The sequence below is a fragment of the Loktanella sp. Alg231-35 genome, from assembly GCF_900143545.1.
GTDB lineage: Bacteria > Pseudomonadota > Alphaproteobacteria > Rhodobacterales > Rhodobacteraceae > Yoonia.
In genome coordinates this window covers 284,421-512,692 of record NZ_FREV01000003.1, presented here as the reverse complement: position 1 = coordinate 512,692, position 228,272 = coordinate 284,421, and the positions used below count along the sequence as shown (strand labels likewise).

Annotated in this window: 225 protein-coding genes and 7 tRNA genes (2 of these 232 cut by a window edge); 111 read left to right on the top strand and 121 right to left on the bottom strand. The window is 57.7% G+C overall.

Annotation, left to right across the window (positions count from 1 at the left end; translation table 11 throughout):
- The 4 genes in view from DHN10_RS09465 to purC are tightly spaced (at most 45 nt apart) and all read right to left on the bottom strand, a layout consistent with a single transcriptional unit that may run on beyond the window.
- Window positions 1-330: the 5' end (the start) of a sensor histidine kinase gene (locus tag DHN10_RS09465; protein ID WP_108815051.1), read on the bottom strand. It extends 1,428 nt beyond the left edge of the window; 330 of the gene's 1,758 nt are visible here — the first part of the coding sequence; it begins with the start codon at window positions 328-330; its stop codon lies off the left edge, out of view.
- A gap of 45 nt (window positions 331-375) precedes the next feature.
- The gene (purQ, locus tag DHN10_RS09460) at window positions 376-1,044 is read right to left on the bottom strand and encodes a phosphoribosylformylglycinamidine synthase subunit PurQ (RefSeq protein WP_108815050.1); all 669 of its coding nucleotides are present in this window, start codon (window positions 1,042-1,044) and stop codon (window positions 376-378) included.
- A complete protein-coding gene (gene purS / locus DHN10_RS09455; protein WP_108815049.1) occupies window positions 1,044-1,274 on the bottom strand; it encodes a phosphoribosylformylglycinamidine synthase subunit PurS in 231 nt (76 codons plus the stop codon). The genes purQ and purS overlap by 1 nt, the downstream gene beginning before the upstream one ends.
- Window positions 1,275-1,287: 13 nt before the next feature.
- On the bottom strand, window positions 1,288-2,052 hold the full coding sequence (gene purC, locus DHN10_RS09450) for a phosphoribosylaminoimidazolesuccinocarboxamide synthase (RefSeq protein WP_108815048.1): 765 nt from the start codon (window positions 2,050-2,052) through the stop codon (window positions 1,288-1,290).
- 133 nt (window positions 2,053-2,185) lie between these two features.
- On the opposite strand from purC, the gene DHN10_RS09445 reads away from it, so the two are divergent.
- Both DHN10_RS09445 and bmt read left to right on the top strand, forming a co-directional pair.
- Entirely contained in the window at window positions 2,186-2,500 is a 315-nt protein-coding gene (locus DHN10_RS09445) for a DUF1476 domain-containing protein (protein WP_108815047.1), read from the top strand.
- A 144-nt stretch (window positions 2,501-2,644) separates the two neighbouring features.
- A complete protein-coding gene (bmt, locus tag DHN10_RS09440; protein ID WP_108815170.1) occupies window positions 2,645-3,661 on the top strand; it encodes a betaine--homocysteine S-methyltransferase in 1,017 nt (338 codons plus the stop codon).
- Window positions 3,662-3,920: 259 nt separating this feature from the next.
- On the opposite strand, the gene DHN10_RS09435 is transcribed toward bmt, so the two are convergent.
- Window positions 3,921-5,003 (bottom strand): PA0069 family radical SAM protein, encoded by a 1,083-nt coding sequence (locus tag DHN10_RS09435; protein WP_108815046.1) that lies wholly within the window; start codon window positions 5,001-5,003, stop codon window positions 3,921-3,923.
- Window positions 5,004-5,138: 135 nt separating this feature from the next.
- On the opposite strand from DHN10_RS09435, the gene DHN10_RS09430 reads away from it, so the two are divergent.
- The 3 genes from DHN10_RS09430 to DHN10_RS09420 are packed head-to-tail and all read left to right on the top strand — an operon-like array spanning window position 5,139 to window position 6,722.
- A complete protein-coding gene (locus DHN10_RS09430) occupies window positions 5,139-5,846 on the top strand; it encodes a corrinoid protein (protein ID WP_108815045.1) in 708 nt (235 codons plus the stop codon).
- Between the two features lie 50 nt (window positions 5,847-5,896).
- Complete coding sequence (locus DHN10_RS09425; protein ID WP_108815044.1) at window positions 5,897-6,076, top strand: hypothetical protein; 180 nt, start codon at window positions 5,897-5,899, stop codon at window positions 6,074-6,076.
- A gap of 19 nt (window positions 6,077-6,095) precedes the next feature.
- Entirely contained in the window at window positions 6,096-6,722 is a 627-nt protein-coding gene (locus DHN10_RS09420) for a DUF1638 domain-containing protein (protein ID WP_108815043.1), read from the top strand.
- Here DHN10_RS09420 and DHN10_RS09415 read toward each other — a convergent pair.
- The 4 genes from DHN10_RS09415 to purM form a co-directional block, all read right to left on the bottom strand.
- Window positions 6,719-7,126: a SufE family protein gene (locus DHN10_RS09415; protein ID WP_108815042.1), complete on the bottom strand. Its 408-nt coding sequence runs from the start codon at window positions 7,124-7,126 to the stop codon at window positions 6,719-6,721. The genes DHN10_RS09420 and DHN10_RS09415 overlap by 4 nt on opposite strands.
- A 60-nt stretch (window positions 7,127-7,186) precedes the next feature.
- Entirely contained in the window at window positions 7,187-8,344 is a 1,158-nt protein-coding gene (gene rnd, locus DHN10_RS09410) for a ribonuclease D (RefSeq protein ID WP_108815041.1), read from the bottom strand.
- Between the two features lie 65 nt (window positions 8,345-8,409).
- The gene (gene purN, locus DHN10_RS09405; RefSeq protein ID WP_108815040.1) at window positions 8,410-9,006 is read right to left on the bottom strand and encodes a phosphoribosylglycinamide formyltransferase; all 597 of its coding nucleotides are present in this window, start codon (window positions 9,004-9,006) and stop codon (window positions 8,410-8,412) included.
- On the bottom strand, window positions 9,003-10,043 hold the full coding sequence (gene purM / locus DHN10_RS09400) for a phosphoribosylformylglycinamidine cyclo-ligase (RefSeq protein ID WP_108815039.1): 1,041 nt from the start codon (window positions 10,041-10,043) through the stop codon (window positions 9,003-9,005). The genes purN and purM overlap by 4 nt, the downstream gene beginning before the upstream one ends.
- A gap of 118 nt (window positions 10,044-10,161) precedes the next feature.
- Between purM and DHN10_RS09395 the strand changes: the two genes are divergently transcribed.
- The 3 genes from DHN10_RS09395 to typA all read left to right on the top strand — a co-directional run bounded on the left by DHN10_RS09395 (window position 10,162) and on the right by typA (window position 13,501).
- A tRNA-Ile gene (locus tag DHN10_RS09395) sits at window positions 10,162-10,238 on the top strand.
- Between the two features lie 99 nt (window positions 10,239-10,337).
- The gene (locus DHN10_RS09390) at window positions 10,338-11,546 is read left to right on the top strand and encodes an NADP-dependent isocitrate dehydrogenase (RefSeq protein ID WP_108815038.1); all 1,209 of its coding nucleotides are present in this window, start codon (window positions 10,338-10,340) and stop codon (window positions 11,544-11,546) included.
- A 137-nt stretch (window positions 11,547-11,683) separates the two neighbouring features.
- Entirely contained in the window at window positions 11,684-13,501 is a 1,818-nt protein-coding gene (typA, locus tag DHN10_RS09385; RefSeq protein ID WP_108815037.1) for a translational GTPase TypA, read from the top strand.
- Here the strand turns inward: typA and DHN10_RS09380 are convergent.
- From DHN10_RS09380 to recA, 4 genes are all read right to left on the bottom strand, one after another.
- The gene (locus DHN10_RS09380) at window positions 13,498-13,968 is read right to left on the bottom strand and encodes an MOSC domain-containing protein (RefSeq protein ID WP_108815036.1); all 471 of its coding nucleotides are present in this window, start codon (window positions 13,966-13,968) and stop codon (window positions 13,498-13,500) included. The two genes, typA and DHN10_RS09380, sit on opposite strands and share 4 nt — an antisense overlap.
- Window positions 13,965-14,252: a DUF1330 domain-containing protein gene (locus DHN10_RS09375; RefSeq protein WP_108815035.1), complete on the bottom strand. Its 288-nt coding sequence runs from the start codon at window positions 14,250-14,252 to the stop codon at window positions 13,965-13,967. Before DHN10_RS09375 ends, DHN10_RS09380 begins: the two co-directional genes overlap by 4 nt.
- On the bottom strand, window positions 14,249-16,906 hold the full coding sequence (gene alaS, locus DHN10_RS09370; protein WP_108815034.1) for an alanine--tRNA ligase: 2,658 nt from the start codon (window positions 16,904-16,906) through the stop codon (window positions 14,249-14,251). The genes DHN10_RS09375 and alaS overlap by 4 nt, the downstream gene beginning before the upstream one ends.
- Before the next feature lie 228 nt (window positions 16,907-17,134).
- Window positions 17,135-18,217, bottom strand: a complete 1,083-nt coding sequence (gene recA / locus DHN10_RS09365; RefSeq protein ID WP_108815033.1) for a recombinase RecA — start codon at window positions 18,215-18,217, stop codon at window positions 17,135-17,137.
- A gap of 194 nt (window positions 18,218-18,411) precedes the next feature.
- On the opposite strand from recA, the gene DHN10_RS09360 reads away from it, so the two are divergent.
- Window positions 18,412-19,011, top strand: a complete 600-nt coding sequence (locus DHN10_RS09360; RefSeq protein WP_108815169.1) for a gamma-glutamyl kinase — start codon at window positions 18,412-18,414, stop codon at window positions 19,009-19,011.
- Window positions 19,012-19,028: 17 nt separating this feature from the next.
- Here the strand turns inward: DHN10_RS09360 and glpK are convergent, their stop codons facing one another.
- Both glpK and glpD read right to left on the bottom strand, forming a co-directional pair.
- Entirely contained in the window at window positions 19,029-20,513 is a 1,485-nt protein-coding gene (gene glpK / locus DHN10_RS09355; RefSeq protein ID WP_108815032.1) for a glycerol kinase GlpK, read from the bottom strand.
- 28 nt (window positions 20,514-20,541) lie between these two features.
- Complete coding sequence (gene glpD, locus DHN10_RS09350) at window positions 20,542-22,083, bottom strand: glycerol-3-phosphate dehydrogenase (RefSeq protein WP_108815031.1); 1,542 nt, start codon at window positions 22,081-22,083, stop codon at window positions 20,542-20,544.
- A 169-nt stretch (window positions 22,084-22,252) separates the two neighbouring features.
- Between glpD and DHN10_RS09345 the strand changes: the two genes are divergently transcribed.
- Complete coding sequence (locus DHN10_RS09345; protein ID WP_108815030.1) at window positions 22,253-23,011, top strand: DeoR/GlpR family DNA-binding transcription regulator; 759 nt, start codon at window positions 22,253-22,255, stop codon at window positions 23,009-23,011.
- Between the two features lie 68 nt (window positions 23,012-23,079).
- On the opposite strand, the gene DHN10_RS09340 is transcribed toward DHN10_RS09345, so the two are convergent.
- The 3 genes from DHN10_RS09340 to DHN10_RS09330 form a co-directional block, all read right to left on the bottom strand.
- A complete protein-coding gene (locus DHN10_RS09340) occupies window positions 23,080-23,394 on the bottom strand; it encodes a hypothetical protein (RefSeq protein ID WP_108815029.1) in 315 nt (104 codons plus the stop codon).
- A gap of 113 nt (window positions 23,395-23,507) precedes the next feature.
- On the bottom strand, window positions 23,508-24,221 hold the full coding sequence (locus DHN10_RS09335; RefSeq protein ID WP_108815028.1) for an RlmE family RNA methyltransferase: 714 nt from the start codon (window positions 24,219-24,221) through the stop codon (window positions 23,508-23,510).
- A 15-nt stretch (window positions 24,222-24,236) separates the two neighbouring features.
- Complete coding sequence (locus tag DHN10_RS09330) at window positions 24,237-25,349, bottom strand: Ppx/GppA phosphatase family protein (protein ID WP_108815027.1); 1,113 nt, start codon at window positions 25,347-25,349, stop codon at window positions 24,237-24,239.
- A 227-nt stretch (window positions 25,350-25,576) separates the two neighbouring features.
- On the opposite strand from DHN10_RS09330, the gene DHN10_RS09325 reads away from it, so the two are divergent.
- The 3 genes from DHN10_RS09325 to DHN10_RS09315 are packed head-to-tail and all read left to right on the top strand — an operon-like array spanning window position 25,577 to window position 27,922.
- Complete coding sequence (locus DHN10_RS09325; protein WP_108815026.1) at window positions 25,577-25,873, top strand: virulence factor; 297 nt, start codon at window positions 25,577-25,579, stop codon at window positions 25,871-25,873.
- A 41-nt stretch (window positions 25,874-25,914) separates the two neighbouring features.
- Entirely contained in the window at window positions 25,915-26,844 is a 930-nt protein-coding gene (locus DHN10_RS09320; RefSeq protein ID WP_108815025.1) for a 5,10-methylenetetrahydrofolate reductase, read from the top strand.
- 10 nt (window positions 26,845-26,854) lie between these two features.
- Window positions 26,855-27,922 carry a methyltetrahydrofolate cobalamin methyltransferase gene (locus DHN10_RS09315; protein WP_108815024.1) on the top strand — a complete coding sequence of 356 codons (1,068 nt, stop codon included), beginning with the start codon at window positions 26,855-26,857 and terminating at the stop codon, window positions 27,920-27,922.
- 77 nt (window positions 27,923-27,999) lie between these two features.
- On the opposite strand, the gene DHN10_RS09310 is transcribed toward DHN10_RS09315, so the two are convergent.
- From DHN10_RS09310 to DHN10_RS09290, 5 genes are all read right to left on the bottom strand, one after another.
- The gene (locus DHN10_RS09310) at window positions 28,000-29,091 is read right to left on the bottom strand and encodes an ABC transporter ATP-binding protein (protein ID WP_108815023.1); all 1,092 of its coding nucleotides are present in this window, start codon (window positions 29,089-29,091) and stop codon (window positions 28,000-28,002) included.
- 17 nt (window positions 29,092-29,108) lie between these two features.
- A complete protein-coding gene (locus tag DHN10_RS09305) occupies window positions 29,109-30,725 on the bottom strand; it encodes an alpha-glucosidase (protein ID WP_108815168.1) in 1,617 nt (538 codons plus the stop codon).
- Window positions 30,726-30,811: 86 nt separating this feature from the next.
- A complete protein-coding gene (locus tag DHN10_RS09300) occupies window positions 30,812-31,969 on the bottom strand; it encodes a carbohydrate ABC transporter permease (protein WP_108815022.1) in 1,158 nt (385 codons plus the stop codon).
- Window positions 31,969-32,976, bottom strand: a complete 1,008-nt coding sequence (locus tag DHN10_RS09295) for a carbohydrate ABC transporter permease (RefSeq protein ID WP_108815021.1) — start codon at window positions 32,974-32,976, stop codon at window positions 31,969-31,971. The genes DHN10_RS09300 and DHN10_RS09295 overlap by 1 nt, the downstream gene beginning before the upstream one ends.
- 120 nt (window positions 32,977-33,096) lie before the next feature.
- On the bottom strand, window positions 33,097-34,455 hold the full coding sequence (locus DHN10_RS09290; protein WP_108815020.1) for an ABC transporter substrate-binding protein: 1,359 nt from the start codon (window positions 34,453-34,455) through the stop codon (window positions 33,097-33,099).
- Window positions 34,456-34,735: 280 nt separating this feature from the next.
- Here DHN10_RS09290 and DHN10_RS09285 point away from each other — a divergent pair, with 280 nt between their 5' ends.
- The 3 genes from DHN10_RS09285 to DHN10_RS09275 are packed head-to-tail and all read left to right on the top strand — an operon-like array spanning window position 34,736 to window position 38,078.
- Window positions 34,736-35,767 carry a substrate-binding domain-containing protein gene (locus tag DHN10_RS09285; protein ID WP_108815019.1) on the top strand — a complete coding sequence of 344 codons (1,032 nt, stop codon included), beginning with the start codon at window positions 34,736-34,738 and terminating at the stop codon, window positions 35,765-35,767.
- A 1-nt stretch (window position 35,768) separates the two neighbouring features.
- Entirely contained in the window at window positions 35,769-37,091 is a 1,323-nt protein-coding gene (locus DHN10_RS09280) for a GH1 family beta-glucosidase (protein WP_108815018.1), read from the top strand.
- A gap of 9 nt (window positions 37,092-37,100) precedes the next feature.
- The gene (locus DHN10_RS09275) at window positions 37,101-38,078 is read left to right on the top strand and encodes a glucokinase (RefSeq protein ID WP_108815017.1); all 978 of its coding nucleotides are present in this window, start codon (window positions 37,101-37,103) and stop codon (window positions 38,076-38,078) included.
- 8 nt (window positions 38,079-38,086) lie between these two features.
- Here DHN10_RS09275 and DHN10_RS09270 read toward each other — a convergent pair whose 3' ends face one another.
- The 3 genes from DHN10_RS09270 to guaB all read right to left on the bottom strand — a co-directional run bounded on the left by DHN10_RS09270 (window position 38,087) and on the right by guaB (window position 43,133).
- Window positions 38,087-40,423: an ATP-binding protein gene (locus tag DHN10_RS09270; protein ID WP_234417089.1), complete on the bottom strand. Its 2,337-nt coding sequence runs from the start codon at window positions 40,421-40,423 to the stop codon at window positions 38,087-38,089.
- A gap of 88 nt (window positions 40,424-40,511) precedes the next feature.
- Complete coding sequence (locus DHN10_RS09265) at window positions 40,512-41,681, bottom strand: RsmB/NOP family class I SAM-dependent RNA methyltransferase (RefSeq protein ID WP_108815016.1); 1,170 nt, start codon at window positions 41,679-41,681, stop codon at window positions 40,512-40,514.
- A gap of 3 nt (window positions 41,682-41,684) precedes the next feature.
- On the bottom strand, window positions 41,685-43,133 hold the full coding sequence (gene guaB / locus DHN10_RS09260; RefSeq protein ID WP_108815015.1) for an IMP dehydrogenase: 1,449 nt from the start codon (window positions 43,131-43,133) through the stop codon (window positions 41,685-41,687).
- A 124-nt stretch (window positions 43,134-43,257) separates the two neighbouring features.
- Between guaB and DHN10_RS09255 the strand changes: the two genes are divergently transcribed.
- The 4 genes from DHN10_RS09255 to DHN10_RS09240 all read left to right on the top strand — a co-directional run bounded on the left by DHN10_RS09255 (window position 43,258) and on the right by DHN10_RS09240 (window position 47,063).
- Window positions 43,258-43,941 (top strand): hypothetical protein, encoded by a 684-nt coding sequence (locus tag DHN10_RS09255; protein WP_159086963.1) that lies wholly within the window; start codon window positions 43,258-43,260, stop codon window positions 43,939-43,941.
- Between the two features lie 93 nt (window positions 43,942-44,034).
- Window positions 44,035-46,086, top strand: coding sequence for an ASKHA domain-containing protein (locus DHN10_RS09250; RefSeq protein ID WP_108815013.1), 2,052 nt, complete (start codon window positions 44,035-44,037; stop codon window positions 46,084-46,086).
- Window positions 46,083-46,928, top strand: coding sequence for a tryptophan 2,3-dioxygenase (gene kynA, locus DHN10_RS09245; protein ID WP_108815012.1), 846 nt, complete (start codon window positions 46,083-46,085; stop codon window positions 46,926-46,928). Before DHN10_RS09250 ends, kynA begins: the two co-directional genes overlap by 4 nt.
- Window positions 46,929-46,989: 61 nt before the next feature.
- Window positions 46,990-47,063: transfer RNA gene (locus tag DHN10_RS09240), tRNA-Gly, on the top strand.
- Window positions 47,064-47,070: 7 nt separating this feature from the next.
- Here the strand turns inward: DHN10_RS09240 and DHN10_RS09235 are convergent.
- From DHN10_RS09235 to DHN10_RS09190, 10 genes are all read right to left on the bottom strand, one after another.
- Complete coding sequence (locus tag DHN10_RS09235) at window positions 47,071-47,529, bottom strand: prepilin peptidase (protein WP_234417088.1); 459 nt, start codon at window positions 47,527-47,529, stop codon at window positions 47,071-47,073.
- 48 nt (window positions 47,530-47,577) lie between these two features.
- On the bottom strand, window positions 47,578-49,179 hold the full coding sequence (gene pgi, locus DHN10_RS09230) for a glucose-6-phosphate isomerase (protein ID WP_108815011.1): 1,602 nt from the start codon (window positions 49,177-49,179) through the stop codon (window positions 47,578-47,580).
- A 3-nt stretch (window positions 49,180-49,182) separates the two neighbouring features.
- Window positions 49,183-49,854 carry a 6-phosphogluconolactonase gene (gene pgl, locus DHN10_RS09225; protein ID WP_108815010.1) on the bottom strand — a complete coding sequence of 224 codons (672 nt, stop codon included), beginning with the start codon at window positions 49,852-49,854 and terminating at the stop codon, window positions 49,183-49,185.
- A gap of 64 nt (window positions 49,855-49,918) precedes the next feature.
- Window positions 49,919-51,373, bottom strand: a complete 1,455-nt coding sequence (gene zwf, locus DHN10_RS09220) for a glucose-6-phosphate dehydrogenase (protein ID WP_108815009.1) — start codon at window positions 51,371-51,373, stop codon at window positions 49,919-49,921.
- A gap of 84 nt (window positions 51,374-51,457) precedes the next feature.
- Complete coding sequence (locus DHN10_RS09215) at window positions 51,458-52,045, bottom strand: HNH endonuclease (protein ID WP_108815008.1); 588 nt, start codon at window positions 52,043-52,045, stop codon at window positions 51,458-51,460.
- A 133-nt stretch (window positions 52,046-52,178) separates the two neighbouring features.
- Window positions 52,179-52,904 carry a GGDEF domain-containing protein gene (locus DHN10_RS09210; protein ID WP_108815007.1) on the bottom strand — a complete coding sequence of 242 codons (726 nt, stop codon included), beginning with the start codon at window positions 52,902-52,904 and terminating at the stop codon, window positions 52,179-52,181.
- Window positions 52,905-52,985: 81 nt separating this feature from the next.
- Entirely contained in the window at window positions 52,986-53,654 is a 669-nt protein-coding gene (locus DHN10_RS09205) for an alpha/beta hydrolase (RefSeq protein ID WP_108815006.1), read from the bottom strand.
- Window positions 53,651-54,280 carry a DNA-3-methyladenine glycosylase family protein gene (locus tag DHN10_RS09200; RefSeq protein ID WP_234417087.1) on the bottom strand — a complete coding sequence of 210 codons (630 nt, stop codon included), beginning with the start codon at window positions 54,278-54,280 and terminating at the stop codon, window positions 53,651-53,653. The genes DHN10_RS09205 and DHN10_RS09200 overlap by 4 nt, the downstream gene beginning before the upstream one ends.
- Window positions 54,277-54,999 (bottom strand): cobalt-precorrin-6A reductase, encoded by a 723-nt coding sequence (locus DHN10_RS09195; protein ID WP_108815005.1) that lies wholly within the window; start codon window positions 54,997-54,999, stop codon window positions 54,277-54,279. The genes DHN10_RS09200 and DHN10_RS09195 overlap by 4 nt, the downstream gene beginning before the upstream one ends.
- Window positions 54,996-56,045: a cobalt-precorrin-5B (C(1))-methyltransferase gene (locus DHN10_RS09190; protein WP_108815164.1), complete on the bottom strand. Its 1,050-nt coding sequence runs from the start codon at window positions 56,043-56,045 to the stop codon at window positions 54,996-54,998. Before DHN10_RS09190 ends, DHN10_RS09195 begins: the two co-directional genes overlap by 4 nt.
- Window positions 56,046-56,144: 99 nt before the next feature.
- Between DHN10_RS09190 and cobA the strand changes: the two genes are divergently transcribed.
- From cobA to DHN10_RS09175, 3 genes are all read left to right on the top strand, one after another.
- Window positions 56,145-56,996: a uroporphyrinogen-III C-methyltransferase gene (gene cobA / locus DHN10_RS09185; RefSeq protein ID WP_108815004.1), complete on the top strand. Its 852-nt coding sequence runs from the start codon at window positions 56,145-56,147 to the stop codon at window positions 56,994-56,996.
- A gap of 63 nt (window positions 56,997-57,059) precedes the next feature.
- The gene (locus DHN10_RS09180; RefSeq protein ID WP_108815003.1) at window positions 57,060-58,310 is read left to right on the top strand and encodes a cobyrinate a,c-diamide synthase; all 1,251 of its coding nucleotides are present in this window, start codon (window positions 57,060-57,062) and stop codon (window positions 58,308-58,310) included.
- Between the two features lie 39 nt (window positions 58,311-58,349).
- Window positions 58,350-59,564, top strand: a complete 1,215-nt coding sequence (locus DHN10_RS09175; RefSeq protein ID WP_108815002.1) for an MFS transporter — start codon at window positions 58,350-58,352, stop codon at window positions 59,562-59,564.
- Between the two features lie 69 nt (window positions 59,565-59,633).
- On the opposite strand, the gene DHN10_RS09170 is transcribed toward DHN10_RS09175, so the two are convergent.
- From DHN10_RS09170 to cysS, 3 genes are all read right to left on the bottom strand, one after another.
- On the bottom strand, window positions 59,634-60,401 hold the full coding sequence (locus DHN10_RS09170; protein WP_108815001.1) for a squalene/phytoene synthase family protein: 768 nt from the start codon (window positions 60,399-60,401) through the stop codon (window positions 59,634-59,636).
- The gene (cimA, locus tag DHN10_RS09165; RefSeq protein ID WP_108815000.1) at window positions 60,398-62,023 is read right to left on the bottom strand and encodes a citramalate synthase; all 1,626 of its coding nucleotides are present in this window, start codon (window positions 62,021-62,023) and stop codon (window positions 60,398-60,400) included. The genes DHN10_RS09170 and cimA overlap by 4 nt, the downstream gene beginning before the upstream one ends.
- A 66-nt stretch (window positions 62,024-62,089) precedes the next feature.
- Entirely contained in the window at window positions 62,090-63,523 is a 1,434-nt protein-coding gene (gene cysS, locus DHN10_RS09160) for a cysteine--tRNA ligase (RefSeq protein WP_108814999.1), read from the bottom strand.
- A 360-nt stretch (window positions 63,524-63,883) separates the two neighbouring features.
- On the opposite strand from cysS, the gene DHN10_RS09155 reads away from it, so the two are divergent.
- Window positions 63,884-64,222 carry an MmcQ/YjbR family DNA-binding protein gene (locus DHN10_RS09155; protein WP_108814998.1) on the top strand — a complete coding sequence of 113 codons (339 nt, stop codon included), beginning with the start codon at window positions 63,884-63,886 and terminating at the stop codon, window positions 64,220-64,222.
- On the opposite strand, the gene DHN10_RS09150 is transcribed toward DHN10_RS09155, so the two are convergent.
- Window positions 64,219-64,608 carry a VOC family protein gene (locus DHN10_RS09150; protein WP_108814997.1) on the bottom strand — a complete coding sequence of 130 codons (390 nt, stop codon included), beginning with the start codon at window positions 64,606-64,608 and terminating at the stop codon, window positions 64,219-64,221. The two genes, DHN10_RS09155 and DHN10_RS09150, sit on opposite strands and share 4 nt — an antisense overlap.
- A 2-nt stretch (window positions 64,609-64,610) precedes the next feature.
- Window positions 64,611-64,787: a hypothetical protein gene (locus DHN10_RS19705; RefSeq protein ID WP_159086962.1), complete on the bottom strand. Its 177-nt coding sequence runs from the start codon at window positions 64,785-64,787 to the stop codon at window positions 64,611-64,613.
- A 76-nt stretch (window positions 64,788-64,863) separates the two neighbouring features.
- On the opposite strand from DHN10_RS19705, the gene soxR reads away from it, so the two are divergent.
- From soxR to DHN10_RS09135, 3 genes are read left to right on the top strand one after another with little or no spacing between them, the layout of a single operon-like run.
- On the top strand, window positions 64,864-65,307 hold the full coding sequence (gene soxR, locus DHN10_RS09145; RefSeq protein WP_108814996.1) for a redox-sensitive transcriptional activator SoxR: 444 nt from the start codon (window positions 64,864-64,866) through the stop codon (window positions 65,305-65,307).
- 32 nt (window positions 65,308-65,339) lie between these two features.
- Window positions 65,340-66,524, top strand: a complete 1,185-nt coding sequence (locus tag DHN10_RS09140) for a pyridoxal phosphate-dependent aminotransferase (RefSeq protein WP_108814995.1) — start codon at window positions 65,340-65,342, stop codon at window positions 66,522-66,524.
- Entirely contained in the window at window positions 66,521-67,330 is an 810-nt protein-coding gene (locus DHN10_RS09135; protein WP_108814994.1) for an isocitrate lyase/PEP mutase family protein, read from the top strand. Before DHN10_RS09140 ends, DHN10_RS09135 begins: the two co-directional genes overlap by 4 nt.
- Window positions 67,331-67,431: 101 nt before the next feature.
- On the opposite strand, the gene DHN10_RS09130 is transcribed toward DHN10_RS09135, so the two are convergent.
- The gene (locus DHN10_RS09130; protein ID WP_108814993.1) at window positions 67,432-68,052 is read right to left on the bottom strand and encodes an outer membrane protein; all 621 of its coding nucleotides are present in this window, start codon (window positions 68,050-68,052) and stop codon (window positions 67,432-67,434) included.
- Window positions 68,053-68,266: 214 nt separating this feature from the next.
- Window positions 68,267-69,373, bottom strand: a complete 1,107-nt coding sequence (locus tag DHN10_RS09125; protein ID WP_108814992.1) for an anhydro-N-acetylmuramic acid kinase — start codon at window positions 69,371-69,373, stop codon at window positions 68,267-68,269.
- Window positions 69,374-69,436: 63 nt separating this feature from the next.
- Here DHN10_RS09125 and tyrS point away from each other — a divergent pair, with 63 nt between their 5' ends.
- Genes tyrS through DHN10_RS09085 form a run of 8 tightly spaced genes read left to right on the top strand, consistent with a single transcriptional unit; the run spans window position 69,437 to window position 76,496 of the window.
- Window positions 69,437-70,687 carry a tyrosine--tRNA ligase gene (tyrS, locus tag DHN10_RS09120; protein ID WP_108814991.1) on the top strand — a complete coding sequence of 417 codons (1,251 nt, stop codon included), beginning with the start codon at window positions 69,437-69,439 and terminating at the stop codon, window positions 70,685-70,687.
- A 14-nt stretch (window positions 70,688-70,701) separates the two neighbouring features.
- Entirely contained in the window at window positions 70,702-71,943 is a 1,242-nt protein-coding gene (locus DHN10_RS09115; protein ID WP_108814990.1) for a cation:proton antiporter, read from the top strand.
- A 4-nt stretch (window positions 71,944-71,947) separates the two neighbouring features.
- Entirely contained in the window at window positions 71,948-72,799 is an 852-nt protein-coding gene (locus tag DHN10_RS09110) for a PhzF family phenazine biosynthesis protein (protein ID WP_108815163.1), read from the top strand.
- Window positions 72,800-72,857: 58 nt separating this feature from the next.
- The gene (locus tag DHN10_RS09105; RefSeq protein WP_108814989.1) at window positions 72,858-73,277 is read left to right on the top strand and encodes a Fur family transcriptional regulator; all 420 of its coding nucleotides are present in this window, start codon (window positions 72,858-72,860) and stop codon (window positions 73,275-73,277) included.
- 2 nt (window positions 73,278-73,279) lie between these two features.
- Window positions 73,280-74,170, top strand: a complete 891-nt coding sequence (locus tag DHN10_RS09100; RefSeq protein WP_108814988.1) for a DMT family transporter — start codon at window positions 73,280-73,282, stop codon at window positions 74,168-74,170.
- 42 nt (window positions 74,171-74,212) lie between these two features.
- A complete protein-coding gene (gene eno / locus DHN10_RS09095; RefSeq protein WP_108814987.1) occupies window positions 74,213-75,490 on the top strand; it encodes a phosphopyruvate hydratase in 1,278 nt (425 codons plus the stop codon).
- Window positions 75,487-76,080, top strand: a complete 594-nt coding sequence (locus DHN10_RS09090; protein ID WP_108814986.1) for a GNAT family N-acetyltransferase — start codon at window positions 75,487-75,489, stop codon at window positions 76,078-76,080. The genes eno and DHN10_RS09090 overlap by 4 nt, the downstream gene beginning before the upstream one ends.
- Entirely contained in the window at window positions 76,068-76,496 is a 429-nt protein-coding gene (locus tag DHN10_RS09085; RefSeq protein WP_108814985.1) for a cupin domain-containing protein, read from the top strand. The genes DHN10_RS09090 and DHN10_RS09085 overlap by 13 nt, the downstream gene beginning before the upstream one ends.
- Window positions 76,497-76,499: 3 nt before the next feature.
- On the opposite strand, the gene DHN10_RS09080 is transcribed toward DHN10_RS09085, so the two are convergent.
- From DHN10_RS09080 to pdxH, 6 genes are all read right to left on the bottom strand, one after another.
- A complete protein-coding gene (locus tag DHN10_RS09080) occupies window positions 76,500-78,455 on the bottom strand; it encodes a cation:proton antiporter domain-containing protein (RefSeq protein WP_108814984.1) in 1,956 nt (651 codons plus the stop codon).
- A gap of 248 nt (window positions 78,456-78,703) precedes the next feature.
- Window positions 78,704-82,351: a vitamin B12-dependent ribonucleotide reductase gene (locus tag DHN10_RS09075; protein WP_108814983.1), complete on the bottom strand. Its 3,648-nt coding sequence runs from the start codon at window positions 82,349-82,351 to the stop codon at window positions 78,704-78,706.
- A gap of 566 nt (window positions 82,352-82,917) precedes the next feature.
- Window positions 82,918-82,994 (bottom strand) — tRNA-Pro (locus DHN10_RS09070).
- 45 nt (window positions 82,995-83,039) lie between these two features.
- Entirely contained in the window at window positions 83,040-83,516 is a 477-nt protein-coding gene (locus DHN10_RS09065; RefSeq protein ID WP_108814982.1) for a DUF192 domain-containing protein, read from the bottom strand.
- Window positions 83,513-84,040: a cold-shock protein gene (locus DHN10_RS09060; RefSeq protein ID WP_108814981.1), complete on the bottom strand. Its 528-nt coding sequence runs from the start codon at window positions 84,038-84,040 to the stop codon at window positions 83,513-83,515. The genes DHN10_RS09065 and DHN10_RS09060 overlap by 4 nt, the downstream gene beginning before the upstream one ends.
- A gap of 115 nt (window positions 84,041-84,155) precedes the next feature.
- The gene (gene pdxH, locus DHN10_RS09055) at window positions 84,156-84,761 is read right to left on the bottom strand and encodes a pyridoxamine 5'-phosphate oxidase (protein WP_108814980.1); all 606 of its coding nucleotides are present in this window, start codon (window positions 84,759-84,761) and stop codon (window positions 84,156-84,158) included.
- A 153-nt stretch (window positions 84,762-84,914) separates the two neighbouring features.
- On the opposite strand from pdxH, the gene fabI reads away from it, so the two are divergent.
- The 5 genes from fabI to trpE all read left to right on the top strand — a co-directional run bounded on the left by fabI (window position 84,915) and on the right by trpE (window position 90,914).
- Window positions 84,915-85,721, top strand: a complete 807-nt coding sequence (gene fabI, locus DHN10_RS09050) for an enoyl-ACP reductase FabI (RefSeq protein ID WP_108814979.1) — start codon at window positions 84,915-84,917, stop codon at window positions 85,719-85,721.
- Between the two features lie 9 nt (window positions 85,722-85,730).
- Entirely contained in the window at window positions 85,731-86,234 is a 504-nt protein-coding gene (gene gpt, locus DHN10_RS09045) for a xanthine phosphoribosyltransferase (RefSeq protein WP_108814978.1), read from the top strand.
- An 84-nt stretch (window positions 86,235-86,318) separates the two neighbouring features.
- Entirely contained in the window at window positions 86,319-87,494 is a 1,176-nt protein-coding gene (locus DHN10_RS09040) for an aminotransferase (protein WP_108814977.1), read from the top strand.
- A 64-nt stretch (window positions 87,495-87,558) separates the two neighbouring features.
- Window positions 87,559-89,397, top strand: coding sequence for a peptidyl-prolyl cis-trans isomerase (locus DHN10_RS09035; protein ID WP_108814976.1), 1,839 nt, complete (start codon window positions 87,559-87,561; stop codon window positions 89,395-89,397).
- 8 nt (window positions 89,398-89,405) lie between these two features.
- A complete protein-coding gene (gene trpE, locus DHN10_RS09030) occupies window positions 89,406-90,914 on the top strand; it encodes an anthranilate synthase component I (RefSeq protein ID WP_108814975.1) in 1,509 nt (502 codons plus the stop codon).
- 80 nt (window positions 90,915-90,994) lie between these two features.
- Here trpE and DHN10_RS09025 read toward each other — a convergent pair whose 3' ends face one another.
- A complete protein-coding gene (locus DHN10_RS09025) occupies window positions 90,995-92,098 on the bottom strand; it encodes a divergent polysaccharide deacetylase family protein (RefSeq protein WP_373456694.1) in 1,104 nt (367 codons plus the stop codon).
- A 626-nt stretch (window positions 92,099-92,724) separates the two neighbouring features.
- On the opposite strand from DHN10_RS09025, the gene DHN10_RS09020 reads away from it, so the two are divergent.
- From DHN10_RS09020 to lexA, 7 genes are all read left to right on the top strand, one after another.
- A complete protein-coding gene (locus DHN10_RS09020; RefSeq protein WP_108815162.1) occupies window positions 92,725-93,306 on the top strand; it encodes an anthranilate synthase component II in 582 nt (193 codons plus the stop codon).
- Window positions 93,303-94,319, top strand: a complete 1,017-nt coding sequence (trpD, locus tag DHN10_RS09015) for an anthranilate phosphoribosyltransferase (RefSeq protein WP_108814973.1) — start codon at window positions 93,303-93,305, stop codon at window positions 94,317-94,319. The genes DHN10_RS09020 and trpD overlap by 4 nt, the downstream gene beginning before the upstream one ends.
- Window positions 94,319-94,960, top strand: coding sequence for a uracil-DNA glycosylase (locus tag DHN10_RS09010; RefSeq protein WP_108814972.1), 642 nt, complete (start codon window positions 94,319-94,321; stop codon window positions 94,958-94,960). Before trpD ends, DHN10_RS09010 begins: the two co-directional genes overlap by 1 nt.
- Entirely contained in the window at window positions 94,957-95,763 is an 807-nt protein-coding gene (gene trpC, locus DHN10_RS09005) for an indole-3-glycerol phosphate synthase TrpC (protein WP_108814971.1), read from the top strand. Before DHN10_RS09010 ends, trpC begins: the two co-directional genes overlap by 4 nt.
- A complete protein-coding gene (gene moaC / locus DHN10_RS09000; RefSeq protein WP_108814970.1) occupies window positions 95,763-96,239 on the top strand; it encodes a cyclic pyranopterin monophosphate synthase MoaC in 477 nt (158 codons plus the stop codon). Before trpC ends, moaC begins: the two co-directional genes overlap by 1 nt.
- Window positions 96,236-97,408: a molybdopterin molybdotransferase MoeA gene (locus tag DHN10_RS08995; RefSeq protein WP_108814969.1), complete on the top strand. Its 1,173-nt coding sequence runs from the start codon at window positions 96,236-96,238 to the stop codon at window positions 97,406-97,408. The genes moaC and DHN10_RS08995 overlap by 4 nt, the downstream gene beginning before the upstream one ends.
- Before the next feature lie 140 nt (window positions 97,409-97,548).
- Window positions 97,549-98,235, top strand: a complete 687-nt coding sequence (gene lexA, locus DHN10_RS08990; protein WP_108815161.1) for a transcriptional repressor LexA — start codon at window positions 97,549-97,551, stop codon at window positions 98,233-98,235.
- Here the strand turns inward: lexA and DHN10_RS08985 are convergent.
- A complete protein-coding gene (locus tag DHN10_RS08985) occupies window positions 98,229-100,361 on the bottom strand; it encodes a ComEC/Rec2 family competence protein (RefSeq protein WP_108814968.1) in 2,133 nt (710 codons plus the stop codon). The genes lexA and DHN10_RS08985 overlap by 7 nt on opposite strands.
- An 80-nt stretch (window positions 100,362-100,441) precedes the next feature.
- Between DHN10_RS08985 and gltX the strand changes: the two genes are divergently transcribed.
- The 3 genes from gltX (at window position 100,442) to DHN10_RS08970 (ending at window position 103,753) form a co-directional block, all read left to right on the top strand.
- Entirely contained in the window at window positions 100,442-101,836 is a 1,395-nt protein-coding gene (gene gltX / locus DHN10_RS08980; protein ID WP_199910656.1) for a glutamate--tRNA ligase, read from the top strand.
- 90 nt (window positions 101,837-101,926) lie between these two features.
- Window positions 101,927-103,222: a citrate synthase gene (locus DHN10_RS08975; protein WP_108815160.1), complete on the top strand. Its 1,296-nt coding sequence runs from the start codon at window positions 101,927-101,929 to the stop codon at window positions 103,220-103,222.
- A 21-nt stretch (window positions 103,223-103,243) separates the two neighbouring features.
- Window positions 103,244-103,753: a GNAT family N-acetyltransferase gene (locus DHN10_RS08970; RefSeq protein ID WP_234417085.1), complete on the top strand. Its 510-nt coding sequence runs from the start codon at window positions 103,244-103,246 to the stop codon at window positions 103,751-103,753.
- On the opposite strand, the gene DHN10_RS08965 is transcribed toward DHN10_RS08970, so the two are convergent.
- From DHN10_RS08965 to DHN10_RS08935, 7 genes are all read right to left on the bottom strand, one after another.
- The gene (locus tag DHN10_RS08965) at window positions 103,754-104,530 is read right to left on the bottom strand and encodes an enoyl-CoA hydratase-related protein (protein WP_108814966.1); all 777 of its coding nucleotides are present in this window, start codon (window positions 104,528-104,530) and stop codon (window positions 103,754-103,756) included. It lies immediately after the preceding gene.
- 79 nt (window positions 104,531-104,609) lie between these two features.
- Entirely contained in the window at window positions 104,610-105,050 is a 441-nt protein-coding gene (locus tag DHN10_RS08960; RefSeq protein ID WP_108814965.1) for a cytochrome c-type biogenesis protein, read from the bottom strand.
- On the bottom strand, window positions 105,047-107,023 hold the full coding sequence (locus tag DHN10_RS08955) for a heme lyase CcmF/NrfE family subunit (protein ID WP_108814964.1): 1,977 nt from the start codon (window positions 107,021-107,023) through the stop codon (window positions 105,047-105,049). The genes DHN10_RS08960 and DHN10_RS08955 overlap by 4 nt, the downstream gene beginning before the upstream one ends.
- Window positions 107,024-107,098: 75 nt before the next feature.
- The gene (locus DHN10_RS08950) at window positions 107,099-107,305 is read right to left on the bottom strand and encodes a hemolysin XhlA family protein (protein WP_108814963.1); all 207 of its coding nucleotides are present in this window, start codon (window positions 107,303-107,305) and stop codon (window positions 107,099-107,101) included.
- Window positions 107,295-107,774 (bottom strand): holin family protein, encoded by a 480-nt coding sequence (locus tag DHN10_RS08945; RefSeq protein WP_108814962.1) that lies wholly within the window; start codon window positions 107,772-107,774, stop codon window positions 107,295-107,297. Before DHN10_RS08945 ends, DHN10_RS08950 begins: the two co-directional genes overlap by 11 nt.
- A 22-nt stretch (window positions 107,775-107,796) precedes the next feature.
- The gene (locus DHN10_RS08940; protein WP_108815158.1) at window positions 107,797-108,681 is read right to left on the bottom strand and encodes a DDE-type integrase/transposase/recombinase; all 885 of its coding nucleotides are present in this window, start codon (window positions 108,679-108,681) and stop codon (window positions 107,797-107,799) included.
- Window positions 108,682-108,730: 49 nt separating this feature from the next.
- Window positions 108,731-109,201 (bottom strand): hypothetical protein, encoded by a 471-nt coding sequence (locus DHN10_RS08935; protein ID WP_108814961.1) that lies wholly within the window; start codon window positions 109,199-109,201, stop codon window positions 108,731-108,733.
- 67 nt (window positions 109,202-109,268) lie between these two features.
- Here DHN10_RS08935 and DHN10_RS08930 point away from each other — a divergent pair, with 67 nt between their 5' ends.
- Entirely contained in the window at window positions 109,269-110,111 is an 843-nt protein-coding gene (locus DHN10_RS08930; protein ID WP_108814960.1) for a BRO family protein, read from the top strand.
- Here DHN10_RS08930 and DHN10_RS08925 read toward each other — a convergent pair.
- The 8 genes from DHN10_RS08925 to DHN10_RS08890 all read right to left on the bottom strand — a co-directional run bounded on the left by DHN10_RS08925 (window position 110,104) and on the right by DHN10_RS08890 (window position 117,975).
- Window positions 110,104-110,316 carry a histone H1 gene (locus tag DHN10_RS08925; RefSeq protein ID WP_108814959.1) on the bottom strand — a complete coding sequence of 71 codons (213 nt, stop codon included), beginning with the start codon at window positions 110,314-110,316 and terminating at the stop codon, window positions 110,104-110,106. The genes DHN10_RS08930 and DHN10_RS08925 overlap by 8 nt on opposite strands.
- A complete protein-coding gene (locus DHN10_RS08920) occupies window positions 110,313-110,513 on the bottom strand; it encodes a hypothetical protein (protein WP_108814958.1) in 201 nt (66 codons plus the stop codon). Before DHN10_RS08920 ends, DHN10_RS08925 begins: the two co-directional genes overlap by 4 nt.
- 83 nt (window positions 110,514-110,596) lie before the next feature.
- Entirely contained in the window at window positions 110,597-111,208 is a 612-nt protein-coding gene (locus tag DHN10_RS08915; RefSeq protein WP_108815157.1) for a holin-associated N-acetylmuramidase, read from the bottom strand.
- Window positions 111,209-111,253: 45 nt separating this feature from the next.
- Window positions 111,254-111,724 carry a cytochrome c maturation protein CcmE gene (gene ccmE, locus DHN10_RS08910; RefSeq protein ID WP_108814957.1) on the bottom strand — a complete coding sequence of 157 codons (471 nt, stop codon included), beginning with the start codon at window positions 111,722-111,724 and terminating at the stop codon, window positions 111,254-111,256.
- A complete protein-coding gene (argC, locus tag DHN10_RS08905) occupies window positions 111,721-112,749 on the bottom strand; it encodes an N-acetyl-gamma-glutamyl-phosphate reductase (RefSeq protein WP_108814956.1) in 1,029 nt (342 codons plus the stop codon). Before argC ends, ccmE begins: the two co-directional genes overlap by 4 nt.
- A gap of 36 nt (window positions 112,750-112,785) precedes the next feature.
- Window positions 112,786-113,598, bottom strand: coding sequence for a glutamate racemase (gene murI / locus DHN10_RS08900; protein ID WP_108814955.1), 813 nt, complete (start codon window positions 113,596-113,598; stop codon window positions 112,786-112,788).
- Window positions 113,576-114,484, bottom strand: a complete 909-nt coding sequence (locus tag DHN10_RS08895) for a lysophospholipid acyltransferase family protein (protein ID WP_108814954.1) — start codon at window positions 114,482-114,484, stop codon at window positions 113,576-113,578. The genes murI and DHN10_RS08895 overlap by 23 nt, the downstream gene beginning before the upstream one ends.
- Before the next feature lie 74 nt (window positions 114,485-114,558).
- The gene (locus tag DHN10_RS08890; protein ID WP_108814953.1) at window positions 114,559-117,975 is read right to left on the bottom strand and encodes an indolepyruvate ferredoxin oxidoreductase family protein; all 3,417 of its coding nucleotides are present in this window, start codon (window positions 117,973-117,975) and stop codon (window positions 114,559-114,561) included.
- Window positions 117,976-118,133: 158 nt separating this feature from the next.
- On the opposite strand from DHN10_RS08890, the gene DHN10_RS08885 reads away from it, so the two are divergent.
- The 4 genes from DHN10_RS08885 (at window position 118,134) to grxD (ending at window position 122,231) form a co-directional block, all read left to right on the top strand.
- Window positions 118,134-119,042, top strand: coding sequence for a LysR family transcriptional regulator (locus DHN10_RS08885; protein ID WP_108815156.1), 909 nt, complete (start codon window positions 118,134-118,136; stop codon window positions 119,040-119,042).
- A gap of 265 nt (window positions 119,043-119,307) precedes the next feature.
- Window positions 119,308-121,467 carry a phosphoribosylformylglycinamidine synthase subunit PurL gene (purL, locus tag DHN10_RS08880; RefSeq protein WP_108815155.1) on the top strand — a complete coding sequence of 720 codons (2,160 nt, stop codon included), beginning with the start codon at window positions 119,308-119,310 and terminating at the stop codon, window positions 121,465-121,467.
- A 97-nt stretch (window positions 121,468-121,564) separates the two neighbouring features.
- A complete protein-coding gene (locus DHN10_RS08875; RefSeq protein ID WP_108814952.1) occupies window positions 121,565-121,801 on the top strand; it encodes a BolA/IbaG family iron-sulfur metabolism protein in 237 nt (78 codons plus the stop codon).
- A 70-nt stretch (window positions 121,802-121,871) separates the two neighbouring features.
- The gene (gene grxD / locus DHN10_RS08870) at window positions 121,872-122,231 is read left to right on the top strand and encodes a Grx4 family monothiol glutaredoxin (protein WP_108814951.1); all 360 of its coding nucleotides are present in this window, start codon (window positions 121,872-121,874) and stop codon (window positions 122,229-122,231) included.
- A 9-nt stretch (window positions 122,232-122,240) separates the two neighbouring features.
- Here the strand turns inward: grxD and DHN10_RS08865 are convergent, their stop codons facing one another.
- Both DHN10_RS08865 and DHN10_RS08860 read right to left on the bottom strand, forming a co-directional pair.
- Complete coding sequence (locus tag DHN10_RS08865; protein ID WP_108814950.1) at window positions 122,241-122,627, bottom strand: cell division protein ZapA; 387 nt, start codon at window positions 122,625-122,627, stop codon at window positions 122,241-122,243.
- Entirely contained in the window at window positions 122,614-123,084 is a 471-nt protein-coding gene (locus tag DHN10_RS08860) for a hypothetical protein (RefSeq protein WP_108814949.1), read from the bottom strand. The genes DHN10_RS08865 and DHN10_RS08860 overlap by 14 nt, the downstream gene beginning before the upstream one ends.
- Before the next feature lie 213 nt (window positions 123,085-123,297).
- Between DHN10_RS08860 and tkt the strand changes: the two genes are divergently transcribed.
- The 6 genes from tkt (at window position 123,298) to DHN10_RS19885 (ending at window position 128,723) form a co-directional block, all read left to right on the top strand.
- Window positions 123,298-125,316 carry a transketolase gene (gene tkt / locus DHN10_RS08855; protein ID WP_108814948.1) on the top strand — a complete coding sequence of 673 codons (2,019 nt, stop codon included), beginning with the start codon at window positions 123,298-123,300 and terminating at the stop codon, window positions 125,314-125,316.
- A gap of 20 nt (window positions 125,317-125,336) precedes the next feature.
- Window positions 125,337-125,885 carry a DUF4329 domain-containing protein gene (locus DHN10_RS08850; RefSeq protein WP_108814947.1) on the top strand — a complete coding sequence of 183 codons (549 nt, stop codon included), beginning with the start codon at window positions 125,337-125,339 and terminating at the stop codon, window positions 125,883-125,885.
- Window positions 125,886-126,064: 179 nt separating this feature from the next.
- Entirely contained in the window at window positions 126,065-127,066 is a 1,002-nt protein-coding gene (gap, locus tag DHN10_RS08845; RefSeq protein WP_108814946.1) for a type I glyceraldehyde-3-phosphate dehydrogenase, read from the top strand.
- Between the two features lie 96 nt (window positions 127,067-127,162).
- The gene (locus DHN10_RS19890; protein ID WP_199910655.1) at window positions 127,163-127,306 is read left to right on the top strand and encodes a hypothetical protein; all 144 of its coding nucleotides are present in this window, start codon (window positions 127,163-127,165) and stop codon (window positions 127,304-127,306) included.
- A 69-nt stretch (window positions 127,307-127,375) separates the two neighbouring features.
- Complete coding sequence (gap, locus tag DHN10_RS08835; protein ID WP_108814944.1) at window positions 127,376-128,377, top strand: type I glyceraldehyde-3-phosphate dehydrogenase; 1,002 nt, start codon at window positions 127,376-127,378, stop codon at window positions 128,375-128,377.
- A gap of 187 nt (window positions 128,378-128,564) precedes the next feature.
- Window positions 128,565-128,723 (top strand): hypothetical protein, encoded by a 159-nt coding sequence (locus DHN10_RS19885; RefSeq protein ID WP_199910654.1) that lies wholly within the window; start codon window positions 128,565-128,567, stop codon window positions 128,721-128,723.
- Between the two features lie 51 nt (window positions 128,724-128,774).
- Here the strand turns inward: DHN10_RS19885 and DHN10_RS08830 are convergent, their stop codons facing one another.
- The 4 genes from DHN10_RS08830 to DHN10_RS08815 form a co-directional block, all read right to left on the bottom strand.
- Window positions 128,775-129,530, bottom strand: coding sequence for an alpha/beta hydrolase (locus tag DHN10_RS08830; protein WP_108814943.1), 756 nt, complete (start codon window positions 129,528-129,530; stop codon window positions 128,775-128,777).
- An 11-nt stretch (window positions 129,531-129,541) separates the two neighbouring features.
- The gene (coaD, locus tag DHN10_RS08825; RefSeq protein WP_108814942.1) at window positions 129,542-130,036 is read right to left on the bottom strand and encodes a pantetheine-phosphate adenylyltransferase; all 495 of its coding nucleotides are present in this window, start codon (window positions 130,034-130,036) and stop codon (window positions 129,542-129,544) included.
- A gap of 73 nt (window positions 130,037-130,109) precedes the next feature.
- On the bottom strand, window positions 130,110-130,544 hold the full coding sequence (locus DHN10_RS08820) for a CBS domain-containing protein (protein ID WP_108814941.1): 435 nt from the start codon (window positions 130,542-130,544) through the stop codon (window positions 130,110-130,112).
- 37 nt (window positions 130,545-130,581) lie between these two features.
- Complete coding sequence (locus tag DHN10_RS08815) at window positions 130,582-131,484, bottom strand: LysR family transcriptional regulator (RefSeq protein ID WP_108814940.1); 903 nt, start codon at window positions 131,482-131,484, stop codon at window positions 130,582-130,584.
- 94 nt (window positions 131,485-131,578) lie between these two features.
- Between DHN10_RS08815 and DHN10_RS08810 the strand changes: the two genes are divergently transcribed.
- The 4 genes from DHN10_RS08810 to mmsB all read left to right on the top strand — a co-directional run bounded on the left by DHN10_RS08810 (window position 131,579) and on the right by mmsB (window position 136,233).
- Window positions 131,579-133,078: a CoA-acylating methylmalonate-semialdehyde dehydrogenase gene (locus tag DHN10_RS08810; RefSeq protein WP_108815154.1), complete on the top strand. Its 1,500-nt coding sequence runs from the start codon at window positions 131,579-131,581 to the stop codon at window positions 133,076-133,078.
- 112 nt (window positions 133,079-133,190) lie between these two features.
- The gene (locus tag DHN10_RS08805; RefSeq protein ID WP_108814939.1) at window positions 133,191-134,330 is read left to right on the top strand and encodes an acyl-CoA dehydrogenase family protein; all 1,140 of its coding nucleotides are present in this window, start codon (window positions 133,191-133,193) and stop codon (window positions 134,328-134,330) included.
- On the top strand, window positions 134,327-135,370 hold the full coding sequence (locus DHN10_RS08800) for an enoyl-CoA hydratase/isomerase family protein (protein ID WP_108814938.1): 1,044 nt from the start codon (window positions 134,327-134,329) through the stop codon (window positions 135,368-135,370). Before DHN10_RS08805 ends, DHN10_RS08800 begins: the two co-directional genes overlap by 4 nt.
- Window positions 135,367-136,233 carry a 3-hydroxyisobutyrate dehydrogenase gene (gene mmsB, locus DHN10_RS08795; protein WP_108814937.1) on the top strand — a complete coding sequence of 289 codons (867 nt, stop codon included), beginning with the start codon at window positions 135,367-135,369 and terminating at the stop codon, window positions 136,231-136,233. The genes DHN10_RS08800 and mmsB overlap by 4 nt, the downstream gene beginning before the upstream one ends.
- A gap of 60 nt (window positions 136,234-136,293) precedes the next feature.
- On the opposite strand, the gene uvrA is transcribed toward mmsB, so the two are convergent.
- The 6 genes from uvrA to DHN10_RS08765 all read right to left on the bottom strand — a co-directional run bounded on the left by uvrA (window position 136,294) and on the right by DHN10_RS08765 (window position 147,245).
- Complete coding sequence (uvrA, locus tag DHN10_RS08790; protein ID WP_108814936.1) at window positions 136,294-139,152, bottom strand: excinuclease ABC subunit UvrA; 2,859 nt, start codon at window positions 139,150-139,152, stop codon at window positions 136,294-136,296.
- A gap of 172 nt (window positions 139,153-139,324) precedes the next feature.
- Entirely contained in the window at window positions 139,325-140,719 is a 1,395-nt protein-coding gene (gene lpdA, locus DHN10_RS08785) for a dihydrolipoyl dehydrogenase (RefSeq protein ID WP_108815153.1), read from the bottom strand.
- A gap of 102 nt (window positions 140,720-140,821) precedes the next feature.
- Entirely contained in the window at window positions 140,822-141,400 is a 579-nt protein-coding gene (locus DHN10_RS08780; protein ID WP_108814935.1) for a DUF924 family protein, read from the bottom strand.
- A gap of 130 nt (window positions 141,401-141,530) precedes the next feature.
- Window positions 141,531-142,799 (bottom strand): MFS transporter, encoded by a 1,269-nt coding sequence (locus tag DHN10_RS08775; protein ID WP_373456678.1) that lies wholly within the window; start codon window positions 142,797-142,799, stop codon window positions 141,531-141,533.
- A 94-nt stretch (window positions 142,800-142,893) separates the two neighbouring features.
- On the bottom strand, window positions 142,894-143,946 hold the full coding sequence (queA, locus tag DHN10_RS08770) for a tRNA preQ1(34) S-adenosylmethionine ribosyltransferase-isomerase QueA (protein ID WP_108814934.1): 1,053 nt from the start codon (window positions 143,944-143,946) through the stop codon (window positions 142,894-142,896).
- Window positions 143,943-147,245, bottom strand: coding sequence for an AsmA-like C-terminal region-containing protein (locus DHN10_RS08765; RefSeq protein ID WP_108814933.1), 3,303 nt, complete (start codon window positions 147,243-147,245; stop codon window positions 143,943-143,945). Before DHN10_RS08765 ends, queA begins: the two co-directional genes overlap by 4 nt.
- An 88-nt stretch (window positions 147,246-147,333) precedes the next feature.
- Here DHN10_RS08765 and bcp point away from each other — a divergent pair, with 88 nt between their 5' ends.
- From bcp to DHN10_RS08745, 4 genes are all read left to right on the top strand, one after another.
- Window positions 147,334-147,801, top strand: coding sequence for a thioredoxin-dependent thiol peroxidase (gene bcp, locus DHN10_RS08760; RefSeq protein ID WP_108814932.1), 468 nt, complete (start codon window positions 147,334-147,336; stop codon window positions 147,799-147,801).
- Complete coding sequence (locus DHN10_RS08755) at window positions 147,798-148,619, top strand: ferritin-like domain-containing protein (RefSeq protein ID WP_108814931.1); 822 nt, start codon at window positions 147,798-147,800, stop codon at window positions 148,617-148,619. Before bcp ends, DHN10_RS08755 begins: the two co-directional genes overlap by 4 nt.
- A gap of 159 nt (window positions 148,620-148,778) precedes the next feature.
- Window positions 148,779-150,086, top strand: a complete 1,308-nt coding sequence (locus DHN10_RS08750; RefSeq protein ID WP_199910653.1) for a M23 family metallopeptidase — start codon at window positions 148,779-148,781, stop codon at window positions 150,084-150,086.
- Complete coding sequence (locus DHN10_RS08745; protein WP_108814929.1) at window positions 150,076-150,573, top strand: bactofilin family protein; 498 nt, start codon at window positions 150,076-150,078, stop codon at window positions 150,571-150,573. The genes DHN10_RS08750 and DHN10_RS08745 overlap by 11 nt, the downstream gene beginning before the upstream one ends.
- Before the next feature lie 51 nt (window positions 150,574-150,624).
- Here DHN10_RS08745 and DHN10_RS08740 read toward each other — a convergent pair whose 3' ends face one another.
- The 4 genes from DHN10_RS08740 to DHN10_RS08725 all read right to left on the bottom strand — a co-directional run bounded on the left by DHN10_RS08740 (window position 150,625) and on the right by DHN10_RS08725 (window position 156,513).
- Window positions 150,625-151,383 carry a DUF2189 domain-containing protein gene (locus DHN10_RS08740; RefSeq protein ID WP_234417084.1) on the bottom strand — a complete coding sequence of 253 codons (759 nt, stop codon included), beginning with the start codon at window positions 151,381-151,383 and terminating at the stop codon, window positions 150,625-150,627.
- On the bottom strand, window positions 151,380-152,756 hold the full coding sequence (locus DHN10_RS08735) for an amidase (RefSeq protein ID WP_234417083.1): 1,377 nt from the start codon (window positions 152,754-152,756) through the stop codon (window positions 151,380-151,382). The genes DHN10_RS08740 and DHN10_RS08735 overlap by 4 nt, the downstream gene beginning before the upstream one ends.
- 36 nt (window positions 152,757-152,792) lie before the next feature.
- Complete coding sequence (gene prfB / locus DHN10_RS08730) at window positions 152,793-153,917, bottom strand: peptide chain release factor 2 (RefSeq protein ID WP_108814927.1); 1,125 nt, start codon at window positions 153,915-153,917, stop codon at window positions 152,793-152,795.
- A gap of 79 nt (window positions 153,918-153,996) precedes the next feature.
- Window positions 153,997-156,513 carry a penicillin-binding protein 1A gene (locus DHN10_RS08725; RefSeq protein WP_108814926.1) on the bottom strand — a complete coding sequence of 839 codons (2,517 nt, stop codon included), beginning with the start codon at window positions 156,511-156,513 and terminating at the stop codon, window positions 153,997-153,999.
- 157 nt (window positions 156,514-156,670) lie between these two features.
- Between DHN10_RS08725 and DHN10_RS08720 the strand changes: the two genes are divergently transcribed.
- Complete coding sequence (locus tag DHN10_RS08720) at window positions 156,671-157,279, top strand: class I SAM-dependent DNA methyltransferase (RefSeq protein WP_108814925.1); 609 nt, start codon at window positions 156,671-156,673, stop codon at window positions 157,277-157,279.
- Here DHN10_RS08720 and DHN10_RS08715 read toward each other — a convergent pair.
- Window positions 157,276-158,430, bottom strand: coding sequence for an N-acetylmuramoyl-L-alanine amidase (locus tag DHN10_RS08715; RefSeq protein ID WP_108814924.1), 1,155 nt, complete (start codon window positions 158,428-158,430; stop codon window positions 157,276-157,278). The genes DHN10_RS08720 and DHN10_RS08715 overlap by 4 nt on opposite strands.
- Window positions 158,427-159,572 (bottom strand): pyridoxal phosphate-dependent aminotransferase, encoded by a 1,146-nt coding sequence (locus DHN10_RS08710; RefSeq protein WP_108814923.1) that lies wholly within the window; start codon window positions 159,570-159,572, stop codon window positions 158,427-158,429. The genes DHN10_RS08715 and DHN10_RS08710 overlap by 4 nt, the downstream gene beginning before the upstream one ends.
- Before the next feature lie 119 nt (window positions 159,573-159,691).
- On the opposite strand from DHN10_RS08710, the gene DHN10_RS08705 reads away from it, so the two are divergent.
- Both DHN10_RS08705 and DHN10_RS08700 read left to right on the top strand, forming a co-directional pair.
- On the top strand, window positions 159,692-160,462 hold the full coding sequence (locus DHN10_RS08705) for an MBL fold metallo-hydrolase (RefSeq protein ID WP_108814922.1): 771 nt from the start codon (window positions 159,692-159,694) through the stop codon (window positions 160,460-160,462).
- 131 nt (window positions 160,463-160,593) lie between these two features.
- A complete protein-coding gene (locus DHN10_RS08700) occupies window positions 160,594-161,250 on the top strand; it encodes a DUF2971 domain-containing protein (protein ID WP_108814921.1) in 657 nt (218 codons plus the stop codon).
- Window positions 161,251-161,349: 99 nt separating this feature from the next.
- Here the strand turns inward: DHN10_RS08700 and ispG are convergent, their stop codons facing one another.
- From ispG to DHN10_RS08680, 5 genes are all read right to left on the bottom strand, one after another.
- Window positions 161,350-162,471: a flavodoxin-dependent (E)-4-hydroxy-3-methylbut-2-enyl-diphosphate synthase gene (gene ispG / locus DHN10_RS08695; protein WP_108814920.1), complete on the bottom strand. Its 1,122-nt coding sequence runs from the start codon at window positions 162,469-162,471 to the stop codon at window positions 161,350-161,352.
- Between the two features lie 76 nt (window positions 162,472-162,547).
- The gene (locus DHN10_RS08690; RefSeq protein ID WP_108814919.1) at window positions 162,548-163,750 is read right to left on the bottom strand and encodes a helix-turn-helix domain-containing protein; all 1,203 of its coding nucleotides are present in this window, start codon (window positions 163,748-163,750) and stop codon (window positions 162,548-162,550) included.
- A gap of 116 nt (window positions 163,751-163,866) precedes the next feature.
- Window positions 163,867-165,090: a 5-aminolevulinate synthase gene (hemA, locus tag DHN10_RS08685; RefSeq protein ID WP_108814918.1), complete on the bottom strand. Its 1,224-nt coding sequence runs from the start codon at window positions 165,088-165,090 to the stop codon at window positions 163,867-163,869.
- A 16-nt stretch (window positions 165,091-165,106) separates the two neighbouring features.
- On the bottom strand, window positions 165,107-165,280 hold the full coding sequence (locus DHN10_RS19700; protein ID WP_159086961.1) for a hypothetical protein: 174 nt from the start codon (window positions 165,278-165,280) through the stop codon (window positions 165,107-165,109).
- Window positions 165,261-165,485: a hexameric tyrosine-coordinated heme protein gene (locus DHN10_RS08680; RefSeq protein WP_108814917.1), complete on the bottom strand. Its 225-nt coding sequence runs from the start codon at window positions 165,483-165,485 to the stop codon at window positions 165,261-165,263. Before DHN10_RS08680 ends, DHN10_RS19700 begins: the two co-directional genes overlap by 20 nt.
- Window positions 165,486-165,592: 107 nt before the next feature.
- Between DHN10_RS08680 and DHN10_RS08675 the strand changes: the two genes are divergently transcribed.
- The 6 genes from DHN10_RS08675 (at window position 165,593) to DHN10_RS08650 (ending at window position 171,316) form a co-directional block, all read left to right on the top strand.
- Window positions 165,593-166,027 carry a MarR family winged helix-turn-helix transcriptional regulator gene (locus DHN10_RS08675; RefSeq protein ID WP_108814916.1) on the top strand — a complete coding sequence of 145 codons (435 nt, stop codon included), beginning with the start codon at window positions 165,593-165,595 and terminating at the stop codon, window positions 166,025-166,027.
- A gap of 202 nt (window positions 166,028-166,229) precedes the next feature.
- Entirely contained in the window at window positions 166,230-167,603 is a 1,374-nt protein-coding gene (locus tag DHN10_RS08670; protein WP_108814915.1) for a M20/M25/M40 family metallo-hydrolase, read from the top strand.
- A 127-nt stretch (window positions 167,604-167,730) separates the two neighbouring features.
- Window positions 167,731-168,411, top strand: a complete 681-nt coding sequence (locus tag DHN10_RS08665) for a lysozyme (RefSeq protein ID WP_159086960.1) — start codon at window positions 167,731-167,733, stop codon at window positions 168,409-168,411.
- Window positions 168,412-168,464: 53 nt separating this feature from the next.
- Complete coding sequence (locus DHN10_RS08660; RefSeq protein WP_108814913.1) at window positions 168,465-169,028, top strand: GbsR/MarR family transcriptional regulator; 564 nt, start codon at window positions 168,465-168,467, stop codon at window positions 169,026-169,028.
- 64 nt (window positions 169,029-169,092) lie between these two features.
- A complete protein-coding gene (locus DHN10_RS08655; protein ID WP_108814912.1) occupies window positions 169,093-169,734 on the top strand; it encodes a DUF4166 domain-containing protein in 642 nt (213 codons plus the stop codon).
- Window positions 169,735-169,738: 4 nt separating this feature from the next.
- The gene (locus DHN10_RS08650) at window positions 169,739-171,316 is read left to right on the top strand and encodes a TIGR01777 family oxidoreductase (protein WP_108814911.1); all 1,578 of its coding nucleotides are present in this window, start codon (window positions 169,739-169,741) and stop codon (window positions 171,314-171,316) included.
- Here the strand turns inward: DHN10_RS08650 and DHN10_RS08645 are convergent.
- The 9 genes from DHN10_RS08645 to tgt form a co-directional block, all read right to left on the bottom strand.
- Window positions 171,305-171,381, bottom strand: a tRNA-Asp gene (locus DHN10_RS08645). The two genes, DHN10_RS08650 and DHN10_RS08645, sit on opposite strands and share 12 nt — an antisense overlap.
- Before the next feature lie 251 nt (window positions 171,382-171,632).
- Window positions 171,633-171,709, bottom strand: a tRNA-Asp gene (locus tag DHN10_RS08640).
- 62 nt (window positions 171,710-171,771) lie between these two features.
- Complete coding sequence (locus tag DHN10_RS08635; protein ID WP_108814910.1) at window positions 171,772-172,719, bottom strand: pirin family protein; 948 nt, start codon at window positions 172,717-172,719, stop codon at window positions 171,772-171,774.
- Between the two features lie 146 nt (window positions 172,720-172,865).
- Window positions 172,866-172,941: transfer RNA gene (locus tag DHN10_RS08630), tRNA-Val, on the bottom strand.
- 42 nt (window positions 172,942-172,983) lie between these two features.
- Window positions 172,984-173,544, bottom strand: coding sequence for a histidine phosphatase family protein (locus DHN10_RS08625; protein WP_108814909.1), 561 nt, complete (start codon window positions 173,542-173,544; stop codon window positions 172,984-172,986).
- Window positions 173,545-173,581: 37 nt separating this feature from the next.
- Window positions 173,582-173,657 (bottom strand) — tRNA-Val (locus tag DHN10_RS08620).
- 12 nt (window positions 173,658-173,669) lie between these two features.
- A complete protein-coding gene (locus DHN10_RS08615) occupies window positions 173,670-173,999 on the bottom strand; it encodes an HU family DNA-binding protein (protein ID WP_108814908.1) in 330 nt (109 codons plus the stop codon).
- A gap of 115 nt (window positions 174,000-174,114) precedes the next feature.
- Window positions 174,115-176,520 (bottom strand): endopeptidase La, encoded by a 2,406-nt coding sequence (gene lon, locus DHN10_RS08610; protein ID WP_108814907.1) that lies wholly within the window; start codon window positions 176,518-176,520, stop codon window positions 174,115-174,117.
- A 278-nt stretch (window positions 176,521-176,798) separates the two neighbouring features.
- Window positions 176,799-177,932, bottom strand: coding sequence for a tRNA guanosine(34) transglycosylase Tgt (gene tgt, locus DHN10_RS08600; protein WP_108814905.1), 1,134 nt, complete (start codon window positions 177,930-177,932; stop codon window positions 176,799-176,801).
- Window positions 177,933-177,972: 40 nt separating this feature from the next.
- Between tgt and DHN10_RS19695 the strand changes: the two genes are divergently transcribed.
- The 9 genes from DHN10_RS19695 to DHN10_RS08560 all read left to right on the top strand — a co-directional run bounded on the left by DHN10_RS19695 (window position 177,973) and on the right by DHN10_RS08560 (window position 184,175).
- Window positions 177,973-178,137 (top strand): hypothetical protein, encoded by a 165-nt coding sequence (locus DHN10_RS19695; protein WP_159086959.1) that lies wholly within the window; start codon window positions 177,973-177,975, stop codon window positions 178,135-178,137.
- 114 nt (window positions 178,138-178,251) lie between these two features.
- Window positions 178,252-179,466 (top strand): MFS transporter, encoded by a 1,215-nt coding sequence (locus DHN10_RS08595; RefSeq protein ID WP_108814904.1) that lies wholly within the window; start codon window positions 178,252-178,254, stop codon window positions 179,464-179,466.
- Window positions 179,467-179,543: 77 nt separating this feature from the next.
- On the top strand, window positions 179,544-179,906 hold the full coding sequence (locus DHN10_RS08590; RefSeq protein WP_108814903.1) for an SUF system Fe-S cluster assembly protein: 363 nt from the start codon (window positions 179,544-179,546) through the stop codon (window positions 179,904-179,906).
- A 138-nt stretch (window positions 179,907-180,044) separates the two neighbouring features.
- Window positions 180,045-180,671, top strand: coding sequence for a hypothetical protein (locus DHN10_RS08585; protein ID WP_108814902.1), 627 nt, complete (start codon window positions 180,045-180,047; stop codon window positions 180,669-180,671).
- Between the two features lie 108 nt (window positions 180,672-180,779).
- On the top strand, window positions 180,780-181,481 hold the full coding sequence (locus tag DHN10_RS08580) for a DUF3307 domain-containing protein (RefSeq protein WP_108814901.1): 702 nt from the start codon (window positions 180,780-180,782) through the stop codon (window positions 181,479-181,481).
- A gap of 45 nt (window positions 181,482-181,526) precedes the next feature.
- On the top strand, window positions 181,527-181,889 hold the full coding sequence (locus DHN10_RS08575) for a HesB/IscA family protein (RefSeq protein WP_108814900.1): 363 nt from the start codon (window positions 181,527-181,529) through the stop codon (window positions 181,887-181,889).
- Window positions 181,889-182,185: a TfoX/Sxy family protein gene (locus tag DHN10_RS08570; RefSeq protein WP_108814899.1), complete on the top strand. Its 297-nt coding sequence runs from the start codon at window positions 181,889-181,891 to the stop codon at window positions 182,183-182,185. Before DHN10_RS08575 ends, DHN10_RS08570 begins: the two co-directional genes overlap by 1 nt.
- An 11-nt stretch (window positions 182,186-182,196) precedes the next feature.
- Window positions 182,197-182,928 carry a triose-phosphate isomerase gene (gene tpiA, locus DHN10_RS08565; protein ID WP_108814898.1) on the top strand — a complete coding sequence of 244 codons (732 nt, stop codon included), beginning with the start codon at window positions 182,197-182,199 and terminating at the stop codon, window positions 182,926-182,928.
- Window positions 182,929-182,999: 71 nt separating this feature from the next.
- The gene (locus DHN10_RS08560; RefSeq protein WP_108814897.1) at window positions 183,000-184,175 is read left to right on the top strand and encodes a cytochrome P450; all 1,176 of its coding nucleotides are present in this window, start codon (window positions 183,000-183,002) and stop codon (window positions 184,173-184,175) included.
- Here the strand turns inward: DHN10_RS08560 and DHN10_RS08555 are convergent.
- The 3 genes from DHN10_RS08555 to DHN10_RS08545 all read right to left on the bottom strand — a co-directional run bounded on the left by DHN10_RS08555 (window position 184,172) and on the right by DHN10_RS08545 (window position 185,887).
- Window positions 184,172-184,978 (bottom strand): DUF2145 domain-containing protein, encoded by an 807-nt coding sequence (locus DHN10_RS08555; RefSeq protein ID WP_108814896.1) that lies wholly within the window; start codon window positions 184,976-184,978, stop codon window positions 184,172-184,174. The two genes, DHN10_RS08560 and DHN10_RS08555, sit on opposite strands and share 4 nt — an antisense overlap.
- A 4-nt stretch (window positions 184,979-184,982) precedes the next feature.
- Entirely contained in the window at window positions 184,983-185,333 is a 351-nt protein-coding gene (locus DHN10_RS08550) for a hypothetical protein (protein WP_159086958.1), read from the bottom strand.
- 92 nt (window positions 185,334-185,425) lie between these two features.
- A complete protein-coding gene (locus tag DHN10_RS08545) occupies window positions 185,426-185,887 on the bottom strand; it encodes an Lrp/AsnC family transcriptional regulator (RefSeq protein ID WP_108814894.1) in 462 nt (153 codons plus the stop codon).
- 134 nt (window positions 185,888-186,021) lie between these two features.
- Here DHN10_RS08545 and cysG point away from each other — a divergent pair, with 134 nt between their 5' ends.
- From cysG to DHN10_RS08515, 6 genes are all read left to right on the top strand, one after another.
- Window positions 186,022-187,410, top strand: coding sequence for a siroheme synthase CysG (gene cysG / locus DHN10_RS08540; protein ID WP_108814893.1), 1,389 nt, complete (start codon window positions 186,022-186,024; stop codon window positions 187,408-187,410).
- The gene (locus DHN10_RS08535; RefSeq protein ID WP_108814892.1) at window positions 187,410-187,712 is read left to right on the top strand and encodes a DUF2849 domain-containing protein; all 303 of its coding nucleotides are present in this window, start codon (window positions 187,410-187,412) and stop codon (window positions 187,710-187,712) included. The genes cysG and DHN10_RS08535 overlap by 1 nt, the downstream gene beginning before the upstream one ends.
- Entirely contained in the window at window positions 187,712-189,382 is a 1,671-nt protein-coding gene (locus DHN10_RS08530) for a nitrite/sulfite reductase (RefSeq protein WP_108814891.1), read from the top strand. Before DHN10_RS08535 ends, DHN10_RS08530 begins: the two co-directional genes overlap by 1 nt.
- The gene (locus DHN10_RS08525) at window positions 189,372-190,091 is read left to right on the top strand and encodes a phosphoadenylyl-sulfate reductase (protein WP_108814890.1); all 720 of its coding nucleotides are present in this window, start codon (window positions 189,372-189,374) and stop codon (window positions 190,089-190,091) included. The genes DHN10_RS08530 and DHN10_RS08525 overlap by 11 nt, the downstream gene beginning before the upstream one ends.
- Entirely contained in the window at window positions 190,088-190,498 is a 411-nt protein-coding gene (locus DHN10_RS08520) for a DUF934 domain-containing protein (protein WP_108814889.1), read from the top strand. Before DHN10_RS08525 ends, DHN10_RS08520 begins: the two co-directional genes overlap by 4 nt.
- Window positions 190,499-190,573: 75 nt before the next feature.
- A complete protein-coding gene (locus DHN10_RS08515) occupies window positions 190,574-191,422 on the top strand; it encodes a ferredoxin--NADP reductase (protein WP_108814888.1) in 849 nt (282 codons plus the stop codon).
- A gap of 69 nt (window positions 191,423-191,491) precedes the next feature.
- On the opposite strand, the gene DHN10_RS08510 is transcribed toward DHN10_RS08515, so the two are convergent.
- Window positions 191,492-192,154 carry a hypothetical protein gene (locus DHN10_RS08510; RefSeq protein ID WP_108814887.1) on the bottom strand — a complete coding sequence of 221 codons (663 nt, stop codon included), beginning with the start codon at window positions 192,152-192,154 and terminating at the stop codon, window positions 191,492-191,494.
- A gap of 145 nt (window positions 192,155-192,299) precedes the next feature.
- Between DHN10_RS08510 and infC the strand changes: the two genes are divergently transcribed.
- Window positions 192,300-192,899: a translation initiation factor IF-3 gene (infC, locus tag DHN10_RS08505; protein ID WP_108814886.1), complete on the top strand. Its 600-nt coding sequence runs from the start codon at window positions 192,300-192,302 to the stop codon at window positions 192,897-192,899.
- A gap of 56 nt (window positions 192,900-192,955) precedes the next feature.
- Here the strand turns inward: infC and DHN10_RS08500 are convergent, their stop codons facing one another.
- The 7 genes from DHN10_RS08500 to DHN10_RS08470 all read right to left on the bottom strand — a co-directional run bounded on the left by DHN10_RS08500 (window position 192,956) and on the right by DHN10_RS08470 (window position 201,027).
- Window positions 192,956-193,744 carry an FAD binding domain-containing protein gene (locus DHN10_RS08500; RefSeq protein ID WP_108814885.1) on the bottom strand — a complete coding sequence of 263 codons (789 nt, stop codon included), beginning with the start codon at window positions 193,742-193,744 and terminating at the stop codon, window positions 192,956-192,958.
- Between the two features lie 12 nt (window positions 193,745-193,756).
- Window positions 193,757-196,126: a xanthine dehydrogenase family protein molybdopterin-binding subunit gene (locus DHN10_RS08495; RefSeq protein ID WP_108814884.1), complete on the bottom strand. Its 2,370-nt coding sequence runs from the start codon at window positions 196,124-196,126 to the stop codon at window positions 193,757-193,759.
- Between the two features lie 70 nt (window positions 196,127-196,196).
- On the bottom strand, window positions 196,197-196,682 hold the full coding sequence (locus tag DHN10_RS08490) for a (2Fe-2S)-binding protein (protein ID WP_108814883.1): 486 nt from the start codon (window positions 196,680-196,682) through the stop codon (window positions 196,197-196,199).
- Window positions 196,683-196,775: 93 nt separating this feature from the next.
- Window positions 196,776-197,756 carry a molybdopterin-binding protein gene (locus DHN10_RS08485; protein ID WP_108814882.1) on the bottom strand — a complete coding sequence of 327 codons (981 nt, stop codon included), beginning with the start codon at window positions 197,754-197,756 and terminating at the stop codon, window positions 196,776-196,778.
- A complete protein-coding gene (locus tag DHN10_RS08480; RefSeq protein WP_108814881.1) occupies window positions 197,753-198,727 on the bottom strand; it encodes an XdhC family protein in 975 nt (324 codons plus the stop codon). Before DHN10_RS08480 ends, DHN10_RS08485 begins: the two co-directional genes overlap by 4 nt.
- Before the next feature lie 65 nt (window positions 198,728-198,792).
- Window positions 198,793-200,049 carry a vWA domain-containing protein gene (locus tag DHN10_RS08475; RefSeq protein WP_108814880.1) on the bottom strand — a complete coding sequence of 419 codons (1,257 nt, stop codon included), beginning with the start codon at window positions 200,047-200,049 and terminating at the stop codon, window positions 198,793-198,795.
- A gap of 72 nt (window positions 200,050-200,121) precedes the next feature.
- Window positions 200,122-201,027 carry an AAA family ATPase gene (locus tag DHN10_RS08470; protein ID WP_108814879.1) on the bottom strand — a complete coding sequence of 302 codons (906 nt, stop codon included), beginning with the start codon at window positions 201,025-201,027 and terminating at the stop codon, window positions 200,122-200,124.
- Window positions 201,028-201,138: 111 nt separating this feature from the next.
- On the opposite strand from DHN10_RS08470, the gene DHN10_RS08465 reads away from it, so the two are divergent.
- A complete protein-coding gene (locus DHN10_RS08465; RefSeq protein WP_108814878.1) occupies window positions 201,139-202,362 on the top strand; it encodes an acyl-CoA dehydrogenase in 1,224 nt (407 codons plus the stop codon).
- Between the two features lie 22 nt (window positions 202,363-202,384).
- Here the strand turns inward: DHN10_RS08465 and DHN10_RS08460 are convergent, their stop codons facing one another.
- Entirely contained in the window at window positions 202,385-202,606 is a 222-nt protein-coding gene (locus DHN10_RS08460; protein ID WP_108814877.1) for a DUF1127 domain-containing protein, read from the bottom strand.
- Window positions 202,607-202,724: 118 nt separating this feature from the next.
- Window positions 202,725-203,009: a hypothetical protein gene (locus DHN10_RS08455; RefSeq protein ID WP_108814876.1), complete on the bottom strand. Its 285-nt coding sequence runs from the start codon at window positions 203,007-203,009 to the stop codon at window positions 202,725-202,727.
- 115 nt (window positions 203,010-203,124) lie between these two features.
- Here DHN10_RS08455 and pyrC point away from each other — a divergent pair, with 115 nt between their 5' ends.
- From pyrC to DHN10_RS08440, 3 genes are all read left to right on the top strand, one after another.
- Window positions 203,125-204,177, top strand: coding sequence for a dihydroorotase (gene pyrC / locus DHN10_RS08450; protein ID WP_108814875.1), 1,053 nt, complete (start codon window positions 203,125-203,127; stop codon window positions 204,175-204,177).
- Window positions 204,178-204,232: 55 nt separating this feature from the next.
- Complete coding sequence (locus tag DHN10_RS08445; protein ID WP_108814874.1) at window positions 204,233-204,901, top strand: orotate phosphoribosyltransferase; 669 nt, start codon at window positions 204,233-204,235, stop codon at window positions 204,899-204,901.
- A gap of 216 nt (window positions 204,902-205,117) precedes the next feature.
- Window positions 205,118-206,605 (top strand): replicative DNA helicase, encoded by a 1,488-nt coding sequence (locus DHN10_RS08440; RefSeq protein WP_108814873.1) that lies wholly within the window; start codon window positions 205,118-205,120, stop codon window positions 206,603-206,605.
- A gap of 678 nt (window positions 206,606-207,283) precedes the next feature.
- Here the strand turns inward: DHN10_RS08440 and DHN10_RS08430 are convergent.
- Window positions 207,284-208,447, bottom strand: coding sequence for a sterol desaturase family protein (locus DHN10_RS08430; protein WP_234417082.1), 1,164 nt, complete (start codon window positions 208,445-208,447; stop codon window positions 207,284-207,286).
- Window positions 208,448-208,567: 120 nt separating this feature from the next.
- On the opposite strand from DHN10_RS08430, the gene alr reads away from it, so the two are divergent.
- From alr to DHN10_RS08405, 5 genes are all read left to right on the top strand, one after another.
- Complete coding sequence (gene alr, locus DHN10_RS08425; RefSeq protein ID WP_108814870.1) at window positions 208,568-209,605, top strand: alanine racemase; 1,038 nt, start codon at window positions 208,568-208,570, stop codon at window positions 209,603-209,605.
- Between the two features lie 56 nt (window positions 209,606-209,661).
- Window positions 209,662-210,117, top strand: coding sequence for a paraquat-inducible protein A (locus DHN10_RS08420; protein ID WP_108814869.1), 456 nt, complete (start codon window positions 209,662-209,664; stop codon window positions 210,115-210,117).
- Between the two features lie 78 nt (window positions 210,118-210,195).
- Window positions 210,196-210,876, top strand: a complete 681-nt coding sequence (aqpZ, locus tag DHN10_RS08415; RefSeq protein WP_108814868.1) for an aquaporin Z — start codon at window positions 210,196-210,198, stop codon at window positions 210,874-210,876.
- Between the two features lie 80 nt (window positions 210,877-210,956).
- Window positions 210,957-212,321 carry a DNA repair protein RadA gene (gene radA, locus DHN10_RS08410; protein WP_108815150.1) on the top strand — a complete coding sequence of 455 codons (1,365 nt, stop codon included), beginning with the start codon at window positions 210,957-210,959 and terminating at the stop codon, window positions 212,319-212,321.
- A 21-nt stretch (window positions 212,322-212,342) separates the two neighbouring features.
- A complete protein-coding gene (locus DHN10_RS08405) occupies window positions 212,343-212,906 on the top strand; it encodes a CvpA family protein (RefSeq protein WP_108814867.1) in 564 nt (187 codons plus the stop codon).
- Window positions 212,907-212,980: 74 nt separating this feature from the next.
- Here the strand turns inward: DHN10_RS08405 and DHN10_RS08400 are convergent, their stop codons facing one another.
- Window positions 212,981-214,894 (bottom strand): N,N-dimethylformamidase beta subunit family domain-containing protein, encoded by a 1,914-nt coding sequence (locus DHN10_RS08400; protein WP_108814866.1) that lies wholly within the window; start codon window positions 214,892-214,894, stop codon window positions 212,981-212,983.
- Window positions 214,895-215,065: 171 nt separating this feature from the next.
- Between DHN10_RS08400 and purF the strand changes: the two genes are divergently transcribed.
- The 7 genes from purF to DHN10_RS08365 all read left to right on the top strand — a co-directional run bounded on the left by purF (window position 215,066) and on the right by DHN10_RS08365 (window position 220,824).
- Window positions 215,066-216,523 carry an amidophosphoribosyltransferase gene (gene purF, locus DHN10_RS08395; protein WP_108814865.1) on the top strand — a complete coding sequence of 486 codons (1,458 nt, stop codon included), beginning with the start codon at window positions 215,066-215,068 and terminating at the stop codon, window positions 216,521-216,523.
- A 4-nt stretch (window positions 216,524-216,527) separates the two neighbouring features.
- Window positions 216,528-216,932, top strand: a complete 405-nt coding sequence (gene arsC / locus DHN10_RS08390) for an arsenate reductase (glutaredoxin) (RefSeq protein WP_108814864.1) — start codon at window positions 216,528-216,530, stop codon at window positions 216,930-216,932.
- A gap of 119 nt (window positions 216,933-217,051) precedes the next feature.
- Complete coding sequence (locus tag DHN10_RS08385; protein ID WP_159086957.1) at window positions 217,052-217,312, top strand: hypothetical protein; 261 nt, start codon at window positions 217,052-217,054, stop codon at window positions 217,310-217,312.
- A gap of 38 nt (window positions 217,313-217,350) precedes the next feature.
- Window positions 217,351-217,992 carry an SDR family NAD(P)-dependent oxidoreductase gene (locus DHN10_RS08380; protein WP_108814862.1) on the top strand — a complete coding sequence of 214 codons (642 nt, stop codon included), beginning with the start codon at window positions 217,351-217,353 and terminating at the stop codon, window positions 217,990-217,992.
- Window positions 217,993-218,139: 147 nt separating this feature from the next.
- Window positions 218,140-218,925 carry a 5'/3'-nucleotidase SurE gene (gene surE / locus DHN10_RS08375; RefSeq protein ID WP_108814861.1) on the top strand — a complete coding sequence of 262 codons (786 nt, stop codon included), beginning with the start codon at window positions 218,140-218,142 and terminating at the stop codon, window positions 218,923-218,925.
- Entirely contained in the window at window positions 218,922-219,563 is a 642-nt protein-coding gene (locus tag DHN10_RS08370; protein WP_108814860.1) for a protein-L-isoaspartate(D-aspartate) O-methyltransferase, read from the top strand. Before surE ends, DHN10_RS08370 begins: the two co-directional genes overlap by 4 nt.
- A 61-nt stretch (window positions 219,564-219,624) precedes the next feature.
- Window positions 219,625-220,824 carry a LysM peptidoglycan-binding domain-containing M23 family metallopeptidase gene (locus DHN10_RS08365; protein ID WP_108814859.1) on the top strand — a complete coding sequence of 400 codons (1,200 nt, stop codon included), beginning with the start codon at window positions 219,625-219,627 and terminating at the stop codon, window positions 220,822-220,824.
- A 34-nt stretch (window positions 220,825-220,858) separates the two neighbouring features.
- Here DHN10_RS08365 and DHN10_RS08360 read toward each other — a convergent pair whose 3' ends face one another.
- From DHN10_RS08360 to DHN10_RS08345, 4 genes are read right to left on the bottom strand one after another with little or no spacing between them, the layout of a single operon-like run.
- Window positions 220,859-221,656: an ATP-binding protein gene (locus DHN10_RS08360; RefSeq protein WP_373456693.1), complete on the bottom strand. Its 798-nt coding sequence runs from the start codon at window positions 221,654-221,656 to the stop codon at window positions 220,859-220,861.
- A gap of 41 nt (window positions 221,657-221,697) precedes the next feature.
- Window positions 221,698-222,666: a twin-arginine translocase subunit TatC gene (tatC, locus tag DHN10_RS08355; RefSeq protein ID WP_108814857.1), complete on the bottom strand. Its 969-nt coding sequence runs from the start codon at window positions 222,664-222,666 to the stop codon at window positions 221,698-221,700.
- Complete coding sequence (tatB, locus tag DHN10_RS08350) at window positions 222,663-223,178, bottom strand: Sec-independent protein translocase protein TatB (RefSeq protein WP_108814856.1); 516 nt, start codon at window positions 223,176-223,178, stop codon at window positions 222,663-222,665. The genes tatC and tatB overlap by 4 nt, the downstream gene beginning before the upstream one ends.
- 31 nt (window positions 223,179-223,209) lie before the next feature.
- Window positions 223,210-223,422, bottom strand: coding sequence for a twin-arginine translocase TatA/TatE family subunit (locus DHN10_RS08345; protein WP_100366394.1), 213 nt, complete (start codon window positions 223,420-223,422; stop codon window positions 223,210-223,212).
- 207 nt (window positions 223,423-223,629) lie between these two features.
- Between DHN10_RS08345 and DHN10_RS08340 the strand changes: the two genes are divergently transcribed.
- Complete coding sequence (locus DHN10_RS08340; RefSeq protein WP_108814855.1) at window positions 223,630-224,289, top strand: helix-turn-helix transcriptional regulator; 660 nt, start codon at window positions 223,630-223,632, stop codon at window positions 224,287-224,289.
- Here the strand turns inward: DHN10_RS08340 and DHN10_RS08335 are convergent.
- The 4 genes from DHN10_RS08335 to DHN10_RS08320 form a co-directional block, all read right to left on the bottom strand.
- The gene (locus DHN10_RS08335) at window positions 224,286-225,053 is read right to left on the bottom strand and encodes a hypothetical protein (RefSeq protein WP_108815149.1); all 768 of its coding nucleotides are present in this window, start codon (window positions 225,051-225,053) and stop codon (window positions 224,286-224,288) included. The two genes, DHN10_RS08340 and DHN10_RS08335, sit on opposite strands and share 4 nt — an antisense overlap.
- The gene (gene dusA / locus DHN10_RS08330; RefSeq protein ID WP_108814854.1) at window positions 225,031-226,026 is read right to left on the bottom strand and encodes a tRNA dihydrouridine(20/20a) synthase DusA; all 996 of its coding nucleotides are present in this window, start codon (window positions 226,024-226,026) and stop codon (window positions 225,031-225,033) included. The genes DHN10_RS08335 and dusA overlap by 23 nt, the downstream gene beginning before the upstream one ends.
- Window positions 226,027-226,159: 133 nt before the next feature.
- A complete protein-coding gene (locus DHN10_RS08325) occupies window positions 226,160-226,870 on the bottom strand; it encodes a response regulator transcription factor (protein WP_108814853.1) in 711 nt (236 codons plus the stop codon).
- Window positions 226,867-228,272, bottom strand: partial view of a PAS-domain containing protein gene (locus DHN10_RS08320; RefSeq protein WP_108814852.1) — the 3' portion only. 523 nt of this gene lie beyond the right edge of the window; the window shows 1,406 of its 1,929 coding nt (coding positions 524-1,929); the start codon falls outside the window, past its right edge; the stop codon is at window positions 226,867-226,869. The genes DHN10_RS08325 and DHN10_RS08320 overlap by 4 nt, the downstream gene beginning before the upstream one ends.

Here is a 228,272-nt window from a genome sequence, read left to right as displayed (position 1 = left end):
CGCCGCCCCGATTTCATCAACAAAGGACAACAACCGCGCGGTCGAGCGCGAATAATCCTGCCCTTCCAGCGCCAATATCAACTCTGGATCTCGCGACAACAGTTGCGGCACAACCGAGTTGCGCTGCAATTCGTTCATCAGGTTCGTGACATAAAGCGCCAGCCGCACTTCAGAGCGATCACTGATCGTTTCGGTAAACCGCTTGGTCAGCACCTGATTGGAAACATAGATAACGATCACTGCGAACAGGCAGATCACCAGCACAGTCAGACGCAGATACCATCGCCCCCGGCCACGCCCCCGCGTCATCGTATTTAGTCGACCAAACATGGGCAAAGACTATGCGTCAATGCGCTGTCCAGCAAGCAGATCAGCCTAGGCCGTGGCGAATTGCCCGACCAGCCCGCGGAAAAGCGCCTGCCCATCAGTGCCACCATGCCCGTCGTCAACGGCACGTTCCGGATGTGGCATCATGCCAAGCACCCGGCGGTTGTCTGACAGGACACCGGCGATATCGGCAATCGATCCATTGGGATTGTCGCTATAGGTAAAGGCAATGCGATCTTCGCCGCGCAGTGTCGCAAGCGTTTCAGGATCAACTGTGTAGTTGCCATCATGATGCGCCATCGGAAACCCAACCATATCGCCCGCATTATACCCTTCGGTAAACGCGCTGGCAGAAGTTTCCACTTTTAGATCAGTGGTTTTGCAGATGAACTTCAACCCCGCATTGCGCATCAGCGCACCGGGCAGCAACCCGGTTTCTGTCAGCACCTGAAAGCCATTGCAAACGCCCAGAACATAGCCACCACGCGCCGCATGGCCGACAACCGCCTGACTAATCGGTGATTGTGCGGCAATCGCACCGCAGCGCAGGTAGTCCCCGAATGAGAACCCACCGGGCACGGCGACCAGATCAATGCCGTCAGGCAGGCTAGCATCCTTGTGCCAGACCATCTGCACATCCGCACCAGCCGCGCGCAAAGCAACAGCCATATCACGATCACAGTTCGATCCGGGAAAGACGATGACAGCAGCGCGCATCACAGCACCTCGACGCGGTAGCTTTCGATGACTGTATTCGCGAGCAACTTTTGACACATCTGCTCAATCGTGGTCTCGGGTGTACCATCGGCCAGATCAAGTTCGATCACCTTGCCCTGGCGGACCCCCTCAACACCGTCAAACCCCAGTGAACCAAGAGCATGGCGCACGGCCTCTCCTTGCGGGTCAAGAACGCCGTTTTTCAACATGACATGTACGTGGGCTTTCATCGGGTTTGGTCCTTTAGTTGATCAGTGTAGGCTTGCTGGGTGCATGGGTCACATTCGAGGGCATAACCCCCAACCTGCGGGCAACTTCGGTATAGGCATCCTTCAGGTCACCCAAGTCGCGACGGAACACATCTTTGTCCAGCTTCTGGTTTGTCTCCATGTCCCACAAACGGCAGCTATCGGGGCTGATTTCATCGGCCAGCATCAAGCGCATGAATTCATTATCCCAAACCCGGCCAACTTCGATTTTGAAATCGATCAGTTTGATGCCAACGCCATACATGACACCTGACATCCAGTCGTTGACCCGCAAGGCAAGGCTGACGATATCGTCCATATCCTGCTGGGTCGCCCAGCCGAATGCGATAATGTACTCCTCTGGCACCAGCGGATCACCCAGGCTGTCGTCTTTGTAGGAAAACTCGACAATCGGACGGGGCAGTGCTGTGCCCTCTTCCATACCCAGACGCTGGGCCATGGTGCCTGCGGCAAAGTTACGCACGATGACCTCAAGCGGAATAATCTCAACCTGCCGGATCAATTGCTCGCGCATGTTCAGGCGTTTGATAAAATGGGTCGGGATGCCGATCTGACCAAGGCCGGTCATGAAAAACTCTGACAGGCGGTTGTTCAGCACACCCTTGCCTTCGATGACGTCTTTCTTTTCGGCGTTAAACGCAGTGGCATCGTCCTTGAAATACTGGACCAACGTGCCGGGCTCGGTACCTTCATAAAGGATCTTTGCCTTGCCTTCATAAATCTTCTTACGGCGTGCCATGTCAGCCCCTTGCCCCGTGCATGTCCCCCCTCGGGCCATGTCATATGCGCGTCATAGTGCAAGCCCCCCTTGCGGGCAAGCACCTCAGGGGGCATATCAATATCAAGAGTGATCCAAACCACGAGGCCCAGCCATGAGTACCTTTGACGACCGCGAAACCGCCTTTGAAAACAAATTCGCCCATGACGCTGAAATGCAGTTCAAGGCAGAAGCACGCCGCAACAAGTTGGTCGGGCTCTGGGCGGCTGATTTGCTGGGCAAAACCGGCGATGATGCAGCAGAATATGCCAAAGAAGTGGTCAAATCCGACTTTGAGGAAGCAGGCCACGAGGATGTTTACCGCAAACTGGCCGGTGATCTGAACGACAAGGCCGATGAGGCCACGATCCGCACCAAAATGGCCGAATGCATGACACAAGCCAAAGCACAGCTGCTCGACGAAGTCTAAGCCGCGCGCGCACGAACCTGAAAACCGCGCCCCAAGTGGCGCGGTTTTATCAATTTACGCATAAAGAACATGCATGGTTTGCATTTGCATCTGACCGCAGTGCATGACACGGCACTGACAGATGACAGCGAGGCTTGCAGACCGATGACAAACGCTCTTTCCACATTGCTTGAAACACGCGATTGGCTGATGGCCGATGGTGCAACCGGCACGAACCTCTTTAACATCGGGCTCATGTCAGGCGACGCACCCGAGATGTGGAACATCGAGGAAACCGCAAAGATCACAGCGCTCTACAAAGGGGCGGCTGACGCGGGCAGCGACATCTTTCTGACCAACAGCTTTGGTGCAAACGCTTCGCGGCTGAAACTGCATGGTGCAGAGGGGCGGGTGAAAGAACTTAATGAGGCCGCTGCAAATATTGGCCGCGACGTTGCTGATGCGTCCGGGCGCACCATCGTCGTTGCCGGATCGGTTGGACCAACCGGCGAGATCATGGCCCCCATGGGCAGCCTGACCCATGAGATCGCCGTCGAAATGTTCCACGAACAGGCCGAAGGCCTGAAGGCGGGCGGCGCAGATGTGCTCTGGGTCGAAACAATCAGCGCCGCCGAAGAATTCGCCGCCGCCGCCGAGGCTTTTGCGCTGGCTGACATGCCCTGGTGCGGCACGATGAGTTTCGATACCGCTGGGCGCACGATGATGGGGATCACTTCGACCGATCTGGTCAAGCGGGTTGGCAAACTCGCCCACCAACCCCTTGGTTTTGGGGCCAATTGCGGCACCGGAGCATCTGATCTTTTGCGCACCGTTCTGGGGTTTTCAGCCGCGGGGAGCGATCTGCCGATCATCGCCAAAGGCAACGCCGGCATCCCCAAGTATCATGATGGACACATCCACTATGATGGCACGCCCGAGCTGATGGCGGATTACGCCGTTCTGGCGCGTGATTGCGGGGCTACGATCATCGGCGGATGCTGTGGGACAACCCCAGACCATCTGCGCGCCATGCGCGACGCGCTTGAGACGCGACCAAAAGGCGACGCGCCGACTTTGACTGCAATTACCGATGCATTGGGGGCGTTTTCCTCTGCCTCCGATGGCACCGATGGAGCGGGGCCAACTGCGGCACCGCGGCGCGGACGGCGACGCCGCGCCTAGTCGCGCGGTCAGAGGGGGCGCTGCCCCCGTCCCTGCGGTCCCCCCCGAGATATTTTTGAACAAAAGAAGCACAAGCGTAATCTTTGGTTAACCTTGCACGGCGAAACTCAGTGATGCGGTTCAGGCTGAGAAGCCGATGACCGTAACGGAAGAAGCCCCGCGCGGTCGATGATCGGCGCGGGGTGGACCGTCGCCCTACCTTTTCTTTTGTTCTTAAAAATCTCCGCCGGAGGCATCTGCCCTCGCAACAACTACTACGTCAGAACAGTGAGAACTGATCGCCGGGTTGTGGCGGAGGCGCAAAAAGATCGCTGCGCAAGGGTGGCAGACTGCGATCCAGACCCAGCTTGCGCGTGGCCAGTTTGAACCGCTGCCGCATCACCGCAGCCCATTCGCCTTGCCCCGTCATCCGTTTGCCAAAAGCCGGATTATAGGATTTGCCCCCATGCAGTTCACGCACACGGCCCATGATGCGGGCAGCACGGTCGGGGTAGGTTTCTTCCACCCAGTCCTGAAATAAACCCGCCACCTCGCGCGGCAGGCGTAAGACTATGGAAGAGGCCGCGACCGCCCCTGCCCGGTGCGCCGCATCCAAGATCGCCTCCATTTCGTGATCAGTGAGGGCCGGAACAATCGGCGAGACCATCACCCGCACCGGAATACCCGCATCGGTCAGACGCCGGATACTGCGCAGCCGGGCGGCAGGGGCCGGCACACGCGGCTCCATCGCGCGCGACGTGGCGGGATCAAGCGTTGTGACGGACATGCCCACGCGCAGTAGGCCCTTGGCGGCCATCGGGGCGAGGATATCAATGTCACGCTCAATCAACGTGCCCTTGGTCACGATCCCCACGGGATGATTGAAATCGCTAAGAACCTGCAACACCTCACGCATGATTTTGCGCGATTTTTCAATAGGCTGGTAGGGATCAGTATTGGTGCCAATCGCGATAACCCGAGGGGCGTAACGCGGATTACTAAGTTCTTTGTGCAATTGCGTCGCTGCATTTGGCCGAGCTATCAGTTTTGTCTCAAAATCCAGCCCCGGTGACAGGCCCAGAAATGCATGGCTGGGCCGGGCAAAACAGTAGATGCAGCCATGTTCGCAGCCGCGATAAGGGTTGATGGACCGATCAAAAGACAGATCGGGCGAGGTGTTGCGACTGATCACTTTGCGGGCCATTTCATCGCGCACCTCGGTGCGCAGTACGGGCAGTTCCTCTTCTCTGTCCCATCCATCATCGATGGCCTCTGCATGGAAGCGGTCAAACCTGACATCAGGATTCGAGGTCGCCGCACGCCCCGGTGTGCGATGTGATTTCTTAAGTGGAAGATTGCTCATAATGAATATTAGAACGTATCAAGAACATTCTCAAGCATTGGTCGGTCACGTTCTTGCACATGTCGGAAATCAACAGGTAGAATGTGGCAAACCGGCGCACTAATGATTTGAGACGATTTTGCAAAGGGTTGGCCCATGTCCGACGAAGAAGATGACATCATCCTGTCCGAACTGAACGACGAAGACCTTGTCGCGCAGATGTTCGACGACCTTTACGATGGTATGAAGGAAGAGATCGAAGAAGGGGTAAATATCCTTCTGGGGCGCGATTGGCCGCCTTACCGGATCCTGACCGAAGCGCTGGTTGGCGGTATGACCATCGTCGGCCACGACTTCCGCGACGGCATTCTGTTTGTGCCCGAAGTGTTGTTAGCCGCCAATGCGATGAAGGGTGGCATGTTCATTCTGAAACCGCTGCTGGCCGAAACCGGCGCACCGCGCGTTGGTAAGATGGTCATTGGGACTGTCAAAGGCGACATTCACGACATCGGCAAGAACCTTGTGTCGATGATGATGGAAGGCGCGGGTTTTGAAGTTGTGGACCTTGGTATCAACAATGCGGTTGAGGCCTACCTCGAAGCACTGGAAACCGAGGAGCCTGATATCCTTGGCATGTCCGCCCTGCTTACCACCACCATGCCTTACATGAAGGTTGTGATCGACACGATGATCGAAAAAGGCCTGCGCGATGACTATGTCGTGCTGGTTGGTGGTGCGCCATTGAACGAAGAGTTCGGCAAAGCGATTGGCGCTGATGCCTATTGTCGTGATGCGGCTGTGGCCGTTGAGACAGCCAAGACATTCATGGCCCGCAAGCACAACCAAGGTGCTGTAGCAGTCTAATCTTACAAAATGCGCATGTCGTCCTTATCTGAATACTCAAGGAGGACGACATGCCATTGAACCGTCTTATTATTCTACTCGCCCTTGTGATTGCGGCTGCGGCAGGCACGCTTTATCTGGCTTTGTCCATTGTTGGCGCGCTGCAATTGCCCCCGCCGCTGGGCATCGCAGGTTTGAGCATTCTGGCGCTTTGTGCAGCAGTCGCTCTGCGCCGAATGACCCGGCACTAACAACACATAGGATGAACAGGTGACCAACGACGCAACCCTGACAAACGATGGTCTGGCCCCCAAGGGCCAAGGCCGCGTGTTGCTGATTGCCTGCGGTGCCTTGGCCCGCGAAATCCTTGCGATCAAGCAATCCGACGGGCTGGATCATCTGGACCTGCAGTGCCTGCCCGCCATCCTGCATAATCACCCCGAACGCATTGTGCCTGCGGTCCGCGAGGCCGTTGCCAAATACCGCGATGCCTATGAAACCATCTTTGTCGTTTATGCCGATTGCGGCACCAGCGGCCAGCTAGAGGCCGCCTGCGCAGAGCTTGATGTTGAAATGGTCGCTGGGCCCCATTGCTACTCCTTTTTTGAAGGCAATGAGGTTTTTGCCGCGCGCGATGAGATGACAGCCTTTTACCTGACCGATTTCCTTGTCCGGCAATTTGATGCCTTCGTTTGGGAACCGTTAGGGCTGGGCCGCCACCCCGATCTGCGCGACATGTATTTTGGCAACTATGAAAAGCTGGTCTATCAGGCCCAGACCGATGATCCGGCTTTAACCGCAAAGGCAGAGCTTTGCGCAGCGCGCCTTGGGCTTGCGTTCGAGAGGCGATTCACCGGTTATGGTGATCTAACGCCTGCCTTGACTGCGCTGACCTAAGCCGCCGCAGCCGTTTGTCGGATACGTTCGACCATGGCCCGCAAGCCGTTGGATCGTTGTGCCGATAGGTGATCATTGAGCCCCAACCGACCTAGCTCTGCCGCTGCATCAATCCGTGCGATCTCACTCACAGGTTGCCCGTTATAAAGTGCCAGAAGCACGGCGATCAGCCCGCGCACGATCATCGCATCGCTTTCACCACGGAATGTGAAAGTGCCATTTTCGATCTTGGGCACAAGCCAAACCTGGCTGGCGCAGCCATCTACCTTGGTGGCAGGCACGCGCAGCGCATCCTCTAGCGGGTCCATCGCCTTGCCCATGTCGATCACATGGCGATAGCGATCTTCCCAATCATCAAGGAACTCAAAGGTGTCCACCAAATCTTCAAAATCGGGATTGGCCATGATGCACTCTTATCTCTGGGTCTTGCTCTGATGTAGGTCCGCCGTCCGACGGCGTCCAGATCAAAGGGTGACGGTGACAACCTTTTGGCCTTTCACAGCCAGCCCCACCTGCCCTTCGCAAAGCTGCAACGCGTCATTGCCAAAGACTTCGCGGCGCCAGCCCTTCAAGGCGACCACGTCGCGTTGCCCAGCGGCCAAAGCATCCAGATCAGCAGAGGTAGCGATCAGCTTTGGGGCAACCTCGGCATCATCCGTCTTGGCCTTAAGCAGTACACGCAGCATATCCGCCAGTGCGGGGTTCACCTGCAGTTTGGCACGGCTGTTATCGGCCTTGGGCAGGTCTTCGGGTTTAACAGCCAGACCGGCCTTGACGCTGGCAATGATGCCTGCGGCGATATCACCCTTGCGGGCCTCGCGCAGCAACAGGCGCGATCGGCCCAAGTCCTGTTCGGATTGGGGTTTGGTCGATGCCAATTCAACCATTGCATCGTCTTTGAAAACTCTGTTGCGCGGCACATTGCGCTCTTGCGCATGTATCTCGCGGAACCGGGCCAACTCGCGCACAATCGCCAGAAACCTGCCCGACTGCGTGCGTGTTTTCACCCGCTTCCAGGCATCATCAGGATTGGCCTGATAGGTGGCGGGATCTTCTAGCACGGCCATTTCTTCGGCCACCCATTTGACGCGCCCGGATTTTGCCAGACGGGCCGACAGGTACTCATAGATGTCACGCAGATGGGTCACATCGGCCAAGGCGTATTTCGCCTGCGCATCCGTCAGCGGACGGCGCGACCAATCAGTAAACCGCGAGGATTTGTCCAGATCGGCCTTGGCAATTTTGCGCACGAGGGTTTCATAGCCCGCCTGCTCTCCGAAACCGCAGACCATCGCGGCGACTTGCGTGTCAAACAGCGGCTCTGGGATCACCCCGGCATCGACATAGAAAATCTCAAGGTCCTGACGGGCGGCGTGAAACACTTTCACACAGCCATGATCCTCAAACAGTGCATAAAGCGGATCAAGCGACAATCCATCAGCCAGAGGATCAACCAGCACCGCATCGGCCCCGGCCTCGTCCTGATAGGCCAACTGAACAAGGCAGAGCTTTGAATAATACGTCCGCTCTCGCAGAAACTCTGTATCAACTGTGACATAAGGCCGTTTGGCGGCCTCAGCACAAAATGCGGCCAACGCGTCGGTCGTCGTGATTCTTTTCATTCTTGGTCCGTGTGTCTTTGGTTCCGGCGACGATAGGTCATTGGTTGGGTGATGAAAAGCGCCTGTCAGCCCTGCAAATTGACCGGGGTGTCGTCGCCTTGCGCGAAACGGCGTAAAACAGCCGGGTAAAGCTGATGTTCCAGCGGCAAAAGACGTGCGGCAAGTGTGTCTGCCGTATCATCGGGACGCACGGCAATACGCGCCTGTCCCCGGATCGGCCCATCGTCCAGTTCCGCAGTCACCTCGTGGACCGTGCAACCATGCGCGGCATCGCCTGCCTCAAGCGCGCGGGCGTGGGTGTGCAACCCTTTGTATTTGGGCAGCAAAGAGGGGTGGATGTTCAACATCTTCCCTTCCCAGTTCCGGGTGAAATCTGCGGTCAGAATGCGCATGAACCCCGCAAGGCAGATGATATCCGGCTTGGCCGTCGCAAGCGCGCTCTGCAATGCCGCCTCAAACCCTGCCCGGTCTTTGCCAAAGGGTTTGTGATCGATGGCCAGCGTTGGGATATTCAGCTTGCGCGCCTTCGCCAGCCCGCCCGCATCAGGATTGTTGGACAGCACCAGAACGGGCCGTGCGGGATGATCACCGCGCATCGTTTCCGCGAGCGCCACCATATTAGACCCGCCACCCGAAATCAGGATCGCAACGCGTTTGTTCACAAAAGCGCGCCTGAATAGCGCACGCCCTCGCCCGCCGTGACATGGCCAAGCCTGTGGACCGTTTCACCCTGATCCGCCAACAAGGCCGTCAGGGCGTCCGCCTGCTCTGCGTCCACGGATAGAACCATGCCGATGCCCGCGTTGAAGGTTTTCAAAAGCTCGGCTTCTGCCATGCCGCCGGTCTGTGCAAGCCACTGAAACACAGGCGGCAAATCCCACGCGTTCAGGTCGATCTTTGCGCCCAAGCCTTCGGGCAGAACCCGTGGCAGGTTTTCGGTCAGACCGCCGCCAGTGATATGGGCCAGCGCATGCACGCCGCCTGCCCGCACGGCCGCCAGCGCCTGTTTCACATAAAGACGGGTTGGCGCCAGCAATGCAGCACCCAACGTGCCATCAGCAAAGGGCGCATCATCTTCCCACGCAAGGCCCGACAAATCGACCACACGACGCACCAGCGAATAACCATTCGAATGCACCCCATCCGAGGCTAGCCCCAAAAGCACATCGCCTTCGACCACACCTGCAGGCAGCTCAGCACCGCGTTCCATCGCGCCAACAGCGAAACCGGCCAGATCAAAATCTCCGGCCTCATACATACCCGGCATTTCCGCCGTCTCGCCGCCGATCAGCGCACAGCCAGAGGCAGCACAGCCCGCGGCAATGCCTTCGATGATACGGGTTGCGGCGTCCAGTTCCAGCTTGCCAGTTGCGAAGTAATCAAGGAAAAACAACGGCTCTGCACCCTGACAGACCAGATCATTAACGCACATCGCCACCAGATCGATGCCGATGGTATCCACATTGCCCGTATCAATCGCGATGCGCAGCTTGGTGCCAACACCATCCGTCGCAGCAACCAGAACCGGATCGGTATACCCGGCACCTTTGAGGTCAAACAGCGCGCCAAAGCCACCCAGTCCGGCCATCACCCCCGGACGCGCGGTGCGTTTGGCCGCAGGTTTGATCCGCTCTACCAGCGTATTGCCAGCGTCGATATCCACCCCAGCGTCCGCATAGGTCAGGCCATTCTTGCTCATCTGCGCAGCTCCTTTGATCTTTGGGCCGTCGTTACCTCATGATTTGGCCAAAGGGAACACCGAACCCGCGATCATTCGCTTGACGCTTCCGTATGGTCTGCTACTCCGATTTCTTAGGGGGCCTGTAGCTCAATTGGTTAGAGCAGAGCGCTCATAACGCTTTGGTTGCGGGTTCAAGTCCTGCCGGGCCTACCACCTCCCCGCCCCAATGCAGTATACAAATGTATGCAGACTTCCCGTGGCAACGGAACTAGGCTATTGCAGGGGTAAACCACTATCTGCGGAGCGCGCACCATGTCGAAAATCAAAGTAGCGAACCCTATCGTCGAACTTGATGGCGATGAGATGACCCGGATCATCTGGGATTTCATCAAGAAAAAGCTGATCCTGCCCTACCTTGATGTTGATCTGCTTTACTATGACCTTGGTATGGAGGTCCGCGACGAAACCAACGACCAGATCACAATTGATGCCGCCGAAAAGATCAAGGAAATCGGCGTTGGCGTGAAATGCGCAACCATCACCCCGGATGAGCAGCGCGTCGAAGAGTTTGGCCTCAAAGAGATGTGGCGTTCACCCAACGGCACAATCCGCAACATTCTGGGCGGCGTTGTCTTTCGCGCGCCGATTATCTGCAAAAACGTCCCCCGCCTTGTGCCCGGCTGGACCGACCCGATTGTGATCGGGCGCCATGCCTTTGGTGATCAATATAAAGCCACCGATTTCCTGATGCCCGGCCCCGGTAAGCTGACCATGAAATTCGTCGGTGAAGACGGCGAAGTGATCGAGAAAGAAGTGTTCGACAGCCCCTCTGCCGGTGTGGCGATGGGCATGTATAACCTTGATGCTTCGATCTATGATTTCGCGCGGGCCTCATTCAACTATGGCCTGAACCTTGGTTGGCCGGTCTATCTGTCCACCAAGAACACGATCCTCAAAGCCTATGACGGGCGGTTCAAGGACATCTTTCAAGAGGTGTTCGAGCGCGAATTCAAAGAACAATTCGACGAAGCCGGGATCGAATACCAGCACAGGCTGATTGACGATATGGTCGCCTCGGCAATGAAATGGTCAGGCAAGTTCGTCTGGGCCTGCAAGAACTATGACGGCGATGTGCAGTCGGATACGGTCGCGCAGGGCTTTGGTTCGCTGGGCCTGATGACATCGCAGCTGATGACGCCCGATGGCAAAATCGTCGAATCAGAGGCCGCCCACGGCACCGTCACCCGCCATTACCGCCAGCATCAGGCAGGGCAAGCGACCTCGACCAACTCTATCGCGTCGATCTTTGCCTGGACTGGCGGGCTGAAGCACCGCGCCAAGCTGGACGACAACAGCCAGCTGATGGGTTTTGCTGACACGCTGGAAAAAGTCATTGTGGATACTGTGGAAAGCGGGTTCATGACCAAAGACCTCGCCCTGCTGGTGGGCCCAGATCAAGGTTGGCTGACAACCGAAGGGTTCCTTGAGAAGATCGATGAGAACCTGAACGCCGCGATGTAGGTCCGGCGCGTCAACGCATCGATTAAGGCGGTCCCATGGGGCCGCCTTTTTTCGTTGCGGAAAAACCAGCGATTAGCACTAGCCTTTGCTGCAATTGCACGGTATCCGCGCGGCAACTTACCCAAAAGGCTGATCCAATGGATATCCGCAATATCGCGATCATCGCGCACGTTGACCACGGCAAGACGACACTTGTTGATGAACTCCTCAAACAATCCGGTGTGTTCCGCGATAATGAGGCGGTGTCAGAACGCGCCATGGACAGCAATGATATCGAACGCGAGCGCGGGATCACCATTCTGGCGAAATGTACGTCCGTTGAGTGGAAAGGCACCCGCATCAACATCGTCGACACTCCCGGCCACGCCGATTTCGGCGGCGAGGTTGAGCGGATCCTGTCGATGGTTGATGGTGTTGTTCTGCTGGTGGATGCCGCAGAAGGCCCAATGCCACAAACAAAATTCGTGACCTCCAAGGCGCTGGCACTTGGCTTGCGTCCAATCGTTGTGGTCAACAAGGTCGACAAACCCGATGGCGAACCAGACCGCGCAGTGGACGAGGTGTTTGACCTTTTCGCTGCATTGGAAGCCACAGACGAGCAGCTTGATTTCCCATCCATGTATGCCTCTGGCCGTGCAGGATGGTGTGACGCGGACCTCGACGGTCCCCGCGAAAACCTTGATGCGCTGTTTGACCTGATCGTCGAGCACGTGCCCACCCCCGCACAGATCACTCGCAAATCCGAGCCGTTTCAGATGCTGGCAACCACCCTGTCTGCCGACCCTTTCATCGGGCGCATCCTGACGGGCCGTGTCGAAGCTGGTACGCTAAAAGCAGGCGACACGATCAAGGCGCTGTCGCGCGAGGGCGAAAAGATCGAACAATTCCGGGTCTCCAAGATCCTCGCGTTCCGTGGTTTGGCACAACAGCCCATCGATCAGGCCGAAGCGGGTGACATCGTCACCATTGCAGGCATGACCAAAGCGACAGTTGCAGACACGCTATGCGATCCAAGCATCGAAACACCGATCCCTGCCCAACCGATTGACCCACCCACCATCACCGTAACCTTCGGCATCAACGACAGCCCGCTGGCTGGTCGCGATGGCAAAAAGGTACAGTCACGCGTGATCCGCGAACGTCTGATGAAGGAAAGCGAAGTTAACGTCGCGATCAAAATCGCCGACACCCCTGGCGGTGACGCGTTTGAAGTGTCGGGCCGTGGCGAACTTCAGATGGGTGTTTTGATCGAAAACATGCGCCGTGAAGGGTTTGAACTTTCCATCTCGCGCCCGCAGGTGATTTTCACCGAAGAAGATGGGCAGCGCATGGAACCCGTAGAAGAAGTCACCATCGACGTGGATGATGAATACACTGGCGTTGTGGTCGAAAAACTGACCGGTCCGCGCAAAGGTGATCTGATCGAGATGAAACCCGCAGGTGCCGGTAAAACCCGCATCATCGCGCATGTGCCATCACGCGGCCTGATCGGGTATCACGGTGAATTCCTGACCGATACGCGCGGTTCTGGCGTGTTGAACCGTCTGTTCCACGGCCAAACCGCCTATAAGGGCAAGATTGACGGCCGCCGTCAGGGTGTTCTGATCTCTATGGAAAACGGCAGCTCGGTCGCCTTTGCGCTGTGGAACCTCGAAGATCGCGGCAAGATGTTCATCGGTGCGCAAGAGCACGTCTATACCGGCATGCTCATTGGCGAACACAGCCGTGAAAACGATCTTGAAGTGAACCCCCTTAAGGGCAAGAAACTGACCAACGTCCGCGCCTCTGGCACCGACGAAGCGGTGCGCCTGACAACGCCAGTGACAATGTCGCTTGAGCAGGCGATTGCCTATATCGACGATGATGAATTGGTCGAAGTGACGCCAAATGCTATCCGGCTGCGCAAACGCTATCTGGACCCGCACGAGCGTAAACGGCAGGCCCGTTCTGCCTAAGCTGGCGCCACGACGTCACCTATATTGATCACACGAGGCGTGGCGACGCTGGCATACCAGCCGCCATGTCCGCGCATCGCATTGTAACCACCGGGGCCAAGCGCCTTTTCCATCCGTGAACACGGTGGACATGGCCCGTGGATGTCCAGCACGGCATCGCCAATGCGCAACAGGCCTTTGCGCAAGGCCAACAGGTTCAATCCTGAAATCAGCAGATTGCGCCGCAGCATGTCGGGCGTCACCGCGGCATTATCAGAGAGTGCAGCGATCACAGGCAGATGTTCGGCCTGCATCAATGTCACCGCGCGTTTGCCCGCACGGCCATGATCGCCGATCAAACCTGTCTCTGTGATCTCCGCCTGATCGACGACGTCAATCTCGGCATAGCGCGCTGCGCGCAACCCAATCCGTTCTAGCCGCCCCACATGCGCGTGGGTGGCCATCATCTGGGCCAGTTGGCCCTTCACCCGATCTCTTCGACGATGCTCAATTCGCGCTGCGACGCGCCTTTGGCAAAGCTCAACGCCTCTTGGTAGGCATCGGAGAAATAGCAATCATGGGCCGCCTGAAGGCTTGGGAATCGCGCCACTACATTGCGCGGGCGATCTGGTCCTTCCAACTGCTCATAAGCCCCACCACGGGCCAGAAAGACGCCACCATGATCGGCGATCGCGCCGGTCGCGCGTTTGGCATACTCACCGTAAGCCGCCTCATCCGTCACCATGACGTGGGCAATCCAAAGTGCGCTCATTTCAATCCCTCCAAAACAGATTTCGCCGCTGCAATCCCGGCATTCGCATTCTCAGCGGACGCGCCACCGCCCTGCGCCATATCCGGGCGACCGCCGCCGCCTTTGCCGCCCAGTTCGGGTGTCACAGCACGCAAGATATTAACGGCAGACACCCGGCCCAGCAGGTCCTCGGACACACCTACGGCGACGGCGACCTTGCCGCCTGTGTCAGCAATCAACAGAACCGCACCGCTGCCCATGGCCGCTTTCATCTCGTCAATCAGCGCGGGCAGGTCTTTGCCCGTCACGCCGGACAAAACCTGCGCCTGAAACGCAACACCGTTGATCACCTCAGAGGGTGCTGTTTCTTTTGCACCGCCCCCCATCGCCAACTCGCGGCGCAATTGTGCGACTTCGTTGGATAACGCCTTGCGTTCATCCAGCAGCGCCTTGACGCGCTCTGCCACTTCGGCACTGGGGGCTTTCAAGGCAGCAGCCGCCTGCGCCAGCCGCCCGTCTTGTGCGCGCAGATGGTCCAGCGCAGCTTGGCCGGTCAGCGCTTCGATCCGGCGTACACCAGCACTAGACGCACTATCGCCAAGCGTCACAAAGGCGCCAATCTCACCCAGTTGTTTCACATGGGTGCCCCCGCAAAGTTCCAGCGAATAGGTATTGCCAAAAGTCCCTTTGCCCGAGCCCTCCTGACGGCCCATGGACACAACACGGACCTCATCGCCGTATTTTTCCCCAAAGAGCGCCTGCGCGCCCATCTCGCGGGCATCATCAGGCGTCATGACCCGCGTCTCAACAGTGCCGTTCTGGCGGATTACCGCATTCACATCACGTTCGACCTGCGCAAGTTCGGCCGCGTTCAACGCCTTTGTATGGCTGAAATCAAAGCGCAGCCGATCCGGCCCATTCAATGAGCCACGCTGCGCAATATGATCGCCCAGCACGTCGCGCAAAGCCTCGTTCAGCAGGTGCGTGGCAGAGTGGTTGGACTGAATGGTCGCGCGGCGTTGCGCATCCACCACCAGCTCTGCGCCCTGCCCTTGGTGCAAATGGCCGTTGGTCACCTTGGCGAAATGCACATAGACATCGCCAAATTTTTTGGTGTCCGTGATATCGGCCTGCCCGGTTTCCGTGCGCAATGTGCCGGCATCGCCGACCTGACCACCCGCCTCTGCATAGAACGGGGTCTGATTCAGCACGATCTGCACTGTACCATCGGCATGATCCTGTGTTTGCCCATCGGTCACCAACGCCATGATCTGACCTTCGGCCGTCAGCGTGTCGTAGCCCAGAAAATCTGTGGCGCCGCTTTCGTCAGCGATATTGAACCAGATCGCACTATCCGCAGCCTCGCCCGTCCCTGACCATGCTGCACGCGCCTTGGCCTTTTGCGCAGCCATCGCGGCGTCAAAGCCATCGGTGTCTACTTCGCGGCCCTTTTCGCGCAATGCATCCTGCGTCAGATCAAGCGGGAAGCCGTAAGTATCATACAGTTTAAACGCCGCCTCACCGGGCAATGCGGCATCATCCGGCAGGCCCGACAGCTCTTCATCCAAGAGCTTCAACCCGCGATCCAAGGTCTGTTTGAACCGCACCTCTTCGTTCAACATGGTCTCTTCGATCAACCGCTGGCCTTGGCCCAGTTCAGGGTAAGCGGCGCCCATCTGCTGCACCAAGGCAGAGACGAGTTTATGCATCACCGGATCTTTGCCGCCCAGCTGATGGGCATGGCGCATCGCCCGGCGCATGATCCGGCGCAGCACATAACCGCGCCCTTCGTTGGAGGGCAGCACGCCTTCGGCAATCAGGAACGATGTCGAGCGCAAATGGTCCGCAATCACACGGTGATGGGTATTGCCCGGACCATCGGGGTCCGTCGACGTGGCATCAGCAGAGGCTTCAATCAATGCGCGCATCAGGTCAGTGTCGTAGTTGTCGTGCTTGCCTTGCAGCAATGCTCCGATCCGTTCCAACCCCATGCCAGTGTCGATCGACTGCATTTCAAGCGGCTTCATTGTGCCGTCTTCGAACTGCTCGTTTTGCATGAACACAACGTTCCATATCTCGATGAAACGGTCGCCGTCTTCTTCCTCCGATCCCGGAGGGCCGCCCCAGATGTGATCGCCATGATCATAGAAAATCTCGGTGCAGGGCCCGCAAGGGCCGGTTGGCCCCATACGCCAGAAATTGTCATCGGTCGGAATGCGGATGATTTTGTCATCGGACAGGCCCGCGACCTTCTTCCACATGTCCGCCGCCTCATCATCGGTATGATAGACGGTGACCAGCAGTTTATCTTTGTTGATGCCGAACTCTTTGGTCAGCAATTCCCAGGCATAGGGGATGGCCTCGCCCTTGAAATAGTCACCAAAGCTGAAATTCCCCAGCATCTCAAAAAACGTATGGTGCCGCGCCGTATAGCCCACATTGTCGAGGTCGTTGTGCTTGCCGCCGGCACGCACGCATTTCTGACTGGAGGTGGCACGCGTATAATCGCGCGTCTCGACCCCGGTGAACAGGTTCTTGAACTGCACCATGCCAGAGTTGGCGAACATCAGCGTCGGATCATTGCGCGGGACAAGCGGGCTTGAGGCGACAACCTCATGCCCTTGTTTGTCAAAGTAGTTCAGAAAGGTTGAACGGATGTCAGCAAGGCTTGTCATGGCAGGCTTTCAGATAGAATGCACGTTGATCTGCAGAAATAGCCCTGCACCTATGGACTGTCCACAGCCAAAGAACCTGCGGTTTTCCATGTCCAATCAAACTTCCCCCGGAGGCCGCTTTCAACGAAGCACGAAACAACGAAAAAGGGCGCCGCATTCTACGGCACCCCTTCCCAGAGTATTCTCCACCATCATGCAATGATGTGGGCGTTTTCGCAGTCGGCGGTTCTAAACCTCAACGAGGTCGTCATCACCATCTTTTGCGCCGCCTTCTAGCGGGTCAAAATCCAGACCGTGGGCGGCACGGATTTTATCTTCGATCTCCAACGCAACACTGGTGTTTTCCTTCAGGAAAGCCTTGGAGTTCTCACGCCCCTGCCCGATCCGCTCGTCACCGTAGCTGAACCAAGCACCGGATTTCTCGACCACACCAGCCTTCACACCCAGATCAAGCAATTCGCCCATCTTCGAGATGCCTTCACCATACATGATGTCGAATTCCACCTGCTTGAATGGTGGTGCCACCTTGTTCTTAACCACTTTCACGCGGGTCGCATTGCCGACAACCTCATCGCGATCCTTGATCGCGCCAATGCGGCGGATATCCAGACGGACCGAGGCGTAGAATTTCAACGCGTTACCGCCTGTCGTCGTCTCAGGTGAACCGAACATCACACCAATTTTCATCCTGATCTGGTTGATGAAAATCACCATACAGCCAGAGCGGTTAATCGAACCTGTCAGCTTGCGCATCGCCTGTGACATCAAACGGGCGTGCACACCAACGGAACTGTCGCCCATATCGCCTTCAAGCTCTGACTTTGGCGTCAGCGCGGCAACGGAATCGACGATCACCATATTCACCGCACCAGACCGAACCAGCGTATCGACAATCTCCAACGCCTGTTCACCTGTATCAGGCTGCGAAATCAGCAGCTCATCCAAGTTTACGCCCAGTTTCTTGGCATATTGCGGGTCCAACGCGTGTTCGGCATCAACAAAGGCGCAAACACCGCCTTTTTTCTGCTCTTCCGCAATCGCATGCAGTGTCAGCGTTGTTTTACCGGACGATTCCGGTCCGTAAATCTCAATCACACGGCCCTTGGGCAGACCGCCAATCCCCAGCGCAATATCCAGACCCAGCGATCCTGTCGATGTCGCCTCGATGTCGGCCATCTTGTTTTCGCCGCCGAGCTTCATAATAGAGCCCTTGCCGAACTGCCGTTCGATCTGCGCCAGCGCGCTTTCCAGCGCCTTTTCTTTATCCGCGGTCTTCTTATCAGTCATTTTGAGGAGTTCTGCCGTTGCCATGTGTCCTGTCCTTATTTCACGCGCCCTGCAGGGCGGCAATCACTGCTTTTGTTCTCTTTGTGTTCTAATCCTTAATGAGATCAAAAGCAGAACATTGCAACATAAATTTTCACCGTGAACCCTGCGCCAAAGGTGGTTAAGGAAAGGTTTATCGCCTAGCATTGGGCGCGACGAACACGAAAGAAACCGACCAAATGCTTGTTTTCTGGCAAGAAAATCTGGTGCTGCTTGCGGTGCCGAAAACCGGGTCAACCGCGTTAGAGGGCGCATTGGCCCCGCGCGCGTCCATGGTCCTGCGTGATCCACCGCATCTCAAACATGCGCCGTGCTACCGCTATAAACGATTCCTTAAGCCGTTTTTCGTACAGGCCGGTGGTCAAAAACCGGAACTGATGGCCGTAGTGCGCAACCCTATCGACTGGTTGGGCAGCTGGTACCGCTACCGCACGCGGCCTGATTTGATCGGGCATGAAAACAGCACGGCAGAGGTCAGTTTCGACGACTTCGTGCTGGAGTATTGCAAAGGATCACCCGCCCCCTATGCCAATGTCGGCTCTCAAAACAAGTTCTTGCGGATCAACGATGGAGAAATCGGCGCGCAGCATCTGTTTCAGTATGAGCAATGGGACAAGGTAATCGGATATCTGGAGGAACGGCTAGATATGACGATTACGCTGAAGCAGAAGAATGTATCGCCCGTTATGGAATTGTCGCTGTCCGCAGAGGTTAAGGCAAAGCTGCGCGATAAACGCACGGCGGAGTTTGAAGTTTGGGAGATGGCGCGGCGATCGTAGGGTGGGTAAAACCCACGCTACGTCAAAGTCCGCTTCACCGCATCCTGCCAGCCAGCATAGCGGCGTTCTCGCGTCGCTTCTTCCATCTGCGGTTCAAACCGCTGGTCCAACGCCCAATTCGCAGCAAAGCCTTCCTGATCGGGATAGACCCCTGCACGCATTCCGGCGAGCCATGCAACGCCAAGCGCTGTTGTCTCCAGCACCGTGGGCCTGTCCACCGGCGCGCCGATAATGTCGGACAGAAATTGCATCGAGTAATCCGAAGCGCTCATCCCGCCATCAACCCGTAAAACTCCATCTGCATCAGAGGCTTGCCAGTCACTCTTCATTGCCTCAAGCAGGTCGCGTGTCTGAAACCCGACGCTTTCCAACGCCGCCCGTGCAAACTCAGCCGGGCCAGAGTTCCGGGTCAGCCCATAGATCGCACCGCGCGCGTCAGCGTCCCAATAGGGCGCACCCAGCCCGGTAAACGCCGGCACCATGTAAAGCTCTTGCCCTTCGTCGGCAGTCTGCGCCAAAGGTTGCGTTTCTTTGGCCTCGCGGATGATTTTCAAACCATCGCGCAGCCATTGCACGACCGCGCCAGCGATAAAGATCGACCCTTCCAGCGCATAGGTCGGTTTCCCATCGAATTGATAGGCAATCGTTCCCAACAGGCGCTTTTTGCTTTCTACCAACGTGTCGCCGGTGTTCAGCAGGGCAAAACAGCCAGTCCCATAAGTAGATTTCAACATGCCGGGGGCAAAACAGGCCTGCCCGATTGTTGCGGCTTGCTGATCGCCAGCCACGCCCAGGATGGGCAGTTCCTTGCCAAAGAGATCAGCGCGCGTGGTGCCGAAATCTGCGGCACAATCCATCACCTCAGGCAGCATCTTCATCGGAATACCAAAACGGTCGCAAATCGTGCTGCTCCACCGCCCCTCGCGGATATCATAAAGCATGGTGCGGGCCGCATTGGTGGCATCTGTGACATGCCGTTTACCGCCTGTTAGCTTCCAGATGAGGTAACAGTCGACAGTACCAAACAGCAGCTCTCCGGCTTCGGCCCGCGCCCGCGCGCCGTCGACCTTGTTAAGGATGTGATGCACCTTGGTGCCGGAAAAATAGGGATCAGCCAGCAGGCCGGTTTTTTGAGTGATCGTCGGTTCAAACCCTTCGCGGCGCAGTTCTTCGCAAAAAGGGGCGGTTCGGCGATCCTGCCAGACAATGGCGTTGTGAATGGGTTCACCCGTCGCCTTGTCCCAGATCAGCGTCGTTTCGCGCTGGTTGGTAATACCAATCGCCGCCACATCGCTGGCCGTGATCCCGGCCTTTTCCAATGCACCCCGGCACGTCGCCGCAACAGAGGACCAGATATCGGATGGATCATGCTCTACCCAGCCAGACTGCGGGAAATGCTGGGTGAATTCCTCCTGAGCGGTGGCTTTCACGCGCATATCCGCGTCAAAGATGATCGCGCGGCTGGATGTCGTGCCTTGGTCGATGGCCAGAATATAGGTCATGGTATTCCCCCGATTTGTCTTTTTTGTTTCAAGCCGTCATGAAGGCGTCAAGGGTTGCAATCTGATCTGCGGTCAACCGCAGACCGAGTTTTGAGCGGCGCCAAACCACATCATCGGCCGTGCGCGCAAATTCGCGCGACATCAGCCATTTGACCTCGGCCTCGCTCAGCGTTGCGCCAAAATCGCGGCCCAGATCATCCGCCGTCTTTGCACCGCGCAAAATCTCGCGCGCCTCGGTGCCGAAACCTTTGATCATACGCAATGCCCAGCGGTCGCTCAGAAACGGGTAGTCCGCGGCAAGGTCCGCAACCAACTGATCGCGATCTTGTACTTTGAAATCCCCCCCCGGCAGGGCGGCGATTTCAGTCCACGGATGAGCGCCACCCAATAGCGGTGTGAGCTTTTGCAGCGCGTTCTCGGCCAGTTTGCGATAGGTCGTGATCTTACCACCAAAGATGTTCAGCAAAGGCGCGCCGTCATCATCCAGCGACAGCACATAATCGCGTGTCGCCGCCGTTGCCGATTTTGCCCCGTCATCATACAGCGGACGGACGCCGGAGTAGGTCCAGACCACATCGTCGCGGGTCACGGGTTTTTCGAAATATTCAGAGGCAAAGGCGCACAGATAGTCCTGCTCTTTCTCCGTCGCATAGGGTTTCTCTGACAGGTCGTCATGCTCTGCATCTGTCGTGCCAATCAGGGTGAAATCCGTCTCATAGGGAATGGCGAAAATGATCCGGCCATCTTCGCCCTGAAAGAAATAAGCCTTGTCGTGATCGAATAGCTTTTTGGTCACGATATGGCTGCCGCGCACCAGACGCACGCCTTCAGAGGTATTCAACCGCGCCACACCCCGCACAATATTTTCAACCCAAGGACCGCCAGCATTGACCAAAGCGCGCGCGGTATGCGTCTGCTGTACGCCTGCATGTTCGGTTACGATCTGCCAATGATCATCGACGCGCTCGGCGCTCACCACCTTGGTCTGCACCATGATCCGCGCCCCGCGTTCTTCGGCATCACGGGCGTTCAGCACAACAAGGCGCGAATCCTCAACCCAGCAATCAGAATACTCATAGGCGGTTGCGAATTTATCCTTGAGCGGCGCACCATCGGGACCTGTCTTAAGGTCTACCACATGGGTGCCTGGCAAAATCTTTCGCCCTCCCAGATTGTCATACATGAAAAGGCCCAACCGGATCAGCCACGCCGGCCTGCGCCCTTTCATCCACGGCATCACCGTCGAGAGGAGCTTGGACGTCGGTGTGTCGTTCTCGAACCGCATGTCCTTGTGGTAGGGCAGCACAAAGCGCATCGGCCACGAGATATGCGGCATATTCCGGAGCAGCACTTCGCGTTCCACCAGCGCCTTGCGGACCAGCCCGAACTCAAAGAACTCCAAATAGCGCAAGCCGCCGTGAAACAGTTTTGTCGAAGCCGAGGACGTGGCCGACCCAAGATCGTTCATCTCGGCCAATGCCACCTTGAGCCCCCGCCCCGCCGCATCGCGCGCGATCCCGCAGCCGTTGATGCCGCCACCAATGATAAAGACGTCGAATTCCGGTTTCATCTCATGCCTCATGTGTTTCCGGGCGGTTTAGACCTGTTGCGCACAGGTGCAAGATGTAACACTTGTGATGTTCGCGCAACCTAATGCGAAAACAATCCGAAACCCCATAATATCACCTATTAAAGATATTTGTGTTGCATGATGTTCGCTTAAATTCATAAACGAACATATGGATACCGACGCCCGCCTGACACACATCCGCACCCGCGCCCAGATCGACGGCAAGGTCATGGCGACCGCCCTTGCCGCTGACCTTGGCGTCGCGGTCCAAACCATCCGGCGCGATCTGCGTCAGCTTTGCGCAGCGGGGCTGCTAGAGCGTATTCACGGCGGCGCTGTCCTGCCATCTGGCGTCAGCAATATCGGCTATGGCGACAGGCGCGCGCTGAACCGGGATATCAAGATCAGGATCGCACGGCGGGCGGCGGCACTGATCCCTGACAATGCCTCGCTCTTCCTCAATATCGGCACCACAACCGAGGCTGTGGCCCATGCCTTGCAAGCGCATCAGAATCTGATGGTGGTGACGAATAACCTGAACGTGGCCAACATCCTTGCCAGCAATCCCAGTTGCGACGTGGTCGTCGCAGGCGGCAGCTTGCGCCGGTCGGATGGCGGATTGGTCGGCGATTTGGCGGCACTTGCCATCGACCGCTTCAAGGTTGATTTCGCCGTGATCGGCGCTTCCGCGATTGACCTCAGCGGCGACTTGCTCGACTTCGACCCCGAAGAGGTGCGGGTCAGCCAACAGGTGATCAAAGCGGCGCGGGCAACAGTGTTGGTGGCCGATAGCAGCAAGTTCACACGCAAAGCGCCGGTCAAGATCGCGTCACTGGCGCAGGTGGATCATTTCGTGACGGATCGGGTGCCGTCTGAGGCGTTGATCAATCGGTGCAGCGATTGGCGGACGCGCGTGGCTTTGGTGTAGGGTGTGAAAAGACGAGTGTCTGGTTAGAGCCCGAAGCGTCGGATGCTGCGGCTCGTGCGAACGACTGCTTACCGCCAACTCCGCTTCCAACCAAAGCCGACCAGCCAAAGAATTCCAGCATATGCGAGTGTCACTGAAATGTCGGTTACAAGGCCATCAATCTGAAAGAGTTTCTTGAGGGGGAAACTGGCAAAGTACGATAAGCCCATTAGCATGCCCAGAGACCAGTTCTTGTCTGAAATTTTATGGATGACCACGGGCGCAGATATTGCGGCTATGAGGCCGAACTGCAAAGTGGCTTGAGAATATTTTAGGCCGATTGGCACTGCTAATGTCAGCGCCCCGAAAACTGCAACAAAAACACCCAACCCAAATTTATTCATCTAGCATTCCAACGTTCGTAATTGCGGCGAGATACCACCAGAAAGCGGCCATTGGCAATCGGCTCGATTGTGTCCGGTTTGTCCGCCAAGCAGACCTTGCCGCGTCTACTCCATCACCCCTTAAACCCCGTCGCCACAACAAACTTCTCTGAACTATCTGACCGCGACGCGGGCGGCTTCACATTTGCCACTTTCGTGAACCGCGTCTTCAGCAGTTTCTGCAAATCACCCTCGGCCCCGCCTGCCAGAACCTTGGCGACAAATGTGCCGCTCTCTTCCAACACATCAAAAGCAAAGTAAGCCGCTGCCTCGCACAAGGCGATAATCCGCAAGTGATCGGTTTGCTTATGGCCCGACGCCGAGGCCGCCATATCAGACATCACCACATCGGCCTTGCCGCCCAGCCATTCGCGCACTTTCAGGTCTGCATCATCTTCCATGAAATCCAACTGGTGGATTTCGGCACCCGCCACAGGTTCGACCTCTTGCAGATCGATGCCCAGAATATAGCCCTGTGCCTTGCTCTTGCGTTCGCCCAGTGTATTGGCCCGCTTGACGGCCACCTGAAGCCAGCCTCCGGGAGCGCAGCCCAGATCAACGATGCGCGCACCGGGCACAAGGAACCGGTATTTGTCGTCCAGTTCCAGTATCTTGTAAGCCGCCCTGCCCCGATAGCCATCGGTTTGGGCACGTTTCACATAGGGATCATTCAACTGACGCTGCAACCAGTTGGTCGAACTGATCTTGCGCCCTTTGGCGGTTTTCACCTTCACCGTCAGGTCACGATACCCGCGCCCGGATGCATTCTTTGTTGGTTTCTTTACCATGCCGCAGCCTATCCCCTAAAACGGCCGGTCTTCCAAGACCCCATGCGCCGACATCTGCGCATAAAGCAGACCCTCGCGCAGGCCACGGTCAGCCACAGACAGGCGGTCAGTGGGCCAAAGCCGCATCAACGCCTGCAAAATGGCGGAACCTGACATGATCAGCGCCTGCCGGTCCTTGCCGATGCGCGGGTCAGACCGACGCCCCACCGGGCCAAGCGACAAGTAATCACGGATCACCGTATCAATCTGGTCCGAAGTCATGCGCAGCCCGTCCACCTTGGTCCGGTCATAGCGTTTCAGGCCCAGATGACTGGCGGCAACTGTCGTGACGGTGCCGCTGGTGCCGATGATCTGGAACCCTTCGCGCGCTTGCGTCGCCGCATAGGGTGAAAACTCTTCAAGGTTTTCCTCAAAGAACCACGACATCAGCGCAAACCGCGCTGAGTCGTCCTCTACATCCGAAAACTGATCACGGAGCGTGGCCACGCCCAAAGGCACCGAAATCCAATCGACCACCTTGGCGGCGGCAAAGGGGCCGGGATCAGACTTGAAACCCGCATGCAAGCGCATGATCGCCCGTGGTCGCTCGCGCTTGGGCACATGGGTCAGGTCAATCCAGACCAATTCGGTTGAACCACCGCCGATATCAACCACCAGCAACTGCTCAGTGTTCACACTGACCAGCGGCGCGCAAGAGATCACGGCAAGCCGTGCTTCCTCTTCTGGTTTGATAATCTCTAGGTTCAGCCCGGTTTCACGTTTCACCTGACTGATAAAATGATCGCCATTCAGCGCGCGGCGGCAGGCCTCGGTTGCGACCAGCCGCATATGTTCCACACCATGACGCCGGAGCTTATCACGGCAGATACGCATCGCCGAAATCGTACGATTCATCGACGCGCGCGACAGCCGCCCTGTACTCTCAAGGCCTTGGCCCAGTTGCACGGACTTTGAAAAGCTATCAACGACGTGAAATTGGCTGCCCTTTGGTTGGGCAATCAACATCCGACAGCTATTTGTGCCCAAATCCAATGCTGCATATAGCTGCGCCGGATCAGGCGGGGTTGGCGCGGGGGTCACAACCGCTTTGGGGAACGCGCCCGCACCTTTGGGACGCTTGGGCGCCATAATTCACGCCCTCCATTTTCAAGTTACCTCCAAGCTATGTTGTGATCGACGATTGCACAAGTCTTGTGAATGGAACGCATAGACAACTTGAACACAATGACAGAGCCAGCGCGCACAGGATCGGTTAGGCAAGCGTCAGTCGCTCACCGCTTCCGTGATGTCGAAATTCGACATTGGGCGACCTGCGCGGGTGATAGAACGAAGACAAGAAGGTAAGGGAGAATCACATGGCTGACGTCACCATCGTTTACTGGCGCGATATGCCGGCACAGGTCATTGTGGGCCGGAGCCGCCGCGGTGTGAAACTGCCTTTACCTGAACGGTTTGAGCAAGCCATTGATCGCGCTGCGATGAAATCTGGTGCAGCTGAATCCGATGACTATATGTCAGGTTTCCGCAAGGCTGATCCGATCCCGGTTGATGGCACCGATCACGAAGCCGCCGAAGCCACCGTTGCCCGGATTGATACCGAATACGACCTCGACCGGATCAAGACCCTTATTGCCAATGATGGCTGGGCTTGACGCCGCCGCCCCCTTTCACCACGCGCCTAACGGAGGCCCTCATGTCCCTGCTGCCTTTTCGCAAAACCCAACCGGTCGAAGAAACCACCGTCAATCCACAGCTGGAGGCGCTGCTCAAGGATTATTCTATCGAGGTGATGCCGCGCACGGCTGAAAAGGTAGAAGATTTCACAGCCCTTCTGCCTGCAGGCACCCGCGTCTATATCGCCCATATCGAAGGTACACCCATCGAAGATATGGTCGCCACGGCCAAACGCCTGGCCACTGATGGCTACAATGTGATGCCGCACTTCCCTGCCCGCATCATCAAGGATGAAGCGACACTGGCCGATTGGATTGCGCGTTACCAAGGCGAAGCTGGCGTTGATCAGGCGCTGCTTTTGGCCGGTGGCGTGGCGCAGCCGCATGGTGATTATCATTCCTCCATGCAACTGCTGGAAAGCGGACAGTTCGACAAGGCAGGCTTTAAGCGGCTGCACGTTGCAGGCCACCCCGAAGGCAACCGCGATATTGACCCTGATGGGTCTGACAAAAACGTGCAGGACGCGCTGCGCTGGAAGCAGAAATTCTTAGACACAACCGATGCCGAAATGGCGCTGGCCACACAGTTCGCCTTTGAGGCAGGCTCGATCATCGCATGGGCCGACGCGCTGAAAAAGGCCGGGATCACCATCCCCGTTCACATCGGCATCGCGGGTCCGGCCAAACTGCAAACGCTGATCAAATTCGCCATTGCCTGTGGTGTTGGCCCATCGCTGAAGGTGCTACAAAAGCGTGCAATGGACGTCACCAAACTATTGTTGCCCTATGAACCAACCGAGGTGTTGACCGAACTCGCCGCCCACAAGGCCGCGAACCCTGATTTCAACATCACCCACGTCCACTTCTTCCCACTTGGCGGCATCAAGACCAACGCCAACTGGGCCATCGCAAACGGCGGATCCTCCGCTGTGCCTGCTTCTCAATCCTAAGGACCGCTTTATGACACGCACGATTGTCGAATCCAAAACGAAGACTGCCATCATCGGGTTCGATCAACCCTTTTGCGTGATCGGTGAGCGGATCAACCCAACAGGGCGCAAGATCCTTGCCGAAGAACTGGAGCGCGGTGATTTCAGCCGCGTGGAAGCCGACGCGCTGGCGCAGGTTGCGGCTGGGGCGAACATCCTCGACATCAACTCTGGCGCTGTCTTTTCTAACAAAATGGCCGAAGATCCGCGTTACGCTGACAACAACTTTGTTGAACCACCCCTGATGAAAGAAATGGTCGAGCGTGTGCAGGCGATCACCGATGTTCCGCTTTGCATCGACAGCTCTGTCCCCGGCGCATTGGAAAACGGTCTTGCGGCAGCAGAGGGTCGCCCTCTGTTGAACTCTGTCACAGGTGAGGAAGAGCGCCTCGAACTCGTCCTGCCGCTGGTGAAGAAATATAACGTGCCGGTCGTCGCGATTTCGAACGACGACACTGGCATCTCTGAAGACCCCGACGTGCGCTTTGCGGTTGCCAAGAAAATCGTGGAGCGCGCCGCAGATTTTGGCATCCCCGCGCATGACATCGTGGTTGACCCGCTTGTTATGCCCATTGGTGCGATGGGCACCGCCGGATTGCAGGTCTTCACGCTGGTGCGTCGCCTGCGCGAAGAACTGGGCGTGAACACCACCTGCGGTGCCTCCAACATCAGCTTTGGCCTGCCCAACCGACACGGCATCAACAACGCGTTCCTGCCGATGGCCATGACCGCTGGTATGACCTCGGCCATCATGAACCCTGTTGCCTTGCCCACCGGCCCCAAAAAGATTGCCGAAAAGAAGGCAGAGATTGAAGCGGCTGGCATCATCCTGCCCGACGGCATGGATGACGAGGCGTTTGTGCAGATGTTCGGTCTTGGGTCCACCAAACCCCGCGCGGGCAAGGAAATGGAAGCAATTCGTGCGGCCAACTTCCTGACGGATAATGATGCGTCCGGCACCGAATGGATCAAATTCAACCGTGTGCCACCAAAAGAAGGTGAAGGGCGCGCGCGCACCGGGCGCCGTCGGCGCGGCTAAGCATCAGATATATTCGAAAACCGAAAAGCGCCGATGAAAGATCATCGGCACTTTTTCTTTACTTCACAATGGGTTGCCTAGCGATAATAAAGCGAATGCCCATTCAAGAACATCTGCACCTTTTCGGGTGCCGCCGACATCCGCACCGACTTACCACGCAAATCAGCATGAATACCGGGCAGTTTGCCGATCACTGCGTCATTGTCGCCAACCTTGTCAAAATACAGCAGCGTGACCTCGCCCAGAGCTTCGGTAAAGTTCACTTTGCCTTCGAAGGCATATTCATCATTGGTCGTTTCCAGCATGTCCTCCGGCCGGATGCCGACATTGACGGTCTGGCCCATGTCATCACTCTTTGTTGGGGCTGCTGATTTCACAGTTCCACCGCCATGCAGCTTTACCGTGGTCTCTGCCCCTGTGCCCACGATCTCTCCTGATAGCAGGTTCATAGCCGGAGAGCCGATAAACTGGGCCACAAATTCATTCTCGGGACGCTCGTAAAGTTCCAAAGGTGTCCCAACCTGTGCAATGCCCTTATTGGCCAAAACAACGATCCGTGTGGCCAAGGTCATGGCCTCAACCTGATCATGCGTCACATAGATCATCGTGCTGTTCGGCATGGATTCCTTAAGTTGCGCAATCTCGATCCGGGTGGCGACACGCAGGGCGGCATCAAGGTTCGAAAGCGGCTCATCAAACAAGTAAACCTTGGGATCACGCACAATCGACCGGCCAATGGCCACACGCTGGCGCTGACCACCGGACAGGGCCTTGGGTAGGCGATCGAGATATTCATCCAGTTGCAGGATTTTGGCGGCGCGCCCCACGGCCTCGTCAATCTCGGCTTGTGATTTCTTGGCGAGCTTAAGCGCAAACGACATATTATCGCGCACCGTCATATGCGGATAAAGCGCGTAGGATTGAAACACCATCGCGATGCCACGCTGCGCGGGCGGCACATCGTTGACCACCTGGCCATCGATCTGCAGCTCACCGCCGGTGATCTTTTCCAGACCCGCAATCATGCGCAGCAAGGTGGATTTACCGCAGCCTGATGGGCCGACAAAGACGATCAACTCGCCCTGTTTGATATCCAGATCGATGTTTTTGAGAACATCAACGGTGCCGCCATAGGTCTTGGCAACGTCCGTAAGTTTCAGATCAGCCATGTCTCACTCCCCTAAATTCATGACTTGAGCGCGAGGCAAACTTGCCAAGGCCCAAGGTGCAGTCTTCCGTCTGCGGATGTATGTGCGCTGCCCAACTCGGCCCCGATCGGGGTCCAGTTTCCGGCAGGTAAATCGAAATCGGATGGTGTTTCGCTGACGTTGAAGGCACAAAAGATCGTCTGTTTGCCTTGCGTCCGCGTGAAGTAAACCACATCCCCCTTGGCCCGCACCCCATCATGCGCCCCGATACTAAGAGCCGTATGTGCTTGCCGAAATGCGATGGCCTTGCGGTAGTGGTGCAGCAAGGCGCCGGGCTCATCTTCCTGTGCCGCCGCTGACAAATGCAGATGCTCTGAGGCAACAGGCAGCCAAGGCTTTGCCGCGGAAAAACCGCCGTTCTGATTGCTCGGCTCCCAGACCATCGGCGTGCGACAACCGTCGCGGCCTTTGAACTCTGGCCAGAACTCAATTCCGTAAGGGTCTTGCAGGTCTTCAAAGGCAACGTCGGCCTCTGGCAGTCCCAGTTCTTCGCCTTGGTACAGGCAAACCGACCCGCGCAGGCACAAGATCAGCGTAGCGAACATGCGCTGTGCCGCGGGCGGCAGGTCCCAACGGCTGGCGTGGCGCATCACGTCGTGGTTGGAAAACGCCCAACAGGCCCAGCCATCAGCGGCGACTTCATCCACCCGGTTCATCACCTCGACAATGCGCGCGGCGGTTGGTTGATCTTTTGCTAAGAATTCAAAGGCATAGCACATCTGCATCAGATCATCGCCGGCGGTGTATTCGCCCATGATCTCAAGACCCTTTTGGGCATCCCCCACTTCGCCTACGGCGGCGGCGCCGTAAGGTTCCATCACCGCACGCAGCTTGCGCAGAAACGCCAGATTCCCCGGCTGGTTCTTAGAATAGAGGTGTTCTTGATGGTTATAGGGGTTCACTGATGGCGCAATCGTCGCGTTACGCTTTTCAGGTGGCAACGCGGGGTTATCGCGCAGCTTCGCGTCATGCATGTAGAAATTGATCGTATCAAGCCGGAACCCATCACAGCCCCGGTTCAACCAGAACCGAGCGACATCCAGCAAGGCATCCTGCACGGCAGGTTCGTGAAAGTTCAGGTCGGGCTGGGACACAAGGAAATTGTGCAGATAATACTGCTCGCGCCGCGCATCCCACTGCCAACCAGAGCCACCAAAGATCGACAGCCAGTTGTTGGGCGGCGTGCCGTCAGGCTTTGGATCGGCCCAGACGTACCAGTTAGATTTGTCGTTCGTGCGGTTGGCGCGGCTTTCGCCAAACCACGGATGCTGGTCGCTTGTGTGGCTTAGCACCAAGTCGATCATCACACGGATGCCCAAACGGTGCGCAGTTTCAACGACCGCATCAAAATCGGCCAACGACCCAAACATCGGATCAACGTCGCAATAATCGCTGACGTCATAGCCAAAGTCTTTCATCGGCGACATGAAGAATGGCGAAATCCAGATTGCATCAACACCAAGCGACGCGATGTACGGCAGGCGTTGGACAATGCCCAACAGGTCACCAATGCCGTCACCATTGCTGTCTTGATAGCTGCGCGGATAGATCTGATAGATCACCGCACCGCGCCACCAATCCTTGTTGATCGCCATATCCGTCTTTGTGGCCAGCGCCGTATTCATTGCCGTTGTTCCTGTCATTCTGGCAACGTCCCGGATCTGATCCGGGACGTGTGTTGTTACTTGACCGAGCCTGCGAGCAGACCGCGCACGAGATATTTTTGCATCGCAAAGAACACCACAAGCGGCACCGCAATCGACACGAAAGCAGAGGTTGCAAGGATTTCCCAATCGCCGCCGCGTGTGCCCAGCAGTTCAACAATCTGCTTGGTCATCACCGTCGTCTGGCCCGAGGCGTCAATCAAGAACACCAGTGCCACCAGCAGGTCATTCCACGTCCACAGGAATTGGAAGATTGCAAAGGACGCAAGTGCAGGAAAGCTTAGCGGCAGGATGATCTTGGTGAAGATCTGGAAATCCGTGGCCCCGTCCACCTTGGCGTTCTCAATAATGTCGCGCGGCAAACCCACCATGTAGTTGCGCAACAGATAGATCGCGAGCGGTAGACCAAAGCCGGTATGGGCAAGCCAGACCCCCAGATAGCCTTTGCCGATACCAATGGAGTTATGCAGCGACAGCAGCGGGATCAGCGCCAATTGCAGCGGGACAACCAAAAGACCAACAACCGCCGCGATCAGCAACGCGCGCCCCGGAAAATCCATCCACGCCAGCGCATAGGCAGCAAAGGCGGCAATCAAAATCGGAATGATCGTCGCCGGGATCACCACCGTCAGCGTGTTAAAGAACGCCTTGGCCATACCTTCTGAGTTGTCTTCGTCAAACAGCACAAAATTATAGTTCTGCAAGGTGAAATCCGGCGGCGTTGTCGCATCAATGAACACGCGCTGCGCACGGCCACTGATCTGGTCATCATTGCCCTGCCAGACATATGACCCATCTGCGTTCATCGTAAAGGTTTCACCATCCCCCAGATCGGCCGTCTCACCGGGGGCATAGGCACCCAAAGCGCGGCTTGACGTGGCCCAGGCAGACATTTCGCCGTCAAACGGGTCATCGCCAAAGATGTTGCCTTCGACGACAAAGACACCGCCCCCGGCCTCAACCCGGTTGTCATCGGGATCAGCGGCCCTGATTTGCAGTGTCTGCTCCGCAGGGAACATCGCCGACCACCAGCCCGACGCAGTGATCTGATCACCGGTACGGAAGGAGGACACAAACAGACCCAGCGTCGGGAACAGCCAAAGGGCCACCAGCAACACAACCGATATATTCAGCGCCCATACGACAACGGGTTTCTTTCCAGCCATCGCATCCATCAGCGCATCTCCTTACGGGCGTTGTGTACGTTCCAGACAAGGATTGGCGTCACCATCAGCATGATGATCATCGCCGCAGCCGAGCCCATACCCCAGTCATTGGCACGGAACAGTTTGTCGTACATGTAATTGGCCAGAACCTGCGTTTCCCATTGGCCGTTCGTCATCGCAAACACGATGTCAAAGACCTTGAGCGTGGCAATCGTGATTGTGGTCCAGACCACAACGATGGTTGGCACGATCTGCGGGATCTTGATCTTAAAGAATATCTGGAACGGATTGGCACCATCCACAATCGCCGCTTCAACGGTTTCCTCAGGGATGCCGCGCAAGGCTGCCGATAGGATCACCATGGCAAAGCCAGTCTGGATCCAGATCAGCACAATCATCAGGAAGAAGCTGTTCCAGAAGGGAATTTGCAACCACTGCTGCGGCTCTGATCCGCCAAACAGCATGTAAAGATGGTTCAGAATACCGATCTGCGCCACGTCTTCTGGGCGCGCTTCATAAACCAGCTTAAAGATAACGGCAGCACCAACAAAGGAAATCGCCATCGGCATAAAGATGATCGATTTGGCGATATTGCCCCATGCCAGACGGTCTGTCAGCTGGGCCGCCAATAGGCCAAAGGCTGTTGAGGCCGCAGGCACAACAACCAACCACAGCACATTGTTCTTCATGGCTTCGATAAACTTCGGCTCTGCAAACATCTTGGTGTAATTGTCCAAGCCGACAAAGGCGAATTCGTTACCGGGGAGCCTTTCAAGAAAGCTCAACCGCAGGGTCGCGAAGACCGGGTAAGCGAGGTACAGACCAAGTGCGAGCAATGCGGGCATCAAAAAGACCCAAGGGCGGATCTGGTTGGCGCGGTTGATATTGCGTCCGGCGTTCTCGCCCGTGGGCTTGAACAGCACCTTATCAAGCAGCAGGTTTGCGCCGTAAAAGTAGCCGACACAGCCACCGACCCCGATGATGATCGTCAGTAATCCTTGCAGTGCTGGATGCATTGCGCCCTCCCTCGCGATGTATCTAAGCGGCCTTTGCGTGCCGCAGGATGTCCGGGCGGCGCACCGCCCGAAACTTTAGCTGCATCTGTCGCGCCGTGGCGTTGCACGGCGCACAGGCGCTTACTTTGCGGCGTCCCAGCTGTTCTGGATCGCACCGGTGACGTCTTCGGCGGATGCACCACCGACATAGTCAACCATGCCCGTCCAGAATGACCCCTGACCAACAGCGCCCGGCATCAAGTCAGATGCGTCAAAGCGGAATGTTGTGGCGTTCTGCAGAATTTCACCCTGACCACGCAGCGTCGCGTCCTTGTACGTATCAAGGTTCACACCAGAGTGCGGTGTAAGGAAACCTGTTTGCGCCATCATGACCTCATGCGCCAGCGGCTGCTGAAGGTACTCAACAAAGGCCATTGTCGCATCCGATGGGTTTGTGATCGCCATCAACGTACCACCACCCAGAACAGGATTTCCGAGGTCCTTTTCGGCGAAGGATGGGAAGTAGAAGAAGTCCGCATCTTCGCCAATCACAACATCCTCTGGCATGAAGGCCGGGATAAAGGACGCCTGCTTGTGCATGTAGCACTGCGACGGCGAAGTGAAGAGACCGGCAGGACTATCACGGAAATCCGTAGACCCAACCGCAGCAGAGCCGCCCGCAACCATATCGTCATTCTTGGCAAACATGCCGAATGTCTCAATCGCTTCGATCACTTTGGGATCGTTGAACGGGATTTCATTGGACACCCATTGGTCATAGACGTCAGGTGTTTGCGTGCGCAGCATGATGTCTTCAACCCAGTCTGTCGCGGGCCAACCTGTCGCCGGACCAGAACCCAGACCGATGCACCAAGGTGTCTCACCATCTGCGATGATCTGCTCGGATAATGCGATCAACTCTTCCATGGTTTCTGGAATGTCATAACCCGCATCTTCGAAGTTCTCTGGCACATACCAGACAAGCGATTTGACGTTCACGTTGTAGAAGAAGCCATAGAACTGGTCGTCACCACTTGCGTCAGCATAAGTGCCCAGATCAACCCATGATGGGCCAGCGGCGTAATTGTCATTGACCCAACTGGCCATATCATCGCCCAGCGGTGTCAAAAGACCGCGTGACGCAAGATCGGCTGCCAAACCGGGCTGTGGGAACACAGCGACGTTTGGCGCGGAGCCGGCCTCTGTATCAATCACGATCTGCTGCTCGAACCCGTCAGAGCCGGTGTAGGTGATCTCGGCGCCCGTTGCTTCGGCAAAGTAGGCGATCGCCGAACGGAAAATATCATCCTCTGGGGACAACCAAGGACCGAACACTGTGACCGACTGACCGCTCAGGTCTGGCGCGTTTGCCGCCCATTCATTGTAGGCGTCCCAGCTAAAGTCGCCCTCGCCCGGTGTGAACGGCAGATGGCCGCCGGCATGTGCCGCGCTCGCAAGCAAAGCCGCTGCCGCAACACCTGAATAAATCTTCGTTCTCATGGTTTCTCCTCCCAAACGCGCCACCCTCTGGCGCGGCATTAATTTTGGCACATGCGTGCGCGACGTCCATACAGGCGCAACGGAATCAGTTCCCAAAGCGCTTTGGATGAAGCTACCCTCAGGCAAGTTGACGCCGCTGTCAACTGGCCATTCCGGAAATGAAAAATTGCTTGGATTCTCTTCAATTCATGTTACTGAAACGATTACGGCCAGATCAGCGATGCGGATTAGGGCGTTGCCCCGTGACATTTGATAGCGCTTTGGATACAGCTTTCGGACCATGAACCTCAAAGAACTCTCGCAAAACCTCGGATTGAGTCAGACAACTGTCAGCCGCGCGCTGAACGGCTATCCAGAAGTGAGCCCGGCGACACGTGCACGCGTGGAAGAGGCCGCGCGCGCCTTCAATTATCGCCCCAGCACACGCGCCAAAGGGCTGGCCACCGGCCAGGCATTGGCCATTGGCCACGTCATCCCGATGTCCAGCAAACACGAGATGGTGAACCCGATCTTTGGTGATTTCATCGCAGGCGCCGGCGAAACCTACGCCCGGCATGGTTATGAAATGATCCTCTCGATCGTGGACGACAAGAACGAAACCAGTGTCTACCAAGGTCTCAAATCGCGCCGTGCCGTTGACGGGGTGATCGTCCATGGGCCGCGTATGAATGACACACGCATTCCCCTGCTCGCCAAGCTGGGTCTGCCCTTTGCCGTCCATGGGCGCGCGTCGGGCTGCACCGTGCCATACGCATGGCTGGACGTGAACAACCGCAGCGCCTTTGAGCGCGCAACCAAGTACCTTTATGACCTTGGGCACCGCCGCATTGCCCTGCTCAATGGGCTTGAGGATATGGATTTCGCCCACCGTCGTCGCGACGGCTATATGTCGGCACTCACGGCACAGGGCCTATCCGTCGACACCAGCCTCATGCGTTCTGGCGAAATGACCGAGCTGTCAGGCTATGGGGCCACGCGCGAAATGCTGGCGCGACCAGGGGCGCCTACCGCAATCCTGTGTTCATCGCTGATCAGCGCACTTGGGGTGCGGCGGGCGATCGAGGAAAAAGGACTGGTGATGGGCAAGGACGTGTCGGTCATTACCCATGATGACGTGCTGTCATACCTCAAGAACGGAGAAGAGGTGCCCATCTTTACCGCCACACGATCATCGGTGCGCGATGCAGGCCGCAAACTGGCCGAGATGCTGCTACAGGCCATCGCCAATCCAGAAGCCGCACCATGCTCTGAATTGCTTGAAGCTGAATTGATTGTCGGGGCCTCCACCGGCCCGGCCCCCCGAAAGGACTGACATGGATTTCAAACGCGCTGACTTCCCTCAGGGCTTTCTCTTTGGGGCGGCAACGGCCGCATATCAGATCGAAGGGCATCAGTTTGGCGGCGCAGGTCCGACCCATTGGGACACCTTCGCAGCCGGTCCCGGCAATGTCGTGCGCGCTGAAGACGGGGCTGTCGCCTGTGACCATTATCACCGCTTTGGCGAAGACCTTGATCTGCTGAAAGATGCAGGCATGGACGCCTATCGGTTTTCGACGTCATGGGCGCGGGTGATGCCGGATGGGCAGACGGTCAATCCAGAAGGGTTGGACTATTACGACCGTTTGATTGACGCGATGCTGGAACGTGGGCTCAAGCCGTTTCAGACGCTTTATCACTGGGAATTGCCCGCCGCACTCGCCGACAAAGGCGGGTGGATGAACCGCGATACCTGCGCCTATTTTGCTGATTTCGCCGATGTGATCACCGACCGGATCGGGGATCGCGTCGACGCGATTGCCACGATCAACGAACCGTGGTGCATCTCTTTTCTGTCGCATTTTCTGGGGCTTCACGCGCCGGGACTAAGGGACATCCGCGCCGCGGCACGTGCCATGCACCACATCAATCTTGCACATGGCGTGGCGATGTCGCGGCTGCGCGCCAAGGGTATGAAAAACTGCGGGATCGTGATCAACTTCGACCATACCGAAGCGCAGGATGACAGTGCTGCCGCAGCACAGGCTGCGACCACATGGGACGCCATCATGAACCGGTGGTTTGTGGAGGCAGTAACCAAAGGCACCTACCCAAAAGAGGCCCTCGCAGGGCTTGGGCCCCATATGCCTGATGGCTGGCAAAACGACATGGCCGAGATCAGCCAGCCTATCGATTTTCTGGGCGTCAACTACTATACGCGGCACAACGTGACCCATGACGCAAACGCGGTCTGGCCACATATCACGTCCGAAGACGGCCCCGGCGACAAGACGCAAATGGGCTGGGAGATTTACCCAGACGGCCTTTATGGCTTTCTTACCCGGCTGTCGCGCGACCATGTGGGCGATCTGCCAATCTATGTTACCGAAAACGGTATGGCGTGGGATGACACCGTCGAAAACGGCGCGGTTTATGACCCGGTGCGCATGAAATTCGTCTCTGATCACATGCTCGCCGCCAAACGTGCGATTGCGGATGGGGCCAATGTGCAGGGCTTCTTTTACTGGTCCCTGCTCGACAATTATGAATGGGCCTATGGCTATGAAAAAAGGTTTGGCATGATCCACGTGGATTTTGAAACATTGAAGCGCACACCCAAAGCGTCTTATCACGCGCTCAAAACCGCCATCGCGCGTTAGGACATACCTATGGGACACCCCGACAACTTCTATTCACTGGTTGCCGATATCGGCGGCACCAATACCCGTGTCGCCTTGGCCGACGGGCGCAAAATTGTCGGCGGAACCATCCGGCGCTATCGCAATACCGATTTTCCAGGTCTGGAATCAGTGCTGCGCCGTTACATCGAAGATGAAGGTGGTGTGGATCCGATTGCGGCCTGTGTTGCTGTCGCTGGCCCGGTGCGTGACGGGCGCGCGACGATGACCAACCTTGATTGGACCATCGACAAAGACACGCTGGCGCGCGCCACGAAGGCCGAAACCGTCGCCATCTTGAATGACCTGCAAGCGCAGGGGCACGCCCTTGGCCACCTTGATGCGGCTAATATCCGCACCATCCTGCCGGGGCCGGAAGGCACCGCGAATGCGGCAAAACTTGTGGTTGGTGTGGGCACCGGTTTTAACGCCGCCCCTGTTTTTGATCTTGATCAGGGTCGCATCGTCACCCCATCCGAAAGCGGCCACGCCAATCTGCCGATCCGCAACGAAATGGAATTGCGCTTGTGCCAATTCGTCTCAACCGCGCATGGGTTTCCTGCAGTCGAAGACGTCCTGTCTGGTCGTGGCCTGGAACGCGCCTATGCGTTTCTGGGGCAAGAGGCCAACGACCCGCGTGAATGTGCAGCCAAGGATATCATGGCGGCCTGCGACGATGGCAGCGACCCGCGCGCCGAAGACGCGGCCGCGCTGTTTACCCGCATTCTGGGCACGGTTTGCGGCAACCTGTCGTTGATCCAACTGCCATTTGGCGGGGTTTACCTTGTTGGCGGCGTCTCGCGTGCATTTGCACCGCACCTGACCCGCTTGGGCTTTGGTGATGCCTTCCGCGACAAGGGCCGTTTTGCAGGCTTCATGAGCAATTTCGCCGTGCATGTGATCGAAGATGATTATGCCGCCCTGACCGGGTCAGCCGCCCATCTGGTGGCGCTTGGTCAAAGCAACTAAGGCGCGCGCTACGCCGGTTCCGGGTCCTTGGCCAATTGGCCTTGCACCGTTTGTGTCAAGTCGGTCAGCGAGAATGGCTTGGGCAAAAAGACCGTGTTCTCGATCATCGCCTCGCCATCATCAAATGCATCTTCAGGATAGCCAGACACAAAGACCACCTTTGTGGTCGGGCGGTCGACGCGCGCCTTGCGCACCCATGTCGGGCCATCCATGCCGGGCATGATCACATCGGTCACAAATAGATCCACCACCAGATCAGGGTCGCTCAGCAAATCAAGCGCGGCCTCTGCGCAGTCCGCCTCAAGCACAGTATAGCCGCGCAGGCGCAACGCGCGCGAGGCAAAGGCACGAACTGGCGCTTCGTCCTCGACCAGTAAAACAACGCCTTCTGCACGGCTTGCTACTGGCACCGTTTCGGGATTTGCCAACTTCATCGGCGCCGCAGCACTGGCCCGCAAGCTAGGGAAGAGCAGCGTAAAGGTAGTTCCGCGTCCGATCTCGCTTTCCACAAAGATATATCCGCCGGTCTGTTTCACGATGCCGTAGGCGGTTGAAAGCCCCAGACCAGTGCCTTCGCCTTGGCGTTTGGTCGTCCAGAACGGTTCAAAAATCTTGTCCAGGGTTTCCGAGGCGATACCATGGCCGTCATCCTTGACCTTGACCATCACATAGCTGCCTTTGGGCACAGTGACCCTGTCGCGTGTCATCTCAGTGGACAGTGACAGGTTCTTCGTGACAATCTTGATCTCGCCGGTGCCCTGCATCGCATCGCGCGCGTTAACCACGAGGTTCATCATCACCTGTTCTAGTTGCCGCTTGTCAGCTTTGATGCGCAGCAGATCACAGTCGTGATCCAGCGTTAGCGTCACCTTTTCGCCCACAAGCCGGTTCAGCAGATGGGTCAGGTCAGACATCGTATCGCGCAGGTCGATCTCTTCGGGTAGTAGGTTCTGCTTGCGCGAGAACGCCAAAAGCTGGCCTACCAGACTGGCGGCCCGATTGGCGTTCTGATGAATTTGGATCAAATCACCGTAGTTTTGATCGCCTTCATCGTGACGCAGAAGCAAAAGATCACAATGGCCTGATATTGCGGTCAGCAGGTTGTTGAAATCATGGGCAACGCCACCCGCCAATTGGCCGATTGCCTGCATTTTCTGGCTTTGCACAAATTGCGATTCGAGCGTCTTAAGCTCGGTCACATCGTTCAGCACCGCAATCAAATGCGGATCATCCTGTTCGCCTGCGATGGACAGCGTGACCTGAATAAACGTGTCCTCGCTCGCGCCCCGCACCCGCAGGAATTGCGACACATGCGCGCTCCGCCCGTTCAGCGCTTCTTCCAGCCAATCGGTGATCAGACGCCCCGGACCGTCAAGCACATCTGACAACCGGCGCCCTTGGGGGGTTGGAATGTGCAGCAAGGCGCGCGCTTCGCTATTGGCGGCCAGTAATTGCCCGTCATTGGCAACCTTCAGCAGTGGAACAGGAAGATCGTCGATCGCATCCCACCCGCCTTCCAATTGTGGCGGCGCTAGCGGCGCTTTTTCCTCTGGCAGAAGGTAGATGTCGGTCGTATCGTCCTTACCCGGTGTCTGCACCACAAGACGGTGCAATGGCCCGTCCGCCCCATGCAACATGTTGCATTGCCCCGATCTGATCGGCAGGTCGAAAAAGACATCCGTGATATGTTGGCGCTGCTCGCCCAACAGACCGCGCATGCTCTTGTTGGTTTGCAGGATCGTGCCATCCAAGTCGACCGAGATCATCGGCAGCGGCACCGCATCGGCACCCCGAGCGGCGGATTGAATGCCCCCGGTCAGATCATCCAGCCACCAGACCTGACACTCTGGTCCCATCCACAACACACGCAGTCGGAAATGCCCTGCACGGGTCACGATATCTTCGGCGCTCGCACCCGATTGAGCCGCCCGCAAGACCAACTGATCCAAAAGCCCGTGCGGTTTTGCCCACATATGCCGGAACACATCCGGAAGGCACACGCCCTCGGCGGTTTCAAAACGTTCCTTGGCGGCGGCATTGGCATAATCAACGTGGCGCGCACCTAACGTGACAAAACCGGCACCAAGATCATGCGCGATCATGCGCCGCGCATTGGCCCGTTGCCAGCGGCCCAGCACCCTGCGCCACAGGGTGGCAATCCCGATCCAGCCAGACACGCAGCACAGCGTTGCACCAAAGACCACAAGCCCGAGTTGTAGGGTACGCAAATCTGTGACGAAGGAAAGAGCAACGCAAACCAGCCCCGCACTCAGGATCTGCAATACAGGCGAAAACCCGATATGAAACGATGGTTTATCTATCTCTAACGAACGATCAGAAGGCAAAGCCGCACCTTTTACTACACCCCGCCACAAACTAAAGGCGAGGTATTACGCAAATGTTAAGGGCGTCTTAGCAGCATTGGGCAAACAATCATAGGTTGTTTTGGCGCGACAGTATCGCCAGATAGAAACCATCACCCAACTGACCCGGCAACAGTTGCATCCGGCTTTCGCAGGTCCACTCGGGGTTGGCCTGCACGAAAGCAGCGATCCGATCATCATTCTCGGCCTTCAGAACCGAGCATGTGGCATAGGCCAACCGCCCGTCAGGCCCCACCAACGGGGCCGCATCGGCAAGCACGGCGTCTTGCATCGTTTGCAGCGCCTCAAGACGGTCCTGTGTTAGCCGCCATTTGGCATCAGGGGTTCGCCGCCATGTCCCGCTGCCACTGCACGGCGCATCACAAAATACGATGTCAAACGGCGCATGCTCCGCCAGCGCCGCGGTTGGCAGCTCGGTGATCAACACCTCTGCCCGCCCTGCCCGCGCAGGCAAATCCCGCATCCGCCGTGGCGCGATATCATGGGCAAAGACCTGTGCGTCGCTCTGATCAGCAAAGGCCAGCGCCTTACCTCCGCCGCCGGCGCAATAGTCCAGCAACTGCGCTGCTGCGGGCACGGGAACCTGTTGGACAGCATGCAGTGATGCGGCGTCCTGCAATTCAACCATTCCATCCAGATAAGCGCGCGCCGTCTTAACCCGGCGCGGATTGGTCAGGACACGCAGACAGCCGGCAACTGTATCATGCAGGGCTGTGGCAACATCATCCTCGGACAAAGCCCTCTGGGCAGCGTCCGTCGTGCCTTTGCGGCAGTTGACCCGCAAGAACACCTCTGCACGTGCCTGCTGCGCCAATGCCGCGGTTTCAGCGTGATCTCCAAGACTGTCCTGCCACTGCGGCCACAGCCAATCGGGGACATCACACCGCGCCGCATCAGCCAAGGTTTGTGGCGCAGCAAGGGTCGCGCGTTCTGCTTCGGTCAAAGGCGTGGGCGCATGGCCCTCGCCCGAAAACAACGCATCCAGATCCCAGCCCTCGCGCTGCGCCAAGCGCTGCATCAGGCTGCGCCCTGCGCCATCACCCAAAGACCGCCTTGCGCGCAGCACATCAAAGACATGATCACGCACCGCCGCGCGATCTTTGGATCCGGCAAAGCGGCTGGCCCGCGCCCATGCGGTCAACGCCTGCTCGGCCGGTTGGCCATCGGCAATCTGGTCAAGCACCGCAATTGCAGCGGCCACACGGGCACCGGGGGTCATGGTTTAACCAACGCGGTAGTTGGGGCTTTCGCGGGTGATCTGCACATCATGCACATGGCTTTCTTTCAGGCCCGCACCTGTGATCTTAACAAAGTTGCAGTTCTGGCGCATCTCATCAACGGTCGCACAGCCGGTATAACCCATCGCTGCGCGCAGCCCGCCCACCAATTGGTGAACCACCGCACTGGCAGAGCCCTTATACGGCACTTGGCCTTCGATCCCTTCAGGCACCAGCTTGTCACTGGCGGCATCTTTCTGGAAATAGCGATCCGCTGATCCGCGCGCCATTGCACCAAGACTGCCCATGCCGCGATAGGATTTGAACGACCGGCCCTGATAAAGGATCACTTCACCGGGGCTTTCATCTGTGCCGGCAATCATCGAGCCGACCATGGCGCAGGATGCTCCTGCCGCAATTGCCTTGGCGAAATCGCCCGAGAATTTGATACCGCCGTCTGCAATCACCGGCACGTCACCGGCACCGGCCGCGCAATCCATGATCGCGGTTAGTTGCGGCACACCGACGCCTGCAACCATGCGCGTGGTACAGATCGAACCGGGACCGATGCCCACTTTCACAGCGTCCGCACCTGCGCCAATCAAAGCTTTCGCAGCTTCGCTCGTGGCGATATTGCCAGCCACGATTTGCACTTCGTTTGATAGTTTTTTGGCACGTTCAACGGCTTGGGCCACGCCTTCGGAATGGCCGTGGGCAGTATCAATGACAATCATATCAACGCCCGCATCAACCAAGGCCTGACTGCGCTCAAACCCAGCATCACCTACGCCAGAGGCGGCGGCGACACGCAAACGACCCAATGCATCCTTGCAGGCCATCGGGTTCAGCACAGCCTGTTCGCTGTCCTTAAGCGTCAGCAGACCCGATAGCTTGCCTTCACCATCGGTGATCAACAGCTTTTCAATCCGGCGGGATTGCATCAATGAGCGGGCCTCATCAAGGTCGGCGGGTTCTTGCAGAATGGCCAGATTGTCGGTGGTCATCATGACGCTGACAGGGGTGTTATCGTCCTGCGCAAAGCGCATATCGCGATTGGTCACGATGCCCACAACATGGCCATCAGGGCCAACAACCGGGAAACCCGTAATGCGGTAGCGTTCCATCAGGGCCTTGGCATCTGCCAATGTCTGATCGGCGTGCAGGGTGACGGGGTTATAGACCGTGCCAGAGACAAAGCGCTTTACCCGGCGAATTTCCTTGGCCTGCTCTTCAACGTTGAGGTTCTTGTGAACCACCCCAATGCCACCGGCCTGCGCCATGGTAATGGCCATGCGGCCTTCAGTGACTGTGTCCATGGCACTGGACAACAGCGGGATGTTCATTGCGATAGATTTGGTGACCCGCGTGCTGGTATCTGCCGTTGACGGCAACACAGAAGATGCCCCCGGCACCAGCAAAACATCATCAAAGGTAAGTGCCTCACGAATCTCCATCAACCGCTCTCCTTGGGTGGTATCGTTGGCACGTCCCTATCGCACGGATGTATGAAGACCGAAAGAGCTAAGTGGGGTAAATCCGTACTTGTGACGGCATGGTTCTGCGCCCATGGTGATCTGCATGATGAATGAAAGCAGCAACGATCAGCCAACATCGCATCGGTTTTGGCGCATCGCGCTTAAGCTGCTGGTCGTCTTTGCTTTCGTATTTGTGATGAAACTCGGGATCGATGCTCTCATGGCCAAGATCGCCCTGTTCGAAAGCGATGCCGCGGCCCGGGCCATGACAGGTCTGCTGATCACGGTGATGATCGGCTATGCCATCCTGCTTGCCATTCCCTTCATACCAGGGGTGGAGATCGGGATTGCAATCCTGCTGCTCGAAGGTGCGCCTGCGGCACCTATGGTTTATCTGGCAACTGTGGCGGGGTTGCTGTTGGCGTTTTTCATCGGACAATACGCCCCTTTGCCGCGCCTGATCCGCTTTGCCAATGACGTCTACCTTTACCGGATCGCCGGACTGCTAGAACGAATCAAGCTGACCCCGCGCAAGGACCGGCTGGATGCGATGCAGGACCGCCTGCCCCGCTGGCTTGCTCCGATATTTTGCAACTACCGCTATGTGACGCTTGGGCTGGCCGTGAACCTGCCGGGGAACATTGCCCTTGGCGGTGGCGGTGGGATTATGATGGCAGGTGGGCTCAGCCGATTGTTTCAGACGCGTCTTACGATCATCACCGTCATTCTGGCGACCCTGCCGGTGCCGCTTGGTGTCTGGCTGCTGGGGGCTGATATCCTGCAATAACATGCCGCTGCTCATATTTAATATGACGGATACGGGCCTTTCCATTGGCAGGGCAAAAGATACAGTCAGGCCAAGACAAAACAGGCGCGCAAAATGTCCAATGATCCCCTCGTGATTTTCACCCCCTCCGGCAAGCGGGGAAACTTTCCTGTCGGCACACCTGTCCTGACAGCGGCCCGGCAGTTGGGCGTTGACCTTGATAGCGTCTGCGGCGGGCGGGGTATCTGTTCGAAATGCCAGATTACACCGTCTTATGGTGAGTTTTCCAAACACGGGGTCACCGTTGCCGACACAGCGCTATCCGCATGGAACAGTGTTGAGCAACGCTATGACGACAAGCGCGGACTAAAGAAGGGCCGCCGCCTTGGCTGCCAAGCCACAATCCAAACCGATGTCGTGATCGACGTGCCCGCCGAAAGTCAGGTTCATAAACAGGTCGTGCGCAAACGGGCCGAAGCGCGCGACATCACGATGAACCCGTCAACCAAGCTTTACTACGTTGAAGTCGCCGAACCGGACATGCACGATCCTTCGGGTGATCTGGAACGGTTGATCATGGCGTTGCAACGCGACTGGCAGCTGCCCGATCTTGAGGCCGATCTAGGCGTGCTGAAAACCCTGCAATCGGCGCTGCGCAAAGGCGAATGGAGGGTCACCGTGGCCGTGCATCTGGGCGACGCTGTCTTTAGCCCGCGCATCATTCATATCTGGCCGGGGTTCTATGAAGGCACGCTTTATGGGCTGGCCGTCGATCTGGGCTCTACCACTATCGCGGCCCATCTGTGTGATCTGCAATCAGGCGAGGTTGTCGCCTCTTCCGGCATCATGAACCCGCAAATCCGCTTTGGCGAAGACCTGATGAGCCGGGTCAGCTATGGCATGATGAACCCCACCGGATCGGATGAGATGACAACAGCCGTGCGCGAAGGCATGAACGCGCTGTTCGTGCAAATCGCCGCAGAAGCCGAGATTGATCGCGATCTGATTGTCGATGCGGTGTTCGTGTGCAACCCGGTGATGCACCACCTGTTCCTAGGCATTGATGCCTATGAATTGGGACAAGCCCCCTTTGCGCTGGCAACATCCGAGGCGATCTCGTTGCGCGCGTCGGAATTGGACCTCAACCTGCATCCTGCCAGCCGTGTCTACCTGCTGCCTTGCATCGCGGGCCACGTGGGGGCGGATGCGGCTGCGGTTGCGCTATCAGAGGCACCCGATAAATCCGAAGACCTTGTGCTGGTTGTGGACGTCGGCACCAACGCCGAAATCCTACTGGGAAACAAAGAAAAGGTGCTCGCCTGTTCCTCGCCTACTGGTCCCGCCTTCGAAGGCGCGCAGATCACCAGCGGCCAGCGCGCCGCACCCGGCGCGATTGAGCATGTCGCAATTGATCCAGTGACCAAACTGCCCCGCTTTCAGGTCATCGGGTCCGAGATATGGTCTGATGAAGACGGCTTTGACGCCGCTATCGCGCAAACCGGGATCACTGGCATCTGCGGATCGGGGATTATCGAGGTGATCGCCGAGATGCGCATGGCAGGCATCGTGGATGGGCCGGGGTTGATTGGATCAGCCGAACAAACCGGTTCACCCAACTGCTTTCAGGATGGGCGCACGAATTCCTACCTGCTTTATGATGGCTCTGAAAACGGCGGACCAAAGATTACCGTCACCAACACCGATATCCGGCAAATTCAGATGGCCAAGGCCGCGCTCTACTCTGGCGCGCGCCTGCTGATGGACAAATTCGGCGTTGATAAGGTTGACCGGGTGGTGCTGGCGGGGGCCTTTGGCGCGCATATCAGCCCCAAACACGCCATGGTGCTGGGCATGATCCCTGATGCACCGCTGGACAAGGTAACCAGCGCGGGCAACGCCGCCGGCACCGGGGCACGGATTGCGCTGCTAAACACCGAGGCGCGCAAGGAAATCGAAGAAACGGTGCATAACATCCACAAGATCGAAACCGCGATTGAACCGCGCTTTCAAGAGCATTTCGTGAATGCCTCCAACATCCCTAACGCAGTAGAGCCCTTCCCCATTTTGCAAAGCATCGTGACAATCCCGCAGGTGAACCACAATCAGGGTAGCGGCGGCGATGGCGGACGCAGACGGCGGCGCGCGCGGCCAGGTACACCGTCATGACCTCTGATGATGACGCATATGATCCGGCCAGCGAAGGCGCGCAGATGCGCTTTGACGGGCGCATGTCCTACACCGACTACCTGCAACTTGATCTGGTGCTTGGCGCGCAGAAACCACTGACCGACACCCATGATGAGCTGCTGTTCATCATCCAGCACCAAACGTCAGAGCTATGGATGACGCTGGCGCTGAAAGAGATCAACGCCTCCCGCGATCTTATCGCACGTGATGCGCTGCAACCAGCGTTCAAAATGCTGGCACGGGTTGCGCGGATATTCGAACAGTTGAACAACGCCTGGGACGTGCTGCGCACAATGACGCCCAGCGATTACACCGCTTTTCGCGATGATCTGGGGCAGTCATCGGGGTTCCAGTCCTGGCAGTATCGCCTGATCGAATTCTGCCTTGGCAATCGCAATCAGGCGCTGTTGCAACCCCATGCGCACCGCCCCGATATCACCGAAAAGCTGACAGCCGAGCTGGCAAAACCCTCGCTTTATGATGTGGCAGTGCAGGCGCTGGCCCGTGGCGGTCTGGACGTGCCGCAATCCGTTTTGACGCGTGATATCGCCCGCCCACACAGCTATGACGAAGGCCTGATGCACGTGTGGGAACAGATCTACCGCGACCCGCATCAATATTGGTCATTCTACGAACTGGCCGAAACGCTGGTTGATATCGAGGATTACTTTCGCCGCTGGCGTTTTAACCATGTCACCACAGTAGAGCGGGTGATCGGCTTTAAACGGGGCACCGGCGGGACCGGCGGCGTGGATTATCTGCGGCGGATGCTGGCCGTTGAACTCTTCCCCGAACTCTGGCGGGTACGCACGGTCCTCTAGGCCGCAAGGGACAATTGGCCCGTTGACGATCCACCGGACGCGGCGTATCCACAACCAGCGCGCGGGTATGGTGAAAAGGTATCACGAAAGCTTCCCAAGCTTCAGTTACGGGTTCGATTCCCGTTACCCGCTCCAAGCAAGCCTAAAGCGAGAACAGTGACACCAACCCGGCAATGCCAATGGGGATGCTCATTGGTAGAACGGCGTGGGCCATCACGTACCATTTGCTTTGCTCTGATCCGGCATATTTGCGCAGTTGCACGATCACAAAGGCGCTGACGAAAAAGGCTGTCATAAAGACCATCAGCGTGTAAAACGCCTCGCTCACAGGGACAAATAGGGCCACGCCGCTCATCAGTTTGACGGCTCCTGCCCCAATGCCCGCAATCGCAAACAGCAGCAAACCAGCCACAAAGACACCAACGCCAAGATAGACCTGCGGCATCAACGCCCAGATATCGCCCGCGCTGAACAAGACCACTGCAAACAAGGCGAATGGGGTGAGGGTGAGCCAATTTGGCAGGCGCCCCGTGCGCACCTCTAGAACCATTGCGGCAATCAGGATCGCGGCCATCGCGACGGGGACATACTGGGCAATCATCGTGTTATCCTTGCAGATGTTTGACCCGCTTATGGCAAATGGCGCGGCTCAAGACACCCCATGGCTTTGCAGAAATCCGACAAGTGCGGCAGTTGCGCCATCCTTCCCGCTTAGTTCCTGTTTGCCTTCGACAATCGGTTGCAAGGCGGTGGCCAATTCCTTGCCCAGCTCTACGCCCCATTGATCATAGGAATTGATACCCAAGATCACCCCCTCGACGAACACACGGTGTTCATAAAGCGCGATGATCTGGCCAAGGACCTCTGGGGTTAGCTGCGGATAGGCCAGCGTGGTTGAGGGGCGGTTGCCGCTAAACACCCGGTGACGGGCCTGCCGTTCCAGTTCATCCCCGTCAAATTTGCCCGCAATCTTTGTGCGTGCCTCGTCCAAGCTGCGGCCGCGCATCAGCGCCTCGGATTGTGCCAGACAATTGGCCACAAGCAGTTGATGCTGGTGGTGCAAATCGTCTTCATGGCCACGGGCCGCGACAAGGAATTCACACGGGATCACCCGCGTGCCCTGATGGATCAGCTGATAAAAAGCATGCTGCCCGTTTGTGCCCGGCTCTCCCCAGACAACGGGGCCACTGTTGAGAGGCAAATCAGCCCCGTCCATACTGACGCCCTTGCCGTTGCTTTCCATCTCAAGTTGTTGCAGATAGGCCGGTAAACGATTGAGACAATTATCATAAGGCAACACAGCGCGCGTCGCATAGCCACAAATCTGGTTGTGCCAGATGCCCACCAACGCGAGCATAACGGGCAAGTTGTCCTGCCATTCTGCGGCCTGAAAATGACGGTCCATCGCCTGCCCGCCACGCAGGAACGCCCGGAAGGCATCCGGCCCGATCGCCATCATCAACGACAGGCCAATGGGGCCCCACATCGAATAGCGGCCGCCGACCCAATCCTCGAACCCAAAGACACGGGACGGATCAATGCCAAAATCAGCAGTCTTTTCGGCAGCGGTAGATAGCGCCGCAAACTGCGCCCCGGTGTCGCTGACGCTTCCGCCCATCCAGGCTTGCGCTGTGCGCGCATTTGTCATCGTCTCAATCGTGGTAAAGGTCTTGGAGGCCACAATCACCAAAGTCGTTGCTGGATCGCAGCTGCGCAGTACGCCGGCAATATCTGCAGGGTCCACGTTAGAGACGAAATGGCAGCGCGGCCCGTCATGATAGGGTGCCATCGCCTGCACCGCCATCGCCGGACCCAGATCCGAGCCGCCGATGCCGATATTCACAACATCGGTGATCTTGCCACCCTGCCCCGTGAACCTGCCTTCGCGCACATCATCGGCAAAACGTTCCATCCGCGCCAGGGTGTCCAGCACATCTGGCATCACATCGGCACCGTCGACCATCACCGGACCGCCATCAAGGTTGCGCAATGCAGTGTGCAAGACGGCCCGCCCTTCGGTTTCATTGATCGCGGCACCGTTGAACATCGCATCGCGCTTGGCGGCCACGCCTGTCTGCTCAGCCAGATCAATCAGTTGCGCGCGCCCTTCGGCATCAATATTGGTCTTGGCGTAGTCAAAGCGCATATCACCAGTCTGAGCCACGAAATCAGCCGCCCGGTGCCCATCAACCAAGGTTTCGAAGCGCCGATCTGCGACCTTTGCATGATGCGCGCGTAGTTTATTCCACATGGTTTAGCTTTCTGCCCAATGAACAACAGTATCTTTGAGGATCGCCGCGACTGGCGCCTCATCTGGGGTAAGGGTGCGGGCGCGTTCAAGCGCCTCGCGTTTTGCCGCACCAATAATCACTAAGTGACGGCTCATCGCCGCGCGCAGCACGTTTGCTGACAGGGTAATGCGCGGTTCCGGCGCGCCGGGGGCACGCATCGCCACCAGCCGATCATCCCCGAGCAAGGCCTTTTCCAATTGGTCGGCACCGGGAAAGATTGATGCAGTGTGCATATCCGTGCCCATCCCCAACAGCATAACGGAGATCGGCAGTTCGGGCGTCAGCGCCGCCGCCAGTTCCGGCAACTTTTCTTCCGGTGTGTCAGCCTCTGCATAAAGCGGTATGTATTTCGCGGCAGCGGCGTGGTTCACCAACAGCCGCTCGCGCAGCAGTTTGGTGTTGGACCGGTCCGATGTTTCCGGGACCCAGCGTTCGTCGGTCAGCATCACATGCACGCGGCCCCAATCCAGATCGACACCGCAGAGGCTGTCGAAAATTGGCCCCGGCGTTGTGCCGCCGGGCACCGCAAAAGATGCATGTTCATGCATCAGCAGGCAATTCTTAAGCTCACTGGCCAATGTGTCGGCCAGATCCATCATCATCATTTCCGCGTCGGGATATTCGACCAGTTTCATCACTTCGTCCCCCTTTGGTACGGCAGGTGTATGCACAGATTGTAAACAGATTCTGCGCAGCAGTTCAGGCTTTGATATCGCGCCACTTACGACCATCACGGTGCATCAGCATCAGCGCATCTTCCGGCCCGGCAGAGCCCGCATCATAGACCTTAGGTACATCATTGCGCGCCTCCCATCCTTCGATCAGCGGGTCGGTCCAACGCCATGCGGCCTCGACTTCGTCGCCGCGCATGAACAGCGTCTGATTGCCCCGGATCACATCCATGATCAGGCGCTCATAGGCGTCAGCGACGTCTTCGACATTGTCACCCAAGGCGTCGGCAAAGGTCATGTCAAGCGGCACATCGATCAGGCGCATGCCCCCAGGCCCCGGTTCCTTGATTGTCACCTGCAAATCCATGCCTTCGTTGGGTTGCAGCCGGATCGACAGGATATTGCGATGCCGTGCCTCATCACCTTCAAAAATCGTATGGCCGAGATCTTTGAAAACCACCGTAATCTCGGACGACCGCGCCTTCATCCGCTTGCCTGTGCGCATGTAAAACGGCACACCCGCCCACCGCCAATTGGCAATATGGCAGCGCATCGCGATGAAACTTTCGGTAAAACTGCGTGGGTTTTCAGCATCTTCACGGTAGCTTGGCCCGTCAGGGCTGGCATCGTACTGACCGCGCACAATGTGGTGGTGATCAATCGGCTGCAAAGCGCGAATGACCTTGAGCTTTTCGTCACGCACCGCATCTGCCTCAAACTGGCCGGGCGGTTCCATGGCAATCAGACACAACAGCTGCATCAGGTGGTTCTGCACCATATCGCGCATCGCACCTGATTTGTCGTAATACGCCCCGCGCCCGCCAACACCAACCGTTTCGGCCACAGTGATCTGGATATGATCGACGTAGTGATTGTTCCAAAGCGGCTCGAACAGCATATTACCAAAGCGGACCGCCATCAGGTTTTGCACGGTTTCTTTGCCCAGATAATGGTCAATCCGGTAAATCTGTCGCTCGCGGAAATGTGCCGCGAGGGTTTCATTCAGCGCCTGCGCACTTTCAAGGTCACGACCAAAGGGTTTTTCCACCACGATGCGACTGTTTTCATTCGCAATACCATTTGTATGCAGCCGCTCTGCCAGATCGCCAAAAAGCGATGGCGCAACAGAGAAGTAAAACGCCTGCACAACATCCTGACGCACAAGTGCTTTGAGCGCGGCCCAGCCGCCTTCGCCCTTGGCGTCAATCGCGACGTATTCGAGTTGTTGAAGAAAGGACTGCAAGCTTTTGGTATTGCTTGATTCATTGCCGCCAAACTCAGCGACGGCGTCAGCGATCATCTTGCGATAACCTGCACTGTCCAAATCCGAACGAGCCGCACCGATGATCCGCGATCCCGCAGGCATCTGCCCCGACAGGAAGCGACGGAACAAACCCGGCAGGATTTTGCGGCGGGCCAGATCACCTGTGCCGCCAAAAATAACAAGATCAAATTTCTCGACCGGAATGACGCGAGAGACCATAAGCATACTCCCCTATGGATAAGCGTTAGCGCTAACGTGGGCTTCCTACCGCGCAGCCGCGAACAAGTCTAGCACCTGATCGACCTAAGCTTCGAGTTCTGCATCCCAATAGAGAAAATCCACCCAACTTTCATGCAGATGGTTCGGTGGAAACTTGCGACCGGCGTTGTGCAACTGCCCTGCAACGGGTCTGCGCGGCGGTTTACCAAGGCTCATGCCGGACTGCCGCAAGGATCGCGATCCTTTGCGCAGATTGCACGGCGAACACGCCGCCACAACGTTTTCCCAACTGGTGATTCCACCACTGGCCCGCGGCACAACGTGGTCAAAGGTCAGATCACCCATTGCGCCGCAGTACTGGCAACTAAACTCATCGCGCAGAAACAGGTTAAAGCGCGTAAACGCCACCTGCTTTTGCGGCTTCACATAGTCTTTGAGCACCACCACCGAAGGGATCTTGATCACTGTTGAGGGGCTGCGCGCGACCTCATCATATTCGCTGACAATATCGACCCGATCCAGCCAGGCGGCCTTGATCGCCTCTTGCCAAGGCCAAAGCGACAGCGGGTAGTAAGACAAGGGGCGATAATCTGCATTCAAAACCAAAGCAGGAAAGTGTTTGAGCGCGCCGGGCGCGCGCACAAAGTCAGTTCTGAATTCCGTCTGCGTCATAGCTCACACCCCAGAATCGGCAGTGCGGGAACAGTCAAAGCGGCAGTCCCGCATTCTTCTTAATGATGGACTATATATGGCGTCAGTTTTGTGACAAGCCCTAGATTATGTGGTCAAATCCGGGGTTGCGCCATCAGGCAGCCAGCTGCACCTCTGACACCTGAACCTGTGCTGGCCCGCGTGCCTTGGCCCGCAGCATCGCAGCCTCGGCCCGTTTTAGCAGATGCGCCAGCGGCGTTTGCCCGTCGGCCACCACCATACCCGCAGAAACTGTCACATCAAATCGTACGTGGCCTGCATGGATCTGAATGCTGTCAGCCAGATGGACGGCGGTGTCATACCCTGATTCTCTGGGCGCACCGGGCAGGTAGACGGCGATTTTCGCGCCATCGATGCGCCCGACGATATCGGTCTCGCGGGTCACGTCCCGCAGGCGGATCGCCAACGCCATCAGGCAAAGGTCACCTGCGTGGTGGTCATGTTTGGCATTCACTTCGCCCAGCCGGTCGATATCCAGCATTAGCAAGACGCCGGTTTGCGACAAACGCCGGTTCACGGCCTTGATGAACCCCTGCCGTTGCAACAGTCCTGTCATTGGGTCGATTTCCGCCGCCGCAAGCAATTGACGGCGCAAGCGCCCCATATCGGCCATGATCCCTGTTGCCACCGCATAAAGCGGCAGTCCGATCATCACCATCGCCCCTACATAGTCCGGCCAATTGCCGTGAAAGGCGTGATCGTGCAGCACATCATGCGCAAAGACAGTCCCCACCACACCAAGTGCAAGGATAACATAGCGCACCGCCCAACCCACACGGTTGCGCGGCCCCAGAAGTGAGACAATCGGACTATGGACCATTGAAATTGTACTTACAGTTTGTGCGATGCCCCTACCCAGCTTCGCTAACAAAGGTAGGCATTTGTTTAACGCAATCGCGCGTCAACTCAACCCCAAGCGGTCGCGCATGAAAGCTAACGCTACGGAAAGCCCATCAGGTGCGATGCCGTGGCCCGTGCCTTTCATGACGTGGGCGTAAACCTCTTTCCAGCCTGCCTCCTGCAATGCATCAACCGCTTGCGGCAGGGATTGCGGCGGCACAACATCATCCTGATCGCCATGGATCAGCAAGACCGGCGGGCGGCTGAGCGCGGCGTCCGCCAACAACTCAGGCTCAAGCAGGCGCCCGGAAAACGCCGTGATCCCCGCAATCGGATCCTCGCGGCGTGGGATAACGTGCAGCGCCATCATCGTGCCCTGCGAAAAGCCCAGTACCATCACCTGTTCTGGCAGCAGGTCTTCATCCACCATGACCCCGTCAAGGAACGCATCCAGATCAGCAGCAGCGCGATCCAGACCGGCGCGGCTTTCTTCCTCGCTTGATCCATCAATCCAGGGGATGGGGAACCACTGAAAGCCCATCGGCGCACCGGCGCAGGCCTCTGGCGCATCAGGTGCAATAAAAAGCGTATCTGGCAGATGTTCGGCCAATGGGTCCGCCAGACCCATCAGATCGGCAGCATTGGCCCCGTACCCATGCAGGAATATGACGCAAGAGCGTGTCTCGCCTGAGAGCGGCTCGCGCCGCTGTGCTTCCAATGCCCGTGTCATCTGATGCCTTCTCGCTGTTTGTGATGCTTGTAGTAGGCCCACATGATCCGCGCTGCAACCGATCGCCATGGCGTCCATTGCGTGGCCATCACCCGCAGGTCCTTTTCCTTGGGTCGTTCGGGCAATTCAAAGATCACTTTGGCCGCTTCCTGCAATGCCAGATCGCCGGGCGCAAAGACATCTGCCCGTCCCAGTGAAAACATCGTGTAAATCTCTGCCGTCCAAGCGCCGATCCCCGGCACCGCCGTTAGCGTTTTGATCGCTTGGGTCCCGGGCATCTCTCGCAGCGCATCATAGTCGATGCCCGCAGAGGCCAGTGCGACGGCATAGCGCGCCTTTTGGCGGCTAAGCCCCAGATCGCGCAATGCCGCCTCATCCACTTCCGACACCGCTTGCGCGGACGTCATGCCCTCCGCCTGCAGTTTGCCCCAGATCGCATTGGCCGAAGCAACGCTGACTTGCTGGCTGACAATTGCGCTAAGCAATTCGGCAAACCCTTCGGGTTTCAGCCGCAGCGGCAGCGGAGGCAGGACCTGCATGACAGCGGCAAAGCGTGGCTCGGCCTTGCATAGCCACACCGCCCCTTCGCGCACGCAGGCGTCGCCTTTGATGACCCGCTCTTTCACAGGTCAGCAACCCATTGCAGTGCCGCGTCGATGCTGTCCACCATCGGCCAGCAACCTTTGGGGGGGCGCGCGATCATCAGGACCGGTATCCCCAATTGTCGCGCCGCTGTCAGCTTGGTCCCGCTTGCAGCACCGCCTGCGTTTTTGATAACCAGCCAGTCAACGCCCAGTTTCGAGAACAACGCCACTTCATCGGCAACAGAAAATGGCGGGCGTCCCACCAAAAACCGCCCATTGGCAAAGGGGAATGGCCCGTCGGGTGGGTCAATCTGGCGGCAAATTACCTCGCGCCCCGCGAGATTTGCGAAACCTGGCAAGGTTTGCCGTCCGGTGCCCAGAAACACCGTCGCGCCCAAGGGGATATGCGCTGCGGCTTCTGTTTCATCCGCAATCTCGGTCCATTGATCGCCTTCAACGGGCTGCCATGCCGGGCGCAGGAATTGTAAATAGGGCAGACCCACCTGATGGCAGATAGTCGCCGTGCGCGCCGTAATCTGTTGCGCAAACGGATGGGTGGCGTCCAGCACAGCCGTGATTCCTGCCTCTGCCAGATAGGCCTTGAACCCATCCGCTCCACCAAAGCCGCCAATCCGCGTGGGCAATGACTGCGCCTCGGGCGCGCGGGTGGCCCCGGCAAGCGAGATGATGGCGTCCTGCCCTTGCAAGGCAGATGCAATCCGGCGTCCTTCGCCGGAGCCGCCCAAAATCAACAACGTCATACGCCTGCCCTTGCGATGATTGTGCCCGCGCGGTCAATGATGACGATGTCATAGGCGATGCCTGCCCCCCCGAACCGGGCGTTCACCTGATGCAAAGCCGCCTTTGCAACGGCATCAGCCAAGGCGGGACCGCCCATGCCATAGGCCTCAAGTGCGGTATTGGCCTGTGCCACCGCGGGCAGATCTGCCAGCGCGGCCAGAGCCGCAAAATCTACCTGCGAGCGTCCCGAATGCAGGTCCACCGCCCCTTGCGCCAGCTTGGTGATCTTGCCGATCCCGCCACCGATGGTGACACGCGCAATCGGGTGTTTGCCAAGGTATTTGAGCATCCCGCCCGCAAAATCGCCCATGTCCAACATCGCATGATCCGGCAGCGCATAAAGCCCCTGCACGGTTTTTTCAGACGTGGCCCCGGTGCAACCTGCCACATGGGTCTGCCCATCGGCACGGGCCACATCAATTCCGCGATGGATCGAGGCAATCCAGGCGGCACAGCTAAAGGGGCGCACTACGCCAGTTGTCCCAAGAATCGACAGCCCACCGGTGATCCCCAAGCGCGGGTTCCATGTCTTTTGGGCCAGCGCCTCACCACCGGGGATCGACACTTTGATGATCACATCGGGCGCCACACCATGTGCAGCGCTCAATTCTGCGACAACCGCTTGCATCATCTGGCGCGGCACCGGGTTGATCGCAGGTTCACCCACCGCAATCGGCAACCCCGGTTTGGTGACAACACCCACGCCCTCGCCCGCTGCAAACCTGATACCGCCGTCAGAGGCGCACACCTCGACCACAATCATGGCGCCATGGGTGACGTCAGGATCGTCGCCCGCGTCCTTGGTGATGCCAACACGTGCCCAACCATCGCCCGCTTCTGCCAAAGCCAGCGGAAACACAGGTGTTTCACCCTTGGGCAAAGTGATCCCCACATCACGGGCAAACGCACCACCCCAAAGCCGCTGCAAGGCGGCTTTGGTTGCGGCGGTAGCACAGGCGCCAGTGGTCCAGCCCCGGCGCAATTCTGTCGTTTCTGCATCTGTCATCTTGCCGCGACGATAGGCAGGCTGAACCATGACGGCAACGGGCAATCCTGCGTCGTTTGCCACCTTTCCAAGGCAGGCGATCATAGCCATAATGGAGCCATGACAAATACCATTCCCCTTCCCGCCCATAGCTGGCCTGTTTTAGAACCCGGCTGGGTCTGGCTTTGCGGCGCAGGCCCCGGCGATCCGGGGCTTTTGACCTTGCATGCGGTCAATGCACTGCGGCAGGCGGATGTGGTGATCTATGACGCGTTGGTGCAAGAGGCGATCCTGGAATGGGCGCCGCAGGCCGAACATATCTATGCAGGCAAACGCGGCGGCAAACCTTCGGCAAAACAGCGCGATATCTCGTTGCGGTTGGTTGAGCTGGCGCGTGCGGGAAAACGTGTGCTGCGGCTAAAGGGCGGTGATCCCTTTGTTTTCGGGCGGGGCGGTGAAGAAGCACAGACATTGGTGCAGCATAACGTGCCGGTGCGCATTATTCCCGGCATCTCTGCCGGGATCGGCGGCTTGGCCTATGCGGGCATCCCTGTCACCCACCGCGATGTGAACCAATCTGTCACCTTCGTGACGGGTCACGACCAATCAGGCGACACCCCCAGCTCGCTGGATTGGGTCAGCATATCCAAAGGCAGTCAAGTGCTGGTGATCTATATGGGCATGAAGCATATCGCCCAAATCAGCCAATCACTGATTGACGCAGGCCGCAGCATGTCCGAGCCGGTCGCGGTGGTCACCACCGCCACAACCGCAGATCAAAAGGTTCTTGAAACAACCCTTGGCACCATCGTCGACGATATCGCCCAAGCGGGGCTTACCCCGCCCGCCATCATCTGTGTTGGGCAATCGGTTCTGATGCGGCAGGTCCTTGACTGGCAGGGCATGGCAGCCGGAGACCCCCCGCGTAACCTCGACCCGCTGGGCCGTGGGCGTCCTGCGGAATCGGCCTGATCCTTTGCCTCCCCTCGTGGACCTGAAACGCCTGCCACAGGCATCTCCAAGCATCAATCAGCCATGAGTGTCCTGATCGCAGCCCCCAGTTCAGGCAGCGGCAAAACGACTGTCACCCTAGGCCTGCTCCGCGCACTGACGAGGCGCGACGCGCCCGTCAGGGCCGCCAAATCAGGGCCGGACTATATTGACCCATGCTTTCATGAGGCCGCCTGCGGGCAGCCCTGTCCCAACCTTGATGCATGGGCGATGCCGCCGGACCGGATCAAGGCACTGGCCGCAGGACAAACCCCGCTGATCATCGAAGGGGCGATGGGCCTTTTTGATGGCGCGCCGCCTGACGGCAAAGGGGCGGCGGCAGATCTGGCGCGCATTCTGGACGTGCCCGTCATTCTCGTTGTTGATGCAGGTCGGATGTCAGGCTCGGTCGCGCCGCTGGTGCAAGGTTTTGCGGGGTTCGATGCAAGCGTCAATATCGCAGGCGTAATCCTGAACAACGTGGGCTCTGCCCGGCATGAGGCGATGTTGCGGCGCGCCTTACGGAATGTCGTCGTGCTCGGCGCGCTGCCCCGCAGCAGCAACCTTAGCCAGCCATCACGGCATCTAGGGTTGGTGCAGGCGCAGGAACGCGCTGATCTGGAGGTGTTTCTGGATCAAGCCGCTGATCTGGTAGAAACGCATTGCGATTTGACGGCTATTGAAACGCTCTTGCAGCCGCTTCAATCATCCGGCGCTATACGCGGCATGCCACCACCGGGGCAACGCATTGCCATCGCCAATGACGCAGCCTTTGCGTTTCACTACCCGCATCTGCTGGACGATTGGCGCACCGCCGGGGCAGAGCTGTCATTCTTCTCGCCACTGGCCAATGACCCTGCCCCAGATGCCGATTTCATCTATCTGCCCGGCGGATATCCCGAATTGCACGCCGGGCGTTTGGCGGCTAACGCGGCTTTTCTTGACAGCCTACGGCGCAGCAGGGCCACGATCTATGGGGAATGCGGAGGCTATATGACCTTGGGCGACGTCCTGATTGATGCCGATGGCATCGCCCACCAGATGGCTGGATTGCTCAGGCTTGAGACGTCCTTTGCCGCACGCAAACGCCATCTCGGCTATCGCGATCTGCAAGCCGCAAAAGGCCCGCTGGCAGGAAAATGGAAAGGTCATGAGTTCCACTATGCCAGCACGATACGCACCGCAGGCGAGCCGCTTTTTGCAGCCAGTGACGCCGAAGGACAGCGCCTCGCGCCTATGGGTCTGATCGCGGATCACGTCAGCGGCAGTTTTGCCCATATCATTGATGTTGCTTGACACTTGTCAGCGACCGGCGACAGGCATACCGATACGGTTATGACAGATGTTGATGACACCCGCGCCCGGCGCAATGTAACTGTTCTGGTACTGGCCCAGGCGATCCTGGGCGCGCAGCTGCCGATGATTTTCGTGGTCGGCGGTTTGGCCGGAGGACAGCTGGCCTCCAACCCTTGTCTGGCCACCCTGCCGATTTCCTTCATCGTTTTTGGGTCAATGACCACGGCCCCCTGGCTGAGCCCGCTGATGCAGCGTAACGGCCGACAATTCGGCTTCTTTCTGGGGGCGTTTGCAGGGGCTGTTGGGGCCGCAGTTTCAGCCTACGGGCTTTATACCAGTTCCTTCGCCATCCTTCTGATGGGTTCCTACCTGACAGGTATCTATATGTCGGCGCAGGGTTTTTACCGCTTTGCCGCCACCGACACCGCGTCAGATGCGTTTCGACCCAAGGCCATTTCCTACGTCATGGCCGGGGGGTTGCTATCCGCCATTGTCGGGCCGCAACTGAACAAGCTGGTGGCCGAAGCCTTTGTGATCCCGTTTTTGGGCACCTATCTGGCCATTATCATTCTCAACCTCGTTGGCATGATGCTTTTCCTCTGGCTCGACCTACCCAAAGGCAGCAAGTCTGAACCATCAACAACGCCCAATGCAAGCCGGACCAAATTGGAACTATTGCGTGAACCACGCATCCTTGTCGCCGTAATCTGCGCCATGGTGTCGTATTCGCTAATGAACCTGGTGATGACATCAACGCCTTTGGCTGTTGTCGGATGCGGTTTCACAACGAACAACGCCAACGACATCGTCTCGGCCCATGTGCTGGCGATGTTTGCACCGTCCTTTGTCACCGGTCATCTGATCGCCCGATTTGGGGTTGAGCGGATCATCGGGGTCGGGCTGTTGATCCTGACGGCGGCCGGGATCGTGGCACTTTCTGGTGTGACGCTGGGCAACTTCTTTGTGGCGCTTGTGCTTTTGGGCTTTGGCTGGAACTTTGGCTTCATTGGGGCCACCACGATGCTGGCCGGTGCGCATAAACCCGAAGAGCGCGGCGCGGTTCAAGGTCTGAACGACATGATCGTCTTTGGTATGGTGACAATCGCATCATTGGCCTCAGGCGGGTTGATGAATTGCTCAGGCGGGACACCTGTTGAAGGCTGGAATGCCGTCAACTTTGCAATGATCCCCTTCCTTGTGCTGGCCGGTGGGTCGCTGGTCTGGCTGATCCGTCAACCGAAAGTGGCGACCTGAACCTGCGCAAAGATTTTTCGTCGAAAAATCTTTGGAGCCCGGAAAATTTTAGCCAGAAAATTTTTCGGACTACCGCCACCAGCCGCGCAGGTTAACATTGGCAAAGCGCAGGCTGTCGCGCGCTGGGTTGGGGTTCAGGGCGTCCTGTGCCACCAGACCGGGCGCCTTGATCACAGCTTGTAGGACAGGCCGCGCATGATATCCGGCGATCAATGCAGCGCCCGATCCATTTGAAACGCTGTGACGGTTCATCTTCGAGCGGTCCAGCCGCGCTAGTGCGTCTTCAGCCAAGGTCTTCACCGCCTCAGGCGATCCCGCCACCAAAGGTTTGCGCCCCTGCGCTTCAAGCGCCGGGATCGCCTGAAACATATTTGCAATGCCCACCGCATAGGCGAAATCGCGGACGACTGTTTCTTTTGCGTCACCTAGTAGGCGTGCCGCCGTCCACATCAGGTGACCTGAGGTGGCATCAATGTATTCCTCAAAATGCCCTTGATCCTCGAAGGCGTCTTTGTAGACATCCCACCGCCGCGCGGCGATCAGCCCATCCAGACATCGTGCCCCATCGGCATCCAAAACACCCGCAAGCGCATCGACAACCTCGTGCTTGCGCACTGTCTTGCCTTCCGCAATCTCTTCCAGCGCGTCGCGCCACCATTGCAAGCGCATTTCTGCGATCATCGCCTCTTCGGTCACCCAAGGGGCGCGGGCGACTTCAACGTTGAAGGCATAAAGCGGGAACAGAATTTGGCGCGCAGCTACGGGTGCCGCCATCGACGCGCGAAAGCGCAGCGGGTCGGCGCGTTCGACCAAGGCAGCGCAGGCCTCAAAGCTCATGTGCTGGCCTGTGCCCCGTCACGGATCAGTTTCCAGTTGATCGCATCGATCAGCGCATCAAACGACGCATCCACAATGTTGGCGCTCACACCCACGGTCGACCAACTGCGCCCCTGCCCATCTTCGCAGTCGATGATTACCCGCGTCACGGCCTCGGTGCCGCCATTGGTGATACGCACCTTGAAATCGACCAGCTGCATATCATCAATGATCGTCTGATACGGCCCCAAATCCTTGGCCAACGCCCGGCTAAGCGCGTTCACTGGCCCTTGGTCGGATCCGTCCGGCCCTTGGCTTTCGCTGACGTTCAGCATCTTTTTACTGCCAACCTTGGTGACCACAACAGCCTCCGAGATTGAGACCATCTGATTGCGCTTATTCTTGCGCCTCTCCACTGTCACCCGGTAGCGCTTGACCTCAAAGAACTGTGGTAGCGTGCCTAGTTCCTCGCGGGCAAGCAGTTCGAAACTGGCCTGTGCGGTGTCATAGGCATAGCCCTGCGCCTCGCGTTCCTTGATCCGTTCGACAATGCGAGGCAAGGCCGGGTCATCCGCCGCCACCTCTAACCCCGCATCCAGCAGGCGCGCGCGCAGGTTGGACTGACCTGCTTGATTGGACATGGGTACGATGCGGCTGTTGCCGACGGACGCCGGATCGATGTGTTCGTAGGTGCTTGGGTCTTTGGCAATCGCACTGGCGTGCAGCCCCGATTTATGGGCAAAGGCCGAAGCCCCAACATAAGGCGCTTGTTTTGCTGGCACCCGGTTAAGGATATCATCCAACAAACGCGACGCACGCCGCAGCCCCCTCAGCGCCTCTGGCGTCACGCTCGTCTCAAACATGCTGGCGTATGGTTCTTTCAGCAGCAGTGTTGGGATAAGTGTGGTCAGATTGGCATTCCCGCAGCGCTCGCCCAAGCCGTTCAAGGTGCCTTGCACCTGCCGCGCGCCTGCGAGCACTGCGGCCAGCGTGTTCGCCACGGCATTTTCTGTGTCATTATGCGTGTGGATCGCCAGATGATCGCCCGGAATGCCGCTGGCAATCACGGCCGTGACAATCTCGGACACTTCATGCGGCAGCACGCCGCCGTTGGTGTCGCACAGGACAATCCAGCGCGCGCCGGCATCATAGGCCGCATGAATAGCCTTCAATGCATAGTCCGGGTTCGCCTTATAGCCGTCAAAGAAATGCTCGGCATCAAAGAGCCCTTCGCGCCCCTGCGCCTTGATATGGGCGAAACTGGCGCGCAGGTTTTCGGTGTTTTCGTCAAGTGAGATGCCAAGTGCGGTCGTCACATGGAAATCATGCGCCTTGCCCACCAGACAAACAGCAGATGTGCCTGCATTCATCACCGCCGAAAGCACATCGTCGTTTTCCGCAGAGCGGCCTGCGCGTTTGGTCATGCCAAAGGCGGTAAAGGTCGCGCGGGTCTTGGGCGGTTTGGCAAAAAATGCTGTGTCAGTGGGGTTGGCACCGGGCCAACCCCCTTCGATGTAATCCAAACCCAGATCATCTAGCACCGCGGCGATCTGGTGCTTTTCATCGGCTGAGAATTGAACGCCTTGGGTCTGCGCCCCATCGCGCAGCGTGGTGTCAAAGAGGTACAGACGCTCTTTAGTCATCAGCGCGCACCACACGACAAAGTCTCATCGAGACTTTGAACCCAAACTTTCCTCGAAAGTTTGCCATCACAGCCCCTCCAGCTTGGCGGCGTCAAAATCCGGCCCCGGTGCCCAGGTCGCCTGCCCGCCCACATCAGTGACCTGTACGCCCGCGGCATTGAGGATATCGCGCACCTCATCGGCGCGCGCCCAATCTTTGGCCCCCCGTGCGGCGGCGCGATCCGCCAGCAACGCGTCAACGCGTTCAGCAACCGCAGTGGCCACACCGGCCCCGGCTTCGCCACCGTCAAACTGCGGGATGGCGGCCCAGTCATTGACAAGACCCATCATAGCCAACCCATGGGCAAACCCTGCCAGTGCAACAGGTGTTTTCCCTTTCGACAGAACATGCAGGCGCGACAAGGCACCGGACGTATTCAGGTCGTTGGCCAAAACGCCAAGGAATTCAGCGTCCGCCTGCCACTTGCCGTCCGCCTTCAATGCCGCAATCAGATCAGGGCCAAAGCCATGTCCATGCAGGATACCGTACCACTTGCGCAGGGTGCCTTCGGCTTCGACCTTGCGGGTTTCGGTCCAATCCATGGTCTTGCTGTAGTGCGTACCCAACATCACAAGGCGGATCACCTCGCCGGGTACGCCTTGATCCAGCAGGTCACGGACCGTAAAGAAATTGCCCAGCGATTTGGACATCTTCTTGCCTTCAACCTGGAGCATTTCATTATGCACCCAATAGCGCGCAAATTCGCCATGCGGATGAGCGCAGGCCGATTGGGCGATCTCGTTCTCATGATGCGGAAATTGCAGGTCATTGCCGCCGCCGTGGATGTCAAAACTTTCACCCAACAGCTCCAGCGACATGGCCGAGCATTCGATGTGCCAACCGGGGCGACCATAACCCCAAGGGCTGTCCCAGCCTGGCACCCCATCATCCGAAGGCTTCCACAACACAAAATCCATCGGATTGCGCTTGTAGGGGGCGACCTCGACGCGCGCGCCCGCGATCATGTCATCAATGGACCGACCGGACAGCGCACCGTATTCAGCATAACTATCAACGGCGAACAGCGCATGACCGTCGGCGGCGTAGGCATGGCCCTTGGCAATCAAGTCTTCAATCATCGCAATCATATGCGGGATATGATCAGTCGCGCGCGGTTCATGCGTCGGGCGCTGCGCCCCAAGCGCATCCATATCATCGTGATACCAGCCAATCGTCTCGGCGGTGACGTCACCAATCTCGCGGCCCGTCTCAGCGGCGCGGGCATTGATCTTGTCATCCACGTCGGTGAAATTGCGCACATAGGTCACGTGATCCGCGCCATAGACCTCTTTCAGCAACCGAAACAGGACGTCAAACAGCAACACATTGCGTGAATTGCCCAGATGCGCACGGTCATAGACGGTCGGCCCGCAGAGGTACAAACGTACATTTTCAGGGTCGATAGGCACAAAATCCTCGCGTTTGCGGGTCTTTGTATTGTTCAGCCGGATAGTCGTCATAATGCCTCGCGCAGGGTTACGCCGCGGGCTTACCAAGTTCAGTTTTGTTTTGAAACGTGAAAGAGCAACCCGCGACAGATGTCAGCAGATAATAATGCAGCAGCTAATGATACATATGCTCTTCATGGGGGAGGCATAGCAGACCAAGGGTGAGTACGTCCAGCGGCACGGCGCATAAAATCGGCAATCACATCAGACCTTAGGCACGTTTGCCCCAAGGGACCGGAAGCTGACAAGCATCGGTCGGTCATTTGGAAAGTTCTCAGGTTTGGATGGACCAACGCCGGTGTCGATGTTTGTGCTGAACGCAAAGCGCGCTGCCATCTTGCCAGATCTTGCCGCATCCGCCATCCTAACAATATGTCCCGCGCCCTCGTTAACACTCTTTGTGCCACACATGCCGGTGCCATGGCCTCTGATCCCACGACCGAGTTGGATAGCTGGAAGGTCGGCGGCAAGATGTTTGCCTGTTTTGGCGACCGGATTGACGGGGTTTGCGTCAAGACGGACAGTGTTGAGACCGCGCAGATGTTGATTGATGCAGGCGCCGGGACCAAGGCCCCCTATTTTCACAAAAGCTGGATTCTGGTGGCGTTTGACAGTGACGCAGACGAGCTGCGCCACCGGATTGCTGTGTCCTACGACATCATTTACAAAGGGCTGCCAAAGAAAACACGCGCCGCAATTTCAGAGGCTTAGTCGTAACTGACCACCTCAATTTCAACACCATCAGCATCGTGAAAATAGAACCGGCGACCCGGTTCATAGTCGGCATGGCTGTGCGCCTCAAACCCCAGCGCTTTCACCTTGGCCTCAACCGCATCAAGGTCATCCACGACAACCCCAATATGATTAAGCCCGCCGCGCGTCTGATAGCTGGCATCGGCCTTGGGCACGGTCTGCGCGGGATCAGAGCCTGAATAGACAGCAATGTAGCTGTCGGCGGTGCCCACATGCACCGTGTAGCCAAGCCCCGCCATCGCCTGCCCTTCCCATCTGGTATGCCAGCCAAAAAGGTCTGACAGCATGGCCGCCGTCCTTTTGGGATCGGATACGGTGATATTGACATGTTCGAGTTGTGCCATTGTTATGATTTCCTTTTGAATGATGTGATGAAGCGGGCAAAGCCCTTTTGCTTGGGAGCGGCGGCATCCTGATAGAAACTGCCGCACTCAAGATCATGGCCCCAGCCAAGCCCGTCACGCTTCATCGCGGCAATCGTCTGGGGGTCGGCGCAGTATCTTTTGGTGCTCTGTGTGACCATGTCTTTTCTCCTCTGTTCATGTTTCGTCGAATCTGTTGTAATTTCTCAAGTTAACTTGAGATCAAGGAGTTTCTTCATGACCGACGGATTAACCATCGGGGATTTGGCATCGCGCACGGGTTTGGCCGTCTCTGCCATCCGGTTTTATGAAACCCATGATATCGTTAAACCCCTGCGCAACAAAGGCGGGCACCGCCGTTATGGGCGCGCAGACATCCGGCGGTTGTCCTTTGTGATGGCCGCACAGAAACTTGGGTTCAGCCTGTCCGAAATTGCCCCACATCTGCGCGGCCTGCCTGATCACAAGGCCCCCTCAAAGGCAGATTGGGCGCGCATCAGTAAGAAATTCCGTACGAATATCGACGCCAGAATCGCAGGACTGGAAGAGTTGCGCGAAAAGCTGGACGGCTGCATCGGCTGTGGCTGTCTGAGCCTTGAGACCTGCGCGCTGTACAATCCGGCCGACATCAAAGGCAAAGAAGGCCCCGGCCCGCGTAATCTGCATGCTATCACATCTTGACTTCGGTTCGCAGAGACCGTTCCCCTAGCCTCATGAAACTTTCGCAGCGCATCACAGATATTAACGGCGGCGGCTCTGACGGCTGGGGGGTTTTTTATCGCGCCCGGCGCATGGTCGCCGAGGGCGTGCCGGTCACCGAGCTGAGCATCGGCGAGCATGACATCGGCACCTCTGAGGACATTCTCAGGGCGATGCATGCCTCTGCCACTGGGGGCCATACCGGATATGCGATGGTGCCCGGTATTGATGCGTTGCGACGCACTGTGGCGGATCGGATTGCGACGCGCACAGGTGTGCCAACCACTCTGGACAACATCCTGATCACGCCCGGCGGTCAATCGGCACTTTTCGCAGCCCACACAGCGGTCTGTGATCCCGGCGACACCGCCCTTTACATTGATCCTTATTACGCCACTTACCCCAGCACCCTACGCGGTGTTGGTGCAGTGCCCAAAGCGATCGTGACATCGCCCGATACCGCATTCCAGCCGACGCGCGCTGCATTGGCCCAAGCGGCCAAGGGCGCCACGTCCCTGTTGGTCAATTCTCCCAACAACCCAACCGGTGCGGTCTACTCCATGGCCACGCTAACGGCGATTGCCGAGACCTGCATCGCCAACGATCTTTGGCTGATCTCGGATGAAGTTTACGACACCCAGGTCTGGGACGGCGAACACATCAGCCCGCGCAGCCTGCCCGGCATGGCAGATCGCACGCTGGTTGTAGGCTCCATGTCGAAAAGCCACGCAATGACAGGCAGTCGTGTGGGCTGGATTTGTGGCCCCAGCGATGTGATATCGCGGCTGATCGATCTGGCCACCAACACCACCTATGGCGTGGCCGGTTTTATTCAGGATGCCGCCCTTTTTGCCCTTGGCCAAGGGACGGCCGTGGAAGAAACAGTCGCCGCCCCCTTCCGCCGTCGCCGCGCGTTGGCACTGGCGGTACTAGAGGGGCAAAACATCGTGCGGCCTGTTCCGGCCCAGGGGGCCATGTATGTGATGCTGGATATCCGCGGCACGGGCCTGTCGGGCGAGGCCTTTGCCGAAGCCCTGCTTGATGCAGAGCTGATTGCAGTGATGCCGGGCGAGAGCTTTGGCCAAGCCGCTGCCGGTCATATCCGCGTGGCGATGACCGTCGCGGATGAGGCTTTCACAGATGCGCTGAAACGGCTGGTCCGGTTCGCGCAAAACCACGCAAAGGTAGACGCAAAATGACCAGTATCGGCGAAACCTTCCGCGCCTTACACCTGCGCGGTGATCCGTGCCTGATGGTGAACGTCTGGGATCGCGGCTCGGCCAAGATGATGCAAGCCATGGGGGCCAAAGCGCTGGCAACTTCATCTGCCGCCCATGCATTCACCATGGGCAGACCGGATGGCGGGACCTTGACGCGTGATGAAGCATTGGCACATGCCGCAGAGCTGCTTTCGGTGGTCACGGTCCCGATGCAAGGCGACTTCGAGAACGGGTTTGGTGATGATCCAGATACCTGTGCCGAAACGGTGCGCCTGTCCGCCGAGATCGGCCTTGCCGGCATCTGCATCGAAGATATCGCCCTGCCCAACGACACCGCCTATGCGTTCGATCACGCCGTTGAACGCATTGCTGCTGCCAGCGCTGCCGCACGGGCATTGCCGCAAGATTTTGTCCTGACCGCGCGCGCTGATGGGATCATTTGCGGGCAATATGACACGGATGAGGCCATTCGCCGCCTGCGTGCCTTTGCCGATGCCGGGGCCGATTGCCTTTATGCGCCCCTGCCCCCGGATATGGACGCGCTGGCCAGAATTTGCGCGGCGACTGATGTGCCAGTGAACGCGCTTGTTGCAGGGTCATTTACAAAGCAAACACATGCCGCTTTTGCAAAAATCGGTGTGGCTCGCCTTTCGCTGGGGTCATCGCTGGCGCGCGTCACCCATCGGGCAATGCATGATGCGGCAACAGAAATGTTGGGTGTGGGCAGTTTCGCGGCTTTGCAAAAGTCGATCAGCAGCGATGTCATTGACGATCTGCTGACATAAAAAGAGACCCACCGGCGAAGCGGCGGGTCTCAAGTCAACATCCAAAGCGACAGGATTTGGGAAGGGACAGTGCGCCCGGATGCTATGCCTTGTCCGTTGACTTAGAAGCTGAAGGACACGCGGGCGGAGGCTGTTGTCGCGTCGATATCTGCGGCACCACCGAAGTCATCAAACTGGTGCTGCAGCACTTCACCACCAACGCGGATGTTGTTGGACACCTGATAATCCAGCCCCAGACCAGCGAATGAACCGTCGTCAGTTTCATCCAATGCGCCAGAGGTCGTGGCCCGTGCCACACCAGCCGTCAGATAAGGCATCCAGACACCTGCGTCATAACCAACCCGCAGCTTTGCACGTGCAACGCTGTCCAGTGCGATATCGGCGGCGTCATCTTCGATTTCGGTGCCGTCAACATCCAGTTCTGCGCCCAGAACGATGGTGCCAAGGTCATAAAGGTAACCTGCATGCACACCATAGGTCAGACCGTCGGTATCGTCGGCCAATGCGTCACTGTCCAATTGACCATAGCCAATCTGACCACCTGCATAAAAGCCAGTCCAGTCAGATCCCATGCGCACTGGGGCCGGTGCCATGACCGGGGCCGGTGCGGGTGCAGGGGCAATCACTGGCTCTGCCATACCGCCTGCTGACGCCATCCCTGCAGCCATTGCGAGTGGGGCTGCCAGCATGCTCGTGCGGATGAGTGTCGATGTCGTTTTCATTTGTTGTCTCCGATTTTTCGGTTGTCGTGTGCGGCATATCTGACAACCTCTGAGACAGGTTCAACCGGCCTCACGGGCCTGTGAATTTGGTCGGCTAGAACTGGCGTAGGCCCTACAGATTGATCGGCCAAACGCCGCCCAGAAATGAAACAGTATCGTCATTTCGGCGTGATTGTGTCGTGATAAGCGGGATTTAGCGCGGTATTTGGTGAATTTAGCCGCCGATCTTGAAGTTGCCGCTGATCCTCCCACCGGTGATGGGGGCGGCAATGCCGGTGGTTTGTGGGCTGGATAGCGGCAAGCCGCGTGCAGCACGTACGGCTAGATACCCAAAGGCCTGCGCTTCGATCATGTCACCATCCAGACCTGCATCCTCAACTGGGGCGACGGGGCAATCAAGGACCTCTGCCAGTCCGGTCATTAGCGTATTGTTGTGCCGTCCGCCGCCAGTGACGAATAATTTGGCGGGCGGCGCGGGGCAAAGCGTCATGGCCTTGGCCACGCTGGCAGTGACGGCCTTGGCCAAGGTTGCCAGCGCGTCCACCTCAGACAAAGCAGTCACAGCGTCTGACAGCCCCGCAAATGCATCCCGATCCAGCGACTTTGGCGCAGGCCGGGCAAAATATGGATGCAACAGAAAATCATCCACGATCTGCTGATCCGCTGTGCCCAACGCGGCCAAGGCGCCATCAAGATCATAGGACAGCCCGCGGCACTGCATCAAAAGATCATTCATCGGGGCGTTGGCCGGACCGGTATCAAACGCCAATAACGCCTTTGGGTCCGCAGGATCATCACAGGATGGATCAACCCAAGTGATATTCCCCACACCACCGAGGTTTAGGAAGACAACCGGCGCATCTGCCTTCATCCATTTCGCCAGCGCAAAGTGATAAAACGGGGCCAAGGGCGCACCCTGCCCGCCTGCCACCACATCCGCCGTGCGAAAATCCCACGCGACGGCCACGCCAAGCCGTGCCGCCACACGCGCGCCGTCGCCACATTGATGCGTGCCGCGCCCGCCGGGATCATGGGCCAATGTCTGGCCATGGAACCCTGCCAGTGCGATACCCGCGAACCCGGACATCACTGCAACATGCGCGTCCTCGACCACGGCTTCTACGACGGAAACATCATCGGTCTGCCACTTTCCCAGATGCGCTTTGAGAATTGCCTGATCTTGGGGCGTATAGGCCCGATATGCGGTCGACCCGAGCCCATGGATTGTAACGCCATCCGTCTCGATCACCGCCGCATCCACGCCGTCCAGCGATGTCCCTGACATCGTGCCCAATGCCCTGACGATCTCACCTTCAAACATCCGCTTTCCCTTGCTCCAGCTGATCACTATAGAGTGCATCGTGACGCAAGCAGGAACAAGCCTATGACCTACCATCCCAAATCTGAATTCATCAATGTGATGATGACGCGCGGCTTTCTGGCTGATTGCACAGATTATCAGGGCCTTGATGAGGCGCTGAGCAAAGGGGTTGTACCGGCCTATATCGGCTTTGACGCAACGGCCAAGTCGCTGCATGTGGGCAGTCTGATCCAGATCATGATGCTGCGCTGGCTGCAAAAGACAGGCCATAAACCGATCACCTTGATGGGCGGCGGCACCACAAAGGTTGGTGATCCATCGTTCCGCGCGGATGAGCGCCCCCTGCTGGGGCCAGAACAAATTGATGACAATATCGCGGGCATCAAAAAGGTGTTTTCGGCCTACCTTGCCTATGATGATAGCGCCAATGGCGCGATGATGATCAACAATGCCGAATGGCTGGATGGTCTGAACTACCTCGATTTTCTACGCGACATTGGGCGCCATTTTTCCATCAACCGGATGCTGTCGTTTGAAAGCGTGAAGTCACGGCTGGACCGCGAGCAATCACTGTCTTTCCTTGAATTCAACTACATGATTTTGCAGGCTTATGATTTCCTTGAGCTGAACCGCCGCTATGGCTGTCTGTTGCAGATGGGCGGGTCGGATCAGTGGGGCAATATCGTCAACGGGATCGACCTGACCCGCCGCGTGCTGGATCAGGAAATCTACGGCCTCACCTCGCCACTGCTGACCACCAGCGATGGCAAGAAGATGGGCAAATCGCTGGCCGGTGCAGTCTGGCTGAACGCCGATATGTGCAGCCCCTATGAGTTCTGGCAGTTCTGGCGCAATACGACGGATGCCGACACGGGCCGTTTCCTCAAACTTTACACTGAACTGCCGATTGAAGAGTGCGACCGTCTGGGCGCGCTCGAAGGTTCGGAAATTAACGCCGCCAAGATCATCCTTGCCAACGAGGTGACAACGCTGCTGCACGGCGCCGAGGCCGCGCAGGCGGCAGAGGCAACCGCGCGCGAAGTCTTTGAAAAGGGCGGCATCGGGGACGATCTGCCGACGCTGACACTCAGCGCGGATGAGTTGGGCGACGGGATGTCCATCGTGCAGTTGATCGTCAAATCCGGCCTTGCCAAAAGCGGCAAGGAGGCCAAGCGCCTGATCGCCGAGAACGGCGCCCGGATGAATGACGCGCCGCTCACCGACGCAGGTACGATGATTGATGCGACAGCCCTTGCCGCCCCGATCAAACTGAGCGCAGGCAAGAAACGCCACGCGCTGGTTCAACTGGGCTAAGCCAAAGGAATGCCATGACCCTACTGCAAATCACGTCCCTTCTGATCGTTCTTGCAGGGGCGTTTGGCACGATTAACTACCTCTATCTCAAGCTACCAACGGCAATTGGGATATTGGTTGTGTCGCTCGCTGCGTCCTTTGGCGTGATGCTGCTGGACATTATTGTGCCAACGCTGGGCGTCGCCACGGTGGTGCGCACGGCGGTATTGGATATCGAATTCTCCGACGCCCTGCTGGAAGGTATGCTGGGGTTGCTGCTGTTTGCAGGCGCCTTGCACGTCAAACTGTCTGACCTAAAACGCGAATGGGTTGTCGTGGCTTTGATGGCCACAATCGGCATCGCCCTGTCGACCACAATCGTTGGCTACGGGTTCTCGTGGCTCACCGGCATGCCGATTCTGGTGGCGCTGGTCTTTGGTGCGCTGATTTCACCGACAGATCCTGTGGCGGTGTTGGGTGTGCTGCGGCAGGCGGACCTGCCCAAATCGCTTGAAACTAAGATCGCGGGCGAAAGCCTGTTTAATGATGGCGTGGGTTATGTTGTCTTTCTGGTGCTTGTCGGGCTGGCGTTTCCGCATGGGGACAGCCACGGCGCAGGCATGGCAGGGGCGGTGCAGCTGTTCTTTCAAGAGGCCCTGGGCGGAGCCGTGTTGGGCCTTGTGCTGGGCTGGCTGACCTTCCGCATCATGCGCCGCATTGATGATTATTCACTTGAGGTGTTGATCACGCTGGGGCTGGCCTTTGGCGGTTATGAACTGGCCGTGTATCTGCACGTTTCCGCCCCGATCATGGCGGTTTGCGCAGGGCTGTTGATCGGCGATGTGGGCGCGAAATACGGCATGTCCGATGAGACCCGCCAATATGTCGATGCCTTCTGGATGCTGATTGACGAAATCCTTAACGCGGTGCTGTTCCTGCTGATCGGGATCGAGGTGTTTGCCATTGCGTTCGAGTTCGATTTCCTTGTGGCCGGCGTCGCCTCTATCGCGCTGGCACTGGTGGCGCGTCTGGCCGCTGTGGCCGTGCCTGTGCTGATGCTGCGCCCGTTCCGCGGGTTCTCGGAAGGGGTGATCCCTGTGATGACATGGGGTGGGCTTAAGGGTGGCATCTCGGTCGCATTGGCCTTGTCCCTGCCCGAGGGTGAATGGAAACCACTCATCCTGACGGCGACCTATATGGTCGTCATTTTTTCAATTGTGGTGCAGGGTCTAACGGTGGCAAAACTCGCCACCCGTGTCACAACAACCGAAGGGTAATTTGATGACTGCATATTTTGTTTATGACGTCTTCACCGACCGCGCCTTTGGCGGCAACCAACTGGCGGTGATCCCCGATGCAACCGGGCTTGCCGAAGACCAGTTGCAACGCATCGCGTGCGAGTTCAATTTTTCCGAAACGACCTTTGTTTATCCACCCACAGACCCCGCTAACACGGCCAAAGTGCGGATTTTCACCCCTACGATGGAGGTCCCTTTTGCCGGGCACCCAACCGTTGGCACGGCTATCGCATTGAAGGATGAAGGTGCGACAGGCAACATCACGCTTGAGCTTGGGATTGGCCCGATCCCCTGCACCTATTCGGGTAACAAAGCCGCCTTTACGGTCACCGCCCCGTTGGAGCGGCTAAGCACCCCCGATCCCGCCCTGATTGCCGCGGCACTCGACCTGACGGCAGAGGCGATCAAGACAACAACTCATGCGCCCGTTCAGGCCAGCGTCGGCTTGCCCTTTGTGATGGTCGAATTACAGGACCGGGCAGCATTGACCCAATGCCAACCTGCCACCGATCACTTTCGGGAAGGTGCCGCGCGGTATCCCTCTAATCTGGATTTCGCGATTTATGCCTATGTGCGTGACGGCGACCAGATCGACGCGCGCATGTTTGCCCCGCTCGACAATATCCCCGAAGACCCAGCCACCGGCAGTGCCGCTGCGGCATTGGCTGCACTCCTGACCGATGAGGCCGGGCGCGCACAATCGCTGAGCATCCTACAAGGCGAGGACATGGGGCGCCCATCCTACATCATGGCGCAAACGACGCCTGCTGATCCGATCCCTGTGACCATCAGCGGTGCAGCTGTCCGCACCATGCAAGGCACGCTGACGCTCTGACAGCACTGGAAACCCGGCACCCTGCCCGTTATCACTGGGGCACCAAGATGAGGCTGCAATGTCCAAGACAATTCTAGAGCGCTGCGAAGCAAACGGGTTGCGCATGACCGAGCAACGCCGGACGATCGCCGCTGTGTTGCAGGCGGCAGACGATCATCCTGATGTCGAAGAGCTTTACAACCGGGCCTCTGCCGCTGATCCGCGCATTTCGCTAGCGACAGTATATCGGACCGTCAAACTGTTCGAGGAAACCGGCATTCTGGAAAAGCACGAGTTCGGCGATGGCCGCGCCCGCTATGAGGCGGCAGACCGCGAACACCACGACCATCTGATCGATGTGCATTCCGGCGCGGTGATCGAATTCGTCGACCCCGAGATTGAGGCGTTGCAGGAAAAGATCGCTGAAAAACTGGGGTACCGTTTGATGGGTCACCGGTTGGAACTTTATGCCGTGCCCCTGACTGACAAGGACGACTAAACTTGGACAATATGCGTGGCGCGGCCTTTATGGTCTTTGCGATGTTCTGCTTTGCGGTGGAAGACGGTCTTATTAAACTTCTGGCCGTGGACATGCCTGTGGGGCAGATCATTTCGGTGACTTGCCTTGGCGGCCTTATTGCATTTTTGGGCTGGTCGGTGATCAAGGGCGAGACGCTTTGGCAACCAGCCTACCTTGATCGCAAGGTCATATTGCGCAGCATCTGCGATACCGCCGGTTCAATGCTTTTCGTCACCGCGCTGGCCCTGATCCCACTGACCACAGCATCCGCTGTGATCCAGGCGACGCCGCTTGTTGTCACCATGGGCGCCGCGATCTTTCTGGGCCAAGAGGTGGGCTGGCGGCGGTGGCTTGCAATCCTTGTCGGTTTTATCGGCGTCATGGTCATCATTCGGCCCGGGATGGAAGGGTTTACGCCCGCGACATTGCTCGCCTTGGGTGGAATGCTCGGGTTGGCGGCACGTGATCTGTTCACGCGCAGCCTGACGGTCCGGCTCAGCGGTGCGCAGCTTGCCACCCATACCTTCACGATGATCGTACCCGCCGGCTTTCTGCTGATGCTGTTTCAGGGGCAAAGCGTTGTCATCCCCGACGGGCGGCAGTCCGTGCTGCTGCTGGCCTGCATTGTGGTCGTCATGATTGCCTATCTTGCCATCGTGGCGGCAACCCGTGGCGGCAATGCTGGAATTATATCATCGTTTCGCTACAGCCGGATGGTGTTTGCGCTGATGATTGGCTATGTGATGTTCACCGAAATTCCTGATGCGGCGACCCTCATAGGGGCCGCGATCATCATCGCCTCTGGCATCTACACGCTTTGGCGCGAGGCCCGTCTGCACCGCGCTTCACTTAAGAAAAAACCCGCGCTATAGAGCGCATGATACCGCTAACATCTGCCTTTAGGAGCCGCGCCAATGAGCACGATCATCGACATCCACGCCCGCGAAATTCTTGATAGCCGGGGCAACCCCACTGTTGAGGTTGATGTGATCCTTGAAGATGGCACCATGGGCCGCGCAGCGGTCCCTTCGGGTGCGTCCACCGGCGCGCATGAAGCGGTTGAAAAGCGCGACGGCGACAAGGCCCGCTATATGGGCAAGGGTGTGCTGGAAGCGGTCGCTGCAGTAAACGGCGAGATTGCCGAAGCTATCCTTGGCTTTGATGCGACCGAGCAGGTCGCCATCGATATGGCGATGATCGAACTGGATGGCACACCGAACAAGGGCCGCCTTGGCGCGAATGCGATTTTGGGTGTGTCCATGGCCGTTGCCAAAGCGGCGGCTGAATACAGCGGTCAGCCTTTGTATCGTTATATTGGCGGCACATCCGCGCGCACCCTGCCCGTCCCGATGATGAACATCATCAATGGCGGTGAGCACGCAGATAACCCAATCGACATTCAGGAATTCATGATCATGCCGGTCAGCGCGGAAAACATCCGCGAAGCGGTGCGTATGGGGGCCGAAGTATTCCATACGTTGAAAAAAGAGCTTTCTGCCGCAGGCCATAACACAGGCATCGGCGATGAAGGCGGCTTTGCACCAAACCTTGCCAGTACGCGTGACGCGCTTGATTTCATCATGACGTCGATCAAAAAGGCAGGCTATGAGCCGGGTAAAGACATCTACCTCGCCCTCGATTGTGCGGCGACGGAATACTACAAGAACGGCAAATACGAGATGGTCGGCGAAGGTGTATCGCTCACCTCCGAAGAAAACGCAGCTTACCTTGCCAAACTCGCCGAAGATTACCCCATCATCAGCATCGAAGACGGCATGTCAGAGGATGACTGGGACGGCTGGAAAGCCCTCACCGATATGATCGGCGATAAGGTGCAACTGGTCGGTGACGATCTGTTTGTCACCAACCCCACACGTCTGGCGGACGGCATTGCCAAAGGTTCGGCCAACTCCATGCTGGTCAAGGTCAACCAGATCGGGTCACTGACAGAAACATTGCAGGCGGTTGATATGGCGCACCGTGCGCAGTTCACCAATGTGATGTCGCACCGGTCAGGTGAGACAGAAGATGCCACGATTGCAGACCTTGCCGTGGCCACGAACTGCGGTCAGATCAAAACCGGTTCCCTGTCCCGCTCGGACCGTTTGGCCAAGTATAACCAGTTGATCCGTATCGAGGAATTGCTGGGTGAAACGGCCGTTTATGCCGGGCGGAGCATCCTAAAAGGATGATCCTGACCGAAGGACTACACGAGGTTCCGGCAGGCCAGGTCGCAGCCGTTGTCACCTATCTAGAGATGACAGCCGCGGCACGGATGCCGGCCAAACCCATGCCCAATGGCTTCACAGCCACGCAGGAAAAGATGGACGTGGACAGCTACCGCGCGCTGTTTCGGGCGGTGGGTGCGCCATGGCTCTGGACCTCGCGGCTTACCACCGAAGACAACGCCCTGCGCGCGATATTGGCTAGCGTTAACACCGAACTTTGGGTGATCCGCGACGCCGATCAGGCGATCGGGTTCATTGAACTTGATTTCAGCGCACCTGCGGTCTGCGAACTGGCTTTTTTCGGTTTGGTCAAATCGGCAACAGGCCATGGTCTTGGCGGCCCACTGATGGCCCACGCGCAGGACCGTGCCTTCAGCCGGGGCGCAAACGTGATGACGGTGCATACCTGCAGCCTTGATGATCCGCGCGCGTTGGCCTTCTACCAAAGGGCGGGCTTTACCCCGATCAAACGGGCGGTTGAGGTGTTCGCCGATCCGCGTTTGGACGGCCCGCATAACCCAGATACAGCACCGCAAATCCCATGCCTGAGTTGACCGTCGATCAGATCATCGCGCAGCTTGACCTCACTCCTCATCCCGAAGGCGGATACTATCGTCAGACATGGATCGCTGAAAACGCGGGCCGCGCGACGGGCACTTGCATCTATTTTCTGCTGAAAGCAGGGCAAGAAAGTCATTGGCACGCCGTTGATGCGGTAGAAATCTGGCACCACTACGCTGGCGCACCGCTGATCTTGTCGCAGGCCCAATCGCTTGACGGGCCAGCAACAGATCACATGCTGGGTCCGAACCTCGCACAAGGTGAGTTGCCGCAAGCGATCGTGCCCGAAGGGCATTGGCAAAAGGCCGCAACGACGGGTGACTGGACGCTTGTAGGATGCACCGTATCACCCGGTTTTCACTTCGCGGGCTTCACCCTCGCCGCACCGGGCGTTGATATCGCTCGCTGACCCCTAACCGGTCGGCCCATCAAAGAACGCATCCTCTTCGGGCATCTCGCCGGTCTCAAGGATATGCATCATCTCAGCGTTCACCGCCGCCTCGCGTGGGCCGATGATTTCCTGCACGCGGGCGATGTAGGTCTCGTTCTCCATCACTGGAATGTTCGGATCATAGGCATCCGCCAGCGAAATCATCGAAGACCGATCCGAGCGATTGAAGGCATCCACCATCATGGCCGCGCGGTCCTGGGGGATGTTCAGCGCCTCGAGTGCAGAGCGGCCCATGCGCAAAGAGCTATCATAATTCTCGCGGATGATATCGCGACAGCCAGCCGCCCAAAGTTCATAGACATGATGGCGGTCAATCGCGCGGGCGATGATATGCACGTGTGGCGCTGTCGTGTGGACGTAGTGAACCAGTTCAGTCAGTTTTTCCTTATCGTCGATGGAAGCTACAAACACCTTGGCATTGTGCAAGCCCGCCGCATGCAGCAAATCGGGACGCGTGGCATCACCGTAGTAGATACGCGCACCAAAACGACGCATGTTTTCAAGATGTTGGGCATTGTAGTCAATGACCGTCAGACTATAGCCCGCCGCACTTAAGATCCGACGCACAACGCCTCCAACACGACCTCCGCCTGCGATAATGACCTCGCCCTGTTCCTCGATATCATCCGCCTCGCCCATATCCGCCGCGTTGTGGCGCGGGACGATGACCCGGTCATAGAAGATGAACAGCAGTGGCGTCAGCATCATTGAGATGGCAACTACTAGCAGCAGTTGATCGGCCAGCATTTGCGGCAGAATAGCGTTGCTGACTGAAAAGGACAGCAGCACAAAGCCAAATTCACCGGCCTGTGCAAGGCTGAGCGCCAACAGCCAGCGGTCCGCGCCACGTAGTTTGAATATCAGCGCAAGGACTGCCAGAACCGCTGCCTTTACCGCAATGAGCAGGACAGTCAGCCCAACGATCAGCATCAGGTTTTCGGACAACAGCGAGAAGTTGATCGCGGCCCCCACCGTCATAAAGAACAACCCCAAAAGCAGCCCCTTGAACGGGTCGATGTCTGATTCCAGCTCGTGCCGGTATTCACTATTGGCCAGCACAACACCCGCAAGGAAAGTGCCAAGCGCCGGCGACAGCCCGACCAGCGACATCAGCAGCGCAATGCCGATGACCATCATCAATGCGGTCGCTGTGAACAGCTCGCGCAGGTTAGCCCCGGCGATGAAGCGAAAGATGGGCCGGGTCAGGAAACTGCCCGCGCCAATCACCGCCGCAATGGCCACAACGTTGATCAAAGCCGTCTGCCACCCGTTCAGCCCCGCAACAAGGCTCATCCCTGCGCCATGATCGCCACCGCCGCCATGATCATCATCACCATGCCCGGCCTCGGCGCCGTGGCTCGCCTCCGCGCCATGTGCGACCTCACTGGCCATATCCAACAGTTCCGGCATTGCCAGCAACGGCATCAAAGCCAGCATAGGGATCACTGCGATGTCTTGGGCAAGAAGGACAGAAAAGCTCGACTGGCCTCCATCGCTTTTCATCAGGCCTTTTTCGTTTAATGTTTGCAGTACGATAGCTGTTGAACTTAAAGCTCCGATCAGGCCAACAGCCAGCGCCACGGTCCATCCCAACCCAAACAATAGGCCAATCCCCATGATCACGGCCGCGGTGATCCCGATCTGGCCACCGCCCAGCCCCAGGAGCTTGCCGCGCATCTGCCACAGGCGTTTGGGTTCAAGTTCAAGCCCCACCAGAAACAGCATCATCACAACGCCAAATTCCGCGAAATGCTGGATCGAGATCACATCAACATTGAGCACTGTCAGGATCGGGCTGATCACAATGCCCGCAATCAGATATCCGAGCACCGAGCCAAGCCCCAGCCGCGTGGCAATCGGTACTGCGATCACGCCCGCGATCAGAAAGATAAAGGCCAGCAGCAAAAAATCGGTCATGGATGGGTCCCCTTGTTTGCAAAATCATGCACGTGGAATTTTGGTATGGAAAGAGCGAAATAAAAAAGGGAGGACCGAGGCCCTCCCTGAGTTTCGCTGATTAGGCTCACTCATTATGTACCGCTCGGTTTGTTTGCCTGCGGCCCAATCCGCGTCGGAGCGAGCGCACCCGCTCCGAAGCTCTGTTTTCAGCGAAGGAATTTCGTCGAAATTCCTTCTATGCGCATAAGATTTTTCGTCGAAAAATCTTAGCTGCAGCCAGATGTCCCGCCGCAAGTGTTGCACTTCATGCAGGTCCCATTCCGCACCAGCGTGTAGTTGCCGCATTCGCCGCAAGCCTCGCCTTCGTAGCCCTGCATCTTGGCCTTATCGCGGGCCGAGATTGTGGTAGCGGCACCTGTCGCGACGATGCTTTCGCTCGCTTCTGGCACCAGCGTTTGCAAGGCCGACGATGGGTCAGTACCCGTGGCCAGCGCTGTAGCCCCTGCACCGCCCTGCAGCACAACCAGATCCTGTGGCATCCGCTTGCGCAGGTAACCCGTGGAGGAGATCTGCTTGAGCACCTCAAGCGACCGCGAGGCTGTGTTCTCGGTTGGTGCTTTGATGTTGGACACGCCCTCTTCTTCACCACGGCCGATGTCATCAAAAGACGCGCCTTCGGGCTTTACATGCGCCAGATCGGTGCGGTCGAGGTAGCTGACAGCGAGTTCGCGGAAGATGTAATCCAGCACCGACGTCGCATTCTTGATGCTGTCGTTGCCTTGCACCATGCCAGCAGGCTCAAACTTGGTGAATGTGAAGGCATCCACGAATTCTTCCAGTGGAACTCCGTATTGCAGGCCGACGGAAACCGCGATGGCAAAGTTATTCATCATGGCCCGGAAGCCCGCACCTTCTTTGTGCATGTCGATGAAAATCTCGCCCAACTGGCCGTCTTCGTACTCGCCCGTGCGCAGGTAGACTTTGTGCCCGCCAACGATGGCCTTCTGGGTATAACCCTTGCGGCGCTGCGGCATCTTTTCACGCTCACGGTTGCGCACTTCCTGCACGATGATCTTTTCGACGATCTTTTCGGCCAAAACAGCCGCTTTTTCGTGGTGGTTGCCGCTTTCGAGTGTTTCCTGCGCATCCTCATCGTCTTCAACCAAAGCCGCCGCAAGAGGCTGAGACAGCTTAGAGCCGTCGCGATAAAGCGCGTTCGCTTTCACGCCCAAGGACCAAGACAGCTCATAAGCCTTCTGGCAGTCCTCAATCGTTGCATCATTAGGCATGTTGATCGTCTTCGAGATCGCACCAGAGATGAAGGATTGCGCCGCCGCCATCATGTAGATGTGGCTGTCAACGCTCAGATAACGCTTGCCTTTTTTACCGCATGGGTTGGCACAATCGAACACGGTGTAGTGCTCTTTTTTCAGGTGTGGCGCCTCTTCCAGCGTCATGGTGCCGCAGACGTGGTCGTTGGCCGCATCAATATCCTGCTTGGAATAGCCAAGGTGGCGCAGCAAATCGAACGTTGGGTCGTTCAGTTTGTCGGCAGGAATGCCCAGCGTCTTGGTGCAGAACTCTTCGCCCAGCGTCCACTGGTTAAAGACAAAGCGGATGTCGAATGCCGAGGCGAGCGCCGCTTCGATTTTGTCCAGTTCCGCCTGACCAAAGCCATGCCCGATCAGCGAGGTATGGTTGATCGCAGGCGCCTGCCCGATCGAGCCGTGACCGACGGCATAGGCAATGATTTCTTCGACCTGTGCAGAACCATAGCCAAGCTTTTCCAATGCTGCTGGCACGGACTGGTTGATAATCTTGAAGTAACCGCCACCGGCAAGTTTTTTGAACTTCACCAAAGCAAAGTCAGGCTCGATCCCGGTGGTGTCGCAGTCCATAACCAGACCGATTGTGCCGGTTGGCGCGATAACCGAAACCTGCGCGTTACGGTAGCCGTGCTTTTTGCCCAGCATCAGTGCTTCATCCCAACTGCCAACAGCCAGTTCGATCAAACGCTGATCGGGACAGTTAGCGTGGTCGAGCGGTACAGGCTTTACATCCAGCTTGTCATAGCCGTCTGCTTTGCCCAGAGCGGCCTGACGGTGGTTTTTGATAACACGCAGCATATGCTTGCTGTTTTTCTTGTAGCCGGGGAATGGCCCCAACTCGCCCGCCATTTCGGCAGAGGTCGCATAGGACACACCCGACATGATCGCCGTCAAGGCAGCGCCCATCGCGCGGCCTTCGTCGCTGTCATAGCCAAAGCCCATATTCATCAGCAATCCACCGATGTTGGCATAGCCCAGACCCAAGGTGCGGAAGTCATAAGACCGCTGCGCGATTTCCTTGGACGGGAACTGCGCCATCATGACGGAGATTTCCAACGTGACCGTCCAAAGACGCGTCGCGTGCATGTAATCTTCGGCCTGGAACGCGCCGTCCTTGTAGAAGGTCAGCAGGTTCATCGACGCAAGGTTACAGGCCGTGTCGTCAAGGAACATGTATTCAGAACAAGGGTTTGAGCCGCGGATCGCGCCATCTTCGGGGCATGTGTGCCATGCATTGACCGTGTCGTGATACTGGATGCCCGGATCGGCGCAGGCCCATGCGGCGTGGCCTACCTGTTCCCACAATTCGCGCGCTTTGATGATCTTGGCAACTTCACCGTTCTTGCGGTTGATCAGTTTCCAGTCAGCGTCGTTTTCTACAGCCTTGAGGAAGGCATCAGTCACGCGGATCGAGTTGTTGGAGTTCTGGCCAGAAACGCTGTTGTAGGCTTCCGAATCCCAGTCTGTGTCATAGGTCGGGAACTCAATGCTGGTGTAGCCTTGCTTGGCATAGTCCAGCACGCGTTTGATATAAGTCTCTGGGATCGCTGATTTCTTGGCGTCTTTGACAGCAGCGGCCAAGGTTTCGTTCGTTTTGGGGTCGTAGGCGGAAACCGCTTCCCCGTCCCATGTCTTGATCGCACCAAAGATCGCGTTCAGATAGCGCGCGTGCATCTTGGAGCCTGCGACGATGGACGCCACTTTCTGCTCTTCGATGACCTTCCAGTTGATGAATTCCTGAATATCAGGGTGGTCGGCATCAACGATGACCATCTTGGCCGCGCGGCGTGTTGTGCCGCCCGATTTGATCGCACCCGCCGCACGGTCACCGATTTTCAGGAAACCCATCAGGCCAGAAGATTTACCACCACCTGACAGAGGCTCGCCTTCGCCACGCAGGGAAGAAAAGTTCGTGCCTGTGCCAGAGCCATACTTGAACAGACGCGCTTCACGCACCCAGAGGTCCATGATGCCGCCTTCATTCACCAGATCATCGTCAACCGACTGAATGAAGCAGGCGTGCGGCTGTGGGTGCTCGTAAGACGAGGTTGATTTGGTCAGCTCACCGGTTTGATAGTCCACATAGTGGTGGCCTTGGGCCGGTCCGTCGATGCCGTAGGCCCAGTGCAGACCAGTGTTAAACCACTGCGGGCTGTTTGGCGCGGCACGCTGGGTCGCGAGCATGTAGCGCATTTCGTCAAAGTAAGCGCGGGCATCTTCCTCGGACGAGAAGTAACCGCCCTTCCAGCCCCAGTATGTCCATGCACCGGCCAGACGGTCGAATACCTGCTTGGCAGAGGTCTCTCCGCCATAGGTCGCACCCTTGGCAGGCTCAGCGCGCCACAGGAACTCTGGCACGCCCTTTTCCTTGACGCGTTTCACTTCGGACGGAACACCTGCCTTACGGAAGTACTTCTGCGCGATAACGTCAGAGGCCACCTGGCTCCAACCTGTCGGAATTTCACAGTCATCAAGTTTGAAAACGATGGTGCCGTCAGGATTGCGAATCTCAGACGTTGTTGTTTTGAACTCAAGCTCGCCGTAGGCGCCTGATTTGGCCTTGGTGAAATTGCGGTCGATTTTCATCTACTCTGCCCCATACTGTTTTGCCGTCGTTGCGGCGATCATTGAAATCGTGCCGCACACGCGGCACCTACTCAGTGGGGTTCATTTCATTTTGGCAAACGCTTACCGTCCCGATCAACGATCAGGTCAAAGTCAGAACGGTGCCTGCGATTCTGCACCCGCCAATGTCTAAATCCCCATGCCGCTACCACATCTTGTGTTGTGACCGTCGGCTCGCACAACTTGACGCATCTAGCCCTAGTGGGTCAACGGGTTTTTAACACAAAATACAGATTTATAGAGTTGACTGCTACGGTTCGAAATGGTCCCGATCCGGCACAGTGATTCACTCACAGATTTGTCCACATGTGGACGTTCTGCGGTAAGCCGCAGAAAGCCTTTTAGTCGGCAGGCTTACGTAGGGAAACTCAGACAAAAGTTGAAGTTAACGCCCGCGCTCGAATGCGCCGTTAACTGAGATTAACAAGTTATTAACTGTGAATTTGGGGCCTTAACCGTGCTTGGAATGCCACGATAGGCTGATCAACAATAAGCGATTCACGCCTTGATTGTTGAAAGTGGTGAAGTGGTCGGGGCGGAGAGATTCGAACTCCCGACCCTCTGTTCCCAAAACAGATGCGCTACCAGGCTGCGCTACGCCCCGAACCATGTGCGGTTCTTTAGCCCCACAAAAACGATTTGAAAAGCCCTAACCGTCAGTCTTTTCGTCACAAGGCAAAATAGCGTCGGGTCCAAAGCTGGGATGCTGCATCACATCCCCTTCTGTGATGCCCAAACGGGCGGACAAACCGCCGTTGATCTCAAGCACCATCTGAATGCCATTGCCACCCCGGATCGGCGTCAGGTCACCGGGCACGGCATTCTCGTGGATCGACAGGATTTCTCCGGTTGGTCCGGCAAACAACATATCGAGGGGAATCAGCGTGTTCTTCATCCAGAAGCTGACGAACTGCGGCTCTTCATAGACAAACAGCATGCCTTCCAAAAGCGGCATGTCCTCGACAAACATCAACCCCTGTGCCCGCTCTTGCGGGTCGTCAGCGACTTCGATGCCAAAAGTCGCCTGACCGAATTCGCCCGAAATTGTCAGCTTGTCATCGGCACAAATGGCCAGAAGCGGCTGTGCGCTGCAGCTCAGCAGAATTGCCAGCGGCAGGGTTTTCACTTTGCGGCCGCTTCCCAGCCGATGATTTCAATCGCCATGCGGCCACGTTCACCATCAACCATACGCAGACCCACCGCTTCGCCCGATTGCAAATCGGACAAACCAGACCGACGCAGTACCTCAACATGCACGAACACATCGTCGTTGCTGCCGAATACATTTGCAAAACCAAAGCCCTTGGCCTTGTCAAACCACTTCACGCGAGCAGGCTCGATCGGCTTTTGTGCGATATCTTCGGGTGTGAACTCAACCATGTCGCGCAATGGCAAAGCCTCATCAGCGACAGGAGGTACAATAGAAAGCACCTCGGTCGCCTGAAGTCCTCGCTGTGTGTCCTGTACGACAATTTCGATCGCAGAGCCGTCCACAACAGACCCCTGCCCAAAATTACGCAACACATTCGCGTGCAACAAAATATCCCGTCCGCCGTCGTTAGCGACAACAAAGCCAAAGCCCTTGGTGGGATCAAACCACTTGACTTGCCCGTGCACCTGCCGTTGCGGCGCGGTGTCTTGCGTTTCCATCTGTTATTCCTCTTGAATCCCGGCCCTTGGTTCTGGCCGACACCCATACTTTCATATCTTCAACTGTTCATGACCGAACATTCGGCCATCCATTCACACTTGACACGAGAACTGATTACGGCGAGAGGCGCGTGACCTCCCAATCTTGATCGACATGTTGGCGCGACCACCGAAACCGGTCGTGCAAACGAAAAGCCCCATCTGCCCAAAACTCGATTTCCAGCGGCTTAATCCGGAAACCGCCCCAAAAAGGCGGCCGTTCCGGGTCCAAACCTTTTTGAGTTGTTACTTTAGCCACCTCAGTCATCAAAGAAGTACGTGACGTCAAGGGTTGTGATTGCATTGAAGCCCAGGCACCTACTCTACTTTTGAGAGAACGCGAACGGTAATATGCATCTGCGGTACGCCCATCTTCCTTATTCACAGTGCCCCGCACGCGAATCTGGCGGGCCAGCGACTTCCAATGCATCACAAAAGCCGCCTTGCCGGACTGAGCAATTTCTTGCCCCTTCTTGCTGTCGTAGTTTGTGTAAAAGACGAAGGCATCCAACTCGATATCCTTAAGCAGGACCATCCGCACATTCGGCAGACCATCGCCGTCCACTGTGGAAAGCGCAATTGCATTGGGGTCGTTTGGTTCTGTCTCGCTGGCAGCATCCAGCCATTGCTGAGCAATCGCAAACGGGTTTTCTCCCGCAAAAATGCCATCCCGGTCAGACATCGCTGATCCTTAACAAAACCCCCATCAATAGGCTTAAGTTGATTTGGACACAGTGGCAACCTTTTTGAATGATTGTTCAGATGCTTGCCGCATCCATTGCAATGGCCTAAACGAAATGCGAGCCACGTCAAAAAGCGCAAAGGAAAAATAGCGATGACATCACAGTTGATGCAAGGCAAACGCGGCCTGATCATGGGGCTTGCCAATGACAAGTCGATCGCCTGGGGAATCGCCAAAGCCTGCGCCGATGCCGGTGCTGAGCTTGCGTTTTCATATCAGGGCGAAGCCCTGAAAAAACGGGTGGACCCATTGGCCGCTTCTGTTGGATCGGACATCGTTCTGCCATGTGATGTGGGTGATGAGGCATCGATTGACGCCCTGTTTGCAGCACTTGAAGACCGCTGGGGCAAGTTGGACTTTATCGTACACGCCATCGGCTTTTCCGACAAAGGCGAGCTGCGCGGGCGCTACGTTGATACCAGCCGTGGCAATTTCCTGACCTCGATGGATATTTCGGTCTATTCTTTTACCGCCGTTGTCCAGCGCGCCGAAAAGATGATGACCGAAGGCGGCTCTTGCCTGACCCTGACCTATTATGGCGCCGAAAAAGTCATGCCGCATTACAACGTCATGGGTGTTGCCAAAGCCGCTCTTGAGGCCTCCGTACGCTATCTGGCCGAGGATCTGGGCAAGGACAACATTCGCGTCAATGCCATCAGCGCTGGCACGATCAAGACACTGGCCGCCTCAGGCATTGGCGATTTCCGTCTGATCATGAAGTGGAACGAATATAACTCGCCGCTACGCCGCACAGTCACACAGGAAGAGGTCGGGAAATCAGCGCTTTATCTTTTGTCTGACCTTGGCAGCGCCGTCACCGGCGAAGTTCTGCATGTGGATGCAGGCTATCACGTGGTGGGCATGAAGGCGGTCGACGCCCCGGACATCACCAAGGAATAGGATACCCCAATGACAGACCGCCTGCCCCATGAAAAAGGCTTCCACATCAGCTGGGATCAAATTCACCGCGACAGCCGTGCTTTGGCCTGGCGGCTTGACGGCCACGGGCCGGACGATGGGGCTTGGCGGGCGGTTGTTGCCATCACCCGCGGCGGCATGGCCCCCGCAATGATTGCAGCCCGCGAGCTGGATATTCGCACCGTCGATACGATCAGCGTAAAAAGTTACGATCATCAGGACCAGTCAGCGGCCAAAGTGCTCAAAGCGCCTGACGCGGCACTTATGGGCGATGGCACCGGCATTTTGATCATCGACGATCTGGTCGACAGCGGCAAAACGCTAGAACTGGTCCGCGCGCTGTACCCCAAGGCCCATTTCGCAACGGTCTATGCCAAACCAAAGGGCCGGCCGCAGGTGGATACCTTCATCACCGAAGTCAGCCAGGACACATGGATCTTCTTCCCTTGGGATATGGCCTTGCAATATGTCGAACCCTATCGCGGGAAAGACTAACCTCCGGCTTCTTTTGTTCATAAATATCTCCGCCGGAGGCATCTGACGTCACCCCCGCGCACCACCGCCCTTTGGACATCGAAAATGACCCAACCCCGCACAGCCAACACTTTCGCCCCGCCCGTCATGGAGGCCCGGCGCTGGCTGGCGGGTGTGGACCACCCAGCCAACCGCCCGTTGCTGAACGTCAGTCAGGCCGCACCGGTTGACCCACCGCCCGCTGAAATGCGCGAGGCGATGGCCGAGATCATCCGCAACGATGCCGAAGCCCATCTATATGGGCCGGTTCTGGGCTTGCCTGCCCTGCGGGCAGAGGTCGCCACACAATGGGCGGCCGCGTATGGCGGCGCGGTCTCACCCGATCAGGTGGCCATCACCTCGGGTTGCAATCAGGCCTTTGCAGCGGCCATCGCCACGCTTTGCGCCGAAGGCGATGAGGTGATCCTGCCGGTCCCCTATTACTTCAACCACCGCATGTGGCTGGATATGTCCGGGGTCAAAACCGTACCTCTTTTGGTGGGTGACGGGATGATTCCCGACGCAGCCGAGGCCCGCAAACTGATCACTCCACGCACGCGCGCAATTGCCTTGGTCAGCCCCAATAATCCCTGCGGCGTAGAATACCCCGCAGAGGTTCTGTCGGCCTTTCTGACGCTCGCACGCGACCACGGCATAGCGCTCATCGTCGATGAAACCTATCGCGACTTTGACAGCCGCAGCGGCGCACCGCATCCTTTGTTCACCGAACCGGACTGGGACGACACGCTGATACAACTTTATTCCTTTTCAAAGGCTTACCGCCTGACGGGCCACCGCGTAGGCGCCGTAATTGCCGGAACCGCACGACTGGCAGAGGTCGAAAAATTCCTTGACACCGTTACCATCTGCCCCAACCAACTGGGGCAACGGGCCGCGCTTTGGGGAATGCAGCATCTCGGGGATTGGCTGGCGGGCGAACGGCGCGAGATCCTCGACCGCCGCGCGGCAATCACCGCGTATTTCCCACAACTGGCGGCCAAAGGTTGGGAGCTTTTGGGGTGCGGCGCATATTTTGCCTATGTCAAACACCCTTTCGCGATGTCATCGGCCGACCTCGCCCCGCTTTTGGTGAAAGAAGCCAGCGTACTGACCTTGCCCGGCACCATGTTCATGCCTGATGATATGCCCGGCGGTGACGCACAATTGCGCATCGCTTTTGCCAACATCGACCGGGCTGGCGTGGCCACCTTGTTCGACCGTCTGGCATCGCTCGCGCACTGACCCTTGCGCCCCTGATCACGGCCCCTTATTCATGCGCAAACCAGCGGTGAAGGCAGGCAGATACATGGCACAGAAAAGCAACAAACGTTACGGCGCGTGGATCATCGTCGGTGTGATCCTCGTGGGTCTTGCAGGCTTTGGCACAGGCGGGCTGAGCGGGAACATCCGCAGCATCGGTACCGTGGGTGAAAAAGAAGTCTCGGTCGCGGCGTACCAGCGGGCCCTGAACGAACAAATCCGCGCGCTATCAGCGCAGTTCGGGCAGCAGATTTCTTTCCAGCAAGCGCAGGCCTTCGGCATCGATCAGATGGCGCTGAGCCAGGTCGTCCTGCTGCGCACCCTCGACAATGAGGCCAGCACATTGGGCCTGTCAGTGGGCGACGAACGTGTTTTTGAACAGCTGCAATCTACCCCCGACTTTCAGGGCGCAGGTGGGTTCAACCGTGAAACCTACCGTCTGGCTTTGCAACAGTCCGGCCAATCCGCAGCCGAGTATGAGGCGAACATCCGCGAAGAAACCGCCCGCGCACTGCTGCAAGGGGCCGTCATTGGCGGCGTGCCCGCGCCTGACGCTTATGCCGACGCGCTGGTGCAATATATCGGCGAAGGCCGCAGCATCACATGGGCCACCGTTACCCAGGACGCACTGACAGCACCTGTACCGGGGCCAACAGATGAAGCCATTCAGACCTACTATGATGAAAACCCTGCTGAATTCACCCTGCCAGAGACCCGCGACATCACTTACGTCTGGCTGACACCCGCGATGATCCGCGACCAAATGACCGTCTCGGACGAGGCTGTGACCCAGCTTTACGAACAGCGTATTGATGAATTCATGCAACCAGAGCGCCGTCTGGTCGAGCGTCTGGTCTATCTCAGTCAGGATCGCGCCGCCGAGGCAATGACGCAGCTAGAGGCAGGTGAAGTAACCTTCGAAGATCTTGTGGCAGAACGCGGGCTGGCGCTGGCCGATGTGGACCTTGGCGATGTGGATCAGGCCGAGCTGGGCGCCGCCGGTGAGGCCGCTTTTGCAGCTAATCCCGGCGATGTGGTTGGCCCTTTCAATGCCTCGCTTGGCCCTGCCCTGTTTCGGGTCAACGCGGTTCTGGCCGCGCAGGAAACACCTTTGGATGATGCAGCCCCAATGCTGCGCGACGAATTGGCAACCGAGGCCGCGCGCGATTTCATCAATGATCAGGCCGACAGCATGATCGATCTGATCGCTGGTGGTGCCAGCATGGCCGATCTTGCTGAACGCACGGATATGGAATTGGGTACAATCGCTTGGACACCTGATAATGCCGAAGGCATTGCCGCCTATGACAATTTCCGCGATCAGGCCGCCGTGGTGCAAGAAGGCCAGTTCCCAGAGCTTTACGATCTGTCAGACGGTGGCATCTTTGCCCTGAACCTTGACGGGATCACCCCACCAACCCTGCAACCGCTTGATGCGGTCGGCGAAGACGTCGCGGCAGCATGGCAAATCCAGCGCCGCCAGCAGGCGGTGATGGAAAAGGCCGCCGAAATTGCCGCCGATATCCTGCCTTTCACCGGGTTTGATACCCTTGGCCTGACCGCCCAGACCGAAGACGCACTGACACGGCGTAGCTTTGTCGAAGGCACACCGCCTGCGTTCAATGAAACGGTCTTTGCAATGTCCGTGGGCGATGTAGAAGTACTCGACGCCGAAAACCGCGCGATCATCGTGCGGCTTGACGGTGTCTCTGCGCCTGATCTGACAGAGGAAAGCATCATTGCTCAACGTGACGCTGTGGGCACCAATGCGGGCTCTGGCATCGCGCAGGACATCTTTGATGCCTATGTTTCACGGTTGCAGCAAGAAACCGGACAAAACCTTAACCAAGCGACGATCAACGCGGTCAACGCGCAGTTCCAATAGGCAAATTTATGGCCCTCCTGCCCGATTTTGACCAATTCGCCAGCGGCTATGACGCAGGCGCAAACCAGATCGTCTATACCCGGATCGCCGCCGATCTAGACACGCCAGTGTCCTTGATGCTCAAGCTGTCGGGGGCCGGGCGCAACGCCTTCATGCTGGAAAGCGTGACAGGCGGCGAGGTCCGCGGGCGTTATTCGATCGTGGGCATGAACCCTGACTTGATCTGGGAATGCCGGGGCACGACATCACGGGTCAACCGCGAAGCGCGGTTTGACGATACTGCTTTTGCTGCGCAATCCGAGGATCCGCTGACAGCCTTGCGCGGCCTGTTGGCCGAATCGCGGATTGATCTGCCTGCCGATCTACCTGCTGCCTCTGCAGGGCTATTTGGCTATCTGGGTTATGACACGATCCGGCTGGTCGAACATCTGCCTGACATCAACCCTGATCCACTGGGCTTGCCGGACGCGGTCATGCTGCGTCCGTCGATTGTTGCCGTGTTGGATGGGGTCAAAGGCGATGTGATTCTTGTGGCACCCGCTTACGTAAACTCGGGCCTGTCGGCCCGTGCGGCCTATGCGCAGGCCGCCGAACGGGTGATGGATGCCCAACGCGCGCTGGAACGGCCTATGCCCAGCGAAAACCGCGCCTTGGCAGAGCCTGCACCGACAGCTGCACCTGTCTCAAACTTCGCCCACGACGAATATTTGGCCGCCGTTGAGAAAGCCAAAGATTATATCAAAGCCGGTGACATCTTTCAGGTTGTCCCCTCACAACGCTGGACCCAAGATTTTCGCGAACCACCGTTTTCGCTTTATCGGTCCTTGCGGCGCACAAACCCGTCACCGTTCATGTTTTTCTTCAACTTCGGCGGCTTTCAGGTGATTGGGGCCAGCCCCGAGATCCTTGTCCGTGTCTTTGGCAAAGAGGTTACGATCCGGCCCATCGCGGGCACGCGCCCACGCGGGGCGACGGTGGCCGAAGACAACGCCAATGAGGTCGATCTAATGGCCGATCAAAAGGAGTTGGCAGAACATCTGATGCTGCTGGATCTGGGCCGCAATGACACCGGCAAGGTCAGCAAGATCGGCACTGTGCGCCCGACCGAGCAGTTCATCGTCGAACGCTACAGCCACGTGATGCACATCGTGTCCAACGTGGTCGGTGAATTGGCCGATGATCAGGACGCGCTGAGCGCATTTTTCGCAGGCATGCCCGCTGGGACGGTCTCTGGTGCGCCCAAAGTGCGTGCAATGGAGATCATCGACGAGTTGGAGCCCGAAAAGCGTGGCGTTTACGGGGGGGGCTGCGGCTACTTCAGTGCCAATGGCGATATGGATATGTGTATCGCGCTGCGCACGGCTGTGTTGCAGGATGAGAAGCTCTATATTCAGGCTGGTGGCGGTGTCGTCTATGACAGCGACCCCGAGGCCGAGTACCAAGAGACCGTGCATAAGTCCAACGCGATTCGTAAAGCTGCCGCCGATGCCGCCATGTTCCGCAGCGGGGGCAACTAAACGACAGCAAGCAAAGATTTTTAGCTAAAAATCTTTTGGCGCGCAGTACAATTTTCTGCCGAAAATTGTACGCTCAGGGGTTACTCCGTCTGGCTGAGCAAGAGTGCTGACGCCGGTGCAATCAGCAGCTGATCACGGTCAACTGTCGCGGCCCATTCCTGCAAGGCGGCCAGCGTTTCCGGCGTCACACTGCCCGCTAGAACTGCACCGCCCGATTGCCGCGCCCGGAACGCCGCCTGATCCAGCGCACGGACAATGGCGTTCTGCTGCGCTCCATTGCCATCGATCTGACGCTCGACGGCCGCCGCTGGCACGCCTGCATCCGCAGCATCGCGCACCGCACTGCCAAGCCCACGTTGCACCGCAACAAAGCCCCGCCCTTCTGCGGCAAGCACCGCCATGGCCTGTGCCGTCAGATTGCGGTCGCTTTGCAAAAACCCGGTGCCATCTGAAAATACCAGCACCGTTTCAGGCAAAATATCAAAAGCAGCAGCAAAAGCGATTTCCACATCTGTTGGCTGCGCACCGTCGGGCAAGCTGATCTGCATCGCAACTTCGACCCCGGCGGCCCGATATTCCGCCATCTTGTCCGAGGCATCTGCGGCCAATGCATCAATGACAACGGTCGGAGCAAAGCCCAACGCCGCGAATTTATCGGCGGCGTCAGGCACCGCGCCATCATCGACAAGAACCAAGGACAGCAGGGGCAGGCCTTCGGGGTTTTCAAATTCAACTGCGAATTGGCGCAGCGCGGGGATATCTTCTGCCGGAGATTCTGTTGCGACAACCGCCGCTTCCTCGCCCGCAGGTGCGCTGGGGGCAACGCCGATGCGGTTCACGCGAACCGGGCCGCTGCGCGCAGGCGCTGCTGCGGCCTCAGCGGTTTCGACTTCATCTGCCGGGGCAGGTGTTTCTTCCAGATCAGTCGCCGCAGGGGCTTCTTCTTCGATCAAGGCAGGTTCATCTTCAACGGATGTTTCTTCTGCGGTCACAGTTTCTTGCGGGTCTTGGTCAGCAACGTCTTCTGACGCCACCGGGGCCTGCACGATCAAAGGAGCCGCCGTCGCCTCAGGCTCGGTCGTGGACACCAATGGCGGCTCACCCTCTTCAATCGTCTCTGTCGGCACCACAACAACCACATCAGTTTCGGGTTGTGCGGCGGTTTCTGCCCCATCCGCTGTCATCGTGTCGGCGTCAGACATAGTGTCTTCTGCCATCTGGGGCTCTGGTTCAGTGACCGCTGGCTCTGCGGTTACAATGGCGTCTGGTTCGTCCAGCACCTCTTGGGTCACGACGACTTCTTCTACCGGCGTTGGGTCTTCTTGCTGTTCTTCTACAACAGCTGTCTCAGCTTCCACTTCCGGCTCCGCAGCCGTTTCAACCTCTGCGACCACTTCGGGTTCTGCTGGGGCTATCGCGGGCGCCGTATCAAGCATAGGATCGGTGTCGTTGCGCACAGGCAATGCAACCTGCGGGCCGGTTTGCGCCACAGTGTTTTCGCTTTCAGATGTCAGCGCGGCCAATCCTGCGGGCGCAGGTGCGGCGACCATTGGCTGCGGGATCTGTAGTTGCGGGGTCACGGGTGCATCACCCTGCATAGGTGACGTTGTCACCAATGACGCCACGCTCAAGCTCACGCCGCCCAACGCCAGCGCCCAAAGACTGCCTTGTATGCTGCCTCGCATCTTGCCCACACCCCTGAGTTCGACCTTGACGCCACCACGCGACACGGCCCATGTATGGCAGGGCTTATACCGTCCAAATCACCTTGAACGGTAGCCCCTATTTTCTACCTGCGCGGGATTTTACCATGCTGCTTTTGATCGATAACTACGACAGCTTTACCTACAACCTTGTCCACTATCTGGGTGAACTGGGGGCCGACGTCGTGGTCAAGCGCAACGACGCCCTTGATGTGCAAGAGGCGATGGCGATGCGCCCCGAGGCGATTATGCTGTCGCCCGGCCCTTGTGACCCGTCACAAGCCGGGATTTGCCTGGCCCTTGTGCATGCCGCAGCTGAAACCAAGATGCCGTTGATGGGTGTGTGTTTGGGGCATCAGGCCATTGGAGAGGCTTTTGGCGGCAAAGTCGCGCGCTGTCACGAGATCGTGCATGGCAAGATGGGGGTGATGAAACACGCAGGCAAAGGTCTGTTTGAAGGGCTGCCCAGCCCCTTTGACGCAACCCGCTATCATTCACTGATTGTTGAGCGAGAGAGCCTGCCCGATAGCCTAGAGATCACGGCAGAACTGGATGACGGCACAATCATGGGCCTGCAACACCGCGAACTGCCCATCCACGGCGTGCAGTTTCACCCTGAAAGCATCCGGTCGGAACATGGCCATCAACTGCTACAAAACTTCCTCAAGATGACAAAGGTGCCCGCATGAGCGACGCAATGAAGCCCCTGATTTTCGCAGCCTCCGAGGGGCCATTGTCGCGCGCGCAGGCAGAAGAGGCCTTTGGTTATCTCTTCGAAGGCCTTGCCACCCCGGCCCAGATTGGTGGCTTGCTGATGGCGCTGCGCGCGCGCGGTGAATCAGTATCAGAATATGCCGCCGCCGCCGCAGTGATGCGCGCCCATTGCATTCCCGTCAAAGCGCCAGAGGGGGCGATGGACATCGTCGGCACTGGCGGTGACGGCATGCATACGTTGAATATCTCAACCGCCACGGCCTTTGTTGTGGCGGGTGCAGGCGTGCCGGTGGCCAAACACGGCAACCGCAACCTGTCATCCAAATCCGGCACCGCTGATGTGCAGGGTGCGCTAGGCATTAACGTAATGGTCGGGCCAGAGGTTGTGGAGCAAGCGATTGCAGAGGCCGGTATCGGTTTCATGATGGCCCCGATGCACCACCCCGCAATGAAACATGTGGGGCCTGTTCGGGTCGAACTTGGCACAAAAACGATCTTTAACATATTGGGGCCACTAACAAATCCAGCAAACGTCAAACGTCAGTTAACCGGTGCCTTCGCCCCGGATCTGATCTTTCCGATGGCAGAGACGCTTCAACAGCTTGGCACCGAAAAGGCATGGCTGGTTCATGGCAGCGATGGCACAGATGAAATCACGATCTGCGGCCCCACCGCCGTGGCCGCGCTGGAAAACGGCAAGATCACTTCGCGCGAAATCCACCCCGAAGACGCAGGCCTGCCTGTCCATAATTTCCGCGACATCCTTGGCGGCACGCCAGAGGAAAACGCAACCGCGCTGACCGCCCTTCTGGACGGCGAAAACGGGGCTTACCGTAATGCGGTCTTGCTGAACGCAGCAGCGGCGCTGGTGGTGGCTGACAAGGCCGACACGCTAAAGGACGGTGCCGCTTTGGCCGCAGAAAGCATCGACAGCGGCAAGGCCAAGGCGTCCTTGGCCGCACTGGCGCGCATCACCTCTGCGGCTTGATGTTTGATCTTAGCAAGTTGGGGGATTGGGCAGATCTGCCCTTTTTTGCTGATGAGTTGCCGCAGATCTCCGCAAAGATCACACCCGGTTTTCTGCCTCCGCCTGCGCTAACCTTTGCCGCACTTAATCGCTGCCAACCGGCAGATACGCGCGTCGTGATCCTTGGTCAGGACCCCTATCATACGCCGGGCAAGGCCGATGGATTGGCGTTTTCGATACCTGATGGGTTTGGCGGCAGGCTTGATAGTTTGGGGAATATCTTCAAGGAAATTCAAAGCGATACCGGGGAAGCCCGGACCAAGACATCGCTGGATGACTGGGCAGATCAAGGCGTGCTGCTGCTAAACACCGCGCTGACGGTGCCACCGGGCCAACCCAAAGCGCACGCGAAATTAGGGTGGGCAAAGCTGGTTCAACAGGTCATTGCGCGGCTTAACGACACTCCGCGTGCATTCATCCTTTGGGGCGGCCCTGCGCAAACCTATGGCAAATCCCTTGCACCCCATCACCTTACCCTAATGTCAGCGCATCCATCGCCCCTGTCCGTCTATCGCGGCTTTTTCGGCTCCCGCCCATTTTCAAAGGTGAACCAGTGGCTTATTGATCAAGGCCAACAGCCAATTAACTGGGCAGACCGATGAGCGATATCCTCGACAAGATCAAAACCTACAAGCTGGAAGAGGTTGCAAGCCGCAAGGCCGCCGTGCCCCTGTCAGACGTCGAAGATCGGGCGCGCAATGCCCCGCCAACGCGCGGGTTTGCCGCAGCATTGGGAAGTGCTGCGCGTTCCGGCTATGGGTTAATCGCGGAAATCAAGAAAGCCAGCCCATCCAAAGGGTTGATCCGTGCAGATTTCGACCCGCCTGCACTGGCAGAGGCTTATGCCGCTGGTGGGGCCACTTGCCTGTCGGTTCTGACCGATACGCCGTCCTTTCAAGGTGCCGACAGCTATCTGACGGCAGCGCGCGCGGCCGTTGATCTGCCTGCACTGCGCAAGGACTTCATGTATGACACTTATCAGGTGGCCGAAGCCCGCGCGCTACATGCCGATTGCATTCTCATCATCCTCGCCTCTGTCAGCGACGCGCAAGCACAGGAATTGGAAGAGGCGGCCTTTGAATGGGACATGGATGTATTGCTCGAAGTGCATGACGCGGCAGAGTTAGAGCGCGCCTCACAGCTCAAATCGCCGCTGATGGGCATCAATAACCGCAACCTCAAGACATTTGAGACAACATTGGGCACCACCCGCACCCTGTCCAAGATGGTGCCTGCCGACCGGATGATCGTCTGTGAAAGCGGGCTGAACACGCCCGAAGAACTGGCGGATATGGCTCGCTACGGCGCGCGCAGCTTCCTGATCGGTGAAAGCCTGATGCGGCAGGATGATGTCGCGGCGGCGACGCGCACCTTGCTCGCTAATCCTGCAATGGGTGCGATGTAATGGCCGACCTGACGCATTTTGATCAGGACGGTCAGGCGCATATGGTTGATGTTTCGGACAAACCCGTGACAGCACGCACGGCAATTGCCGAAGGCCATATCAAGATGACGGCTGAGACATTGGCCCTGATCACCCAAGGCCGCGCGCAAAAGGGTGACGTGCTTGGCATCGCCCGGATCGCGGGCATTCAAGGCGCCAAGAAAACCGCCGATCTGATCCCGCTTTGCCATCCGTTGCCCATCACCAAGGTCGCCCTTGATCTGGTGCCCGACGCCGCGCTGCCCGGCGTGCGCATCACGGCGACAGTGAAAACTGGCGGGCAAACCGGGGTCGAGATGGAGGCGCTGACAGCCGTCAGCACCGCCGCGCTGACCGTCTATGACATGGTGAAAGCCGTGCAAAAAAACATGGAAATCAGCGGCATCCGCCTGACCTTCAAGGATGGCGGCAAATCGGGACGGTTTGAAAACCCATGATCACGGTCGCTCAGGCGCTCGCCAATCTTTTTGCACTGGTTGATCCGGTCGCGGTCGAAACCGTTCCACTGGCCCACGCCAATGGTCGCGTTTTGGCCGAAGATCTGGCGGCGGCCCGCGACCAGCCCCCCTTTGCCGCTTCTGCGATGGACGGCTATGCTATCGCTGGCACTGCCATCGCCCCCGGAACACGCTTCAAGGTGGTGGGCGAGGCCGCTGCGGGCCACCGCTGGGGCGGCACGGTCGGCACCGGTGAGGCCCTGCGCATTTTCACTGGCGCACCGCTGCCCGCTGGTACGGATCATGTGGTCATTCAGGAAAATACCAGCCGCGACGGCGATATGATCACATTGGATGACAGCCCCAACGACAAATCCAATGTGCGCCCGGCGGGGGCTGATTTTCGCACCGGTGATCTGATCAAGGCGCCACGTCTGCTTTCACCATCGGACATCGCCCTGCTCGCCGCGATGAACATCGCCAGCGTCCCGGTGCGTTGCCGCCCCTCGGTCGCCATCATCGCCACCGGCGATGAGCTGGTGCAACCCGGCGAGACACCGGGCGACGATCAGATCATCGCTTCCAACAGCTATGGGCTTGCCGCATTGGTGGAAAACCTTGGCGCCCACCCGCGCCTGCTGCCGATTGCGCGCGACAATCAGGCCTCGCTGGCGCTGGCCTTTGATCTGGCGGCAGATGCCGATTTGATTGTCACCATCGGTGGAGCCTCGGTCGGTGATCATGATCTTGTCGGCGACGTGGCCCAATCCAAAGGGCTGGAACAGTCGTTCTACAAAGTGGCGATGCGTCCGGGCAAACCCTTGATGGCCGGGCGCATGGGACAGGCGGCCATGATCGGCCTGCCGGGCAATCCGGTCTCGGCCATGGTTTGCGGACATGTGTTTCTAGCCCCCGTGATCCGCAAGATGCGCAACTTGGGCGAAGCGCCTGCCCCTCGCGAAACCGCGCCCCTTGCGGCAGACATCGGTGCAAACGGCCCCCGCGAACATTACATGCGTGCGCAGGTCAGCGCCGACGGCGTGACCGTCTTCACACGCCAAGACAGCGCCCTGCTTACCGTTCTGGCCGATGCCAACTGCCTTGCCGTGCGCGCGCCCAACGACGCGGCCCGCAAAGCCGGTGAGATGATCGAGATCATCCGCCTCTAGCGCCACCTTCCGGGTGTCTTTCTTCGTCCCATCAAACTTCCGCCGGAGCAAACCGCCATCTCAGGTCGAGCGAAGCCCAGAGTTGACACAAAACAAGAACATGAATAGAACATAAGCAAAACTCGGCTATGGAGCAGACAATGCTGACCAAAAAACAGCTCGACCTTCTGGAGTTCATCCATAAGCGCGTGCAGCGCGATGGTGTGCCCCCCAGCTTTGATGAGATGAAAGAGGCGCTTGATCTGCGCTCGAAATCCGGGATTCACCGCCTGATCACGGCGCTGGAAGAACGCGGTTTCATCCGCCGCCTTGCCCATCGCGCCCGCGCGCTGGAGATTGTGAAACTGCCCGATGCGATGCAGACCAAAACCGGGTTCACACCGCGTGTGATTGACGGTGACAAACCCGACAGCACCCCTGAGAATGCAATCCCGGTCGACAGCGGCGCAGTTAATCTGCCGATGATGGGCCGTATCGCTGCTGGTGTCCCGATTGAAGCAATCAGCGAAGCCTCTCGCAACGTTTCTGTCCCACAATCCATGGTGGGGGCCGGTGATCACTATGCCCTTGAAGTCAAAGGTGATTCCATGATCGAGGCGGGCATCAATGACGGTGATGTCGTCGTGATCCGCGAAACCGCCATTGCTGATAATGGTGATATCGTTGTGGCCCTTGTGGAAGGGCACGAAGCGACGCTCAAGCGGTTCCGCCGCAATGGGGCCGCCATCGCGTTGGAAGCGGCCAACCCCGCCTATGAAACGCGGGTGTTCCGTGATGATCAGGTTAAGGTGCAGGGCCGCTTGGTGGGATTGATCCGCACCTATTGATCTATCGCATAATTTTCGGACAGAAGGGCCGCTGCTGTGGCCCTTTTGCTGTTTGGGGCCAACAACACAATGGGCGCTATGGCCGGGCCTTGCCCCGCATTCCAAGGGCGTTCTCCCGCCAGCCCATGCGCCGTTGTCACCACAAGATCACCGGTCTTTGAGACATCAAACGCCAAAGACCCGGTGCGGCGCAGCCTCCCCGTATCGAAGACCGCACAAGGGCGCCGTTCGGTCACATCCTGATTGCTGATCAACACATCGGCCCCGCCACAGCCAACCAGCGCCGCGAGGGCCGTCTTGCCCGAGACTTGCAGGACGCGCCAATCACCAACCTGCGCCTCTGTCGTGCGGCCCTGCTGCAACAGGCCGTCACGCGCCGCAGCCTCGGCCTGCGCCACAGGCGCGCCGTCGTTTTCCATCCAGATGCCTGCCACAAAACTACTGCCCGTGGGTTTAGAAAGCGCCCTGCCCTGCGGCCCCAGCAGCCCGATCAGTGACCCATTATCAGCGATCAAAAGCGCCGGCCGCTCTGATTGCTGCCAAAGCACCCCGGCAAGGAACACGACCGCCAGTCCGGCATGGCGCAATCGCCCTTGGATGAGGATCAGCCAAAGCAGGCCCAACGCCAGCACTGGCAACACCATCCAATCGGGTGCGTGGACATGGCTAAGCGCGCCCGGCTGGGCCGACACCGTATGGGCCACAAACAAAATCCACCGCAGGCCCAGTTCCATAAACCACAGGCCCACAGCCCACATGCCAAGTGGCGCCAGACAGACCGCAAGCACAGCCGCAGGCATGACCAACACCCCCATCAACGGCACGCAGAGCAGGTTCGCGATCAACCCGTAATGCGCGATCTGATTGAAATGCGCCGCCGCAAAAGGTGCCGTGGCAAGCCCCGCCACGAAGGACGACAGCACAACCGACAAGATCGGGCGCGACCACGCGGGCAGTCTGGAATAGTCAAACCGACGCAAGGCCCCAAACACCGCCACTAGGGCGGTTGTGGCAGCAAAGGACATCTGAAACCCCGGCCCGATCAGGGCCTCCGGTTGCCACACCAGCACGATGATGGCGGCAATGGCGACCGCGCGCAGGGTCAGCGCGCGCCGGTCCAAAAGGACCGCCACAAACATGACTGCAACCATGATATAGGCCCTCTCAGTTGCGACATTGCCGCCTGACAACGCCAGATAGAAAGCGCCGACCAGCATTGCGCAAGCGGCGGCGATTTTCTTGACCGGCCAGCGCAGGCCAACGCCGGGCAGCAGGACCAAACCGTAACGCAACGTCGCAAAGATAAACCCGGTCAACAGCCCCATATGCAGCCCCGAGATTGCCAACAAATGCGCAAGGTTTGCCCCACGCAGATCAGCCAGCGTGCCCTGCCCCATGCCAGACCGATCCCCAGTCATAATGGCGGCGGCAAAGGCGCCAGTTTCGCCCGGCATCGCAGCCTGCACCGCCGCAGAAATCGCCATCCGCATCGTGAAAATCCGCATCGCGATGTTGGGCTTTTCGGGCATGGCCAAACGCAGGACGGGCGTGCGGGTGTACCCAACGCCACCCAGTTCCAAAAACCAAGCATGACGCTGGAAATCAAAACCACCGGGCTCTGCCGGCCCGGCTGGTGATGACAGGTGCCCAGTCAGGATAATCACCACACCCGGCGCAAAGGGTGCTGCCGGCTGATCGCCATGCAACGAAACTCGGACCCGCTCTGGTGTGCGATGGGGCGCCATTCGGGCCAGCACGACCTGATCAAGGGTCAACCGCACAGCGTCGCTGGCCGAGCGATCAATATTCACGATACGGCCTTGGATCGGGCCATAGTAGCGAAAGCCAAGCACTGGGGCAGACATCGCTTCGGTCCGGGTTTTGGCAAGGCCAAGCCCCACGATGATCAGAACCAATGCCATCACCAACGGCGCATATGCCACGCGCACAAGTCGTGCCATCACGACCAGCCCCACCACCACAAGCGCAAGCGTTCCCAAGCCAATCAGCCCCGGCTCTTGCGCACAGGCGAAATACGTCCCGATCCCGATGCCCAGACAGACGGGCACCCAGCCGATCAACGCCCCGCGCTGCGCCAATGCTGCGTCCTCTATGAGCGCACGCACTTGTCCTTCACCCCGCAGTTTCGTATCCCACCTGCAAGCCGGAACTTACCGGAATCCTGGTTAGCGAAAGGTTAATTTCCATGTCCGTTGTCACACGTTTTGCCCCGTCCCCCACTGGCGCCCTGCATATCGGCGGTGCGCGCACGGCACTGTTCAATTGGCTCTATGCGCGTGGCAAAGGCGGCAAGTTTCTGTTGCGGATTGAGGATACCGACAAGGCGCGGTCCACGGATGAAAACCGTCAGGCGATCCTTGATGGGCTGACATGGCTGGGGCTTGATTGGGATGGAGAACCATCAAGCCAAGCCTCGAATGCTGACCGGCACGCTGCTGTAGCCCATGAGATGCTGGACGCAGGCAAAGCCTACAAGTGCTTTAGCACGCCCGAAGAAATCGAGGCGTTCCGTGAAAAGGCACGGGCCGAGAAGACCTCGACTTTGTTCCGCTCGCCCTGGCGCGATGTGGCCGCAGCCGACCACCCTGATGCGCCCCATGTGGTGCGGGTGAAAGCGCCGCGCGAAGGGCAAACAACGCTGCACGATGAGGTGCAGGGCGACGTAACGTGGTCCAACGATCAGTTGGACGACATGATCCTGCTGCGCTCTGATGGTTCGCCGGTTTATATGCTGGCGGTGGTGGTGGATGATCACGACATGGGCGTGACCCATGTGATCCGGGGCGATGACCATCTGGCCAATGCATTCCGGCAAAACCTGATTTACGAGGCCATGGGCTGGGACAAACCCACGCTCGCGCATATCCCGCTGATCTACGGGCCCGATGGCAAAAAACTTTCGAAACGGCACGGGGCCACGGGTGCGGCAGAATATCAGGCTTTGGGTTATCCGGCGGCAGGGATGCGCAACTATCTGGCACGACTGGGGTGGAGTCATGGCGACGATGAGTTCTTCTCTGACGCGCAAGCCAAAGAGTGGTTCGATCTGGGCGGGATTGGCAAATCACCGGCCCGATTTGACTTTAAGAAACTGGAAAACATCTGCGGGCAGCATATTGCGGTCGCAGATGATGCTGCACTGCTGCAAGAACTACAGGAATTCCTTGCGGCCACAGATCAACCTGCCCTGACTGAAACACAGGCTGACGGCATGGTGAAGGCGTTTTACTGCCTCAAAGAGCGCGCAAAGACATTCCCGGAACTCATTGATAAGGCATATTTTGTTTTGGCTGAACGGCCTTTGCAGCCAGATGAAAAAGCAACCAATCAGCTGACTGATGTATCCCGTGGTATACTGTCGGAATTGACGCCGCAGTTGCAAAATGCTAGCTGGTCCCGAGACGCCCTTGAAGGGATCGTTGCATCCACTGCCGAAGCTCACGACATGAAACTTGGCAAGCTGGCAGGTCCGCTACGGGCGGCACTGGCAGGGCGCGCGGTTTCACCAAGTGTGTTCGATATGATGCTGGTGCTTGGGCGTGATGAAACCATCGCCCGCCTGAAAGATACCAGCGCCTGAAACCGGATCGTTACCTTTGATCCGTAAAGGCAAGACAATAGCAAGATGCCTGCCAAACACCCGTTTGCGCAGGCCCGAGAGGGGAAAGATATGGCAGAAAATTCTGATACAGCGACACTGACAATCAAAGGCAAGACATATGAATTGCCGATGCATTCCCCCAATGGTGGCCCTGACGTGATCGATATTCGCAAGCTCTATGGGCAGGCGGATGTGTTCACCTATGATCCCGGCTTTACGTCGACTGCGGCCTGTGACAGCACAATTACCTTTATCGATGGCGATAAGGGTGAACTGCTGCACCGCGGCTACCCGATCGATCAACTGGCCAGCAAATCGCACTATCTCGAAGTGTGCTACCTGCTGCTTTATGGTGAGCTGCCCTCGGCTGAGCAGTTGGAAAAATTCGAATCCCTCGTGACAAATCACACGATGATTCACGAGCAGATGCATAACTTCTTCCGTGGTTTCCGCCGCGATGCACACCCGATGGCCACGATGGTTGGCGTTGTGGGCGCAATGTCCGCGTTTTATCACGACAGCACCGACATCACGGACGAGCACCAGCGCGAAGTTGCGACCATTCGCCTGATCGCCAAGATGCCGACTGTGGCCGCGATGGCCTATAAATACTCTATCGGGCAACCATTTGTGTATCCGCGCAATGATCTCGATTATGCGGCGAACTTCTTGCATATGTGCTTCTCTGTGCCTGCACAGGAATACAACGTGAACCCGATCCTGAGCCGTGCAATGGACCGCATTTTCACACTGCATGCCGATCACGAACAGAACGCGTCAACCTCGACCGTGCGTTTGGCGTCTTCTTCCGGTGCCAACCCGTTTGCCTGTATCGCCGCTGGCATCGCCTGCCTATGGGGCCCGGCGCATGGTGGTGCGAACCAAGCCTGCCTTGAGATGCTCAAGGAAATTGGCACGCCGGATCGCATTCCAGAGTTCATCGCCCGTGCCAAAGACAAGAACGACAACTATCGTTTGATGGGCTTTGGCCACCGCGTTTACAAAAACTTTGACCCGCGTGCGACTGTGATGAAAGAAAGCGCCGACGAGGTGCTTGATCTGCTAGGCGTTGAAAACAACCCGATCCTGCAGGTGGCAAAAGAACTTGAAAAACAAGCGCTTGCCGATCCGTATTTTGCAGACAAAAAACTGTTCCCGAATGTCGATTTCTACTCCGGCATTATCCTAGAGGCGATGGGCTTTCCCACATCAATGTTCACGCCAATCTTTGCGCTGGCGCGCACCGTGGGCTGGATTTCGCAGTGGAAAGAACAACTCGCCGATCCACAGTTGAAAATCGGCCGCCCGCGCCAGCTTTATCTGGGCGAGATGCAGCGCGATTATGTCGACATCGAAAAACGCTAAGGATGAAGGGCTGCCAGTTTGGTGGCCCTTTTCTTTGCTATGCTGAAAACTGGACGCTTGATCCTCCGAGCTGCGGTTCAAACCGATCTGATGGACCTCTACGCCATCTTCAGCGACCCGCGCGCGATGCGGTATTGGTCAACTCCGCCGCACCCCAATCCCGAACGCACCCAACAGAATCTGGATCGGTTGATCGCCTCGGCCAAGGACCGGCTGACCTATTTTGTGATCGAAATGGACGGGCGCGCGATCGGCACGGCGGGCATGCATAAGGACGATGAAATCGGCTTTCTTCTGCATCCTGACTATTGGCGGCAAGGCATCGTGACAGAGGCCATGAATGCGATCATTCCCCATCTCTTTGAAACGACAGATGTCGCGAGACTGACCGCTGATGCCGACCCACACAATGCAGCGTCGGTCGGCATTCTCAAGTCGCTGGGGTTTACGGAAACAGGGCGCGCCGAAAAAACCTTCTGCATTGATGGCGAATGGTCAGACAGCGTGTATTTCGCAAAGTCGCGGCCTTAGTTAGCGCCCTTCAAACACCGCCTTGCGCTTTTCCAGAAACGCTACAACGCCCTCTTGAAAATCGCGGGTTGTGCCGCAGCGCCCTTGCAGTTTCGCTTCCAACGCAAGTTGATCATCCAGCGAGTTTTCAAACGAACCCCGGATCGCGGTTTTAAGCTGACGATAAGCGACCGTCGGCCCTTGTGCCAATTGCGCGGCCCGGTTTTGCACGTGGTCGCGGAATGTGTCGGCAGGGGCGCTTTCATAGATCATGCCCCACTCATCCGCCTGCTTTGCGCTGATTTTATCAGCAAAAAGCGCGGCGCCCATCGCCTTGGCCGCCCCCATCTGGCGCGGCAGCCAATAGGTGCCGCCAGCATCCGGGATCAGGCCAATGCGGGTAAAGGCCTGCATGAAATAGGCGTCTTCTGATGCGATCACCACATCGGCAGCCAAAGCCAGATTTGCCCCTGCCCCAACGGCTGCGCCATTGACGGCGGAAATCGTCGGAACACGGCAATCAAAAATCGCCTTGAGCATCGGTACATATTCGTCGCGCAGCGTGCGCTCCAGGTCCATGCTGGCGGCGTTACCGCCTGCACCCAAATCCTGACCTGAACAAAACGCTGGACCTGCCCCCGTCAGCACCAGAACGCGGGCATCCTTTTCAACGGCTTTGACGGCATGAGTGATCTCGGCGCGCATTTGCGTATTCAGCGCGTTCATCATGTCGGGTCGGTTCAGCGTGATAACCCCGACCGAGTTACGGACAGTAAGTTTGATTGCCTGATAGTCCATGCGATATCCTTTGCGCAAATTGCGGGCGTTTGCGGGTTAACTTAGTGAACTGTTCGGTTCAGGAAACCCCGCCGCAGCGTCACGGGCGCAATATTTTCTCTAATTCTGCTTTTTCTGCGTCGCTGAGCCCTTCGTCAGCCGCAGGTCTGCGCCGGATGGCCGTCCAACCGATGCCCAAGGCCACCAGCAACAGCGCTGGCGCTGCAAACCACAAGATCAGATTTGCGCCGCGTGTATCGGGCCGCAAAAGCACAAACTCGCCATAGCGTGACACAATGAAATCAACCGCTTGGGCGTCTGTGTCACCCGCGACGATCCGTTCGCGCAGGACAATCCGCAGTTCTTTGGCCAGCGTGGCATTGCTTTCGTCGATGCTTTCGTTCTGGCAGACCGGGCAGCGCAGGCCTTGTGATATTGTCCGCGCGCGGTCTTCCAATACCGGATCATCCAGCATTTCGCCCGGCTCAACCGCCCAAAGCGGTGCCGCCAACAGGCACAGGATCAGGACCAGCCGCTTCATTCCGCAGGCGCGCCCTTGGGCATAGTTTGTTTGGCAGCCGCCGCCCCAACCCGCAAACGCCGGTCAGAAAGCGAGAACACACCGCCCAACGCCATCAGAATCGCCCCGCCCCAGATCCAATTGGCAAAGGGTTTGACATAGACGCGCACGGCCCAGCCGCCGCCCTCTTGCGGGTCACCGATCACGACATAAAGATCGCGCAGGATGCCGTTGGCAATCGCGGCCTCTGTCGTGGGCATATTCGCCACGGGGTAGAACCGTTTTTCAGGCTCAAGCATTGTTACTTCGCGGGTGCCCCGCCAAACCGAAATTTCCGCCAGCGTGGTCTGGTAGTTTGGACCCTGTTCTTGCCCGACATCGTCCAGTTGGAAACTGAACTGCGCCACATCCCAGCGGTCGCCCACATTGGCCACGCGGATATCTTCCTTTTGCCAGGCAAGCATGGCCGCGATGCCAAAGATCGTCACCCCTATGCCGATATGGGCCGTGGCCTTGCCCCAATCGGCACGCGGCAGACGGCTCATGCGGCGGACACGGTCCGCGAATCCTTCGCGTCCGCTGCGTACCCATAGATCGGCAATCGCACCACCAACCACCCAGACGCCAAGCGCCACCCCGATAGGACCAAGCGCCGAATTCCCACTTTGCACCGCATAGGCCAATCCGGCCAACGCAACTGCAAGCATCAACCACCCCAGCAAGGGTTTTGCCGCGCGGCCAAACGTCCCGCGTTTCCAAGCCAGGATTGATCCCAGCGGCAGCACAATCGCCAGCGCTACCATGAAGGGTGTAAAGGCCGCGTCAAAAAACGGTGGCCCAACCGAAAGCGTGCGGTCGAACAAAAGCTCTGCCACTAAGGGCCAGATTGTACCGATGAAGACAACAAAGCTGCTGACGGCAAGCAGGATATTGTTGAGGATCAGCGCGCTTTCGCGGCTGACGGTTGAAAATACACCTTTCGATTCCATCGCATGGGCCCGGAATGCAAACAGTGTCAGCGCCCCTCCAAGGAACACCGCAAGGATGATCAGGATCAGCATCCCCCGCTCTGGATCATTGGCGAAAGCGTGAACCGAGGTCAGCACACCCGACCGCACAATGAATGCCCCGAGCAGTGAGAACCCAAAGGCAAGGATCGCCAGCAGGATCGTCCAGCTTTTCAGCGCCTCGCGTTTTTCCACGACAATGGCCGAGTGCAGCAAAGCGGTGGCGATTAGCCATGGCATGAAAGAGGCGTTTTCAACCGGATCCCAGAACCAGAAACCACCCCAGCCCAGCTCGTAATAGGCCCACCACGACCCCAGCGCGATGCCCACAGTCAGGAACATCCACGCCGCCAACGTCCATGGACGCACCCAACGGCCCCAAGCGGCGTCCACGCGGCCTTCGATCAGGGCCGCGACCGCAAAGGAAAACGCCATGCTCAGGCCAACATAACCGAGGTAGAGGAATGGGGGGTGAAACGCCAAACCGGGGTCTTGCAGCAAGGGGTTCAGGTCGCGCCCGTTCAAAGGGGGCACTTCGAGGCGCAGGAATGGGTTGGAGGTGAAAATTACAAAGGCAAAGAAAGCCACCGCAATAGAGGCCTGCACCGCCAGCACCCGCGCCCGAAGGCGCGTAGGCAAACCATCACCAAACCATGCGGCAAAAGCCCCAAACAAGGTGAGGATCACCATCCAAAGCAGCATCGACCCCTCATGGTTTCCCCAGACGCCAGTGATCTTGTAAATCATCGGCTTGTCAGTGTGGGAATTAAGGAAGACCAGTTGCAGCGAGAAATCAGAGGTCACAAAGGCCCATGTCAGCACGGCAAAGGCAAATCCCGTCAGTAGGAACTGAACGGTGGCCGCAGGTTCCGCCACCGCCATCCAGCCGGCGTTGCCCCGATGCGCACCCACTAAGGGCACGATCATCTGCACACTCGCAACGCCAAATGCGAGAATCAGCGCGAAATGTCCAAGTTCGATCAACATGAGGCGAGTAGTACCCCAAACCCTGACCGGACAACAGAGAGGTCAGGTCACTTTTGACGGCGTTATTGCCGCACCTCAGACGATGACAAGCCCACCTTGCATCACATAGGTCACGCCTGCCATCAGCAGCCCGCCAATGATCAGGCGCACCAGCCATTTCAGCGTGTCTTCAATCGCGCTAAGTCGGTCAGAGACATTCAGCCGATGCACCTCATCCACGGCATTACGTGTTTCAAGCGCGCCGATCCGCCGGGTCAGTTGATCAATGCGATCACCCTCCATTGCGGACCTGCCATTCCTGTAAGGCTGGGTTGTGCGATTTAGGGGTTTCTGGCGCGGGTGCGGGCTTTGTCACAGCAAGGCTCATGGCAACAGCGCGTTGAAAATCCTGCGCTTTTGCCTGATGCCGCGCGCCGAAGTAAAAGCTCACAACCGCCCCCATCAACCACCACAGCGACTCTGGCACCAATGCCAACCCCTGCATGCCCGCCGTAAAGCGGTCAGGGTCAATCATCGCCATCACAAACAACCAGATCGTGCCAAGCGCCAGTGCCGGGCGCGGCAAACGGTTGAGTGCATCCACCAGACGGTCGAACAGACCCCGCCGAGGATGCACGAATTCTGCGGCAAACTGTTGTAGACTGTGCGCCTTGGCGTCGGCGGCACGGCCTGCACCATTCTCGGCGTTCTCGCGGAACACCTGCGCTGTTTCGGCTACGACATTGCGCCCATCGCCAAACAGAAAACTCATCAAGCCAGAGATTGGTAGTGGGTCACTTTGAAATTCGTTTCTTGTAAGGTCCGCGTTTCTTGGGCGCGTCCTCATTCGCATCAATGATAGCCACCAGATCAGAGATATCCCAGAGGCGATCTGTCAGGCCAGCTTCCATTGCGGGCGTAACCTTCAACGTCTGATGAACCTTGACGAAGTTGTAATACATGAAGTGCAGCGCAACAGCGTGCATGTGGTTCTCAACCTTCTTGCTGAAACCGTTGGTCAGGCGCGTAAAACGGCGCATGTGCATCCGCATGGTGAGGTTTTGACGCTCAACATGGCTGGTGCTGATCAAGGACTTGTCGGGGTTGCCTTCGACGGTGCGCTTCTTGATCCCGGTGCATTCGGCTGGTGAATACTTGCGGGCCGCTGTCTTGCCGCCCATGTCGCCGTAAATCTTGATCAACTGCGCATAGTTCACATCGCCACCGAAAGCGCCCTCTACGGCTTCCAGATACGCCTTGTGACCATCTGTGGTCAGTTGCACCCGGTTGGACAGACGGGCGCACAGATCATCCATAAACTCGATTGCATATTCGCTGTCGCGACCACCGACCATGTAGGACACAATCAACTTGCTGTCGCTGTCGATAGCCGTCCAAGTCCATGTGTCACCAGCACCCTCTGGTGCCGCCGTGGCTGTCTTGACGTTCTTTTGCTTGGCATAGGTGAACGACCAGATTTCATCACACTGGACCACTGACGCTTTTACGTTGCGCACGTTCTCGTCGTGATACTTGGCGCAAGCCTTTCCAGCGTCGATCAGCAGCTTGTTGACCGTGTTCTTGGACACGTCAGTGATACGCGATGTGGCACGAATAGAGTTACCTTCCACCAGCAGGCGGATAATCAGGGCGCGGGTTTTGGTGTCCAATTTCCTCATACCCCATACATAATTCATTCTGACCTTTAGTCAAGCATTTTGGGTCAGTTTAGAATGGAATTTCATCATCCATGTCGGTTGACGTGGAGGCATAACCAAAGCCCTGTGGCGGGGATTTTTCAACTTCTTCAATCTCGAAGTGCTTCAACTCGATAAGTCCGAATGTGCTGGGTGCGGGGCGTGTGAATATCTCTTCCTTCCGAACGTAAGCAGCTAGTGATCCTGTAAGAGACGCTTTTGTTTCACGGGTCACTTCTCGACCTAAGGCCTCAAGAAGATCGTCAATGTGGATGGGTGAGCCGCGTCCCATTATCACATCACGTGCTTTAGCCACTAAGCTGCCTTTGCGCAGGGTTACATCTCCCACGCTCACCGAATCATCCCCACCCTTATCGATGGCTTTAATGACATCCTCCAACGCTTTAACATACACTTTCGCCACTTTGAGTTTATCCTCAAGTGATTGAATTTCAGCAACCTTTTTCTCAAGTTGCGCTTCGATTATTGCTCTTTCAGACATAATGTGGACTCCTAAATCACATGTATGGTATTACGTTAGTCACATACATGGCAATAGGAGCTGAAGAATGGCGGAAGACCTACCTGACGACCCGAAATACAAAAGCACGATGGAACAGATTGAGGCACTCAAGCACACGCTTAAAAACGGCACAGACTACTGGCGCGCAAGGGAAATTCAGAAAGTTCTTGGGTATGCTGACTGGACAAATTTCAGGGACACAGTGGGACGCGCAGCAAGTGCGATGGAGGCCAATGGCACGAATCCGTCACATCATGTCGGTGCAACCACGGTCATGATGGCACGAGGAAATGGCAGTCGTTATGAAAGTGATGACATGTTTCTCACTCGCGGTGCGTGTTATATGGTGGCAATCAATGGTGACGCCACAAAGCCAGAAATTGCGGCGGCTCAGGCCTACTTCGTTACAAGAACTCGGGAGTGGGAGATAAAGCAGCAAGCCATTCAGGACGAGAAACGACTTGAGATCAGGGAAAAAACCAAAACTTCATTTAAGGCCGTAAGTAGTGTGGCCAAAAGTGCAGGCGTAAAAAATTCTAGCCAGTCTCGCTTCCACGATGCTCGAAATCTAGGCCTATACGGCATGTCAGGTAAGGACGTAAAATCTCGGAAAGGGGTCGGCCATAAAGAGAACGCGTTTGATCGCATGGGAACACTGGAGCTTTCAGCACATGATTTCCAAATGAACCTTGCCGCAGAAACAATCGAGAAAGAATCCGTTCGGGGCGAGTCAAATGCTATTCGAAAAAATCGGGAGGTGGCCGCAAAGGTCCGACAAACCATGCTAGATAGCGGATCACGTCCACCAGAAGACTTACCTGCGGCGGAGCCCATCAAAGAAGTGGCAAAACGCCTCAAACGGTCAAGCGTTACCCAAAAAATTACTTAACCCACCGGGCCTTTGCTGCTTTCTTCGCAATCTCACTACGTTCCTCTGGCGTAAGTCTTTCGGATCTCGACTTTCCGCCCTTCAAGCCGCCCTTGCGCTGCCCTGACGTGTCAGGCTCGTGCTTCACGTCCTCACCAGTGGCGATCCCCGCGATCATGTGGGCAAGCTGGTTGGTATCACGGGGTCTTTTGGGTTTGTCTGTCATGGCAACCACTGCTTCACCGAGTTCTCATCAACAGGAAAGGGCGGATCGCCCGCTAGATGCGAAGCTGCCACTCTTTCACTTGGCAGCGCCCCAGGTGCCTCCAAAGCCAATGCGGTAGCCAGTTCTGCATCCTCGCAATTTGCAATCCAGACCTGTTTGTTTTCTCCGTGCCGGAGTTCGACGCTAAAATATGCCATGCAGGTAATATGGGGTCTACGCGCGGCGCATGCAAATCAAAGCTGCACAAGGTCAGATTTCAAAGTGACCCACTACCCAGAGATTAAGCCCATTGCGCAGTCCTTTCGCGGTGCTGTGCGTCCGTCAAATGGAAACGCGGTGCGATGAATTCCTCAGCACGGGTGATCCAACCACCTTTGCCGCCATCGCGGCGGCAGGCGTATTTTCGGCTTTGGGCGCGGCTGTCGGCCAAAGCATAGTAATAGTTCCGCCGCGCAATCCCGTAAGCATCCACCAGATGATCCGGCGCGGCGTCATAGGCCTGACCAGTTGCATTGATCGTTTGCGGCCCGATCGCACCATCCACAGTGACCGAAATCCGCATCTCGCCCAGCAAGCGTTGCAGGATTTTCACCGCATTCGCGCCCGCGTTCACATACATATCAAAGACCGTGGCATGCAGCGCCTGCGGCAGCTGATCAATGCCTGGGCGGCGAAAGTAATGTTCCACAAAGATCGACACCGCATGCGCCCGCGTCAGAACCCGCACATCATCGCTGTCAATGTCGCTGTCGCCATCCAGATCAAGGCCAAGGCGGCGCATGGTATGAATGGTGACCCCGTATTTGGTGGCCCCTCCGGGATCATCGGGGTCATTCACATAGCCGCCTTCGCGGGCGACGATCTCTTGTGCAATCTGGGTGACGGTTCGCATCTTTGCCCCCTCCATAAGGTCTGGAGCAAAGGTGCCGCTTAACGGTTAATTGGTGACGACAGTACCGTCCGGTGCCACGTAAGTGCCCTGCTCCTTGAGCGCATCAATGACTTCAGAGGGCATGTAAGTTTCGTCATGTTTGGCAAGAATCTCAACAGCTTCAAAACGACCATTAATGTAATTTCCTTGCGCGACCATGCCCTGACCTTCCTCGAACAGATCAGGCAGGATGCCTGTATAGACAACCGACACCACCGCACCGCCATCGGTGACCGAAAAACTGATCTGCTCACCTTGTCCACGCACCAGTGACCCTTCGGTGACCAGCCCACCGATACGGAACCGCTCATTTGGCGGCGGCGGCGCTTCGGTCACTTCCGAGGGGGAGCGGAAGAACTGGAAACTGTCATCTGGCAAGAACCACAAAAGCACGAGGACCAGCGCAATGCTGACCCCCGCCATGGAAATCACCTGCACGCGGCGGCGTTTCTTAAGGCTCTTGAGTCCCCCGCTCATGGGAACACCGGGGCTAGCATCAGCCCTTCCGTCTCGGGCAGGCCCAACATCAGGTTGGCGTTCTGCAAGGCCTGACCCGATGATCCTTTGGTCAGGTTATCAAGGGCGGCAATCACAATTGCGCGGCCCGGCACGCGATCAGCGGCCACACCGATATGGCAGAAGTTCGAAGCACGGACATGTTTCATCGACGGTGTTTGTCCCATCGGCAGTACCTCAATAAACGGCTCATCTGCGTAAGCAGCATGCAACGTATCATATATAGTCTGCGGATCGCCCTGCACATAGGTGGTGGCCAAAATGCCGCGGTTCGCTGGGATAAGATGTGGGGTGAACTGCACCTGGACCGGGCGCCCGGCTATGGCGCTGAATTCCTGATCAAACTCTCCCAGGTGCCGGTGCGTGCCGCCCACGGCATAGCCATTGGCCCCTTCGGACAATTCCGCATGCAACAGGTTCTCTTTCAGGCTGCGCCCCGCACCGGACACGGCTGCCTTGAGGTCAATGATGATCTGATCAAGATCAATAACGCCCGCTTCAATCAAAGGCCGCAGCGCATATTGACCGGTCGCCGCGTTACAGCCAGTCCCGGCGACGAGACGCGCCGCCTTGATCTGATCACGGTAGAATTCGGTCAGGCCATAGACCGCCTCGCCCTGCATCTGGGTTGCGGCGTGGCCTTTGCCGTACCACTTTTCATAATCCGCCGGATCACGCAGCCGGAAATCAGCCGAAAGGTCCACGATCTTAAGGCTCTGCGGTAGTTTCGAAATCACCGCCTGCGAGGTGGCATGCGGCAAGGCGCAAAACACCAAATCGACGCCAGAGAGGTCCATTTCCTCGATCGTGGTTAACGCAGGCAGATCCAGATGGCGCAGATGCGGGAACACATCGGCCATAGCCATGCCCGCTTTGGAATTTCCCGACAGCCCGGTGATCGTCAGGCTGGGGTGTGTTGCGATCAAGCGCACAAGTTCGGCGCCAGTGTAACCAGAAGCGCCAAGTATGGCGACGTTATAGGTCATGTCTTTATCCCTTGGGATGAATATCTTGGAATGGGTTTATGCAGCGTCAAAGGTGATCTGTCGTCGCAAGAATTGCGTCGCGCGCGACGACACCTGATCAGGGTCACCGGTCGTCAGAAAACCAGAGTCCGTGCCGGGCCCCACCATCTCGGGACGGCGCTGCAGATAGTCAGCAAGGCTTTCGGCCACCAGATCAGCCTGCGAAAACACTTTCACATCTTCGCCAAGGGCCGCCTGAAACGCATCTGCCATCAGCGGGTAATGGGTGCACCCCAGAACGGCGGCATCCGGGTCCGGCATCTTGCGCTTGAGCGCATCAACATGGCTGCGCACCAGAGCCTCGGCTAGGATCATGTCACCGTCTTCGATGGCATCAACAACACCGCCGCAGGCCTGTGCTTCGACATCGACACCAATGGCGCGAAAGGCCAATTCACGCTGGAAGGCACGGCTGGACACCGTGGCTGGGGTCGCAAACAGGGCCACATGTTTGATGTTCACCTCGCGCGGGGGCGAATTGTCGCCCCATTGCCGTTCGGTCAGCGCCTCAATCAACGGCACAAAGACACCCAGCACGCGTTTATCGGTTGGAATCCAACCCTCCTGCATGCGCCGCAAAGCCGCCGCAGAGGCCGTGTTGCACGCAAGGATCACCAGATCGCAGCCCGCATCAAACAGGCGCTGTGTGGCGGCAGTTGTCAGATTGTAAATATCATCGGGGGTGCGCACACCATAAGGTGCGTGGGCGCTGTCGCCCATGTAGACCAGTGGCAGATCGGGCAAGCGTTTCGCCACGGCGTCCAGCACCGTCAACCCGCCTAGCCCGCTATCGAATATGCCTACCGCCATTGCGCCGCGCCTTGTATTTCTCTTCGAATTCATGCCCGATGTGACTTGCGTCAAGCGGGCTTGGGCTCAACTCATACGTGGCTTTGCGCAGGAAATCCATGCACGCTTTGGGGTCTTTTTTGTAGACGCCCAAAACCGCCGTTGGGATCGGTTCACCGACCACGATCCGCACGGGTTTATTGATCTTGGTTTTGAACTCGCGAACGAACATACCGGTGCGCAAGGTGCTGTGCAGATGGCTGGCCAGTTGGAACAAACGGCTGTTGCGGCCTTCGAAATATACGGGAACAACGGTTGCGCCCGATTTGGCAATCATCTTGGCCGTGAAAGTCCGCCAGTTGGGGTCCATCGGTTCCGAAAAAGGCGTCGCTGAAGTGGACACCGTGCCGCCGGGGAAAATGCCAATCGCGCCACCTTGTTGCAGGTAATCAACAGCCGCCTTGCGGGTTTCCAGGTTCAGCTTGGCCGCTTCTTTGGTTTCATCAAATGAGATCGGCAGAATAACTTGCTCCAGATCGGGGGCGTGGCGAAAGATGCGGTGTGCCAGCACACGAAAGTCACCGGACCTGCGTTCGGACAGGATGCGACCCATCATCAGCCCGTCCAGAATGCCGTAGGGATGGTTTGAGACAACAATCAGAGGACCACTGCGCGGGATGTTTTCAAGGGTGCCGCTGACAACGTTCAGATCGACGTTGTAGCGATCCGTCATCACGGTCCAGAAATCCTGCCCGGCGGCGACATCCACGTCATAGCCTTTGGCCCTGCGGATCAGCCGCAAACGCCCGGTCGCGTTTTCCATCACACGGATCACGGCCCGCCCACTGCGCCCCTTGGCCGAGGAGGCGTAAGTGATATCGCGGGCCACTTGCCTGTCGGTGGCCATGGTCTTGCGTCTGCGTTTCTTCATTACACGCGCTGGGTGCCACAAAACTGCGACAGTGTCATGACGTTAGATGCCTATTCTGCCGCCTGTTGCATCGGCTGCGCGCGCAGCACCGCCAGCAGTTCCTCGCGCCGTTTTGCCGCTTTGCGCGCATTCGCCTCTTTCACCGGACCAAAGCCGCGAATGTCCATGGGGAGACGTGCCAGCGCAATCGCTGCATCGCGCGTATCGGGGCGTAATATTTGCAGCACTTCGCGCAGGTCGGCCTCGTATTCCTTGATCAAGGCGCGCTCCATCTTGCGTTCGGCTGTGCGTCCAAATGGGTCAAAGGGCGTGCCGCGCAGGAATTTCAGCTTGGCCAGTTTGGGAAAGGCCCATGCCATGCGCGCGCCGTATTCCTTTTTGACGGGGCGCCCATTTGCGCCGGTCTTGGACACCATTGGCGGGGCCAAATGATAGGTCAGCTTGAGGTCGCCATCAAATTCTGCGGCGGCTTTGTCTTTTGTGTCCGACAGCAGCCGCGCAACTTCATATTCGTCCTTATAGGACAACAGCTTGTGATAACCGTCGGCCACGGCCTCTTGTAACGGCGCGTCCTGAAACTGCTCTACAAAACGGTGGTACCGCTTGGCTAGACGCCTGCCCTGATAGGTCACCAACCTGTCCGCGCGGAACGCAATTCTTTCGTCCAGCGTCTTGGGCATCGCCGCCACATTAGGCGTCAGCAACTTGGCTGCGTCCTGCGGATGCAGATAGGCCCAACGCCCCAGCTCAAAGGCGCGAATGTTGCGGTTGATCGCCGCTCCGTTCAATTCTATCGCGCCAAGGATCGCCTCGTAACTTATTGGAATAGCGCCCATTTGCCAGACAGCGCCAAAAACCATCATGTTGGAATAGATGCTGTCGCCAAGCAGCGCCTTGGCCAGATCAGAAGCATCAAACATCGCCAGCCCCTCTGCCAGCCGAGCCTCTAGCGATAGCTGCAACTGATCGGCAGGCAGTTTGAATTCAGTGTCGCGGGTAAAATCGCCGGTGATAATCTCGTGACTGTTGACCACACCTTTGGTGCGACCTGTCTTCATGAGGCCCAAGGTTTTCGAACCCGCCGAGACGACCAGATCGCCCCCGATCAGCGCGTCACATTCCCCGGTTGCCACGCGGATCGCGTTGATGTCTTCGGGCGCATTTGCAATGCGGCAGTGAATGTGGACAGCGCCGCCCTTTTGGGCAAGGCCGGCCATCTCCATCATGCCTGCACCTTTGCCATCCATATGGGCGGCCATCGCCATGACGGCCCCGATGGTCACAACGCCCGTGCCCCCAACGCCAGTAATCACCACATTATGCGTGCCAGTAATGCTGGGCAGCTCTGGGTCAGGCAGGTCTGGCAGGTCGATCTCTGCGGTGGCCTCTTTGCGGATTTGCGCGCCTTCAACGGTGACAAAGGACGGGCAGAACCCGTTCACGCAGGAAAAATCCTTGTTGCAAGAGGATTGATCAATCGCCCGTTTGCGTCCCAGTTCGGTTTCGACCGGGACAATAGAAACGCAGTTGGATTGCACTCCGCAATCACCGCAGCCTTCGCAGACGTCGGTGTTGATAAAGACGCGCTTGTCGGGGTCCGGGAACTGGCCACGTTTGCGGCGACGGCGTTTTTCAGCAGCACAGGTTTGTACATACACAATGGCTGATACACCTTTGTATTTGCTGAATTTATCCTGCACAGCGGGCATCTCTGCCCGTTCGTTCAGGTCGAGTCCTTTTGGGAACAGCCCCAGATCAACATCTTCCTTTTCGTCATAGACCAAGGCGATGTTGCGCACGCCCATGGCCTGCAATTCGCGGCAAATCTGGTCCGCTTTCAGGTCTCCATCATTGCCCTGACCGCCAGTCATGGCGACGGCATCATTATAGAGGATTTTGTAAGTGATGTTCGTGCCCGCCATCAGGGCAAAGCGGATCGCCTGCACGCCAGAGTGGTTATAAGTGCCGTCACCAAGGTTCTGGAACACATGGTCGCGGGTGGAAAACGGCGCCTCACCCACCCAGTTTGCGCCTTCGCCACCCATTTGGGTAAAGCCCACGGTTTCGCGGTCCATCCACTGCACCATATAGTGACAGCCGATGCCTGCGTAGGCGCGCGATCCTTCGGGCACTTTGGTGGAGGAATTATGCGGACAGCCCGAACAGAAATAAGGCAAACGCGCTGCGATCTCTGGCGCGTTGTCGGCGCGGCGTGCCTCTGACAGCTGTGCCAGACCGGCGCTGATCCCGTCGGAACCGCAACCTTCCTCGGCCAATATGTTGCCAAGTTTCTCTGCAATAACAATAGGATTCAGGTCGGCCTTCGTCTGAAAAATCTCTTCGCGGCGACCTTCGGAATGCTCGTCACCCTTATGCCAACCATAAACCCGCCGCCCGCGCCGATCATCGAACAGGGCCTCTTTGACCTGCACTTCGATCAGCTTGCGCTTTTCCTCGACCACCACAATCAGATCGAGCCCCTCGGCCCATTCATGGAACGACGCCATATCCAGCGGCCAGACCTGCCCCACCTTATAGGTCGTGATGCCCAGACGCGCGGCCTCGGCCTCATCAATGTTCAGCAATGATAGCGCGTGCTGCAAATCCAGCCAGTTCTTGCCCGCCGCGACAAAGCCGACCTTGGCGCCCGGTTTACCCCATTTGCGATGGTCCATCTTGTTGGCCCGGCTGAATGCTTCGGCGGCAAAGCGTTTGTGGTCAATCATGCGCGCTTCTTGCAATTGCGGCGTGTCGACCAGACGGATGTTCAGCCCACCCTCTGGCAATGCCAGATCAGGGCGCACGAAAGACGTCCGATGCGGGTCACCATCGACAACGGATGTGACCTCAATCGTGTCCTTCATGGTCTTCAGGCCAACCCAGACGCCCGCATAGCGCGACAGTTCCCAAGCGTAGAGGCCATAATCAAGGATTTCCTGCACGCCCGCGGGCGACACAATCGGCATATAGGCATCGATCATCGCCCAATCGGACTGGTGCAACGTGGTCGAACTTTCGCCGGTATGATCATCACCCATGGCCATGATCACGCCGCCGCTGGGGCTGGTGCCTGCCATGTTGGCATGGCGCATCACATCGCCAGAGCGGTCCACACCGGGGCCTTTGCCGTACCACAGGCCAAAGACGCCATCATGCTTGCCCTCGCCGCGCAATTCCGCCTGTTGACTGCCCCATAGGGCGGTGGCGGCAAGGTCTTCGTTCAATCCGGGTTGAAACGTAATCTGCGCAGGTTCCAGCACCTTTTGCGCGCGGGTCATCTGCATATCAACCGCACCAAGCGGTGATCCGCGATAGCCGGTGCAATACCCAGCGGTGTTCATGCCTGCCTTTTCATCGCGGGCGCGCTGCATCAGCATCAACCGGACCAGTGCCTGGGTGCCGTTCAGCAGGATTTGCGATTTTGACAAGTCATAGCGGTCATTCAGCGATACTTCCTGATGGCTCATTCCGCACCTCCCTGCGTGTCAAACTCTCGCACCAACTATAGGTCAAAATTGCTGACCTACAAAGTGGAAAATAATCGCCATGGCCATTTGCATCGAAACGGGTAATCCGCGTAATGTTCTGCCAATTCGAGCAGGAAAACGATTGGGCAAAGGCCGATATGGACTGGGACAAGCTAAGAATATTTCACGCCGTTGCCGATGCCGGATCGCTCACCCATGCTGGTGACGCGCTGCATTTGTCGCAATCTGCGGTCAGCAGACAGATCAGGGCGCTCGAAGAATCACTCAACACCACCCTGTTCCACCGCCATGCACGTGGCTTGATCCTGACCGAACAGGGTGAATTGCTGTTTGATGCCACGCGCAGCATGAACAAACGGCTAGAGGCCGCGGCAGCACGTATTCGCGATAGCGAAGAAGAGGTGTTTGGCGAATTGCGGATCACAACGACGACCGGTTTCGGCACGCTCTGGCTCGCTCCGCGCCTGCCTAAACTTTACGAGCAATACCCCGACCTCAAGATCGACCTGATGCTGGAAGAGCGCGTGCTGGACCTGCCCATGCGCGAGGCCGACGTGGCGATCCGTATGAAGGAACCCAGTCAGGCCGACCTGATCCGCAAACGGCTGATGTCCGTGCGGATGCGGCTTTATGCGACGAATTCCTATCTTGAACAGAATGGCACACCGCAAACCCCCGAAGAACTGGGGGCGCATCGATTGATATGCCAAAGCCTGAATTCCATTCAGGTCGCGGCTGGTGCCACGCTTGTGCAGCACTTGATGACCTATGACATCCCCAATGTTTTCACGGTCAACAACTACTTTGGCGTGCTGCAAGGGGTGCTGAACAATATCGGGATCGGCGTGCTGCCGGACTACGTGACTGAAGATTTCCCTGATCTGGTCCGCGTGCTGCCTGATCTGGAAAGCGGCGAGGTGCCTGTGTTTTTGGCATACCCCGAAGAGTTGCGCCAATCCAAACGGATCAGCGCCTTCCGCGACTTTGTGCAAGAAGAGATTTTCGCCCATCGGCGCAAAATCCGCGAGACCCAGGCCGTGTCCTGACCCCAGCCATGCAACCAGAGCATAGCGGCTTTGCACAGTTCAGTTTCGATTCTTTCTTGAATGGCGAAATGTTGCACACTATCTGAACTTTCGAAGGCGATGATGCTTAGCGCTCATCCTCTTCACCTCCCTGTTGGACTTGCCGGGCCTTGTGCCCGGCATTTTTTTTACCCAAAGCCCATTGATCGCGCATCATGCACCGTTTTGCGGCTTTAACCCATGGGACCACCCCGCTATGACACCGTCAAGTTTTCTGGGGGCCGCCATGACCGAACCAACTATCACCGAAGACCTGATCGCAGCACACGGGCTTTCGCCCGATGAGTATCAGCGCATTCTCGAGATTATCGGGCGTACCCCTAGCTTTACCGAGTTGGGTATTTTCTCGGCGATGTGGAACGAACATTGCTCTTACAAATCCTCCAAGAAATGGCTGCGCACCCTGCCCACTGAAGGACCGCAGGTCATTTGCGGCCCCGGAGAAAACGCGGGCGTCGTCGATATCGGTGACGGTCAGGCAGTGGTGTTCAAAATGGAAAGCCACAACCACCCCTCTTACATTGAACCTTACCAAGGTGCGGCAACAGGCGTGGGTGGCATCCTGCGCGATGTCTTTACCATGGGGGCACGTCCCATTGCGGCAATGAACTCTTTGTCGTTTGGCGAACCTTCTCATCCGAAAACCAAACAACTTGTTAATGGCGTCGTTGCTGGTGTTGGTGGCTATGGTAACTGCTTTGGCGTGCCAACGGTTGGTGGCGAAGTGCGCTTTGATCCGGCTTACAATGGCAATTGCCTTGTGAACGCGTTCGCCGCTGGTCTGGCTGATGCCGACAAGATTTTCTACTCTGCTGCCTCTGGCATTGGCATGCCTGTTGTCTACCTCGGCGCCAAAACCGGGCGCGACGGTGTGGGCGGTGCAACCATGGCCTCTGCCGAATTTGACGACACGATCGAGGAAAAGCGCCCCACCGTGCAGGTCGGTGATCCGTTCACCGAAAAACGCCTGATGGAAGCAACGCTTGAGCTGATGGCGACAGGTGCGGTGATTTCAATTCAGGATATGGGGGCCGCTGGCCTGACCTGCTCTGCGGTGGAAATGGGCGACAAGGGTGGTTTGGGCGTCAAGCTGAACCTCAACGCCGTCCCGCAGCGCGAAGAGAATATGACAGCCTATGAGATGATGTTGTCGGAGTCTCAGGAACGCATGCTGATGGTCCTCAAGCCGGAGCTTGAGGCCGAAGCCCGCGCCGTGTTCGAAAAATGGGACCTCGATTTCGCAATCGTGGGCGAGACCATCGCCGAAGACCGCTTTATCGTAGAACACAACAGCACCGTTATGGCTGATCTGCCACTTGCCACGCTGTCAGGCTCTGCCCCCGAATACGACCGCCCTTGGGTGCCAACCCCTGCGCCCGCGCCGTTGGAAGACGTTGTTGGCGTCCATCCCATTGACGGTCTAAGGGCCCTGATCAGCAGCCCGAACTACGCAGGCAAGCAGTGGGTCTATGAACAATACGACCAACAGGTCATGGGCGACACGGCCCGCACACCCGGTGCAGGTGCAGGCATCGTGCGGGTGCATGGCACTGGCAAGGCTTTGGCCTTCACCAGCGACGTGACCCCCCGCTATGTCAAAGCGAACCCGGTTGAGGGTGGCAAACAGGCGGTGGCCGAGGCCTATCGCAACCTCACATCCGTGGGGGCAACGCCATTGGCGACCACGGACAACATGAACTTTGGCAACCCCGAAAAGCCGCAGATCATGGGGCAGTTTGTGGGCGCGATCCAGGGGATCGGCGAAGCGGTGAGCGCGCTGGATATGCCCATCGTGTCGGGCAATGTGTCGCTTTATAATGAAACCGATGGCACCGGCATTCTACCAACCCCGACCATTGGGGCTGTGGGGTTGATTGCTGACCCGGATCAGATGATCACAGGTGAATTGCGCGACGGACACATGCTTTTGCTTGTCGGGGAAACCATCGGGCATCTTGGGCAATCTGCCCTTCTGGCCGAAGTTTATGACCGCGCCGAAGGTGATGCGCCCCCCGTTGATTTGGCCGCAGAGAAGGCGCACGGCGATTTCATCCGCGCCAACCACGCCTATATCAAGGCCTGCACCGATCTGGCCGATGGCGGTCTGGCACTGGCCGCGTTCGAGATGGCCGAGGCCGCCGACACAGGCGTGACGCTCGACGTCGAAGACACGCCGACCCTCTTTGGCGAAGATCAGGGGCGTTATCTGATTGGGTGTAATTTCGATCAGGCCGAAGCACTGATGATCGCGGCCAATCAGGCAGGCATCGCCCTGACAACAGTGGGTAAGGTCGGCGGAGAAGATGTGACATTCGGCAGCCAAAGCGCCCCATTGATCGAACTTCGCACGATCTTCCGCACGTCCTTTGAAAACGCTGTCGCCTAACCATCAACTTGCAGGGAAACCACTCGTCGGTGGCCTCCCTACTTGCCCGACGGCAACGCCATGCTTAACTTAAGTGCAACCGATCAAAGGACACCCCATGCCGATCACTGCCCACGAGATTGAAACACTGCTGCGCGACAGTTTCCCTGATGCGCAGATCAACGTGCAAGGCGATGATGGCGCGCATTTCGCGGCCGAAGTGATTGATGAGAGCTTTCGCGGCAAGAACCGCGTGCAACAGCAGCGGGCAGTTTATGCCGCCCTCAAAGGTAAGATGGACGGCAGCAACGGCGAATTGCATGCATTGGCCCTGACCACGAAGGTCCCGGATTAACGCCCAAATTTTTTGAAAAATTTGGCCCCAAAATCTTACAAGATTTTGTTCGATCACAAAGGAAACGAACATGACAGCCCAAGACCAAATCAAAGAAACCGTCGCCAGCAACGACGTCGTCCTTTTCATGAAGGGCACGAAATCCATGCCGCAATGCGGGTTCTCGTCCCGCGTGGCCGGGGTGCTGAACTTCATGGGCGTCGAATTCAACGACGTGAACGTGCTCGCCGATGAACAACTCCGTCAGGGCATCAAGGATTATTCCGACTGGCCGACCATCCCGCAGCTTTATGTCAAAGGCGAATTTGTCGGTGGCTGCGACATCATCACCGAGATGACGCTCTCAGGTGAACTGGACACGCTCTTTTCGGAAAACGATGTGGCCTTCGACAAAGACGCCGCTGACAAAATCCGCGAAGCCAACGCCTAAAGACAGCCGTTAGCGGGTCTCGATCTGATCCGCTATCGCTTCGGCTTGTGCTGCAATCTCGGCCATTGCTTCGGTGATTGACGCGGGCACCACTGGCACTTCAACGCGCTGCGGCTCTGGTGCCGGGCGCGCTTGCAGTTGTTCCACCGCTGCGCGCATTTCACCCGCTTCCGCCTCTAGCTGGCGCACCTTGTCTTCCAGACCTGCGGTTTTGTCCGCCAGCATCAAGCCCGCCATCAGCAGCATCCGCGCTTCGGTCAGACGCCCCAGTTGATCCGCCAGATGGGCGGCTTCGCCGTCCAGCATGCCTGCGGCCGATTGCAGGAAATGCTCTTCACCTTGCTGACAGGCCACTTCAAAGGTGCGGCCTCCGATGCTGATTTCAACTTGCGGCATTGGATGTCTCCTCAATCAGCGGCTTAAGCTCGGCCAGAATAGCGTCAATCTCGGCGGTATCAGCCGCGCGTTGAGTGGCCAGCGCCTCGATCTCGGCGGCGACGGCAGCATCATGCAGTTCCGGCGCCAGCCCCTTGGTGACCGTCTCGCGCAGTTGGGTGTTCAGCGTGCGCAGCTGCTGGTTTGAGGCGCGCAGCTGTTGCAATTCTTCGTCGAGTTTCAGGATTTGCGTCTGATAGGTCTCGATCCGCCCGGTCAGTTTGGCCACCTGCGTGTCCTGACGATCCTGAAGCTGGGCAACACGGGTTTCCAGTTCGGCATTGCTGGCGCGTTCCGCACTTAGCGCGTCGTGCAGGGCATCATCGCCGCCGCCGTCGCCATCTTGCCGGTCAAGCCCTTGCCTGATCCGTTCAAGCGCCGCAGCAATGCGGCTTTCTAATGCACTGATATCACTCATTCACCGATCCTTTGTTGCGTCACGGTTGGTCTTTGGGGCGCCATAGCGCGCCGAATCGTGCCGCTCGTCCCAAGGGTATGCCATCCCCCGCCCCCTCGCAAACCAACGATGCCCGCAATAAGAGGAACTTAGCCGTCATGCTTGAACTCCCACTTGGGCCTGCTATGACGCTGTCGAGCCTGATGTTTCTCTTGCCAATAGGACCTGAACACCTTGGATATTGCAGCCCTGCGCACCGCCCACCCTGACCATTGGAAAAAAGCCACTGCCATCCGCACCCTGACGCTTGATGCGGTTGCGGCAGCAAACTCCGGCCACTCTGGCATGCCGATGGGCATGGCCGATGTGGCGACGGTTCTTTTTGAGAAGCACCTGAACTTTGACCCAAAGGCGCCGCACTGGCCTGATCGCGACCGTTTCATCCTGTCTGCGGGTCACGGCTCTATGCTGCTTTATTCCCTGATGTATCTGACCGGCTACGAAGATATGCCATTGGAGCAGATCAAGGACTTCCGCCAATGGGGTGCCAAAACCGCAGGTCACCCTGAATTCGGGCACGCCCGCGGGATCGAAACAACAACCGGCCCCTTGGGTCAGGGCATTGCCAATTCGGTCGGCTTTGCCATTGCAGAAGAAATCCAGCGCGCCAGCTGGGGCAAGAAGGTCATCAATCACCACACCTACGTGATGGCGGGTGACGGTTGCCTGATGGAAGGCGTCAGCCAAGAGGCGATTGCCCTTGCGGGCATGCAAAAACTGTCCAACCTGATCGTGTTCTGGGACAACAACAACATCACCATCGACGGCACCGTTGATATGGCCGACATCACAGATCAGCCGATGCGCTTCAAAGCCTCCGGCTGGCATGTGCAGGAAATCGACGGGCACGACCCAGAGGCCATTGATGCCGCGATTGTTGCCGCCAAAAAGGCCGGCAAACCATCCATGATCGCTTGTAAGACCCATATCGCATTGGGGCACGCAGCACAGGATACGTCCAAAGGGCATGGCGCGTTGACCAACGCTGATCAGTTGAAAGCCGCGAAAGAGGCCTATGGCGCGCCTATGGGTGATTTCGAAGTCGCCTCGGATGTCAAAGCCCAATGGGAAGCCATGGCCGCACGCGGCACGCAGGCCCATAAGGATTGGCAAGCCCGGTTTGAAGCCCTGTCTGCCAACAAACAGGCCGAGTTCAACCGCACCTATGCAGGTGAGCCGCCCAAACGTCTGTCCGCCACAATCCGCGCCTTGAAAAAGCAGATCTCCGAAGGTGCGCCCAAGGTCGCAACCCGCAAGTCATCCGAGATGACGCTGGAAGTGATCAACCCGATTATGCGCGAAACCATCGGCGGTTCGGCTGACCTGACCGGGTCAAACAACACGCTGACCTCTGACATGGGCACCTTCCACCCCGACAATCGCAAGGGCCGCTACATCTACTACGGTATCCGCGAGCATGGGATGGCCGCGGCCATGAACGGTATGGCACTGCACGGTGGTGCGCGGCCCTATGGTGGTACTTTCATGTGTTTCACCGACTATGCACGTGGCGCTATGCGCCTGTCGGCACTGATGGGCATCCCCACAACATATGTGATGACCCACGACAGTATCGGCCTTGGCGAAGACGGACCGACCCACCAGCCGGTGGAACATCTGGCCATGCTGCGCGCGACGCCAAACACCAATGTGTTCCGCCCTGCCGATACGGTAGAAACCGCAGAGGCATGGGAAATCGCACTGACATCGCAGAAAACACCCAGCGTGCTGGCACTGACCCGTCAGGGCCTGCCCACCGTGCGCACCGAGCATAAGAACAAGAACATGGTTGCCCAAGGTGCCTATGTATTGGCTGATGCCGAAGGCAAGCGTCAGGCGATCTTGATGGCCACCGGATCCGAGGTTTCCATCGCCATGGAAGCCCGCGAATTGTTGCATGCCGAAGGCATCGGCACGCGCGTTGTCTCCATGCCCTGCTGGGAACTCTTTGAAGAGCAGGACGAAAGCTATCGCAAACGCGTCCTGCCCGGCGGCCCTGTGCGCGTCGCGATTGAGGCGGGCGTCCGCTTTGGTTGGGACCGTTGGCTCTTTGGTGAGCGCGGCAAGCGCGAGAAATCAGGGTTTGTTGGCATGCAAGGCTTTGGCGCCTCTGCCCCGGCCGAGCGGCTTTATGAAGAGTTTGGCATCACAGCAAAGGATACGGTCGCCAAGGTCAAATCCTTGATCAAGTAACCTTCGTGAAGGCATCAACGATGACATACCTCAAGATTGGCGGCGTTTTGGCCGCAGTGGGCCTGATCGTTCTGGCCAGTTGTGCAGAAGAAGAACGACCGCCAATTCTTGCGGCAACCGACAATGTTGATGCCTTTGCAACCAGCGTGCTGAATGACCTTCAGCCGGTCTCGATCGCGGAAGGCCGCGAATACTGCGGCTATATCTTTGAGACCGACACAGGTGGGCTGGCGGCAACAGCCCCTGCCCCCGGCGGCGAGGATTTCTGCGATCTGGCCGAACCGGACGATAGCGTGATTGCCTCGTACCACACCCACGGTGGATACTCAGAAGATTACGACAACGAAGTGCCGTCGACCGATGACGTCGAAGGTGACTTTGACGCCGGGATAGACGGCTACATCGGCACCCCCGGTGGCCGTGTCTGGCTGGTCGACTATGACGCACGGATCGCGCGGCAATTGTGCAGCGTGATGTGCATCACCTCTGATCCCAACGATGACCCGAAAGACGCCGGTTTTGTCCCGCAGACCTTTACGCTGGACGAGCTGCGCGCCCGGTTCGAGTAATTACGCGATTCGACTGCACCGGAATGTTTGCGATAACAATGGCGCCGTGACGCGGTGGCGTTATCGCTAACAATTCATGTTATCGATAACATATTGGCATAAAACGCTTTTTTCTTTCCTCAGCCCCACATCTCCCCCTATACGTTGGGCAACAATAAACTGCGGCCCAAGGACATCCCATGACAGTCACAATCGGTATCAATGGCTTTGGCCGCATCGGTCGCTGCACGCTGGCGCATATCACCGAGGCCGCGCGCAACGACGTGCAAGTCGTCAAGATCAACGCCACCGGCCCGATCGAGACAAACGCGCATCTGCTCAAGTACGACAGCGTGCATGGCCGTTTTGGCAGCCCCATCACCGTAAAGGGCAACACGATGGATCTGGGCCGTGGTCCGATTGACGTGATGTCCACATATGACCCGACCGAGCTGAACTGGGATGGCGTTGATGTGGTGCTGGAATGCACGGGCAAATTCAACGACGGGCAAAAGGCCGATGTGCATTTGACACGCGGTGCCAAGAAGGTGCTGATCTCGGCCCCTGCCAAGAATGTCGACCGCACCGTGGTCTACGGTGTTAACCACCGCGCACTGGATGCGGCAGAGCGGATGGTGTCCAACGGGTCTTGCACAACGAACTGCCTCGCTCCGCTGGCGAAAGTGCTGAACGATGCCATCGGGATCGAACGCGGGATTATGACCACGATCCACAGCTACACTGGCGATCAGCCAACACTGGACCGCCGTCATAGCGACCTATATCGCGCACGGGCCGCCGCCATGGCGATGATCCCCACCTCCACCGGGGCCGCAAAGGCCTTGGGTGAGGTTCTGCCAGAGCTGGCAGGCAAGTTGGACGGCACCGCAATGCGCGTGCCCACACCCAACGTCAGCGCCGTTGATCTGACATTTGAGGCCGGTAAATCGGTAACCGTGGCTGATGTGAACGCCATCGTGGCAGAAGCTGCAGCAGGCTATATGGGTATGGTGATGTCATACGATGATGAGGCCAAAGTCAGCATCGATTTCAACCACACCACCGAAAGCAGCATCTTCGCACCTGACCAGACCAAGGTTGTCGGCGGCAAAACCGTCCGGGTGCTGGCATGGTACGATAACGAATGGGGTTTTTCGGCCCGCATGGCCGACGTTGCGGCAACCATGGGGCGGCTGCACTAGCACCGCCACAAATCCTCGCAGAGGATTTGACCCAGACTTTCCACGAAAGTCTGCGTACCTTTGCCATTTGCGCAGCGGCCCGTTAGACCCATCATCATGACCAATACCATTGCCATTTGGCTGGGCCTCATCATCGCGGCCCTGCTTGCCACGGATTATGTCCTGTACGACTGGGCCAATACGCTCTTTGTGTTACGCAAATTCATGGATTTGATCGAGTGGGTGGCTTTCTGGCGCTAGGTGGTGTTGACCTTTGCGCGGAAATGGCAATGTTAGCGCCAACATTGACCCATTGAGGAGAATACGACCATGGCCGTCAAAGTAGCTATTAATGGATTTGGCCGGATCGGCCGTAACGTACTGCGCGCAATCATCGAGAGCGGGCGCACAGATATCGACGTTGTCGCGATCAATGACCTTGGCCCGGTTGAAACCAACGCCCACCTGCTGCGCTTTGACAGCGTGCATGGCCGTTTCCCCGCCACTGTGACCACAACCGAGACCACAATCGACGTCGGCCGCGGCCCAATGGATGTGACCGCAATCCACAACCCGGCAGACCTGCCGTGGGCGCATGTCGATGTGGTGCTGGAATGTACAGGTATCTTTACCAGCAAAGAGGCCTGTCAGGCGCACCTGGACAACGGCGCCAGTCGCGTGTTGATCTCTGCCCCAGGAAAAGACGCAGACAAAACAATCGTCTATGGCGTGAACCATGACGTGCTGACCGGCGATGACATCGTGGTTTCAAACGCGTCCTGCACAACCAACTGCCTGGCACCTGTGGCCAAAGTCCTGAACGATGCTATTGGCATCAACAAGGGCTTTATGACGACGGTTCACAGCTATACCGGCGACCAACCTACGCTGGATACGATGCATAAGGACCTTTACCGCGCGCGTGCTGCGGCCCTGTCGATGATCCCGACCTCTACCGGTGCAGCCAAGGCCGTCGGTCTGGTCCTGCCAGAGCTGGACGGCATTCTGGATGGTGTCGCAATCCGCGTGCCAACGCCCAACGTGTCCTGCGTCGACCTGACCTTCGAATCCAGCCGCCCCACAACGGTTGAAGAAGTGAACAATGCCATCATCGCAGCCGCTGACGGCCCGCTGAAAGGCGTGCTGGGCTACACCGACCTGCCGATGGTCAGCACGGATTTCAACCACGACCCGCAGTCCTCGATCTTCCACCTGGATCAAACCAAGGTGTTGGACGGCAATATGGTCCGCATCTTGACGTGGTATGACAACGAATGGGGTTTCTCTAATCGCATGGGTGATACAGCCGTTGCGTTGGGCAAACTTATCTAAACATATTAGTATGTTAGCATGATCTGGCCGGTCCCATCAGGGGCCGGCTATTTTTTGTGCAAAGCGCAGATACCGCCATGCATTTTGCGCAAGGGTGCTTTCAGTTTTTTGACAGTTGTGCTGCATCGCAGCGTTGTTAGATGTGAATCACGACACAACAACGCGATGACTAAAAAGGAGCACGCAAATGACCGTATTGAATTCAGTCCGCACCGCCGTGCAAAAACGCCTGGCATACAGCAACCTCAAGTACCAACTGGCCAACATGCCGTTGGAAACCGCCATTGACCTGGGGCTGTTCCGCGAAGACGCAGCAAAGACTGCCGCAAAAGCCATCTACGGCTAAACACCCGGCATTATGAGAAAACCAGCCGCGCCCAAGGGTGCGGCTTTGTCATTACTGGAGCCCGGACAGGAACTGATCAATGCGGTTCGCATATCCCACCTGCCCCGCCAGATTGTTGTGGGTCGCCCCTTCGACTGCGTGAAACGTCACGGCCAACCCCGCCGCCGCCATCAAGTCGCGCAGACGTTCGCCATTTGACATCTCAATCAACTGATCTTCTGTTCCGTGCTGGATCAGGACGGGCGCTGTGACGTCAGGCACCAAAGCGGCTGAGTTCCAGTGCTGCACCCCCGGCATATAGCAGGCCGGCAGCCAAGACGCTTTGGTCATCAATTCGCACATCTTCACAAAAGGCGCATCCAGCAGCACCGCAGCAACCGGCCGCGCTGCGGCCACATGCAAGGCCAGCCCCGAGCCCATCGAATAGCCATGCACCACAATCGGTCCTGCATGCCGTGCAGCCAGCCAATCATAGGCGGCAAGCGCATCGGCCTTCAGCCTGACTTCGGAGGGAGTACCGGGAATACCACCACCGCCGGGGTATTCCATCGCCGCAATCATGCGTCCGGCCTGTTCATGCGCATCAAGCGTATAGGTGAAATATGTCAGCGCCCCACCATTGCCCATGAAAAACAAAACGGCGGTGTCAGCATCCCCGTCGCGCCACGCCATGGCGACCCGACGTTCGGTGACGACCTCTTGTGTATAGTTGGGATTGGCAAATGGATCAGCGCCAAAAGGATAGATGAACTGCGGATGGGCAAAGACCATCGCAACCCCATACAGCAGATAGACCCCAATCAGCATCCAGAGCCAATTCAAGCGCTGAAGCGTTCCAGCAAGGCCCTATTTACCGAAGGAGAGACAAATTTGGACACATCGCCGCCAAGGCGGGCGATTTCCTTGACCAGCTTCGACGCAATCGCCTGATGTTCGGCCTCTGCCATCAAAAACACCGTTTCAATGCTATCATCCAACGCGCGGTTCATGCCAACCATCTGATATTCATACTCAAAATCAGCCACCGCGCGCAGGCCACGAATGATGACGCTGGCCTCTACGTCGCGGGCGCAGTCGATCAGGAGGTTCTCAAACGGATGCACTTCGATCTCACAACCCACAGCCTTGCCAAGGGGGGCGGCTTCGGCCTCGACCATGGCAACACGCTCTTCAAGCGAAAACAATGGGCCCTTGTCACGGTTGATCGCCACACCGATGACCAGACGGTCCACGAGCGAGCACGCCCGGCGGATGATATCGATATGCCCATACGTGACCGGGTCAAAGGTGCCGGGATACAGTCCTACGCGCATGGTCTTCCTCGTCTCAGCTGCGTTTGCGCCAAGCAACATGATTGTGTAACGAAATGCAATAAGGGCTAAGCAGCTAGTGCCCCATGATCATCCCTTCGAGTGCGTCTTTTTCCATCGACAGTTCAGCAAGACGCGCCTTAACGGCATCCCCGATGGAAATCAGGCCAACCATTTTGTCGCCATCCATGACCGGCACGTGGCGAAAACGCCCCTCGGTCATCATTTCCAGCACCTCGATGGCGCTGTTTGAAGGAGAACAGGTCACCAGCTTGGACGTCATCAGATCCTTGACCTGATCGGTTAGACAGCCAGCACCGCGCTTGCCCAACTCGCGCACAATGTCACGCTCAGACAGGATGCCATCAAGGCTGTCTCCGTCGGCGGAAACCACAACCGTACCGATCCGATGCTCCGATAAAAGTTTCGCCGCATCCGATATGCTTGCCGAAGGCTTGACCGAAATCACACCGACATCAGGCTTGGACTTGAGAATTTGGGAAACGATCATAACGGGCTCCTTAACACGGCTCCGGGGTTTCAGCGTCTCAAATCAAAGGGCTGGCTGTCAAGCATGCTTTGCGTTCCAGACGCACAACTTCTTCCTGCAGGCCCCGGCGCAGGGCATCAGCAAAGCGGTTCAACCGATCTGAATGCCGGTCGGTCGTGTGACGCACAAGGTAGAATGCCCGTTGCAATGCGACCTCTTGGATCAGCACGCGGCGCAATTCCGGCGCAAAGGGCAACGCGAAATCATGCACAATCCCCACGCCTGCCCGCCGGATCATCTGCAACTGCACGGCAACCGAATTTGACGCCAACTGTACGCCGCCTGCGCCGATGGCCCCCAGATAATCCAGTTCTTTGTCAAAGATCATGTCGGGGATGTAACCCACAATCTGATGGGTTTTCAGGTCGGCCACTGACAGCGGTTCGGGTTGGTCAGAGCGCATCGCGAGGTGCAACTGGTAATCTGTGATCTTCTGCACTGTCAGCTTTCCAGCCTGCGGCGGGCTCACGGTGATCGCCATATCGGCCTCGCGCCGCGAAAGGTTCACGACGCGCGGCAGGGCGAGGATTTGCACCTCCAGATCAGGATTGTCGTGCTGAATGGCAGCACAAACCTGTGGCAGCAGGAAATTAGCCGCCCCATCAGGTGCCCCGATCCGAATTTGCCCGGTCAAGGCCGCTGAGGCCTCTTGGCCTTCGTGCAGCGCGCGGGTCAGGTGTACTTCGGCCTGCATCGCGCTGTCGCGGATGCGCACGCCCAGATCGGTCAACTGATACCCTTGCGGCGACTTCACAAAAAGCGCGCCACCCATCGCACGTTCAAGCCGCGCCACACGACGGCCCAGCGTTGAGGGGTCCATCTTCAACCTCGGCGCTGCAGCCGAAAGCCCTTCGGCCCGCGCCACTGCCAGAAACACTCGCATGTCATCCCAATGTTCCATAGCGCCCTTGCGTTTTTGCAAAATGATTTTGGGATATTGGCTCTTTTACGGGAAAAAACGCAAGGTTAAACTGACGTCAACCAAGGAGGATTCCATGCAAGAACTGACCCATTACATCGGCGGCGCGCACGTCAAAGGCACATCTGGCCGTTTCGCAGACGTCTATAACCCGGCCACAGGCGAAGTGCAGGCCAAGGTGCCGCTGGCCAATGCTGACGAAATGGCCAAAGCCGTGGCGATTGCCGCCGAGGCGCAACCCGCATGGGCCTCCGTCAACCCACAGCGCCGCGCGCGCGTCATGATGGCCTTTGTTAGCCTGTTGAATCGGGACATGGACAAGCTGGCCGAAGCACTTAGCCGCGAGCATGGTAAGACCCTGCCAGACGCCAAGGGCGATGTGATCCGTGGTTTGGAAGTGGCCGAATACTGCATCGGCGCCCCACAGCTGCTGAAAGGTGAATTCACCGACAGCGCGGGCCCCGGCATCGATATGTATTCCATGAAACAGCCGCTGGGTGTCACCGCAGGCATCACGCCCTTCAACTTCCCCGCTATGATCCCAATGTGGATGTTCGCCCCTGCCATCGTTTGCGGCAACGCGTTTATCCTCAAACCCTCTGAGCGTGATCCATCCGTGCCGTTGATGCTGGCTGAACTGATGGAAGAAGCGGGCCTGCCCAAGGGCATCCTGCAGGTCGTGAACGGTGACAAGGAAGCGGTTGACGCGATCCTTTATGACGACACGATCCAATCGGTTGGCTTTGTCGGATCGACACCGATCGCCGAATACATCTATGGCACTGGTTGTGCGCAAGGCAAACGTGTGCAGTGCTTTGGCGGTGCCAAGAACCACATGATCATCATGCCCGACGCGGATATGGATCAAGCCGCCGATGCATTGCTCGGCGCAGGTTACGGTGCGGCGGGCGAACGCTGCATGGCGATTTCGGTTGCTGTGCCTGTAGGCGATGAAACCGCAGACCGCCTGCTGGAAAAACTGGTGCCCAAGGTTGAGGCACTGAAGGTCGGCCCTTACACCTCTGGCAATGACGTGGACTACGGCCCGGTTGTGACCGCCGCCGCAAAAGCCAACATCGGCCGCCTTGTGCAATCAGGCATCGATCAGGGTGCGAAGCTGGTTGTTGATGGGCGCAACTTCAACCTGCAAGGCTATGAAGACGGGTTCTTTGTTGGGCCGCATCTTTTTGACAACGTCACCAAGGATATGGACATCTACAAGCTAGAGATTTTCGGGCCTGTTCTGTCCACAATCCGCGCCCAATCTTATGAAGAGGCCATCGGCCTTGCCATGGATCACGAATACGGCAATGGCACGTCGATCTATACCCGCGACGGCGACACCGCCCGTGATTTTTCCAACCGGATCAATATCGGCATGGTTGGCGTGAACGTACCGATCCCTGTGCCGCTCGCCTATCACACCTTTGGCGGCTGGAAGAAATCCATGTTTGGTGACCTCAACCAGCACGGGCCAGATGCGTTCAAGTTCTACACACGGACGAAAACGATCACCTCGCGCTGGCCGTCGGGCATCAAGGAAGGCGGCGAGTTCTCCATCCCGCTGATGGAATAAAACAACCCAGAGCCTCGCCTGAAAAGGCGAGGCTCTTTTGCTTCAGGCTTGCGCATATCCTCCGTTCACGGCAAAATATGAACAAGCGTTCAATTCTTGCAGGAGCTGCCCCATGGATTTCGCACTCACCGAGGAACAAACCGCCATCTTCGACATGGCACTTGCGTTTGGCCAAGAGCATATCGCACCCTATGCGCGCACTTGGGAAGCAGAGGGCGAAATTCCTAAATCACTTTGGCCAGAGCTTGCCGCGCTTGGCTTTGGCGGGCTTTATGTGTCGCCTGACAATGGCGGTTCCGGCTTGTCGCGGCTTGATGCCACGCTAGTCTTTGAAGCGCTCGCGCAGTCCTGTGCCTCGGTCGCTGCCTTCCTGTCGATCCACAATATGTGTGCCAAAATGATCGAAAGCTACGGCACGCAGACGCTCAGGGATCGTGTCTTGCCCAAAGCCTTGGCGATGGAGACGATCCTGGCCTACTGCCTGACGGAACCGGGTTCCGGCTCTGACGCGGCCGCGTTGAAAACCAAGGCAGATCGCACCAATGAAGGCTACAGCCTGACGGGCACCAAAGCATTCATCTCCGGCGGCGGCTATTCTGATGCCTATATCGTGATGTCGCGCACCGGGGCCGATGGCCCCAAGGGGGTCAGCGCCATCGTCGTCGAGGACGGCACCAAGGGTCTGTCTTTCGGCGGACTCGAAGACAAAATGGGGTGGAAATCGCAACCGACCCGCCAAGTCCAGCTCGACACAGCGCACGCGCCAGCAGAGAACCTGTTGGGCGAAGAAGGCGCCGGTTTTAAATACGCTATGGCAGGCCTTGATGGTGGGCGGTTGAACATCGCGGCATGTTCCATCGGCGCGGCACAATCGGCCCTTGATCAAACGCTGGCCTATATGGCCGAGCGGCAGGCCTTCGGCAAATCCATCGATCAGTTCCAGGGGTTGCAATTCCGGCTGGCCGATATGGAGATCAGCATGCAAGCTGCACGCACCTTTTTGCGGCAGGCCGCATGGAAACTGGATAACGGCGCACCCGATGCGACAAAATTCTGCGCGATGGCCAAAAAGCTTTGCACCGAGACGGGCAGCAACGTGGCAGACCAATGCCTGCAACTGCATGGCGGTTACGGCTATCTGGCCGACTACGGGATCGAGAAAATCGTACGCGATCTGCGCGTGCATCAAATCCTTGAAGGCACCAATGAGATTATGCGCCTGATCACCGCACGCCAACTGATCAGCGCATGACCGACATCAACATTCGCAAATCCGGGCGCGCCGGATGGATCACCCTGAACCGGCCCAAGGCGCTGAACGCGCTGACTTGGGATATGTGTTTGGCGATCGAGCAGGCGCTGGATGACTGGCGCGATGATCACGAGGTTGCGCTTGTCATCGTTGATGCGGCAGGCGACCGGGCCTTTTGTTCCGGCGGCGATATCGCCGAGATGTATGCCGCAGGCCAGCGCGGTGATCTGGATTACGGGCGGCGGTTCTGGCGCGACGAATATCGGCTGAACGCCAAGGTCCACAGCTATCCCAAACCGGTGGTGTCTTTCCTGCAAGGGTTCACCATGGGCGGCGGTGTCGGTGTCGGATGCCATGCCGCACATCGGATCGTCTGTGACAGCAGCCAGATTGCGATGCCGGAATGCGCGATCGGGCTGGTCCCCGATGTGGGCGGGTCGCTTTTGCTGGCACGGGCACCCGGCCATGTGGGAACCTATCTGGGGCTGACGGGCGATCGGATGGATGCGGGTGACGCAATCTTTGCAGGGTTTGCCGATCACTATGTCCCCGAGACGGCGTGGGAGGCATTAAAACAAAATCTCGCCACTAGCGGCACGACCGATGCCATCGCAACAGTAAAACACCCTGCCCCGGACAGCCGCCTTGCAGATTGGCAGGCAGACATCGATATCTGCTTTGTAGGGCCGACCCTCGCAGCGGTGTATCAAGCCATGCCTGCCGACGCGGGCCTCGCCATTGAACAGGCACGCAAACTGATGGGCCGCAACTGCCCGCTCAGCATGGCGGTCTCTGCCCAGATCATCGATGCCGTTTGCCGCGACCAAAGGATCACAACGGCGCTTGATCACGAATTCCGCTATACCTTTCGCTGTGTCGCCCAAGGCGATTTCATCGAAGGGATCAGGGCGGCGATCATCGACCGCGACCGCAGCCCACAATGGCAACACAGCACTTGGACCGGTGTGACAGACACAGACGTGGCAGCAATGACAGCGCCCTTGGGCAAAGATGCGCTACAATGGGAGGACAAGATATGAAAATCGGATTTATTGGATTGGGCAATATGGGTGCGCCGATGGCGGCCAATCTGGCCAAAGCCCATGATGTGACAGGGTTCGACACCGCAGCAAAACCCGCAGGCCTGACATTGGCCGAAAGTGCCGCCGCCGCCGCCAAAAACGCTGATGTGGTCATCACCATGCTACCCAATGGCGATATTCTGCGGGCCGTTGCCAGCGACATCCACCCGGTGATGAAACCCGGCGCGGTGCATCTTGATTGTTCAACCGTGGACGTGGAAAGCGCGCGAGCAGTTGCCATGGCAGCACAAAACGCGGGGCTGTCGGCGGTTGACGCTCCTGTCTCTGGCGGCATCGGCGGCGCAACCAATGGCACGCTGACCTTCATGGCGGGCGGCCCGGATAAGGCATTTGCGACGGTACAACCTCTCTTTGACATTATGGGGCAAAAAGCCGTGCATTGCGGCGACGCAGGCAACGGCCAAGCCGCCAAAATCTGCAACAACATGATCCTTGGGGTGACAATGATCGCCACCTGCGAAGCCTTTGTGCTGGCTGACAAACTCGGGCTCGACCGACAGGCGATGTTCGATGTGGTCAGCACATCCTCGGGCTATTCCTGGACCATGAACGCCTATTGCCCCGCCCCCGGCGTCGGGCCGACCAGCCCTGCAGACAACGATTACACACCCGGTTTCGCGGCAGAGCTTATGCTGAAAGACCTCAACCTGTCACAAATGGCGGCAGAGGCCGCAGACGCCGACACGCCCATGGGCAAAGCGGCTACAGCGCTTTACGCGCAATTCGTTGAGGATGAAGACGGCATGGGCAAAGACTTCTCGGCGATGCTGCCACGGTTTGAAAGCAGGCGCCGCGCCTGACTTTTATGTCCAAACAAACTTCCGCCGGAGGCATCCTCAAAACTCCTGGAATTTTCGGGATTATTCCGCAGCGACAGATTTTGCCGCCAACATCTCTTTGAGGTAGCGTCCGGTATGGCTCCCGGCGACCTGTGCCACCTTCTCTGGTGTGCCTGTGGCCACGATCTTGCCACCGCCATCGCCACCTTCAGGACCGATATCAATGATATGATCGGCGGTTTTGACGACGTCCAGATTATGCTCAATCACAATGACAGAGTTCCCCTGATCCACCAATTCATGCAATACTTCCAATAGCTTACGCACGTCTTCGAAATGCAATCCCGTGGTAGGTTCATCCAGAATATAAAGCGTGCGCCCGGTGGAGCGTTTCGACAACTCTTTGGACAGCTTGACCCGCTGGGCCTCGCCCCCTGACAGGGTTGTCGCCTGCTGGCCGACCTTGATATACCCAAGACCCACGCGCATCAGTGCATCCATCTTTTCTCGGATCGACGGGACCGCGGTAAAGAACCCTTGGGCATCTTCAACGGTCATATCCAACACATCGGCAATGGATTTGCCCTTGAATTTGATCTCCAAGGTTTCGCGGTTGTATCGCGCACCCTTGCAAGTCTCGCAGGTGACATAGACGTCGGGCAGAAAGTGCATTTCGATCTTGATCACACCGTCGCCCTGACAGGCCTCACAGCGTCCACCCTTCACATTAAAACTGAAACGACCGGGTTTATAGCCCCGCGCCTTTGCCTCTGGCATCCCCGCGAACCATTCGCGGATCGGGGTAAAGGCCCCGGTATAGGTGGCCGGGTTTGACCGGGGCGTGCGACCGATGGGGCGCTGATCAATGTCGATCACCTTATCAAGATGCTCAAACCCTTTGATCGTTTCACAAGGCCCCGGCGTTTGCCGCGCGCCGTTCAACTTCATCGAGGCGTTCTTGAACAGCGTCTCAACGGTCAAGGTGGACTTGCCGCCGCCAGAGACACCGGTCACACAGACAAACTGGCCCAGTGGGAAATCAGTCGTGACGTTCTGCAAGTTGTTGCCGGTGGCTTTTACCACGGTCAGCTTCTTGCCTTTGCCTTTGCGGCGCTTCGCCGGCACGGCAATTTCTCTGGCGCCAATCAGATACTGTCCGGTGACAGAGGCTTCATTGGCCATGATCTCTTGCGGTGTGCCTTTGGCGACGACTTCGCCACCATGGACGCCAGCGCCGGGACCAATATCAAAAACATAATCGGCCTCGCGGATCGCCTCTTCGTCATGTTCAACAACAATCACTGTATTGCCCTGATCGCGCAGGTTTTTCAGCGTCGTCAGCAAGCGGTCATTGTCACGCTGGTGCAGGCCGATCGATGGCTCATCCAGCACATAAAGCACCCCTTGCAGGCCCGAGCCTATCTGACTGGCCAAACGAATACGCTGGCTTTCACCGCCCGACAGTGTGCCTGAGTTCCGTGAAAGCGTCAGATACTCCAGTCCCACATTATTGAGGAACCCCAAGCGCTCGCGGATTTCCTTGAGAATGGCCGCAGCAATCTCATTCTTCTGCTTGCTCAGCGCCTCTGGCACCTCTTTGCACCAGTCATAGGCCTCTTTGATCGACATCTGCACGACTTGACCCACATGCAAGCCACCGATCTTCACCGCCAAAGCCTCTTCACGCAGGCGATACCCGCCGCAAGTGCCACAGTGGCGGTTGTTCTGGTAATTCTCAAACTCTTCGCGGATCCAGTTGCTATCGGTCTCGCGATAGCGACGTTCCATATTGGGGATCACACCTTCAAAGGCACGCTCCACCTGATACACGCGCCCGCCTTCGTCATAGCGAAATTTGATTTCTTCCTTGCCGGAGCCACGCAGAAACACCTGTTGCACCTTCGGATCAAGGTCTTTCCAACGGGCGTTCTTGTTGAAACCATAGTGCTTGGCGATGGCTTCAATCGTTTGCAGAAAATAGGGGCTCTTGCCCTTGCGCCAGGGTGCAAGTGCGCCATCGGCAATCTTCAACGTCACATCAGGAACAACAAGTTGTTCGTCAAAGAACAGTTCAACCCCCAGACCGTCGCACGACGGGCACGCCCCAAACGGTGCGTTGAAGGAAAACAGGCGCGGTTCAATTTCTGGGATCGTAAAACCAGACACAGGACAAGCGAAGTTCTCTGAAAACGTCAGGCGCTCGGGGTCGCCCTCTTTGGGGGCCGTCTCCAGTATCGCGATGCCATCGGCCAGATCGAGTGCTGTGCGGAAACTATCAGCCAGCCGTGTTTCAAGCCCTTCGCGGATAACAATGCGGTCCACAACCACATCAATGTCATGGCGGTACTTCTTGTCCAGCGTCGGTGGTTCGTCCAGATCATAGAATTCACCATCGACCTTCACACGCTGAAATCCCTGCTTGCGCAGTTCCAGAAATTCCTTGCGGTATTCCCCTTTACGGTCACGGATGATCGGGGCCAGAAGATAACCGCGTGTCCCTTCTTCCAAGCCCATAGCGCGGTCAACCATGTCCTGCACTTGTTGCGCTTCGATGGGCAGGCCCGTGGTCGGACTGAACGGGGTACCTGCACGGGCGAAAAGCAAACGCAGGTAATCGTAAATTTCGGTGATCGTGCCCACAGTGGAACGCGGGTTTTTCGATGTCGTCTTCTGCTCAATCGAAATGGCCGGTGAGAGGCCCGAGATATGATCCACATCCGGCTTTTCCATCATATCAAGGAATTGGCGGGCATAAGCGGACAGCGATTCCACGTAGCGGCGCTGCCCTTCGGCATAGATCGTATCAAAGGCGAGCGAGGATTTGCCCGAACCCGACAGGCCCGTGATCACGACAAGCTGGTCGCGTGGAATATCAACATCGATATTCTTGAGATTATGCTCGCGCGCGCCGCGCACTTCGATGTTCTTCAGCTCTGCCATGACGGTCTCCTCAGACGACAGCTATCAGATAGCGGCGCGATGCGGGAACGCCACCCTGAAAACGGAACGTTTCGGGAACATATACAAATTAATATTCCGCTACCAGCCAAAAGCGAACAGGCCCGCCAAGATGGCGAGCCTGTGCAAACGGTAAGGTGGATTTCAATCCACCTTACATGTGGATCACACGGTCATAAGCATCCAAAACGCTCTCGTGCATCATCTCTGACAAGGTCGGGTGCGGGAACACCGTGTTCATCAAATCCTCTTCAGTCGTCTCTAGCTGACGACCCACAACATAGCCTTGGATCAGCTCCGTCACCTCGGCACCAACCATATGCGCGCCCAGCAACTCGCCTGTCTTGGCATCGAACACCGTTTTAATCATGCCCTCAGGCTCGCCCAATGCAATCGCCTTGCCATTGCCAATGAAGGGGAACCGGCCGACTTTGATGTCATAACCCAGCTCCTTGGCCTTCGCTTCGGAATAACCAACCGAAGCCACCTGCGGATGGCAGTAGGTGCAGCCTGCAATGCTTTCTGGCTTGACCGGATGAGCATGTTTGCCTGCAATCAGATCGGCGACCATAACACCTTCATGGCTGGCCTTATGGGCCAACCATGGCGCGCCGGCGATATCGCCAATAGCATAGAGACCTTCAACACCCGTGCGGCAGAATTCATCGGTCACAACATGGGTGCGATCAACCTTCACGCCCAGCTCTTCAAGGCCCAGCCCTTCAACGTTGCCGACGATGCCTACCGCGCTGATAACAGTATCAAATTCCATCTTCTCGGTCTTGCCGCCAGTTTCGATATGGGCGGTGACCTTGCCTTTGCCGCGGTCCAACTGCTTGACCATGGATTTTTCCATGATCTTCATACCCTGCTTGACAAAGGCCTTCTTGGCAAAGGCTGAAATCTCGGCGTCTTCCACGGGTAGCACCCGGTCCATCACCTCAACCACTGTCGTGTCAGCACCCAGCGTGTTGTAGAAGCTGGCAAACTCAATCCCGATCGCACCAGAGCCGATGACCAACAGTTTCTTGGGCATCTTCTTGGGCTGTAACGCGTGCTTGTAAGTCCAGACCAAATCACCATCCGCTTCAAGCCCCGGCAGTTCGCGCGCGCGCGCACCAGTGGCCAGCACGATGTTCTTGGCCGTCAGCTCATCAATGCCCTTGTCGCCCTTGACGGACACTTTGCCCTTGGCCGGCAGTGCTGCTGCGCCCATGAAGACAGTGACTTTGTTTTTCTTCATCAGATGGCCGATACCACCCGAAAGCTGCCCCGCAACAGAACGGCTGCGCTTGACCACGGCATCCAGATCATAGTCAACACCCGTCGCTTTCAGGCCAAATTCCTTGGCGCGATGCATCAAGTGAAACACCTCTGACGAACGCAGCATTGCCTTTGTTGGAATACAGCCCCAGTTCAGGCAGATCCCGCCCAGATGCTCGCGCTCCACAATGGCGACTTTCATCCCCAGCTGCGCGCCACGGATCGCGGCCACATAGCCGCCCGGTCCGGCACCAATTACGATCAGGTCAAAGTTCTGCGCTGCCATCAGACGGCCCTCCAAATCCAAATTTAGTTGAACACTAAACTATTTCTGGAAAGACCTCTAGTGACCTAGGGGCATAACAGCTACCCGATGGGCGCAAAGGGGCTATTCTGCGGATTGCTGCGCCCGAATAGCCGCACCATAACCACCTGCATCCAGAAAGGCTTGCTCGGCGGCTGTGGTTTTGCGACCCAATGCATCATTGCGATAAGGGAAGCGGCCAAAGTCACGGATGACAGCGCGGTGGGCGCAGGCATGCTCACGATTGCTTTCGCCGCCTTCAGGCATGCGGGTGTGGATCAGCCGCACGGCACGGTCCTGATCGCAAAGGTTCTCGGCATGCATCAGGGGCAGATAAAAGAACTGTCGTGCAGGTTCATCAATCTTAAGATCCCAGCTGCGATCAATCGCCATCTTTGCCGCCGCCCGTGCAAGCCTGTCAGTCGAGAATGCATCGCTGTTGTCGCGGAACATGTTGCGGGGGAACTGATCCGTCAGGATGATGTAAGCCAATGCGCCCGAAGGATAGGTCAACCAAAGACCCAATGCCCCTTCCGTGGCCAGTTGCCATGTACTCTTGAATTTTTCTGTAATCCTGGCGTCAAACGCCGGGTCCGATTTATACCAATCCGCTGGCGAACATTCGTCCAGCCAAAATGCCAACACCTCGTCGGGGGTTACCACAACACCACTCCTTGATGGTTTATTAACCTGATACAATTCGAAGCAGAGAACCCCTGCCCTGACAAGGGGTAAGTTTAACAAATCATTCACCGTTTCTTTCGGTGTGACATCTAGAGTGACCTTACGGCACTCAAGATGGCTGATCTGCCTGCTCATCATCCTCAACACCCTCAAGGTAGACCTCTTGCGCCAGCTCCACAGCCACGGTTGAGGAAGCCGCCGACACCGGTACATAGCTGCTCTGTTCGTCTTCCCAATCGGTGCTTGTGCGCTGCGTGGCGCGGTACATTCCGTAGACACCGACAGCGAGCATTAACAACGACATGAAAAGCCAAAACCCGTTCACCCCGATTGCATCCATCATCACACCAACGATGAGCGGGCCAGCAATCGCAGCCACCCCATTGATAAACAGCAATCCGCCCGAGGCCGACGCCATATCTTCGCGATCAAGCCGGTCGTTGGCATAGGCCAAGAGCAGCGCATAAAGCGGGTTTGATGTCCCTCCGACAATCGCGCCGCTGGCAACAATGATGTAAAGGTTTCCAGGCAGGAAAAACGCAAGCAGCGACCCGGTGCCACCAATCAAGGACACCCAGACAATCAGCACCCGGCGGTCCATGCGATCAGACAACCATCCGATGGGGTATTGCAGGACCAAAGCAGAGACGTAAATTGCCGAAACAAACAATGAAATCTCGCCCACGGTTAGCCCGGCCCGGCTGCCATAGACAGCCGACATACCAAACTGCGCCGAAAACACACCACCCAGCATGAACATGCCCACACAGGCCAAAGGTGAGGCCGCAATCAGATCTTTTATCTTCATTGGCTTGGCGGTCTCAAATGCGGGCATCGGGCGTGCAGACAACAGCACCGGCGCAAAGGCCAATGAAACAAGGATCGACGGGATAATAAACAGCACGTAGCCTGACACGTCACCCCGGCTCACGATCCATTGTGCAAAGACGATCCCCGCCATTTGCACGATCATGTAAAGCGACAGTGATTTGCCCCGGTTTTCATTGCTGGAGGCATCGTTCAGCCAGCTTTCCGCAGTGATATAGACGCCACAAAAGCAAAAACCGATGATGACCCGGCCAATGGCCCAGGCCCATGGTTCAACCAGAATGGGATAAGAGATCAGCACCGCTGACACGAGTGAGCCCAGTGCCGCAAAGACCCGCACGTGGCCCACCCGGCGGATCAGTTCTGGCGTGAACCGCGAACTGAACAGGAAACCCAGAAAGTAGGCTGACATGACGATCGAAAGCGACAGGGTGCTGAACCCTTCCATGTCGCCACGCAGGCCCAGCAACGTGCCTTGCAGACCATTGCCAACCATCAACAAAAACATGCCCAGAAACAGCGCCCAAGAGCCTGTAAACACCTGAATCATGACGTGCCCTTTCACGGAAAATCTGAACCGCCTATCCCACGATTCGAATACAAGCACACCACGTTTCAGCGACCACTTCGCGTCTGTTTGCGCCCTATCCTTTGGGCAACAAAAGCGATGCATCTCCATAAGAGAAAAAGCGATACTCTTGGGCAATCGCATGGGCGTAAATCGCCTTGATCGGATCAACCCCCATCAAGGCTGAGACCAGCATCATCAGCGTTGATTTCGGTAGATGGAAATTGGTCATTAGACCATCCGCGATCTGAAACCCAAACCCCGGCACAATGAAGATATCCGTGGGCCCGGTCCAGGGATGCATCGCACCATCCTGCGCTGCACTCTCAATCAGCCGCAGCGCTGTGGTGCCTACCGGAATGATGCGCCCGCCAGCGGCCTTTGTGGCGGTCATGTCGGCGGCCGCCTGTGCTGTCACCTCGCCCCATTCGGCATGCATCTTGTGCTCTGAGACGTCATCCACTTTGACCGGCAGGAACGTGCCTGCCCCCACATGCAAGGTCACATGGGTGAACTGCACGCCGCGCGCGCGCAATGCGTCCAACAGCGGGCCATCGAAATGCAGCGACGCTGTCGGAGCGGCCACAGCACCTGCATGGCGCGCCCAATATGTCTGGTAATCTTCCTTGTCTGCCTCATCCGCTGGTCGTTTGGCAGCGATGTAAGGCGGCAGCGGCATCGCCCCCACCGCGGACAAGGCCGCATCAAAATCGTCACCCGCCAGGTTGAACCGCAGCCGCCCCTGCCCGTCAGCGCGGCCCGTCACCTCGGCCGAGAGATCATCTGAGAACACAATGACTTCGCCATCGCGCACCTTCTTGAGTGGTTTGATCAGCGCCGTCCATGTGCCATCCGCCTGCGGCTCTAGCAGCGTGACGTCCATCCGCGCGCTGGTTTCTCCGGTCTCGCCCATGCGGTGCCGTGCCCCGAACAGCCGTGCGGGAATAACCTTGGTGTCATTGAGGATCAGCCGATCACCCGGTTGCAGGATATCGGGCAATTCATGCACAATCCGATCCGCAATCTGATCGGCTCGCGCCAGCAACAACCGCGCAGAGGACCGTGGGCGCGCAGGCCGCGTCGCTATCAGATGCTCGGGCAGGTCAAAATCGAATGTGCTTAGCTTCATTGTGACAGCTCTGGTGCGGGTCTGCGAAAGATTTCGCGAAACATCCCCGGTGTCAGGATCGACAATGGGTTCACCGCCACGCTTGGCGCATCAGAGGTGCCGCCAATAGTAAAGTTGAAGCCAATCAACCCTTCACCACGGCGGGTCAGGAACGACCCAATACTATTGACGAAAAAAAATGGTGACACGACGCCCTGCAGATCAATCTGTTTGTTGGCGAGCGTGTAAATCCCGTCGACCGAAATGCCAAGCCCCGGCCCCACGGCGCTGGCCTCGGACACAATTACCTGCTGCGGGGTCAGGCGGAACCGTGCATCAACATCGTTGAACACAAGCCCCTGACCATCCAGCTGTTGGAGCAGTCCAACGCCGCTGATTGCATCCAGCAAGGCGGCCATCGCAGGCGCATCGGTTACGCGAATATCACGAATGCCAAAGAACCCGTCAAAGGTTCCCGCGGCAACGGCAGGCAATAGCGTCAGATCCAATGCGCCACCGCGCCCATTCTGGGTCAGCCCGGCCGCGCGCAACACAGCCCCCGCATCATCGCTACGTAGCCGCACAGCCGACCGCCCGTCGCGGGGTGCCACAGCCCCGCGCACGGGTGCCGCGCCATTCAACTGGCCGCTGAACTCGCCTCGGAAGCCGCCTTGTCCGCGAAAATCACCCCTGAAATCGGTCAGCGCGATGCCCTCGCTGATCTGCAACCGATCCAGCGCGATTGTCACCGGGCCGCTGTCACCCTGCCCGGCCCCGAAACGCGCACCCCGCAAATCCAACGTGCCGCCGTCGATGCGCACGCCCACAGGCACACCTTCACCGCGGCCTGACAGCGTAATCGCGGCATTCAGCCAATCATCCAATCGCACCCGCGAAAAGACCGCACTGTCGAACTGCCCGTTGGCATCAAGGTTGATCTGTCCCGCCGCATCAAGACCGCCGCCTGCAATCTCAAGCGTGTCAATTGAGGGCACCGCCCCCAGTGCTCCCTCAACCAAAAGGCGGCCAGAGGCCTCAGGCGATTTGGACCAGCCAACCGCCGGAATGCCCACGCGTATCCCCGCCAGATCAGAGCTGAGGCTGAATTGCGGCGGCAGTGCCGGAAGCAGGTCAATGCGCAATGCGCCGCGCCCGCGCCCGTCAATCGTACCGGGCGGCAGCGCTATGCCAAACTCATCCAGAAAATTCTGCGACAGGGTCACGTCCGCTTCTACCCGGCTTCCGGGTCTGTCGGGATCACCAAACCGCTGTTCCCAAGCGCCGTTGGCCGACACATCACCAATGCGCACCGGCCCTGCCACGCGCACGCCTTCACGGGATACGCTCACATCCAGTCGGGGAGCGATAAACTGTTTGTCGGGCACAAGCGTCGCGCTGCGGACCCCAACCAAAACCGAGCCAATATCAATCGCAACATCATCGATCGACGGGCGCGGTTCCAGCGGCCAGATGATCTGCCCGGCTGTCTGCGCCCGCCCTTCCGCGACAGTCACAGGCAAACCTGCCTTATCGAGGAATGCAAAGGGCGGTTGGTTCAGAACCGAAAATGACGCTGTAATGGACCCATCAACCTGCAAATCCAGTATGGCCGGTGATGGGCGCAAGCGCAGATCAACCACACTGAAATGCGATCCTGCCAGTTCCAAAGGCCCCCCTTGGGGTGCCAGAACCGTCCCTGCGTCCAGACTGACAACAAACTGATGCTCGGCAATGCTGGCCACGCCCTTGGCACCCCGGATCGGGGGCACATGGCGCAGAAATTTGACTGTGGTGTCGTCAAATTCGAACCCAAAGGCGATGCGCGGCTCCTGTGCAGGCGCCACCCGCACTCCGGCAAACAGGTTGAAAAGTTGTCCCTCGCTGACATTATCGGCAAACCATTGCCGCGAACGGGGCTTCATCGACAGCGGCCAGAAATCCAGCAGGCGTTCGGGTGTGATCTGATCAATTTCGGCATCAACTGCCACCTGCCAGCCTGCATCTGTCGCCGCCGCCTCGCCCTTGGCGGTCAAACGCGTGTCGCCATCGATGATCACGGCCTGACCCACCTCAACCCGGAAAGGATCAAAACGAAAGCGCAGGTCAACGGCGGCCTGCCGCACCTGCGGGGGGGCATCAAAGAAACCGGGTGGGTTCAGCGCGACGTCACGCAGTTGAAATTGCGCAAGCAAGGCGCGCGGCAGTCCGGCACGGAATTCACGCAAGTAGGCATCGCCCTCGGCGGACAGGCTGCCCCATTCGGTCTCAAGATTGATTTCGCTGAACGAAATTCGATCACGCACCGGATCATAACTGAAATAGGCGCGGGCGGCATCAAATGCGATGGGCCGGGTCGCCGGATTGGGTTGCAAAACCCCCTGCCCGATATCCAACGCAGCATTGAGCGGGCCAAGCGCGCCATCTTCATCCAGCTCCGTGCGCAGCGAGGCCGAAATCGGCGCATCCACGTCGCGCAGCCAACTAAGTGCGGGGGATTGCGCGGCGATATCGCTGGCCACTGCATCACGCAAGTTCATCCCGATCTGCGCCTCATGGCTGCCACGCGGGCTGACGTAAGACAGGTTCACATTTGTTACCCCTGCGCGCCCCGACAAAAGCGAGAAATTGCCCCGCAATGAGGTTTGTTCATTGCGCAGATCAAGGGCCACCGTCCCCCCATCCACAATCCAGCTGCGCCCCGCACGGGCATCATCGAAGTTCACGACCATGCCTTCCGCGCGCACAATTTCAAGCGCCTCGAGCGCGGGTCGTTCAAAGACCTGATCAAACTGATCAAGCAATTCCGGCAATGTCCGCGCGCTGCCCAGATCAGACCCGCCTGTGGTAAAGGCAAAAGACACATCACCATCAGCATTGCGTCGCAGGTTCACCTGCGCCCCGATCAGGCGCACTTCTTGCATCAGCACCTCTTGGCGCAGGATCAGACCGCGCGGCGACATCAGCCCTTCGACAACAGGCACGCGGGTCAGGATCAGCCCACCCTGATCCACCAACCTTGTATCAACAAGACGCACAGTGGGATGCAGATCGCGACCAATGCGCAGCGTTATCGCGCCAAAATCTAGCGTCGCCCCTTCCAGCAGATCACCTGCGCGGGCCTCTACCCGCTCTGTGATCCAGCTGGGCGCCGTGATCTCGCGGTCAATGATCATCACCGCCGCCGCCGCTACGAAAACCAACGGCAGCAGGCAAACGACAAAAGTCGCGCGCAGCCAGAACAGCCACTTTGGCATGGCTTTGGCCCGCTTGCGTTTGGGGGGCGCATCGTCAGGTTTGTCGGGTTCGCTGTTGTCGGTCATCGGCTCTTCTGTTCAGGCCACCCCTTTATCTTTCACGGAACGGGGCTAAAACAAAACCAAGAAACGTCACCAGCCCAAGGACATCCCCATGACCCAGCCCGCCGTCGGCGACCAAGCGCCTGCCATCAGCCTGCCCCGCGACGGGGGCGAAACCGTCAATCTGTCCGATTTTGCGGGCAAAAAGATCGTGCTTTATTTCTACCCAAAGGACGACACACCCGGCTGCACCAAAGAGGCGATCGGCTTTACCGGCATGGTCGATGCTTTCGCCGCTTTGGACACGGTGATCCTTGGTGTGTCCAAAGACAGCGTCAAAAAGCACGACAAATTCGTAGCCAAGCATGATCTGAAAATCGCCCTGTTGTCGGATGAAGACGGCGACCTGTGCGAACGTTACGGCACCTGGGTCGAGAAAAACATGTATGGCCGCACGTATATGGGGATCGAGCGGGCGACCTATCTAATTGGTGCCGACGGCAAGATCGCGCAGGTCTGGCGCAAAGTACGCGTGCCCGGCCATGTGGATGCGGTGCTGGAAGCGGTGCGCGCGGCATGACGCTAACGGAAATGGCAGTCGCGGTACTGACAACCGCTGACGGGCGCGCCAAGACCGCCCTTTCGCGCCAATACGCCAAGGTCTGGCAAGAGGCGCGCAAAGCAGGAGAAGAGATCGCGATTGGCGACGCCCAACCGCCGCTGTTTCCGGCGCGCCCGGACAGGCCAGAATTGTTGAACCCGCGTGATGTACCCCATCGCAAACCCGGATCAGAGGCCGGGCGCATCGCCTTGTTACATGCGGTCGCCCATATCGAATTGAACGCTGTTGACCTGCACTGGGACATCATTGCGCGCTTTGCGGACACGCCATTGCCGCGGGGTTATTATGATGATTGGGTCAAGGCTGCAGACGAAGAATCCAAACATTTCAATCTGATGTGCGACTGTCTTGAAGCAATGGGCAGTCACTACGGCGCATTACCTGCCCATGCCGGCATGTGGCGTGCGGCCGAAGACACAGTCGATGATCTGATGGGGCGGCTTGCCGTGGTGCCGATGGTGCTAGAGGCGCGCGGGCTCGACGTCACACCGGGGATGATCAAGATCTTCAAACAGGCCAAACTGACCCAAGCGGTCGACGCACTTGAAGTGATCTATGCGGAAGAGGTGCATCACGTGGCTTATGGGTCCAAATGGTTCCACTTCCTTTGCGGGCGGCATGATCTGGACCCCACCGGCGTGTTCCACGATTTGGTGCGCAAGTATTTTCACGGCAACCTCAAACCACCCTTCAACGAAGAAAAGCGGGCCGAGGCCGGGATCCCGCCAGACTTCTACTGGCCCCTCGCGGGCATCGATCCTATCACCCGAAAGTGAGCCGATGCATCGGCGGGTCCTTGCGCAGAACGCCTTTACGCTATGGCACTTAGCGAAAAACAAGCGCAAAAATCTTGCAGGATCGGCCCGGCCTGCGTAAACGAGGTGGGACCGCCAAAAAGAAGCTTGGCATTTGAACGGGACAGGGCAGAGACAATCGTGAGATCACGACTGACAGCACGCATTCACGGAATGCTCGAACGCGTCTTTCCAGAGCGGCGACTTTTTCTGCGTTCGGATACTGAGACCCGGTTCATCCGACTGAAACCCGAAACGCAACTGGTCGCCTGGACCGGCAGCATCATCGTTGTCGCCTGGACCATTATCGCCACCGCCATCTTGCTGATGGACAGCATTGGCGCAGGCAACTTTCGCGCGCAGGCCCAGCGGGACCAGCTGACCTATGAACAACGCCTGAACGCCCTATCCTCAGAACGCGACGCCCGCGCAATGGAGGCATTGGCGGCGCAGGAACGCTTTACCTCGGCGCTCCAGCAAATCTCGATCATGCAGACCGAACTGCTGGCCACCGAAGAAAAGCGACGCGAGCTTGAAACCGGGATGGAGGTTGTTCAAGCCACTCTGCGCGATGCCATGCGCGCCCGCGAAGAGGCCCGCGATCAAGTGGCAGCCCTTACGGCAGAAGATAACGCCGCTCCTTCTGCCTCGATCAGCGAAGATGCCGCTGGCACGGTCGATCTGCTGGCCACCGCGTTGGCCGAAACCGCATCAGAACGTGATCAGATCGCGGCGGATGCCGAAAACGCCATCACCGTGGCGCAGGAGATGCAGCTAGAGCTGCGGCTTTTGCAGGAACGTAACGATCAGATTTTCCGCCAACTGGAAGAGGCGATGCTGGTCTCGGTCGAACCGCTGGATGATATGTTCCGCGCTGCGGGCATGAACCCCGATAACCTGATTGATCAGGTGCGCCGCGGGTATTCTGGCACTGGCGGTCCGCTAACGCCCATTCAGTTCTCGACCCGCGGCGGGGAACCTGACCCGGACGCCCTGCGCGCCAATGCGATCCTGACCGCGATGGACCGGATCAACCTTTACCGGATTGCCGCTGAAAAAGCGCCCTTCTCAATCCCGGTCAAATCGAACTTTCGTTATACCTCTAGCTTTGGGCCACGCTGGGGGCGAATGCATAATGGTACCGATTTTGCCGGGCCCATCGGCACGCCGATCTACACAACCGCGGATGGCGTTGTAACTCATGCAGGCTGGTCGTCGGGATATGGCCGATTGATCAAAATCCGGCATGACTTTGGCATTGAAACACGCTATGCGCATCTTAATGCGATGGATGTCCGCGTCGGCCAAAGGGTCTCGCGCGGCGAACGTATCGGTGCTATGGGGAATTCTGGTCGCTCGACTGGCCCCCACCTTCACTACGAGGTCCGTGTGAACGGAATCCCCGTCAACCCCATGACCTATATAAGAGCTGGACAGAATGTTTTCTAAATCCAAAATCAATGAGCCCGGGCCAAAGGCGTCCGAAACCGACACAAGCACCGCCCCTCAGGCGGCCAAGCCCACCGACAGCGCACCGGTTACTCCCAAAGCCAAGCCTGCGGCCTCTGTGTTGTCCTCTGATCTGCTGATCACCGGCAACCTTAAGACAAGCGGCGACATCAAAGTCGAAGGTCAGGTCGAAGGCGACGTTCGCGCCCACCTGCTGACCGTCGGCGAAGGGGCCACCGTCAAAGGCGAAGTGGTTGCCGATGATGTTGTGGTCAATGGCCGTGTTGTGGGCCGTGTGCGTGGATTGAAGGTGCGCCTGACATCAACCGCGCGGGTTGAGGGTGACATCATCCACAAGACCATCGCCATCGAATCCGGTGCGCATTTTGAAGGGTCCGTGCAGCGTCAGGATGACCCGCTTGCGACAGGTGCAAAGAAGATGCCAACGACCCCTGCCGCAGAGACAAAGCCTGCTGCAAAACCCTAAGCGACGCATCATCATCAGATTGAAAAGGCGCCCCATCGACGGGCGCCTTTTTCATTGGGCGTGCAACGCGCGCCGATAAAGATGCCATGTGGCATGTCCCAGGATCGGTAACACGACGATCAGTCCCAGAAACCAGGGGATCAGCGCCAGAACCGAGAGCACCGCAATCAACGCCGCCCAGACCAGCATCACCGGCAGATTGGCCCGTACCGCTGCAAGGCTGGTAAGCATCGCCGTGACAAAATCAACCTCGCGGTCCAGCACCATTGGCAGGCTCATCACCGTAAGCGAGAACAACAAGAAGGCCAGAACCGCCCCAATCCCAAGCTCTACCGCGATCATTGTCAGCCCGTTGGGCGTTAGAAAAACGGCATAGCTTTGCGAGATATTGGTCATCGTGGACAGCCCCATGAACAGCGCAAAGATCATATGCGCCAAAAACGTCCAGAACAGGAAATAGACCACGATCAGCGCGCCCAGCCATGGCAATTGCCGCGTGCGTTCCTGCCAGACAATCCCCAAGACACCGCGCCATTCCAGCGGGTCGCCCTGTTCCAACCGGCGACTGACCTCGTATAATCCGGCAGCAGCAAAAGGTGCGACCAAGGGAAACCCCAGCGATGTGGCCAATGTCCATGTGACATGCCCCGCCCCCAGCCAAAGCATCGCAAAGCCGCCCACCACATAGACGGCACTGAAAAACAGCCCGAACTGCGGTGCGCGCCGGAAATCCTGCATGCCTGCACGCAGGACAGCGCCAATATCGGCAAACGTCACCTGTTTGACCGTTGACTGTATTTTCCCTGTCATGCGCGCGCCTCCTCCCATGCCTGCCCCAATTGCAGCACCGAGAGATCGGCCCCGCGCGGCCCGGCAATCTGCAATCCCATCGGGCGCGGGCCGTCGATTGGGACGGCCAGACAGGGCAGCCCAATCAGGCTCACCGGTACTACAATTTCCATCCAGCGGTGATAGGTATCCATCGCAACTCCGCCAATGTGCTTTGGCCAGTGCCAGTCAATTGGGAACGGCCAGCATTGGGCGGTAGGCAGGACAAAGGCATCATAGGTTTCAAACAGTGCGCCCGCCGCGCGATACCAATCGGACCGCAACGCGCTTGCGCGCTGGATCTGCTGACCGGTCAGCGCCCGCCCCTGCGCGACCTCCCAAATCGCCTCGGGCTTGAGTTGGTCACGCAATTCTGGCTGATCATAGATCGGCCCCAGTGATGCAGCGACAGCAAAAGAACGCAGGGTGATCCACGCCTCCCAGATCGCATCGGCGGCGAAGGGCGGTTTGACCGCCTCAACCGTGCAACCCATCTGGGCAAAGCGCCCTACCGCTGCCTCTGCCGCCTGTTGCACGCCGTCCTCCATCGGATAGGCCCCGCCCCAATCGGCCAGCCACGCGATCCGGCGTCCTTTCACATCAGCCCTAATGCGGCCTGCAAACGCGTCATTTGGCAACCCCAAAGGCTGGCGTGGGTCCGGCCCCGATTGCACATCCAGCAGCAAAGCCACGTCACGCGGACAGCGCGCCATAGGCCCGCCCGTTGACAGCTGATGCATGAACATATCCCCGAGCGGCTCTGACGGGACACGGCCCCATGTCGGGCGCATCCCATAGACCCCGTTCCAGCCCGCCGGATTGCGCAGGCTGCCCATCATGTCAGAACCATCGGCCAAACACACCATATGCCGCGCAAGGGCCACAGCAGCACCGCCCGACGACCCGCCCGCACTGGTCCCCGGCATCAGCGCATTCTGCGTGGCACCAGCAACTGGGTTGAACGTATGACTGCCCAGACCGAATTCTGGCGTGTTGGTTTTGCCAATAACAATGGCACCGGCGTCTTGCATGCGCTGCACCATCATATCGCTTTGCGCAGCGACAGAACCCGCAAACAAGGGCGAGCCTTGTGAGGTTGGCAGGCCAGCGACATTTGCCAGATCCTTTACCGCTATCGGAATGCCATGCAGCGGGCCGTGTGGGCCTTGCTGATCTGCGGCACGGGCTTCTGCCAGCAAAGCATCACCGTCGCGCAGCGACACGATTGCATTGACCGATGGGTTTTCAGCGGCAATTTGATCCAGTGTCGCCTGCATCACCTCGGCAGCCGACACCTGCCGGGTTGCCAAAGCTGCCGTCAGTTGGTGCGCCGTCCATGTCATAAACTCTGCCATACGCCATCCAAACGCGGGACGGCGAGCTTGGCAAGGCTACTCTGCGTTGGCCTCGGCCCGGCTCTTGCCGGATACATCCATCGCCAGCGTCGCCGCCATCAAACCATCCAGATCACCGTCCAGAACGCCTTTGGTGTCGGATGTCTCGAAATTCGTGCGCAGGTCTTTGACCATCTGGTAGGGCTGCAACACATAAGACCGGATCTGATTGCCCCAGCCTGCGTCGCCAGCGTTCTCATGCGCTTCATTCACGAGGGCTGATCGCTTGTCCAACTCGATTTGATAAAGCCGGGATTTCAAGGCTTTCATCGCAATATCGCGGTTCTGGTGTTGGGATTTTTCGGAACTGGTCACGACGATCCCCGTTGGCGCGTGGGTGATCCGCACGGCCGAGTCGGTGGTGTTCACGTGCTGCCCGCCCGCACCCGACGACCGGTAAGTATCAATGCGAATGTCCGAAGGGTTCACCTCGATCTCGATGTTGTCATCCACCACCGGATAGACCTTTACGGAGGTGAACGAAGTGTGGCGCTTGGCGGCGCTGTCAAAGGGCGAAATGCGCACCAGACGATGCACGCCGCTTTCGGATTTCAGCCAGCCATAGGCGTTATGGCCGCTGATCTTGTAAGAGGCGGATTTGATGCCTGCCTCATCACCGGCCTGCTCGGCCTGCAATTCAACCTTATAGCCCTTCTTTTCGGCCCAACGCACATACATGCGCGCCAGCATGTTGGCCCAATCGCAGGACTCAGTACCGCCAGCGCCTGCGTTGATCTCAAGGAAGGTGTCATTGGCGTCAGCCTCACCGTCCAGCAGAGCTTCCAACTCTTTCTTGGCAGCTTTGTCAGCGAGTTTCAGCATCGCGGCTTCGGCCTCGGCCACCACTTCGGTGTCCTCTTCCATCTCGCCCAACTCGATCAGTTCGATGTTGTCGGACAGCTCTTGCTTGATGCCGTCATGGTTCGCCATTGCATCCACCAGCAACTGGCGATCACGCATCAGTTTCTGTGCCGCTTCGGGATCATCCCACAAGGTCGGATCCTCAACACGGGCGTTGAATTCTTCCAGCCGATGCGGTGCCGTTTCCACATCCATCCGCTGCGCCAGCAGGGCCAGCGATTTTTCAATCGCCTCCACAGTATTTTGGATTTCCGCGCGCATGGGGCACCTATTCAGGGATGGGTCAGTTTGATTGTCGATTTGGTCTTAACGCGCAGCCGCGCGGGCGACAAGCGCAAGGTCAGTAAAGACCGCCCGTCGACAGCGTACCAAAGGTCGCCTTGTCACCAACAGTTGCGGTTTCGCCTGTGGATGTCGTGACCTGGCGCTGCGTGCGCGGCACCTCATCAAACAGCGGCAGATCAGCCGCCATTGCAAAACCACCATCAAACATAATGCCAAACAGCGGCTCTTCGCCGGGGCGGAAGCATTCGCCGATCACGTTTTCACCAGCAGCACCCACCGGCAGGCGTGCGCCGCTAAAGCGGTCAATATTGATGAACTGGCAATCAGCAGGCACGTCAAACGGGCCAGAACCCAGCTTTTCGATTGCCTCACCCATAAAGCGGTTAAAGACCGGGCCGCAGATCCCACCACCAGAAGCGCCACGCCCCAAGGTACGCGGCGTGTCATACCCGATGTAACAACCCGCGACGATGTTGGATGAAAAGCCAATGAACCACACGTCCTTGGCCTCGTTTGTTGTGCCGGTCTTACCTGCAATTGGCACCGGCAGGTTGACCGTACCACTGGCCGTGCCGCGCTGCACAACGCCGCGCATCATCGAGGTCAGCTGATAGGCCGTGATTTCATTCATCACCCGGTCGCGGTTGGTCACGATCCGCGGCCCTTCGCCTTCGGCAAGCACTGCATTGTTGCAGTCCACGCAGGTGCGTTGGTCATGGCGATAGACAGTGTTGCCGTAACGATCCTGCACGCGGTCTACCAATGTCGGCTCGACCCGCTCACCGCCGTTGGCGAACATCGCATAGGCCGCAACCATCTTGAACAGCGTGGTTTCGTCAGAGCCAAGCGAGGCCGCAAGCACCCGGTTCATGTCTTCATAAACGCCAAAGCGTTCGGCATAGCGCCCAACCGTATCAATCCCGATCTCTTGTGCCAGACGAATGGTCATCAGGTTCCGAGACCGCTCAATCCCGGTGCGCATCGGGGTTGGGCCGTAGAACTGGTTCGATGAATTGCGCGGGCGCCAGGTGCCTTGCGGCGTGTTGATCGTAATCGGCGCATCCACAATGATCGTGGCCGGGGAATAGCCACTGTCGAGGGCGGCAGCATAGACAAAGGGCTTGAACGAAGATCCCGGCTGACGCTGCGCCTGTGTTGCCCGATTGAACACCGAATGCTGATAGCTAAAGCCACCCTGCATTGCGATCACACGGCCGGTGTTGACGTCCATCGCCATGAACCCACCCTGCACTTCCGGCACCTGCCGCAAGGACCAGTTCTGGAAATTGCCGTCACCATCAACGGCGCGACGCACATGCACCACATCGCCGGCGGTGAAATTGTCGAAGAAGTCACCGATCAGCCAACGGATATCTGCGCGCGGCACGGTGGAAGGTTCAGCCTCAGTCGCTTCGATTCCTTCAATGCCAATGGTCAGCGTATTCTCGGCCACATCCAGAATGACCGCCGGGTACCACTGTCCGCCATAATCCACATCGCGCGGCACGTTCACGTTTGCCAAGGCTGCGCGCCAAAGTGTTTCATCACCAAGCGCGTCTTCCGCAATCGTTTCCCCGGTTCCACGCCATTCGCCGCTTTCGCGGTCATAATCCTCAAGTGCGCGCTGCAAGGAATGCGCAGCTGTCACCTGTAACTCAGGATCAATCGTCGCCCGGATCGACAAACCACCCGAGAAGAATTCCTCTTCACCAAAGTTCTGGCTTAGCTGGCGTCGGATTTCATCGGTAAAGTAATCACGCTCTGGCAGGCTGTCGCGGAAATCATCATAGTCACCGCCTTGAACGGACAGCAAAGGCGCTTCGCGTTCTGCGTCATAGGTCGCCTGATCAATATAGCCGTTCTCGAACATCTCGCGCAGCGTGTTGTTGCGCCAGAAAATCGCCGCATCACGATCGCGGACCGGGTGGCGGTTACTGGGCGATTTTGGCAGGGACGCCAGATAAGCCGCTTCGCCCGGAGTGAGTTCTGTCAGCGGTTTGTTGAAATAAGTCAGCGCGGCGGCAGTCACACCAAAGCTGTTCTGACCCAGAAAAATCTCGTTGAGATACAGTTCAAGAATACGCTCTTTCGGCATCGCACCTTCGATGCGGACCGCCAGAATGATCTCTTTGATCTTGCGCTCAATCGACCGCGAGCCATCCAGAAGGAAGTTCTTCATCACCTGTTGGGTGATGGTGGATGCACCACGGACATTCTCACCACGCGATTCAACCGCATCCACAAAGGCCGAAACCATACCCATGGCGTCATAGCCGGAGTGCTCGTAGAAATTCTTATCCTCAGCGGAGATAAATGCCTGTTTGACGATATCGGGAATTTCCTCGGCCGGAGTGAACAAACGCCGCTCGACCGCGAATTCATCAATGATGCGCCCCTCGCCCGAATAGATCCGGCTGATGGTCTTGGGGGTGTACTGCGACAACGTCTCGTAGCTGGGCAGATCGCGCCCATACATGTAAAGAACGCCACCCACGACAAGCGCGCCCATGACAAGGCCAAGGGTCAAAAGCGTGAAAAGACCGCCAAAAAACGAAGAAATAAAGCGCAACATGGGCGGTGATACAGTCCTGTTTGTTTTGTCTCTATATACTTGGACGTGGCCCGATGGTCAAAAGACCAATTGTCCCGTTCGGCTATAACGTGCCGCCTTGCTGTTCACATCTCGAAGAGGTCTTGTGCAGGAACTGGCCAGACGCCATGCAGGCGCCATGCAAGCAGATGATGTGATCGAGACCTATGAACGCGTTGGCCAGACCTGGGCCAAGCAGCGCAACCGCAACCTGATGGAAAAACAGTGGCTGGACAGGTTTCTGGCCGCCGCCCCCCGCAATGCCGGACGTAGCCATGTGCTTGATCTGGGATGCGGATCGGGTCAGCCCATCGCCACCTATCTGTCAGAGCGTGGCCTGCGGATCACGGGCGTGGATGCAACTGAAACGATGACAGCGCTTTATGCGCAAAACCTGCCTGCGGCAAAGGTGGTGCAGGCTGATATGCGCGGGCTGGCGCTGGATCAGACGTTTGACGCGATACTCGCATGGAACAGCTTCTTTCATCTTTCGGCGGCAGATCAGCGCCCGATGTTTGCGACGTTCGCCGCCCACGCCGCCCCTCGTGCCGCGCTGATGTTCACTTCGGGTCATATCGCAGGCGAAGCGATCGGCAGCGTGGCCGACGCACCGATCTATCACGCGTCACTCGATCCTGACGAATACCGGCAATTGCTGAAAGAGGCAGGTTTTAAGGTCCTGCGCTACACGCCCGAAGACCCCAATTGCGGACAGCACACCGTCTGGCTGGCGCAGTTTCATCCCTAACGGGCCAGCAACGCCACGGTCCCTGTGATGGCGGCAATGATCTTGTCGCGGCCTTCACGGGTTGCCAGCACAGCGCGGTCGTCGGCGTTAGATAGGAATCCAACTTCGATCAGGACACTGGGAAAATCCGCCGCCGTCAGAACCGCAAACTGCCCTTCCCGGCGTGGGCGCGTATTCATGCGCACGCCTTCGGTGGCCATCGCCGTGGCAAGCGCATCGGCAAAACGCCGGGCGGCGGGGCCGGTTTCAGCGCGCGCCAGATCCATCAGCGCCGTCGCGACCCGGTCCTCTGAGGCGCTCAGATCGACACCCGCCAACAAATCACCGCGTTCATGACGTTCCACAATCCGCTGGGATGCTGCGGTGCCCCCATCCGACGACAAGGTGTAGACCGACGCGCCACGCGCCTCGTCCACTTCCAGCGCATCCGCATGCAGCGAAATCATCAAATCCGCGCCAACCTGCCGCGCTATGGTCAGCCGTGCGGACAGTGGCACAAAGATATCTCCGTTCCGGGTCAGCACCGGTTTGACCTTCGGCACCTCGGCCAGACTGACCGCCAGTTCTGCCGCCAGCAGCAACATCAGATCGGCCTCTTTGATGCCGCCTTGGCTGGCGCCGGGATCAATACCGCCATGGCCGGGATCGATGACCACAACAAAATCTTCACTGCGGGCAATCTGCGCGGCTTCCTGACTGTCAAAACCGGTGACAACCTCCCAGCCCGGATCGGGCGGCGCACCGCTGGCGGCGGCAAACTCCAGCTCCGATGCCTGCTCTAGCACCAGCGACAAAGCAGCCCCTTGGGGGTGCGTCACCATGCCTGCTTCGGCAATGATCAGCGGCTCGGCCAGATCAATGACCATGCGCGACCAGCCGGGACGTAAGGGGCCAAAGCGCACAGCAGTGGCGCGATCCCCTGACAGCATCGCATCCGGATCAAGACCGCCGAAATCCACCGCCTCAAAATCCAGAACCAGACGACGCGGGGCATCCAGTGTGAAGACGCGGTAAGGAACAATCTCGCTCAGCCCCAGTGCGACCTCTAACTTCCACCAACCATCACGCACAGCGCTGCGTTCAGGATCAAACGTGGCTTGGGCGTGGCCCATTGTGGCCAGACACAGCACTGCCAGAACCCAACGGATCATGATGCGCGCGCCTGCATGAACCGGGCCAGACGGGCCAACCCTTCGCGGATATCTTGCGTTGAACGGGCATAGGAAAAACGCAGCCAGTGATGCCCGCGCCTGGTATCAAAATCGAGGCCGGGGGTCACAGCGACACCTGCCTTTTCAAGGATTTCATCGGCAAACCCCAAGGCATCATCGGTATAGTCCGACACATCAACATAGACGTAAAATGCCCCATCGGGCGGGGCAAACCGGGTGAGGCCTGCCGCCTGCAAGCCTTCAATCATCAAAGCCCGGTTCGCCGCATAGACGGCCTTGTTGGCCTCCAACTCTTCAGTGCAATCCATTGCATGTAAGGCCAGACGCTGGGCGGCGTGGGGGGCGCAGATGAACATGTTCTGGGCCAATCGCTCAACGCGGCGCACATGGTCTTGCGGCACGATCATCCAACCGACACGCCAGCCGGTCATGGAAAAATACTTGGAAAACGAATTCACCACATAGACGTCATCCGTGACCTGCAAAGCGGTCGCAGGCGCAGTGTCATAATCAATTCCATGGTCAATCTCGTCCGAGATCAGTGCTGCATCCCGCGCCGCACATGCATCCGCCAAAGCGGCCAGTTCAGGCCGATCCAGCATGGTGCCGGTCGGGTTCGCAGGCGAGGCGATAATCAAACCGTCCAAATCATGCGCTGCCACATCTTCGGGGCGCGGCTGAAACCGCTGGGCAAAGGTTGTGGGGATATCCACCGGGGTCAGGCCGACAGCTTTCAAAATCTGCCGGTAAGATGGGTAGCATGGCGTGCCCAACCCAACGCGGGCGTCGTTGTCAAAAAGCGCTGAGAACGCAAGCAAGAAGGCACCAGAGGCCCCGCTAGTGATCACCACACGGCCGGGATCCAGATCGACACCATACCAATCGGCGTAATGGCGGGCGATCCGAGCGCGCAGCTCTGGCAGGCCAAGGCCCACGGTATAGCCCAGCGGATCAGTCATCTCGGCAATCAAAGCAGCCTTCGCGGCCTCCGGCGCACCGGTGCCGGGTTGACCCACTTCCATATGGATAATGTGGCGCCCGGCCGCCTCGGCCCGCCGGGCCGCTTCCATCACGTCCATCACAATGAACGGATCAACATCGCCGCGTGTTGAGTGTCGCATCTGCCGCCTCACGTTTCTTGGCACCTGTGTGCCCGCGACAGCAGGGGCGCGTCAATGCGCAATGGACGGGCGCGCAATCTGCGCTAGTTTAAAAGCAGGATAACGAAAGGACACCAGCCATGCACACCCGCCGCAGATTCCTTAGCTCAGCCGCCGCCGCTGGCGGGATCACCCTTTTGCCCTACCGGGTCAACGCCGCAAGCCACGGCGCGCACGACAGCTTTGCCTCGGCCACGGGCGAGGTGATCGTGACACCCAAAAGCCACGCCTCTTTTGTGATGGAGACACCGGCAGGTACGATTTACGTCGATCCCGTGGGCGAAGCGTCACTTTATGCGGATATGCCTACGCCTGACCTGATTCTGATCACCCACGAACACGGCGACCACTACAATCCCGCAACATTGGGCGCGATTGCCGGGGCCGACACCGTGATGATCAGCAACCCCGCCGTCTACAGCATGCTGCCTGCCCAGATGCAGGCTAAAACGACATCTGTCGGCAATGGCGACAGCACCAGTGCAATCGGTGTCAGCGTGGACGCGATCCCGGCCTACAACACAACGCAGGAGCGCTTGAACTTCCATCCGCAAGGGCGCGACAACGGCTATGTCGTGACGGTGGATGGGCTGCGCATCTATATCTCTGGCGACACCGAAGACATCCCCGAAATGCGCAGCTTGCAGAATATCGACATTGCCTTTGTTTGCATGAACCTGCCGTTCACCATGGACGCCGAGGCGGCAGCATCGGCGGTCAATGAATTCGCACCCACCTATGTCTATCCCTACCACTATCGGGGGCGGGATGACGGCACACAGGACCCAGCGAAATTTGCAGGAATGCTGGAAGGGGATAGCGAGGCGAAGATGGGAGCGTGGTACGGGTGAAACAACCGAAGCAGCCAAGTATATGGTGTGGCGGCTTAGCGGGACGGAGCGGTCATTTGTTCAGGCGCTGCCAATGTCCGCAGTCGACCCACTGCGTTGTGCAGTCGCGCGATCAACGTTAGACAAACAGCATGCGTGTCTACAAATTTTATCCTGCCAAATGGGGGCTCGAAGCTCTGTCGAAGCGGCGCCTCAAGGTATCTCCGATTGATGAATTGAATGATCCATTTGAGTACTTGTCACTTGATCTGGGTGACAAGAGTGTACGCGCTTGGGCGAAGCGATTTCGGGAAACAGTCTCTCAAGATAATGGAATCATCTCGTTTTCAAGAAATTGGTTTCAACCTTTGATGTGGGCGCACTACGCCGACTCGCACAAAGGCCTCGCGCTTGGTTTTGAGGTGCCCGACGACCTTCTTTTCAAAATCAATTATGTCGATAAAAGGATAAAGCCTGCAAGCGATGTCGATGTTTCCAAGTCTTCGATGGAAGTCCTAATCCACAGATTACTACGGACAAAGCATATAGAATGGTCCTACGAGGACGAGTATCGGTTGGTTCGTCCACTCGAAAACTGCGTTTGTGAAGGCGATAAATTCTTTGCAGCGTTCAACGACAAGGCCATCCTGAAAGAAGTTGTCTTAGGTGCGAGGTATCAAACTTCAGATGCCGAAAAACTCTCGTCTGAATTGAAATTTGAGCGCGTCATTTTTCAAACTGCTCGTGCCGAGTTTAGGGGATTTCGAATGACACCTCAGAAATTAGCTGGCCTTCAAAAACAGCTTTGAGCCTCTGGAACTACTTCGGCGCATTGCAGACACAGGTATTGTCCGCAGCATCATACACATTAGGCTCAAACCAGCCATTCAGGTCTGTTATCCGTCCCCCTACTCCGCCGCCGCACTCAGCGCTTCTAGCTCTGCTGCCTTCTTCTCAACCTGTTCCACAATGTGATCGACCATATCGTCGTTGGATTGCTTGTGACTTTGCTTGCCCGCCAGATAGACCATGCCTGATCCGGCCCCGCCGCCGGTGAAGCCGACGTCGGTCATCAGCGCCTCGCCCGGCCCGTTCACCACACAGCCGATGATCGACAGCGACATGGGCGTCTTGATGTGTTCCAGCCGCTTTTCCAGCGCCTCAACCGTTTTGATCACCTCAAACCCCTGCCGCGCGCAGGACGGGCAGGAAATGATGTTCACGCCGCGGTGGCGCAACCCAAGGGATTTGAGGATTTCATACCCCACCTTCACCTCTTCCACCGGATCGGCGGACAAGCTGACACGGATCGTGTCGCCGATCCCCATCCACAGCAGATTGCCCAGACCAATAGCAGATTTGATGGTGCCCGAGGTCAGACCACCCGCCTCGGTGATGCCCAGATGGATCGGCGCATCCGTTGCTTCGGCCAATTGTTGATAGGCGGCCGCAGCCATGAACACGTCAGACGCCTTGCAAGAGATTTTGAATTCGTGGAAATCATTATCTTGCAGGATTTTGATATGGTCGAGACCGCTTTCCACCATCGCATCGGGACACGGCTCACCGTATTTATCCAATAGATGCTTTTCCAAAGACCCCGCGTTCACACCGATACGGATCGAACAATTATGGTCACGCGCGGCCTTGATCACCTCTTTGACACGCTTTTCATCGCCGATATTGCCAGGATTGATGCGCAGGCAAGCCGCCCCCGCCTCTGCCGCCTCAATCCCACGTTTGTAGTGGAAATGGATGTCGGCCACGATGGGCACGGACACCTCGGGCACAATCTGCTTGAGCGCCGCACTCGACGCCTCATCGGGTATCGAGATGCGCACAATATCGGCACCAGCCTCTGCTGCTGCCTGCACCTGTTCAATCGTCGCTTTGATATCTGTGGTCAGCGTGTTCGTCATTGTCTGCACGGTGATCGGGGCGTCGCCGCCGACAGGGACGTTACCCACCATAATTTGGCGGGATTTGCGGCGATAAATGTTACGCCACGGACGGATATGATTTAGGGACATGGGGCCAGCCTATGAAAGCATCTGTTGGGGCCAACCTATGCGGCAAAACCAGCGCCAGCAAGGCCGCGCGCTGCGACTATTCAGCCGGTGCGACGGGCGCAACCTGTGCGACATTCACGATCCCGGCAAGATCAGTGTCAGCAGATAAATCCGCAACAGCAAAAGCCTGGGTCAGACTTTGCGTGGTCAGTTCAACATTCGATGTCACTGTGCCGGTCTGGCCAACCGGGCCATAATGTACGCCGTTGACAGCAAAATACATCGCGCCACTTTCACCCACACGCAGGCTGGCGGGTTCCTCGGTGGAAGGCACGACAAAGTTCTGTCCCGGCTCCATCACACCTTCAAAGATCACTGCGCCATTGGCCGCGCGCACCCGCACCCAAGCCGGACGCACGGCAACCAGTTGCAGCTCTGGCACGTCGGGTTCGACAACCTGAATTGGCGCGGGTTGTGGCATATCAAGGGCAGCAAGTTCGGTGGCGGGCGAACCGGACACGGTTGCTTGCGGCACCAGCGCGCCGATTGTATCGCGGCTGAGCGTCGAAATCGGGGCGTCACGGGCGACCAGAACCGGCACGTCAAGCGCTTGCGGGCGATACAGCCGGTCAAGCGCTTCGGCGGTGGGCGCTTCAAATCCAGCCAACGCATCAACAGGTTGGATCGCGTTGGTGGCACCGGCCAAAGGATCAAGGTCAGAGACAACAACAGGCGCCTGTTCAACAGGCGCAAACTGCACCTTCTGGACCTCTTGCAGGACGGTCCAGCCGCCAAAACCCAAACCGCTGATCAAGGCGACAAGCACCAAAACGGACCCTATGGCGCGCGGCTCAATACCCGACAAAACGGCATCGCCTGCAGGCACGAAAGGCGTCGCAGAAGCAGAAAAGATATCTTTGCCGATAGCGGCCGAGGACGGATCAAAGGTTTTGCCTTTCAGCGATGAGGCCTCTGCCGACATGCCGTGGGCCGTCGCAAATCCGCTTTCCTCGCAGAAGGTGTCAAAGGCGTGATCGGGATCCATGTTCAGATAGCGGGCATAGGACCGCACATAACCGGCGATAAAGCCTGGCGTATCAAAAGCAGAAGGATCGGCATTTTCGATGGCAGCGATATAGGCGGCCTTGATTTTGAGCTCGCGCTGCACGTCCAACAGGCTCTTGCCCATTGTCGCACGTTCACCGCGCATCAAATCACCAAGACGCAATTCATAGTCGTCAAACCCTTTGGTTTGAACGTCCTCCTGTGCGTCTTCACGCTTGAAGGTAATCCCGATCATCGACTGTCCCGTCGCTCAATGCCCCTAAACTGCTCACTTTTTCCGAATCGAGGACGGCGAGCAATCTGACACCGTCATAGCATGTCAGCAGAAGTTATGCACAGGTTGATTGAAGGTTAACCAACCAACTCGGCACGATTCAGCGCGCAATGTGACCAAAGATCATCCAAAGCGCTTACCAAAGCATCCAATTCGCGCGCGCCATGGACAGGCGACGGTGTGAACCGCAGCCGTTCTAAGCCGCGCGGTACAGTGGGGAAATTAATCGGCTGCACGTAGATACCGAAATCGGACAGCAGCATATCCGACAGCTCCTTGGTATGTACCGGATCGCCCACGATCAGCGGTACAATATGCGTGCCGTGATCGATGATCGGCAGCCCTAGCCCCTTGAGGCGCAGTTTGAGGATCTTCGCCAGGGTCTGATGTTGCACGCGCAGGCTGTCGTCGGTCTTGAGGTGGGCAACACTGGCCGCCGCACCCGCAGCAACGGCGGGTGGCAGGGACGTGGTAAAGATGAAGCCCGGTGCATAAGATCTTATCGCATCACACATCTTTGCAGATGCCGCGATATAGCCACCCATGACACCATATGCCTTGGCCAGCGTGCCATTGATGATGTCGAGCCGGTCCATCAGGCCATCACGCTCGGCCACGCCACCACCGCGGGGGCCGTACATGCCCACTGCGTGGACTTCATCAATATAAGTCAGTGCGCCAAATTCGTCGGCCAGATCGCAAATCGCTTCGATGGGGCCAAAATCGCCATCCATCGAATAGATCGATTCAAAGGCAATCACCTTGGGGGCGGCAGGATCGTCAGCTTCCAGCAATTCGCGCAGGTGATCGAGATCATTGTGCCGGAAGATGCGTTTGGCACCGCCATTGCGGCGCACACCTTCAATCATCGATGCATGGTTCAACGCATCGGAATAGATGATCAGGCCGGGAAACAGTTTGGGTAACGTGCTGAGCGTGGCATCATTGGCGATATAGGCCGAGGTAAAGAGCAGTGCTGCTTCCTTACGGTGCAAATTCGCAAGCTCGGCCTCAAGTCGTTTATGATAGACGGTTGTGCCAGAGATATTCCGAGTGCCGCCCGAACCTGCGCCGGCCGCATCAATCGCCTCATGCATGGCCGCCAGAACGACAGGGTGCTGACCCATCCCCAGATAATCATTGCCGCACCAGACGGTGACGGGTGCTTCTGAACCATCAGGTTTGCGCCAAGTCGCATGGGGAAACTGGCCGCGTTTGCGTTCGATATCGATAAAAGTCCGGTAACGGCCTTCATTATGCAACCGATTAATCGCGCTGTCCAAATGAGCGTTATAGTCCACGGGGCCGTCCTTTACTTCACACCAAAAAGCCGCCCCAGCGGGCGATTTCCTGATCGTTCTCGACCTTATAGAGGGCAGACCGACGCCCGACAAGGCGTTTCAAATTGCCGCCTTTTACAGCAGCTTGATGCAGGGTTTTCGCATGAATTTCATTGATCTGGATCAAAGCATCAATTGCGCCAAAAATCATTCGCCTGTGCAACGGTTTGAAAATTTTGCGCAACAACGCCTGATGCCATTGTCAGGCTGTCGGCACTATTGGCGTAATCCGGGCGCATGCGGGCACGGGCCGCATCATCCGGCTGGGTCATTTTCACAGCCATCCGCGACAGTTTCAACGCAAGGGCATAGCCCTCTTCGGGGGTTTCGGTTTGCAATGTTGGTAGCCAGCTCATGTAGTTCTCCTTTATATATATCGTACACGATACAATCGTACTCGATACACATCTTGGCAAAATCCGTCAACACGATTATATCGGGCGCGATAGAAAAGGACGCACCAATGCCCCTGCCCTCCTCTGCTGATGAAATGTACTGCTTTGCGGTCTACACGGCCTGGCACAGAATCAACCGCGCCTACGCACCGCTTTTGCGCGAGATAGGGCTGACCTATCCGCAATACATCACGCTGACACTGCTTTGGGAGCGCGACGCGCAAAGCGTTGGCGATCTCGCGCAGCGGCTTGGCATGGAAACCAACACCGTCACTCCCCTGCTCAAACGGCTCCAGGCAGACGGGCATGTGACGCGCCAACGTGGCAAAGACGATAAACGCAAAGTGTTCGTGCATCTGACCGGGCAAGGACGCGCCTTGCAAGCCAAGGCCGAAGAGATAACTCGCTGCATCGTAGAGCAATCAGGCTTTGCGCTACCGAAACTTGACGCGCTGGTGGAGCAACTCAAGACGCTAAGCAACAACCTTACACCGCAAGACTGACAACGGCGTTTGCCTGCGCAATGCAACGCGCCCCTTCCCTTTTTTTGTCCGTATGGGATAATGCGCGATCCAGGGGGATACGAACTTTCGCAGGTCAGCCATCGACTCGTCTTACTTCCAACGGGATCTTTGAACAGATCAGCTTGACCTCCCTTGCGATAGGGTCAACCCTGCGGCAAATCCTCAGCAATAGGCCGCACGCATGACCCTTGATCCCGTCCTCGCCCGTATCGACGCAGACCTGCCCCACGCCACCAACCGGCTGTTGGAACTTCTGCGCATCCCCTCCATCTCGACCGATCCGGCTTACAAAGGCGATTGCGACACAGCGGCTGACTGGCTCGTGGCTGATCTGCAATCAATCGGGTTTGAAGCCTCCAAGCGCCCCACGACGGGGCACCCGATGGTTGTGGCGCACACCGGCGGCGACGGGCCACATATCCTGTTTTACGGGCACTACGACGTGCAACCTGTTGACCCACTTGAACTTTGGGACCGTGACCCTTTCGACCCGCAGGTCGAGGATACAGCCAAAGGCAAAGTCATCCGTGGCCGTGGATCATCCGACGACAAAGGGCAGTTGATGACCTTTGTTGAGGCCTGCCGCGCATGGAAAGCCGAACATGGCACCTTGCCCGCCAACATCACGATTTTCTTTGAGGGTGAAGAGGAATCGGGCTCGCCTTCTCTTACTCCCTTTATGGAAGAAAACCGGGACGAGTTGACTGCTGACATCGCGCTGATCTGTGACACCGGACTATATGGCGACAGTACGCCTGCGATCATCACTCAGTTGCGCGGGTTGCTGGGCGAAGAACTGACCATCACCGGTCCAAACAAAGACCTGCATTCGGGCATGTACGGTGGTCTGGCCATGAACCCTGCACGGGTGCTGGCCCGGATCATCGCGTCTTTGCACGACGACAACGGCCGGATCACCGTCCCCGGTTTCTATGATGGTGTGCCCGATCTTTCCAATGAACTGGCCGCCGCATGGGACGATCTGAAGTTTGATCATAAGGAATTCCTGGGCGAGGTCGGCCTGTCCGATCCGGCAGGAGAAGTTGGGCGCCGCCCGTTGGAAATGATTTGGTCACGACCTACCTGCGAAGTGAACGGCATCTGGTCAGGCTATACCGGCGACGGTTTCAAAACCGTGCTGCCGTCCGAAGCCTCTGCAAAGATCAGTTTCCGCCTTGTCGGCACACAAGACCCGCTGAAAATCCGCGAAAATTTCCGCAAGATGGTGCAAGACATGCTGCCCGCCGATTGCGCGGTCACATTCGGCGACCACGGTGCAAGTGCTGCGGGGCAAATGACAACCACCCACCCCGCATTTGACCAGGCACGCAAAGCGCTATCTGACGAATGGCCCAATGCAGCGGCCTATGTGGGCTGTGGCGGCTCGATCCCCATCGCGGGGCATTTCAAGGATATCCTCGACATGGACGCCATGCTGATCGGCTTTGGCAAGGATGACGACCAGATCCATTCACCCAATGAAAAATATGACCTGTCGTCGTTTCACAAAGGCATCCGCAGCTGGGCGCGGATTTTGGATGCGATGACGCGATAAAAGGCCCCCGGAACAGCCCTAGCGCCACCATGGGTTGATGCGATACCGCACATCACAGTAGGCTTGCCTTGAATTGAAGCCATTTGGAGCGATCTAAATGCCGTGCAAGACACTCAAAGCAGCCATCATGAGTACCTTATTGACCTGCGGCACCGCCGTCAGCGCCCAAGAGCCTGCTTTCGAACGTGTAGCGTCCGGGTTGCAGGCAGAAACGCTCAGAGGTGGTCTGGGCGCTGCACCGGGCAACAGTTCACGGGTCATTGTGAAATCAGCCATTGAGCTGATCAAACAATTCGAAGGGTGGTTCGCTTCCCCCTACAATGACCCGGTTGGATATTGCACAATTGGATATGGGCATCTTGTTGCGCTAAAGCTCTGTTCTGACAGTGATCTGTCTGGTTTCGATATCCCGCTGACAGCGGATGCAGGTCAGGCAATACTGGTGGATGACACAGGGCTTGCGCGGCACGCAGTAGAACGTTTTGTGTCCGTTGATCTGACTGACGCGCAATTCGGCGCCCTGTCGTCTTTTGTGTTCAACGTCGGACAAGGCAACTTTAGCAGTTCGACACTGCTGAAGCGGGTCAACGCCAGTGATTTTGACGGTGCCGCGGCACAATTTCATCGTTGGACCATGTCCCGTGGGGTACGCCTCAAGGGTCTTGTGATCCGGCGGAGCTGCGAGGCGGCCCTGTTTTCCGGGCGGGATCTGCTGAACGCACAAGGCGTGTTTGACCAAAACAGATGCACCTTGCTTGGCGCGCCCGGGCCGGTCGACGACCCAATTGATATCATCGCGGGTGAATAGGTCCGGCATGCATTACTCTTGACTTTCAAACTGTATTATCAGATATTTCTGTCATGACAGAAATTAAAGACATAAACGAATCGCGGGCACGCGAACAATTCATCCTCTACTGGGGCAATATGGGCAGCCAATGGGGGGTCAACCGTTCAGTTGCCCAGATCCACGCGCTGCTGTTTCTTTCACCGCAACCCAAGAACGCCGAACAAATCTCGGATGAACTTGGGATCGCGCGGTCGAATGTCTCGAACTCGTTAAAGGAGCTGGTCGGCTGGAAACTGATCCAGCGCGTGCCTGTGGCTGGTGACCGCCGCGAGCATTTCGCCGCAGAGGTCGACGTCTGGGAAATGGCCACACGGATCGCCCAAGGACGCAAGGAACGCGAGTTCGATCCAGCCCGTGTCGCCATCGCCGACTGTGTTGCGCAGGCAGAGACCGAAGAGGGCACCCACCCCATCATTCTGGAACGCCTGCACAACATGCAAGAGTTTCTGGAAACAGCAGACAAATGGTATTCCCAAATGCTCGGTGTTCCCAAGAAGCAACTGAATATGCTTATGAAAATGGGTGATAAAGTGTTCTCGGTTCTGCGCCTGACGAACCGCAAATCGGACGAGTGAGTTTTTTTACCCCTATGTTTCTGTCTATACAGAAATAGCGGACTTTACAGAATGAGATGACGCTATGAAACATCAGCTGATTAAACCTGAACCCGCCAAAGACTGCCGCTTTCGCGACCTATTGGGCGAAGGGGCATGGTGCTGCCTGCCCCCGGCCATCCGCCGCCGCTTTGGCAAACGACTAAGCGGGGGCAACAGCGTCACTTATCAAGGTCAGGTGGTGCGGATGCGGATGAGTGCGGCAGGCTGGTGCATTGCCCAACTTGTGCGACTTGTCGGCAGCCCCCTGCCCTTTGATCGCAGCAGCGTGGGGCAACCTGCCGTGGTTGTCGTGACCGAAGATATCCAAAGCGAAGGGCAGTTCTGGGTGCGCCAATACGGGCGCAAACGGGGCTTTCCGCAGGTCGTCCATAGTTCCAAACGGTTCGACGGGCCGACCGGGTTGGAGGAATACATCGGCTACGGCATCGGCATGGCGCTGCGTGTCGCGGCAACTGAGAATGCACTCTACTTCAAAAGTGCCGGTTACTTCTTGCAACTGCGCGGGCGAAAATTGCGGCTTCCAGCCTTTTTGTCCCCCGGCAATTTGGTGATCGGCCACCACGATATGGGCGACAACAACTTTCTGTTTTCGCTGCACCTGTCGCATCCGCTTTTGGGCGAGATGATCGCGCAGGACTGCGTCTTTCAAGATACCAAGGAGTAACCCAATGAACGATCCCATCCTCTGGAGCCTCATTGCCATTCAGGTCGCCATGGGGGCCTTTGATACATTGGTACATCATGAAGGCACTGAACGCCTTGCGTGGCGGGCTTCACAGCGCCGCGAGCTGCAACTGCACGGGGTGCGTAACTTCTTTTACGCGCTGATCTTTCTGACCTTTGCATGGGTCGAACCTCATGGCATCTGGACCATGATCCTTGGTGGTATTCTGCTGGTCGAAATACTGATCACCCTGTGGGATTTTGTCGAAGAGGACATGACCCGCAAGCTGCCCAGCACAGAACGGATCAACCACACCCTGCTGGCGCTCAACTATGGGGCCATTCTGGCCTTGGCCGCCCCAGTCTTGTGGGGATGGGCGCAGATGCCAAACGCGCTGCATGTGGCCAACTACGGATGGTGGAGCATCTTTGCGACCCTGTCTGCCATCGGCGTGGGCCTGTTCAGCGCACGTGATTTGCTGGCAGCAAAGCGCAGCGATCGTCTGGATCGTGGCGATCCAGCCCGGCTGGTCGATGCCCTGCCACCGCGCCAGAATATCCTGATCACTGGTGGGACTGGCTTCATCGGCACACATCTGGTCACCGCATTGGTCGGTGCAGGCCATGACGTGACCGTGCTGACCCGGTCCTTGCGCAATGCAGACGCGCTTGCACATCCCGTGCGGCTGATCACTGACCTAGATCGCGTGCATGCCGATGATCGATTTGACGCCATCGTCGATCTGGCCGGTGACCCTGTCGCGAACTGGATTTGGACCCCGCGCAAACGCGCCCTGATCATCAGCTCGCGGGTTAAGATGACCCGCGCATTGGATGCGTTGATTGACCGGCTAAATGTCAAACCACGTGTGGTCATTTCCGGCTCTGCGGTTGGCTACTACGGCTTGCACGGCGATGCAGTGCTGACCGAAGCCTCTGCCCCCAATCCAGCCTTTGTTCATGACGTCTGCCGGACTTGGGAAGAAAGCGCCGCCCCTATCGCGCGTGACGGGGTGCGGTTGGTTGTGCTGCGCATCGGGTTGGTGCTTGGGGTCGAAGGTGGGATGCTTGCCCGCCTGCTTTTGCCGTTTGAATTTGGCGGTGGTGGTGCAATGGGCAGCGGTCAACAGTGGATGCCCTGGATTTCGCACAATGACATGATCCGGGTGATCGCCTTTGCCATTGCGTGCGAAGACCTTCACGGGCCGGTCAACGCGGTTGCCCCCGAACCGGTCCGCAACAGCACATTCACCCGAGCATTGGGCAAAGCACTGCACCGTCCGACCCTCTTGCGGATCCCCGCGTGGGTGATCGGGCTGTTGGGCCAGATGGGCCGGGAAACCATGCTAGGAGGGCAACGGGTTGTGCCGGAAAAACTCACCCGGCATGGGTTTGTCTTTCACGATAACATGATTGCACCACTGTTATCCCGGATCACCGGCGCGCGGACAGACAGCCCTGCCCCAGCAGCATCAGCGGTGCCTCGGTTGAGGGACCGTAAATCTGAACGCGACCCAGAAAAAAAGAAGGTGGGCCATGACCCCCACCTTTTTGGCAGCAACTTAGGAAAATGGCGCGGTTGACGGGGCTCGAACCCGCGACCCCCGGCGTGACAGGCCGGTACTCTAACCAGCTGAGCTACAACCGCGCGTATCGGGCGGGATAATCGCGGATGCGCGGGCCGTCAACGCCAAATCAACAGGAAGATGCGTTTTTGCGCGGGTCGCACAGCGAATTTTACATCTTGTCTAGATTTATCCTTCGAAAACCCCTGCGCCACCGTCGGATTGAAGAGGTTAAGACTTGCCCCAAGCCTTGCAAAACAAAGGCATTGACGCACGCATGGTCACGGCGCAGGAAAACCCACAACGATCCAATCAGTTTTCAAAGAAAAGGCAGTGGCGCGGTTGACGGGGCTCGAACCCGCGACCCCCGGCGTGACAGGCCGGTACTCTAACCAGCTGAGCTACAACCGCGCATCTGCTTGTTCAGCCGATGACTGAACGTGGGCCGCTTCTATGTGCGCTTTCGCGCCCCGTCAAGCACCCCTACGGTCAGGCAGCGGAATAAATTCAGCGTCGTCGCCGGGGGGCAGTTGAAAGTGGCCGTTTTCCCAATCGCCAGCGCGCCAGGCCTCTTTCGCCTCTTCTATCCGTTCCTTGCTAGAGGCCACAAAATTCCACCAAATATGGCGCGGCCCGTCCATGGTGGCCCCACCCAACAGCATCACGCGTGTGCCCTGCGGACCCGCCTTCATGCTCACGCGGTCGCCGGGGCGAAAGACCATCATCTTGCCAGTGTCAAACCTCTGACCTGCAATTTCCACTTCTCCTTCAAGCACATATGCACCGCGATCCTCGTGATTGTCCGGCAAGGGCAGCCCCGCGCCCGGTTCCAGCACAGCATCCAGATAGAACATCTCGGATGGGGTCTCGACCGGGGCACGTTCGCCGTAAGCCTCGCCCAGGATTAGGCGCACCTGCTTGCCCTCACCCTCCATGAGCGGCAGATCACCCTTGGGCGCATGGATAAACGCCGCTTCACGATCTTCGGCCCCTTTGGGCAACGCGATCCACGACTGAATACCAAAGAGGCTTTGCGGTTTTTGTAGCGCCTGGCCATCCATCCGTTCCGAATGAGTGATCCCCCGACCGGAAATCATCAGGTTCATCGCCCCCGGTTCGATCCATTGATCGGTGCCCAGACTATCGCGATGGTGAATCGATCCGCGATGCAGATAAGTGACCGTGGCGAGGCCGATATGCGGATGTGGGCGCACATCAATGCCTTTGCCGGTCACAAACTCTGCCGGACCCATTTGATCGAAGAAAATAAATGGGCCAACCATCTGACGCTTGGGCGCAGGCAAGGCGCGGCGCACCTCAAACCCTCCCAAATCACGGGCGCGCGATACAATCACGGTCTCAATCGCATCCACAGCATCCCCGGTGGGACAATCTGGGTCGAGTGCAGGGTTCCAGCTCATGGGTTTTCTCCTCAATGGGTCAAAGAGGAAGGTACGCTGTGCGCGTACGAATGCTAGGCCGACCAATGAATAGAATATGTGCGTGAATGCACATATTTGGACATGGAAAGCCGTTTCAGAGATTTGGCAAACATGAGCAAGGAGAATGGTGGGTGATGAGAGGCTCGAACTCCCGACATCTTCCGTGTAAAGGAAGCGCTCTACCAACTGAGCTAATCACCCGACGACGCACCGTTTAGACCAGCCGTGCGGACAGTGCAAGCCTCATTCCAATAGGAATTGTTCACCATCTTTAAGGTGGTAAACACAGCCTTGCCCGCCTTGAACAGATTGGCCCGCATAGGCCTTTTCACCCACCACAAGTGCGCGCAAAATGGCGCTGGTGACACCGTGGGTGACCAAAACGGATGGTCCTGTTAGATCGGTCAGAAATGCCTCTGCCCGCGCCTTGACCCCGGCAAAGCCTTCGCCGTTTGGCGCCATCTGGTATTGTGCCATCACCGGATCGCGGCCTTCTGGCATTGGAAGCTCGGCCCTCAGGCGGCCGGACCAATCGCCGACCCCGATCTCGCGCAATCTGTCATCCGTGCGGATGTGATCGGCGATACCCGCCAAGGCAATGCCCGCAGTCTGGAACGCGCGGCCTTGTGGGCTGGACAGGAAGGTAAACCCTGTCAAATCAAGCCCGCCCAGAATGACGCCTTGCCGTGCGGCGTCCGCCTCTCCCTTGGTGGTCAGTCGCGAGTTGAGCTCGCCCTGCATGCGGTTTTCGGCGTTCCACTCGGTTTCGCCGTGGCGCAGGATGTAGAGTTCGGGAAAGGACATTAGCAGTTTACTCAGGTGCGCGCGGCAGGATCAGGAATGGTGGGTGATGAGAGGCTCGAACTCCCGACATCTTCCGTGTAAAGGAAGCGCTCTACCAACTGAGCTAATCACCCGTCCGTGCCGATTTACGTGGCACTGCCGTCCGCATCAACCCCGGATGCCGCCGCAGTTGCATTTTTTGGCGTGCGCAGTTTGAGCGTGATCACACTGGCCCCATTTTCAAGGTCCTTGGATTTGACCACCCGCAGCTTGCCAAGCGGCGGCAGGTTCACATCCGTGCCCTCGCGCAGGGTATCGGCAATCACCGCCAGTGCAGCCTCGACCGCCGGTTTCACATCGCGTTTCTTGAGGTTGGTGCGGGTCACCACCTCATCGAACAGCGCAGGTTTTTTCATCATCTCGGTTTCAGCCGGCGCGGCAGGGGGTGTGGGTTTCGGTGTTGTTTGGCGTGCCATGTCATTGGTCCTGAGGATTGGTTCTGCGCTGGATGGCACAATGGGATGGGTCAATTCGTATCATAAAAAAGGCGCCCCAGCACGGGGGCGCCTTTTGACTTTGTATCACTTTGCCTCAGTGGGCCGTCGCACCATGTGCCGCACCGCCTGCTTTGAGTGCGGCTGCTGCGGCCTCTTCTGCCGCCTCGTCCCACTCAATCGCCTCGGGCTTGCTGACCAGCGCATGCTCCAGCACTTCGGACACATGGCTGACTGGAATGATCGTCAGCCCGGCCTTCACGTTGTCAGGGATTTCCGGCAAGTCCTTGGCATTGTCCTTGGGGATCAACACAGTTGTGATCCCGCCGCGCAGTGCCGCCAGCAGTTTTTCCTTCAGACCACCGATTGGCATCGCATTGCCGCGCAAAGACACCTCGCCGGTCATGGCGATATCTTTGCGCACCGGGATACCTGTCAGCACCGACACGATGGATGTGACCATCGCCAGACCGGCACTTGGGCCATCCTTCGGCGTTGCCCCATCGGGGACGTGAACGTGAATGTCGATCGCATCGAACTTTGGCGGTTTCACACCAATCTCTGGCGCGATAGAGCGCACATAGGACGACGCCGCATCGATGGATTCCTTCATCACATCGCCCAGCTTACCTGTGGTCTTCATCCGGCCTTTGCCCGGCAGGCGCAGCGCTTCGATATTCAGCAGCTCACCACCAACAGATGTCCAGGCCAAACCAGTGACAACACCAACCTGATCCTCGTCCTCGGCCAGACCAAAGCGGTGCTTTTCCACACCAAGGAAATCGTTCAGATTGCCAGCCGTCACGTTGATGACATCCGCCTCTTTCTTCACGATCATGGTCACAGCTTTGCGGGCCACCTTGGCCAGTTCCCGCTCCATGTTCCGCACACCGGCTTCGCGGGTGTAGACACGGACCATCGCCAGCAATGCATCATCCGCGACCGAGAACTCTTTGTCCTTCAACCCGTGGTTTTTCATGACCTTCGGCAGCAGATGCTGCTTTGCAATTTCGACCTTTTCGTCCTCGGTGTAGCCAGAGAGAGAAATGATCTCCATCCGGTCCAGCAAAGGCCCCGGCATGTTGTAAGAGTTCGCAGTCGTTAGGAACATCACGTTCGAGAGGTCATATTCGACCTCCAGATAGTGATCGACGAAGGTGCTGTTCTGCTCGGGGTCCAAGACCTCCAACATGGCAGATGCAGGATCACCGCGGAAATCCTGCCCCATCTTGTCGATCTCATCGAGCAGGATCAGCGGGTTTGTGGTTTTCGCCTTTTTCAGCGCCTGAATGATCTTACCGGGCATAGAGCCAATATAGGTCCGTCGGTGACCGCGAATTTCAGATTCGTCACGCACACCACCCAACGAGATGCGAATGAACTCGCGCCCCGTGGCTTTGGCAACAGACTTACCAAGCGAGGTTTTACCGACACCCGGAGGACCCACCAGACACATGATCGGACCTTTGAGTTTCTGCGAACGTTGCTGCACCGCGAGATACTCAACAATCCGTTCCTTGACCTTTTCAAGGCCATAGTGGTCGTTATCCAGCACCTCTTGGGCCTTGTGCAGGTCCTTCTTGGTGCGGGATTTCGTGCCCCACGGCACGCCCAAAATCCAATCAAGATAGTTGCGCACAACGGTCGCTTCTGCAGACATCGGCGACATATTCTTGAGCTTTTTCAGCTCCGCATCGACCTTCTCGCGGGCTTCTTTGGACAGCTTGGTCTCGGCGATCTTCGCCTCGAGCTCGTCAACCTCGTTCTGGCCTTCTTCGCCATCGCCAAGTTCCTTCTGAATGGCCTTCATCTGTTCATTCAGATAATACTCGCGCTGGGTCCGCTCCATCTGGGTTTTGACGCGGGTTTTGATCTTTTTCTCGACTTGCAGCACGGACATTTCGCCCTGCATCATGCCAAAGACCTTTTCCAGACGCCCTGACACGGAAAGTGTTTCCAAAAGCCCCTGCTTTTGGTCCACTTCAATGCCCAGATGCCCGGCTACCAAATCGGCCAGTTTGGCGGATTCTGTGGCCTCACCCACAGCGGCCATGGCCTCTTCGGGGATGTTTTTCTTGATCTTGGCGTAACGCTCAAACTCGGCCGAGACATTGCGCACCAGTGCCTCAATCTCATCGGGGTCGCCGGGGATTTCTTCCAGATAGGCGCAGGAGGCCTCAAAGAAGGCGTCATTGGGGACAAAGCCAGTGATTTCCACACGGCTGCGTCCCTCGACCAGCACCTTGACCGTGCCATCGGGCAGTTTCAGCAGTTGCAGCACATTGGCCAGCACGCCTGTTTTGTAAATCCCGTCTTCATCGGGGTCGTCCTGACCGGGGTCCACCTGACTTGATAGCAGAATCTGCTTGTCGTCCTGCATCACTTCTTCCAGCGCGCGGACGGACTTATCACGGCCGACAAACAGCGGCACGATCATGTGGGGAAAAACCACAATGTCGCGCAACGGCAGGACGGGGTAGGATGAACTCAATGGTTCTTGCATGCTCTTTTCCTTTTTTGGCAAGACGCAGCCGGTCCCGCTATGCGGCAACGTGGGGCGTCTCCTCTTGGGGTTAATATGTGGGGTGACGCATTCTGCGTTTCAACCAAACATATTCACCCAGTTGACGCAGAGTGCCCCTGACGCGCCAGAGTCGCAAGGACAGAAATCACAAAAAGCCCAACAAATCATGTAAATGCAAAGGAGTATTTGGGGCGGCGGCCCCCTCTTTTTATGTCCAATCAAACTTTCGCCGAAGGCAATCCCGCGCTCGTCACCTGTCAGGACACCGGCGCAATGTCACCCAAGGCCCGCTGCGCATGGAAATCCTCTTCCCAGGCCGCAAACCGCCCGGCCGCAATCGCATCCCGCATTCCCTGCATGATCTCTTGAAAATAGTGCAGATTATGCCAGGTCAGCAGCATCCCAGAAATCATTTCCTGTGCCCGGAATACATGGTGCAGATAGGCGCGGGAATAGTTGGAACAGGCCGGGCATGTGCAGTGTTCATCCAAGGGGCGCGGATCATCAGCATGACGCGCGTTCTTGATGTTCAGAACGCCGCGCCGTGTAAACACTTGGCCCGTGCGACCTGACCGACTGGGCAAGACGCAATCCATCATATCAATGCCGCGCTTTGCTGCGCCCACGATATCATCGGGCTTGCCAACGCCCATCAGATACCGCGGCTTATCCACGGGCAGCTGGTCAGGGGCGAAATCAAGCACATCAAACATCGCCTCTTGCCCTTCGCCCACGGCAAGACCGCCCACCGCATAGCCATCAAACTCAACCGCGCGCAGCGCTTCGGCGCTTTGTGCGCGCAGGTCTTCTTCCAACCCACCTTGCTGAATACCAAACAGCGCATGGCCGGGCCTGTCCCCAAAAGCATCGCGCGAACGCTGTGCCCAGCGCATCGACAATTCCATGCTCTGTGCGATGCGCGCCCGATCCGCAGGCAAGGCCGGACATTCGTCAAAACACATCACAATGTCAGAGCCGAGCAGCTTTTGAATTTCCATCGACCGTTCCGGCGTCAGCTCGTGCTTGGACCCGTCGATATGGCTTTTGAAGGTCACGCCCTTCTCGGTCAGCTTGCGCAATTCCGCCAAGCTCATCACCTGAAAGCCGCCACTGTCGGTCAGGATCGGCTTGTCCCAGTTCATGAACTTATGCAGCCCGCCCAAACGGTCGATCCGCTCGGCCGTGGGGCGCAGCATCAAATGATAGGTGTTGCCCAATAGAATATCGGCACCGGTGGCGGCGACACTTTCAGGCATCATGGCTTTGACGGTGGCGGCGGTGCCCACTGGCATGAAAGCAGGCGTGCGGATGTCACCACGCGGGGTCGAGATCACCCCGGTGCGGGCTTTGCCATCAGTGGCATTAAGAGCGAATGAAAAGCGTTGGGTCATGGCCCCTCATCCTTGATCTTGAGGAATTTGCCAAGGGGGCATGACTTCACCATTGGCGCGCGGTAGCGTCCCGACAGAGACGAAAGCCGAGCCATTTTCTTACAATCGCCATTGTCTGACTGCCACAGGCATCATTGCCACGCTGATCCTTCGGCCCATGTGGGGCGGGTTGCGGGCATCACTGGCGCCATTTTCAAGCTATTGATGCCATCTGTGATCAACGTCGCTGCCGCGCTTTTTCTCAGCGTGTTTGGCGGTTGGGGCTTGCCGCGTGGGGCTGCCACTCTCTAGGTTTCCGCCAAAGGATGTGAAAGAAACCATGACCAATCCCGAGACACCAACACAATCGCCCGCCATCACTGCCGCCATCTATGCAGGCTGTGTCATCGCCTTTATCAGCTTTGGCTTTGCGGCCACCTTTGGTGTGTTCCTGCGCCCGATGTCCGAAGCACTGGGCTGGCCGCGAGAAGTATTTTCGCTGTCGGTCGCCCTGCAAGCGATTTGCTGGGGGATCACCCAGCCGTTGGCGGGTATGGTTGCAGATCGTTATGGCAGTGGGAGGGTTCTGGTCTTTGGGGCCATAGTTGCTGCCATCGGTTTTGCCATTCGGGGCTTTGTGATTGATCCTTATATCTTCATCTGGTCGGGCGTTGTTGTGGGGATCGGCACTGGCGCTGCGGCGTTCCAGATTGTGATCATTGCCTTGGGCAAAGTCGTGGCCCCGGCCAAGCGCAGTTTCATCCTGGGGCTTGGGACGGCATCCGCCTCTGCGGGGATGTTCATTGCCGCACCGATGTCCATTTTCCTGATGGAGCGTATCGGATTGCAAAATGCCATTCTGGCTATTGCCGCCAGCTTTCTGTTCATTCTGCCTATGGCGATTTTCGTCAATCGCGTCTCTGTGCCAACGGTAGAGGCCGGCAACAGCCGCTTTGGCTATGCCATCAAATCGGCGTTTCAGGACCGCGCCTATGTCCTTTTGTTCACAGGGTTCTTTGTTTGCGGCTTCCATGTAGCCTTTATTCAAACCCACCTGCCCGCCTATATCACCGATGAGGGGCTGGCGGCGTCCTTGGGGGCTTGGTCATTGTCGCTGATTGGTTTGTTCAATATCGCAGGGTCTTTCTTGTCGGGCTGGTCAGGCCAGAGAATGTCAAAGAAGCGGGTGTTAAGTGGGATCTATTTTACCCGCGCGATCGTCATCAGCCTGTTTATCCTAGCGCCGCTGACACCGGGCAGCATCTATATCTTTTCCGCCGCCATGGGGCTGCTTTGGCTGTCCACGGTGCCGCTGACCACTGCCCTTGTGGCCCAGACCCAAGGCATCGCCTATCTGTCGACCTTGGGCGGGCTGGTGTTCCTGAGCCACCAGTCAGGTGCGTTCCTTGGCACGTGGCTGGGTGGGCGCATCTATGACATCTACGGGCATTACGGTCCGATGTGGTGGGCGGCTGTGGCGTTGGGTCTTTTGGCCACGCTGATGCATCTGCCGATCCGGGAAACACCGGGGCCGCTGGCAAAGGCCACCTCGTAAGCTCTGTCGCGCGCCCCCCTTTACGGCCATCACCTCAATCCCTATATGTTTGCTCAGGAATAAGAGGCTCATCGACCATGACCGACGCAAACGCTCAGCTTGAAGGTGCGCCAATGATTGCGCCCTCCACGACCGATCACCCTTTGTACGACGATGTCGTCAAAGCCTGTCAGTCTGTCTATGACCCAGAGATCCCGGTCAATATCTATGACCTTGGGCTGATCTACACCATTGATATCAAAGACGATAACGCCGTGAACGTCATCATGACCCTCACCGCCCCCGGCTGTCCTGTCGCAGGCGAGATGCCCGGCTGGGTTGCCGATGCCATCGAACCTCTGCCCGGCGTCAAACAGGTTGACGTTGAAATGACGTTCGAGCCGCAATGGGGCATGGATATGATGTCAGACGAAGCCCGTCTTGAACTGGGCTTTATGTAATCTGCGACAAACCGTCACTATGACGTAACCTCCGCGTACAGACGGCCCACATTCCCGTTCCAGCGGCATTGCCCTGACGAAATTCATGACCCGGGATCAGGGCATTGCGACTTGCACTTGCCCCCGCGCCGCGCCAGCATGGCGACAAAACGCGAGGGGCCGATGACCAACTATGCCGTTCTGACAGGCGATATCGTTAAATCTTCCCAACTGCCCGAGGGCGGGCTGGACCGGATTTTCGGCAATTTGCAACGGGCGGCGGATTTGATCGCAGGCTGGCAGGATGCCCCGACATATCTGACGCGCAACCGTGGTGACGGCTGGCAGTTGGCCGTGGCGCCGCGCTTTGCCTTGCGCGCCGTTTTTGCCGCCCGTGCGGCGGTGCGGATGACCGACAAACGCTTTGACACTCGCATCGCACTGGCCATCGGCGATGGCAGCGTGCCCGGTGAAACGCTGGCAGATGCCCGCGGCCCGGTGTTCACAGCCTCTGGTCAAGCGCTCGAGGCCATGCCCCGCCGCCGCGACATGGTTGTTGTAGGCGATGAGGGCACACTGGCGATTACCCTGCGCCTGTCCGAAGAGATCATCAAACGCTGGACCGAAGCGCAGGCCGAAGTCGCGTTGCTGGCGCTTAATCCATCAGGCCCCACACAAGAAAGCATCGCCACGCGTTTGGATTTGTCCCAACAGGGTGTGCAGAAACATATTGATGCCTCTGGTGTGGATGCGCTGATTGACGTGTGCGAGGCGCTGGATGGGTAAGGCACAACCGGATTTGGGTGTTTCGATGCAGTACAATCTTATTAGGTTGTATTCACTCATTACAACTTTATTTGGTTGTAATTCAGCATTACAACTGCGGGCCACCCCATGCTGACAACCGCACTCGCATTAATGCTGGCCCATGTGCTGGCCGATTATCCGCTGCAAAACAGCTGGATTATCAGCAACAAGAAAAAACCCGAGGCGATGGCAGCACATATCGGCGTGGTGTTTTTGCTGACACTGCTGGCGCTGCGCGGTGAAATCGTTCCCGCCCTGACAATTGCGGCGGTGCATCTGGGGATCGACCTGATCAAGACGCATCTGGCCCCGGAAACCCTCTGGGCCTACATCGCCGACCAACTGACGCATTTTGCGACAATCGCCGCAGTCCTGTGGTTCACGCCAGCGCTGGGCGCAGTTTGGCCAGAGGCGACGCCCTTCGCCCAGTATCTTCTTACCATCACCACAGGGCTGATCATCTGCGTTCATGCCGGTGGGCCTGCCGTTGGCCTGCTGATGCAGGGCTTTGAGGAAAATCAGCCTCAGGGCTTGCCCCAAGCGGGGCGCATGATCGGTATTCTGGAACGTGCGCTGATCTTTTTGATGGTTCTGGCCGGACAGCCGGCTGGCATCGGCTTTCTGATCGCGGCCAAATCGGTGCTGCGCTTTGACACCGCCTCTAAGGATCAACGCGCCAGCGAATATGTGATCATCGGCACGCTGGCTTCTTTCGGGTGGGCCTTGCTGGTCAGTTTTGCGACGCTCTCGCTTATCACATTCTACGGCATTGATCCCACACCGTCTTGAGCGACAGCCCCCGCTGCCCTACATAAGGGTCAAAGGAGCACTACAATGTTCGGCATTCCAGGCAAACAAGCAGTCAGCATCACTGACAAAGCAGCGGCGCAAATCGCCAAGCTGATGGACAAAGACGGCCATGAAGGCCTGCGCATCGGCGTTAAGAAAGGCGGCTGTGCGGGTATGGAATACACGATGGACTATGTGACCGAGGTTGATCCTTTGGACGAAGTTGTCGAACAAGATGGCGCGCGGGTCATGATCGCCCCTATGGCGCAAATGTTCCTATTCGGCACCGAGATTGATTACGAGGTTTCGCTATTGGACTCCGGTTTCAAGTTCCGCAATCCCAATGTGGTGGATGCCTGTGGTTGCGGTGAGTCGATCAAGTTCGACGAGAACCTCAGCGCCAGCTGATGGCTGTTTCGGACGCGGATATCGCCTTCGCAACTGACCTGTTCTTTGATCTTGGCCAAGTGACCAGCCGCAAGATGTTCGGCGGCATATGCCTTTATCATCAAGGCGTCGTCTTTGTGCTGGTCAGCAGCGATGGCCGGATCTACCTCAAAGTGAAAGGCGCACTGCTTGAAAAACTCAAGGCAGTAGGATCATCGCAGTTTCACAATATGCCTTATTGGTCATTACCGCCCTCGGCCCTTGACGATCCCGAGGAGGCCTGCACATTGGCACGCGCAACACTTGCCACTTTGTAAAGGACGCCAATATGCCCCGTAAGATCGCCGCCGGTAACTGGAAAATGAACGGGCAGCGCGAGAATCTGCGGGAACTCCAACGGCTTGAAGACCTACATGGTGATGCAGACATCGCGATCCTGATCTGCCCACCGGCGACATTGATCAGCGCCTGCGAAGACACTCCCTTTGATATTGGTGGGCAAGATTGCCACAGCGCTGTCTCCGGCGCCCACACTGGCGACGTCAGTGCCGATATGCTGGCAGATGCAGGCGCAAGCTATGTGCTGACTGGCCATTCCGAGCGCCGCACCGATCATGGTGAGACCGATGCATTGGTCGCCGCAAAATCCGTGGCCGCCATTGATGCAGGCCTAATTGCGGTGATTTGCATTGGTGAGACGCTGGATGAACGCGAAAGCGGTAAGACACTTAACGTCATCGATACCCAACTGGCCGGATCGCTGCCTGACAGCGCCAATGCCCAAGATTGCGTGATTGCCTATGAACCGGTCTGGGCCATTGGCACGGGCAAGGTTCCGACCCTTGAACAGATCGCAGAGGTTCATGCCCATATTCGTGCCCGCCTGAATGCACGTTTTGAAGATGGGGATGAATTTAGCTTGCTCTATGGCGGTTCGGTCAAAGGCAGCAATGCAGCCGAGATATTTGGCGTTGCAAATGTCGATGGCGCTTTGGTTGGTGGGGCCAGCCTGAAGGCAAAAGACTTTTCGCCTATCATCACAGCGCTTGAGCGGGCCTAGTTTCGGCACAGACAGGGCAGCAATCACCGCGCGCACTTGCGTCTGACGACGGGCTGCTACAATGCTGCGATATGCAAAGATTTCAACAATCCCCCAATGATCCGCAGTTCGTCCAGAACCCATACCCGTTTTACGATCAGGCCCGCACGGCAGGTGATTTCTTTTGGTGGGATGACTACGGCATGGCCTGCGCCGTGTCGCACAAAATGGTCCATGCGGTATTGCGCGACAGACGGATGGGCCGCGAATGCCCAGCCGAGCAGGCACCCGATATTCCACCACATCTGCAGCCCTTCTATGATGTTGAGGCGCATTCGATGCTGGAACTGGAACCACCCCGTCACAAACGCCTGCGCGGTCTGGTTCTGCGCGCTTTCACCAGCCGCACTATCGCCGCACTCACCCCCGATATCGAGGCGCTGTGCCACAGCCTGATCGACGGTTTCCCCGACACGCCCTTTGATCTGCTGACCCACTACGCCCAGCCCGTGCCTGTGATCATCATCTCGCGCCTGCTTGGCGTGCCCGAAGAACGCGCAGACGATCTGCTGCGCTGGTCCAATGCCATGGTCGCCATGTATCAGGCCCGCCGAACACCCCAGATCGAGGCCGCCGCGGTGGCCGCCACCAATGATTTCGTCGATTTCATGCGCGGTTATGTTGCCAAGCGGCGCAAAACACCCACAGATGATCTGATTTCCACCCTGATCGCTGCCGAGGAAGATGGTGCACGACTGAGTGAGGATGAGTTGATCACCACCTGCATCCTGCTGCTGAACGCGGGGCATGAGGCCACTGTGCATACCTTGGGCAATGGCACCAAAACCCTGTTGGAGCATGGGCAACGTCAGATCAGCGATGCCGCCGTTGAAGAGGTCATCCGCTACGACCCGCCACTGCATATGTTCACCCGCTGGGTCTATGAGGATGTCACCTTGGGCGATCACAGTTTCAAACGTGGTGATCAGATTGCCTGCCTTCTGGGGGCGGCAAACCGTGATCCGGCGGCATACACCGCACCCAACACCTTCGATCCGGCCCGTGATGGGCCACAGAACACCAGCTTTGGTGGTGGTATTCACTTCTGTGTCGGCGCCCCGTTGGCCCGGCTTGAACTGCGGATCGCGCTCGAGGCCCTGTTCACACGTTGCCCGCATCTGCGCCTGACAGAGGCACCGCGCTACGGCGACGTGTATCACTTTCATGGGTTGGAGCGGTTGATGGTCTCAACCGCTCCTGAGACTTAGAACCGGAATAGTCGCTCCGGTGTGATGCGGTAAGTCTCATCACTCAGGTCGTGTGCCTGCATAAAGCGTGCAATCGACCCGAATGTCGCTGTGCCCACGGATTGACCATGATCGGCCGTTGTAAGCGCGCCCGATGCCGCTGGCGCAAACAAGCGCTGCAAACCATTCAAAGCCACCGGCTGCGGAGTGAAATGTGCCGCGATATTCGCTTTGATCTGGCGCGGGTCATTGGTGTCATAAAGCGCGGCCATCAGCACATCCAACGTGTGTTCCGTGCAGTTCTGGAACTGCCCAGAACGTGGATTGGCCAACGCCGCGTAATTCGCGTTGTGCAGCGCCGCATAGGTCGGGCTTGCAATCACTGCCAGCAATTTTTGTTGCAGGCGCCGATCAGGAATAATGACGCCAGCATCCAAACGATACGCACCTGCAAAGAAATCACCGGGCGTATCTTGCACAAGATCACTGCGGGTCAGATCGCCCTCTTGTTGATACAGGTTATAGACCCGGTACCCCATGCCGGTGCTGCCATCGGCCTGCGTGATCCGCGAATAGACCCAGAACGCGACATGGGTGTAGTTGACCCCGTCCGGCAGAACCGATGGATCACGGCCCACACGCGACACGATGGCGACATTGGCGCCACGTGATGCAAGATCGCGCTGCACTCGGTTTGCGAATGTTGCCACATCGACGGCGGGCAAGACGGGGTTCGCGGCGGCAGAGCTGCCAGCCGTGGACATTACCGGATTGAGCGCAGCAAGACCCAGTGCTACCGCGGCAAAAATACCTTTGAGTTTCATGGCCTTATTCCAAATTCGGCGCAGCTTGCGGTGCGACGCATGGCGCTGGGGTATTGCCCACACAGATCTGCTGCGGAGCATTCCCCAACCCTGCATTAAGCACCTCAGCGCCGGCATTGACGGAAGCTGTGCCAACGCTTTCCAGCGCTGCCCCCGTCACGGCAAGCACAGAGCCCGCAGCGACAACCGGCACGGCTGAAACGGTTGCAACACTGGTGACCGCGGCGGCAGCGCTATGCCCTGTTGCTTGCGCGCTGTGATCGGCAGATGCGGCGGCATGCTGAACGCTGGGGGACGCGCAGGCCGAAGTGAGAATGAGCGCAAGAACGCTTCCTGAAATGACAAGTCGGTGCATGGGATTCTCCATAAATGAACACTGTTCATATACCTAGAGCGTCAGCCATACATCCGTCAAGAAAAATATTGAACGTCGTTCAATTTCGTACCCTAAAGCGGCAACGCCACCGTCGATTTGATCTCTTCCATCGACAAAAGCGCTGTTACATTATGCACCTTCACCTCCGATATCAGCGCTTGATAAAATGTGTCGTAGGCACGCGCGTTCTGCACCCGCACTTTCAGGATATAGTCGATATCGCCTGCCAGCCGATGCGCCTCTTGCACCTCTGGTCGGGATTTCAGTGCTTTCAAAAACCGTCCCTGCCAATCCGCGTCATGCTCTGACGTGCGGATCAGCACAAAGAAACAGGCCTCAAACCCCAGCGCCTCGGCATCCAGCATCACGGTCTGCTGACCAATGATTCCCGCCTCGCGCATTTTGCGAATCCGGTTCCAAACCGGCGTCTTTGAAGAGCCGACAGATTTGGCGATTTCGTCCAGTGATTGCGCTGCATCAGCTTGCAATGCTGCCAAAATCTTCCGATCTGTGGCGTCGATCCGTGCTGACATTCTCTATTCTCCGCAATTACAGGACAGGTGGTCCAAATTCAGGCCTCCATGGAACACGCGTCCTTAACTGACCTCTGGGGGAGGCAAATAGCAGAACGGTATTCTATATTGAACCCAAGAAATTGAGGTTCGCTATGAAGCACTTTCCAATCTTCCTTGCCGTTGAAGGCCGTCGCATTGTCCTGTCTGGCGGTGGTGATGCCGCCATGGCCAAGCTGCGCCTGCTGATGAAGACCGAAGCGCAGCTGACTGTGATCGCAACTGAAGTTGCCGATGACATCCGCAAATGGGCAGCGCAAGGCAAGCTGCGCATCATCGCGCGCGCGATGGAACCTGGTGACGCGCTGTGCGCGGCACTTTTCTATGCCGCCAATGAGGATGACGCCGAAGACGCCCGTGTAGCGGCCATCGCCAACGCCGAAGGCGCATTGGTCAATATCGTTGATAACCTCGAAGACAGCCAGTTCATCACCCCCGCCATTGTGGACCGCGACCCGGTGACCGTCGCCATCGGTACCGAAGGTGCAGCCCCCGTGCTGGCCCGTGCAATCAAGGCTGATCTGGAAGAACGCCTGCCCACATCGCTGGGTGTCCTTGCCCGTATCGGCAAAACCTTCCGCCACGCTGTTGATATCCTGCCTATGGGCCGCAAGCGTCGCGATTTCTGGACGTCATTTTATTTTGGCAGCGGGCCAAAGGCGCTGGAAGCGGGCGAACATGCCGTGATCCCGGCACTGGAAACCTTGCTCGACGCCCATGTTTTGGCGACAGATAAGCAAGGATCGGTTGATCTGGTTGGCGCTGGTCCCGGTGATCCAGAACTGCTGACACTCAAAGCGCGTAACGCGCTGGATAAGGCTGATGTTGTCATTCACGACCGTTTGGTCACTGGCGAAATCCTTGAACTGGCGCGGCGCGAGGCGATCATCATTGATGCTGGCAAAGAAGGCTTTGGCCGGTCGATGAAGCAAGAAGATATCGATGCCTTGATCGTACAGCACGCACTGGACGGTCATCACGTGGTGCGACTGAAGGCAGGTGATCCAACCGTGTTTGGCCGTCTCGACGAAGAAATCGAAGCGATCGAAGCCCATGACATCCCCTATCGCATCATCCCCGGCATCACTGCCGCCTCTGCTGCTGTTGCGAACATCGGGCAAAGCCTGACCAAGCGGCATCGCAATTCCGCCGTGCGTCTGATCACCGGGCACGACACCAAAGGTTATGCCGATCACGACTGGAAAGCGCTCGCCGCCGCTGGTGAGGTTGCCGCGATCTATATGGGCAAGAAAACGGCCCGGTTTATCCAGGGCCGCCTGCTGATGCATGGCGCTAACCCCAGCACACCCGTGACGATTATCGAAAACGTCAGCCGCGCCGATCAGCGCATCATCGCGACCACGCTGGTCGAGATGGAACCAACAATGACGCAAGCCAACCTCACCGGCCCTGCGATCACATTCTACGGTCTCGCCCCGCGCGATGCCCAAGCCAACGCACTGAAGCTCAAGGAGTTTGCATAATGGCCCGTGAATTCACCCCAAAAGTCGTGACCGCCAACGCATTGCTGGAGGGCGACGCGGTTTGGCTGACCGAGAATGACACATGGACCCGCAACATGCATGAGGCGGAGTTGATCACAGATGAAGCGCACGGCGATCTGCGTCTGCTGGAAGCTCAAGCGCGTGCAGACGAGATTGCAGGCCCTTATCTGGCCGACGCCAAATCTGGCGAGAACGGCCCTGAACCCACCCATTTCCGGGAAGAATTCCGCACGCGCGGCCCATCCAACTACGCCCATGGCAAGCAAGTGGACCTTTCATAATGTATACCTACTCCGACTTTGACGAAGCATTTGTCCGGTCTCGCGTTGCCCAATTCCGTGGCCAAGTAGAGCGCCGCATCGATGGATCCCTAACCGAGGATGAATTCAAGCCGCTGCGCCTGATGAACGGCCTCTACCTGCAACTGCACGCCTATATGCTGCGCGTCGCGGTCCCTTATGGCACGCTGAACCCCAGCCAGATGCGCCAGCTCGCGTTCATCGCTGACAAGTGGGACAAGGGCTATGGCCATTTCACCACGCGCCAGAATATCCAGTACAACTGGCCAAAACTGCAGGACGTGCCAGATATGTTGGAGGCCTTGGCTGATGTGGGCATGCACGCCATCCAGACCTCGGGCAACACGATCCGCAACGTAACGGCGGACCACTTTGCCGGCGCTGCCGCCGATGAGGTCGAAGACCCGCGCGCGATTGCGGAACTGCTGCGCCAATGGTCCACCGATCATCCTGAATTCCAATTCCTGCCCCGCAAATTCAAGATCGCCGTGACAGGTGCCGCGCATGACCGTGCGGTGACCAAAGCGCATGACATTGGCTTGCGCATGGTACGCAATGACGCCGGTGAGCCGGGTTTTGAAGTCATCGTTGGTGGTGGCCTTGGTCGCACACCGATGGTGGGTAAGGTCCTGCGAGCCTTCCTGCCCAAGGCCGATTTGCTGCCCTATTGCGAGGCGATTGTCAGCGTCTACAACCTGCTGGGCCGCCGCGACAACAAGTACAAAGCACGGATCAAGATCACGGTTCACGAGAACGGGCTGGAAAAAATCCAAACGCTTGTCGAGGAACGTTTCGCGACCATCCGCGCAGGTTTTACAGGGTTTGATCAAGACCTGCTGACCGAGATTGAAACAGCCTTTGCGCCGCCTGCTTTCGCAGAAAAATCTATTGGCGGGTATGAGGCAGCACGTCTGGCCAACCCCGCGTTCCGGTCATGGACCGACACCAACCTCGCTGCGCAAAAGAATGATGACTATGCCATCGTGTCAATCAGCATCAAGAAGCATGGCCAAACGCCGGGTGATGCATCATCCGACCAAATGCGCGCGATGGCCGATCTGGCTGAGCAGTACGGCCATGGTGAACTGCGGATTAGCCACGAGCAGAATGTCATCTTGCCGCATGTCCACAAAGCGGACCTTGCAAAGGTCTATGCCGCATTGCGCGAAGCTGACCTTGCGACGGCCAACATCGGTCTCGCGTCTGACATCATCGCTTGCCCCGGAATGGATTACTGCGCGCTGGCCACTGCCCGGTCGATCCCGATTGCGCAGGACATCGCAACCCGGTTTGATGAATTGAAGATCGAACATGAAATCGGTCAACTGAAGATCAAAATCTCGGGCTGCATCAATGCCTGTGGGCACCACCATGTGGGGCACATCGGCATTCTCGGCCTCGACCGTGCGGGCGTTGAAAACTACCAGATCACGCTGGGCGGTGACGGGACCGAAACAACAACCATTGGCGAACGTGCTGGCCCCGGTTTCAGCGCCGACGAAATCGTACCTGCGATTGAACGTCTGGTGACTGGATACCTTGATCTACGCAATGACGTGGATGAAACTTTCTTGCAGACCTACCGCCGTCTGGGTCTGGAACCCTTCAAAGCCATCCTTTACCCCACAGAGGACAAAGCCAATGCCGCTTAAGGAACTCGCTGAACGCCGCAACATCCTGCACCGCAAATCTGATGCGCAAACCGTACTGCGGCACGTGCTAAGTGATGTGCAGATCGGCAAGATCGCTTTGGTCTCGTCTTTTGGTGCCGAAAGCGTTGTGCTGCTGCATATGGTCGCAGAGATCGACAAGAACGCACCGGTCATCTTTCTTGATACCGAAATGCTGTTCCCTGAAACGCTGACCTATCAGCGCGAAGTTGCGGCTTCGCTGGGGCTGACCGATCTGCGTGTCATCACCCCCAACCGCAATGATGTGCTGACTGAAGATGTGGATGGCATCCTGCATCTGGCCGACACTGACGCCTGCTGTGATCTGCGCAAAACGCGGCCATTGAATGCGGCACTGCAAGAATTTGACGGCTGGATCACTGGCCGCAAGCAGTTCCAGGGTGGTCAACGCGCGCAACTGCCGCTTTTTGAAAAAGACGAACGCAAGATCAAGATCAATCCGTTGGCAAAATGGACAACAGACGATCTGAAATCCTACATGGATGCGCATGATCTGCCGCGCCATCCGCTGGTCTCCAAAGGGTATCCATCGGTGGGGTGCATGCCCTGCACCACGCGCGTTGGTGATCATGAAGATCCCCGCGCAGGCCGTTGGCGCAACAGTGAAAAAACCGAATGCGGCATCCACTTTACGGATGGTAAAGCAACACGTGAAGGAAAAGCAGCATGAGCGTGATTGTCACAGATGCCGGCTTTACCGTTGATGATTTCGCCTGCGGCTTTGTTGCGGCGGACGAGGTCGCAGCGAACGACTGCGACTATGGCATTGATCTGCCGTCTAACACCGCACCAGAGGCGCTTGCAGGGCTGAATAATGCGGCCATGATCCGCATCGACTTTCCGTCATCCGCAGATGGGCGTGGGTTCACGTTGGCCGCTTTGCTGCGCCGGGCCGGATACAAAGGCCGGTTGCGGGCCAAAGGCCATATCTTGGCAGATCAATACGCCATGGCGCGCCGGTCGGGCTTTGACGAGGTTGAAATCGATGACGCACTCGCCGCCCGTCAGCCAGAAGATCAATGGCAGTTCCGTGCCGATTGGCAGAACCACAATTATCAGGCGCGCCTACGCGGTTAAGACCAAAGCACCCTTTCCCTGATCCAAATCAATGACTAAACGGGAGGGCGGCTCTATTGGGCTGCCATGAGACATATGACCGAGCAAAAACCAGTGACCTTAGACACCGCCAAAGCTGTCCCCACCCTGCCCGACGCGCAGACCATAACGGAGGTGAAACACTACACCGACCGTTTGTTTTCATTCCGCGTGACGCGTCCTGCGTCCTTGCGGTTTCGTTCGGGCGAATTTGTGATGATCGGCCTGATGGGCGATCCACACCCCGAAACTGGCAAGCAGAAACCGCTGCTACGTGCCTATTCCATCGCCTCGCCATCCTGGGATGAGGAATTGGAATTCTATTCGATCAAGGTGCAGGACGGCCCGCTGACCTCAAGGCTGCAACACATCAAACCCGGTGATGAACTGATCCTGCGCCCCAAACCTGTTGGCACATTGGTGCATGACGCCCTGATCCCCGGCAAACGCATTTGGTTCTTTGCCACAGGCACTGGCTTTGCCCCCTTCGCATCCCTGCTACGCGAACCGCAGACATACGAAGACTATGACGAGGTGATCATCACCCACACCTGCCGCGAAGTGGGCGAACTGACCTATGGCCGCGACCTGATCGAGAGCCTCAAGCATGATGAACTTCTGAATGAAGTCATCGGCGAAGGTTTCTGGAAGAAGATCAAATACTACCCCACCACCACCCGCGAAGAGAGCCCCAAGTTGGGTCGGATCACTGATCTGATGCGCTCGGGCGAGGCTTTTGCCGATTTGGGCGTACCGCCGCTGTCACCCGAGACAGACCGCGCAATGATCTGCGGAAACCTGGCGTTTAACCTTGAGCTGAAAGAGATGTTTGAGGGATACGGACTGGTCGAAGGCGCGAACTCAAACCCGCAGCATTATGTGGTTGAGAAAGCGTTTCTTGACTAAGAAACGTAGCGCTGAAACGAAAAAGGCCGCGTCATCACTGACGCGGCCTTTTGTTTTAAGTGCGGTAGCTTAAAGGCCAAGCAGACCGCGGATATTGTCCAGAACAGGCTGCAGCAAAGCAGGGTTGTCCTTGGCGAAATCCAGCGCGCTGGTCAGCGTTGTTTTCTGATCGTCAGAAATGTCAGCGCCATCAAGAAGCTGGGTAACCTTTTCGGCATCAAAGCCGTCCAGTGTCAGCAGGTTGTCGGCCATCGCCATCAGATCGTCGCCAGCGGCGGCAACTTCTTCGGCTGCTTCTTCAGCAACTTCTTCCACAGCTTCCGCGGCGCCTTCTACAGCTTCCTCTGCTGCGGCGGCAGCGGCCTCAGCCTCTTCTGCAGCAGCGGCAGCAGCGGCTTCAGCTTCGGCTGCAGCAGCGGCGGCGGCCTCTTCGGCTTCTGCGGCGGCGGCAGCAGCAGCCTCTTCAGCGGCAGCAGCAGCCTCTTCAGCGGCAGCAGCAGCTTCTTCAGCGGCAGCGGCGGCTTCTTCGGCGGCAGCGGCTTCAGCTTCGGCCGCAGCGGCCTCGGCCTCTGCTTGGGCGGCAGCAGCAGCTTCTGCGGCCACACGCTCGGCCTCTTGTGTGGCGCCTGTTAGCACGCCGATTGCTTCACCTGGGCCACGGCCTTCGGCCGCATATTGGTAGCCAAAAAATCCCAGCACAGCCAAAACCACGAGAATAATAATTGCACGCATTGGTCAGTTCCCTCCAAATTACGTCATTTGGGCCCCGATCGACCCGTTCTGGCGCCGATATGTCAGAAGGCGAACAAAAGGGAAAGCCTCACCCGGGGGGAACTTTCGGCGAAAAACCGCATCTTTTGCGGGTTGAAGCTGTCCAATGGGGTGTTTAGTTTCCACCTCACCAAGTCTGAACAATCAAAGGATAAAGACCATAGGACGCAGACCACATAACGCGCCACCACAACGTGACACAGGGCCCCGGATCAATGATCGTATAAGGGCCACAGAAATCCGCCTTATTGGCGCAGAAGGCGAAAACGTGGGTGTCGTGACCCCCGAACGCGCGATGGTAATGGCCGATGACGCTGGCCTTGATTTGGTGGAAATCTCACCAAACGCCAATCCGCCGGTTTGCAAAATCATGGACTATGGCAAGTTCAAATACGAGACTCAGAAGAAGGAAGCTGAGGCCCGTAAGAAGCAAAAGATCATCGAAATCAAAGAGGTGAAGTTCCGCCCCAACACGGACAACCACGATTACGATGTGAAGATGCGCAACGTGTTCAAGTTTCTCGAAAACGGCGACAAGGTGAAAATCACCCTGCGTTTTCGTGGCCGCGAGATGGCCCACCAACAGCTTGGCCGCGAGCTGCTTGAGCGTGTGGCCGAAGACACCAAAGAGACCGGCAAGGTCGAGAACTTCCCAAAGATGGAAGGTCGTCAGATGGTGATGCTGATCGGGCCGCTGACAAAGTAAATATTCGGAACCAGTGGTTCTACGAAAAGCCCCCGCATCCGCGGGGGCTTTTTGCTTTAGCAGGCGGCGACCGCCCTGCCCGTCATCACTTTGACCAGATGTGCGCGATACTCTGATGATCCGTGAAGATCGGAAATCATCCCATCGGCCGGCACCGAAAGCCCGTCCAATGCACCGGCTGAGAAATCAGCCGCGAGCGCGGCCTCCGCCTCTGTCCAGCGGAACACGCCATTCTCGGATGCACCTGTGACGGCCACCCGCACACCATCGGCGTATTTGGCGACAAAGACCCCCACCAGCGCAAAGCGCGAAGCAGGTTGCACGAATTTTTCGTAATGCGCGGCCTCTGGCACCGGAAAGCGTACTTCGGTAATCACTTCGCCTTCGTCGAGGGCTGTTTCAAACAACCCTTGAAAGTAATCATCCGCCGCAATCTGGCGGGTATTGGTGATGATCGTTGCACCAGAGCCAAGCGCCGCCGCCGGATAGCACGCCGATGGGTCGTTGTTGGCCAATGACCCGCCAACCGTGCCACGGTTGCGCACAGCAGGATCGCCGATGTTTCCTGCCAAACCAGACAATCCGGGATAGGATGACGCCGTTTCCGCGGCAACCGTCGCGTGGTTGGTCGCGCCACCCACACAGACTTCTCCGTTGTCACCAATACAGACGCCCTGCATCTCGCCAATGCCCGTTAGGCTGACCAATGTGGCAGGCATCGCAAGCCGCTGTTTCAGCGTGGGGATCAGTGTTTGCCCCCCGCCCAGCGCCTGCGCGTCCTCATCCGACAGTGCCTTGACCGCATCCGCAATGGTGGAAGGCCGTTCGATATCAAAAGCATACATGAGCGTTCTCCCTTACGCGTTGTTCATGGCAGCCCAGACGCGCGCAGGCGTCAAAGGCATGTCGATATGGGTGACGTTCTTGCCGCCCGATTGCAGCGCGTCAATAACCGCGTTGACGACGGTGGGCGGTGATCCAATCGCACCACCCTCGCCGCACCCTTTGGCGCCCAGCGGGTTATGCGTGCAGGGCGTGCCATCGGAATGGTCCACCGCAATGAACGGCAGATCATCGGCACGCGGCATGACATAGTCCATATAGCTTGCCGACAACAGCTGACCGTCCGCGTTGTAGGTGGTGTTTTCCAGCAGCGCCTGTCCAATCCCCTGCACGACACCGCCTTGCACCTGACCGCTCACGATCATCGGATTCATCACATTGCCAAAGTCGTCACATGCCGTGAAACGTTCGATGGTCACTTTGCCCGTGTCGGGATCAACCTCGACCTCGCAGGCATAAGCGCCAGAGGGGTAGGTAAAGTTGGCGGGATCATAAAACGCCGTTTCCTCTAAGCCTGGTTCGATATCCTCAATCGGGAATTCATGCGGGATATAGGCCTTGAGCGCCACATCCCCGAACCCAACGGATTTATCGGTGCCTTTGACGGTGAATTGGCCATCGGTAAAATCCAGATCATCGGCCGCGGCTTCCAGCATATGCGCTGCAATCTTCTTGGCCTTGGCAATGATCTTTTCCGTGGCTCGCACCACAGCAGAACCACAAACCGCAAGGCTGCGCGATCCATAGGTGCCCATGCCAAACGGAATCTTGGAGGTATCACCATGCACGATATCGACGGACTGAGGATCAATCCCCAGCATCTCGCCCACAATCTGCGGGAACACAGTCTCGTGCCCTTGCCCGTGGCTGTGCGCCCCCACCATGACACTTAGGTTGCCAGTGGCGTTCACACGCACGGTTGCTGCGTCATAAAGGCCGACACGGCTGCCCAGCACACCCACAAGGTTGGACGGCGCGATGCCGCAAGCCTCGACGTAGGCGTTGATGCCAAGACCGCGCATTTTGCCGTTCGCTTCGCTTTGCTTGCGGCGTTCTTCAAATGCCTTGCGGTCTACCATCGCCTCCATCTTGTCCATCAACGCATCGTAGTTACCGCTGTCGTATTCCAGCCCTGCAGCAGTGCCGAAGGGATATTGCTCTGGTTTGATGAAGTTTTTGCGCCGGATCTCAACCGGATCAATGCCCAATTCGCGCGCGGCCATGTCGATGACACGCTCTATGGAATAGGTGGCTTCGGGCCGCCCGGCACCACGGTAAGCATCAACGGGGGCTGTATTCGTAAACACCGCCTTGAGGTTCACATAGACGTTGGGCACCGTATAGTTGCCCGCCATCAGCGTGCCATGAAGGAAAGTCGGCGTCGCGGTCGAGAAATTCGACAGATATGCCCCCACATTGGCCAGCGTTTCCGTGCGGAAGGCGATGAATGTGCCATCCTTCTCGCAAGCCAGTTCAATCTTGGTGACGTGATCACGGCCATGGGCATCGGTCAGGAAGGATTCGGTCCGATCTGCCACCCATTTGACAGGGCGCCCTACCTTCTTGGCGGCGGCCAGCACCAATGCTTCTTCACCGTAGTGATAGATTTTCGAACCAAATCCACCCCCCACATCAGGTGCAATCACGGTCAACTTGTTTTCCGGGATACCCATCACAAAGGCCGAAATGAGCAAGCGCGTTAGATGCGGATTCTGCGACGTGGTTTGCAACAGATAGCTATCACCCGCCGCGTCATAAGTGCCGATAGAGGCACGCGGTTCCATCGCGTTGGGCACCAGACGGTTGTTGACCAGTTCCAGCGTGGTGACATGCGGTGCGTTTTTGATCGCCTCATCGGTGGCCGCACGGTTGTCCTCGATCCAGCCCCAGTCAAAGCATTGGTTGGTTGCGATTTCATCATGGACATAAGCGTCACCCGCAAGGGCCGCCGCCATATCAATGATCGCAGGCAGTTCTTCGATATCGGCGATAACTTCTTCTGCGGCGTCACGGGCCTGCTGTTCCGTCTCTGCGATGACGGCGGCATAGGCATCACCCACATGGCGGACCTTGCCGTGGGCCAGTACCGGGCGTTTGGGTTCTTTCATCGGCTCGCCATCGCGGCTGTTGATCAGCCAACCTGCGGGGTTGCCGCCAACATCAACGAAATCTTCTCCGGTAAAGATCGCCAGCACGCCGGGCATTTCTGCGGCGGCACTTGTGTCGATTGATTTGATCACCCCATTGGCCACGGTCGCGCGCACAAAGATCGCGGCGGCCTGTCCAAAGGTGTTGATGTCAGCGGTATAGTTCCCTTTACCAGTCAGAAAGCGCACGTCCTCGCGGCGTGTCGTGCTGGCTCCAATTCCACCATCTTTTGGCATTGATATTCCTCCCTGTCAGGACACAATTTTTCATCGAAAAATTGGCCCCAAATTTTCCTTGAAAATTTGCTTACTCGGCAGCGACGGCGCTCACATCCTGTCCTGATGCGGCCATGATCGCCTTGACGATGTTATGATAGCCAGTGCAGCGGCAGATATTGCCTTCCAGATATTCCCGTACCTCGCCTTCGGTCGGTTTGGGATTGTCCTTGAGAAGGGCTGCTGCCGACATCACCATGCCCGGTGTACAGAAACCGCATTGCAATCCGTGATGATCCTGAAACGCCTGTTGGATCACATTGAGCGACCCATCCGTATTGGCCTGCCCCTCGATGGTCGCAACCTCTGCGCCATCTGCTTCAACGGCGAACATGGTGCAGGATTTCACCGCTTCCCCGTTCACATGAATGACGCAGGCGCCACATTGCGATGTGTCACAGCCGATATGTGTGCCCGTCAGCCGCAGGTCATTGCGCAAGAAGTCCGACATCAGCGTGCGGCCCTCCACATCACCTGACACGGACTTCCCGTTCACGGTCATAGTTACCGATGCCATTACTTCCTCCCAGAAATGTTATGCTTTGGGCTGAGTTAAGCACGCAGAACCGCAGTTGAGAACACATAACTTACGCTGCAGCTGCACGGTCGGTCAGATCTCCGCGCGGGGTTTTGGCCGTGTCGGGATTTCCTTGAGCAACCCGCCCACCCCCATCTGTGCAAAGTCTTCAGGCGTCAGCGCCACGCCGCAAAGCACCCGTTCGATCACCCAATCCGCCCCGTTAAGCGCGGGTGACCGCGCGCAGCCCGGCAAGCCAATCACGGGCCTTTCCCCCAGCGTGCCAAGGAAAAGCAGGTTTCCGGGATCCACCGGCATGCCAAATTGCGTGAGCGTGCCACCAGCCTTGCGCAGCGCGGCGGGGCCTATGTCATTGGCGTCGGATGTGGCAGAGGCGGTGAGGACGAAAACCACTTCGCCGGCAGCCTTCGCAATCGCAGCACGCAGCGCATCCTCAGCATGCGACACAATCACGCGCGGGCCAAGGGAGACGCCAAAACGGTCCAGCCGTCCTTGCAGCGCCTGTCGGCCTTTGGGGGACGGCTCCGTGCCGATCTCGGTTTCGATCAGCGTCGCGGTTTGGAATTGCGGCGCGCGACACCCAAGCGCGCCCGTCGCCAAGGCGCAGGCTGTGGCAACGTCGCTCTCTGGCACGGCATAAGAAATGATCTTGATCGTTGCGATCATCGTGCCCGCATCCGCCCGGTGGTGCGGTGGCACGGTCGCCACTGTGATCATCGGGTTCACCCCGTTGAAGGCGTTGATGGCGGCTGCATTGATCTGCGCAATCCCAGGCCCTTCGGCAAAAAGGTTGACCCGCCCCGTGGCCGCATTGGAGACCAGCAACCCCGGCCCCGCAAGTGCAGATGCCAGACGAGCCGCGGCAATGTCTTCGTCCAGATCACCGGGATCATAGCGCGCGACCATGACCTCTTGCAGACCGGCATCGTGCAGGGCGGCAATGTCATCCGCCCGCAAAACATGCCCCTTGCGCAAGCGCCCTGTCGCCACCGGCACGGCATAGGCCAGCACCGCACCCACGGCAGCTTTCACGGGGACAGGGCCAAATTTCACTTGGCTTGCCGCAATACTTGCGTGACTTGCGCCATGACACTCACAGCAATCTCAGCTGGTTGTCGCCCACCCAGATCAAGGCCCACAGGGGCGTGAATGCGGGCGAGGTCTTCATCGCTAAAACCAACAGCTGCCAAACGCTCGACCCGCTTGGCATGGGTACGTTTTGACCCCAGACAGCCCAGATAGAAAGCGGACGATTCCAGCACGGTCACAATTGCCGGGTCATCAAGTTTGGGGTCATGGGTCAGGGTGACAACAGCCGTGCGGGCATCAATCTTGAGGGCGCGCAGCGCCTCATCGGGCCACTCATCCAAGATCACCTCACCGGGAAACCGCGCCTCGGAGGCGAAAGCCGGGCGCGGGTCGATAATGATGGGCTGATATCCGCAAGCGCGCGCTATCGCTACCAGATGCTGGGCAATATGCACAGCACCGATGATGATCATGCGTAGGGACGGGTTGTGGATCGCCACGAAGGTCCGCCCATCCTCTTCCACGCCAGAACGGTCCAGACGGAACCGCTCTGCATAGTGAGGGGCGGGCACCAAACAGGGACCGCCAGTTTCCAGATCGGTGACATAGGCCAAGGGCATGTTCTGCGCTCTGGCTTCAACCAGTTTTTCCAACAACTCGACTGGCAGGACCGGGCCAACAGGCTCCAACAGCACCTTGATCTCACCGCCGCAAGCCAACCCCACAGCAAAGGCCTCATCATCGCTGACGCCAAATTCCAGCACGCGGTGTTTGCCATCGGCAACCGCATCCAATGCTTCCGTGATCACCGCCCCTTCGACACAGCCGCCCGACACAGAGCCTTCCATCGCGCCGTCAGCATCAATCACCAATTGGCTACCCACCGGACGCGGGGCCGACCCCCAGGTCTGCACCACGGTTGCCACCACAACGCCCCGCCCGGCACGGTGCCAGTCAAGCGCCAGTTTGGGTAAATCGGTAATCTGATCAGTCATGCGGAAATCCCCCCATCAATGCCATCACTTCAAGGTAGTCCAGAACGCGCGTTTTGCAAAAGCTCTCATGCATCGCGCAGCATGGCCAGCAGGCGGGTCTTTTCGCCGTTGTCATCTGGCCGTGACAGCGCGTCAGCCAAGCCTTGCAGTGAGGCGATGTTATGACCTGCCCGGAAGCTCGAACAATGCGGCAGCATCTGCGTGATCCCGCGCGCCCGTGGCGCAAAGCCATCCCAGCGCAGCAAGGGGTTCAACCAGATCAATTGCCGTGCGCTGAGGTTCAGCCGCTCCATCTCGTGGCCCAACTGGCCATCGTCGGCACGGTCGAGCCCATCTGTGATCAAAAGTACAACGGCACCCTGCCCCGCCATCCGGCGCGACCAGTCACGGTTATAGCTGTGCAGGCAAGCCCCGATGCGGGTGCCGCCTTTCCAATCCTGTGCCTCGGCCCCAGCGGCGGCCAATGCCGCATCTACGTCACGTTGCCGCAAGTGTCGGGTGATATTCGTCAGCCGCGTGCCGAAGGTAAAAGCATGCACCTGCGCCCAGCCTTGCCCTTCGCGGTTTGCCACTGCATGCACAAAGTGCAAAACGGCCCGTGAATAACTGGCCATCGACCCCGAGATATCGCAAAGCACCACCAGATTGGGATAGCGCTGCCGCCGTCTTTTGGTGGCGAAATCCGTAACCTCACCGCCCCGGCGCATGGCCTGCCGCATCGTTCCCGGCCAATCAGGCAACAGGCCATGACCGCCTTGGGTGCGGCGGCTGAGGATCGGGGGCACAGGCAAGGACAAGGTGGCCAGCATGCGCTTGGCCGCTGCCATCTCGGATGTGCTCATCAATTCAAAATCAAGCGTGCGCAGGTGTTCTTGGGCTGAGGTTGTCTGAGAGGCATCAAAGTCGATCTCAACCTCATCTTCTTTGTCCTCTTGCGGTGGCAAGGGGCGGTCCTCGCCATCTAGCAACGCCTCGGCCGCGCGTTTTTCAGCCGGTTGGGCGGCGCGTTCTTCCTGCACCCCATGCACCGCTGGTCGCAGGAACGACATCATATGTTCCAGATACTGTGGGTCACGCCAGTAAAGGCGGAAGAGTTGCGCAAAAAGCGGGCGGTCTTCGGGTTTACTCACAAAGCAGGCATGCAGCGTCCAGTAAAAGTCCGCCTTTTTGGTAAAGCCCACAGCTTTGACCGCGTGAATGGCGTCAATGACACGCCCCGGCCCGACGGCCAGCCCTGCCTTGCGCAACGCACGGGCAAAATGGGTGATGTTCTGGGCCAGTTTTGGATCGTCCGGCACTGCCATTTCAGGATAGTTAACCATAGCGGCAGCGTCGGACCGGGGATTTCACATCCCCGGACCCCTGTGAGATATTTTTGAACAAAAGAAGGGACATCAGGCCGTTTCCAGATCGCCCTTGGCGGCATCAAGAATGCGTTTTGCCTCGGACCCTTGCAGTTTCTGGATATCGTCTTGGTATTTCAAGATCGCACCCAACGTATCAGCAATCGTGGCCGGTGAGAGGTTAATCACATCAAGCGCAAGCAGGCATTTCGCCCAGTCGATGGTTTCGGCAACGCCCGGTTTCTTGAACAGATCCTCACCGCGCAATCGCTGGACAAAGGCCACGATTTCGCGCGACAGCGCGGCGGCAGCTTCGGGTGCGCGGGCTTGCAGGATTGCAACCTCGCGGTCAAAATCGGGATAGTCCACCCAATGATAAAGGCAGCGCCGTTTGAGCGCGTCATGCACCTCGCGGGTGCGGTTGGATGTGAGGATCACGATGGGCGGTTCGGGTGCGGCGACCGTACCCAATTCGGGGATGGTAACCTGAAAATCTGAAAGTGCTTCAAGCAGGAACGCTTCAAACGGGGCATCTGTGCGGTCCAATTCGTCGATCAGCAGGACCGGCGCGCCGCCCGGTTGCGGGCGCATTGCCTCTAGCAGCGGACGTGCGATCAGGTAGTCTTCGGTGAACAGCTCAGTTTTGAGCGCGTCGCGGTCTGCGCCGCCTGCGGCCTCTGCTGCACGAATGGCGATCATCTGTTCAGCGAAGTTCCATTCGTAGACCGCAGAAGACGCATCAAGCCCTTCATAGCATTGCAGACGGATCAACCTGCGCCCCAGGGCGGCAGCGATCACTTTGGCGATCTCGGTTTTGCCGGTGCCCGCCTCGCCTTCAAGGAAAAGCGGGCGGCCCAGTTTGAGGCTTAGGAACACAACCGTGGCCAAGGCACGCCCGCACACATAGTCTTGCGCGGCCAAGCCTGCCTGCACCTCTTCAATCGTCGCAAATGTCATCTGGCATCCTCCGCCGCTATAGCTGCATCCCGTATCACCCACGTCAAGCCATCCATTGCCCCTACTTGCACAACCGCATAGCGTGGTCCTTGCGCGAAGGGAGTATTTGCGATGAATGATTCCACACCGATCACCGGCACTGGCTTTGGCCCCGATCTTGGCCCGTTTGACTGGGCTGACCCGCTCCGCCTTGAAGGGCAATTGAGCGAAGATGAACGTATGCTGCGCGATGCCGCAGCGGCCTTTGCCCAATCGTCCCTGCAACCACGTGTGACGGACGCCTATCGTGATGAAATTGTTGACCCAGAGGTCTTTGCCTTGATGGGCGAGGCCGGACTGTTGGGCATCACCATTCCAGAAGAATTCGGCGGTCTTGGGTCATCCTACGTCACTTACGGTCTTGTTGCCCGCGAGATTGAGCGTGTGGACAGCGGGTATCGGTCGATGATGTCGGTGCAATCCTCGCTGGTGATGTACCCGATCCACGCTTATGGCTCTGACGCGCAGCGCCAGAAATATCTGCCGGGATTGGCTGCGGGCACCTTGATCGGTTGCTTTGGCCTGACCGAGCCTGACGCGGGCAGTGATCCTGCGGGTATGAAAACAACTGCCAAAAAGACCAATGCGGGCTATGTGCTGAATGGTTCAAAGATGTGGATCAGCAATGCACCCATCGCCGATGTCTTTGTTGTCTGGGCCAAATCCGAGGCGCATGGCGGCGAGATACGCGGTTTTGTGCTTGAAAAAGGCACCAAGGGGCTGAGCGCGCCCAAGATTGGTGGCAAGCTAAGCTTGCGCGCCTCTGTCACCGGCGAGATCGTGATGGAGAATGTCGAAGTCAGCGAAGATGCGCTGCTGCCCGGTGTGCAGGGCCTGAAGGGGCCATTTGGATGCCTGAACCGTGCGCGTTATGGCATTGCATGGGGTGTCATGGGCGCGGCAGAGGCCTGCTGGCACGCAGCCCGCCAGTATGGGCTGGACCGCAAGCAGTTTGGCAAGCCATTGGCGCAAACACAGCTGTTCCAGAAAAAGCTGGCGGATATGCAGACCGAGATCACATTGGGGCTGCAATCAGCCTTGCAATTGGGTCGTCTAATGGATCAGGGGCAGGCCGCGCCTGAGATGATCAGCCTGATGAAACGGAACAACTGTGGCAAGGCGCTCGATATCGCGCGGGTGTCGCGCGATATGCATGGCGGCAACGGGATCAGCGAAGAGTTCCAGATCATGCGCCATATGGTCAACCTTGAAACGGTGAACACATATGAGGGCACGCATGATGTGCATGCGCTGATCCTAGGGCGTGCGCAAACAGGGTTGCAGGCGTTCTTCTAACCCCGCATTTGCGCAAGCCGGATCAGCAGTTGTAGATGTCGCCGTAGACGCAGCGCACGATGCTTTCGCGTGAGACACCGATGTTGGCCAGCTCGCGATCCGAGAGATGTTGCATGCGCGCAACTTCGACAGAGCGGCTGCGCGCGTCAGTCAGGTTTTCAACGAAGGTGGCAACCGCGCTGAAAAAGGCCATTGGGCCAGAGGCTGCGGGACGAGATGTGACAGTATTGGTGTAGAAGGCCATGGTTGTATTCCTGATGCGATAATCTGTTGTTGCTGCCTATATAGGCCTTACAAAAACAACGAGAAGCGCCAATGCTGCATTGCCGCATTGCACGCGTCGCATAGCCAGAAATCCTGTGTTAGCCGTCGCTGCGCCCTTCGATCACGCCTTTGATCACATTGAAGATGCGCAACCCAAAATAGCCCAGAATTGCGCCAACGATCACGCCAAAGACCGATCCGCTGTCAACCAGCGCAACAAGGATGGCGGCGCCAAGCAGGGCCACCATGAAAGCAATGGCGCGGGTCTCATTGGGTGTGACCGGGATATGCTTTTCAAGCGCGCTCATGATGGGTTTCGCCAGGGCGCTTTCAATCTGTGGTGTCAGAAATCCGGCAGCGGCGGCGATCAGAAACCCTAGCATTGGCAAACTCCTCTTCATGGTCCCAGTGGGCGGACTATCCGAAATCAACGCCGGACCTGCAAGTGCTATCACATGGGCTATGGCATCCGCGCGCGCGACGGTGTAACCGGGAAACATGCCTGATAGACATGTAACAAGCCTGACCATTCCCCGCCCTGACGATTGGCATCTGCACCTGCGTGACGGGGCAATGCTGCAAGCGGTGCTGCCCGAAACCACGCGTCATTTCGGGCGGGCGATCATAATGCCCAATCTTGTCCCACCCGTGGTGACGGCCGAGCAGGCAAAGGCCTATCGGGAGCGGATCATGAATGCGATGCCTCCGGGCGGGCAGTTTGAACCGCTAATGACGCTCTATCTGACCGAAGCCACGGACCCTGCTGATGTGCGCCACGCACATGAGGCGGGCATTGCCACGGCAGTGAAACTATACCCAGCAGGGGCCACGACCAATTCCGCCTCTGGCGTGCGCGACTTTGAAAAGGTGCGCCCTGTTTTGGAAGTGATGGCCGAAATTGGCATGCCTTTGTGCGTCCACGGCGAAGTCACCGACAGTGCCATAGACATCTTTGACCGCGAGGCAGTGTTTATCGACAAGGTCCTCAAGCCGCTGCGCAAGAAGGTGCCCGACCTTAAAATCGTGATGGAGCATGTGACAACGCAGGATGCTGTTGATTATGTCCGCGACAGCGTCAAAAACCTAGCCGCCACTATCACCACCCATCACCTGATCATCAACCGCAACCATGTCCTTGCGGGTGGAATCAAACCGCATTTCTACTGCTTGCCTGTGGCCAAACGTGACACCCATCGCGTGGCGCTTGTGCAGGCGGCGGTGTCCGGTGACAAACGGTTCTTTTTGGGCACTGACAGCGCGCCGCACATTGATCCGCTGAAGCTGCAGGCCTGTGGTTGTGCAGGTATCTTTACCGCGACGAATACCATGTCTTGTCTGGCAGAGGTGTTTGACGCCGCAGCGCGTATCAGCAAGCTGGAAGACTTTGCCTCGCGCAATGGGCCAAAGTTCTACGGGCTACCGGTGAGCGAACAGACAATCACGCTGACTAAAGGTGATCCGGTCAGCTATCCCACACAGATTGAAACCGCTGACGGTCCGGTGACGGTATTTGACCCCGGTTTCGACCTTCATTGGCGTGTAACCTGCTGAAACGTCGGAGCCTCCGGCGGAGATATTTAAGAACAAAAGAAGACAGGACGACCTCATGATCCCCACCTCCTTTCCGGCAAAAGAAGAAATTGCACGGCTGACCGCCGGTATGCTGATCGAAATCGGCGCGGTGAATTTCAATGCCAAAGAGCCCTTCACGCTGGCCTCTGGCAAACAGGCCCCGACTTACGTGGATTGCCGCAAGCTGATTTCTTTCCCACGTGTGCGGGCAACTGTGATGGATTTCTTGTCTGTGACGGTGATGCGTGAAGCTGGGTTTGAGGCTTTTGACAATGTGGCCGGTGGTGAAACCGCAGGCATTCCCTTTGGCGCATTGGTGGCCGAACGTCTGGCCCTGCCGATGACCTATGTGCGCAAGAAACCCAAAGGCTATGGCCGCAATGCCCGCATCGAAGGTGTGATGACCGAAGGGCAGCGGGTCTTGCTGGTTGAGGATCTGACCACCGATGGCGGATCAAAGCTGTCTTTTGTGGATGCGATCCGCGAGACCGGGGCGAGTTGTAGCGCGACGGCTGTGATCTTTTACTACGGCATCTTTGACGGCGTGGAGAAGACGCTGGGCGATCATGGTGTGCAGTTGATTTCGCTGTGTACATGGTGGGATGTGCTGGCCGAGGCCAAGGCGCGCGAAGCCTACGATCCGGCGACCTTGGCAGCGGTTGAGGCCTATCTCAATGACCCTGCTGGCTGGACCCCGGCCTAAAAACTTATCCACTGGCTTTGCACAATGTGCGCTGAGAATCGTTGGGCGTTTCGCCTATGTTGTGTTTTCTTTGCACGCTGCCACTATTTGCGGTAGGATAAACCCCTGCCTCTTGTTGTCCACAGAGTTATCCCGCCGGATATCCCCGATCATTTCCAGATGGTCAGTGCCGCGGGCCTGCTGATAGGAGAACGGGAGGGATTAAGAGGGTGAGACATGAACGAGATTGCAGCATTTAACGCAACAGGTGTCGAAGAAGCTGGCGCTGATCTGATGCCGCATTCGATTGAGGCAGAACAGCAGCTATTGGGCGCTATTCTGACCAACAACGATGTGTTTGACCGTGTGGCCTCGATCATCGGCCCCAAGCATTTCTATGATCCTGTGCATGCCCGTATTTTTGAAACCGCCGCCTCACGCATTGGCCGCAACATGCTGGCCAGCCCTGTCACGCTCAAAACCTTCATGGAGGAAGATGAGGGTCTGAAGGAACTGGGCGGTCCGCCTTATCTGGCCCGTCTGGCTGGTGCTGCGATTTCTGCTTTTGCCGCCCGTGATTATGCCCAGATGATCTATGATCTGGCGACCCGGCGCGAGTTGATCAAACTGGGCCGTGACATCACCGACAAGGCCGCAAAGGTGGATGTTGAGCACGAACCAAGAGAGCAGATCGTCGAAGCCGAGCAGGCGCTTTATTCGCTTGCCGAACAGGGCGTGTCCGAGAAAGGGTTCCAATCGTTTCTGGCCGCTGTGACCGAGGCCGTGAATGTTGCTAATACGGCCTATCAGCGCGATGGCGGATTGGCTGGTGTATCGACCGGTCTGACGGATATGGATAAGAAACTGGGCGGCCTGCACAAGTCTGACCTGCTGATCCTTGCCGGACGTCCGTCGATGGGGAAGACATCGCTTGCTACCAATATCGCGTTCAACGTGGCGAAGGCCTATCGCAAAGGCCAGTTGCAGGACGGCAGTGAAGGGGCTGTGGATGGTGGCGTCGTCGGTTTCTTCTCGCTTGAGATGAGCGCAGAGCAGTTGGCGGGCCGTATCCTTGCCGAAGCGTCCGAGATTTCTTCCCATAAGATCCGCCAAGGGGACATGACCGAACCCGAGTTCCGGAAATTTGTTGATGCCGCCAAGCAGCTTGAATCCTGCCCGCTTTATATTGATGACACAGCCGCGATCCCGATCTCGCAACTGGCCGCCCGCGCCCGCCGTCTGAAGCGGACCCATGGGCTGGATGTGCTGATCGTGGATTATCTGCAACTGGTGCGCGGGACCTCTGAAAACAGGGTGCAGGAAATTGGCGAGATTTCGATGGGGCTCAAGGCCATCGCCAAGGAACTCAACATCCCGGTCATCGCCCTGTCTCAGCTGTCGCGTCAGGTTGAAAACCGCGAAGACAAGCGCCCGCAACTGTCGGACTTGCGCGAATCCGGGTCGATCGAGCAGGACGCCGATGTGGTCATGTTCGTCTATCGCGGTGAATACTATGTCGAACGTGAAAAGCCTGAAGACCACAACATGGAAGCCATCGCCGCCTGGCAGGAAAAGATGTCGAGCCTGCATGGCAAGGCTGAAGTGATCGTCGGCAAGCAGCGTCACGGCCCGATTGGCACGGTGGAGCTGTCGTTCACGGCCGAATTCACCCGATTTGGAAATCTGGTGAAGCCCTGGCAGCAAGGCGACGATCAGGAGTTTTAATGCGGGCTGATACCCGAACCTGACCACACCCTTCCCCGCAGGGAAAACGTGCGGAGGGTTAGGGATTTGTTAACTATGATTGCCAACTGGTCGTGATTGTCGGGGCTTGGTTTGCGGCCGCTTGGCGGACTTAGTTGCCATTCGCAAATTGATCTAAGCAATTTCCCGTGGCCCCTTGGTTAACCAAATACCAATGGCGCAAAGTACGGCACCTGCGACCTCAAATGGGGCAACAAACTTAAATTCCACCCCCGCAGGGCTTTCACAAATTACGGACGACGGTACCTCACCAAATACTTCGTAGAACCCCCAATAGCACTGGAAAACTTCCCCAAGCCTCGGCCCAGAGAAAATCAGCACCAGACCAAAAAGAACTAGCATCCATCTCATAGTGATTCAGTACTTCGTGTTTGCATCGTTTGAAAATCAAACATGATATTCATTCGGGTTCTCAAGATTGCGCTTGGTAGGTTTGGCCTCACAGCAGACATCGGCGGCATTCCACTCAGGCGTTCGTATCGCTTTGCATTGTTTAAGTATCACTACTCACTCCCCTTTCGCCCAACATCAGCATTCCCAATCCTCCCTTGGCGTGGAGTGACGCCAATAGGCTATCCAGTAGGCCATTGGAGGGCGTTCCATGCGGATCGACGGGATTGAGGCGGGGTTCGCGCCGCTCTATTCTGCCGGTTCTTTGGGTTTGTCTTTCAGGAACGGATGCACGAACTGCTTCCAGTACCCTTTGGGAACCGTGTCACCAACCACGCCGTAGGCCTCTGGCCATTCCTTTTCGGGCAGGTGGTGCGTGCCAAACAGCCAATCATAGATCGGAAAATGACTGGCGTAGTTGATATCAATCGCCGCCCGGTCCGACCCGTGATGCCAGTGGTGAAAGCGCGGGGTGACAAAAAACCGCTCCAAAAACCCCAGCTTCCAGCCGATATTGGCGTGGATTAAGCTGGAGTAGAAATACACGATCAGCAGATAGGCTTGAATTGCCTCGGGCTTGAACCCCAGCGTGAACATCGGCACTGCCGTCAGACTGCGCAGCACCGCAATTTCCACGAAATGCATCCGTGCCCCCGCGAGCCAATCCATTTTCTTGGTGGAATGGTGGATCGAGTGGAACCGCCATAGCACTGGATAAGTATGAAACGCCCGATGCACCCAATATTGCACGAAATCCGTGGCCATCATGATGATGATCACCTGCACAAAGAACGGCAGCGTGACGACATAGATGCGCAGATCATCCAACGGGATTTGCGCGTTGACATAGTTGGACGGGGCCAGCGTTATAAAACCCAGCACCTGCACCAGCATAGAGCTGACGAGGTAATAAAACATATCCTCCTGCCATTCCTGCCGGAACACGGTTTGCTCAGCGCGGGCGGGGAAAAAGCGCTCTAACGGGACAAAGAGGAACCCTACGATCAGGACATTGATAATGAAGTAATCAAGGCCAAAGTAGAAACTCTGCGGCGCCTCAGACCCGAATTGTGGTTGGGTCGTGGCCATCAAAGATGCCACCACGGACACCGCCAATGCCGTCCAGCCAAGCGATTTGCGCGCGCTCAGGATCAGGCTGAGCAAGGACAGCGCGTAACCGGCCAGCAAGGTAAAGCGCAGGAACGCCGTCACCACACCGCTGTCCTGAATAAACGCAATCTCGGGATAGGACAGTGTTTCAGGGAACCAGCGCAACAACACGATCAGCAGACCCGCCAGTGACGCCAAAAGCGCCAATGCCCCCGACAGCCAGCCACTGCCCAAGGGCCGCTCATCGCGGGGGGTTTCCAACTGAGTGACAACTTTCTTCAAAATGCCCACGGCGCACCTCATGAATTACCGCCCCAGACTACTCCGAGAAATCTGACAAGAGAATGGCATGAGTGCCAAAGCTACCCAAGATGTTGCGCAAATCTCTTGCCCCATCAACGCACCCCTGCCAAAAGGCGGGGCATGAGCACCGGACGCCTCACTATTGACCTAGACGCCCTCGTCGCCAATTGGCGCGCGTTGGACGCGATGACGCAATGCAAGACTGCTGCGGTGGTTAAGGCTGACGGTTATGGGCTGGGCGCTGCAAATGTCGCCAAGGCCCTGTTCAAAGCCGGGGTGCGGCAGTTCTTTGTGGCTGTGGCAGAAGAGGCCATTGCCGTGCGCGAAGAACTGGGCGCCAAGCCTGAGATTTGCGTGTTTTCCGGCCATATGAAGGGTGACACTGACCTGATCCGCGAATTGGGTCTTACGCCGATGCTCAACTCGGTCGAGCAATTGACCCACCATCTGGAAACTCTGCCTGACCACCCTTTTGGCATCCAACTTGATACCGGCATGAACCGTCTGGGGCTCGAAATACAGGAATGGGCGGCGGTGGCGGAACTGGCATTGGCACAAAAGCCACGGCTGGTGATGTCGCATTTGGCCTGCGCGGATGAGCCGGACCACCCGATGAACCCCTATCAGCTTGCGCAGTTTCGCAAGATGACCGACGGAATCAGCGCACCGCGTTCATTGGCGGCCACCGGCGGCATCTTGCTGGGGCCAGAGTATCACTTTGACCTGACCCGCCCCGGCATCGGCATGTACGGTGGTTTCCCGTTTGAAAAGGCTGCCGCGGTGGTGGAACTTGATCTGCCCGTGATCCAGGTCCGCGACGTGGCCGAAGGCGAAGTGGTTGGCTATGGCAACGCATGGCAGGCCACGCGGCCGTCCCGGATTGCAACTGTGTCGGGCGGCTATGCGGATGGGGTCATGCGTATCCTGTCAGACCGGGCGAAACTATATCACGGCGCCACCGTCTGCCCGCTTGTGGGCCGTGTTTCGATGGACCTGCTGACGATTGATGTCACTGACCTGCCCGAACCCCCAAGCAAGCTGACCCTGATCGGGCCGCAGCAATCGGTGGATGATCTGGCGCGGGCTGCAAACACCATCGGCTATGAGGTTCTCACACAGTTGGGTGGACGCTATGGTCGTAAGACTTTTGGCAAATAGACTTGATCCAGTGGGCGGGCGACATATCTAACCTATGGAAATAATTCAGGTTTTTCATGCTTAACATATTGCGCCTTGCTAATCTCGCCCTGCTTATCCTGTTTCCCATTGCCTGGTTCGCGCCATTGATGCGTGCGGGACTGCTGCCCATCTTTGGGCTGAGCGAGATCAGCGTCATCTCTGGTATGCAGGCACTGTGGGAAAGCGATATCGCGCTGGCCCTGTTGGTGACTGCCTTTGCGCTCTTTGCGCCCTACCTCAAGACAATTGGCATCGCGCTGGTTCATTTTGACCTGCTAAAAGATAAGACATTGCCAGTTCTGTCATGGATTGGAAAACTGGCCATGGCTGACGTCTTTTTGATCGCGCTCTACATTGTTGTTTTCAAGGGCGTGGGCATTGGCAAAGTGGAAACCGGCTGGGGCCTTTATATGTTCACGGCCTGCATTCTCAGCTCTATCGTGATTTCTGCACTCACGCCGAAAGCAAAGGCCGAGTCTGCGCCAAGCTGACGTTTTTCGCCGGTTATTCCCCTTGGCACGCCGCCACCCGAACGGGTTGATTGGCGTTGAACTTTAGGGAGAGTAACTATGAAAAAAGAAATCGCTGAGTTTATCGGCACATTCACACTTGTTTTGCTGGGCTGTGGCTCTGCCGTCATCGCGGGCGGCGATATTGGCCTTTTTGGCATCAGTTTCGCCTTTGGGCTGGCGCTGATCGGCATGGCCTATGGAATCGGCCCGGTGTCGGGCTGTCACATCAACCCCGCTGTATCCCTCGGCGCTGTCGCCGCAGGGCGCATGCAGATGAAAGATGCGGTCCGCTATATCGTGGCCCAAACCGCTGGTGCCATCGTGGCCGCAGGCGTGTTGTTGCTGATTGCCAGCGGCAAGGCGGACTATACGCTGGTCGAAAACGGGCTGGGCCAGAACGGTTGGGGTGTGGGTTATTTGGGTGAATACACACTGATCGCCGCATTTGTGTTTGAGGTGGTTGCGACCTTCCTTTTCATGGTTGTTATTCTGGGCGCGACAGGCGCTGGCGCACCAGCGCAGTTCGCCGGTTTGGCGATTGGTCTGGCCTTGGTTGTCATCCATCTGGTTGGCATCAATGTCACTGGCGTCTCGGTGAACCCTGCGCGATCCGTCGGTCCCGCGCTCTTTGTGGGCGGTACGGCGCTCGCGCAGCTGTGGCTCTTTGTCGTCGCACCGATCGTTGGCGCAGTCGCAGCAGGACTGCTGTTCAAATCCGGGACACTCGACGCGGCCTGATTGCGCTGCCGGGTCGCATGCCTTTTGCGGTCCGGCAATCCCCCATTGCCGCGGTTCGCTTTTTGGTCCAAAAGGTGAACATGGCCAAAGATCCTACCTTTTCCTGTTCTGAATGCGGCGCGTCCTTTCGCAAATGGTCGGGGCAATGTGATGCGTGTCAGGCGTGGAACACCATCAGCGAAAGCAAGGCGTTGTCCAGCGGTCCCAAAGGAAAATCCCTTGGTGCCATCCGGGGCAAATCCATCCCGCTGACCGATCTTGATACCCAAGAGGCGGAACCACCGCGCACCAACGCAGGCGTCGGCGAATTGGACCGGGTGTTGGGGGGCGGATTGGTCAAGGCCTCTGCCCTGTTGGTCGGCGGTGATCCGGGCATCGGGAAATCCACCCTGTTGTTGCAAGCTGCTGCAAGATTTGCCCGTAACGGGCTGAAAGTCATCTATATATCAGGCGAGGAATCAAACGCCCAAGTCCAAATGCGCGCGCGCCGGTTAGGGCTAGAGAAAAGCCCTGTCATGCTCGCGTCAGAGACGAACCTGCGCGATATCCTCACGACGCTAGAGGCCGAAAAACCTGACCTCGCGATCATCGATTCCATCCAGACAATGTGGGCCGACAATGTGGACAGCGCGCCAGGCAGCGTGTCTCAGGTCCGGTCCTCTGCACATGAGCTGACCACATTTGCCAAGCGCAACGGCATGGCGGTGATCATGGTCGGGCATGTGACCAAGGAAGGTGCCATCGCGGGCCCTCGTGTCGTAGAACATATGGTCGATACGGTGCTTTATTTCGAAGGCGAGCATGGACATCAGTTCCGCATTCTGCGCGCGGTCAAGAACCGTTTTGGCCCGGCAGATGAAATCGGCGTCTTTGAAATGACCAGCAAAGGATTGGCCGAGGTTAAGAATCCTTCGGCCCTGTTTCTGTCCGAACGGGGCGACCCTGCGCCGGGTTCGGTGGTCTTTGCAGGCATCGAAGGGTCGCGACCAGTGCTTTGCGAGATCCAAGCACTTGTGGCACCTTCGCCACACAGCCAACCGCGCCGATCCGTGGTTGGATGGGACGGTGGCAGGCTTGCGATGATCCTTGCGGTGCTCGAATCCCGTTGTGGTGTGCCCTTCACCGGATTGGACGTATACCTCAACGTAGCAGGGGGTTTGCGCATTTCTGAACCGGGTGCAGATCTTGCTGTGGCTGCTGCCCTTGTTTCTGCGCGGGAAGACGCCGCTCTGCCCGCTGAGGCTGTGGTTTTCGGCGAAATCAGCCTGTCGGGCGCGCTCCGTCCTGTGGTTCAGACAGAAAATAGATTGAAAGAAGCCCAGAAACTTGGTTTTACAACTGCGATCATACCGCATCAGGCCAAAACGCCGGGTGTGTCCGGCCTGAAACTGCGGCAAGCCCGCGATCTGGCTGGTTTTGTTGAAGAAGTTTTTGGCGCAAGATAGCGCCACCGCAGGAGACGGACCATGGAAGGTTTCACACTCGTCGACGCTGGCGTCGCTATCATCGTATTGCTGTCGGGCGTTCTTGCCTACAGCCGTGGCTTTGTCCGCGAAGCGATGGCGATCATCGGCTGGATTGGCGCGACAGTTGTTGCATTCATCTTTGCTGATCAGGTTGAACCGCTTGTCCGGCAAATCCCCGTTATCGGCGATTTCATCGGCGACAGCTGCGAATTGGCGATTATCGCGGCCTTCGCAGCAGTCTTTGCTGTGGCTTTGGTTGTTGTCTCTATCTTTACCCCGCTGTTTTCCAGCGTCGTCCAGCGCTCTGCCCTTGGCGGTGTTGATCAGGCGCTTGGGTTCTTCTTTGGTGTGCTGCGCGGCATCCTACTGGTCGCCGTGGCTTTCTTTGTCTACGACACGATCTTTGCCAGCCAGCAATTCGCGATGATCGACGATAGCCGCTCGGCCGAAGTCTTTGCCCAGCTCACTGGCCAGATCGAAGATCAAAACCCAGAGCAGGCCCTGGGCTGGATCACAGAGCAGTACCAGCAGTTGGTCGGCAACTGTGGCGCACCTGCACAGTAACTCATCCTAAACTCAGCTTGGATCGCCCGCAAATGTTGCGGGCGATTTTCGTTTTGCGTGACTGCCGTTCGTGTCTACGGATGTTGCACCCCTGACAGATCGATACGCCAAAGCGCGTTTTCGGATGTCACAACGTAAAGCATCCACTCTACGACAGCCAATCCAATCGCAAAGTTGCAGTGGTGAAGATCATGCCAGTCATCGCTTTCAGAGATGAAATCGCGGTTGGTGCGCAGTAGTCGATTAGTCGACGTCGCGGCAAACAGGATATCACTGTAAGTCGTCAGCGCTACGATATCACGGTTGGGCGCAATCCACGGCATCTGTGTGAATGTTGGGCCCGCTTGCCTTTGTGCTGTGCGTCGGTGCAAAGCGCCGTTGCTATCAATGGCGTAGATCATCCCACTGGCACCGGCGATTGCCTTTGTTCCGGCTGCGGGTCCCTGCCCCAGCCTTTGCCAGCCAGCATCGGCCTGCAACAACGGCCGCGCCCAAAGCAAATTGTCCGAGGTCACACAATACAAATAGCCATCGGCTGACGCCATTGTCGTGACATGGTTGGCATGCCCGATCTTTGTCCACGGGACGTGCGCCCCGACGGGGTAACGGCGCCAAAGGTCATTTTCCGATGTGCAGAGAAACAGTTTGCCGTCAGTTGCGGCCATAGCGGTTGCATTGCGGGCTTCGCCGACGTGTTCCCAATTCCATGGCACCGGCCGCGCCAGACGCGCAAAGACGTTTCGGGTGATTTGGTCAACCACCGGATCGGACCCCAGCGCTGCAATCCAATGCGTGTTTGCGGCATTAAAGACGGTACCGTTGCGCGAAAAAATCGTCATGGTCGCGCGCCCCGGTTTGCTGAACCAATGGCGCAAATCAGCCTTTGCCAAGATGGTGGTATTCAAAGGGGTGCCTTCTTCACCCGTCACACGTGGATAACCGTCATCTTCGTCAACATAGGCCGCAGCATCTGTTTCATAAAACAGGAATGGGCTTGTTTGTTGGGCATCGATGCCCTGAAACACCCAATGATCGGGAAAACAGATGTCGTAAGGCCGCCTGTCACGCCCAGCAAGGCTAAAGGCCCCTTGTGTGAACCCAACCCCCAGCAAATGGTTCTGCGGTCGGTTTACGGGTGGTTCGGTCCAGGCAACAGTGACCTCATCAAGGTTTTCATGCCGCATCGGGTCAAGTTGGGCGTATTTGTAGAAGACAACGGTCCGATTGTTATTCTCAAGGCGCACCTGACGATAACATGTGTTGCCCGACAGGCAGATGATATTGCCACCGTTTCGCACAAACGCCTCGCAATGATCGCGCATGGCTTTGGTCCAGTATTCATCGTGAAACGCAAGGACCAGACAATCATAATGACACAGCAACGCAGGGTCGCTGTGCAGATCAATGCTTGAACAGCAGTCAATCGGTTGATCTGCGTCGTGCAACCAGTTCAGCAGCTTTGCCTCGTTGATATAGATATCAGGGCTCTCATCCTCGGCCAGTCTTGGGTAAAGCGATGGGCGGTCAAATGACACCTTCCGCGCCCGGTCCACGGCATCGTTTTCATCACGCGGCGAATAGAACCCCCTTCCGCCGCTGTTATTATAGGCCGCGGGTGTCAGATAGCTGACATGCAACAACGTCCGTGCAGACGACTGTGCGGCGTCAGGCGCAACCACGAAACTCAGGACGTTTTGCGTGACCCCATCGTTGATGTAGATCAAGCGATAAAGGCCTGAGGGCCAATTCGCGGGCACTTGAAACGCCAGCGTCGGCGTCCAGCCAAACCCTTTCCAAGCATCCTGCGCCGGAGTGGCTTGCACCCGGACTGTCGCGTTAAAGCGTCCCGTCACGGTCGCATCCGCGACATTTTCGATGATAAATGTGGTCAGCCGTGTGGTGCGTCTGCTGTCAACCAAGCCAAAGTAGAATGTCAGTGTTTCGCCCGCCTTCACGCTGGTGGCTGACGCGTATCCGGAAACGGGCATAACAGGTCTCTGCAAAATAATGGCGATGATTGCGCGGAACGTAGCACAAATGCGGAAATCCAAGAAACGCAGCACAGAAACATGATCCTACCGTGACACCACGCAATTCAGCCACTAAGAGAGGGGCATCCTTGATGAAACGGATTCGGAGCTGCCCCCTTGTCCACCGCAATGCCCCCCGCCCATCCCTTTGACGATGATAAACTGCGGGAGGAATGTGGCGTCTTTGGCGTTGTCGGTGTGACCGATGCTTCCAACTTTGTGGCCCTCGGCCTGCATGCCCTGCAGCACCGCGGGCAAGAAGCGGGCGGCATTGTCACTCATGACACCGAAACCGGCTTTAACCAGCAACGCCGCATGGGGCTGGTCCGCGATAATTTCACCTCTGCCTCCATGATGGAACGCTTGCCCGGTATGATCGGCATTGGCCATGTGCGCTATTCAACCGCCGGGTCCAAAGGGCAAACGGCAATGCGCGATGTGCAGCCGTTCTTTGGCGAGTTTTCGATGGGTGGGGCGGCGATTGCCCATAACGGGAACATTACAAACGCGCTGTCCCTGCGGCGCGAGCTGATCGAGCGCGGTTCGATCTTTCAAAGCTCCTCGGACAGTGAATGCATCATCCATCTGATGGCGCGTTCCATGGGCCGCACCATTCCTGATCGCATGGAAGAGGCGCTGCGCAAGGTTGAAGGCGCGTTCTCTATCGTCGCCATGACCCGTACCAAACTGATCGGTTGCCGCGATCCGCTGGGCGTGCGCCCGCTGGTGCTGGGCAAGATCGGGGACGGTTGGGCGCTGGCGTCAGAGACCTGTGCATTTGATATTATCGGCGCAGAGTTCGTCCGCGAAATCGCGCCCGGCGAAATGGTCGTTGTCACCGACAAAGGCGTCGCGAGCCATTTCCCTTTCCGTCCCAATCGTTCGCGCTTCTGCATCTTTGAGCATGTATATTTCAGCCGCCCCGATAGTATCCTCGGTGGTCGCTCTGTCTATGAAACCCGTGAAAACATTGGCCGTGAGCTGGCCAAAGAAAACCCGGTTGATGCCGATCTGGTCTGCCCGGTGCCTGACAGTGGCACACCTGCGGCCATCGGCTATTCGCTGCAATCGGGCATTCCCTACGCAATGGGCATCATCCGCAACCAATACATGGGCCGTACATTTATCGAACCCACCGAAAGCATCCGTAACATGGGTGTGCGCCTGAAACTGAACGTCAACCGCGCGCTGATCAAAGGCAAACGGGTCATTCTGGTGGACGACAGCGTCGTGCGCGGCACCACCAGCCGCAAGATCAAGGATATGATCCTTGATGCAGGCGCCGCCGAGGTGCATTTCCGCATTGCATCGCCGCCCACCGCCTGGCCTTGCTTTTACGGTGTGGACACGCCCAAACGCGAAAAGCTGCTCGCCGCGACGATGACTGAGGAAGAAATGCGCGCGCATCTGGGTGTGGACAGCCTCAAGTTCATCACATTGGATGGTCTTTACCGCGCCGTGGGCGAGGCAAAGGGACGGGACGCCAAGGCGCCCGCCTATTGCGACGCCTGCTTCTCGGGGGAGTATCCGGTCGCACCATCCGATATGATCGAACAGGGGTTCGAGGCAAAAACAGCGGCAGAGTGAAGCAATGACAACCGTCATCCACCACAACCCCGACTGCGGCACGTCTCGCAACGTTCTTGCCGTCATTCGGGCGACAGGGACGGACCCCGTCGTTGTTGAATATCTCCAAACCGGCTGGTCCCGACCGCAGTTGCAAGCGCTGTTTGCCGCCGCAGACCTGTCACCACGTGCCGCCCTGCGCATCTCCAAATCCCCAGCAGAAGACTTGGGCCTGCTGGATCCAACCGTCAGCGACAACGCGCTGTTGGACGCGATGGTCGCGCATCCCATCCTTGTGAACCGGCCCATTGTCTGCACGCCCAAGGGTGTAGCACTTTGTCGTCCGTCCGAGGCTGTCTTGCCGCTTCTTGAAAAACCACTGACCGAAGCGGTCTATAAGGAAGACGGGACACTCATCCTCGCCCCTTGATCGCAGCGATGTGGCCCCGGATCGGCAATAAACCCCGCGTCATATCGCTCTGCGTCTCTTTTGCCCGGCATATTTCTCTGTCAGAAGCGCGCAAAATCAAAAGCGACGCAGTATCACCCATGCCAGAACCAGACCCCGCCCTCGCGGCTGCTAATGCCACCATGCCTGATGCATTGGATATGCACCGCCTTGCCCTGATTGGGGTGGTGGATGCCCATGACGGGCCTGCGGCGCTGTTGCGCTCTGCGTGGGGCAGCATCGCGCGTGTCAGCGTCGGGCAAGAGGCCTTTGGCGCGCAAATCACCGCAATCGGCAACAGTCAGGTGATTGTCACAGATCGCTGGGGGCGCACTGTTGCTCTGGCATTGCCAGGCGGCTGATACTTGACCTCTGGCGCGGTTCAGCACATGAGGCACATATGACAAAAACCGTTCTGATCACTGGCGCTTCGCGCGGCCTGGGTGCGGCCCTTGCCAAGGCCCTCGCCCCTACACATCACATCATCGCCGTTGGCAAGACCGTCGGCGCGCTGGAAGAGCTGGATGACGCCATTCAGGCGTCAGGCGGGCAAGCCACGCTGGCCCCGATGGATATCGGCGTGGATGCGGCCATGCAGCAGCTTTGCCGCGGCATCTATGACCGCTGGGGATCTTTGGATCTGTGGTTGCACACCGCCGTTCACGCAGCCCCCCTGACCCCTGCGGGCCATATCGGCCCCAAGGACCTGGCCAAATCGATGGCAATCAATATAGAGGCGACGTCGCGGCTCATCGCCTATGTCAGCCCCTTGCTGGGCACATCGGGCAAGGCTGTGTTCTTTGATGATCCGCGCGGCGGGCAGCAGTTTTTTGGCTCTTACGGGGCCACGAAGGCCGCGCAGATCGCATTGGCGCGCAGTTGGCAGGCGGAAAGCGCCAAGACCGGCCCGCAGGTTGCGATCATGACGCCCGAGCCGATGCCCACTGCCACACGCGGTCGGTTCTTTCCCGGTGAGGACCGCAGCGTTCTGGCCGATACGGCAGCGGAAGCGGCCCGTTTGTTGCCGGGCATCTTGGCATAGCCCCAACGAGCGAAGATTTTTTGTCAAAAAATCTTCTGACGAAACAATTTTCGCGAAAATTGTTTGCTCCACCGCGGCAGGCGTGCTGGTGCTTGCCGTAACCGCCGTGCTCGCATAGGAACAAACGCAGACAATCAGGGGCAAGGTATGCGTATTCTCATCACCAATGACGACGGCATCAACGCACCCGGCTTGCAGGTTCTCACCCAAATCGCGCAAGAGATCGCCGGCGACGATGGTGAAGTCTGGACGGTGGCCCCCGCCTTTGAGCAATCCGGTGTCGGGCACTGCATCAGCTACACTCACCCAACGATGATTGCCAAACTCGACGACCGCCGATTTGCCGCCGAAGGATCGCCCGCCGATTGCGTGATTGCGGGCCTCTATGACGTGTTGCAAGATACGCCCCCCGATCTGCTGTTGTCCGGCGTCAATCGCGGGAACAATGCCGCCGAAAACACACTTTATTCAGGCACGATCGGCGCCTGCATCGAAGGCGCATTGCAAGGCGTAAGATCGATCGCCCTGTCGCAGTTCTTCGGCCCCGATAATGCCAAACTGGACAACCCGTTTGAAGCCGCAGCCGTTCATGGTGCGGCAACCGTCCGCGCGTTGCTGGCGGATGCACTGTGGGACAGTGCCGATTACAAACTGTTCTACAACGTCAATTTCCCGCCCGTCGCGGCACAGGATGTCAAAGGCATGGCAGCGACCACCCAAGGGTTCCGCCTTAACACACGCTTCCGGGCCGAGGCGCAAACCTCGCCCACGGGGCGCCGCTTTCTTTGGGTGCGTGGCGGACCACAGCACGAACCCACGGCCCCCGGCACAGATGCCGCCGCAAACCTTGATGGCTATATCTCGGTCACGCCGATGCGCGCTGATCTTACAGACTACGACATGGTCGCAACGCTTGAGGATGCCCTCAAGTGACTTTTGACGCAGCCACCAAGATGCAATTCCTCTACGCACTGCGCAGCAAGGGCGTGACTGATGCCAGCGTGCTGACCGCGATGGAGAAAGTTGACCGCGCCGATTACGTCAAAGGAACCTTCGCCGACCGCGCCTATGAGGATATGCCCCTGCCCATTGCCTGCGGCCAGACAATCAGCCAACCGTCGGTTGTTGGTTTGATGACGCAGGCGTTGCAGGTAAGCGCGCGCGACAAGGTCCTCGAGATCGGCACCGGCTCCGGTTATCAGGCCGCGATCCTCAGCAAGCTGGCACGGCGGGTCTATACGATCGACCGCTATCGGCGGTTGGTCCACGCGGCCCGCGCTGTGTTTGAGGCCAATGACATCACCAATATCACCACATTCACCGCAGATGGCAGCCACGGGTTTGCCGAACAGGCCCCGTTTGATCGCATCCTGCTGACCGCTGCCGCAGAAGACCCGCCGGGGCCGCTGCTGGCGCAATTACGGGTTGGCGGGATCATGGTTTTGCCGGTTGGACAGTCGGATGCAGTGCAAAGTCTGATCCGCGTGACGCGGCTCGAGAGCGGTTATGACTATGATGAATTACGTGCCGTGCGCTTTGTCCCCTTGCTAGAAGGGCTCGGACAAGAGTAAACTGACACAAAATATAGTATGACCCCATAATAAGGGGCAACTAAAACAAGGAGCGGTACAGATGGCAAACGGGCAAATGCCAATACGGCGCATGATGATGGCGGGGGTCGCAGTGACGGCCCTTGTGGCGTGTGAAGGATTTGATCCTGATCTGCGCGATATCGGCAACGGGTTTGATACCAGTGCCGCCGTGCAAGAACTTCCCGGTCGCCCCCGGCCAGATGATCGCGGCGTGATTTCCTATCCGAATTATCAGGTTGTTGTCGCCCGCCGCGATGACACGATCCGCGCCATCGCCATCCGGCTTGGACTGAACGCCAATGAATTGGCCGAATACAACGGGATCGAACCGGACGTGATCCTGCGCCGGGACGAGATTATCGCCCTGCCGACGCGCGTCACCGAACCGTCACCTGCAACCGGTGCGCTGACCACGGGCCCAATCCAACCGCTTGATGTAACGGCTGTGGCCACCACGGCGCTTGATCGCGCGGATGCCTCTGGCACCGGCACGGTGGCTGCAACCCCATTGGCCCCGGCGGCCACGCCCGCCGCCCCAACCCCTGCGGTACAGGGCACGGAACCCATCCGCCATCAGGTCAAACGTGGTGAAACGGTTTTCTCGATTTCGCGGCTCTACAATGTGCCCGTGACGAGCATTGCGGAATGGAACGGTCTGGATGCTGAATTCACGATCCGTGAAGGGCAATTCCTGCTGGTCCCACAAAGCGGTGCGACCCCGGCCCCAACACCTGCAACAGATGTGACAGAGCCCGGCGCAGGCACGCCAACGCCGCTGCCCCCAAGTGCGGCAACGCCGTTGCCCGCAGTCACACCAGCGGCCCCCTTGCCCGACACGGCGACACCAGAGGCCCCAGATCTGGGCGAACCTGAAGCACCAGCCGCGTCAGGCGCACGCCTGCAGATGCCCGTACAGGGGTCGATTATCCGCGCCTATGCGCCGGGATCAAACGAAGGTATCGATATTGGCGCCGCCGCAGGCACGGACGTCAAAGCGGCTGATAGCGGCACCGTTGCCGCTGTCACAACCGATACTAGCGGTGGCTCTATCGTGGTGATCAAGCACAGCGATGGCTTGCTGACGGTCTATACACAGATGGATGGGCTGACGGTGGAAAAGAACGCCAGTGTCTCGCGTGGGCAGACCATCGGCAAGGTGCGTGCGGCTGACCCCAGCTTCTTGCACTTTGAGGTACGGCGCGGGCTGCAAAGCCTTGATCCGGTTGATTACCTGCAATAACGGACCTGCAATGTAAGGTGGATCATGATCCACCTTACGCCAGGGTCACTCCCCGCCTGCCGGCCAAATCCGTGAAATACTGCCAGGCCACCCGGCCGGAGCGGCTGCCTCTTGTGGCCTGCCATTCAATCGCTTCGGCCCACAGCGTGTCGTCATCAATTGTGACACCATAGGCATCGCAATAGCCGCGGATCATCGCCAAATACTCATCTTGATCGCAGGGATGAAAGCCCAGCCACAGCCCAAAACGATCCGACAGCGACACTTTCTCTTCCACCGCCTCGGACGGTGAGATCGCGGTTGAACGTTCGTTCTCGATCATATCACGCGGCATCAGGTGCCTGCGGTTTGACGTGGCATAAAGCACCACGTTATCCGGCCGCCCTTCGATCCCGCCATCCAGCACCGCCTTGAGCGATTTGTAATGCGCATCATCATGGCCAAAGGACAGATCGTCACAAAAGAGGATAAACCGCTCCTCTGCGTCCCGTAGCAGGTTCAGACAGCGGCCAATGCTTGGCAAGTCCTCGCGCTGCACTTCGACGATCTTGAGTGTAGGGTGATCCTCATGAACAGCGCCATGCACGGCTTTGACAAGGCTGGATTTTCCCATCCCGCGCGCGCCCCACAACAGAGCGTTGTTGGCAGGCAGCCCTTTGGCAAATTGCACCGTATTGGTGATTAGGGTGTCACGTGACCGATCCACACCTACCAACAGGTCAACACCAACCCGGTTGACCTGTGCAATAGGGACAAGCCTGTCAGGATCAGGGTGCCAGACAAATGCTGCCGCCGCCGCGAAATCAGGAACCGCGGCGGGTGCGGGGCTCATCCGTTCAAGCGCGTCAGCAATCCGGTGCAATGCTTTCTTGCTCACGCCTTGGGGTCCTCTTCGGTGGTCTCTGGCTCTTCGGGATCATCGTCGTCCTGAGGGAAATCAAACAGGCTTTCGCCTTCGCCAATGATCCCTTCCGCACGGGCCGCACGATCTTTCTTGCGTTCGACAGCAGCCACCAGATGAATGGAAACTTCGTAAAGGCCATAGACCACGACAAACAGAATGACCTGTGTGGTCACATCAGGCGGTGTCACCAATGCCGCAACGATCAGAATGCCAACCACCGCATATTTCCGCGTGCCGCGCAGGCCGCGCGAACTGGCCAAACCAGCAGAGCCCATCAAGGTCAGCAGCACAGGCAGTTGGAAACATACACCAAATGCCACAATCATCTTGAGCGTGATATCCAGCGTTTCATTTACCTTGCCGTTAAAGACGATATCTACGCCAGTATCCGGCAAGGCGGTGCCACCTGCGGCCCCCGGCAACAGCGCTGATCCTTCCGGCGGTGGCAAAGCATCCGCCATGATCGCAGAAACGAAAGACGGCAAATCAGCGAAGCCTAGGAAAAACGCCATCGCCAGCGGGACAACAACGTAGTGGGCAAAGGCCGCACCGATCAGGAACAAGACGGGTGAAGCAATGATGAACGGCAAGAAGGCGTTCTTTTCATTGCGGTAGAGGCCGGGCGCCACAAAGCGCCACATCTGATAGGCGATCACCGGGAAAGAGATCGTCAGACCACCCACCACGGAAATGCGGATCAGGGTAAAGAAATACTCTTGCGGTGCCGTGTATTGCATCACCGGGTTTGGATTGCCCAAGTTCCGCATCGTGCGCTCAATCGGCATCAGCAGAAAATCCAGCAACATGCCGCCAAAAGAGAAGCAGATGATCATGCCAACCAAGAACGCCATGACCGAATAGATCAGGCGCGAGCGCAGCTCGCTCAGATGCTCCAGCAATGGGGCGGCGCTGTCTTCGATCTCGTCTTGCGCACTCATGCCTTCGCCTCTGGTTTGGCTTTCGCCGCTGGCTTGGCCTTGGTCTTTGGTTTGGGCTTCGCCGCTGGTTTGGCCTTCGCGGCTGGTTTGGCCTTCGCGGCTGGTTTGGCAGACTTGGCGGCAGCAGCCTCAAAGGCGGCATCCTCGGCCTCGCGGGCTTTACGCTCTATCGCGGCATCGGCCATGGCTTTGCTCATCTTTTCCTTGGCCGCTTGGCGTTCCTCTGACAAGGCTTGGGTTTCAGGGCCTTTGGTCATGCCCGTCGCTTCCTTGATCTTGTCGGTGCCGAATTTGGCCGGATTACTGGCCGCGCGCAGGGTTTTGGACACATCCTTGACCCCGCTTTCATCAGCGGCCTGCTCCATCGCGCGCGAAAATTCTCGCGCCATCATCCGCGCCTTGCCCGTGAATTGCCCCAACTGCCGGAACAATCCGGGCAGGTCCTTTGGGCCGATCACAATCAGTGCCACGACACCGACGACAAGCATTTCGCTCCAACCAAGGCCAAACATCAGGCGTAATCCTTCTTGTCAGGCAATCGCGTTAAACTTTGTCTTTTTCTTCTTCTGGCGTGACGTCTTTCGCCTCGGCCATGCTGTCTTCGATCTCTTGCTTGCCATCATCAACGCCCTTCTTGAACGCGGTGATGCCTTTGCCGACTTCGCCCATCAGGCTAGAAATTTTGCCGCGGCCAAACAGCACCAGCACGACGACAGCGATCAAAAGCAGGCCGGGAAGACCAATATTGTTGAGCATCTTTCTCTCCTTGCGCAGGCCATCCGCCTGCATTCGGTTTTCATTCCTATGCAGACAAATAGGTGCCGCACCGCGCCAAGGAAAGGACAAAAGCATCAAATACCTCTCGTTAAGCCCCTTTTTCACAAGGGTTTTCCCATTCTTGTGACAAAAACTTGTCAGTTGTCAGAAAATTGACAAAACTGACCATCTCAAGGGGGGAATCACATGCGCCGCGCCGACCGTCTGATGCAACTGGTCCAGATCCTGCGGGATGGCACCCTGCACCGAGCCCATGATCTGGCCGAGGCCACGCAGGTATCCTTGCGCACCATCTATCGCGATATGGAAACGCTCGCCGCCTCTGGCGTGCCCATTGAGGGCGAACGCGGCATCGGCTACCGCGTCACCGCGGCGATCACCCTACCCCCGCTGAACCTGACCATGACCGAGATGGAGGCGCTGCATATCGGCCTGAGCGCCGTCAGCCACAGCGACGATGCCGAGCTGTCCTCCGCCGCTCGTGCGCTTTCTACCAAGATCGACGCGGTCATGCCCGAAGACCGCAGCCGCGCGCCCAGCGGCGGCGGCTTTGCGATCTACCCTTTTGCGGATGCCGCACGGGGGTTCCAGCATCTGCCCAGCCTTCGCCAAGCCGTACGCACCCGTCAAAAGCTGGAACTGGTTATGCAAAATGCAACGCGCACCGTGCGCCCGCTACAACTCGACTATTGGGGGCGGCTCTGGACTTGCGTTGTCTGGTGCGAGGCGCGCATTGCTTTTGATGAAATCCGGGTTGATCAGATTGAAAGCCTGCGCATCCTGCCCAGCCTTTTTGTCGATGAGCCGGGGAAATCCCTGCGCGATTTCAACCGCCTAAAGGGTTAGAGCCACTGCGCCATATCCACCTGTGGGCGGAAATAGGCGATCATACGCATGTCTCCAGCGGCACCTTCGGCCCAAGGCGCCACGCCATGTACTAGATGCCGATCCAGCAGGATCGTTTGACCGGGCTTGGCTGCGACCTCCACCCTTGGGCACATTTCAAAGACCGCGCGACGAGCCACCTGATAGGCCTCGGTGATATCCAGATCGCCACAATCTGTGGGCTGCACCCCGGCAAAGACCTCTGCAAAGGCCTTTTGCATCACCAGATGGCTACCCGGCCAGACCACCAAAGGGCTGGCCGCAACGTCATCCAAGGGCAGCCCAAGGATAAACCCATGCGGTTCGCGCAGATGTCGCCGTTTGTCGGGCCCTTCGGGCAACAACCCATCCACATGGGCGGCGTCACGCAGGCGGCGATAGCGGTGCGCGGCATCGCTTTCGCCCTCGTCCTGCTGCGGATACCCCGAAAACACCACCGAAAGCTGCGCATGATGCCACTGCGCAGGTGCGGTCACATGCGCCATGAACGGCCCGGCAAGTGGCACACCACCAATGCTGCCGTCCGGCGCATTCGGCAAAGCATCAACGCCCACGAACCACGTGCGCCCATGACGAAAATCGCCACCCCTTTGAAGAACCGTCAGGCCCGCAATCCGCGCGGCCTCTGCCCAAGCCGCCACCTCTGGGGCATGGGGAAAGACGACATAACCGTCCTGATCCAACCTATGTTGAAGGCGCACCTTAAGCGGCCAATCGCGTGACATGCTCCAGCGCGGCAAGCACGACATCCGGTCCGGCACCATCCGCATGCGCGTTTTCTGACAGATGCCGCCGCCACCCGCGCGCGCCGGGACGACCCTGAAACAGACCCAGCATATGGCGGGTAATCTGGCCCAGACGGCCACCGCTGGCGATATGATCTGCAATGTAAGGCAGCATCAGATGCACAACCTCTTCGGCACTGCGCCGCAGCGGATCACCAAAGATCCGCGCGTCGGCATCCAGCAGCACAGCGCTTGGTGTATGATAGGCCGCGCGCCCGATCATGACACCGTCCATGCCTTTGGCCAGAAATCCCTCCGCCTGATCCAGTGTCTCGATCCCGCCATTGATCGACAGATGAAGATGCGGAAACAAGCCTTTCATTTGCAACGCTAAATCGTAATCCAGTGGTGGGACATCGCGGTTCTCTTTCGGGCTCAGCCCTTGCAACCACGCTTTGCGCGCATGCACTGAAAACCGGTCCACCCCGGCCGCAGAAACGCGCGCCAGAAAATCCGGGAGCACAGTCGCCGGGTCCTGATCGTCCACACCAATGCGGCATTTCACAGTAACGGGCACATCAACCGCCGCACGCATTGCAGCCACACAGTCGGCGACCAATTTGGGCGCCTCCATCAGCACCGCACCAAAACTGCCCGATTGCACGCGGTCCGACGGACATCCACAGTTGAGGTTAATCTCAACATAGCCATACCCTTGCGCAATCCGCGCAGCCTCGGCCAGTTGGTCAGGATCAGAGCCACCAACCTGCAGTGCAACGGGTTGCTCAGCGGCATCAAACCCCAGCAACCGATCCCGATCCCCGTGAATGATCGCCGGCGCTGTGACCATCTCGGTGTAAAGCAACGCATGCCGCGACATCAGCCGATGCAGATACCGGCAATGGCGATCGGTCCAATCCATCATGGGGGCGACCGAGAGGCGCGCTGCCGCGGTGGTCGCGTTGTTGGGCATGATCAAATCTCCTATCGGCAGCGATCCAGTATTCGCCCCATGCCGCACACATACTGCACAGGAAATGGGTCGGTCTAGAGCAAACGATGGCGGTTTCAGGCGCAATTTAGCAGAGAGCGCGCGGCCCGTGCAGTTACCCGTCCAGCATCTCTGCGATAAAGATATACCCCGCCCCATAGACCGTCTTGATGATCTGCGGGTTTTGGGCGTCATCACCCAGTTTGGTGCGCAACCGCGAAACTTTGACATCGATAGAACGATCAAAGGCGTCGTCGGCGCGGCTGCCCAGATAATCCAGGATCTGTTCGCGCCGGATCAGCCGGTTGGGCGATGCCAGAAACATCTTCAGGATCTCGTTTTCCGCGAAGGTCAGGTTCTGGCTTTCGCCTGTGTCTTTCGTCAGTTGCAACAGATCAAGGTCAGCGGTCCAGCTGCCAAAGCGCACGGTCTTTACTTCGGTCTTTGGGGTCTCGGGGTTGGCGCGACGCAAGATGACACGCAGGCGCGCAATGACCTCTTCAACCTCAAACGGCTTGATGATGTAGTCATCCGCACCCAGTTCCAACCCAACAATCTTGTCCTGCGTGCGTGACCGGCCCGAAATAATCAGGATCGGCGCGTCTGATTGGCTGGCAAAGCGATGCACCAGCGCCAACCCGTCGCTGTCTGGCAACCCCAAATCAATGATGCAAGCGTCGGGCGAAATGGTCTTGCAGGCCTGCTCAAACTCTGCCGCCCGCCCGAACGACCGCACCCGGAACCCCGCCTGTTCGAGGGCGTCCGACAGGATGCTGCGGATTTCCGGCGTATCGTCTAGAACCGTGATCAGCGGGGCGGGTTTCATCTGTGTGTCGCCTCATTCATTTTCGTGGCCAAGGCATCAAATTCAAACGGTTTATGCAAGACCGGATAGCGGCGCGCCGCCACCTTGTACTGCGGATCATTTGAGGGCAGCCCGGTGATGATCAACACTGGCAAATCGGGCCTGCGGTCATGCAGATGTTCGGCCAGTTCAAACCCTGTGCCGCCGTCCTTCAGCATCAAGTCTGTCACAACAAATGTCACCTCTCCTACCAACGCCAGTTTGCGGGCTTCATTCACATTGTCGGTCTCAATCACGGCATGGCCCATGCGTTGCAGATAGTCCCGGACGGTTTGCCGGATATCCACGTTGTCTTCGACCAAAAGGACCACGCCGGGCACGACGGGTTTTGCCGGTTGGTATGGAATGAGAATGCAAACTTTGGCCCCACCTTCGGGGCGGTTGGCCAGTCGCACCGTGCCACCGCTTGAGCGCGCAAAATCAAAGGTTGTCGATAGCCCCAGCCCACGCCCGGCCCGGTCTGATTTGGACGTAAAGAATGGCGCCAAGGCATTGGACAGCGCGTCTTGCGAGAACCCTGATCCAGTGTCTTCGACGCAGAACGTCAGAAAACCCGCCGCATCCACAGATACGGTCACAGTTACCGTGCCCTCGCCCGCGATTGCGTCGATCGCGTTTAGCACAAGGTTCAGCAGGGCATCCTGCGCAAACCCTGCATCGATCATCAGATGCGAAGCATCGACCTTGTTTGTCACGGTCAGCGCAATCCGTTCAGGCGTCGCCGCTTTGGCCAAAAGCGTTGTCTGCTTAAGAAAGCCCACAAATTCCGTCAGTCGAATGTTGATCGACCGCTGCGCGTCCAGCTCTCCTAATCCGCCGATCAAATCCCCTCCGCGGCGGGCTGCGGATTTGATTGTCTCAATATATTGCAACGCCTCTTTGGGCATGCCCTCTAACCGGGCAAGCCGGTCCTGTTCGCCCAGAATGATCGTCAGTAAATTGCCGAAATCATGGGCCAGCCCGCTGGTCAATTGTGCTGCCAGCTCTCGGCGTCTTGTGTGGGCAAGGGCCTGCCGCGCGCGCACCTGTTCGGTCACATTGGCCGACAGAAGATAGGCCCCTACGACCTCGCCTGCGTCGTTGATATCGGGGGTAAAGGCGACGCGGTTATGCCGCCCGGCCTCTTTGTGTTCGAATTCAACAACCGGGGCCTCGCCTCGCAATGTCGCAGCAAATCCATCCTTGATCCTGTCATAGACCTCGGCCCCCAGTGCCTGGGACATATGCATGCCCACGATATCGTTGGACCGTCCTGGTACAATCGAATTCAGCTTGTGATTTGTGTAGGTATAGATGCCTTCGCGGTTGACCCGTGCGATATGGGCGGGGATCATGGAATTGGTGAGGTTCAGCCGCGCCTGTG

Coding starts and splice junctions, on each gene's coding strand:
- purQ (WP_108815050.1), bottom strand. CDS start 1,044: ATGCGCGCTGCTGTCATCGTCTTTCCCGGATCGAACTGTGATCGTGAT.
- purS (WP_108815049.1), bottom strand. CDS start 1,274: ATGAAAGCCCACGTACATGTCATGTTGAAAAACGGCGTTCTTGACCCG.
- purC (WP_108815048.1), bottom strand. CDS start 2,052: ATGGCACGCCGTAAGAAGATTTATGAAGGCAAGGCAAAGATCCTTTAT.
- DHN10_RS09445 (WP_108815047.1), top strand. CDS start 2,186: ATGAGTACCTTTGACGACCGCGAAACCGCCTTTGAAAACAAATTCGCC.
- bmt (WP_108815170.1), top strand. CDS start 2,645: ATGACAAACGCTCTTTCCACATTGCTTGAAACACGCGATTGGCTGATG.
- DHN10_RS09435 (WP_108815046.1), bottom strand. CDS start 5,003: ATGAGCAATCTTCCACTTAAGAAATCACATCGCACACCGGGGCGTGCG.
- DHN10_RS09430 (WP_108815045.1), top strand. CDS start 5,139: ATGTCCGACGAAGAAGATGACATCATCCTGTCCGAACTGAACGACGAA.
- DHN10_RS09425 (WP_108815044.1), top strand. CDS start 5,897: ATGCCATTGAACCGTCTTATTATTCTACTCGCCCTTGTGATTGCGGCT.
- DHN10_RS09415 (WP_108815042.1), bottom strand. CDS start 7,126: ATGGCCAATCCCGATTTTGAAGATTTGGTGGACACCTTTGAGTTCCTT.
- rnd (WP_108815041.1), bottom strand. CDS start 8,344: ATGAAAAGAATCACGACGACCGACGCGTTGGCCGCATTTTGTGCTGAG.
- purM (WP_108815039.1), bottom strand. CDS start 10,043: ATGAGCAAGAATGGCCTGACCTATGCGGACGCTGGGGTGGATATCGAC.
- DHN10_RS09390 (WP_108815038.1), top strand. CDS start 10,338: ATGTCGAAAATCAAAGTAGCGAACCCTATCGTCGAACTTGATGGCGAT.
- typA (WP_108815037.1), top strand. CDS start 11,684: ATGGATATCCGCAATATCGCGATCATCGCGCACGTTGACCACGGCAAG.
- DHN10_RS09375 (WP_108815035.1), bottom strand. CDS start 14,252: ATGAGCGCACTTTGGATTGCCCACGTCATGGTGACGGATGAGGCGGCT.
- alaS (WP_108815034.1), bottom strand. CDS start 16,906: ATGACAAGCCTTGCTGACATCCGTTCAACCTTTCTGAACTACTTTGAC.
- recA (WP_108815033.1), bottom strand. CDS start 18,217: ATGGCAACGGCAGAACTCCTCAAAATGACTGATAAGAAGACCGCGGAT.
- DHN10_RS09360 (WP_108815169.1), top strand. CDS start 18,412: ATGCTTGTTTTCTGGCAAGAAAATCTGGTGCTGCTTGCGGTGCCGAAA.
- glpK (WP_108815032.1), bottom strand. CDS start 20,513: ATGACCTATATTCTGGCCATCGACCAAGGCACGACATCCAGCCGCGCG.
- glpD (WP_108815031.1), bottom strand. CDS start 22,083: ATGAAACCGGAATTCGACGTCTTTATCATTGGTGGCGGCATCAACGGC.
- DHN10_RS09345 (WP_108815030.1), top strand. CDS start 22,253: ATGGATACCGACGCCCGCCTGACACACATCCGCACCCGCGCCCAGATC.
- DHN10_RS09340 (WP_108815029.1), bottom strand. CDS start 23,394: ATGAATAAATTTGGGTTGGGTGTTTTTGTTGCAGTTTTCGGGGCGCTG.
- DHN10_RS09335 (WP_108815028.1), bottom strand. CDS start 24,221: ATGGTAAAGAAACCAACAAAGAATGCATCCGGGCGCGGGTATCGTGAC.
- DHN10_RS09330 (WP_108815027.1), bottom strand. CDS start 25,349: ATGGCGCCCAAGCGTCCCAAAGGTGCGGGCGCGTTCCCCAAAGCGGTT.
- DHN10_RS09325 (WP_108815026.1), top strand. CDS start 25,577: ATGGCTGACGTCACCATCGTTTACTGGCGCGATATGCCGGCACAGGTC.
- DHN10_RS09320 (WP_108815025.1), top strand. CDS start 25,915: ATGTCCCTGCTGCCTTTTCGCAAAACCCAACCGGTCGAAGAAACCACC.
- DHN10_RS09315 (WP_108815024.1), top strand. CDS start 26,855: ATGACACGCACGATTGTCGAATCCAAAACGAAGACTGCCATCATCGGG.
- DHN10_RS09310 (WP_108815023.1), bottom strand. CDS start 29,091: ATGGCTGATCTGAAACTTACGGACGTTGCCAAGACCTATGGCGGCACC.
- DHN10_RS09305 (WP_108815168.1), bottom strand. CDS start 30,725: ATGGCGATCAACAAGGATTGGTGGCGCGGTGCGGTGATCTATCAGATC.
- DHN10_RS09300 (WP_108815022.1), bottom strand. CDS start 31,969: ATGGATGCGATGGCTGGAAAGAAACCCGTTGTCGTATGGGCGCTGAAT.
- DHN10_RS09295 (WP_108815021.1), bottom strand. CDS start 32,976: ATGCATCCAGCACTGCAAGGATTACTGACGATCATCATCGGGGTCGGT.
- DHN10_RS09290 (WP_108815020.1), bottom strand. CDS start 34,455: ATGAGAACGAAGATTTATTCAGGTGTTGCGGCAGCGGCTTTGCTTGCG.
- DHN10_RS09285 (WP_108815019.1), top strand. CDS start 34,736: ATGAACCTCAAAGAACTCTCGCAAAACCTCGGATTGAGTCAGACAACT.
- DHN10_RS09280 (WP_108815018.1), top strand. CDS start 35,769: ATGGATTTCAAACGCGCTGACTTCCCTCAGGGCTTTCTCTTTGGGGCG.
- DHN10_RS09275 (WP_108815017.1), top strand. CDS start 37,101: ATGGGACACCCCGACAACTTCTATTCACTGGTTGCCGATATCGGCGGC.
- DHN10_RS09265 (WP_108815016.1), bottom strand. CDS start 41,681: ATGACCCCCGGTGCCCGTGTGGCCGCTGCAATTGCGGTGCTTGACCAG.
- guaB (WP_108815015.1), bottom strand. CDS start 43,133: ATGGAGATTCGTGAGGCACTTACCTTTGATGATGTTTTGCTGGTGCCG.
- DHN10_RS09255 (WP_159086963.1), top strand. CDS start 43,258: ATGATGAATGAAAGCAGCAACGATCAGCCAACATCGCATCGGTTTTGG.
- DHN10_RS09250 (WP_108815013.1), top strand. CDS start 44,035: ATGTCCAATGATCCCCTCGTGATTTTCACCCCCTCCGGCAAGCGGGGA.
- kynA (WP_108815012.1), top strand. CDS start 46,083: ATGACCTCTGATGATGACGCATATGATCCGGCCAGCGAAGGCGCGCAG.
- DHN10_RS09235 (WP_234417088.1), bottom strand. CDS start 47,529: ATGATTGCCCAGTATGTCCCCGTCGCGATGGCCGCGATCCTGATTGCC.
- pgi (WP_108815011.1), bottom strand. CDS start 49,179: ATGTGGAATAAACTACGCGCGCATCATGCAAAGGTCGCAGATCGGCGC.
- pgl (WP_108815010.1), bottom strand. CDS start 49,854: ATGAAACTGGTCGAATATCCCGACGCGGAAATGATGATGATGGATCTG.
- zwf (WP_108815009.1), bottom strand. CDS start 51,373: ATGGTCTCTCGCGTCATTCCGGTCGAGAAATTTGATCTTGTTATTTTT.
- DHN10_RS09215 (WP_108815008.1), bottom strand. CDS start 52,045: ATGACGCAGACGGAATTCAGAACTGACTTTGTGCGCGCGCCCGGCGCG.
- DHN10_RS09210 (WP_108815007.1), bottom strand. CDS start 52,904: ATGGTCCATAGTCCGATTGTCTCACTTCTGGGGCCGCGCAACCGTGTG.
- DHN10_RS09205 (WP_108815006.1), bottom strand. CDS start 53,654: ATGACACGGGCATTGGAAGCACAGCGGCGCGAGCCGCTCTCAGGCGAG.
- DHN10_RS09195 (WP_108815005.1), bottom strand. CDS start 54,999: ATGACGTTGTTGATTTTGGGCGGCTCCGGCGAAGGACGCCGGATTGCA.
- DHN10_RS09190 (WP_108815164.1), bottom strand. CDS start 56,045: ATGACAGATGCAGAAACGACAGAATTGCGCCGGGGCTGGACCACTGGC.
- cobA (WP_108815004.1), top strand. CDS start 56,145: ATGACAAATACCATTCCCCTTCCCGCCCATAGCTGGCCTGTTTTAGAA.
- DHN10_RS09180 (WP_108815003.1), top strand. CDS start 57,060: ATGAGTGTCCTGATCGCAGCCCCCAGTTCAGGCAGCGGCAAAACGACT.
- DHN10_RS09175 (WP_108815002.1), top strand. CDS start 58,350: ATGACAGATGTTGATGACACCCGCGCCCGGCGCAATGTAACTGTTCTG.
- DHN10_RS09170 (WP_108815001.1), bottom strand. CDS start 60,401: ATGAGCTTTGAGGCCTGCGCTGCCTTGGTCGAACGCGCCGACCCGCTG.
- cimA (WP_108815000.1), bottom strand. CDS start 62,023: ATGACTAAAGAGCGTCTGTACCTCTTTGACACCACGCTGCGCGATGGG.
- cysS (WP_108814999.1), bottom strand. CDS start 63,523: ATGACGACTATCCGGCTGAACAATACAAAGACCCGCAAACGCGAGGAT.
- DHN10_RS09155 (WP_108814998.1), top strand. CDS start 63,884: ATGTCCCGCGCCCTCGTTAACACTCTTTGTGCCACACATGCCGGTGCC.
- DHN10_RS09150 (WP_108814997.1), bottom strand. CDS start 64,608: ATGGCACAACTCGAACATGTCAATATCACCGTATCCGATCCCAAAAGG.
- DHN10_RS19705 (WP_159086962.1), bottom strand. CDS start 64,787: ATGGTCACACAGAGCACCAAAAGATACTGCGCCGACCCCCAGACGATT.
- soxR (WP_108814996.1), top strand. CDS start 64,864: ATGACCGACGGATTAACCATCGGGGATTTGGCATCGCGCACGGGTTTG.
- DHN10_RS09140 (WP_108814995.1), top strand. CDS start 65,340: ATGAAACTTTCGCAGCGCATCACAGATATTAACGGCGGCGGCTCTGAC.
- DHN10_RS09135 (WP_108814994.1), top strand. CDS start 66,521: ATGACCAGTATCGGCGAAACCTTCCGCGCCTTACACCTGCGCGGTGAT.
- DHN10_RS09130 (WP_108814993.1), bottom strand. CDS start 68,052: ATGAAAACGACATCGACACTCATCCGCACGAGCATGCTGGCAGCCCCA.
- DHN10_RS09125 (WP_108814992.1), bottom strand. CDS start 69,373: ATGTTTGAAGGTGAGATCGTCAGGGCATTGGGCACGATGTCAGGGACA.
- tyrS (WP_108814991.1), top strand. CDS start 69,437: ATGACCTACCATCCCAAATCTGAATTCATCAATGTGATGATGACGCGC.
- DHN10_RS09115 (WP_108814990.1), top strand. CDS start 70,702: ATGACCCTACTGCAAATCACGTCCCTTCTGATCGTTCTTGCAGGGGCG.
- DHN10_RS09110 (WP_108815163.1), top strand. CDS start 71,948: ATGACTGCATATTTTGTTTATGACGTCTTCACCGACCGCGCCTTTGGC.
- DHN10_RS09105 (WP_108814989.1), top strand. CDS start 72,858: ATGTCCAAGACAATTCTAGAGCGCTGCGAAGCAAACGGGTTGCGCATG.
- eno (WP_108814987.1), top strand. CDS start 74,213: ATGAGCACGATCATCGACATCCACGCCCGCGAAATTCTTGATAGCCGG.
- DHN10_RS09090 (WP_108814986.1), top strand. CDS start 75,487: ATGATCCTGACCGAAGGACTACACGAGGTTCCGGCAGGCCAGGTCGCA.
- DHN10_RS09085 (WP_108814985.1), top strand. CDS start 76,068: ATGCCTGAGTTGACCGTCGATCAGATCATCGCGCAGCTTGACCTCACT.
- DHN10_RS09080 (WP_108814984.1), bottom strand. CDS start 78,455: ATGACCGATTTTTTGCTGCTGGCCTTTATCTTTCTGATCGCGGGCGTG.
- DHN10_RS09075 (WP_108814983.1), bottom strand. CDS start 82,351: ATGAAAATCGACCGCAATTTCACCAAGGCCAAATCAGGCGCCTACGGC.
- DHN10_RS09060 (WP_108814981.1), bottom strand. CDS start 84,040: ATGGAAACGCAAGACACCGCGCCGCAACGGCAGGTGCACGGGCAAGTC.
- pdxH (WP_108814980.1), bottom strand. CDS start 84,761: ATGTCTGACCGGGATGGCATTTTTGCGGGAGAAAACCCGTTTGCGATT.
- fabI (WP_108814979.1), top strand. CDS start 84,915: ATGACATCACAGTTGATGCAAGGCAAACGCGGCCTGATCATGGGGCTT.
- gpt (WP_108814978.1), top strand. CDS start 85,731: ATGACAGACCGCCTGCCCCATGAAAAAGGCTTCCACATCAGCTGGGAT.
- DHN10_RS09040 (WP_108814977.1), top strand. CDS start 86,319: ATGACCCAACCCCGCACAGCCAACACTTTCGCCCCGCCCGTCATGGAG.
- DHN10_RS09035 (WP_108814976.1), top strand. CDS start 87,559: ATGGCACAGAAAAGCAACAAACGTTACGGCGCGTGGATCATCGTCGGT.
- trpE (WP_108814975.1), top strand. CDS start 89,406: ATGGCCCTCCTGCCCGATTTTGACCAATTCGCCAGCGGCTATGACGCA.
- DHN10_RS09025 (WP_373456694.1), bottom strand. CDS start 92,098: ATGACAGCGGATGGGGCAGAAACCGCCGCACAACCCGAAACTGATGTG.
- DHN10_RS09020 (WP_108815162.1), top strand. CDS start 92,725: ATGCTGCTTTTGATCGATAACTACGACAGCTTTACCTACAACCTTGTC.
- trpD (WP_108814973.1), top strand. CDS start 93,303: ATGAGCGACGCAATGAAGCCCCTGATTTTCGCAGCCTCCGAGGGGCCA.
- DHN10_RS09010 (WP_108814972.1), top strand. CDS start 94,319: ATGTTTGATCTTAGCAAGTTGGGGGATTGGGCAGATCTGCCCTTTTTT.
- trpC (WP_108814971.1), top strand. CDS start 94,957: ATGAGCGATATCCTCGACAAGATCAAAACCTACAAGCTGGAAGAGGTT.
- moaC (WP_108814970.1), top strand. CDS start 95,763: ATGGCCGACCTGACGCATTTTGATCAGGACGGTCAGGCGCATATGGTT.
- DHN10_RS08995 (WP_108814969.1), top strand. CDS start 96,236: ATGATCACGGTCGCTCAGGCGCTCGCCAATCTTTTTGCACTGGTTGAT.
- lexA (WP_108815161.1), top strand. CDS start 97,549: ATGCTGACCAAAAAACAGCTCGACCTTCTGGAGTTCATCCATAAGCGC.
- gltX (WP_199910656.1), top strand. CDS start 100,442: ATGTCCGTTGTCACACGTTTTGCCCCGTCCCCCACTGGCGCCCTGCAT.
- DHN10_RS08975 (WP_108815160.1), top strand. CDS start 101,927: ATGGCAGAAAATTCTGATACAGCGACACTGACAATCAAAGGCAAGACA.
- DHN10_RS08965 (WP_108814966.1), bottom strand. CDS start 104,530: ATGGACTATCAGGCAATCAAACTTACTGTCCGTAACTCGGTCGGGGTT.
- DHN10_RS08960 (WP_108814965.1), bottom strand. CDS start 105,050: ATGAAGCGGCTGGTCCTGATCCTGTGCCTGTTGGCGGCACCGCTTTGG.
- DHN10_RS08955 (WP_108814964.1), bottom strand. CDS start 107,023: ATGTTGATCGAACTTGGACATTTCGCGCTGATTCTCGCATTTGGCGTT.
- DHN10_RS08950 (WP_108814963.1), bottom strand. CDS start 107,305: ATGGAGGGTGATCGCATTGATCAACTGACCCGGCGGATCGGCGCGCTT.
- DHN10_RS08945 (WP_108814962.1), bottom strand. CDS start 107,774: ATGAGTTTTCTGTTTGGCGATGGGCGCAATGTCGTAGCCGAAACAGCG.
- DHN10_RS08940 (WP_108815158.1), bottom strand. CDS start 108,681: ATGAGGAAATTGGACACCAAAACCCGCGCCCTGATTATCCGCCTGCTG.
- DHN10_RS08935 (WP_108814961.1), bottom strand. CDS start 109,201: ATGTCTGAAAGAGCAATAATCGAAGCGCAACTTGAGAAAAAGGTTGCT.
- DHN10_RS08930 (WP_108814960.1), top strand. CDS start 109,269: ATGGCGGAAGACCTACCTGACGACCCGAAATACAAAAGCACGATGGAA.
- DHN10_RS08925 (WP_108814959.1), bottom strand. CDS start 110,316: ATGACAGACAAACCCAAAAGACCCCGTGATACCAACCAGCTTGCCCAC.
- DHN10_RS08920 (WP_108814958.1), bottom strand. CDS start 110,513: ATGGCATATTTTAGCGTCGAACTCCGGCACGGAGAAAACAAACAGGTC.
- DHN10_RS08915 (WP_108815157.1), bottom strand. CDS start 111,208: ATGCGAACCGTCACCCAGATTGCACAAGAGATCGTCGCCCGCGAAGGC.
- ccmE (WP_108814957.1), bottom strand. CDS start 111,724: ATGAGCGGGGGACTCAAGAGCCTTAAGAAACGCCGCCGCGTGCAGGTG.
- argC (WP_108814956.1), bottom strand. CDS start 112,749: ATGACCTATAACGTCGCCATACTTGGCGCTTCTGGTTACACTGGCGCC.
- murI (WP_108814955.1), bottom strand. CDS start 113,598: ATGGCGGTAGGCATATTCGATAGCGGGCTAGGCGGGTTGACGGTGCTG.
- DHN10_RS08895 (WP_108814954.1), bottom strand. CDS start 114,484: ATGGCCACCGACAGGCAAGTGGCCCGCGATATCACTTACGCCTCCTCG.
- DHN10_RS08890 (WP_108814953.1), bottom strand. CDS start 117,975: ATGAGCCATCAGGAAGTATCGCTGAATGACCGCTATGACTTGTCAAAA.
- DHN10_RS08885 (WP_108815156.1), top strand. CDS start 118,134: ATGGACTGGGACAAGCTAAGAATATTTCACGCCGTTGCCGATGCCGGA.
- purL (WP_108815155.1), top strand. CDS start 119,308: ATGACCGAACCAACTATCACCGAAGACCTGATCGCAGCACACGGGCTT.
- DHN10_RS08875 (WP_108814952.1), top strand. CDS start 121,565: ATGCCGATCACTGCCCACGAGATTGAAACACTGCTGCGCGACAGTTTC.
- grxD (WP_108814951.1), top strand. CDS start 121,872: ATGACAGCCCAAGACCAAATCAAAGAAACCGTCGCCAGCAACGACGTC.
- DHN10_RS08865 (WP_108814950.1), bottom strand. CDS start 122,627: ATGCCGCAAGTTGAAATCAGCATCGGAGGCCGCACCTTTGAAGTGGCC.
- DHN10_RS08860 (WP_108814949.1), bottom strand. CDS start 123,084: ATGAGTGATATCAGTGCATTAGAAAGCCGCATTGCTGCGGCGCTTGAA.
- DHN10_RS08850 (WP_108814947.1), top strand. CDS start 125,337: ATGACATACCTCAAGATTGGCGGCGTTTTGGCCGCAGTGGGCCTGATC.
- gap (WP_108814946.1), top strand. CDS start 126,065: ATGACAGTCACAATCGGTATCAATGGCTTTGGCCGCATCGGTCGCTGC.
- DHN10_RS19890 (WP_199910655.1), top strand. CDS start 127,163: ATGACCAATACCATTGCCATTTGGCTGGGCCTCATCATCGCGGCCCTG.
- gap (WP_108814944.1), top strand. CDS start 127,376: ATGGCCGTCAAAGTAGCTATTAATGGATTTGGCCGGATCGGCCGTAAC.
- DHN10_RS19885 (WP_199910654.1), top strand. CDS start 128,565: ATGACCGTATTGAATTCAGTCCGCACCGCCGTGCAAAAACGCCTGGCA.
- DHN10_RS08830 (WP_108814943.1), bottom strand. CDS start 129,530: ATGCTGATTGGGGTCTATCTGCTGTATGGGGTTGCGATGGTCTTTGCC.
- coaD (WP_108814942.1), bottom strand. CDS start 130,036: ATGCGCGTAGGACTGTATCCCGGCACCTTTGACCCGGTCACGTATGGG.
- DHN10_RS08820 (WP_108814941.1), bottom strand. CDS start 130,544: ATGATCGTTTCCCAAATTCTCAAGTCCAAGCCTGATGTCGGTGTGATT.
- DHN10_RS08815 (WP_108814940.1), bottom strand. CDS start 131,484: ATGGAACATTGGGATGACATGCGAGTGTTTCTGGCAGTGGCGCGGGCC.
- DHN10_RS08810 (WP_108815154.1), top strand. CDS start 131,579: ATGCAAGAACTGACCCATTACATCGGCGGCGCGCACGTCAAAGGCACA.
- DHN10_RS08805 (WP_108814939.1), top strand. CDS start 133,191: ATGGATTTCGCACTCACCGAGGAACAAACCGCCATCTTCGACATGGCA.
- DHN10_RS08800 (WP_108814938.1), top strand. CDS start 134,327: ATGACCGACATCAACATTCGCAAATCCGGGCGCGCCGGATGGATCACC.
- mmsB (WP_108814937.1), top strand. CDS start 135,367: ATGAAAATCGGATTTATTGGATTGGGCAATATGGGTGCGCCGATGGCG.
- uvrA (WP_108814936.1), bottom strand. CDS start 139,152: ATGGCAGAGCTGAAGAACATCGAAGTGCGCGGCGCGCGCGAGCATAAT.
- lpdA (WP_108815153.1), bottom strand. CDS start 140,719: ATGGCAGCGCAGAACTTTGACCTGATCGTAATTGGTGCCGGACCGGGC.
- DHN10_RS08775 (WP_373456678.1), bottom strand. CDS start 142,799: ATGATTCAGGTGTTTACAGGCTCTTGGGCGCTGTTTCTGGGCATGTTT.
- queA (WP_108814934.1), bottom strand. CDS start 143,946: ATGAAGCTAAGCACATTCGATTTTGACCTGCCCGAGCATCTGATAGCG.
- DHN10_RS08765 (WP_108814933.1), bottom strand. CDS start 147,245: ATGACCGACAACAGCGAACCCGACAAACCTGACGATGCGCCCCCCAAA.
- bcp (WP_108814932.1), top strand. CDS start 147,334: ATGACCCAGCCCGCCGTCGGCGACCAAGCGCCTGCCATCAGCCTGCCC.
- DHN10_RS08755 (WP_108814931.1), top strand. CDS start 147,798: ATGACGCTAACGGAAATGGCAGTCGCGGTACTGACAACCGCTGACGGG.
- DHN10_RS08745 (WP_108814929.1), top strand. CDS start 150,076: ATGTTTTCTAAATCCAAAATCAATGAGCCCGGGCCAAAGGCGTCCGAA.
- DHN10_RS08740 (WP_234417084.1), bottom strand. CDS start 151,383: ATGACAGGGAAAATACAGTCAACGGTCAAACAGGTGACGTTTGCCGAT.
- DHN10_RS08735 (WP_234417083.1), bottom strand. CDS start 152,756: ATGGCAGAGTTTATGACATGGACGGCGCACCAACTGACGGCAGCTTTG.
- prfB (WP_108814927.1), bottom strand. CDS start 153,917: ATGCGCGCGGAAATCCAAAATACTGTGGAGGCGATTGAAAAATCGCTG.
- DHN10_RS08725 (WP_108814926.1), bottom strand. CDS start 156,513: ATGTTGCGCTTTATTTCTTCGTTTTTTGGCGGTCTTTTCACGCTTTTG.
- DHN10_RS08720 (WP_108814925.1), top strand. CDS start 156,671: ATGCAAGCAGATGATGTGATCGAGACCTATGAACGCGTTGGCCAGACC.
- DHN10_RS08715 (WP_108814924.1), bottom strand. CDS start 158,430: ATGATCCGTTGGGTTCTGGCAGTGCTGTGTCTGGCCACAATGGGCCAC.
- DHN10_RS08710 (WP_108814923.1), bottom strand. CDS start 159,572: ATGCGACACTCAACACGCGGCGATGTTGATCCGTTCATTGTGATGGAC.
- DHN10_RS08705 (WP_108814922.1), top strand. CDS start 159,692: ATGCACACCCGCCGCAGATTCCTTAGCTCAGCCGCCGCCGCTGGCGGG.
- DHN10_RS08700 (WP_108814921.1), top strand. CDS start 160,594: ATGCGTGTCTACAAATTTTATCCTGCCAAATGGGGGCTCGAAGCTCTG.
- ispG (WP_108814920.1), bottom strand. CDS start 162,471: ATGTCCCTAAATCATATCCGTCCGTGGCGTAACATTTATCGCCGCAAA.
- DHN10_RS08690 (WP_108814919.1), bottom strand. CDS start 163,750: ATGATCGGGATTACCTTCAAGCGTGAAGACGCACAGGAGGACGTTCAA.
- DHN10_RS19700 (WP_159086961.1), bottom strand. CDS start 165,280: ATGATTTTTGGCGCAATTGATGCTTTGATCCAGATCAATGAAATTCAT.
- DHN10_RS08680 (WP_108814917.1), bottom strand. CDS start 165,485: ATGAGCTGGCTACCAACATTGCAAACCGAAACCCCCGAAGAGGGCTAT.
- DHN10_RS08675 (WP_108814916.1), top strand. CDS start 165,593: ATGCCCCTGCCCTCCTCTGCTGATGAAATGTACTGCTTTGCGGTCTAC.
- DHN10_RS08670 (WP_108814915.1), top strand. CDS start 166,230: ATGACCCTTGATCCCGTCCTCGCCCGTATCGACGCAGACCTGCCCCAC.
- DHN10_RS08665 (WP_159086960.1), top strand. CDS start 167,731: ATGAGTACCTTATTGACCTGCGGCACCGCCGTCAGCGCCCAAGAGCCT.
- DHN10_RS08660 (WP_108814913.1), top strand. CDS start 168,465: ATGACAGAAATTAAAGACATAAACGAATCGCGGGCACGCGAACAATTC.
- DHN10_RS08655 (WP_108814912.1), top strand. CDS start 169,093: ATGAAACATCAGCTGATTAAACCTGAACCCGCCAAAGACTGCCGCTTT.
- DHN10_RS08650 (WP_108814911.1), top strand. CDS start 169,739: ATGAACGATCCCATCCTCTGGAGCCTCATTGCCATTCAGGTCGCCATG.
- DHN10_RS08635 (WP_108814910.1), bottom strand. CDS start 172,719: ATGAGCTGGAACCCTGCACTCGACCCAGATTGTCCCACCGGGGATGCT.
- DHN10_RS08625 (WP_108814909.1), bottom strand. CDS start 173,544: ATGTCCTTTCCCGAACTCTACATCCTGCGCCACGGCGAAACCGAGTGG.
- DHN10_RS08615 (WP_108814908.1), bottom strand. CDS start 173,999: ATGGCACGCCAAACAACACCGAAACCCACACCCCCTGCCGCGCCGGCT.
- lon (WP_108814907.1), bottom strand. CDS start 176,520: ATGCAAGAACCATTGAGTTCATCCTACCCCGTCCTGCCGTTGCGCGAC.
- tgt (WP_108814905.1), bottom strand. CDS start 177,932: ATGACCCAACGCTTTTCATTCGCTCTTAATGCCACTGATGGCAAAGCC.
- DHN10_RS19695 (WP_159086959.1), top strand. CDS start 177,973: ATGACTTCACCATTGGCGCGCGGTAGCGTCCCGACAGAGACGAAAGCC.
- DHN10_RS08595 (WP_108814904.1), top strand. CDS start 178,252: ATGACCAATCCCGAGACACCAACACAATCGCCCGCCATCACTGCCGCC.
- DHN10_RS08590 (WP_108814903.1), top strand. CDS start 179,544: ATGACCGACGCAAACGCTCAGCTTGAAGGTGCGCCAATGATTGCGCCC.
- DHN10_RS08585 (WP_108814902.1), top strand. CDS start 180,045: ATGGCGACAAAACGCGAGGGGCCGATGACCAACTATGCCGTTCTGACA.
- DHN10_RS08580 (WP_108814901.1), top strand. CDS start 180,780: ATGCTGACAACCGCACTCGCATTAATGCTGGCCCATGTGCTGGCCGAT.
- DHN10_RS08575 (WP_108814900.1), top strand. CDS start 181,527: ATGTTCGGCATTCCAGGCAAACAAGCAGTCAGCATCACTGACAAAGCA.
- DHN10_RS08570 (WP_108814899.1), top strand. CDS start 181,889: ATGGCTGTTTCGGACGCGGATATCGCCTTCGCAACTGACCTGTTCTTT.
- tpiA (WP_108814898.1), top strand. CDS start 182,197: ATGCCCCGTAAGATCGCCGCCGGTAACTGGAAAATGAACGGGCAGCGC.
- DHN10_RS08560 (WP_108814897.1), top strand. CDS start 183,000: ATGCAAAGATTTCAACAATCCCCCAATGATCCGCAGTTCGTCCAGAAC.
- DHN10_RS08555 (WP_108814896.1), bottom strand. CDS start 184,978: ATGAAACTCAAAGGTATTTTTGCCGCGGTAGCACTGGGTCTTGCTGCG.
- DHN10_RS08550 (WP_159086958.1), bottom strand. CDS start 185,333: ATGCACCGACTTGTCATTTCAGGAAGCGTTCTTGCGCTCATTCTCACT.
- DHN10_RS08545 (WP_108814894.1), bottom strand. CDS start 185,887: ATGTCAGCACGGATCGACGCCACAGATCGGAAGATTTTGGCAGCATTG.
- cysG (WP_108814893.1), top strand. CDS start 186,022: ATGAAGCACTTTCCAATCTTCCTTGCCGTTGAAGGCCGTCGCATTGTC.
- DHN10_RS08535 (WP_108814892.1), top strand. CDS start 187,410: ATGGCCCGTGAATTCACCCCAAAAGTCGTGACCGCCAACGCATTGCTG.
- DHN10_RS08530 (WP_108814891.1), top strand. CDS start 187,712: ATGTATACCTACTCCGACTTTGACGAAGCATTTGTCCGGTCTCGCGTT.
- DHN10_RS08525 (WP_108814890.1), top strand. CDS start 189,372: ATGCCGCTTAAGGAACTCGCTGAACGCCGCAACATCCTGCACCGCAAA.
- DHN10_RS08520 (WP_108814889.1), top strand. CDS start 190,088: ATGAGCGTGATTGTCACAGATGCCGGCTTTACCGTTGATGATTTCGCC.
- DHN10_RS08515 (WP_108814888.1), top strand. CDS start 190,574: ATGACCGAGCAAAAACCAGTGACCTTAGACACCGCCAAAGCTGTCCCC.
- DHN10_RS08510 (WP_108814887.1), bottom strand. CDS start 192,154: ATGCGTGCAATTATTATTCTCGTGGTTTTGGCTGTGCTGGGATTTTTT.
- infC (WP_108814886.1), top strand. CDS start 192,300: ATGGGGTGTTTAGTTTCCACCTCACCAAGTCTGAACAATCAAAGGATA.
- DHN10_RS08500 (WP_108814885.1), bottom strand. CDS start 193,744: ATGTATGCTTTTGATATCGAACGGCCTTCCACCATTGCGGATGCGGTC.
- DHN10_RS08495 (WP_108814884.1), bottom strand. CDS start 196,126: ATGCCAAAAGATGGTGGAATTGGAGCCAGCACGACACGCCGCGAGGAC.
- DHN10_RS08490 (WP_108814883.1), bottom strand. CDS start 196,682: ATGGCATCGGTAACTATGACCGTGAACGGGAAGTCCGTGTCAGGTGAT.
- DHN10_RS08480 (WP_108814881.1), bottom strand. CDS start 198,727: ATGACTGATCAGATTACCGATTTACCCAAACTGGCGCTTGACTGGCAC.
- DHN10_RS08475 (WP_108814880.1), bottom strand. CDS start 200,049: ATGGTTAACTATCCTGAAATGGCAGTGCCGGACGATCCAAAACTGGCC.
- DHN10_RS08470 (WP_108814879.1), bottom strand. CDS start 201,027: ATGACATTTGCGACGATTGAAGAGGTGCAGGCAGGCTTGGCCGCGCAA.
- DHN10_RS08465 (WP_108814878.1), top strand. CDS start 201,139: ATGAATGATTCCACACCGATCACCGGCACTGGCTTTGGCCCCGATCTT.
- DHN10_RS08460 (WP_108814877.1), bottom strand. CDS start 202,606: ATGGCCTTCTACACCAATACTGTCACATCTCGTCCCGCAGCCTCTGGC.
- DHN10_RS08455 (WP_108814876.1), bottom strand. CDS start 203,009: ATGCTAGGGTTTCTGATCGCCGCCGCTGCCGGATTTCTGACACCACAG.
- pyrC (WP_108814875.1), top strand. CDS start 203,125: ATGCCTGATAGACATGTAACAAGCCTGACCATTCCCCGCCCTGACGAT.
- DHN10_RS08445 (WP_108814874.1), top strand. CDS start 204,233: ATGATCCCCACCTCCTTTCCGGCAAAAGAAGAAATTGCACGGCTGACC.
- DHN10_RS08440 (WP_108814873.1), top strand. CDS start 205,118: ATGAACGAGATTGCAGCATTTAACGCAACAGGTGTCGAAGAAGCTGGC.
- DHN10_RS08430 (WP_234417082.1), bottom strand. CDS start 208,447: ATGAGGTGCGCCGTGGGCATTTTGAAGAAAGTTGTCACTCAGTTGGAA.
- alr (WP_108814870.1), top strand. CDS start 208,568: ATGAGCACCGGACGCCTCACTATTGACCTAGACGCCCTCGTCGCCAAT.
- DHN10_RS08420 (WP_108814869.1), top strand. CDS start 209,662: ATGCTTAACATATTGCGCCTTGCTAATCTCGCCCTGCTTATCCTGTTT.
- aqpZ (WP_108814868.1), top strand. CDS start 210,196: ATGAAAAAAGAAATCGCTGAGTTTATCGGCACATTCACACTTGTTTTG.
- radA (WP_108815150.1), top strand. CDS start 210,957: ATGGCCAAAGATCCTACCTTTTCCTGTTCTGAATGCGGCGCGTCCTTT.
- DHN10_RS08405 (WP_108814867.1), top strand. CDS start 212,343: ATGGAAGGTTTCACACTCGTCGACGCTGGCGTCGCTATCATCGTATTG.
- DHN10_RS08400 (WP_108814866.1), bottom strand. CDS start 214,894: ATGCCCGTTTCCGGATACGCGTCAGCCACCAGCGTGAAGGCGGGCGAA.
- purF (WP_108814865.1), top strand. CDS start 215,066: ATGCCCCCCGCCCATCCCTTTGACGATGATAAACTGCGGGAGGAATGT.
- arsC (WP_108814864.1), top strand. CDS start 216,528: ATGACAACCGTCATCCACCACAACCCCGACTGCGGCACGTCTCGCAAC.
- DHN10_RS08385 (WP_159086957.1), top strand. CDS start 217,052: ATGCCAGAACCAGACCCCGCCCTCGCGGCTGCTAATGCCACCATGCCT.
- DHN10_RS08380 (WP_108814862.1), top strand. CDS start 217,351: ATGACAAAAACCGTTCTGATCACTGGCGCTTCGCGCGGCCTGGGTGCG.
- surE (WP_108814861.1), top strand. CDS start 218,140: ATGCGTATTCTCATCACCAATGACGACGGCATCAACGCACCCGGCTTG.
- DHN10_RS08365 (WP_108814859.1), top strand. CDS start 219,625: ATGGCAAACGGGCAAATGCCAATACGGCGCATGATGATGGCGGGGGTC.
- DHN10_RS08360 (WP_373456693.1), bottom strand. CDS start 221,656: ATGAGCCCCGCACCCGCCGCGGTTCCTGATTTCGCGGCGGCGGCAGCA.
- tatC (WP_108814857.1), bottom strand. CDS start 222,666: ATGAGTGCGCAAGACGAGATCGAAGACAGCGCCGCCCCATTGCTGGAG.
- tatB (WP_108814856.1), bottom strand. CDS start 223,178: ATGTTTGGCCTTGGTTGGAGCGAAATGCTTGTCGTCGGTGTCGTGGCA.
- DHN10_RS08345 (WP_100366394.1), bottom strand. CDS start 223,422: ATGCTCAACAATATTGGTCTTCCCGGCCTGCTTTTGATCGCTGTCGTC.
- DHN10_RS08340 (WP_108814855.1), top strand. CDS start 223,630: ATGCGCCGCGCCGACCGTCTGATGCAACTGGTCCAGATCCTGCGGGAT.
- DHN10_RS08335 (WP_108815149.1), bottom strand. CDS start 225,053: ATGTCACGCGATTGGCCGCTTAAGGTGCGCCTTCAACATAGGTTGGAT.
- dusA (WP_108814854.1), bottom strand. CDS start 226,026: ATGCCCAACAACGCGACCACCGCGGCAGCGCGCCTCTCGGTCGCCCCC.
- DHN10_RS08325 (WP_108814853.1), bottom strand. CDS start 226,870: ATGAAACCCGCCCCGCTGATCACGGTTCTAGACGATACGCCGGAAATC.